This is a genomic window from Cryptocyanus atlanticus LEGE 06306 (assembly GCF_056633155.1).
In genome coordinates, this window is the sequence record NZ_JBSJOZ010000005.1 from 1 (window position 1) to 217,224 (window position 217,224).

227 protein-coding genes, 3 tRNA genes and 1 pseudogene (1 of these 231 only partly in view) are annotated in these 217,224 nt (G+C 70.1%); 102 read left to right on the forward strand and 129 right to left on the reverse strand.

What is annotated here, in order from left to right; translation table 11 throughout:
* Positions 1–340 precede the first annotated feature (340 nt).
* Positions 341–412: transfer RNA gene (locus tag ACWJI7_RS06860), tRNA-Thr, on the reverse strand.
* A 45-nt stretch (positions 413–457) separates the two neighbouring features.
* On the opposite strand from ACWJI7_RS06860, the gene ACWJI7_RS06865 reads away from it, so the two are divergent.
* Complete coding sequence (locus ACWJI7_RS06865) at positions 458–700, forward strand: DUF3493 domain-containing protein (RefSeq protein WP_479936492.1); 243 nt, start codon at positions 458–460, stop codon at positions 698–700.
* Here the strand turns inward: ACWJI7_RS06865 and ACWJI7_RS06870 are convergent.
* The 6 genes from ACWJI7_RS06870 to nblD form a co-directional block, all read right to left on the reverse strand.
* On the reverse strand, positions 632–1,330 hold the full coding sequence (locus ACWJI7_RS06870; RefSeq protein WP_479936494.1) for a low-complexity tail membrane protein: 699 nt from the start codon (positions 1,328–1,330) through the stop codon (positions 632–634). The two genes, ACWJI7_RS06865 and ACWJI7_RS06870, sit on opposite strands and share 69 nt — an antisense overlap.
* Before the next feature lies 1 nt (position 1,331).
* Complete coding sequence (infB, locus tag ACWJI7_RS06875; protein WP_479936496.1) at positions 1,332–4,649, reverse strand: translation initiation factor IF-2; 3,318 nt, start codon at positions 4,647–4,649, stop codon at positions 1,332–1,334.
* 73 nt (positions 4,650–4,722) lie between these two features.
* Positions 4,723–4,992: a YlxR family protein gene (locus tag ACWJI7_RS06880; protein WP_479936498.1), complete on the reverse strand. Its 270-nt coding sequence runs from the start codon at positions 4,990–4,992 to the stop codon at positions 4,723–4,725.
* Complete coding sequence (gene nusA / locus ACWJI7_RS06885; protein ID WP_479936499.1) at positions 4,989–6,503, reverse strand: transcription termination factor NusA; 1,515 nt, start codon at positions 6,501–6,503, stop codon at positions 4,989–4,991. Before nusA ends, ACWJI7_RS06880 begins: the two co-directional genes overlap by 4 nt.
* 57 nt (positions 6,504–6,560) lie before the next feature.
* Complete coding sequence (locus ACWJI7_RS06890; protein WP_479936500.1) at positions 6,561–7,031, reverse strand: LSm family protein; 471 nt, start codon at positions 7,029–7,031, stop codon at positions 6,561–6,563.
* 155 nt (positions 7,032–7,186) lie between these two features.
* A complete protein-coding gene (gene nblD / locus ACWJI7_RS06895) occupies positions 7,187–7,498 on the reverse strand; it encodes an NblD family protein (RefSeq protein WP_479936502.1) in 312 nt (103 codons plus the stop codon).
* A gap of 121 nt (positions 7,499–7,619) precedes the next feature.
* Here nblD and ACWJI7_RS06900 point away from each other — a divergent pair, with 121 nt between their 5' ends.
* Genes ACWJI7_RS06900 through rpiA form a run of 3 tightly spaced genes read left to right on the forward strand, consistent with a single transcriptional unit; the run spans position 7,620 to position 10,423 of the window.
* Positions 7,620–8,432 carry a metallophosphoesterase gene (locus ACWJI7_RS06900; protein ID WP_479936900.1) on the forward strand — a complete coding sequence of 271 codons (813 nt, stop codon included), beginning with the start codon at positions 7,620–7,622 and terminating at the stop codon, positions 8,430–8,432.
* A gap of 10 nt (positions 8,433–8,442) precedes the next feature.
* The gene (locus ACWJI7_RS06905) at positions 8,443–9,660 is read left to right on the forward strand and encodes a trypsin-like peptidase domain-containing protein (protein ID WP_479936504.1); all 1,218 of its coding nucleotides are present in this window, start codon (positions 8,443–8,445) and stop codon (positions 9,658–9,660) included.
* Between the two features lie 49 nt (positions 9,661–9,709).
* Entirely contained in the window at positions 9,710–10,423 is a 714-nt protein-coding gene (rpiA, locus tag ACWJI7_RS06910) for a ribose-5-phosphate isomerase RpiA (RefSeq protein ID WP_479936506.1), read from the forward strand.
* A gap of 32 nt (positions 10,424–10,455) precedes the next feature.
* Here rpiA and hisD read toward each other — a convergent pair whose 3' ends face one another.
* Complete coding sequence (gene hisD / locus ACWJI7_RS06915; RefSeq protein WP_479936508.1) at positions 10,456–11,778, reverse strand: histidinol dehydrogenase; 1,323 nt, start codon at positions 11,776–11,778, stop codon at positions 10,456–10,458.
* A gap of 130 nt (positions 11,779–11,908) precedes the next feature.
* On the opposite strand from hisD, the gene rpsT reads away from it, so the two are divergent.
* The 7 genes from rpsT (at position 11,909) to rlmN (ending at position 23,971) form a co-directional block, all read left to right on the forward strand.
* Entirely contained in the window at positions 11,909–12,205 is a 297-nt protein-coding gene (rpsT, locus tag ACWJI7_RS06920; RefSeq protein WP_479936509.1) for a 30S ribosomal protein S20, read from the forward strand.
* A gap of 50 nt (positions 12,206–12,255) precedes the next feature.
* Entirely contained in the window at positions 12,256–13,101 is an 846-nt protein-coding gene (locus ACWJI7_RS06925; protein WP_479936511.1) for a TatD family hydrolase, read from the forward strand.
* A 216-nt stretch (positions 13,102–13,317) separates the two neighbouring features.
* Positions 13,318–16,617, forward strand: a complete 3,300-nt coding sequence (gene rpoB, locus ACWJI7_RS06930) for a DNA-directed RNA polymerase subunit beta (protein ID WP_479936513.1) — start codon at positions 13,318–13,320, stop codon at positions 16,615–16,617.
* 52 nt (positions 16,618–16,669) lie between these two features.
* Positions 16,670–18,574 (forward strand): DNA-directed RNA polymerase subunit gamma, encoded by a 1,905-nt coding sequence (locus tag ACWJI7_RS06935; protein WP_479936514.1) that lies wholly within the window; start codon positions 16,670–16,672, stop codon positions 18,572–18,574.
* Between the two features lie 71 nt (positions 18,575–18,645).
* On the forward strand, positions 18,646–22,710 hold the full coding sequence (locus ACWJI7_RS06940) for a DNA-directed RNA polymerase subunit beta' (RefSeq protein ID WP_479936516.1): 4,065 nt from the start codon (positions 18,646–18,648) through the stop codon (positions 22,708–22,710).
* 5 nt (positions 22,711–22,715) lie between these two features.
* Positions 22,716–22,871, forward strand: a complete 156-nt coding sequence (locus ACWJI7_RS06945) for a high light inducible protein (protein ID WP_479936902.1) — start codon at positions 22,716–22,718, stop codon at positions 22,869–22,871.
* Complete coding sequence (gene rlmN / locus ACWJI7_RS06950) at positions 22,871–23,971, forward strand: dual-specificity RNA methyltransferase RlmN (RefSeq protein WP_479936517.1); 1,101 nt, start codon at positions 22,871–22,873, stop codon at positions 23,969–23,971. The genes ACWJI7_RS06945 and rlmN overlap by 1 nt, the downstream gene beginning before the upstream one ends.
* A 33-nt stretch (positions 23,972–24,004) precedes the next feature.
* Here rlmN and ACWJI7_RS06955 read toward each other — a convergent pair whose 3' ends face one another.
* From ACWJI7_RS06955 to ACWJI7_RS06965, 3 genes are all read right to left on the reverse strand, one after another.
* Positions 24,005–24,718 carry a hypothetical protein gene (locus ACWJI7_RS06955; protein ID WP_479936518.1) on the reverse strand — a complete coding sequence of 238 codons (714 nt, stop codon included), beginning with the start codon at positions 24,716–24,718 and terminating at the stop codon, positions 24,005–24,007.
* Between the two features lie 91 nt (positions 24,719–24,809).
* On the reverse strand, positions 24,810–25,064 hold the full coding sequence (locus tag ACWJI7_RS06960; RefSeq protein WP_479936519.1) for a cell division protein SepF: 255 nt from the start codon (positions 25,062–25,064) through the stop codon (positions 24,810–24,812).
* A gap of 100 nt (positions 25,065–25,164) precedes the next feature.
* Positions 25,165–25,749 carry a PAP/fibrillin family protein gene (locus ACWJI7_RS06965; RefSeq protein ID WP_479936520.1) on the reverse strand — a complete coding sequence of 195 codons (585 nt, stop codon included), beginning with the start codon at positions 25,747–25,749 and terminating at the stop codon, positions 25,165–25,167.
* 102 nt (positions 25,750–25,851) lie between these two features.
* Between ACWJI7_RS06965 and ACWJI7_RS06970 the strand changes: the two genes are divergently transcribed.
* Complete coding sequence (locus ACWJI7_RS06970; RefSeq protein WP_479936522.1) at positions 25,852–26,181, forward strand: RNA recognition motif domain-containing protein; 330 nt, start codon at positions 25,852–25,854, stop codon at positions 26,179–26,181.
* A gap of 135 nt (positions 26,182–26,316) precedes the next feature.
* Here ACWJI7_RS06970 and ACWJI7_RS06975 read toward each other — a convergent pair whose 3' ends face one another.
* A complete protein-coding gene (locus ACWJI7_RS06975) occupies positions 26,317–26,691 on the reverse strand; it encodes an AbrB family transcriptional regulator (protein ID WP_479936524.1) in 375 nt (124 codons plus the stop codon).
* Between the two features lie 242 nt (positions 26,692–26,933).
* Positions 26,934–28,442 (reverse strand): apolipoprotein N-acyltransferase, encoded by a 1,509-nt coding sequence (locus tag ACWJI7_RS06980; RefSeq protein WP_479936526.1) that lies wholly within the window; start codon positions 28,440–28,442, stop codon positions 26,934–26,936.
* 36 nt (positions 28,443–28,478) lie between these two features.
* Between ACWJI7_RS06980 and ACWJI7_RS06985 the strand changes: the two genes are divergently transcribed.
* The 3 genes from ACWJI7_RS06985 to ACWJI7_RS06995 all read left to right on the forward strand — a co-directional run bounded on the left by ACWJI7_RS06985 (position 28,479) and on the right by ACWJI7_RS06995 (position 30,396).
* Entirely contained in the window at positions 28,479–28,820 is a 342-nt protein-coding gene (locus ACWJI7_RS06985; RefSeq protein ID WP_479936528.1) for a phasin family protein, read from the forward strand.
* A gap of 65 nt (positions 28,821–28,885) precedes the next feature.
* Positions 28,886–29,506: an FKBP-type peptidyl-prolyl cis-trans isomerase gene (locus tag ACWJI7_RS06990; protein WP_479936529.1), complete on the forward strand. Its 621-nt coding sequence runs from the start codon at positions 28,886–28,888 to the stop codon at positions 29,504–29,506.
* A gap of 290 nt (positions 29,507–29,796) precedes the next feature.
* The gene (locus tag ACWJI7_RS06995; RefSeq protein ID WP_479936531.1) at positions 29,797–30,396 is read left to right on the forward strand and encodes a superoxide dismutase; all 600 of its coding nucleotides are present in this window, start codon (positions 29,797–29,799) and stop codon (positions 30,394–30,396) included.
* 24 nt (positions 30,397–30,420) lie between these two features.
* On the opposite strand, the gene queA is transcribed toward ACWJI7_RS06995, so the two are convergent.
* The 5 genes from queA to lipB form a co-directional block, all read right to left on the reverse strand.
* Positions 30,421–31,551, reverse strand: coding sequence for a tRNA preQ1(34) S-adenosylmethionine ribosyltransferase-isomerase QueA (queA, locus tag ACWJI7_RS07000; protein WP_479936904.1), 1,131 nt, complete (start codon positions 31,549–31,551; stop codon positions 30,421–30,423).
* A complete protein-coding gene (locus ACWJI7_RS07005; RefSeq protein ID WP_479936533.1) occupies positions 31,548–32,900 on the reverse strand; it encodes a dihydrolipoamide acetyltransferase family protein in 1,353 nt (450 codons plus the stop codon). The genes queA and ACWJI7_RS07005 overlap by 4 nt, the downstream gene beginning before the upstream one ends.
* Before the next feature lie 58 nt (positions 32,901–32,958).
* Positions 32,959–33,405 carry a YlqD family protein gene (locus ACWJI7_RS07010; protein WP_479936535.1) on the reverse strand — a complete coding sequence of 149 codons (447 nt, stop codon included), beginning with the start codon at positions 33,403–33,405 and terminating at the stop codon, positions 32,959–32,961.
* Positions 33,406–33,490: 85 nt separating this feature from the next.
* Positions 33,491–35,443 carry an AMP-binding protein gene (locus ACWJI7_RS07015; RefSeq protein WP_479936537.1) on the reverse strand — a complete coding sequence of 651 codons (1,953 nt, stop codon included), beginning with the start codon at positions 35,441–35,443 and terminating at the stop codon, positions 33,491–33,493.
* Between the two features lie 32 nt (positions 35,444–35,475).
* Positions 35,476–36,153 (reverse strand): lipoyl(octanoyl) transferase LipB, encoded by a 678-nt coding sequence (lipB, locus tag ACWJI7_RS07020; protein WP_479936539.1) that lies wholly within the window; start codon positions 36,151–36,153, stop codon positions 35,476–35,478.
* A 53-nt stretch (positions 36,154–36,206) separates the two neighbouring features.
* Here lipB and hpf point away from each other — a divergent pair, with 53 nt between their 5' ends.
* From hpf to ACWJI7_RS07045, 5 genes are read left to right on the forward strand one after another with little or no spacing between them, the layout of a single operon-like run.
* Positions 36,207–36,788, forward strand: a complete 582-nt coding sequence (gene hpf, locus ACWJI7_RS07025; RefSeq protein WP_479936541.1) for a ribosome hibernation-promoting factor, HPF/YfiA family — start codon at positions 36,207–36,209, stop codon at positions 36,786–36,788.
* A 27-nt stretch (positions 36,789–36,815) separates the two neighbouring features.
* Complete coding sequence (gene deoC, locus ACWJI7_RS07030) at positions 36,816–37,502, forward strand: deoxyribose-phosphate aldolase (RefSeq protein WP_479936543.1); 687 nt, start codon at positions 36,816–36,818, stop codon at positions 37,500–37,502.
* Complete coding sequence (gene recO, locus ACWJI7_RS07035) at positions 37,499–38,329, forward strand: DNA repair protein RecO (RefSeq protein WP_479936545.1); 831 nt, start codon at positions 37,499–37,501, stop codon at positions 38,327–38,329. The genes deoC and recO overlap by 4 nt, the downstream gene beginning before the upstream one ends.
* 4 nt (positions 38,330–38,333) lie before the next feature.
* On the forward strand, positions 38,334–39,719 hold the full coding sequence (locus tag ACWJI7_RS07040; protein WP_479936546.1) for an MFS transporter: 1,386 nt from the start codon (positions 38,334–38,336) through the stop codon (positions 39,717–39,719).
* Positions 39,720–39,746: 27 nt separating this feature from the next.
* Positions 39,747–41,066 carry a glycosyltransferase family 4 protein gene (locus ACWJI7_RS07045; RefSeq protein ID WP_479936548.1) on the forward strand — a complete coding sequence of 440 codons (1,320 nt, stop codon included), beginning with the start codon at positions 39,747–39,749 and terminating at the stop codon, positions 41,064–41,066.
* Here ACWJI7_RS07045 and ACWJI7_RS07050 read toward each other — a convergent pair.
* From ACWJI7_RS07050 to ACWJI7_RS07070, 5 genes are all read right to left on the reverse strand, one after another.
* Positions 41,027–42,436, reverse strand: coding sequence for a 1-acyl-sn-glycerol-3-phosphate acyltransferase (locus ACWJI7_RS07050; RefSeq protein ID WP_479936549.1), 1,410 nt, complete (start codon positions 42,434–42,436; stop codon positions 41,027–41,029). The two genes, ACWJI7_RS07045 and ACWJI7_RS07050, sit on opposite strands and share 40 nt — an antisense overlap.
* Positions 42,437–42,497: 61 nt before the next feature.
* Positions 42,498–43,193 carry a superoxide dismutase gene (locus ACWJI7_RS07055; RefSeq protein WP_479936550.1) on the reverse strand — a complete coding sequence of 232 codons (696 nt, stop codon included), beginning with the start codon at positions 43,191–43,193 and terminating at the stop codon, positions 42,498–42,500.
* A gap of 99 nt (positions 43,194–43,292) precedes the next feature.
* Complete coding sequence (gene pyrF / locus ACWJI7_RS07060; protein ID WP_479936552.1) at positions 43,293–44,039, reverse strand: orotidine-5'-phosphate decarboxylase; 747 nt, start codon at positions 44,037–44,039, stop codon at positions 43,293–43,295.
* Positions 44,036–45,346 carry a tyrosine--tRNA ligase gene (tyrS, locus tag ACWJI7_RS07065; protein WP_479936554.1) on the reverse strand — a complete coding sequence of 437 codons (1,311 nt, stop codon included), beginning with the start codon at positions 45,344–45,346 and terminating at the stop codon, positions 44,036–44,038. Before tyrS ends, pyrF begins: the two co-directional genes overlap by 4 nt.
* A 75-nt stretch (positions 45,347–45,421) precedes the next feature.
* Positions 45,422–45,745 (reverse strand): DUF1825 family protein, encoded by a 324-nt coding sequence (locus ACWJI7_RS07070; RefSeq protein ID WP_479936555.1) that lies wholly within the window; start codon positions 45,743–45,745, stop codon positions 45,422–45,424.
* Between the two features lie 132 nt (positions 45,746–45,877).
* On the opposite strand from ACWJI7_RS07070, the gene ACWJI7_RS07075 reads away from it, so the two are divergent.
* The 4 genes from ACWJI7_RS07075 to ACWJI7_RS07090 are packed head-to-tail and all read left to right on the forward strand — an operon-like array spanning position 45,878 to position 49,049.
* A complete protein-coding gene (locus ACWJI7_RS07075; RefSeq protein ID WP_479936557.1) occupies positions 45,878–46,579 on the forward strand; it encodes a ComEA family DNA-binding protein in 702 nt (233 codons plus the stop codon).
* A 2-nt stretch (positions 46,580–46,581) separates the two neighbouring features.
* Positions 46,582–47,232 carry a GIY-YIG nuclease family protein gene (locus tag ACWJI7_RS07080; protein ID WP_479936558.1) on the forward strand — a complete coding sequence of 217 codons (651 nt, stop codon included), beginning with the start codon at positions 46,582–46,584 and terminating at the stop codon, positions 47,230–47,232.
* A 39-nt stretch (positions 47,233–47,271) separates the two neighbouring features.
* On the forward strand, positions 47,272–48,753 hold the full coding sequence (locus ACWJI7_RS07085) for a leucyl aminopeptidase (protein ID WP_479936559.1): 1,482 nt from the start codon (positions 47,272–47,274) through the stop codon (positions 48,751–48,753).
* A gap of 32 nt (positions 48,754–48,785) precedes the next feature.
* On the forward strand, positions 48,786–49,049 hold the full coding sequence (locus ACWJI7_RS07090) for a hypothetical protein (protein ID WP_479936561.1): 264 nt from the start codon (positions 48,786–48,788) through the stop codon (positions 49,047–49,049).
* Positions 49,050–49,053: 4 nt separating this feature from the next.
* On the opposite strand, the gene ACWJI7_RS07095 is transcribed toward ACWJI7_RS07090, so the two are convergent.
* From ACWJI7_RS07095 to ACWJI7_RS07135, 9 genes are all read right to left on the reverse strand, one after another.
* Positions 49,054–49,248: a hypothetical protein gene (locus ACWJI7_RS07095; protein ID WP_479936563.1), complete on the reverse strand. Its 195-nt coding sequence runs from the start codon at positions 49,246–49,248 to the stop codon at positions 49,054–49,056.
* Between the two features lie 72 nt (positions 49,249–49,320).
* Positions 49,321–49,989 carry a peptide-methionine (S)-S-oxide reductase MsrA gene (gene msrA / locus ACWJI7_RS07100; RefSeq protein ID WP_479936565.1) on the reverse strand — a complete coding sequence of 223 codons (669 nt, stop codon included), beginning with the start codon at positions 49,987–49,989 and terminating at the stop codon, positions 49,321–49,323.
* A complete protein-coding gene (gene lpxB, locus ACWJI7_RS07105; protein WP_479936567.1) occupies positions 49,986–51,191 on the reverse strand; it encodes a lipid-A-disaccharide synthase in 1,206 nt (401 codons plus the stop codon). Before lpxB ends, msrA begins: the two co-directional genes overlap by 4 nt.
* Positions 51,191–52,012 carry an acyl-ACP--UDP-N-acetylglucosamine O-acyltransferase gene (gene lpxA, locus ACWJI7_RS07110; protein WP_479936568.1) on the reverse strand — a complete coding sequence of 274 codons (822 nt, stop codon included), beginning with the start codon at positions 52,010–52,012 and terminating at the stop codon, positions 51,191–51,193. Before lpxA ends, lpxB begins: the two co-directional genes overlap by 1 nt.
* Before the next feature lie 4 nt (positions 52,013–52,016).
* The gene (gene fabZ / locus ACWJI7_RS07115; protein ID WP_479936570.1) at positions 52,017–52,472 is read right to left on the reverse strand and encodes a 3-hydroxyacyl-ACP dehydratase FabZ; all 456 of its coding nucleotides are present in this window, start codon (positions 52,470–52,472) and stop codon (positions 52,017–52,019) included.
* Between the two features lie 6 nt (positions 52,473–52,478).
* Positions 52,479–53,330 carry a UDP-3-O-acyl-N-acetylglucosamine deacetylase gene (gene lpxC, locus ACWJI7_RS07120; protein WP_479936572.1) on the reverse strand — a complete coding sequence of 284 codons (852 nt, stop codon included), beginning with the start codon at positions 53,328–53,330 and terminating at the stop codon, positions 52,479–52,481.
* Positions 53,331–55,706, reverse strand: a complete 2,376-nt coding sequence (locus tag ACWJI7_RS07125; RefSeq protein WP_479936574.1) for a BamA/TamA family outer membrane protein — start codon at positions 55,704–55,706, stop codon at positions 53,331–53,333.
* Positions 55,707–55,749: 43 nt separating this feature from the next.
* Positions 55,750–56,508, reverse strand: coding sequence for a phosphoribosylaminoimidazolesuccinocarboxamide synthase (gene purC / locus ACWJI7_RS07130; protein ID WP_479936576.1), 759 nt, complete (start codon positions 56,506–56,508; stop codon positions 55,750–55,752).
* Positions 56,505–57,554 (reverse strand): hypothetical protein, encoded by a 1,050-nt coding sequence (locus ACWJI7_RS07135; RefSeq protein ID WP_479936578.1) that lies wholly within the window; start codon positions 57,552–57,554, stop codon positions 56,505–56,507. Before ACWJI7_RS07135 ends, purC begins: the two co-directional genes overlap by 4 nt.
* A 73-nt stretch (positions 57,555–57,627) precedes the next feature.
* Here ACWJI7_RS07135 and purD point away from each other — a divergent pair, with 73 nt between their 5' ends.
* Both purD and ACWJI7_RS07145 read left to right on the forward strand, forming a co-directional pair.
* Positions 57,628–58,977: a phosphoribosylamine--glycine ligase gene (purD, locus tag ACWJI7_RS07140; RefSeq protein ID WP_479936580.1), complete on the forward strand. Its 1,350-nt coding sequence runs from the start codon at positions 57,628–57,630 to the stop codon at positions 58,975–58,977.
* A 96-nt stretch (positions 58,978–59,073) separates the two neighbouring features.
* Positions 59,074–61,116, forward strand: coding sequence for an ATP-binding protein (locus ACWJI7_RS07145; RefSeq protein ID WP_479936906.1), 2,043 nt, complete (start codon positions 59,074–59,076; stop codon positions 61,114–61,116).
* On the opposite strand, the gene kaiC is transcribed toward ACWJI7_RS07145, so the two are convergent.
* From kaiC to ACWJI7_RS07160, 3 genes are all read right to left on the reverse strand, one after another.
* A complete protein-coding gene (gene kaiC, locus ACWJI7_RS07150) occupies positions 61,075–62,619 on the reverse strand; it encodes a circadian clock protein KaiC (protein WP_479936582.1) in 1,545 nt (514 codons plus the stop codon). The genes ACWJI7_RS07145 and kaiC overlap by 42 nt on opposite strands.
* Before the next feature lie 66 nt (positions 62,620–62,685).
* Positions 62,686–63,075, reverse strand: a complete 390-nt coding sequence (gene kaiB, locus ACWJI7_RS07155; protein WP_479936584.1) for a circadian clock protein KaiB — start codon at positions 63,073–63,075, stop codon at positions 62,686–62,688.
* Positions 63,072–63,938 (reverse strand): circadian clock protein KaiA, encoded by an 867-nt coding sequence (locus tag ACWJI7_RS07160; protein ID WP_479936586.1) that lies wholly within the window; start codon positions 63,936–63,938, stop codon positions 63,072–63,074. The genes kaiB and ACWJI7_RS07160 overlap by 4 nt, the downstream gene beginning before the upstream one ends.
* 152 nt (positions 63,939–64,090) lie before the next feature.
* Between ACWJI7_RS07160 and rplU the strand changes: the two genes are divergently transcribed.
* Positions 64,091–64,492 carry a 50S ribosomal protein L21 gene (gene rplU, locus ACWJI7_RS07165; RefSeq protein ID WP_479936588.1) on the forward strand — a complete coding sequence of 134 codons (402 nt, stop codon included), beginning with the start codon at positions 64,091–64,093 and terminating at the stop codon, positions 64,490–64,492.
* A 77-nt stretch (positions 64,493–64,569) separates the two neighbouring features.
* Positions 64,570–64,833 (forward strand): 50S ribosomal protein L27, encoded by a 264-nt coding sequence (rpmA, locus tag ACWJI7_RS07170; RefSeq protein ID WP_479936590.1) that lies wholly within the window; start codon positions 64,570–64,572, stop codon positions 64,831–64,833.
* A 24-nt stretch (positions 64,834–64,857) separates the two neighbouring features.
* Here rpmA and ACWJI7_RS07175 read toward each other — a convergent pair whose 3' ends face one another.
* The gene (locus tag ACWJI7_RS07175; RefSeq protein WP_479936907.1) at positions 64,858–65,610 is read right to left on the reverse strand and encodes a class I SAM-dependent methyltransferase; all 753 of its coding nucleotides are present in this window, start codon (positions 65,608–65,610) and stop codon (positions 64,858–64,860) included.
* An 84-nt stretch (positions 65,611–65,694) separates the two neighbouring features.
* The gene (locus ACWJI7_RS07180) at positions 65,695–66,447 is read right to left on the reverse strand and encodes a queuosine precursor transporter (protein WP_479936592.1); all 753 of its coding nucleotides are present in this window, start codon (positions 66,445–66,447) and stop codon (positions 65,695–65,697) included.
* A 64-nt stretch (positions 66,448–66,511) separates the two neighbouring features.
* On the opposite strand from ACWJI7_RS07180, the gene truB reads away from it, so the two are divergent.
* Both truB and ACWJI7_RS07190 read left to right on the forward strand, forming a co-directional pair.
* The gene (truB, locus tag ACWJI7_RS07185; RefSeq protein ID WP_479936594.1) at positions 66,512–67,426 is read left to right on the forward strand and encodes a tRNA pseudouridine(55) synthase TruB; all 915 of its coding nucleotides are present in this window, start codon (positions 66,512–66,514) and stop codon (positions 67,424–67,426) included.
* Positions 67,427–67,483: 57 nt separating this feature from the next.
* A complete protein-coding gene (locus ACWJI7_RS07190) occupies positions 67,484–68,257 on the forward strand; it encodes a YebC/PmpR family DNA-binding transcriptional regulator (protein WP_479936596.1) in 774 nt (257 codons plus the stop codon).
* Positions 68,258–68,261: 4 nt separating this feature from the next.
* On the opposite strand, the gene ACWJI7_RS07195 is transcribed toward ACWJI7_RS07190, so the two are convergent.
* The gene (locus ACWJI7_RS07195) at positions 68,262–69,098 is read right to left on the reverse strand and encodes a glucosamine-6-phosphate deaminase (protein WP_479936598.1); all 837 of its coding nucleotides are present in this window, start codon (positions 69,096–69,098) and stop codon (positions 68,262–68,264) included.
* Positions 69,059–70,570 carry a SpoIID/LytB domain-containing protein gene (locus ACWJI7_RS07200; RefSeq protein ID WP_479936600.1) on the reverse strand — a complete coding sequence of 504 codons (1,512 nt, stop codon included), beginning with the start codon at positions 70,568–70,570 and terminating at the stop codon, positions 69,059–69,061. Before ACWJI7_RS07200 ends, ACWJI7_RS07195 begins: the two co-directional genes overlap by 40 nt.
* A 115-nt stretch (positions 70,571–70,685) precedes the next feature.
* Between ACWJI7_RS07200 and ACWJI7_RS07205 the strand changes: the two genes are divergently transcribed.
* Positions 70,686–71,675 (forward strand): ribonuclease Z, encoded by a 990-nt coding sequence (locus tag ACWJI7_RS07205; protein WP_479936909.1) that lies wholly within the window; start codon positions 70,686–70,688, stop codon positions 71,673–71,675.
* 77 nt (positions 71,676–71,752) lie between these two features.
* The gene (gene psbV / locus ACWJI7_RS07210) at positions 71,753–72,274 is read left to right on the forward strand and encodes a photosystem II cytochrome c-550 (RefSeq protein WP_479936602.1); all 522 of its coding nucleotides are present in this window, start codon (positions 71,753–71,755) and stop codon (positions 72,272–72,274) included.
* A gap of 51 nt (positions 72,275–72,325) precedes the next feature.
* Here the strand turns inward: psbV and ACWJI7_RS07215 are convergent, their stop codons facing one another.
* The 4 genes from ACWJI7_RS07215 to serA form a co-directional block, all read right to left on the reverse strand.
* Entirely contained in the window at positions 72,326–72,721 is a 396-nt protein-coding gene (locus tag ACWJI7_RS07215; RefSeq protein ID WP_479936604.1) for a hypothetical protein, read from the reverse strand.
* A gap of 99 nt (positions 72,722–72,820) precedes the next feature.
* A complete protein-coding gene (locus ACWJI7_RS07220) occupies positions 72,821–73,120 on the reverse strand; it encodes a ferredoxin (protein ID WP_479936606.1) in 300 nt (99 codons plus the stop codon).
* Positions 73,121–73,263: 143 nt separating this feature from the next.
* Positions 73,264–74,229, reverse strand: coding sequence for a 50S ribosomal protein L11 methyltransferase (prmA, locus tag ACWJI7_RS07225; RefSeq protein ID WP_479936609.1), 966 nt, complete (start codon positions 74,227–74,229; stop codon positions 73,264–73,266).
* Positions 74,230–74,242: 13 nt separating this feature from the next.
* The gene (serA, locus tag ACWJI7_RS07230; RefSeq protein ID WP_479936611.1) at positions 74,243–75,829 is read right to left on the reverse strand and encodes a phosphoglycerate dehydrogenase; all 1,587 of its coding nucleotides are present in this window, start codon (positions 75,827–75,829) and stop codon (positions 74,243–74,245) included.
* Between the two features lie 125 nt (positions 75,830–75,954).
* Between serA and ACWJI7_RS07235 the strand changes: the two genes are divergently transcribed.
* The 6 genes from ACWJI7_RS07235 (at position 75,955) to ACWJI7_RS07260 (ending at position 80,297) form a co-directional block, all read left to right on the forward strand.
* Complete coding sequence (locus tag ACWJI7_RS07235; protein ID WP_479936613.1) at positions 75,955–76,458, forward strand: hypothetical protein; 504 nt, start codon at positions 75,955–75,957, stop codon at positions 76,456–76,458.
* Positions 76,455–77,318: a photosystem II electron transport protein, Sll1252 family gene (locus ACWJI7_RS07240; protein WP_479936615.1), complete on the forward strand. Its 864-nt coding sequence runs from the start codon at positions 76,455–76,457 to the stop codon at positions 77,316–77,318. Before ACWJI7_RS07235 ends, ACWJI7_RS07240 begins: the two co-directional genes overlap by 4 nt.
* A gap of 165 nt (positions 77,319–77,483) precedes the next feature.
* Positions 77,484–77,555, forward strand: a tRNA-Val gene (locus tag ACWJI7_RS07245).
* Between the two features lie 28 nt (positions 77,556–77,583).
* Entirely contained in the window at positions 77,584–79,011 is a 1,428-nt protein-coding gene (murD, locus tag ACWJI7_RS07250) for a UDP-N-acetylmuramoyl-L-alanine--D-glutamate ligase (RefSeq protein ID WP_479936617.1), read from the forward strand.
* Positions 79,012–79,101: 90 nt separating this feature from the next.
* Positions 79,102–79,563, forward strand: coding sequence for an EVE domain-containing protein (locus ACWJI7_RS07255; protein WP_479936619.1), 462 nt, complete (start codon positions 79,102–79,104; stop codon positions 79,561–79,563).
* Complete coding sequence (locus tag ACWJI7_RS07260) at positions 79,560–80,297, forward strand: hypothetical protein (RefSeq protein WP_479936621.1); 738 nt, start codon at positions 79,560–79,562, stop codon at positions 80,295–80,297. The genes ACWJI7_RS07255 and ACWJI7_RS07260 overlap by 4 nt, the downstream gene beginning before the upstream one ends.
* Before the next feature lie 7 nt (positions 80,298–80,304).
* On the opposite strand, the gene ACWJI7_RS07265 is transcribed toward ACWJI7_RS07260, so the two are convergent.
* The 3 genes from ACWJI7_RS07265 to ACWJI7_RS07275 form a co-directional block, all read right to left on the reverse strand.
* Positions 80,305–80,595 carry a DUF2811 domain-containing protein gene (locus ACWJI7_RS07265; RefSeq protein WP_479936623.1) on the reverse strand — a complete coding sequence of 97 codons (291 nt, stop codon included), beginning with the start codon at positions 80,593–80,595 and terminating at the stop codon, positions 80,305–80,307.
* Positions 80,596–80,952: 357 nt separating this feature from the next.
* A complete protein-coding gene (locus ACWJI7_RS07270) occupies positions 80,953–81,330 on the reverse strand; it encodes a DUF1818 family protein (protein WP_479936625.1) in 378 nt (125 codons plus the stop codon).
* Positions 81,331–81,360: 30 nt separating this feature from the next.
* Positions 81,361–81,591, reverse strand: a complete 231-nt coding sequence (locus tag ACWJI7_RS07275; RefSeq protein ID WP_479936626.1) for a DNA-directed RNA polymerase subunit omega — start codon at positions 81,589–81,591, stop codon at positions 81,361–81,363.
* A 112-nt stretch (positions 81,592–81,703) separates the two neighbouring features.
* On the opposite strand from ACWJI7_RS07275, the gene ACWJI7_RS07280 reads away from it, so the two are divergent.
* From ACWJI7_RS07280 to ACWJI7_RS07290, 3 genes are all read left to right on the forward strand, one after another.
* Positions 81,704–83,293 (forward strand): Hsp70 family protein, encoded by a 1,590-nt coding sequence (locus ACWJI7_RS07280; protein WP_479936628.1) that lies wholly within the window; start codon positions 81,704–81,706, stop codon positions 83,291–83,293.
* Positions 83,294–83,405: 112 nt separating this feature from the next.
* Entirely contained in the window at positions 83,406–84,236 is an 831-nt protein-coding gene (locus tag ACWJI7_RS07285) for a hypothetical protein (protein ID WP_479936630.1), read from the forward strand.
* Between the two features lie 43 nt (positions 84,237–84,279).
* Entirely contained in the window at positions 84,280–84,507 is a 228-nt protein-coding gene (locus tag ACWJI7_RS07290; protein ID WP_479936631.1) for a ferredoxin-thioredoxin reductase variable chain, read from the forward strand.
* A 9-nt stretch (positions 84,508–84,516) separates the two neighbouring features.
* On the opposite strand, the gene pyrR is transcribed toward ACWJI7_RS07290, so the two are convergent.
* The gene (gene pyrR / locus ACWJI7_RS07295; protein ID WP_479936632.1) at positions 84,517–85,080 is read right to left on the reverse strand and encodes a bifunctional pyr operon transcriptional regulator/uracil phosphoribosyltransferase PyrR; all 564 of its coding nucleotides are present in this window, start codon (positions 85,078–85,080) and stop codon (positions 84,517–84,519) included.
* Positions 85,081–85,329: 249 nt separating this feature from the next.
* On the opposite strand from pyrR, the gene gpmI reads away from it, so the two are divergent.
* The 3 genes from gpmI to msrB all read left to right on the forward strand — a co-directional run bounded on the left by gpmI (position 85,330) and on the right by msrB (position 87,743).
* Complete coding sequence (gpmI, locus tag ACWJI7_RS07300; RefSeq protein WP_479936911.1) at positions 85,330–86,901, forward strand: 2,3-bisphosphoglycerate-independent phosphoglycerate mutase; 1,572 nt, start codon at positions 85,330–85,332, stop codon at positions 86,899–86,901.
* Between the two features lie 58 nt (positions 86,902–86,959).
* On the forward strand, positions 86,960–87,190 hold the full coding sequence (gene secG, locus ACWJI7_RS07305) for a preprotein translocase subunit SecG (protein ID WP_479936634.1): 231 nt from the start codon (positions 86,960–86,962) through the stop codon (positions 87,188–87,190).
* Between the two features lie 73 nt (positions 87,191–87,263).
* Positions 87,264–87,743 (forward strand): peptide-methionine (R)-S-oxide reductase MsrB, encoded by a 480-nt coding sequence (msrB, locus tag ACWJI7_RS07310; RefSeq protein WP_479936913.1) that lies wholly within the window; start codon positions 87,264–87,266, stop codon positions 87,741–87,743.
* Positions 87,744–87,821: 78 nt separating this feature from the next.
* Here msrB and groL read toward each other — a convergent pair whose 3' ends face one another.
* Positions 87,822–89,456 carry a chaperonin GroEL gene (groL, locus tag ACWJI7_RS07315; RefSeq protein ID WP_479936636.1) on the reverse strand — a complete coding sequence of 545 codons (1,635 nt, stop codon included), beginning with the start codon at positions 89,454–89,456 and terminating at the stop codon, positions 87,822–87,824.
* Positions 89,457–89,570: 114 nt separating this feature from the next.
* The gene (gene groES / locus ACWJI7_RS07320; RefSeq protein WP_479936638.1) at positions 89,571–89,882 is read right to left on the reverse strand and encodes a co-chaperone GroES; all 312 of its coding nucleotides are present in this window, start codon (positions 89,880–89,882) and stop codon (positions 89,571–89,573) included.
* Positions 89,883–90,148: 266 nt separating this feature from the next.
* Here groES and atpD point away from each other — a divergent pair, with 266 nt between their 5' ends.
* Entirely contained in the window at positions 90,149–91,624 is a 1,476-nt protein-coding gene (atpD, locus tag ACWJI7_RS07325) for a F0F1 ATP synthase subunit beta (protein WP_479936640.1), read from the forward strand.
* 41 nt (positions 91,625–91,665) lie between these two features.
* Positions 91,666–92,079, forward strand: a complete 414-nt coding sequence (gene atpC / locus ACWJI7_RS07330) for an ATP synthase F1 subunit epsilon (protein WP_479936642.1) — start codon at positions 91,666–91,668, stop codon at positions 92,077–92,079.
* Positions 92,080–92,263: 184 nt separating this feature from the next.
* Here atpC and ACWJI7_RS07335 read toward each other — a convergent pair whose 3' ends face one another.
* Positions 92,264–92,806: a 30S ribosomal protein PSRP-3 gene (locus ACWJI7_RS07335; protein WP_479936643.1), complete on the reverse strand. Its 543-nt coding sequence runs from the start codon at positions 92,804–92,806 to the stop codon at positions 92,264–92,266.
* Positions 92,807–92,892: 86 nt separating this feature from the next.
* Between ACWJI7_RS07335 and ACWJI7_RS07340 the strand changes: the two genes are divergently transcribed.
* Entirely contained in the window at positions 92,893–93,663 is a 771-nt protein-coding gene (locus ACWJI7_RS07340; protein ID WP_479936645.1) for a TIGR01548 family HAD-type hydrolase, read from the forward strand.
* Here ACWJI7_RS07340 and ACWJI7_RS07345 read toward each other — a convergent pair.
* Positions 93,635–94,954 (reverse strand): aminopeptidase P N-terminal domain-containing protein, encoded by a 1,320-nt coding sequence (locus ACWJI7_RS07345; protein ID WP_479936648.1) that lies wholly within the window; start codon positions 94,952–94,954, stop codon positions 93,635–93,637. The genes ACWJI7_RS07340 and ACWJI7_RS07345 overlap by 29 nt on opposite strands.
* Positions 94,955–95,040: 86 nt before the next feature.
* On the opposite strand from ACWJI7_RS07345, the gene ACWJI7_RS07350 reads away from it, so the two are divergent.
* The 5 genes from ACWJI7_RS07350 (at position 95,041) to ald (ending at position 101,030) form a co-directional block, all read left to right on the forward strand.
* Positions 95,041–96,054 carry a CNNM domain-containing protein gene (locus ACWJI7_RS07350; protein ID WP_479936650.1) on the forward strand — a complete coding sequence of 338 codons (1,014 nt, stop codon included), beginning with the start codon at positions 95,041–95,043 and terminating at the stop codon, positions 96,052–96,054.
* Positions 96,051–97,409 carry a GTP-binding protein gene (locus ACWJI7_RS07355; RefSeq protein WP_479936652.1) on the forward strand — a complete coding sequence of 453 codons (1,359 nt, stop codon included), beginning with the start codon at positions 96,051–96,053 and terminating at the stop codon, positions 97,407–97,409. Before ACWJI7_RS07350 ends, ACWJI7_RS07355 begins: the two co-directional genes overlap by 4 nt.
* Positions 97,406–98,020: a nicotinate-nucleotide adenylyltransferase gene (locus ACWJI7_RS07360; protein ID WP_479936654.1), complete on the forward strand. Its 615-nt coding sequence runs from the start codon at positions 97,406–97,408 to the stop codon at positions 98,018–98,020. Before ACWJI7_RS07355 ends, ACWJI7_RS07360 begins: the two co-directional genes overlap by 4 nt.
* Entirely contained in the window at positions 98,020–99,789 is a 1,770-nt protein-coding gene (locus ACWJI7_RS07365; protein WP_479936656.1) for an NAD+ synthase, read from the forward strand. The genes ACWJI7_RS07360 and ACWJI7_RS07365 overlap by 1 nt, the downstream gene beginning before the upstream one ends.
* A 101-nt stretch (positions 99,790–99,890) precedes the next feature.
* Complete coding sequence (ald, locus tag ACWJI7_RS07370) at positions 99,891–101,030, forward strand: alanine dehydrogenase (protein WP_479936658.1); 1,140 nt, start codon at positions 99,891–99,893, stop codon at positions 101,028–101,030.
* A gap of 46 nt (positions 101,031–101,076) precedes the next feature.
* Here ald and ACWJI7_RS07375 read toward each other — a convergent pair whose 3' ends face one another.
* From ACWJI7_RS07375 to ACWJI7_RS07435, 13 genes are all read right to left on the reverse strand, one after another.
* Positions 101,077–102,129: a DUF3326 domain-containing protein gene (locus tag ACWJI7_RS07375; protein WP_479936660.1), complete on the reverse strand. Its 1,053-nt coding sequence runs from the start codon at positions 102,127–102,129 to the stop codon at positions 101,077–101,079.
* Between the two features lie 28 nt (positions 102,130–102,157).
* Positions 102,158–102,358 carry a hypothetical protein gene (locus tag ACWJI7_RS07380; protein WP_479936662.1) on the reverse strand — a complete coding sequence of 67 codons (201 nt, stop codon included), beginning with the start codon at positions 102,356–102,358 and terminating at the stop codon, positions 102,158–102,160.
* 8 nt (positions 102,359–102,366) lie between these two features.
* Positions 102,367–102,690 carry a 2Fe-2S iron-sulfur cluster-binding protein gene (locus ACWJI7_RS07385; protein WP_479936664.1) on the reverse strand — a complete coding sequence of 108 codons (324 nt, stop codon included), beginning with the start codon at positions 102,688–102,690 and terminating at the stop codon, positions 102,367–102,369.
* Between the two features lie 37 nt (positions 102,691–102,727).
* Positions 102,728–103,483, reverse strand: a complete 756-nt coding sequence (locus ACWJI7_RS07390; RefSeq protein ID WP_479936666.1) for a TIGR02466 family protein — start codon at positions 103,481–103,483, stop codon at positions 102,728–102,730.
* Between the two features lie 6 nt (positions 103,484–103,489).
* Positions 103,490–104,443 (reverse strand): F0F1 ATP synthase subunit gamma, encoded by a 954-nt coding sequence (locus ACWJI7_RS07395; protein WP_479936667.1) that lies wholly within the window; start codon positions 104,441–104,443, stop codon positions 103,490–103,492.
* Between the two features lie 12 nt (positions 104,444–104,455).
* Positions 104,456–105,973, reverse strand: coding sequence for a F0F1 ATP synthase subunit alpha (gene atpA / locus ACWJI7_RS07400; RefSeq protein WP_479936669.1), 1,518 nt, complete (start codon positions 105,971–105,973; stop codon positions 104,456–104,458).
* A 71-nt stretch (positions 105,974–106,044) separates the two neighbouring features.
* Positions 106,045–106,593, reverse strand: a complete 549-nt coding sequence (gene atpH, locus ACWJI7_RS07405; RefSeq protein WP_479936671.1) for an ATP synthase F1 subunit delta — start codon at positions 106,591–106,593, stop codon at positions 106,045–106,047.
* Positions 106,593–107,120, reverse strand: a complete 528-nt coding sequence (locus tag ACWJI7_RS07410) for a F0F1 ATP synthase subunit B (RefSeq protein WP_479936673.1) — start codon at positions 107,118–107,120, stop codon at positions 106,593–106,595. The genes atpH and ACWJI7_RS07410 overlap by 1 nt, the downstream gene beginning before the upstream one ends.
* Positions 107,117–107,584 (reverse strand): F0F1 ATP synthase subunit B', encoded by a 468-nt coding sequence (locus ACWJI7_RS07415; protein WP_479936915.1) that lies wholly within the window; start codon positions 107,582–107,584, stop codon positions 107,117–107,119. The genes ACWJI7_RS07410 and ACWJI7_RS07415 overlap by 4 nt, the downstream gene beginning before the upstream one ends.
* Before the next feature lie 160 nt (positions 107,585–107,744).
* The gene (gene atpE / locus ACWJI7_RS07420) at positions 107,745–107,993 is read right to left on the reverse strand and encodes an ATP synthase F0 subunit C (RefSeq protein ID WP_479936675.1); all 249 of its coding nucleotides are present in this window, start codon (positions 107,991–107,993) and stop codon (positions 107,745–107,747) included.
* 153 nt (positions 107,994–108,146) lie between these two features.
* On the reverse strand, positions 108,147–108,875 hold the full coding sequence (gene atpB / locus ACWJI7_RS07425; RefSeq protein ID WP_479936677.1) for a F0F1 ATP synthase subunit A: 729 nt from the start codon (positions 108,873–108,875) through the stop codon (positions 108,147–108,149).
* Between the two features lie 64 nt (positions 108,876–108,939).
* The gene (locus ACWJI7_RS07430; protein ID WP_479936678.1) at positions 108,940–109,443 is read right to left on the reverse strand and encodes an ATP synthase subunit I; all 504 of its coding nucleotides are present in this window, start codon (positions 109,441–109,443) and stop codon (positions 108,940–108,942) included.
* A gap of 125 nt (positions 109,444–109,568) precedes the next feature.
* Positions 109,569–110,804, reverse strand: coding sequence for a class I SAM-dependent methyltransferase (locus ACWJI7_RS07435; protein WP_479936680.1), 1,236 nt, complete (start codon positions 110,802–110,804; stop codon positions 109,569–109,571).
* Positions 110,805–110,956: 152 nt separating this feature from the next.
* Here ACWJI7_RS07435 and ACWJI7_RS07440 point away from each other — a divergent pair, with 152 nt between their 5' ends.
* From ACWJI7_RS07440 to ACWJI7_RS07470, 7 genes are all read left to right on the forward strand, one after another.
* Positions 110,957–113,983: a phycobilisome rod-core linker polypeptide gene (locus tag ACWJI7_RS07440; RefSeq protein WP_479936682.1), complete on the forward strand. Its 3,027-nt coding sequence runs from the start codon at positions 110,957–110,959 to the stop codon at positions 113,981–113,983.
* Between the two features lie 427 nt (positions 113,984–114,410).
* Complete coding sequence (locus ACWJI7_RS07445) at positions 114,411–114,896, forward strand: globin family protein (protein ID WP_479936684.1); 486 nt, start codon at positions 114,411–114,413, stop codon at positions 114,894–114,896.
* A gap of 39 nt (positions 114,897–114,935) precedes the next feature.
* Complete coding sequence (gene apcB / locus ACWJI7_RS07450; protein ID WP_479936686.1) at positions 114,936–115,424, forward strand: allophycocyanin subunit beta; 489 nt, start codon at positions 114,936–114,938, stop codon at positions 115,422–115,424.
* Between the two features lie 34 nt (positions 115,425–115,458).
* Positions 115,459–115,659, forward strand: a complete 201-nt coding sequence (locus tag ACWJI7_RS07455; RefSeq protein WP_006171988.1) for a phycobilisome linker polypeptide — start codon at positions 115,459–115,461, stop codon at positions 115,657–115,659.
* 145 nt (positions 115,660–115,804) lie between these two features.
* Positions 115,805–117,064 (forward strand): FtsW/RodA/SpoVE family cell cycle protein, encoded by a 1,260-nt coding sequence (locus ACWJI7_RS07460; RefSeq protein ID WP_479936689.1) that lies wholly within the window; start codon positions 115,805–115,807, stop codon positions 117,062–117,064.
* 52 nt (positions 117,065–117,116) lie between these two features.
* Positions 117,117–117,839, forward strand: a complete 723-nt coding sequence (locus ACWJI7_RS07465) for a cytochrome c biogenesis CcdA family protein (protein ID WP_479936917.1) — start codon at positions 117,117–117,119, stop codon at positions 117,837–117,839.
* Positions 117,836–119,206 carry a cytochrome c biogenesis ResB family protein gene (locus ACWJI7_RS07470; RefSeq protein ID WP_479936690.1) on the forward strand — a complete coding sequence of 457 codons (1,371 nt, stop codon included), beginning with the start codon at positions 117,836–117,838 and terminating at the stop codon, positions 119,204–119,206. The genes ACWJI7_RS07465 and ACWJI7_RS07470 overlap by 4 nt, the downstream gene beginning before the upstream one ends.
* Here ACWJI7_RS07470 and queF read toward each other — a convergent pair.
* Positions 119,194–119,655 (reverse strand): preQ(1) synthase, encoded by a 462-nt coding sequence (gene queF, locus ACWJI7_RS07475; protein WP_479936692.1) that lies wholly within the window; start codon positions 119,653–119,655, stop codon positions 119,194–119,196. The genes ACWJI7_RS07470 and queF overlap by 13 nt on opposite strands.
* A 263-nt stretch (positions 119,656–119,918) precedes the next feature.
* Between queF and ACWJI7_RS07480 the strand changes: the two genes are divergently transcribed.
* From ACWJI7_RS07480 to ACWJI7_RS07490, 3 genes are all read left to right on the forward strand, one after another.
* The gene (locus ACWJI7_RS07480) at positions 119,919–120,140 is read left to right on the forward strand and encodes a DUF4278 domain-containing protein (protein WP_479936694.1); all 222 of its coding nucleotides are present in this window, start codon (positions 119,919–119,921) and stop codon (positions 120,138–120,140) included.
* Positions 120,141–120,292: 152 nt separating this feature from the next.
* The gene (locus ACWJI7_RS07485) at positions 120,293–120,463 is read left to right on the forward strand and encodes a hypothetical protein (protein WP_479936695.1); all 171 of its coding nucleotides are present in this window, start codon (positions 120,293–120,295) and stop codon (positions 120,461–120,463) included.
* Positions 120,464–120,493: 30 nt separating this feature from the next.
* Complete coding sequence (locus tag ACWJI7_RS07490) at positions 120,494–120,832, forward strand: P-II family nitrogen regulator (RefSeq protein WP_479936697.1); 339 nt, start codon at positions 120,494–120,496, stop codon at positions 120,830–120,832.
* Between the two features lie 47 nt (positions 120,833–120,879).
* On the opposite strand, the gene ACWJI7_RS07495 is transcribed toward ACWJI7_RS07490, so the two are convergent.
* Positions 120,880–121,722: a TlyA family RNA methyltransferase gene (locus ACWJI7_RS07495; protein ID WP_479936699.1), complete on the reverse strand. Its 843-nt coding sequence runs from the start codon at positions 121,720–121,722 to the stop codon at positions 120,880–120,882.
* Between the two features lie 56 nt (positions 121,723–121,778).
* On the opposite strand from ACWJI7_RS07495, the gene purB reads away from it, so the two are divergent.
* Positions 121,779–123,074 (forward strand): adenylosuccinate lyase, encoded by a 1,296-nt coding sequence (purB, locus tag ACWJI7_RS07500; RefSeq protein WP_479936701.1) that lies wholly within the window; start codon positions 121,779–121,781, stop codon positions 123,072–123,074.
* 55 nt (positions 123,075–123,129) lie between these two features.
* On the opposite strand, the gene ACWJI7_RS07505 is transcribed toward purB, so the two are convergent.
* A complete protein-coding gene (locus ACWJI7_RS07505) occupies positions 123,130–126,000 on the reverse strand; it encodes a DEAD/DEAH box helicase (protein WP_479936702.1) in 2,871 nt (956 codons plus the stop codon).
* Positions 126,001–126,093: 93 nt separating this feature from the next.
* Here ACWJI7_RS07505 and ACWJI7_RS07510 point away from each other — a divergent pair, with 93 nt between their 5' ends.
* Genes ACWJI7_RS07510 through bioA form a run of 6 tightly spaced genes read left to right on the forward strand, consistent with a single transcriptional unit; the run spans position 126,094 to position 130,927 of the window.
* Complete coding sequence (locus ACWJI7_RS07510) at positions 126,094–127,296, forward strand: aminotransferase class I/II-fold pyridoxal phosphate-dependent enzyme (RefSeq protein WP_479936704.1); 1,203 nt, start codon at positions 126,094–126,096, stop codon at positions 127,294–127,296.
* Positions 127,293–127,994: an alpha/beta hydrolase gene (locus ACWJI7_RS07515; protein WP_479936706.1), complete on the forward strand. Its 702-nt coding sequence runs from the start codon at positions 127,293–127,295 to the stop codon at positions 127,992–127,994. Before ACWJI7_RS07510 ends, ACWJI7_RS07515 begins: the two co-directional genes overlap by 4 nt.
* Entirely contained in the window at positions 127,991–128,797 is an 807-nt protein-coding gene (locus ACWJI7_RS07520) for a methyltransferase domain-containing protein (RefSeq protein WP_479936707.1), read from the forward strand. The genes ACWJI7_RS07515 and ACWJI7_RS07520 overlap by 4 nt, the downstream gene beginning before the upstream one ends.
* Positions 128,798–128,822: 25 nt before the next feature.
* Positions 128,823–129,494 (forward strand): dethiobiotin synthase, encoded by a 672-nt coding sequence (gene bioD, locus ACWJI7_RS07525; protein WP_479936708.1) that lies wholly within the window; start codon positions 128,823–128,825, stop codon positions 129,492–129,494.
* Positions 129,491–129,643, forward strand: coding sequence for a hypothetical protein (locus ACWJI7_RS07530; protein ID WP_479936710.1), 153 nt, complete (start codon positions 129,491–129,493; stop codon positions 129,641–129,643). Before bioD ends, ACWJI7_RS07530 begins: the two co-directional genes overlap by 4 nt.
* An 18-nt stretch (positions 129,644–129,661) precedes the next feature.
* The gene (bioA, locus tag ACWJI7_RS07535; RefSeq protein ID WP_479936712.1) at positions 129,662–130,927 is read left to right on the forward strand and encodes an adenosylmethionine--8-amino-7-oxononanoate transaminase; all 1,266 of its coding nucleotides are present in this window, start codon (positions 129,662–129,664) and stop codon (positions 130,925–130,927) included.
* A gap of 6 nt (positions 130,928–130,933) precedes the next feature.
* Here the strand turns inward: bioA and ACWJI7_RS07540 are convergent, their stop codons facing one another.
* On the reverse strand, positions 130,934–131,200 hold the full coding sequence (locus ACWJI7_RS07540) for a DUF3143 domain-containing protein (protein WP_479936714.1): 267 nt from the start codon (positions 131,198–131,200) through the stop codon (positions 130,934–130,936).
* A gap of 436 nt (positions 131,201–131,636) precedes the next feature.
* Positions 131,637–131,801, reverse strand: a pseudogene (locus tag ACWJI7_RS07545) (J domain-containing protein); the annotation flags it as partial.
* A 57-nt stretch (positions 131,802–131,858) separates the two neighbouring features.
* On the opposite strand from ACWJI7_RS07545, the gene ACWJI7_RS07550 reads away from it, so the two are divergent.
* Positions 131,859–132,647: a 16S rRNA (guanine(527)-N(7))-methyltransferase RsmG gene (locus ACWJI7_RS07550; RefSeq protein WP_479936716.1), complete on the forward strand. Its 789-nt coding sequence runs from the start codon at positions 131,859–131,861 to the stop codon at positions 132,645–132,647.
* 28 nt (positions 132,648–132,675) lie between these two features.
* On the opposite strand, the gene ACWJI7_RS07555 is transcribed toward ACWJI7_RS07550, so the two are convergent.
* The 6 genes from ACWJI7_RS07555 to ACWJI7_RS07580 all read right to left on the reverse strand — a co-directional run bounded on the left by ACWJI7_RS07555 (position 132,676) and on the right by ACWJI7_RS07580 (position 136,122).
* Positions 132,676–133,884, reverse strand: coding sequence for an aldo/keto reductase (locus tag ACWJI7_RS07555; protein ID WP_479936717.1), 1,209 nt, complete (start codon positions 133,882–133,884; stop codon positions 132,676–132,678).
* A gap of 24 nt (positions 133,885–133,908) precedes the next feature.
* Positions 133,909–134,328, reverse strand: a complete 420-nt coding sequence (locus ACWJI7_RS07560) for a ferredoxin (protein ID WP_479936719.1) — start codon at positions 134,326–134,328, stop codon at positions 133,909–133,911.
* Between the two features lie 73 nt (positions 134,329–134,401).
* The gene (locus ACWJI7_RS07565) at positions 134,402–134,794 is read right to left on the reverse strand and encodes a DUF1257 domain-containing protein (RefSeq protein WP_479936720.1); all 393 of its coding nucleotides are present in this window, start codon (positions 134,792–134,794) and stop codon (positions 134,402–134,404) included.
* Positions 134,795–134,824: 30 nt separating this feature from the next.
* Positions 134,825–135,037, reverse strand: a complete 213-nt coding sequence (locus tag ACWJI7_RS07570; protein ID WP_479936722.1) for a DUF2997 domain-containing protein — start codon at positions 135,035–135,037, stop codon at positions 134,825–134,827.
* Between the two features lie 57 nt (positions 135,038–135,094).
* Complete coding sequence (locus ACWJI7_RS07575) at positions 135,095–135,991, reverse strand: HEAT repeat domain-containing protein (protein WP_479936723.1); 897 nt, start codon at positions 135,989–135,991, stop codon at positions 135,095–135,097.
* Between the two features lie 5 nt (positions 135,992–135,996).
* On the reverse strand, positions 135,997–136,122 hold the full coding sequence (locus tag ACWJI7_RS07580; protein WP_479936725.1) for a hypothetical protein: 126 nt from the start codon (positions 136,120–136,122) through the stop codon (positions 135,997–135,999).
* 116 nt (positions 136,123–136,238) lie between these two features.
* Here ACWJI7_RS07580 and ACWJI7_RS07585 point away from each other — a divergent pair, with 116 nt between their 5' ends.
* Positions 136,239–137,561 (forward strand): AmpG family muropeptide MFS transporter, encoded by a 1,323-nt coding sequence (locus tag ACWJI7_RS07585; protein WP_479936726.1) that lies wholly within the window; start codon positions 136,239–136,241, stop codon positions 137,559–137,561.
* A 27-nt stretch (positions 137,562–137,588) separates the two neighbouring features.
* Here the strand turns inward: ACWJI7_RS07585 and ACWJI7_RS07590 are convergent, their stop codons facing one another.
* On the reverse strand, positions 137,589–138,239 hold the full coding sequence (locus ACWJI7_RS07590; protein WP_479936728.1) for a TetR/AcrR family transcriptional regulator: 651 nt from the start codon (positions 138,237–138,239) through the stop codon (positions 137,589–137,591).
* A gap of 122 nt (positions 138,240–138,361) precedes the next feature.
* Between ACWJI7_RS07590 and ACWJI7_RS07595 the strand changes: the two genes are divergently transcribed.
* From ACWJI7_RS07595 to ACWJI7_RS07615, 5 genes are all read left to right on the forward strand, one after another.
* Entirely contained in the window at positions 138,362–139,420 is a 1,059-nt protein-coding gene (locus tag ACWJI7_RS07595; RefSeq protein ID WP_479936730.1) for an HlyD family efflux transporter periplasmic adaptor subunit, read from the forward strand.
* Positions 139,417–140,568: an ABC transporter permease DevC gene (gene devC, locus ACWJI7_RS07600; protein ID WP_479936732.1), complete on the forward strand. Its 1,152-nt coding sequence runs from the start codon at positions 139,417–139,419 to the stop codon at positions 140,566–140,568. Before ACWJI7_RS07595 ends, devC begins: the two co-directional genes overlap by 4 nt.
* A gap of 17 nt (positions 140,569–140,585) precedes the next feature.
* Positions 140,586–141,257: an ATP-binding cassette domain-containing protein gene (locus tag ACWJI7_RS07605; RefSeq protein ID WP_479936733.1), complete on the forward strand. Its 672-nt coding sequence runs from the start codon at positions 140,586–140,588 to the stop codon at positions 141,255–141,257.
* 93 nt (positions 141,258–141,350) lie between these two features.
* Positions 141,351–141,875: a hypothetical protein gene (locus ACWJI7_RS07610; RefSeq protein WP_479936735.1), complete on the forward strand. Its 525-nt coding sequence runs from the start codon at positions 141,351–141,353 to the stop codon at positions 141,873–141,875.
* A gap of 34 nt (positions 141,876–141,909) precedes the next feature.
* Entirely contained in the window at positions 141,910–142,911 is a 1,002-nt protein-coding gene (locus ACWJI7_RS07615; protein WP_479936737.1) for an NAD(P)-dependent alcohol dehydrogenase, read from the forward strand.
* A 156-nt stretch (positions 142,912–143,067) separates the two neighbouring features.
* Here ACWJI7_RS07615 and ACWJI7_RS07620 read toward each other — a convergent pair whose 3' ends face one another.
* Together ACWJI7_RS07620 and ACWJI7_RS07625 are read right to left on the reverse strand one after the other, a co-directional pair.
* Positions 143,068–143,391, reverse strand: coding sequence for a hypothetical protein (locus tag ACWJI7_RS07620; RefSeq protein ID WP_479936739.1), 324 nt, complete (start codon positions 143,389–143,391; stop codon positions 143,068–143,070).
* Positions 143,392–143,772: 381 nt separating this feature from the next.
* Positions 143,773–144,162: a hypothetical protein gene (locus tag ACWJI7_RS07625; protein WP_479936741.1), complete on the reverse strand. Its 390-nt coding sequence runs from the start codon at positions 144,160–144,162 to the stop codon at positions 143,773–143,775.
* Positions 144,163–144,809: 647 nt separating this feature from the next.
* Here ACWJI7_RS07625 and ACWJI7_RS07630 point away from each other — a divergent pair.
* The 3 genes from ACWJI7_RS07630 to ACWJI7_RS07640 all read left to right on the forward strand — a co-directional run bounded on the left by ACWJI7_RS07630 (position 144,810) and on the right by ACWJI7_RS07640 (position 147,321).
* Positions 144,810–145,487, forward strand: coding sequence for an AMP-binding protein (locus tag ACWJI7_RS07630; RefSeq protein ID WP_479936743.1), 678 nt, complete (start codon positions 144,810–144,812; stop codon positions 145,485–145,487).
* A 112-nt stretch (positions 145,488–145,599) separates the two neighbouring features.
* Positions 145,600–145,905, forward strand: coding sequence for an AMP-binding enzyme (locus tag ACWJI7_RS07635; RefSeq protein ID WP_479936919.1), 306 nt, complete (start codon positions 145,600–145,602; stop codon positions 145,903–145,905).
* Positions 145,906–146,055: 150 nt separating this feature from the next.
* Positions 146,056–147,321: an MFS transporter gene (locus ACWJI7_RS07640; protein WP_479936745.1), complete on the forward strand. Its 1,266-nt coding sequence runs from the start codon at positions 146,056–146,058 to the stop codon at positions 147,319–147,321.
* A 271-nt stretch (positions 147,322–147,592) separates the two neighbouring features.
* Here the strand turns inward: ACWJI7_RS07640 and ACWJI7_RS07645 are convergent.
* The 4 genes from ACWJI7_RS07645 to ftsH form a co-directional block, all read right to left on the reverse strand.
* A tRNA-Ala gene (locus ACWJI7_RS07645) sits at positions 147,593–147,665 on the reverse strand.
* A gap of 88 nt (positions 147,666–147,753) precedes the next feature.
* Complete coding sequence (gene lexA, locus ACWJI7_RS07650; RefSeq protein ID WP_479936747.1) at positions 147,754–148,446, reverse strand: transcriptional repressor LexA; 693 nt, start codon at positions 148,444–148,446, stop codon at positions 147,754–147,756.
* 115 nt (positions 148,447–148,561) lie between these two features.
* Positions 148,562–149,518, reverse strand: a complete 957-nt coding sequence (argF, locus tag ACWJI7_RS07655) for an ornithine carbamoyltransferase (RefSeq protein WP_479936748.1) — start codon at positions 149,516–149,518, stop codon at positions 148,562–148,564.
* 56 nt (positions 149,519–149,574) lie between these two features.
* Positions 149,575–151,458 (reverse strand): ATP-dependent zinc metalloprotease FtsH, encoded by a 1,884-nt coding sequence (gene ftsH, locus ACWJI7_RS07660; RefSeq protein ID WP_479936750.1) that lies wholly within the window; start codon positions 151,456–151,458, stop codon positions 149,575–149,577.
* 99 nt (positions 151,459–151,557) lie between these two features.
* Here ftsH and ACWJI7_RS07665 point away from each other — a divergent pair, with 99 nt between their 5' ends.
* The 3 genes from ACWJI7_RS07665 to ACWJI7_RS07675 are packed head-to-tail and all read left to right on the forward strand — an operon-like array spanning position 151,558 to position 153,318.
* Positions 151,558–152,190 carry an SOS response-associated peptidase gene (locus ACWJI7_RS07665; protein ID WP_479936752.1) on the forward strand — a complete coding sequence of 211 codons (633 nt, stop codon included), beginning with the start codon at positions 151,558–151,560 and terminating at the stop codon, positions 152,188–152,190.
* Positions 152,191–152,245: 55 nt separating this feature from the next.
* On the forward strand, positions 152,246–153,019 hold the full coding sequence (locus ACWJI7_RS07670) for a potassium channel family protein (RefSeq protein WP_479936754.1): 774 nt from the start codon (positions 152,246–152,248) through the stop codon (positions 153,017–153,019).
* 53 nt (positions 153,020–153,072) lie between these two features.
* The gene (locus tag ACWJI7_RS07675; protein WP_479936756.1) at positions 153,073–153,318 is read left to right on the forward strand and encodes a Nif11-like leader peptide family RiPP precursor; all 246 of its coding nucleotides are present in this window, start codon (positions 153,073–153,075) and stop codon (positions 153,316–153,318) included.
* Positions 153,319–153,330: 12 nt separating this feature from the next.
* Here the strand turns inward: ACWJI7_RS07675 and ACWJI7_RS07680 are convergent, their stop codons facing one another.
* Both ACWJI7_RS07680 and ACWJI7_RS07685 read right to left on the reverse strand, forming a co-directional pair.
* Positions 153,331–153,618: a hypothetical protein gene (locus ACWJI7_RS07680; RefSeq protein WP_479936758.1), complete on the reverse strand. Its 288-nt coding sequence runs from the start codon at positions 153,616–153,618 to the stop codon at positions 153,331–153,333.
* Between the two features lie 10 nt (positions 153,619–153,628).
* Positions 153,629–154,231 (reverse strand): rhomboid family intramembrane serine protease, encoded by a 603-nt coding sequence (locus tag ACWJI7_RS07685; RefSeq protein WP_479936760.1) that lies wholly within the window; start codon positions 154,229–154,231, stop codon positions 153,629–153,631.
* 30 nt (positions 154,232–154,261) lie between these two features.
* Between ACWJI7_RS07685 and ACWJI7_RS07690 the strand changes: the two genes are divergently transcribed.
* Entirely contained in the window at positions 154,262–154,741 is a 480-nt protein-coding gene (locus ACWJI7_RS07690; protein ID WP_479936761.1) for a DUF427 domain-containing protein, read from the forward strand.
* Here ACWJI7_RS07690 and ACWJI7_RS07695 read toward each other — a convergent pair.
* Both ACWJI7_RS07695 and ACWJI7_RS07700 read right to left on the reverse strand, forming a co-directional pair.
* Positions 154,734–154,916 (reverse strand): hypothetical protein, encoded by a 183-nt coding sequence (locus ACWJI7_RS07695; protein ID WP_479936763.1) that lies wholly within the window; start codon positions 154,914–154,916, stop codon positions 154,734–154,736. The two genes, ACWJI7_RS07690 and ACWJI7_RS07695, sit on opposite strands and share 8 nt — an antisense overlap.
* A gap of 80 nt (positions 154,917–154,996) precedes the next feature.
* Positions 154,997–155,989, reverse strand: a complete 993-nt coding sequence (locus ACWJI7_RS07700; protein WP_479936765.1) for a fatty acid desaturase — start codon at positions 155,987–155,989, stop codon at positions 154,997–154,999.
* A gap of 320 nt (positions 155,990–156,309) precedes the next feature.
* Between ACWJI7_RS07700 and ACWJI7_RS07705 the strand changes: the two genes are divergently transcribed.
* Positions 156,310–156,591, forward strand: a complete 282-nt coding sequence (locus ACWJI7_RS07705; protein ID WP_479936766.1) for a hypothetical protein — start codon at positions 156,310–156,312, stop codon at positions 156,589–156,591.
* Positions 156,592–156,766: 175 nt separating this feature from the next.
* Here the strand turns inward: ACWJI7_RS07705 and ACWJI7_RS07710 are convergent, their stop codons facing one another.
* Positions 156,767–157,069, reverse strand: a complete 303-nt coding sequence (locus ACWJI7_RS07710) for a DUF427 domain-containing protein (RefSeq protein WP_479936768.1) — start codon at positions 157,067–157,069, stop codon at positions 156,767–156,769.
* An 82-nt stretch (positions 157,070–157,151) separates the two neighbouring features.
* Between ACWJI7_RS07710 and ACWJI7_RS07715 the strand changes: the two genes are divergently transcribed.
* The 7 genes from ACWJI7_RS07715 to ACWJI7_RS07745 all read left to right on the forward strand — a co-directional run bounded on the left by ACWJI7_RS07715 (position 157,152) and on the right by ACWJI7_RS07745 (position 164,257).
* Positions 157,152–157,883, forward strand: a complete 732-nt coding sequence (locus ACWJI7_RS07715; protein ID WP_479936770.1) for a DUF429 domain-containing protein — start codon at positions 157,152–157,154, stop codon at positions 157,881–157,883.
* Positions 157,884–157,994: 111 nt separating this feature from the next.
* Entirely contained in the window at positions 157,995–158,606 is a 612-nt protein-coding gene (locus ACWJI7_RS07720; RefSeq protein ID WP_479936772.1) for a sigma-70 family RNA polymerase sigma factor, read from the forward strand.
* On the forward strand, positions 158,603–159,358 hold the full coding sequence (locus ACWJI7_RS07725) for an anti-sigma factor domain-containing protein (protein WP_479936773.1): 756 nt from the start codon (positions 158,603–158,605) through the stop codon (positions 159,356–159,358). The genes ACWJI7_RS07720 and ACWJI7_RS07725 overlap by 4 nt, the downstream gene beginning before the upstream one ends.
* A gap of 119 nt (positions 159,359–159,477) precedes the next feature.
* Positions 159,478–160,449 (forward strand): arsenosugar biosynthesis radical SAM (seleno)protein ArsS, encoded by a 972-nt coding sequence (arsS, locus tag ACWJI7_RS07730; RefSeq protein ID WP_479936921.1) that lies wholly within the window; start codon positions 159,478–159,480, stop codon positions 160,447–160,449.
* Complete coding sequence (locus tag ACWJI7_RS07735; RefSeq protein WP_479936774.1) at positions 160,446–162,587, forward strand: FAD-dependent oxidoreductase; 2,142 nt, start codon at positions 160,446–160,448, stop codon at positions 162,585–162,587. Before arsS ends, ACWJI7_RS07735 begins: the two co-directional genes overlap by 4 nt.
* A gap of 67 nt (positions 162,588–162,654) precedes the next feature.
* A complete protein-coding gene (locus tag ACWJI7_RS07740; RefSeq protein ID WP_479936776.1) occupies positions 162,655–163,746 on the forward strand; it encodes a methyltransferase domain-containing protein in 1,092 nt (363 codons plus the stop codon).
* A gap of 127 nt (positions 163,747–163,873) precedes the next feature.
* Positions 163,874–164,257 (forward strand): low molecular weight phosphatase family protein, encoded by a 384-nt coding sequence (locus ACWJI7_RS07745; protein ID WP_479936777.1) that lies wholly within the window; start codon positions 163,874–163,876, stop codon positions 164,255–164,257.
* Here ACWJI7_RS07745 and ACWJI7_RS07750 read toward each other — a convergent pair.
* The 7 genes from ACWJI7_RS07750 to ACWJI7_RS07780 all read right to left on the reverse strand — a co-directional run bounded on the left by ACWJI7_RS07750 (position 164,189) and on the right by ACWJI7_RS07780 (position 172,364).
* A complete protein-coding gene (locus ACWJI7_RS07750) occupies positions 164,189–166,468 on the reverse strand; it encodes a glycosyltransferase family 2 protein (RefSeq protein WP_479936778.1) in 2,280 nt (759 codons plus the stop codon). The genes ACWJI7_RS07745 and ACWJI7_RS07750 overlap by 69 nt on opposite strands.
* 64 nt (positions 166,469–166,532) lie before the next feature.
* On the reverse strand, positions 166,533–167,423 hold the full coding sequence (locus ACWJI7_RS07755; RefSeq protein WP_479936780.1) for a DUF547 domain-containing protein: 891 nt from the start codon (positions 167,421–167,423) through the stop codon (positions 166,533–166,535).
* A 7-nt stretch (positions 167,424–167,430) separates the two neighbouring features.
* Positions 167,431–168,804, reverse strand: coding sequence for a hypothetical protein (locus ACWJI7_RS07760; RefSeq protein ID WP_479936782.1), 1,374 nt, complete (start codon positions 168,802–168,804; stop codon positions 167,431–167,433).
* Between the two features lies 1 nt (position 168,805).
* Positions 168,806–170,176, reverse strand: a complete 1,371-nt coding sequence (locus ACWJI7_RS07765) for a TIGR04282 family arsenosugar biosynthesis glycosyltransferase (RefSeq protein ID WP_479936784.1) — start codon at positions 170,174–170,176, stop codon at positions 168,806–168,808.
* The gene (locus tag ACWJI7_RS07770) at positions 170,173–170,874 is read right to left on the reverse strand and encodes a TIGR04283 family arsenosugar biosynthesis glycosyltransferase (protein ID WP_479936786.1); all 702 of its coding nucleotides are present in this window, start codon (positions 170,872–170,874) and stop codon (positions 170,173–170,175) included. The genes ACWJI7_RS07765 and ACWJI7_RS07770 overlap by 4 nt, the downstream gene beginning before the upstream one ends.
* A 199-nt stretch (positions 170,875–171,073) precedes the next feature.
* Positions 171,074–171,382 (reverse strand): chaperone modulator CbpM, encoded by a 309-nt coding sequence (locus ACWJI7_RS07775; protein WP_479936788.1) that lies wholly within the window; start codon positions 171,380–171,382, stop codon positions 171,074–171,076.
* Positions 171,375–172,364: a DnaJ C-terminal domain-containing protein gene (locus tag ACWJI7_RS07780; RefSeq protein WP_479936790.1), complete on the reverse strand. Its 990-nt coding sequence runs from the start codon at positions 172,362–172,364 to the stop codon at positions 171,375–171,377. The genes ACWJI7_RS07775 and ACWJI7_RS07780 overlap by 8 nt, the downstream gene beginning before the upstream one ends.
* 156 nt (positions 172,365–172,520) lie before the next feature.
* On the opposite strand from ACWJI7_RS07780, the gene ACWJI7_RS07785 reads away from it, so the two are divergent.
* Positions 172,521–172,817, forward strand: coding sequence for a hypothetical protein (locus ACWJI7_RS07785; RefSeq protein ID WP_479936791.1), 297 nt, complete (start codon positions 172,521–172,523; stop codon positions 172,815–172,817).
* A 31-nt stretch (positions 172,818–172,848) separates the two neighbouring features.
* On the opposite strand, the gene ACWJI7_RS07790 is transcribed toward ACWJI7_RS07785, so the two are convergent.
* The 7 genes from ACWJI7_RS07790 to ACWJI7_RS07820 form a co-directional block, all read right to left on the reverse strand.
* Positions 172,849–173,514 (reverse strand): SDR family oxidoreductase, encoded by a 666-nt coding sequence (locus ACWJI7_RS07790; RefSeq protein ID WP_479936793.1) that lies wholly within the window; start codon positions 173,512–173,514, stop codon positions 172,849–172,851.
* Positions 173,515–173,727: 213 nt separating this feature from the next.
* Positions 173,728–175,242 (reverse strand): peptide ligase PGM1-related protein, encoded by a 1,515-nt coding sequence (locus tag ACWJI7_RS07795; RefSeq protein ID WP_479936796.1) that lies wholly within the window; start codon positions 175,240–175,242, stop codon positions 173,728–173,730.
* 3 nt (positions 175,243–175,245) lie between these two features.
* Positions 175,246–176,277, reverse strand: coding sequence for a mechanosensitive ion channel family protein (locus tag ACWJI7_RS07800; protein WP_479936798.1), 1,032 nt, complete (start codon positions 176,275–176,277; stop codon positions 175,246–175,248).
* Between the two features lie 15 nt (positions 176,278–176,292).
* Positions 176,293–177,420 (reverse strand): bifunctional diaminohydroxyphosphoribosylaminopyrimidine deaminase/5-amino-6-(5-phosphoribosylamino)uracil reductase RibD, encoded by a 1,128-nt coding sequence (ribD, locus tag ACWJI7_RS07805; protein WP_479936800.1) that lies wholly within the window; start codon positions 177,418–177,420, stop codon positions 176,293–176,295.
* Entirely contained in the window at positions 177,396–177,872 is a 477-nt protein-coding gene (locus ACWJI7_RS07810; RefSeq protein WP_479936802.1) for a DUF3122 domain-containing protein, read from the reverse strand. The genes ribD and ACWJI7_RS07810 overlap by 25 nt, the downstream gene beginning before the upstream one ends.
* Positions 177,869–180,406, reverse strand: a complete 2,538-nt coding sequence (locus ACWJI7_RS07815) for a GH116 family glycosyl hydrolase (protein ID WP_479936923.1) — start codon at positions 180,404–180,406, stop codon at positions 177,869–177,871. Before ACWJI7_RS07815 ends, ACWJI7_RS07810 begins: the two co-directional genes overlap by 4 nt.
* 28 nt (positions 180,407–180,434) lie before the next feature.
* A complete protein-coding gene (locus ACWJI7_RS07820) occupies positions 180,435–180,668 on the reverse strand; it encodes a hypothetical protein (protein ID WP_479936804.1) in 234 nt (77 codons plus the stop codon).
* Between the two features lie 76 nt (positions 180,669–180,744).
* Between ACWJI7_RS07820 and cbiE the strand changes: the two genes are divergently transcribed.
* Positions 180,745–182,022: a precorrin-6y C5,15-methyltransferase (decarboxylating) subunit CbiE gene (cbiE, locus tag ACWJI7_RS07825; RefSeq protein WP_479936925.1), complete on the forward strand. Its 1,278-nt coding sequence runs from the start codon at positions 180,745–180,747 to the stop codon at positions 182,020–182,022.
* Between the two features lie 5 nt (positions 182,023–182,027).
* Here cbiE and ACWJI7_RS07830 read toward each other — a convergent pair whose 3' ends face one another.
* The 4 genes from ACWJI7_RS07830 to pheS are packed head-to-tail and all read right to left on the reverse strand — an operon-like array spanning position 182,028 to position 185,215.
* On the reverse strand, positions 182,028–182,513 hold the full coding sequence (locus tag ACWJI7_RS07830) for a DUF192 domain-containing protein (RefSeq protein ID WP_479936806.1): 486 nt from the start codon (positions 182,511–182,513) through the stop codon (positions 182,028–182,030).
* Positions 182,510–183,187 (reverse strand): winged helix-turn-helix transcriptional regulator, encoded by a 678-nt coding sequence (locus tag ACWJI7_RS07835; RefSeq protein WP_479936808.1) that lies wholly within the window; start codon positions 183,185–183,187, stop codon positions 182,510–182,512. Before ACWJI7_RS07835 ends, ACWJI7_RS07830 begins: the two co-directional genes overlap by 4 nt.
* Positions 183,184–184,152: an NAD(+) kinase gene (locus tag ACWJI7_RS07840; protein WP_479936810.1), complete on the reverse strand. Its 969-nt coding sequence runs from the start codon at positions 184,150–184,152 to the stop codon at positions 183,184–183,186. Before ACWJI7_RS07840 ends, ACWJI7_RS07835 begins: the two co-directional genes overlap by 4 nt.
* Positions 184,153–184,207: 55 nt before the next feature.
* Positions 184,208–185,215: a phenylalanine--tRNA ligase subunit alpha gene (pheS, locus tag ACWJI7_RS07845; protein WP_479936812.1), complete on the reverse strand. Its 1,008-nt coding sequence runs from the start codon at positions 185,213–185,215 to the stop codon at positions 184,208–184,210.
* A gap of 134 nt (positions 185,216–185,349) precedes the next feature.
* On the opposite strand from pheS, the gene surE reads away from it, so the two are divergent.
* Positions 185,350–186,162 (forward strand): 5'/3'-nucleotidase SurE, encoded by an 813-nt coding sequence (surE, locus tag ACWJI7_RS07850; RefSeq protein WP_479936814.1) that lies wholly within the window; start codon positions 185,350–185,352, stop codon positions 186,160–186,162.
* On the opposite strand, the gene ACWJI7_RS07855 is transcribed toward surE, so the two are convergent.
* The gene (locus tag ACWJI7_RS07855) at positions 186,147–186,728 is read right to left on the reverse strand and encodes a DUF3611 family protein (protein ID WP_479936816.1); all 582 of its coding nucleotides are present in this window, start codon (positions 186,726–186,728) and stop codon (positions 186,147–186,149) included. The genes surE and ACWJI7_RS07855 overlap by 16 nt on opposite strands.
* A gap of 126 nt (positions 186,729–186,854) precedes the next feature.
* Here ACWJI7_RS07855 and ACWJI7_RS07860 point away from each other — a divergent pair, with 126 nt between their 5' ends.
* Entirely contained in the window at positions 186,855–187,838 is a 984-nt protein-coding gene (locus ACWJI7_RS07860) for a bifunctional riboflavin kinase/FAD synthetase (protein ID WP_479936818.1), read from the forward strand.
* Here ACWJI7_RS07860 and ACWJI7_RS07865 read toward each other — a convergent pair.
* The gene (locus tag ACWJI7_RS07865) at positions 187,823–187,969 is read right to left on the reverse strand and encodes a hypothetical protein (protein ID WP_479936820.1); all 147 of its coding nucleotides are present in this window, start codon (positions 187,967–187,969) and stop codon (positions 187,823–187,825) included. The genes ACWJI7_RS07860 and ACWJI7_RS07865 overlap by 16 nt on opposite strands.
* Positions 187,970–188,026: 57 nt before the next feature.
* On the opposite strand from ACWJI7_RS07865, the gene ACWJI7_RS07870 reads away from it, so the two are divergent.
* From ACWJI7_RS07870 to ACWJI7_RS07880, 3 genes are read left to right on the forward strand one after another with little or no spacing between them, the layout of a single operon-like run.
* The gene (locus ACWJI7_RS07870) at positions 188,027–189,097 is read left to right on the forward strand and encodes a thiamine phosphate synthase (RefSeq protein WP_479936822.1); all 1,071 of its coding nucleotides are present in this window, start codon (positions 188,027–188,029) and stop codon (positions 189,095–189,097) included.
* Complete coding sequence (gene thiS, locus ACWJI7_RS07875) at positions 189,097–189,327, forward strand: sulfur carrier protein ThiS (protein ID WP_479936824.1); 231 nt, start codon at positions 189,097–189,099, stop codon at positions 189,325–189,327. Before ACWJI7_RS07870 ends, thiS begins: the two co-directional genes overlap by 1 nt.
* Before the next feature lie 28 nt (positions 189,328–189,355).
* A complete protein-coding gene (locus ACWJI7_RS07880; RefSeq protein ID WP_479936826.1) occupies positions 189,356–190,315 on the forward strand; it encodes a DUF1517 domain-containing protein in 960 nt (319 codons plus the stop codon).
* Here the strand turns inward: ACWJI7_RS07880 and larB are convergent.
* The 5 genes from larB to era all read right to left on the reverse strand — a co-directional run bounded on the left by larB (position 190,284) and on the right by era (position 194,287).
* Positions 190,284–191,030 carry a nickel pincer cofactor biosynthesis protein LarB gene (gene larB / locus ACWJI7_RS07885; RefSeq protein ID WP_479936828.1) on the reverse strand — a complete coding sequence of 249 codons (747 nt, stop codon included), beginning with the start codon at positions 191,028–191,030 and terminating at the stop codon, positions 190,284–190,286. The genes ACWJI7_RS07880 and larB overlap by 32 nt on opposite strands.
* The gene (locus ACWJI7_RS07890) at positions 191,027–191,458 is read right to left on the reverse strand and encodes a TIGR03792 family protein (RefSeq protein ID WP_479936830.1); all 432 of its coding nucleotides are present in this window, start codon (positions 191,456–191,458) and stop codon (positions 191,027–191,029) included. Before ACWJI7_RS07890 ends, larB begins: the two co-directional genes overlap by 4 nt.
* On the reverse strand, positions 191,455–192,696 hold the full coding sequence (gene trmD, locus ACWJI7_RS07895) for a tRNA (guanosine(37)-N1)-methyltransferase TrmD (RefSeq protein ID WP_479936832.1): 1,242 nt from the start codon (positions 192,694–192,696) through the stop codon (positions 191,455–191,457). The genes ACWJI7_RS07890 and trmD overlap by 4 nt, the downstream gene beginning before the upstream one ends.
* A gap of 3 nt (positions 192,697–192,699) precedes the next feature.
* The gene (locus ACWJI7_RS07900; RefSeq protein ID WP_479936834.1) at positions 192,700–193,203 is read right to left on the reverse strand and encodes a phycobiliprotein lyase; all 504 of its coding nucleotides are present in this window, start codon (positions 193,201–193,203) and stop codon (positions 192,700–192,702) included.
* A gap of 64 nt (positions 193,204–193,267) precedes the next feature.
* On the reverse strand, positions 193,268–194,287 hold the full coding sequence (era, locus tag ACWJI7_RS07905) for a GTPase Era (RefSeq protein ID WP_479936836.1): 1,020 nt from the start codon (positions 194,285–194,287) through the stop codon (positions 193,268–193,270).
* A 31-nt stretch (positions 194,288–194,318) separates the two neighbouring features.
* On the opposite strand from era, the gene ACWJI7_RS07910 reads away from it, so the two are divergent.
* Positions 194,319–194,855: a hypothetical protein gene (locus ACWJI7_RS07910; RefSeq protein WP_479936838.1), complete on the forward strand. Its 537-nt coding sequence runs from the start codon at positions 194,319–194,321 to the stop codon at positions 194,853–194,855.
* 431 nt (positions 194,856–195,286) lie between these two features.
* Here the strand turns inward: ACWJI7_RS07910 and ACWJI7_RS07915 are convergent, their stop codons facing one another.
* From ACWJI7_RS07915 to ACWJI7_RS07930, 4 genes are read right to left on the reverse strand one after another with little or no spacing between them, the layout of a single operon-like run.
* Positions 195,287–197,305 carry a polysaccharide biosynthesis protein gene (locus ACWJI7_RS07915; RefSeq protein WP_479936840.1) on the reverse strand — a complete coding sequence of 673 codons (2,019 nt, stop codon included), beginning with the start codon at positions 197,303–197,305 and terminating at the stop codon, positions 195,287–195,289.
* 4 nt (positions 197,306–197,309) lie between these two features.
* Complete coding sequence (locus ACWJI7_RS07920) at positions 197,310–197,882, reverse strand: hypothetical protein (protein WP_479936842.1); 573 nt, start codon at positions 197,880–197,882, stop codon at positions 197,310–197,312.
* A 1-nt stretch (position 197,883) separates the two neighbouring features.
* The gene (locus ACWJI7_RS07925; protein WP_479936844.1) at positions 197,884–198,732 is read right to left on the reverse strand and encodes an archaeosortase/exosortase family protein; all 849 of its coding nucleotides are present in this window, start codon (positions 198,730–198,732) and stop codon (positions 197,884–197,886) included.
* Entirely contained in the window at positions 198,716–199,516 is an 801-nt protein-coding gene (locus ACWJI7_RS07930) for a hypothetical protein (RefSeq protein ID WP_479936845.1), read from the reverse strand. The genes ACWJI7_RS07925 and ACWJI7_RS07930 overlap by 17 nt, the downstream gene beginning before the upstream one ends.
* A gap of 95 nt (positions 199,517–199,611) precedes the next feature.
* Between ACWJI7_RS07930 and ACWJI7_RS07935 the strand changes: the two genes are divergently transcribed.
* From ACWJI7_RS07935 to ACWJI7_RS07945, 3 genes are all read left to right on the forward strand, one after another.
* Positions 199,612–202,041 (forward strand): polysaccharide biosynthesis tyrosine autokinase, encoded by a 2,430-nt coding sequence (locus tag ACWJI7_RS07935; protein WP_479936847.1) that lies wholly within the window; start codon positions 199,612–199,614, stop codon positions 202,039–202,041.
* 181 nt (positions 202,042–202,222) lie between these two features.
* Entirely contained in the window at positions 202,223–202,813 is a 591-nt protein-coding gene (locus tag ACWJI7_RS07940) for a hypothetical protein (protein ID WP_479936849.1), read from the forward strand.
* Between the two features lie 183 nt (positions 202,814–202,996).
* The gene (locus ACWJI7_RS07945; RefSeq protein ID WP_479936851.1) at positions 202,997–203,590 is read left to right on the forward strand and encodes a hypothetical protein; all 594 of its coding nucleotides are present in this window, start codon (positions 202,997–202,999) and stop codon (positions 203,588–203,590) included.
* Positions 203,591–203,593: 3 nt separating this feature from the next.
* Here the strand turns inward: ACWJI7_RS07945 and ACWJI7_RS07950 are convergent, their stop codons facing one another.
* From ACWJI7_RS07950 to ACWJI7_RS08010, 13 genes are all read right to left on the reverse strand, one after another.
* Complete coding sequence (locus ACWJI7_RS07950) at positions 203,594–204,613, reverse strand: MraY family glycosyltransferase (protein ID WP_479936853.1); 1,020 nt, start codon at positions 204,611–204,613, stop codon at positions 203,594–203,596.
* Complete coding sequence (locus ACWJI7_RS07955; protein WP_479936855.1) at positions 204,610–205,614, reverse strand: hypothetical protein; 1,005 nt, start codon at positions 205,612–205,614, stop codon at positions 204,610–204,612. The genes ACWJI7_RS07950 and ACWJI7_RS07955 overlap by 4 nt, the downstream gene beginning before the upstream one ends.
* A 7-nt stretch (positions 205,615–205,621) precedes the next feature.
* A complete protein-coding gene (locus ACWJI7_RS07960; protein WP_479936857.1) occupies positions 205,622–206,425 on the reverse strand; it encodes a glycosyltransferase in 804 nt (267 codons plus the stop codon).
* Positions 206,416–206,970 carry an LbetaH domain-containing protein gene (locus tag ACWJI7_RS07965; RefSeq protein WP_479936859.1) on the reverse strand — a complete coding sequence of 185 codons (555 nt, stop codon included), beginning with the start codon at positions 206,968–206,970 and terminating at the stop codon, positions 206,416–206,418. Before ACWJI7_RS07965 ends, ACWJI7_RS07960 begins: the two co-directional genes overlap by 10 nt.
* A complete protein-coding gene (locus ACWJI7_RS07970; RefSeq protein ID WP_479936861.1) occupies positions 206,963–207,964 on the reverse strand; it encodes a phytanoyl-CoA dioxygenase family protein in 1,002 nt (333 codons plus the stop codon). Before ACWJI7_RS07970 ends, ACWJI7_RS07965 begins: the two co-directional genes overlap by 8 nt.
* 109 nt (positions 207,965–208,073) lie before the next feature.
* Positions 208,074–209,327: a hypothetical protein gene (locus ACWJI7_RS07975; RefSeq protein ID WP_479936863.1), complete on the reverse strand. Its 1,254-nt coding sequence runs from the start codon at positions 209,325–209,327 to the stop codon at positions 208,074–208,076.
* Positions 209,324–211,402 carry an acyltransferase family protein gene (locus ACWJI7_RS07980; protein WP_479936865.1) on the reverse strand — a complete coding sequence of 693 codons (2,079 nt, stop codon included), beginning with the start codon at positions 211,400–211,402 and terminating at the stop codon, positions 209,324–209,326. Before ACWJI7_RS07980 ends, ACWJI7_RS07975 begins: the two co-directional genes overlap by 4 nt.
* Complete coding sequence (locus ACWJI7_RS07985) at positions 211,399–212,514, reverse strand: glycosyltransferase (RefSeq protein WP_479936867.1); 1,116 nt, start codon at positions 212,512–212,514, stop codon at positions 211,399–211,401. The genes ACWJI7_RS07980 and ACWJI7_RS07985 overlap by 4 nt, the downstream gene beginning before the upstream one ends.
* Positions 212,511–213,596: an acyltransferase family protein gene (locus tag ACWJI7_RS07990; RefSeq protein WP_479936869.1), complete on the reverse strand. Its 1,086-nt coding sequence runs from the start codon at positions 213,594–213,596 to the stop codon at positions 212,511–212,513. The genes ACWJI7_RS07985 and ACWJI7_RS07990 overlap by 4 nt, the downstream gene beginning before the upstream one ends.
* Complete coding sequence (locus ACWJI7_RS07995; protein ID WP_479936871.1) at positions 213,593–214,972, reverse strand: hypothetical protein; 1,380 nt, start codon at positions 214,970–214,972, stop codon at positions 213,593–213,595. Before ACWJI7_RS07995 ends, ACWJI7_RS07990 begins: the two co-directional genes overlap by 4 nt.
* Complete coding sequence (locus tag ACWJI7_RS08000; RefSeq protein WP_479936873.1) at positions 214,969–215,967, reverse strand: hypothetical protein; 999 nt, start codon at positions 215,965–215,967, stop codon at positions 214,969–214,971. The genes ACWJI7_RS07995 and ACWJI7_RS08000 overlap by 4 nt, the downstream gene beginning before the upstream one ends.
* A 14-nt stretch (positions 215,968–215,981) precedes the next feature.
* Positions 215,982–217,172, reverse strand: a complete 1,191-nt coding sequence (locus ACWJI7_RS08005) for a glycosyltransferase (protein ID WP_479936875.1) — start codon at positions 217,170–217,172, stop codon at positions 215,982–215,984.
* A protein-coding gene (locus tag ACWJI7_RS08010; protein WP_479936877.1) for a glycosyltransferase family 4 protein crosses the window boundary here: on the reverse strand, positions 217,169–217,224 show its 3' end. The gene runs 1,120 nt beyond the window's last position; only the last 56 of its 1,176 coding nucleotides appear in the window; its start codon lies beyond the right edge, outside the window — the gene reads right to left on this strand; the stop codon is at positions 217,169–217,171. The genes ACWJI7_RS08005 and ACWJI7_RS08010 overlap by 4 nt, the downstream gene beginning before the upstream one ends.

The window sequence follows — 217,224 nt, forward strand, 5'->3', positions numbered from 1 at the left end:
GGCGGGCTCTCGAGAGCCTCAAGGGCCCGGCGCCATCAGCCGGCAAAGCGGTCGGACGCGGGGCCGCTGACCCCCACATCCGCACGGAACAGTGCTCGGCAGAGCGGCCCGGACCAGAGGACCGGCGGAAGGACCCAGTCCATGAACCCAGCCCATGGGCGTTGATCAACAGCGCGGATCTAAGACGTGGATCCTTGCTACCGATGGCGCAGATTCCCGTCCGTCGGATTCAGCCTGTTCTTGCTCCTGCACCACCCGGACTGCGCGGCCGATTCCGGAGGTCCCGGCCGCTCGGATCAGGGGTAATCGAGCCCAGATTTGTATGACTGAATGGATGCAAAGCCGGTGATCGGACTTGAACCGACGACCTACTGATTACGAATCAGTTGCTCTACCACTGAGCTACACCGGCAACCTGGACAAATTAGCATCGAGGCGATCTCACGGCTTCAGCCGCATGCCCCCTTCCACGCCCCGGCCCCTCGATCCCGAACTGAGGGCGCGTCTTCTGCAGGAAGCGAAAACACCCTGGAGATCGCTCAGGCGGGCCCTCTGGTTCGCGCTCATGGCCTCCGGTGCGCTGGGTCTGGCCACCATGCTGATGCGTCTTTCGGCCGGTGGGGAGCTGGCTTCAGGGGACCTGATCATTCAGCTCGGGGCCTGCGGACTGTTCGGGACCCTGCTCTGGCGTGACCGCTGAGGCGCCCGCCTCGGATCCAGTCCCCTCATGCGAGGGCTGCGGCGGCTCCTTCAGGGGCTCGGGCAACAGCAGGGGCAGGCCGAGGCTGAGGCGCTCGGTGCTGGCCCGCTCCAGGCTCAGCGGGGTTGCCTGGGCCACGCTGGCCTCCGGGCGGGAGAGGAGCCACAGGGCCTGAACTGCCTGCTGCCATTGCCACAGCAGCAGGGCCACGACCGGTATGGCCAGCAGCAGCACCACGAGCCGGGATGGGCTGCCGAGGGGAGTGAGGGCGGCCAGCTCGGGGGCGAGGCCATCGAGGCTCCAGACCGCCGGGACCAGCAGCAGAGCCCCGCCGGCTCCGATGCCTTTGACCAGCAGGGGAGACTGCATCGCGCTGAGCCGCCGCTGCTGCTCGCGGCGGCCCCGGAGGGGTGTGCGCAGCAGCAGCAGGGACCAGATATCCGCCGGTCGGCGCCACAGGAGCACGGCAGGCAGAAGGCCGCCCAGACACCACAGCAGCAGCCGTTCGAGGCCGGGAGCCCGGCCCGGATCGGCACCGGCCAGGATCAGGGCAACGCCCAGACACTCAGCGGGGAGGGCCGCCAGCCCGAGCAGCTGGAGCCAGAGCAGCGGCTCACGGCGGGCGGTCACATCAGGTGCTCAGGGTGCGGCGCTGGTTGACCAGCCGGAACGCCTCGACGCGGTCGCCGTCCTGCCAGTTGGCGAAGCGGTCACAGCCGATGCCGCATTCGAAGCCGGTGGCCACCTCCTTGACGTCGTCCTTGTTGCGGCGGAGGGAGTCGAGATCGCCGTCGAAGACGACCTGCTTGCCCCGATGCACCCGAACCTTGCAGTTCCGCTGCAGCTTGCCGCTGGTCACGTAGCAGCCCGCCACCGCACTCTTGCCGATGGTGAACACGGCCCGCACCTCGGCTTCGCCCAGGGGTTCCTCCACCAGCTCCGGCTCCAGCAGGCCCTCCATCGCCAGCTGAATGTCCTCGAGCAGCTTGTAGATCACCTCGTAGTCGCGCACGTCGACACCGGTGGCGTCCGCTGCCCGTTTGGCCCCGGAGGCCATCGAGGTGTTGAATCCCACGATCACGGCGCCCGAGGCTGCGGCGAGGTCGACATCGGTTTCCGTGATCTCGCCGGGCGCCGAGAGCAGCACCCGCACCTGCACTTCGCCCTGGGGCAGTTGCTCGAGCGAACCGAGGATCGCCTCGACACTGCCCTGGACGTCGGCCTTGAGGATGAGGTTGAGCTCCTTCAGCTCCCCTTCGCTGGCCTGGCCGGACATCGAGGCCAGCGAGACCCGCCGGGAGGCCATCTGCTGGGCCAGCCGGGTGGCCCGGGCCTCGGTGGCCCGATCGCCCACCACGGCCCGGGCGGTCTTCTCGTCGGGGTAGACCTCGAACTCGTCGCCGGCGGTGGGCACCTCGCTGAAGCCCAGGGCCTCGACGGCGGCCGACGGGCCCGCCAGTTTGACGCGTTTGCCGGTGTCATCGACCATGGCCCGCACCTTGCCCAGCACGGGGCCGGCCGCCAGCACGTCGCCGGCCCGGAGGCTGCCGTTCTGGATCAGGAGCGTGGCCACGGGTCCCTTGGCCTTGTCGAGGTGGGCCTCGATCACGGTTCCCTTCGCCATCCGGTCGGGGTTGGCCTGGAGATCCTCCACCTCGGTGACCAGCAGGATCATCTCCAGCAGCTTGTCGATGTTCTCACCCTTGATGGCGCTCACCGGCACCATCACCGTGCTGCCGCCCCAGTCTTCGGCCACGAGTTCAAGGGCGGAGAGCTCCTGTTTGACCCGTTCGGGCTGGGCCCCTTCCTTGTCGATCTTATTGATCGCCACGATGATCGGCACCTCAGCGGCCCTGGCGTGGCTGATCGCCTCCAGGGTCTGGGGCCGCACGCCGTCATCGGCGGCCACCACGAGCACCGCCACGTCCGTGACCTTGGTGCCGCGGGCCCGCATGGCGGTGAAGGCTTCGTGGCCTGGGGTGTCCAGGAAGGTGATGCGGCGGCTCTCGCCGGCCTGGGGGATCGTCACCTGATAGGCCCCGATGTGCTGGGTGATGCCCCCCGCTTCTCCAGCCGCCACCCGCGTTTTGCGGATGGCATCGAGCAGGCTCGTCTTGCCGTGGTCCACGTGGCCCATCACGGTGACCACCGGTGGCCGTCGGATCAGGTGGGCCAGGTCACCCTCCTCGATCATGTCCACAGTCTTGCGGGCGGCCTCCTGGACGTCATCGGCCAGCACCGGAACGCCGAATTCCTCGGAAACCGTCTCGATCGTGGAGAGATCGACCGTCTGGGTGACGGTGGCGATGATGCCCTTGAAGAACAGGGATTTGATGATTTCGGAACTCTCGACACCGAGGCGATCGGCCAGCTCCTGCACCGTCAGGTTCCCCTCCGGCACGATCAGCATCTCGGGCCGGGTGGCCTTGGCCTCCCGGGCGGCGCGCAGTTCCATCGCCCGGCGGCGCTGACGCTGGCGGGTGGTTTCCTTCTTGCGCTTGCGCATCGCCACCACCGGCTTGGCGCCGGGGGCCGGCTGACGGGTGCGGGGTCTGGCGGGTCGGGCCAGGCTGGCCTGCAGCACCATCGCCTCATGCTCGCCGGCGAAACCGCTGGTTTCAGTGGTGAGGGCATCATCGTTCTCGCCGATGATGTGGACCTTCTGCCTCTGCTTCTGGGGAGACTTGCTCCGCAGAGCCTCCAGCTTGGCGCTGTCGTCCCATTCCGGCCGCCTGGCCCGGCCGGGGCCGGCGGCCTGGGGGGTGCGGAATCCGGGCCGCTTGGGTGGCGCCGGCGGGGTGGCTGTGGGGCGGGTCGGATCCCCGCCGGCTTCGCTGCGCTCCGGCCGGCGGGGCGGGGCCGCGATCGGTCGGCTGCCCGGTTTCTGGAGCTGCATCAGCTCCCCGGGGGCCACGGGCTTGCGCATCCCCTGGGGCATGCCACCGGGCCGGACCGGTGCTCCAGGCCTGCTGGGACCTCCGGGACCCGCCGCATCCCGCCAGATCGGTTTGCCGACCAGTTCCAGCGGACTGCGGGCCTGGGGCGGTCGGCCGCCCGGGGTGACGGGTCGCTGGGGAGCACCGGCGGGGCGCTGGCTCAGGGGCGCCCGGCCGGACGGGGGCGCCGGCCGGTTGCTGGTGCTGGGGGCCTGTCCGGGCTGGGGACGGCCGACCAACTGGGGCCGGCCGGCCCCGCCGGGGCCTGGCGGCCGTGTGGGCGCTCCCGGCCGCTGGGGCGGGGCCGGTCGGCTGGGAGGGGGAGTGCTGCTGCCGCGCGGAACCGGCCGGGGGCTGGTGCTGGGCCGGGGGCTGGTGGGGCCGGGAACCGGGGCGCCGGGCTTGCGGGCCGGTGGGGCCGGAGCCTTCGTGACGGCCGGGCTCGGTGCCGGAAGCGGGGGCCGGGCCGGCACCGGTTTGACCGGGGCGGCTGGTCTGGCCGGGGCCGCCGCGGGCCGGGCCGGTGTGGCTGACTGGCCCGCTCGGGCGGGGGGCGGTGACGCCGGCCTGGCGGCGGGGGGGGCTTCGGCGGCAGCTGCCGGGACCTGCGGCGGCTTCACGGCCGTGGGGGCCGGCGGCGGGGTGCGGCTCGACGCGGGCGCCGGCAGGGGCCGGGCGGGCTGGGGGATCGGCGCCTGGGCTTGGCCCGGGGCCGGAGGGGTTGGGGCGGCTTTCTTCACCGAGAGGATGACCTTGGCCGGCTCCGGTGGCGTCGCCGCGGGGGCCGGACGGACCGGCGCGGGGGGGATCGGCGCGGCCGCGACCGGCCTGGGCCCGGAGCTGCCGTTGGGGCGGATCAGGCGGCGGATGCGATCGGCTTCGTCGTCGCTGATCGAACTGCTGTGGCTCTTGACGGCAATGGAGAGTTTCTCGGCGGCGTCGAGCACGTCCTTGTTCTCCAGGCCAAGGTCCCGGGACAGCTCATAAATTCTGACTTTGCCGCTGCTGGTCATTCAGGTCTCCGATCGGTCGGGGCAACGGGTGCCGCCGGGCCCCACGCGCGGTGTGGCCACTGTTCATCTTGCCTCAGAGGCTGCGGCGAGAGGAGCCGCCGAGCCGTTGGTCCAAGGTCTGGTAAATGGAATCCTCGATCTGGCAGCGGAGGGCCTTCTGAAGACGCTTGCGGCGTCGGGCCTCCTCCAGGCACTCCTGCGTTGGGCAGAGGTAAGCCGAGCGCCCCATGCCCGCATCCAGGCTGATTCCCCCGTCGTGCCGGCGGATGATCCGCCAGAGCCGGGTCCGATCCTGCAGCTGGCGGCAGGAGACGCATCGCCGCAGAATCGGCCGGCTGCTCACCGGACCCCATCCGAGTCGACCTCGGCCCCGTCGTCCGCTCCGGCCTCCTCGAGATTGTCCGCCTCGGCGAAGGGGCCCGCCTCGGCGGGGGGCTCGATGGCCGGGTCCGCTGCGGAGGGATCGGAAGGCCCCTCCTCACCTCCCCCGGCTTCCTCCGGAGTGGCGGCGTCCTCGCTCCAGCTGGCCTCCCCATCGGCTTCAAAGCCGCCCTCCTCGTCGTCTTCGGGCAGGGGATAGAGCTCCCGCAGACGGGCATCCTCCTCGGCCCGGGCCGCCTGCTCCACCGCCAGCCGCGCTTCGGCCTCCGCCTGCTGCCGCTCATCCTCCACCCGCAGGGCGATCAGCTCCGCCGCCCTGGCGTCCTCGCTGATCTGGTCGTACTCCTGGGCGTTCTTGATGTCGATCTTCCAGCCGGTGAGCCGGGCGGCCAGCCGCACGTTCTGGCCCTCCCGGCCGATTGCCAGGCTGAGCATGTCCGGGGGAACCAGCACATGGGCGTGGTGCCCCTCGGGATCCACCAGCCGCACCATCTCCACCCGCGCCGGGCTGAGGGAATTGGCGATGTACTGGCCCGGGTCGGGCGACCAGCGGATCACATCGATCTTCTCGCCCCGCAGCTCGTTCACCACCTGCTGGATGCGGGAGCCCCGGGCGCCAATGCAGGCGCCCACCGGATCCACCTCCCGCTCGACGCTGTCGACGGCCACCTTGGTGCGTGGGCCCACGGCCCGCGAGGGCGGATTGGCCTCCCGGGCCACCGCCACGATCCGCACCGATCCCTCCTGGATCTCGGGCACCTCGTTCTCGAACAGGTACACCACCAAGCCGGCGTTGGCCCGGGAGACGAACAGCTGGGGACCCCTGCGGGGCACCTCGCTCACCTCCTTGAGGAACACCTTGAAGGTGGCGTTGGCCCGGTAGTTGTCATTGGGGAGCTGGTCGCGACGGGGCAGCTCGGCCTCCACCTCCGGCCGGCCCAGGCCGGAGCTGACAGCCATGATGATCGACTGGCGCTCGAAGCGGATCACCCGGGCGGTGAGCACCGGATCCTCCAGATCGGCGAACTCCTCCTGGATCATGCGCCGCTGCTGATCGCGCAGCTTCTGGGCCAGGACCTGCTTCGTGGTGGAGGCCGCCATCCGCCCGAAGTCGTCCTTCTCGGGGGTGACATCGAGCACCACCGTGTCGCCGATCTGGGCGTCTTCGGCCACCTGCTGCACTTCGGAGAGGGCGATCTGATGGTCTTCGCTCTCCACCTCATCAACGATGATCTTGGAGGCCAGCACCCGGTAGCCCTCCTCATCAAGGTCGAGGGCCACGTCGAAGTTGCTGAAGTAATCCTCCTCGAAGGGGTCTTCGCTGATGCCGAGGTAGAGGGTGCGGCGATAGCGCTCGTAGCCCTTGAGCAGGGCTTCCCGCAGGGCGGCTTCCACCACCTGGGCAGGTAGCTTCTTCTCCTCGCTGATGTCCTCGATCAGGTTCTGAAGGCCAGGGAGAAGAACGAGTGCCATCGAAATCGGTCGGGATGTGGAACAAGGGAAGGGGGAGGGACGGGATGCCTGGGGGGCTTACTCCGTCGGGGTGATGAGCCGAACGGCGATCACCTCATCCCGCGGGATCCGGCTGATGCGCCCGCGGATGTTCAGCTGCACGGTCCGCCCGTCCCGCTCGAGCAGGAGCCCTTCGCGCCGGCTTTCGCCACCCTTGGAGTCGCGGAGGCAGACCTCGACGGGGAACCCACGAAAACTGCGGAAGTCCCGGTCGTCGCTGAGCTCCTCGCCGATGCCGGGGCTGCTGACCTCCAGAACATACGACTCGGGCAGCAGGGCGCTGCCCTCGAGCTCCTCTCCCAGCCGAGTCGAGAAGGCCGCGCACTCGTCGAGGCTGACGTCGCCACCGTCGGCCCGGCGCAACTGCACGACCAGCGTGAGGGGCATCCGCTGCGTGTGGAGCTGCACACCGACGACGGCCAGACCGGAGCCTTCCGCCAGCGGAGTGGCGAGGTGCTGCAGCTCGGGAATCGGGGGGTGGGAAGGCACGACGAAGCGGAAGCGGGTCCTTAAGCCCGACCGGCTCCTGCAGAGAACTGCCCCCACCGGTGGCCTCACCCTCGGGTGAAGTGCACTGGACAATGGGGTGATGCCCGCCGGGCATGGGGTGGAGCGTAGAGGATCCCGGGTGAGAGCGTCCTCGCTCAGACCGGCAGACCACCGCCACCGACGGGGCCATCAGCCGGGAGATCGCCCACCTGGGGGGCGTCGAAGATTCCGAGACTCGGGGCCTCGCCATAGAAGTCGTCGGGATCCACCTCGCCCCGCAGCACCGGATCCTGATTCAGGCAACGCTGGGGCTCCTTGACGTACTGACAGACCCGGGCCCACAGCTTGGCCCGGGTTCCCGCCGCCCCCTGGCTGAACAGCACCCGATCCTTCCCCCCGACCATCGCCTGGATCTCCACCTGGCAGAGGCTGCACCGGAGGATCGATCCAGGTGTTGTCGAGGCCATGGGCTCGCCGCGCTGTTGCGGCAACTTAGGGTGGAGAAACAGACCGTGGACCTGTCTGTTGCAAGCCCTTCAAGAGCGCCAGCCTGGGGGCAACCGGCCGGCCGGCCACGACCAGCGGGAGCTGGATTCGGGGGGCAAACCGTTCCGGCTGCTCCAGCTCAGCGATCCCCACCTGCTGGGGGATCCGGATGGCCGCCACCGGGGCCGCCAGCCCCTCACCGAATTCCGTCATGGCCTGGCCCAGGCCAGGGGCCAGCTTCCAGCGGCCCCCGACCTGCTCCTGATCAGCGGGGATCTCTGTCAGGACGAAGGCCTCTCCGGCTACGCCCGGCTGAGGGAGGCTCTGGCCGACTGGGACAGTCCCCTGGCCCTGCTCCCCGGCAACCACGACCACCCGGCGCTGCTGGCCGCGGCCCTGGGTCGCCGCGCCACCCTCGCACCGGCGGAGCTGCGCTGGGGTCCCTGGCGGATCCTGCTGCTCTCCAGTCACCGGCCAGCCCAGCTGGCCGGCTGGCTCGGAGCCAGCCAGCTCGACTGGCTGGCTCAGTGTCTGAGCAGGTCCGACGGACCCGTGCTGGTGGTGCTCCACCACCCGCCGCTGCCGATCGGCGATCCGCACTTCGATGCCATCGGCCTGCGCGACGCCCCCGCCCTGCTGGAGCTGCTGGCGAGGTGCCCCGATCTGGAGGCCGTCCTCTGCGGCCACGTGCATCAGCACTGGCGCGGCCCGCTGCCGGGGCGGCCCGATGTGCCGCTGCTGGCCTGTCCGTCCACGCTCTGCGCCTTCCCGGCGGTCCAGCCCTGTCCCCTGGGCCGGCCGGAGGATCCTGGCGGGCGCTGGCTTGAGCTGGAGGCCGATGGCCACTGGCGCCAGGGCCTGCTGCGGTGGTCTCCGGCCCTCGGGAAGGGGGCGAAAGCCGGTCGGACTGATTAGCCTCCCAGCCATGCCAAGCCACGCCCCGATCCGGGCCTTCCGATCCAGTCCGAACCCGCCGGCCCGGTCCGCCGCCCGTCTCCTGGCGGCGCTGTTGGCGGTGCTGCTCTCCGCGGCCCTGCCCCAGCCGGCCCTGGCTGGGGGCCCTGGCGAGCCGGGCTCCCCTGCTCCGGCCCGCGCCGCCGCGTTGGCGCCCTCCGAGCAGCCGATCCCAGCCCACAGTTTCGTGGCCGCCGCGGCCCGCCGGGTCGGGCCCGCCGTGGTCCGCATCGACACCGAGCGCAGTGTTGCCCGTCAGGCCTTCGATCCGGCCCTGCTCGATCCCCTGCTGCGAGATCTGTTCGGCGACCCCTCCGGCAGCAGCCGGGAGCGGGGCCAGGGCTCCGGAGTGGTGATCGATGCCGCCGGGTTGGTGCTCACCAACGCCCACGTTGTCGATCGGGCCGATCGGGTGGAGGTCACCCTGGCCGACGGCCGCCAGCTTGACGGCACGGTCGTCGGCGCTGACCCCGTCACCGATCTGGCGGTGGTGCGCATTCCGGCCCAGTCTGATCTCCAGGCCGCCAGCCTGGGCGACTCGGAGCGTCTCGATGTGGGTGACTGGGCGATTGCCCTCGGCAGCCCCTACGGCCTGGAACGCACCGTCACCCTCGGCATCGTCAGCAGCCTCCACCGGGACATCAACAGCCTCGGTTTCGCCGACAAACGGCTCGATCTGATCCAGACCGACGCCGCCATCAACCCCGGTAATTCGGGTGGCCCGCTGATCAACGCCACCGGCGAGGTGATCGGCATCAACACCCTGGTGCGCTCGGGCCCCGGAGCCGGCCTGGGCTTTGCGATCCCAATCAACCTCGCCCGCCGGGTGGCCGATCAGCTGCGTGACGGTGGCGAGGTGGTCCATCCCTACCTCGGACTCCAGCTGGTGCCGCTGACCGCCCGCCGGGCCCGCGACAACAACCGTGACCCTGACGCCGTGCTCCAGCTCCCGGAGCGGGACGGTGCCCTGGTGCAGCGCGTGCTGCCCGACAGCCCTGCCGAAGCCGCCGGCCTGCGCCGCGGGGATCTGGTGGTGGCTGCCGCCGGCCAGCCCGTGCGGGATCCGTCCAGTCTGTTGCAGCGGGTGGAAGTGTCCCGGGTGGGCGAGACCCTGCCCTTGAAGGTGGTGCGTGGCCCCCGCGAACTGCAGCTCTCGATCCGTCCCGCCGCCCTGCCCCACCCGGCCTGATCCCGCCGGCCGTTCGCTTGCTACGGTCGCGGCCCCGACCTGGGCAGCAATGGCCGATCTGCAGGACCGCATGAAGCTCGCGGTGGCCGTGGCGGCCGTCGACCAGATCCGCCCGGGCATGGTCCTCGGCCTGGGCTCCGGATCCACCGCGGCCTTGATGATCCAGGAGCTGGGCGCCAGGTTGCGCCGCGGGCAGCTGAGCGACATCGTCGCGGTGACCACCTCCTTTCAGGGTGAGGTGCTGGCGGCCGAACTCGGCATTCCGCTGCGGAGCCTCAATGCCGTGGAGCGGATCGATCTGGCCATCGATGGCGCCGACGAGGTGGATCCTGCCTTCCAGCTGATCAAGGGGGGCGGGGCCTGCCATGTGCAGGAGAAGCTGGTGGCGCGCCGGGCGGAGCGATTCGTGGTGGTGGTGGATGCCAGCAAGCTGGTGGAGCGCCTCAATCTGGCTTTCCTGCTGCCGGTGGAGGTGATTCCGGGCGCCTGGCGCCAGGTCAAGGGTGATCTCGAAGCGCTGGGGGCGACGGCCCAGCTGCGCATGGCGGTGCGCAAGGCCGGCCCCGTGGTGACCGATCAGGGCAACCTGGTGCTGGATCTGGGCGTTTCCGGTGGGATCGCCGATCCCGCCGGGCTCGAAGCCGCGATCAACAACCTGCCCGGGGTGCTCGAGAACGGGCTGTTCGTGAACCTGGCCGACCAGGTGCTGGTCGGGGAGATCGTGGACGGCGACCCACGGGTGAGGGACCTTGAGCGGCGCTGAGCCCGCCGGGCCGTCCAGATCCCGGCCGGAGCTCAGTCCATCCGCCGCCGCACCGACTCCGCATGGCTGTGCAGGCCCTCACTGGCGGCCAGGGTGATCACCGCGGCGCCGGTGGCTTCCAGGGCCCGGCGATTGAAGGCGATCAGGCTGGTGTGCCGCATGAAGGTCTCGACGCTGAGGGCCCCGGAGAACCGGGCGGTGCCGGAGGTGGGCAGGGTGTGGTTGGGGCCGGCCAGGTAGTCGCCCACCGCTTCGGGGCTCCAGGGGCCGAGGAAGATCGCCCCGGCATGTTCGATCTGTCCGGCCAGGGGCTCGGGCCGCTCCACCAGCAGCTCCAGGTGCTCCGGGGCGAAGCGATCACTGAGGCACACCGCCTCCTCAAGCGACGGGCAGTGGACGATCAACCCCCAGTCCCGCAGGGCGGCTCGGCTCAGTTCCGCCCGGGGGTGATGGCGCAGCTGCTCCTCCAGGGCCAGGGGAACAGCACGCACCAGCTCGGCGCTGGTGGTGATCAAGATGGCGGCGGCGAGAGGGTCGTGCTCGGCCTGGGCGAGCAGATCGGCAGCCACGTGGGCCGCATCGGCGCTGTGGTCGGCGATCACCAGCACCTCGCTCGGACCGGCCAGGGAATCGATCCCCACCTGTCCGTAGACGGCTTTCTTGGCCAGGGTCACGTAGAGATTGCCGGGGCCGCTGATCACATCCACCCGTGGAATCGATTCCGTGCCGTAGGCCAGGGCGGCGATCGCCTGGGCCCCACCCACCCGGTAGATCTCCTCCACGCCGGCCAGGTGGGCAGCGGCCAGCACGGTGGGGCTGGGCTGCCCTTCCGGGCCGGGTGGCGTCACCATCACCACTCGTTTCACGCCGGCCACCTTGGCCGGCACCGCGTTCATCAGCACCGTGCTGGGGTAGGAGGCACGGCCCCCGGGGATGTACAGACCCGCCCGCTCCACCGGCCGCCAGCGGCGTCCCAGCCGCTCCCCATGCACGCCGGTCACCGCCAGGTCCTGGGGTTTCTGCCGCTGGTGAAAGTCAAGAATCCGCCGGTGAGCCAGCTCCAGGGCCGCCCGCAGATCGCTGGGGCACGCAGCCCAGGCCCGGACCAGGTCCTCGGGGGGAATCCGCAGCGGATCCGGCCGCACCCCGTCGAAGCGTTCGCTGAACGTCAGCAGGGCCCGGTCGCCCTGCTGACGCACCTCCGCCAGAATCGCCCCGACCCGCTCCGCCGCCTCCAGGTTGGCCTGGCCGTCGGTCCGCGAGGCGATGGCGTCGAGTCGCTGGCCGGCCAGCTCCAGGTCGTCAAGCACTCCGATGCAGAGGGCGGCGGGGGTGTCACTGAGAAGGTTGGGCACGGCTGGTCAGGGCGGCGGGGGCGGGGCCCGTCGCGGCAAGGTGCCAAGGCTAGATCCGTGCGGGGGGTGAGCCGAGCGGGCAGGGAGAGCGGTAAGATCGCCCACTGCCTACTCAGCGCCGATTCCGCCTGTGGCCAATAACACGTCTTCGAAGAAGCGCATCCAGATTGCCGAGCGCAACTGGCTGCACAACCGGTCCTACAAGGCCGCTGTGCGCACCCTGATGAAGCGCTGCTTCAGCGCCGTTACGGCCTATGCCCAGGCCCCGGACGACGATGGCAAAGCCGCGGTTCAGACCAGCCTCAATGCGGCCTTCAGCAAGATCGACAAGGCCGTCAAGCGCGGAGTGCTCCATCGCAACACCGGCGCCAATCAGAAATCCCGCCTCAGCGCGGCGGTGAAACGGGCCATCGAACCGGCCGCCTGAGCCCCAGCCCGTTCCCCTTCGCTGCACGAGCGGATCCTCCCCCTTCTGCCATGGCAGCCCTGAATCCGTCCCCGACGGAGGTTCCTTTGCCCCCACCGGCTCTGGTCGACAGCCACTGCCACATCGTCTTCGACAGCTTCGAGGCCGATCTTGAGGCGGTGGCCAGCCGCTGGCGTTCCGCCGGAGTTGTGGCCCTGATGCATGCCTGTGTGGAGCCGGGAGAGATCCCTTCGATTCGCAGGCTGGCCGACCGGTTTCCGGAACTCCGCTATTCGGTGGGGGTGCATCCGCTGGACCGCGGCCACTGGCAGACGGACACCCCCGGGATCCTCAGGGAGGCCGCCCGATCCGATCAGCGGGTCGTGGCCATCGGGGAGCTGGGACTCGACCTCTATCGGGAGTCGAACCTCGAGGAGCAGCTCGCCATGCTTCGTCCCCAGCTGGATCTGGCGGTGGAGCTGGATCTGCCGGTGATCATCCATTGCCGCGACGCCGCCGAGCCCATGCTCACCGAGCTGCGTCACCGGCACGGCCAGGGGCGCTGCCCGCGGGGCGTGATGCATTGCTGGGGGGGGACACCCGAGGAGATGGATGCTTTCCTGACGCTGGGGATGTTCATCAGTTTCAGCGGCACGGTCACCTTCCCGAAGGCCTCCGATACCCATGCCTGTGCCCGCCAGGTGCCGGCCGATCGCTACCTGGTGGAAACGGACTGCCCCTTCCTGGCCCCCGTGCCCCGGCGGGGCCAGCGCAATGAGCCCGCCTTCGTGGCGGCGGTGGCCCAGCGGGTGGCCGATCTGCGCGGGGAATCTCTGGGGGACGTGGCTGCCGCCTCGACGGCCAACGCGGTAACCCTTTTCGGGCTTCCAGGGCCAGCGATTGACAAGAGTGTATGATGTTTTATTGGTCTGGCAGCGTGAGCGCTCCATTGTCGACGTCGGCACTTTCGAGGCGAGTTCCATCGGCGTGAACGACGCAGTCGCCGCTCCCCCCGGCGGGGGCGGCTGTTTCCGTGAGTTCGGCTGCCCGCTGGGCAGCTCCCGGTGGCCGGCGGCAGATCAGATAGCCGTCCCAGTCCATGCCCCCCTCAACCCGTTCCTGCAGGTTCCCGCATGAGCAGCGCGATCCAGGTCGCCAAGACCGTCAAGACCGCCACGTACCTGCCCGACCTGGTGGAGGTGCAGCGGGCCAGTTTCAAATGGTTCCTGGAGAAAGGTCTGATCGAGGAGCTCGACAGCTTCTCCCCGATCACCGATTACACGGGCAAGCTGGAGCTGCACTTCGTTGGCACTGAGTATCGCCTGAAGCGTCCACGTCATGACGTGGAGGAAGCGAAGCGGCGGGATGCCACCTTTGCCTCCCAGATGTATGTGACCTGCCGGCTGGTCAACAAGGAAACCGGCGAGATCAAGGAGCAGGAGGTGTTCATCGGGGAGCTTCCTTTGATGACTGAACGCGGCACCTTCATCATCAACGGCGCCGAGCGTGTGATCGTCAATCAGATCGTTCGTTCTCCTGGGGTCTACTTCAAGGATGAGCAGGACAAGAACGGCCGAAAGACGTTCAATGCCAGCCTGATTCCCAACCGGGGTGCCTGGCTGAAATTCGAAACTGACAAGAACGATCTCCTGCACGTCCGAGTCGACAAGACCCGCAAGATCAATGCCCATGTCTTGATGCGTGCCATCGGTCTGTCCGACAATGACGTGCTTGATAAGTTGCGGCATCCTGAATACTACCGAAAGTCGATCGAGGCCGCCAACGATGAGGGCATTTCCTCCGAAGATCAAGCCCTGCTTGAGCTCTACAAGAAGTTGAGGCCTGGTGAACCCCCTTCAGTCAGCGGCGGCCAGCAGCTGCTGAACAGCCGTTTCTTCGATCCCAAGCGCTACGACCTTGGGCGCGTCGGTCGCTATAAGATCAACAAGAAACTGCGGCTCACCATCCCCGATTCTGTGCGCACCCTCACCTCTGAGGATGTGCTCTCCACGATTGATTATCTGATCAATCTTGAGCTTGATGTGGGCGGCGCCTCCCTCGACGACATCGACCACCTAGGCAACCGCCGGGTGCGCTCGGTCGGCGAATTGCTCCAGAATCAGGTGCGGGTCGGCCTCAATCGGCTTGAGCGAATCATCAAAGAGCGGATGACGGTGGGCGAAACCGAATCGCTCACCCCTGCCCAGTTGGTGAATCCCAAGCCCCTGGTGGCGGCGATCAAGGAGTTCTTCGGCTCCAGCCAGCTAAGCCAGTTCATGGATCAGACTAATCCCCTGGCCGAGCTCACCCACAAGCGACGCATCAGTGCCCTCGGTCCCGGTGGTCTCACCCGGGAGCGTGCCGGTTTCGCCGTCCGCGACATCCACCCCTCCCACTACGGGCGGATCTGCCCGATCGAAACCCCTGAAGGTCCCAACGCCGGCCTGATCGGCTCCCTCGCCACCCATGCCCGGGTCAACGAATACGGCTTCATCGAAACCCCGTTCTGGAGGGTGGAAGGTGGCATCGTGCTCAAACAGGGTGATCCCATCTATCTCTCCGCTGACCTGGAGGACGAATGCCGGGTTGCCCCCGGTGACGTGGCCACCGATGGCGAAGGCCGGATCACGGCCGAGCTGGTGCCGGTGCGTTACCGACAGGATTTCGAGAAGGTCCCACCGGAGCAGGTGGATTACGTCCAGCTTTCGCCGGTGCAGGTGATCTCGGTGGCCACCTCGTTGATTCCCTTCCTCGAGCACGATGATGCCAACCGAGCCCTGATGGGCTCGAACATGCAACGCCAGGCGGTCCCGCTGCTGCGGCCCGAGCGCCCGCTCGTGGGCACGGGCCTGGAAACCCAGGTTGCCCGCGATTCGGGCATGGTGCCGATCACCCGGGTCAACGGCATGGTCACCTTCGTTGATGCCACGGCGATCGTGATCCGCGATGAGAAAGGCACAGACCATGTGCATCACCTTCAGAAGTATCAGCGCTCCAACCAGGACACCTGCCTTAACCAGCGTCCAATCGTGCGGCAAGGCGATGAGGTGATCGCCGGTCAGGTTCTGGCCAATGGCTCGGCCTGTGAGGGGGGGGAAATTGCCCTGGGCCAGAATGTGCTGATTGCTTATATGCCCTGGGAAGGCTACAACTATGAAGACGCCATTCTCGTGAGTGAGCGCCTCGTCCAGGATGACCTCTACACCTCGGTGCATATCGAGAAGTACGAGATCGAAGCCCGCCAGACCAAGCTGGGCCCGGAGGAAATCACCCGAGAGATTCCCAATGTTGCTGAGGAAACCCTGGGCAACCTCGATGAGATGGGGATCATCCGCATCGGCGCCTATGTGGAGTCAGGCGACATCCTGGTGGGCAAGGTCACCCCGAAAGGGGAATCGGACCAGCCGCCCGAAGAGAAGCTGCTGCGGGCCATCTTCGGTGAAAAGGCTCGCGACGTGCGCGACAACTCCCTCCGTGTGCCCAGCACCGAGCGCGGCCGGGTGGTGGACGTGCGGATCTACACCCGGGAGCAGGGAGACGAACTTCCCCCCGGGGCGAACATGGTCGTGCGGGTCTATGTGGCCCAGCGGCGCAAGATCCAGGTGGGTGACAAGATGGCCGGCCGCCACGGCAACAAGGGCATCATCAGCCGCATTCTTCCCCGCGAGGACATGCCCTATCTGCCCGACGGCACCCCGATCGACATCGTGCTCAACCCCCTCGGGGTGCCGTCACGGATGAATGTGGGTCAGGTGTTTGAGTGCCTGATGGGCTGGGCTTCCTCCCATCTCGGCTGCCGGGTCAAGGTGGTGCCGTTCGATGAGATGCACGGCAACGAAACCTCCAAGAACACGGTCCAGAAGTATCTGGAGGAGGCCTCTGCCCTTCCCGGCAAGGACTGGGTCTACGACCCGGCCAACCCCGGCAAGATCCAGCTCGTGGATGGCCGCACCGGCGAGGCCTTCGACCAGCCGGTCACGGTCGGCTATGCCCACATCCTCAAGCTGGTGCACCTGGTGGATGACAAGATCCACGCCCGCTCCACCGGCCCCTACTCCCTCGTCACCCAGCAACCCCTGGGCGGGAAGGCCCAGCAGGGTGGCCAGCGGCTCGGAGAGATGGAGGTCTGGGCCCTTGAGGCCTATGGCGCCGCCTACACCCTGCAGGAGCTGCTCACGGTCAAGTCCGACGACATGCAGGGCCGCAACGAGGCCCTGAACGCCATTGTCAAGGGCAAGCCGATCCCCCGCCCCGGCACGCCGGAGTCGTTCAAGGTGCTGATGCGCGAGCTGCAGTCCCTGGGGCTCGACATCGCGGTCTACACCGACGCCGGCGATGAGGTGGACCTGATGCAGGACGTCAATCCGCGGCGCAGCACCCCGAACCGTCCAACCTACGAATCTCTCGGCGTCGCGGACTACGACGACGACTGAACCCGCTGCCCGTTCCGTTCCGTTTCCCTAGACGTCCGCGCGACCCCTGGTTATGACCAACAGCAATCTCCGCACCGAGAACCACTTCGACTACGTCAAGATCACGCTCGCTTCCCCCGAGCGGATCATGCAGTGGGGACAACGCACTCTGCCCAACGGTCAGGTGGTCGGTGAGGTCACCAAGCCCGAAACGATTAACTACCGCACGCTCAAGCCTGAGATGGATGGGCTCTTCTGCGAGAAGATCTTCGGCCCGTCCAAGGACTGGGAATGCCATTGCGGCAAGTACAAGCGGGTGAGGCATCGTGGCATCGTCTGCGAACGTTGCGGGGTGGAGGTCACCGAGAGCCGGGTGCGGCGGCACCGTATGGGCTTCATCAAGCTGGCGGCTCCGGTTTCCCATGTCTGGTACCTCAAGGGAATTCCGAGCTATGTGGCCATCCTGCTCGATATGCCCCTGCGGGATGTCGAGCAGATCGTATATTTCAACTGCTATGTGGTGCTCGAAAAGGGTGACCACCAAGATCTGACCTACAAGCAGCTGCTCACGGAAGATGAGTGGCTGGAGATCGAGGATCAGATCTATGCCGAGGATTCGGAGATTGAGAACGAGCCCGAGGTTGGTATCGGTGCGGAGGCACTCAAGCGTCTTCTCGAAGACCTCAATCTCAGCGAGATCGCTGAGCAGTTGCGTGAGGAGATTGCCGGCAGCAAGGGCCAAAAGCGGGCCAAGCTGATCAAACGTCTCCGGGTGATCGACAATTTCATCGCCACCGACGCCCAGCCGGCCTGGATGGTGCTGGATGCCATCCCCGTGATCCCGCCGGATCTGCGGCCGATGGTGCAACTCGATGGTGGCCGTTTCGCCACCAGCGATCTCAATGATCTCTATCGCCGGGTCATCAACCGCAACAACCGGCTGGCCCGGTTGCAGGAGATTCTTGCTCCGGAGATCATCGTCCGCAATGAAAAGCGGATGCTCCAGGAGGCCGTTGATGCCCTGATCGACAATGGACGGCGGGGCCGCACTGTAGTGGGGGCGAACAATCGCCCACTCAAATCCCTCAGCGACATCATCGAGGGCAAGCAGGGCCGCTTCCGTCAGAACCTGCTGGGCAAGCGGGTCGACTACTCCGGCCGCTCCGTGATTGTGGTGGGTCCCAAGCTCAAGATGCACCAGTGCGGCCTGCCCAAGGAGATGGCGATCGAGCTGTTCCAGCCTTTCGTGATCCATCGCCTGATCCGCCAGAACATCGTCAACAACATCAAGGCCGCCAAGAAACTGATCCAGCGGGCCGATGATGAGGTGATGCAGGTGCTTCAGGAGGTGATCGAAGGCCATCCGATCCTGCTCAACCGAGCTCCCACCCTCCACCGTCTCGGCATCCAAGCCTTTGAGCCCAAGCTGGTGGATGGCCGGGCCATCCAGCTCCATCCCCTGGTCTGTCCGGCCTTCAACGCCGACTTCGACGGCGACCAGATGGCTGTCCATGTGCCCCTGGCGATTGAGGCCCAGACCGAGGCCCGCATGCTGATGCTGGCCAGCAACAACATCCTCTCGCCGGCCACCGGCGAGCCGATCATCACCCCGTCCCAGGACATGGTGCTCGGCATCTATTACCTGACCGCCATCGATCGCGCCGAGTCGAAACCCACGTTCGGCGATCGCCGGCGCACTTTCGCCGGCCTTGATGATGTGCTCAGCGCCTTCGATGAGAAACATCTCGCGCTGCACGAGTGGATCTGGGTGCGTTTCGCCGGTGAGGTCGAAGCTGAGGACGAGTCCGAGGAGCCCGTGCACCAGGACACCCTCAGCGACGGCACGCGCATCGAGCAGTGGCAGTACCGCCGCGATCGCTTCGATGAGGACGGGGCCCTGATCAGCCGCTATCTGCTGACCACGGTGGGTCGGGTCGTGATGAACCGAACGATCTTCGACGCCGTGGCCGCCACTTGAGCGTCCGGCAGCGTCGTCCCTGCCCGTCTTCAAACCCCCACCCTTTCCAGGTTTCCCTTCCGCTCGCCGCCATGACCACCACCCCCTCCAGGCCCGGCGTTCAGTCCCGTGGCGCAGCCCTGAGCAAGGAGACGCCCCGTTTCCTCAACCGCGAGATCGATAAGAAAGCCCTGAGGACCCTGGTGGCCTGGGCCTACAAGCACCACGGCACCGCGGCCACCGCCTCGATGGCCGATGAACTCAAGGATCTCGGCTTCCACTACGCCACCCAGGCCGCCGTTTCAATCTCGGTGGAGGATCTGCGCATTCCGGGTGAAAAGGCCCGCCTGCTGCAGGAGGCCGAGCAGCAGATCACCGACACCGAGGAGCGCTACCGCCTCGGTGAGATCACCGAGGTGGAGCGGCACACCAAGGTGATCGACACCTGGACTGAAACCAACGAACGACTGGTCGAGGAAGTCAAGAAGAACTTCAACGAGAACGATCCGCTCAACTCGGTCTGGATGATGGCCAACTCCGGCGCCCGGGGCAATATGTCCCAGGTGCGCCAGCTGGTGGGCATGCGCGGCCTGATGGCCAACCCCCAGGGGGAGATCATCGACCTCCCCATCCGCACCAACTTCCGTGAGGGGCTCACGGTCACGGAATACGTGATCTCCTCCTACGGCGCCCGCAAGGGACTGGTGGACACGGCCCTGCGGACGGCCGACTCGGGCTATCTCACCCGCCGCCTGGTGGATGTGGCCCAGGATGTGATCGTCCGGGAGGACGACTGCGGGACCACCCGTGGCATCCCGATCGACGCGGATGAGCGGGGGCGCTTCTTCGCCAAACTGGTCGGACGTCTGGCGGCCGAGCCCGTTCTGGCCGCCGACGGCTCGCTGCTGGTTGATCGGGATGGGGAGATCGACAACGAGGTGTCGGCCGCGATTGAGGCGGCCGGTGTCCGTTCCGTCGTGGTCCGCTCCCCGCTGACCTGTGAGGCGGCCCGCTCGGTGTGTCGCAAGTGCTATGGCTGGGCCCTGGCCCACAACGAGCTGGTCGATCTGGGCGAGGCGGTGGGCATCATCGCGGCCCAGTCGATCGGGGAACCCGGCACCCAGCTCACGATGCGCACCTTCCACACCGGTGGAGTCTCCACGGCGGAAACGGGAGTGGTGCGCTCCCTGTTCAATGGGGTGGTGGAGTTCGGACCCAAGGCCCGGGTCCGCGGACACCGCACCTCCCATGGCGTGGAGGCGATGCTGGCTGAGACCGATTTCAACCTGACGGTCAAGCCGTCCGGCAAGGGCCGGCAGCAGCGGCTGGACATCACCGCCGGTTCGGTGCTGTTCGTGGCCGACGGTGAAACGGTCCCGGCCGAGATGATCCTGGCCCAGATCTCCGCGGGCGCCACGGTCAAGAAGAGCATCGAGAAGGCCACCAAAGACGTGATCTGCGACCTGGCCGGTCAGGTGCGTTACGAAGACGTGATCCAGCCCCGGGAGGTCACCGACCGCCAGGGCAACATCACCCTCAAGGCCCAGCGTCTCGGCCGGCTCTGGGTTCTTGCCGGAGATGTCTACAACCTCCCACCCAATGCGATGCCCGTCGTCAAGGGCAACACGGCGGTCACCACCGGCGAGGTGCTGGCGGAGAGCCGGCAGGTCAGTGAGCACGGTGGCGTCGTGCGGCTGCGGGAATCGACCGGTGAGAACCGGGAGGTTCAGATCGTCACCGCCAGCCTCACCCTCAAGGATTGCAAGCTGGTGGGGGAATCCACCCATTCCGGCGAGATCTGGCACCTGGAAGGCAAGGACAACGCCCGATACCTGCTCAAGACCCAGCCCGGCAGCAAGATCGGCAGCGGTGAGGTGATCGCCGAACTGGCCGACAACCGGTTCCGCACCCAGACCGGAGGTCTGATCAAGTATGCCCCTGGCCTGTCGATCAAGAAGGCCCGTTCCGCCAAGAACGGCTACGAGGTCAGCAAAGGCGGCACCTTGCTCTGGATCCCCCAGGAAACCCACGAGATCAACAAGGACATCTCCCTGCTGATGATCGAGGACGGCCAGTGGATCGAGGCCGGTACCGAGGTGGTCAAGGACATTTTCAGCCAGACGGCCGGCATTGTCACCGTCACCCAGAAGAACGACATCCTGCGCGAGATCATCGTGCGCTCCGGCACTCTCCATCTGGTGGCCGACAGCAAGATCCTCTCCCGCTACGGCGATGAGGGCCGGATCCACAACCCCGGAGAGGAGATCGCCCCCGGGCTCACCCCAGAGGCGATGGTGTTCGTGGAGGCGGTGGACACTCCGGAAGGGGGTGCCCTGCTGCTCCGCCCCGTGGAGGAGTACACCATCCCCGACCAGGCCCATCTGCCCGATCTTGGCAGCGTCAAGCAGAACGGCGGCCCCTCCCTCGGTCTCAAGGCGATTCAGCGCCTCACCTTCAAGGATGGTGAGCTGATCAAATCGGTCGATGGCGTCGAGCTGCTGCGCACCCAGCTGATTCTCGACACCTTCGACACCACCCCCCAGATGACGGTGGATGTGGAGGCGGTGCCCGACAGGCGGGCCAAGACGATCGAGCGGTTACAACTGGTGATCCTCGAGAGCCTGCTGGTCCGTCGGGACACCCTCTCCGACGCCAGCCACGGCTCGACCCATACCGAACTGCAGGTGGAGGACGGCGTCTCGGTCAAGAGCGGCGATGTGGTGGCCACCACCCAGATCCTCTGCAAGGAGGACGGACTGGTCCAGCTGCCCGAGTCGATCGAAGGCGAACCCGTCCGGCGTCTGATCGTCGAGCGCGATGGCGACACCCAGCAGATCGATCTGGGTGCCGGCTCCCCCACGGTCAGCCTGGGTGACCGTCTGGTGGATGGCGACCCCTTGGCCGATGGGATCGAGGCCCCGTGCTGCGGCCAGGTGGAAGTCATTGAGGGCAGTCAGATCACCATCCGCCTCGGCCGTCCATACATGGTTTCCCCCGATTCGGTGCTGCACGTGCGCGACGGCGAGCTGGTCCAGCGGGGGGATGCCCTGGCCCTGCTGGTGTTCGAGCGCCAGAAGACCGGTGACATCGTTCAGGGTCTTCCCCGCATCGAGGAGCTACTGGAGGCCCGCCGGCCCCGGGAATCCGCGGTGCTCTGCCGCAAGCCCGGCACCGCCACGATCAAGCCCGGAGAGGAGGACGACTCGATCGCCCTCTCGGTGATCGAACAGGACGACGCCAGCACGCCCTACCAGATCACCCTGGGACGCAACGTGATGGTCAACGATGGCCAGCAGGTGAAGGCCGGCGAAATGCTTACCGATGGCCCGATCAACCCGCACGAACTGCTTGAGTGCTATTTCGAGGATCTGCGCAGCCGCAAGCCCTCGATGGAAGCGGCCCAGGAGGCCATTTCCAAACTGCAGTTCCGCATGGTCCAGGAGGTGCAGAACGTCTACAAATCCCAGGGTGTCACCATCGATGACAAGCACATCGAAGTGATCGTGCGCCAGATGACCAGCAAGGTGCGCATCGAGGATGCCGGCGACACGACCCTGTTGCCCGGTGAGCTGATCGAGCTGCGCCAGGTGGAGCAGGTCAACCAGGCCATGGCGATCACGGGCGGTGCCCCTGCCGAGTTCACCCCGGTGCTGCTGGGCATCACCAAGGCCTCCCTCAACACCGACAGCTTCATCTCCGCCGCCAGCTTCCAGGAAACGACCCGGGTGCTGACCGAGGCGGCGATCGAAGGCAAGAGCGACTGGCTGCGCGGTCTCAAGGAGAACGTCATCATCGGCCGGCTGATCCCGGCCGGAACGGGCTTCGGTGGCTTCGAGGAGGAATTGCGCAACGAGGCGGGCCCCCATCCCGACATCCTCGATGAGGAGGCCGGCGGGTACCGCCGCATGCCCAACCTGCGTCCGGACTACACCGTGGAGATGCCGGCGGCGGCTCCGGCCTCCACCGCCGTCCTCGACGATCCCTCCGACGACGAGCTCGACGCGGTTCGCAGCAAGCGCGGCATCGAAGCCTCCGCCAGCTCCTTTGCGGCCTTTGCCCGTCCCACCCCGGAGGATGGCCTGGAGGAGGAGCTCGTTCCCGATCCCGCCGCCCTCGAAGGGCTGCAGGAAGAGGGCTTGCTGAGCAGCGAGGAATGAGTGTCGTGCTCGAACCCACCCTGGTCCCTGAGCGGCACCTCCCCCGCTACGGCTTCCACGCCCACACGGAGCGACTGCATGGGCGCCTGGCGATGCTTGGCTTCATCGCCCTGGTGGCGGTGGAGTGGGCCCTGGGCCACGGCCTGCTGATCTGGCCCTGATGGTCGCCGCCGCTGCCCGGGTCTCGCCGCAGCAGGCCTCTCCCCCCCGCCCCCTTCTGGGCATGGGCAAGGCAGACCTGGAGGGCTGGGCTGCGGCCCAGGGCCAGCCCTCCTTCCGGGGCCGCCAGCTGCACGAATGGCTCTATGCGAGGGGCGTGCGCAGCCTGGGGGAGGTTTCCGTGCTGCCCAGGGCCTGGCGCGAGCGTCTCGTCGCCCAGCCCCCCGCCGGGGCCGCTGACTGGATCGGCCGCTCCAGGGAGCTGCACCGCGGCGTGGCCCGCGATGGCACCACCAAGCTCCTGCTCGGCACCGTCGACGGCCTGAGCCTAGAAACGGTGGGCATTCCTGCCGAGGGGCGTCTGACTGTCTGCGTCAGCAGCCAGGTGGGCTGCCCGATGGCCTGCCGCTTCTGCGCCACCGGCAAGGGCGGGCTGCAGCGCTCGTTGGCGCTCCACGAAATTGTGGATCAGGTGCTCAGCGTGCGCGAGGTGATGGGGCAGCGCCCCAGCCATGCCGTGTTCATGGGCATGGGGGAACCGCTGCTCAACATCGAGGCAGTGCTCGACGCGATCGCGTGCCTCTGCACCGACCTGGGCATGGCCCAGCGCAGGATCACCGTCAGCACGGTGGGCGTCCCCGGTACCCTTCCCACTCTGGCCGAGCAGGCCTTGGCGCGCCTAGGCCGGGCCCAGTTCACCCTGGCGGTGAGTCTGCATGCGCCGGACCAGCGCCTGCGCCAGACGTTGATCCCCACCGCCCACGCCTATCCGATCGAGGCCCTGCTCGAGGATTGCCGCCGCTACGTGGCGATCACTGGCCGGCGGGTCAGCTTCGAATACATCCTTCTGGGGGGTCTCAACGATCATCCCCATCAGGCGGCCGCGCTGGCCCGGCTGCTGCGGGGCTTTCAGAGCCACGTGAATCTGATTCCCTACAACCCGATCGAGGAGGAGGAGTTCCAGCGCCCCGCGGCCGATCGGGTGGAGGCCTTTCGGCGGGCCCTGCAGGAACGCCACGTGGCCGTGAGTGTCAGGGCCAGCCGTGGTCTTGATCAGGACGCGGCCTGCGGTCAGCTGCGGCGCCGGCTGAGCGGGGGCTGAGCCGGCGCCGCAGCTGACCGGATCCGGACGGTCTCAGCCGAAGGTGGTGATGGTCGAGAGACGCTGGAAGGAGGTTTCCGCTGTGGATTCGACCCGGAACGATGTCCAGCCGGTGGCGCGGCCGGGCTGGCGTTCGGCGATCGGAAAGTCGATCCGGCGTCCCCGGAAGGTCAGCCCGACGCAGCTCAGGCGAGGGTCATCGGCCATCAGGGACCAGAGCAGCCGGATCTCGCCGCGGTCGTAGGCCGGCTTGGCCCCGGGCGCCGGGGGGGAGGTCCCGGGCGCTGTTTCGGGCGGCATCTGGCCGGGGCCCCAGCGCATGGGCGAACGGGTTTCGCAGGCCAGGTAGTCGCCGTCCTCAGTGGGATAGAACCAGCAGGTGTCGTTGGTGGCGTCCCGGAGTGGAAAGCTGTCCAGACGGGTGAACGCAGTCCCTGAGAGATCGGTGCCGGACTCCGCAGCGAACACGCTCAGCCACAGCCTGGTGGGATCAAAGCAGGGAATCACCGCATCGCAGATCAGCTGGCCTCCACCGCCGAAGGGGTCCGCCCGGTCCACCGCGGCCTGCCCGGAGGCGACCAGGTCGTCCAGGCTGCCTTCCCAGTCGCCGGGGCAGCGGTAGATCCTGAGCGCCAGCCCTTCGCCCAGGGCCTGGCGCTGCCGCTCCAGCAGCCAGGGCCAGCAGGATCCCGTCGGCGGGTTCCCAGGGGCACCGGTGCTGAGGGCGAAAACGAGAGCGTGCGGCACGGGAGGGAGGAAAGAAAAGCGCGGGAGCCGGTCTCCGCCGCCCATGGCGAACCAAAACCTTTCAAACTGTAACAGAAATCTGTGATTTTCCTTACGATCTCGACCAGCCCTGGGGCTCTGCCCCCCCGCTGTCCCGGGTGACATCCACGCCGGCCGGGGCGAACAGGAAGACCATCTCCCCCAGTCGCTCCTGCTGACCGTCGAGGGCGAACACCCCACCGGAGACGAAATCGGCAGCCCGTTGCGCCTCTTCGGCCGGCATCGAACTGAAGTTCAACACCACCGTCTTGCGCTCCCGTACGGCCTGAACGGCAAAGAGAACATCCTCGAAGCGCAGTGGTTCCATCAGGACCACTTCGGGGGGCAAGTCGGAAAACCGATCCATCTGCGTACGGTGCCATGGACAGGAATGGGACGCCAATCCAGCTGGCAGCCGGCTGAGATTCTCAGACCTCGCCGCTCGCCTGCCGCCGGGCGATGTTCGCGGCAGCCGCCGGCTCCGGCAACAGCGACTCCGGCTCGAGATCATCACGCCGAAGCAGGGCGAACAGGGTGCCGGCGTTGCCACGGGACACCCTCACCGCGGTATCCAGCACGGTGATGTCGAGCCAGGCCGGAAAATTCTGGCGCACCTCCCGAAACAGCCGCAGGCGGCGATCCCCGAAGCGGGGGCCCAGCCAGCCTCCCCGCTCGAATGTGACCTGCACCCGCTGGGATCCCGCGGTGGCGATCGTGGCCTCCACGCTGATGCCCGCCACCTGTCCCAGGGGGCCGGCCAGGCGCAGCAGATTCATGGCCCGTCCCCGATCCGGATCCAGCACCTGGAGGTTCTCCAGCCAGGCCGCCACCTGGAGATAGGGAGCACGGCTGCTGCTCCAGCGCAGCTCCCAGACCCCCCGGAGAAGGGAGGGGTTGGAGCGGAGATCGGCTGGAGCCTCACGCTCCAGGGTTTTGATCAGAGCCCGGACCTCGTCGTCGGGCGGCGCGACCGGCCTGGAGAGCGCCTGCCGGAGTGCATCGCTGGCCGTCATGGGGAAGGGAGGTGTGTAAGGTAAGAGTTGATTTTTCGATCTCTGGCCAGGTCACGACTTGTTGGAGCCGTCGAGGGATCGGTTAAAGTTATTTAATGTTACATGACAATCTACGTAGGCAACCTCTCGTTCGATGCCGAGCAGGAGGATCTCCGTGACCTGTTCAGTCAGTACGGAGAGGTGCGCCAGTGCAGCCTTCCCCTTGATCGGGAAACCGGCCGCAAGCGCGGCTTCGCGTTCGTTGAGCTCGCCAACGACGCCGAAGAGCAGAAGGCCATCGACGATCTTCAGAACGTCGAATGGATGAACCGGATGATCCGGGTCAACAAAGCGGAACCCCGTGGCGGCGGCGGCGGCCGTGGCGGCGGCGGTGGTTATGGCGGCGGTGGCGGTGGCGGCGGCGGCTATGGAGGTGGCCGCAGCCGGTACTGAAACCAAGTTGATGTCCGATCGTTCGCGCGAGTCGGGCCCGGAACCAAACCCCCATCCGATGCTCAACCCCGCCACTGGCGGGGTTTTTTGATGGCTCCCGAGCCCCAGTCGGTGGCGTCCGCTCGGGGACGAGGCTCAATCCTCCCCTTCGTCTTCACCCCCGACGGGCACCAGGCGGATCTGCTTGCGACCGATCTTCAGTTCAAACTCATCGCCGGGTTTGAGGTCCAACAGGGCGGTGTAGGCCTTGCCGACCAGCAGGTTGCCGTTGCCCTGAACCGTGGCGATGTAGCTCAGCTTGCGACCACCTTTCCCGGCGGGGTTCCCACCGCCTCCGGCGCCCAGGCTGACCCCTTTGGCCTCCAGCAGCGCTTCATAGAAGGCGGTGAAGTTGAGACGTTCGCTGCCGTCCTTCTTGGTGCTCACGTACCCGGCGGCACGCACCAGATCGGATTTACTCACATCGCCAAGCTCCTTGACCTTTGCCAGGAGATCCGAACCGGTCAACATGGGGGAAGTGGGAAAGTTCTCTCTCAACATACTGAACAATGAGAGTCTGTCGAGGCTTCGGCAATCACGAGTCTCCCGTTTCGAGATTCTCGCGGACTGCTCCACCCTGATCCCCCCCTGCCGGTGGCTGGTCGGTGGATCGCCCGCTCACCTTGCGTTGGCCTGATCCGACGAACCTGTGCCGAGGCATGCAACGCATCAGGCTAAAAACGGCTCTGTCCGCATCAGAGCTCTCGGCCAGATCATCGTTGACCAGAGAACACACGCAGGCCGGCTCCGAACAGAATCAAGACCAGCAATGGAGTCTCTCCCCAGTGTCCATACGGGCTGAGCCGGCTCAGCAACGTCAACGTGAAGGTGTCACTGACGGGCCGTGCCTCCGGCAAGCGCTGACGCACCCGTCCCTGGCCGTCGATCACCAGGCTCGGTCCGGTGTTGGCGGCGCTCACCAGCCAGCGGCCGTTCTCGATCGCCCGCAGCTGGGCCAGCGCGGCGAACTGCTGCCGCAGCAGGGACGGATAGGGATCCAAATTAGCGCTGGCAAGCAGCCACATCGCGCCGGAGCGGGTGGCCTCCCGCAGGGACCGGCCATCCGAGAGCTCGTAGCAGATCGCCACGGCCACGTCACCTTCCGGCCGCGGCAGCAGCCGGGAGGGCGCCCCGGGCTCCACCCCCCCGACCGCCGAGAGCCCTCCCCAGCGCCACAGCCTCGCCAGCGGCACCCATTCCCCCAGGGGGACCAGCCGCGACTTGTCGACCCAGCCGGAGGCCTCCACCCGGTCGGGTTCGATCCGGAGCACGGCACTGCGCAGCTCCTCGGCCTCGAGCCGGAAGCCGCCGCTGAGCACCTCCACCGCCTCGGCACTCGGGAACGGCTGACCGAGCACGAGGGTGCCCTCGGGCAGCAGCAGGGGGCCGCCCCCCCGCCGGGCCGCCTCCCGCCGGGCCGCCCGCAGCTGCTCCAGCAGTCGGCGCTGCTGGAGCGGTTGAAACTTCTCGCGGGTGGGGATGGCCGGTTGGTGCACCATCACCGTTAGCCGCTCGCCCCGGCCCGCCCCGGACGGATGGATCTGGCTCCAGCCCAGCAGGTGAAGCGAGCCCACCAGAGCGACGAACAGCACCAGCCAGGCCCGCCGCCGTTCCCCCTCCGCCAGCAACCGCCAGAGCGTCCAGCCCAGCAGCAGCTGGGCCGCTGCCACCAGTCCCCCCCCACCCCAGGCCGCCAGGCCGGCCAGGGCCCGGTCCCCCGGCAGGGCGGAGGCGCCCAGTCCGGTCCAGAACAGCGGTCCTTGCGCCAGAAGCACTTCGGCCAGGCCCCACCCCCCCGCCGCCAGCAGGGCCGTCCCCGGTCGCCGGGCTCCCAGCGTCCCCACCAGAGCGCCCCAGCCCCCGACCAGCGCTCCCCCCGCCAGACCGCAGCTCAGCCAAAGGGCGAAACAGATCGGCAGGCTGAGGGTCGGGGGGACGCCGATCCAGTCGAGGGGATGGAGCCAGAGCAGCCAGCGATGGCTGACGAGCACCGCGGCCGTCCCCCAGGCCGCCGCCCCCGACAGGGCTGTTCCAGAGCCGCCCGTCCGGCTCGGCGCCGCGCCGCAGGAGCGCCAGAGCGGCACCAGCGCCAGCCAGAGCAGGGGCGGCCAGCCGAGTGGTGCCAGCGCCAGGGCGGCGATCGCACCCCCCGCCCCCCCGGCCAGGAGCCAGCCCAGGGCGGCCCTGCGGCGCCGGTCATCTCCCATGGCCCGAACCTCCACGGAACGACATCATCAAGAGAGACGCGCTTCGCCTCGATGGAACGGGACAATCTGCTCCAACAACTGCTGTTGCGGGGGCTGGGCACGAGTTCTCTCGTGGCCGATCGCCTGCGGAGCGTCACCCAGGACTGGGTGACGAGCGGTCGTCTCGATCCCAGCCAGGCCACCGTGCTGGTCGATGATGTGATGCGTGCCCTGCGGGGTGAGAACCCGGAACTGGAGAAGCGCACCGAGCGTCAGATGGAGCGCGGCATCGACCACTTCCTCCAGGATGTCGGCCTCGCCCGCCAGAAGGAGGTTGACGAACTGCGGGGTCGGATCGACCGCCTTGAGCAACTGCTGCGGACGCGGCGGGAGGCGGCGGAGGCCCAGGAGTAGGGCTCCCGCCCCGGCGCTGGCAGAATCCCCCTCGCATCCACTTCTCCCGGCTGCCGAGCCCTGCCATGCGTGACATCCTGATCAGCTCCACCCTCTGCCTGGTGTTCCTGCTGGTGGCACTGGTCAGTCAGCTCGTGGCCCCCGGCAGCCTGGATGCCGCGGCCAGCGGGGATCCGGTGGAGGCCGTTGCAGCCCCGAACGTCTCCCGCCAGCCGGGTCGGTTCGAACTCGATCCCGATGTGTCCAATCCTTCCCTCTTCACCATGGCTTCTGACACTCCGGCCGATCTCACCCTGGCCCAGTCCAGCGGCGCCGCCGATCTGGGCGGCGCAATGGTGGCTCCGAAGGAACGGCTCACCGACAGCGGCCTGCGCATCACCGACCTGGTCATCGGCGAGGGGGCCGAGGCGATCGCCGGGCAGTCGGTGCAGGTCAACTACCGGGGCACCCTGGCCAGCGGCCTGGAGTTTGACAGCAGCTATGGCCGGGGCCCGTTCTCGTTTCCACTCGGAGCCGGCCGGGTGATCCGCGGTTGGGACGAGGGTGTGGTGGGCATGAAGGTGGGTGGCAAGCGCAAGCTGGTGATCCCCCCGGATCTGGCCTATGGGGAGCGCGGGGCCGGCGGTGTCATCCCCCCCAATGCCACCCTCACGTTCGAAGTGGAACTGCTCGGAGTGGGCGGCTGAGGGCCCGCCTTGCCGCCGGCCCTGGCCCCGGGAGCCGTCGTTAGAGTGAGATCTGGATGGGCCGGCGGCTTCCAACCTTTCCTCTCCGTTCCGCCGCCACTCCCCGCCGGACGTCCTCCGTGGCGTCACCACTTGTGTGGTCAGGCGAGGGAGCCAGCCGGGACTCGTCTTCTCCCGCGGGTCGCGCCGATGGCCGCGGCCCCCGCACCGGGCCGACGAGACCCTCACCCTGCCACCAGGGTGTGCGGCGATCCATCGCCCCATCCACCCCGTTGCTTTCCTTTCCCCCCATGGCTCACCAGCTGCCCGCGCTTCCGTACGACCTCGACGCCCTCGCCCCCCACATCAGCCGCAACACCCTCGAGTTCCACTACGGCAAGCACCACGCCGCCTATGTGACCAATCTCAATAAGTTGGTGGAAGGAACGGATCTCGACGGCAAGAGCCTCGAGGCGGTGATCCTGGCGGCGGCCGCTGATCCCGCCAAGGCCGGCGTCTTCAACAACGCCGCCCAAGTCTGGAACCACACCTTCTACTGGCAGAGCATGAAGCCGGGTGGAGGTGGTGCCCCCTCCGGTGCCCTGGCTGAGAAGATCAACTCCGATCTCGGTGGGTTCGACGCCTTCGTCGAACAGTTCAAGGCGGCCGGCGCCACCCAGTTCGGCAGCGGCTGGGCCTGGCTCGTGCTGGACGGCGGCAGCCTCAAGATCGCCAAAACCGGCAACGCCGACCTGCCCCTGGCCCACGGCCAGACCGCCCTGCTGACCATGGATGTGTGGGAGCACGCCTACTACCTGGATTATCAGAACCTCCGGCCGGCCTACATCAACACCTTCCTGGAGAAGCTGGTGAACTGGGACTTCGTTGCCGCCAACCTGGCCGCCGCCTGATCGCCCCTTCGGCGACGGAGTCGATCACCCCCGGGCCGTGCCCAGTACGGCCTCGGGGGGGATCCACATGGCATCGCCGTAGGAGAAGAAGCGGTAGCCCTGGGACTTGGCCTCTTCGTAGTGAGCCAGCAGCCGCTCCCGGCCGATCAGGGCGCTGACCAGCAGCAGCAGCGAGCTGCGGGGTAGGTGGAAATTGGTCAGCAGTCCCTGCACCACCTGGAAGTGGAATCCCGGCTGGATCACCAGATTCACGGGCCCCCGGTGGGGGACCAGGTCGCCACCGTTGAGGGCAGCCACCCCCTCGAGGCTCCGGACGCTGGTGGTGCCGATGGCGATCACACGGCCGCCGCGGGCCCGGCAGGCCGCCACGGCTGCCACCAGTTCGGGGGTGATCTCCACCCATTCACTGTGGAGTTCAAGCCCGTCGAGGTCTTCCCCTTCGACCGGCCGGAAGGTGCCCAGACCCACGTGAAGTGTGGCCGCGGCCATCGTCACACCCCGGTGCCTCAGCGCCTCCAGCAGAGCGTCGCTGAGGTGCAGACCGGCCGTTGGGGCCGCCACGGCGCCGGGCTTGGCGGCGTAGCGGGTCTGATAGCGGCTGTCGTCCTCCGGTCCCTGGCGGTGGATATAGGGCGGCAGCGGCAAGGTGCCGTATCGGCCGAGCAACGCTTCGATCCCCTCCACCGTGGAGCAGCCGGGCGGGAATCGGATGATCCGCCCTCCCGAGCTCGCCGCGGGTCCCACCACCTCCAGGGTCAGGTCCGGTTCACCCGGTGCCTGCAGCCACAGCCGTTCGCCAGGCTTGAGTCGTCGGGCCGGCCGGGCCAGGCAGGCCCAGCAACGGGCCTCGACGGGGCCCGGTCCCGGGGTGGCCCAGGGGTCGAGCATCAACAGTTCCACCGCGCCGCCGCTGGTCCGTCTGGCCTGGAGCCGGGCTTTGAGGACCCGGGTGTCGTTGACCACCAGCAGATCGGTGGGCCGTAATTCCCCCTGCAGATCCCAGACGCTCAGGTGGCGGGCCGCAGCGGCAGGGGTGGCTCCCACCGCCAGCATCCGGGCGGCGTGGCGGGGCTCGGCCGGACACTGGGCGATGTAGGACTCCGGCAGCTCGAAGGAATAGCTGGAGAGGAGGCGATCAGGGGAAGGCCGGGTCAGAGGACGAGTTGCTCGGGGTTGGTCTCGATCAACTGGGCGAGATCCTTCAGGAACGCCGCCGCGTGGGTGCCGTAGATGACGCGGTGATCAGCGGTGAGATTGACCTGCATCTGGCGCCGCACGGCGATCGAGCCATCCGCGCTGGCGACCACCACCGGCCGGGAGGCTGCCACTGCCAGAATCGCGCCGGTGCCGGGCGGCAGGATCGCATCGAAGCGGTCGACGCCGAACATGCCGAGATTGGAGAGGGTGAAGCTGCCCGTGCTGTATTCCTCCGGCTTGAGCTGCTTGCTGCGGGAGCGGGACACCAGATCGGCCCAGCTGCGCGAGAGGGTGTAGAGGTCCGTGCGGTCGGCGGCCGCGAGCACCGGTGTGATCAGCCCCCCGTCTTCCATGGCCACCGCCACCGCCACGTTCACGGCGGCCGGGTAGGCCATGCCCGCTTCGCTGAAGCCGGCGTTGACCTGGGGGTGACGCGCCAGGGTCACTCCGACGGCCTTGGCCAGCAGGACCGTCATGGTGACTCCCTTCCCCTTCACCTCCTTGTGGAAGGCGTCGAGGCGGTCGGTGGTGATGGTGTAGCCGACGTGGAAGCAGGGCACCGCCAGGCTGGCCACCATGGTGCGGTTGACCGCCGCCTGCAGTGTGGTGAAGGGGACGGTGTCCCCGGGGCTGCCGAAGGTCTGGCCGGCCGGAGCCGTGGCCGGTGCTCCGTGGCCGGCGCCGTTGCCGGCGGGGCTGGTGATTACGGCGGCGGCGGTCCCTTCCGCCACCCGGGGCAGGGTGAGCGGCTTCCCGGCGGCCCGTTCCACGTCCTCGGCCTGGATGCGCCCATTGGGGCCGGTGCCGCGCAGCCCCTCGAGGGCGACGCCCAGCTGGCCGGCCAGCTTCCGGGCCCTCGGGCTGACCACGAGCCGACCGTTGGCGGTGGCTGCGGGGGCTGCCGCCACGGGTGCGGGAGTCGGGGCCGGCGTCGGCGTCGGCGCCGGGGCGGCGGCTGGGATGGCCGGCGCGGTTGTTGGTGATGCCGCCACCGTCGGTGGGGTCGTCGGAGCCGCCGGCTCGGGGGTGCTGGGGGCGCTGGCCTGAACCGCGGCGATCTCCGCTTCGGTCTCGACGATCAGGCCGATCGTTTCTCCCACCGGTGCGGTGGAGCCGGCCGGTAACAGAACCGAGGCCAGGAACCCCTCCTGGAACGCCTCCACGTCCATGTCCGCCTTGTCGGACTCCACCACCAGGACCGACTCGCCGCGGGCGACCCGATCGCCGGGCTGCTTCAGCCACTCCACGATCTTTCCCTCCGTCATGGTGGAGCTCAGGGCGGGCATGAAGATGTCGTGGGTCGCCAAGGTCCGGTTCCCGATGCGGGCTGCGGAGGGATTTTACGTCCGCCCAGGACGGGCTGGATCAGCCGCCCCCCTCGATCGCCTCGATCACCCCATCGCGCACCAGGACAGCCACCTGGAGCTTCTCGACGAGGTTGTCGCCGACCTTGACCTTGCAGGCCCCCTCGATCTGGCCCTGATCCACGATCTGCTCGAAGGTCAGCTCCCTCACCTGGCGCTGCTGTTCGATCAGGGTGCGTTTCTGCTCCTCGAGCTCGGCCCGTTTGGCCGCCACCTGCTGCTGCACCGACCCCACCTGCTCCTGGACGCGGGGATCGAGCGGATTCAGGCTCTGGCGCCGGATCTCATCCACCAGCTGCTGCCCTTCCTGCTCGAGCTGGGCCAGCTGCTGATCGCTGGCGCTCACGGCGGCGCTCAGTTCCCGCTCGGCATCCTCCTTCCAGCGGGGGGTGACCACCGCCCGCACGGTGATCGTGCGTTTGATGGTCAGCGTGGGGCCTTCGGACATGGGAGGGGGGTGGCAGCGTTCAGGCTGTCAGGCCGCTGTCCGCCGGTCAACCGAACCGGGTGCACGGCCGGATCCGGGGCCTGGCTCAGGGGGCGTAGAGGCGCTCAATCGCCGCCCGGTCCCGCTCGCTGATGCGATCGCGGCGCTGCTTGAGTGTCTGGGTGAGCAGGCCGTTCTCGATCGAGAAGGGCTCCACCAGGGCCACCCCCGCCAGCCGCTCATCGGGTCGGGAACCGGGCCGCAGGGCCAGCAGGCGGTTGAACTCCCCCCGCAGCGCCCGCAGCAGGGCCGGTTCGGCGCCCGCCGCATCGGTGCCGGGCCCGGCCAGGTCCTGGGCCCGGGCGAAGGCCGCCAGGGGTTCGGCCCGCGGCACCACCAGGGCACCCAGCTGCCGGCGATCCTGGCCCACCAGCATCACCTGCTCCACCAGGGGATGGGCGACCAGGGCGTCTTCAAGCGGGCCCGGTTCGATGTTCTCCCCGCTGCTGAGCACGATCGTGTCCTTGGCCCGTCCAGTCAGTACCAGGGTGCCGTCGCACAGGAGGTGGCCCAGGTCCCCGGTGTCGAACCAGCCTTCGGCGTCCAGCACCGCCGCGGTGGCCTCGGGGCGCCGGTGGTAGCCGGCCATCACCTGGGGCCCCCGGGCCAGCACCCGGCCCCTCTCCCCCCAGCCAAGGGGCTGGCCGTTGTCGGGATCCACGATCCGCAGGGACGTTTCGGGCAGAGGCTGGCCGGCGCTGCCGCGACGGTTGCGCCAGGGCCGGCGGCAGGCCAGCACCGGGCTGGTCTCGGTGAGGCCGTAGCCCACCAGCAACTCGATGCCGATCGCTTCGAAGAACCCGTCGACATGCAGCGCCAGGGCGCCGCCACCGCTGATCGCCGTGCGCAGGCAGCCCCCCGCCAGTTGCCGCCGCACCTTGGGCCAGAGCAGGGTGCCGGCCAGTCCATGCAGGGGCCAGCTGGCCAGCCAGCCGGTGGCGGCCACCAGGCGCCGGGAGGCCGGTTCCGCCACCAGGGTGAGATTGCGGGCGCGGCGCCCCAGTCGGCAATGGAGGCGGCTCACGGCCAGGGCCCGCTCGATCAGACGCCGGCGGGGAGCCGGCATCGCCGCCAGCGCCTCCTCGAAGCCGGCCAGGATCGCCTCCCACAGCCGGGGAACGCTGACGAGATACTGCGGCCTCACCCGCTGCAGGTCCGCCCGCAGATGCCGCAGGGTGGTGTAGCTCTGCTGACAGCCGGCGGCCAGCAGCATGTATTCGGCCGTGCGCTCGTAGGCGTGCCAGATCGGCAGCACGCTCAGCACCCGGTCCCCCGGACGGGGGGAGACCGCGACCCCCAGGGTTCCCAGCTGGTGCAACAGGTTGGCCTGGCTCAGCGGCACCCCCTTGGGACGGCCCGTGGTGCCGGAGGTGTACAGCAGGGTGGCGAGGCGGTCACGGCCCGCCGTCGGGGCCGGAGGGGGTGGAGCCCCGGCCCCGAGCTCCTCGAAGCCGCTCCAGTCGAGCCGACGCCCGGAACCACCGGCCGTGCCCCCCTCCGGCAGGCCTCCCTCCTGCAGGAGCAGCACGAAGAGCAGCCGATCCCGCTGGTCGTCGGGAAGCTCCAGGCTCTCGAGCAGCTGGGCCGACTCCACCACCAGGCCGATGGCGCCGGAATCCGCGAGGATGTACCGCAGCTCCTCCACCGGAGCGGTTCCGCCCCGGACCGCATCGGCCGCCCCGGAGCGCATGATGCCCTGGTCGGCCACCAGCCAGCGGGGGCCGTTTTCTGCGAACAGGGCCACCACGTCTCCGTCCTGCACCCCGAGGGCCCTGAAGGCCGCGGCGGCGCGGAGGATGCGGCGGTCCAGCTCGGCGTAACTGACCTGCTCGGGTGGCGTGGCATGGGGAGCGTCGAGGGCGATCGCCTCGCCGTGGCGGCGGGCCAGTTCCGGCCAGAGCTGCTCCACCCCCTCCAGGGCGCTCCAGTCGCTGCTCCGGCCCAGCGCCTGTCGGTCCCGCCGGTCCGCCTGCCAGACGATGTCCGCTCTGCCGCCCATCCCCGTTGATCCGCGCTTGCCGCCCAGGCTTATCACTCCCAGAGCCGTTCTGCCGGCTGCGGGGGGCGGAGCGTGCATCCGAACCGCCCGGAGAAGCACTCCAGCAGCAGAGGCCGGATCCGCTCCGTGGTGAGATCGGGACGCCAGTCACTCAGCCGCCCGACCCCGTGGTCCGCGAGCCCGCAGGGCACGATCGCCGCGAACCCGTCCAGGTCGCAGCTCACGTTGAGGGCAAGGCCATGCTGACTGATCCAGCGCCGGGCGCCGACGCCGATGGCGGCGAGCTTGCGCCCCTCCAGCCAGACCCCGGTGAGGCCCTCAATCCGCTCGCCGGGCAGCTCCAGCGCCGCCAGCAGATCGAGCACCACCCCCTCCAGCTGACGGAGGTAGAGGTGGAGATCGCCGCCGTGGCGCCGCAGGTCGAGCACCGGATAGATCACCAGCTGACCGGGGCGATGATGGGTGACCTCCCCGCCCCGGTCGATGCGGAACAGGGGGGCGGGGGGGGCGGCCGGATCGAAGCGGAGGAATGCCTCGCTGGCTCCCCGGCCGAGGGTGTAGCAGGGTTCGTGCTCCAGCAGCAGCAGGGAATCGGGTCCGGCTGGATTCCGCAACAGGCGTTCCTGCAGGGTGCGCTGCCAGCCCCAGCACCGCTCGAACGGGACGGGCTCAGGGGGTTCAAAACGGATTGCGTCGAGCGCCGGATTCACGTGGTGGTCGCTTCCTACAGTTGAGTCAGAACGAACGCCACAGGAGCGATTCGATGAAACTGCTGATTCAGGGCCGCAATCTGGATGTCACACCGGCCATCCGGGATTACACCGAAGAAAAGATCAGCCGGGCCATCAATCATTTCGAGGGGTTGGTCAAGGAAGCCGATGTGCACCTCTCGGTGGCTCGCAACCCCCGCGTTCCCCAGCAGACCGCCGAAGTGACCGTGTTCGCCAACGGCCTGGTGATCCGTGCCCAGGAACGCAGCGAGAATCTCTACGCCAGCATTGACATGGTGGCGGGCAAGCTGAGCCGCCAGCTGCGCCGCTACAAGGATCGCCTGAACGACCACCATGGCGCCGCCCCGGACGGCGCCGGGGACGCCATGTCGGCCGAGGCCGATCTCCCCGCCGGGGGCGATCTGCTGGCTGGGCGCGAACCGGCCCTGCCCGAGCCCGGAGTACGGCGCAAGTACTTCGCCATGCCGGCCATGTCGCTGGAGCAGGCCCTGCACCAGCTTGAGTTGATCGATCACGATTTCTACGTGTTCCGTGACGAGAAGACCGGCGGGATTCAGGTGCTCTACCGGCGCAACCATGGTGGCTTCGGGGTGATCCAACCACGGGAATCCTGACCCATCGCCACCGGAATCCCCCCTGCCGTGCCCCGCGCTTCCCGCTCCAACGGCCCGCTGCCGGATCTGGCACCCCTGATCGAGCAGGCCCTGCTGGATCCCCACCAGGGCCGTGAGGCGGTGGAACGCAGCTGTGATCAGGCGCGCCATTTCGGCTTTGCCGGATTGTGCCTCTCCTCACGCTGGCTGGCCGTCGGACGGGAGCGCCTTGGCCCGCCGGGCCCGGTGAAGCTCGTGGGCGTGGTGGCCTTCCCCTTCGGCGCGGTTCCCCGGGAGATCAAGCGGGCCGAGGCCGAGGCCGCGGCCGCCGCCGGTGCCGACGAACTCGACGTCGTGCCCGATTTCGGTGCCCTGGCCGACGGCGACGGGGGGGCCGTCTACGAGGACCTGGGCCTGATCGTGGGGCTGGGCCTGCCCGTGAAGGTGATCCTGGAGGTGGGGCGCCTTGAGCCGGCGGCCCTGGAGCTGCTCGTGGAGGTCGCCATCGACACGGGGGCCTCCGTTCTCAAGACGGGCAGCGGCTTCGGACCGCCGGTCACCGTGGAGCAGGTGACGCAGTTGCGGGAGCTGGCCCGGGGGAGGGCGTCCATCCAGGCTTCGGGGGGCATCGCCACACTGCCGCACGCCCTCGATCTGGTGGGGGCCGGCGCTGGTCGCCTCGGCACGAGCCGCGGGCTGGCGCTGATCGAGGCGATGCGCGGAGCCTCGGCGTGACGGCCTCGCTCTGGCTGGAGGGGCTGTCGCTCAAGTGCGGCCCCCTGGGGGAGAACGACCGCCTGCTGACGCTGCTCAGCGATGCGGAAGGGCTCACCCGGCTGGCCGTGCCGGGGGCCCGCCGGCTCCGCAGCAGCCTGGCGGCGGCGGTGCCGCTCTCCCTGCTGCAGCTGCAGGTGAGCGGCGGTGGCGGCCTCCGTCGGGTCCGGCAGCTGCGGGTGGTGCGCAATTTCAGCAATCTGGCCCAGCGGCTGGAGACCCTGGCCGCCGCCCAGGCCCTGGCCGAACTCTGCCTGCAGCTGGTGCCCAGCGGCGATGGGGTGGACGGCATGCTCGACGACCTGCTGGCCCAGCTGGGGCGGCTGGAGCTGCAGGTCACCCAGGGTCTCGACCGGCTGGAGGCCCTGGCGGTGGCGGTGCAGGGCAGTGTGCATTTGCTGGCCCTGGGGGGCTACGGGTTGCCCCTGCAGCGGTGCCCCCGAAGTGGCGCGCCCCTTGAGCCACCGTTGGGCAACCGGGCGTGGCGCTGCAGCCTGGTGCCCAGCGAGGGTCTGCTGATCGGGGCCGTGGCCGGCTGCGTGCTGGTCCTCACCGCCTCCGAGCTGGCCCTGCTGCAGCGCCTGCCTCGGCCGGGACTGCCCAGATGCCGCGACGGCACGCTGATGGGTCCCGCCGCGGTCTGGCTGCGGCTCCTGCAGTTGGTGGAGGCCTGGAGCCGGGAGCACCTGGGCCGCAGCGGCCGCGCCCTGGCCCTGCTGCGCGGCTGCTATCTCCCCGACACACGGGCCGACACGCCCCCTGCGTCATCATTGCTGCGGAACGACTGAACCCTTGAGCGGATTCACCAGGCCAACCGCCCCTCCCAAGCCGGAACCGAATGGGCCGGCCGGCTCCAGGACCGATGGATTGCAGGCGGTGCTGGCGCTGCCGGAGTTCCGCAAGCTCTGGCTGGGCCAGATCTTCTCCCAGTTGGCCGACAAGTTCTACATCGTTCTGATGGTGTTCTTGATCGCCCAGTACTGGGTCACGGACACCCCCCAGACCAACGTTCCCCTGGCCGAGGCCGCGGCAAGCCTGCGGCTTGACCTGGAGACCCGCACCCAGATGATCACCCTGCTGGCCACGGGGGTCTACCTGGCCAACACCCTGCCGGCCATGCTGCTGGGCACGGTCGCGGGGGTCTGGGCCGACCGCTGGCCGAAGCGCCAGGTGATGGTGGCCTCCAACGGTCTGCGGGGCGCGCTGACGCTGCTGGCCCCCCTCGTGCTGCTGCCCGGCCCCCAGTGGCTCGGCCTGAGCTGGGGCTACTGGGGGCTGGTGGCGATGACCTTTCTCGAATCGGTGCTCACCCAGTTCTTCGCTCCGGCGGAACAATCGGCCATTCCCCTGCTGGTGCCGCGGCCCCGGCTGCTGGCTGCCATGTCGCTGTACCAGGCCACCAGCATGGGGGCCACGATCGTGGGCTTCGCCCTGGGCGATCCGGTGCTGCGGCTGCTGCGCAGCAGCCTGGGGTCGCTGGGCCTCAGCGGCGGCGAATTCGTCCTGCTCCCCCTCTGCTACGGGCTGGCCGCCGTCTGCATCGCCCTGATCCGGATCGACGAGCCGCCCCGTGAGGAGCGGGGCACCAGCGTCTGGAGTGAGATCGCCGAAGGCGTCCAGGTGCTGCGGGAGCGGGCCAGCGTGCGTGCCGCCATGCTCAATCTGGTGCTCCTGTACAGCATCCTCGCCGCCCTCTACGTGCTGGCCATCAGCCTGGCCTCGGCGATCGAGGGGCTCGGCCCCACCCGCTTCGGCACCCTGCTCGCCATGAGTGGCCTGGGCATGGCCGTCGGAGCCCTGGGCGTGGCCCAGCTCGGCCATGGGATCAACCGCAAACTGATGGCCTCCGGTGGCCTAAGCACCATCGCCTTCAGCCTGGTGATGCTGGGCCAGTGGCGGGGCAGCCTGGCGGTCACCCTGACCCTCTGCGCGTTGCTGGGCGTGGGGGCCTCGCTGCTGGCGATCCCGGCCCAGACCACCATTCAGGAAGACACTCCCGAAGCGATGCGGGGCAAGGTCTTCGGCCTGCAGAACAATCTGATCAACGTGGCGCTGAGCCTGCCGCTGGTGCTGGCTGGGGCCGTGGTCAGCCGCTACGGCCTGATGCCCGTGCTCTGGGGCCTGGCGGCGATCGCCGTGATGGCCGCCCTGATCGAGCGGCCCTGGAAGCGCTGCTAGCGTTCGCACAGGATGAGCCAGACCGCATTGGCCCACATTGCGTGGCTGGGCAAGAAGTCCCCTTTCTGCGGCAACGTCACCTACGGCCTCTCCACCACCGAACGGCTGAGACAACGGGGCCACCGGATCAGCTTCATCCACTTCGACACACCAGCCGCCGGACTCGGCCTGCCCTGGGATCCCCTGCCCCTGGATCAACCTTGGGCCCCGCCGGACGCGGACCGGGTCGTCGGCGTCGATGCGGTGGCTGCCCCCGGCGGCCCCGGAACACTCCGGGGCCGCCGGGGGCAGGATCGCCCCATCCGGGGCCCTGCTCAGGCCAGGCTGCCCGGCGGCGAGGACGGCTGGGATGTGGCGCTGCCCTACCTGCTCAAGTCGCAGGTCTACACGATTCCCTCCCCCGGAGCGCAGCGGGAGCTGCGGGAGTCCCTGGAGCGGCTCCAGCCCGATCTGGTGCATGCCAGCCTCACGCTCTCCCCCCTCGACTTCCGGCTGCCGGATCTCTGCCAGCACCTCGGGGTGCCCCTGGTGGCCACCTTCCACCCGGCCTTCGACGCCGGGCTGCGCAACCTCACTGCCGGCACCCAGCAGCTCACGTATCAGGTCTATGCGCCGGCTCTGGCCCGCTTCGATCGGGTGATCGTCTTCTCCGATCTCCAGGCGGAGATGCTCGGTCGCCTCGGAGTGCGGCAGGAGCGCCTGGCCGTCATCCCCAACGGCGTGGACACCAGCTTCTGGGCTCCGGCTCCGGCAGGACCCGAATCGCCCGAGCTCGCGGCGCTGCGGATCCGCTTCGCCGGTCGCCGGGTCTTCCTGTACATGGGCCGCCTGGCCACCGAAAAGAACGTGGAAGCGTTGCTGCGCGCCTGGCGGCTGGTGCGTCCCTCCGGATGCTGCCTGGTGGTGGTCGGTGACGGCCCCCTGCGCAATGCCCTGCACAGCAACGTTGAGGAGCCCGATCTGATCTGGTGGGGCTACGAGTCCGATCCGCTCCAGCGGGCCGCCCTGCTGCAGGTCGCCGAAGTCTTCCTGTTGCCGTCCCTAGTGGAGGGATTGTCCCTGGCCCTGCTGGAGGCGATGGCATGCGGCGTGGCCTGTGTGGCCACCGACGCCGGCGCCGATGGGGAAGTGCTGGAGGGGGGGGCGGGCATCGTGATCAGCACCCAGGGCGTCACCACCCAACTGCGGACCCTGCTGCCCGTCCTGAGGGATCAGCCGGTCCTCTCCGCGGAACTGGGCCGTCGTGCCCGCGAGCGCGTTCTGGAGCGCTACACCCTGTCCCGCAACATCGATCGGCTCGAGCAGCTTTACGCCGAGCTGGTTCCGAGGCGGTCGCTCGCCCTCTGAGCGCCGCTCCTCTCTCCCGGGATCGCTTCCTGCAGGCTGCGGCTCAGGTCGGCTGTCAGCGTCTCGACGGCCCCGCGGCGATCCAGGCGGTAGGCACCCAGACGGGCGTCGACGCTGATCGGCTCCCCCACCCGCACCCGGACCGTCCAGGGGCCGAGCCCCGCAGCCGGACCATCCTCCCGGTCCCGGATCCAGGCGAGCGCTCTCCAGAAGATCCGCAGCACCTCGCCGTAGCGATCGATGCTCGGCCGCTCAGCCACGTAGGTGCCATCGAAGCTGGCAAAGGGTTCCGCCAGCCGCATGTGTCCCATCTGGAGGTCGGCCTCCGCCGCCGTCCAGTCGGCCAGACCCCGCTCCACGGGGGTCAGTCCCTCCAGATCGTCCCGATAGATGCGCTCCCAGCCCGCCTGCTCGATCCGGCGGCAGCGTTCACCGATCGTTCCCCGGGGCCGCAGGCCGAAATGGGTTTCCGCCTGGCCCAGGGCCACCTCCCGGAGTCGGGCCAGGCGAGCGGGAACATCCCCGGACGGCGTCCGGTCGACCGCCTGGGCCGGAGTTGTCCCGTCGTTCTGGGCGTAGAACCTCTCCAGCGCCAGGAGCAGGCCTTCGGCCAGACCCAGCAACCGGTTGTAACGATGCCGGGCCATCGCCTCTATCGGAGCCGCCTCGGACGGAAGCCCCAGCTGCCGTTCAAGCTCCCCGAGCAGCCGGTCGATCGGGGCCCAGTCCTGGCTGCGTGAGACGTAGCGGAGACCGATCGGCACGATCACTACCCGCGCATCCCGTTGTGCGGCAGCCAGATCCTCACAACACCAGAAGGCCATCTGGGCAAGGCCGGGCTCCAGGGGGCTGAGCAACTCGCCGAGGTTGTTGGTGGCGCCTTCCGGAGCGATCGCAAGGGGGAAAGGCCCGGTGGCGACCAGGGCCCGGGCCGTGCGGAGGGCCAGCCGATCCAGCTTGCCCCGCTGGATCGGAATCCCTCCCAGTTTCGCGAGCATCCAGCCCGCCGCCGCCCCCGCCCACAGAGGGATGCCGCGGTCGTAGAGAAACTGGCTGTGGACCGGTCCGGCCAGGGCCACCCCATGGCGCCGGGCGACCCTGGGCACCTCCCGCCAGAGCAACTGGGCCATCACCAGGGGATCGGTGGTGCTGGGGTGGCGAAAGGCGATCAGCAGGCGGATCCGGCCGGCCTGGGCGTCGGCGACCAGGCCGGCCAGACGTTCGCTGCCGCTGGCCTCGAAGCGCACCAGGCCCCGGGAGCGCAGCAGGAGGGGCAGCAGCCAGCGGCAGAGCCGATGCAGCCAGGGGGAATAGGCGGGAGGGATGAACCGGAGGGCCGGCTGGGCGGTCTGGATGCCTGCGGGGGGCATGGGTGCTCGGCGGGCGGGCCGGTGGAAGCCGGAGTCTGACCGGGCAGGACCCGACCGGAGGTCATCCGGCCCGGCTGTCGGCGTAGCGGCGGGACACCACCGACCAGTCGACCAGCGACCACCAGGCCTCGAGGTAGTCGGCCCGACGGTTCTGGTAGCCCAGGTAGTAGGCGTGCTCCCAGACATCGTTCCCCAGCAGCGGTGTGCCCCGTTCGGTCGCCAGGTCCATCAGGGGGTTGTCCTGGTTCGGGGTGCTCACCACCTGGAGCGCTCCGTCGGGTGTGGTGATCAACCACACCCAGCCCGAACCGAAGCGTCCCAGGCCGGCAGCCTGGAACGCCGCCCGGAGCTGCTCGATCGAGCCGAAGTCCCGCTCCACGGCCGCCTGCAGCGCTTCCGAGGGCTCCCCTCCCGCCCCGGGCCGGCTCAGGGAGGGCCAGAAGAAGGAATGGTTCCAGTGGCCGCCAGCGTTGTTGCGCGCGGTGGCTGGAAGCTGGGAGGCCTGTGCCAGGAGCTCCTCCAGCCCCAGCCCCCGCAGGCCGGGATTCCTGGTCACGGCGGCGTTGAGGTTGTCCACATAGGCCTGGTGATGACGATCGTGGTGGAGCGCCATCGTTCTGGCATCGATCACCGGCTCCAGCGCCTCGGCGGGATAGGGGAGTGGCGGCAGGCTGAAGCCGGGCCGGGCGGCCAGGGCCCCATGGACGGGAACGAGCAGCAGCAACAGGGCCACCAGGGGGGCAAGGATCCGTCGCATCGGCCAGGCCCGGCAGGGATCGGGGTGAGGAGCTCAAGTATGGCCAGGGCGGCGCCGACCCAGGCCGGGGCCGCCCTGGCCGCCGCAGGACCGTTCAGCTCAGCTCAGCTCAGCGCAGCAGGCGGCAAAGGCCGCGGCCGGATCCGCCGCGGCGGCGATCGGTCGGCCGATCACCAGCCGGCTGGCGCCCGCGGCGATCGCGTCCGCCGGTGTCATCACCCGCCGCTGATCCCCGCGGGGCGCACCGCTGGGACGGATGCCGGGCGTGACCAGGGCGAAGGGGGCGGGATGGGCCGCCCGCAGCGCCGCGACCTCCAGGGGAGAGCAGACCGCCCCGCCGATCCCGGACGCTGCCGCCAGGGCCGCCAGACGGTTCACGCGGGCCGCAGGCGGTTCGGCGATGCCCAGTTCGGCGGCGAACCGTGCCGGCTCCCAGCTGGTGAGCACGGTGACCGCCAGCAGCGTGGGGATGTCCTGGCCCGCCGCCGCTGCTCCCTCCAGGGCTCCGGCCTGGCCCGCCGCCAGGGCCTCGGCTCCCGCGCAGGCGTGCACCGTGATCAGCTCGGCCCCCAGCCCCGCCGCGCTGCGGCAGGCGCCGGCCATGGTGGCGGGGATGTCGTGGAACTTGAGGTCGAGGAACACCCGCAGGCCCAGATGGCGCAGGTCCCGCACCACCGCGGGCCCCGCGGCACTGAAGAGCTCGAGGCCCACCTTCACCCAGCGCAGCTCGGGGATCCCCGTCGCCAGGGCGAGGGCACTGGCCGCGTCGGGGCGATCGAGCGCGAGGATGACCCGCTCGGCGGGTGCGCTGCCGGCCTCGGGAGCCCGGGCGGGGTCGCTGCTCACGCCACCAGGCGCCGGAAGGTCTTCTTGCCCAGCTGGAGCACCCGCCCCTCCAGTTCGGAGGCCGCCGCGAACTCCCGGTCGGCATCGGTGAGCTTCTCGCCATCAAGCCGCACCCCTCCCCCCTGGATCTGACGGCGCGCCTCGCTGCTGCTGGCGCAGACCCCGACCGCCCTGAGCAGATAGAACGCCTTGGCCGGGAAGGACACGGCCGCCAGGGAGGCCTCGGGCACGGTGGGTAGCCTGAGCGGCGGGGCTGAGCCTGGGGAGGCGCGGGCGGTTGCCTGGGCCCGGACCTCGGGGCACTGCCCGCCCGCCACCAGCCGGGCGGCATCGGCCTGGGCGGCCGCGGCAACCTCCTGCCCATGCCGGCCGGCCGTGATCGCCAGCGCCAGCGCCTTCTGCCGCTCCCGCGGGTTCGGGGGCAGCGCCCCAGGCTCCAGGCCGGTCAACAGGGTCGCGTACTGATCGATCAGCGCGTCGGGCACTTTCTCGAGCTTGGAGTACATCGAGAGCGGGTCCTCGCTGAGGCCCACTGTGTTGCCGAGGCTCTTGCTCATCTTCTGCACCCCGTCGAGCCCTGGCAGGATCGGCAGCAGCGCTCCGAACTGGGGCCTCTGGCCGAAATGGCGCTGCAGATCGCGCCCCATCGCCACGTTGAACTTCTGGTCGGTGCCGCCCAGCTCCAGGTCGGCCTCAACCGCCACCGAGTCGTAGCCCTGCAGCAGGGGGTAGAGGAATTCATGCAGGGAGATCGGGCTGCCGGAGCCGTAACGGTTGGAGAAGTCCTCCTTGGCCAGCATCTGGCCGACCGTGCTGATGCCCAGCAGTTCGATCACCCGGGGGAGGTCGAGCCCGCAGAGCCAGTCGCCGTTGCGGCGCACCTCCAGCCGGCCCGGAGTGGTGAAATCCAGCAGGGCGCGCTCGGGTGGCTGCCCCTGGCCCAGCTGGGCCAGGTAGGTCGCGGCGTTGGCCTCCACCTCGGCCGCGCCCAGCTGCACCCGCGTGGCGTTCTTGCCGGTGGGGTCGCCGATGCGGGCGGTGAAATCGCCGATGATCAGCACGGCGGTGTGGCCGGCGTCCTGGAAGGCCCGCAGCTTCCGGAAGAGGATCGAGTGGCCCAGATGGATCTCGCTGCCCGTGGGGTCGATGCCCAGCTTCACCCGCAACGGCCGGTCCTCCCGAGCGGCCTGCTCGAGCCGGGCCGTCAGCGCCTGATCGGGATCGGACGAGGTGCCGGCCGGGAACAGATCGGCCAGTCCACGCTCCAGCCAGGCCGGCAATGCTTTCCCCATCCCTGCAAGCCCCATCCAGGCGATCGTAGGCAGCCCCTGACCCCCACCCTCCGGCCCGGAGGCGGCGAGCTGGAGGCCGACGGCGGCCTTTCAGCCGGCGGCCTCCAGCTCGCGCTTCATCCGCTCCAGGGTCTGCTGCATCTGCCCGAACATCTGCTCCGGAGTCATGCCGAACTGGCCGAGCTGGGTGCGCAGCTGCTCGACGGTGAGCTTGGCCTGGAAATCCTCGGAGAGCTCGAAGCGTTTCATGAACACGTGGTAGCGGTCCATTAACCCCTCCATCCGGTCGATGAACAGCTTCTTGCCTTCCCGATCGAACTTGCCGTAATCGCCGCCCAGCTGGGTGAGCTGCTGGTAGTCGACGAAGAGACGCCGGGCCTCGTCCTGCACGATCTCGGATTCGAAAAAGCCCATCGGGTGGCTCAGGCAGGGGGCGTTCCAGATGATTCTGGGTTCCACCCCAGCCGGGCGGGGAGTGTGGATTGACGTAATGGTTCGGCGCTACCGCTAACTTCGGCCTCAGAACATGTCGCCACCAGCGCCGCCATGGCCCAGGGGCATTGGTTGGATCCCCTCGCCCGGCGGTTGCTGGTGGCCACCGGCCAGCTGCCCCCCCGGCGGCCCACCCCGGCCCCGCTGGCGGCCGAACCTGACGCCCGGCCCGCCGGCGCGGAGGAACGGGCGGCGATCGAGCGCGATCTGCTGGCCCTCAAGCTGGCCCAGAATCCCGGTCTGCGGCTCAGCGACGAGGAACAGGTCCGCCACGCCGCGGCCCTGGGCTGGCGCCTGGATGTGAACCGGGCCACCGCCGCTGACTGGCTTCGGTTGCCGGGCGCCAGCCCGACCCAGGTGGACCTGCTGCTGCGACTGCAGGCCGGTGGGGTCCAGCTCAGCGGCCTGGAGGACCTGCAGACGCTGCTTGAACTCAGTGACGCCCAGATCCGCTGCTGGCAGCCCCTGCTCGACTTCCGCTGGTATGGCGAGAACGCTCCCCCCCGGCCGGCCCCGGTGGATCTGAACCGCTGCAGTGCCGAGCAGCTGCAGAGCCGGCTGGGGCTCGATTCCCAGCAGGGCAGGAGGCTCGTGCAGGAGCGGGGCCGGGGTCCGTTCCGGGATCTGGCCGATCTGCAGATCCGGTTGCACTGGTCCGCCTCCGTGGTGGAGAGCCTGATCGGGCGCGTCAGTTTTCTCCAGGTCTCCTCCGGCCCGGATCTGCCCCGGCCGGTCCGGCGCTCCCCGCCGGCCTGACCATGGCCGGCGCCCGCCAGGGGGATCTGTTCGGCGTCCGTGGGGGCGATCCGGCCCTGGCTGGAGGTGCGCCACCACCACCGCCGCTGCCGCTGCTGCGCCACCAGTTGCTCGACTGGCAGAACCGCCTGGGGGCTTTTCAGCGCCCCCTCTTCCCGACCGGGCTGCGGGGCGGGCGTGGAGCGCTGCAGGCGTCCCTGTTCCCGTCCGCCGCCCCCCCCGGCGGCGGACCCGCTGCCGGGGGGGGCGGCGCCGAGTCCGCGGCCCACCTGGATCCCCTCGCCCTGGCCCCACAAAGCCTGCAGTTCTGGCGCTGGCCGGAGCCTCCCCAGCACGGGCCGGCCCTGTATCTGGTCATGGACCGGCCGGCCCAGTTGGATCACCCCCTGCTGCTCTACGTCGGGGAGACCGGATGCGCCGATCGTCGCTGGAAGGGGGAGCACGACTGCAAGGGCTACCTGGCGGCCTATGGCGAAGCGCTGCGGCGGGCCGGCCTCGAGGCCGGCTGCAGCATCCGCTTCTGGGCCGATGTGCCCGCGGCGGTCCGGCCCCGGCGGGCCCTGGAGCAGGCCCTGATCCGGCTGTGGCAGCCCCCGTTCAACAAGGAGACCCGCCAGCGCTGGGCCACCCCCTTCACCAGCGATCCTGGCTGAGTCCCGTCGCTACGATCGCGGCCCGAAGGCCCCTCTCCCATGTGGTTCAGCTGCGCATCCACCCCTCTGGCCGACTGGAATGGCGATGCCCTGGCCGTGGGCCTGTTCCAGGACGAGCAGGGTCCGCTGCTGCAGACCCTGGAGGCCCACCTCGGCACCGATCTCGCCCCCTTTCTGGCCCAGCGACGCTTCCAGGGCAAGCCGGGGCAGACGGTGGCCCTCTCCAGGCTGGAGGGCCACCCCTCCAGCCTGGTGCTGGTGGGTCTGGGGCCGGCGGCCCGCTTCGATGGGGCGACCCTCCGCTCCGCGGCGGCGGCGGCGGCCCGGGCGCTGCCGCCACGTGGGGTCGAGGCTCTGGGGATGGCCTTCCCCTGGGCAGACCTGGATCCGTCCGAGGCGGCCCGCACGATCGCCGAGGCCGTCCGCCTGGCCCTGTACGCCGATGATCGCTTCAAGAGCGAGCCCGAGTCCCGCTCCACCCCGGCCACGGTGACCCTGCTGGGTTTGCCGGAGACGGCCGGGGCCGGCCTCGAGACCGTGGCCGCCACCTGCGCCGGGGTGGAGCTGGCGCGCCAGCTGGTGGCCGCTCCCCCCAACGTGGTGACGCCCCAGGCCCTGGCCGACACGGCCCGGGAAATCGCCAGCCGCTTCGGCCTGGAACTGAAGGTGCTGGAGCGCTCCGACTGCGAGGCGCTGGGAATGGGGGCCTACCTGGGCGTGGCGCAGGGGTCGAGCCTGCCGCCCCAGTTCATCCATCTCACCTACCGCCCTGAGGCGGGGGCCGGGCGTCGGCTGGTGCTGATCGGCAAGGGCCTCACCTTCGACTCGGGTGGATACAACCTTAAGACGGCCGGATCCCAGATTGAGATGATGAAGTACGACATGGGCGGCAGTGCCGCGGTGCTGGGAGCCGCCCGCGCCATTGGCGAGCTCAGGCCGGCGGGTGTGGAAGTGCACGTGATCGTGGCCGCCTGCGAAAACATGATCAGCGGGGGGGCCATCCATCCCGGGGACATCCTCACCGCCTCGAACGGCAAGACGATCGAGATCAACAACACCGACGCGGAAGGGAGGCTCACCCTGGCGGATGCCCTCGTCTACGCCGCCTCCCTCGAGCCCGACGCGGTGGTGGACCTGGCCACCCTCACCGGTGCCTGCGTGATCGCCCTGGGTGAGGAGATCGCTGGCCTCTGGTCCCCCTGCGATGCCCTGGCCCGGGCCCTGCTCGACGCCGGAAGCCGCGGAGGTGAACAGTACTGGCGCATGCCGCTCCAGGCTTCCTACAAGGAGGGCCTCAAGAGCCCCGTCGCCGACCTCAAGAACACCGGCCCCCGCCCCGGTGGAGCCATCACCGCCGCTCTCTTTCTGCAGGATTTCATCCCGGCGGCGATCGCCTGGGCCCACCTCGACATCGCCGGCACCGTCTGGAGTGAGAAGGGCCGGGGGGCGGATCCGGCCGGGGCCACCGGCTTCGGGGTCCGCACCCTGGTGAACTGGGTCTGCGGAGGCGGTGCCGCTTAAGGTTGTCGCCACTGACGCCGGATTCCGACGCCATGGCCGCTCACAAGATCCGCTGGTACATCCGGGCCCAGCTGGGCGTGTTGCTGCTTCCGCTCGGGATCGTTCTGGTCGGCGAAGCCATCACCCGCCGCACGTTGCAGCTCACCCCGAATCTGGGGGCTCCGGGGCCCTGGTTCTGGTATGGCACCCTGGGCCTGATCTGCGTCACGGCCGGGGTGGGCCTGATGGTGGAGAGCGGCCTGCTGCGGGGCTACCCACGGGGAACCTCCGCCTTCAAGTCCGATCCCGGGCCCTGAGGGCTCAGGCGGCCACCGGTTTGCTGTCCCCCCTCCGGTTCAGGAGGGAGCCGGGCTCCTCCAGCTCATGGATCTGCCAGCGGGCCCGTTCACCGAAGGCCCGCAGCAGCCGATCGAGATCATCCACGGCCTGCTTGGGGCTGTCATAGGGACCGATATGCCGGGTCAGCAGACCGTCGCGGATCGTCAGCAGATACATACCCAACTCCGCACGCCACAGTGAACAACGCTAGGTGGACGGCTGGATTCTGGGAAGAGTCGGCTGTCACACTCACCCCCGCCGTCCCCAGGGAAGAGCGGTGCGGGCCTTGGCACCCCAGAGCCGATCGAGCCGCCGGTCCCGCCCGCAGGACCAGCGGTAGTAGGTGTATTTGGCCTTGTTCCGCTCGGCGTAGTTCTGGTGATAGTCCTCGGCGGTCCAGAACCGATCAAGGCGACGCAGCTCCACCCGGATCGCGGCGGGGCTGAGGCCCAGCTCACGGGCCGCCGCCTGCTGGCTGGCCCGGGCCTGCTCCTGCTGCTGTGGCCCCCGGGTGAAGATCGCCGGCCGATAGGAGGGACCGCGATCACAGAACTGGCCGCCACCATCGACGGCGTCGACGTTGCGCCAGTAGGCGCGCAGCAGGGTGGGGTAGGAGAGGCGTGTGGTGTCGAAGCGGATCCGCACACTTTCGATATGGCCGGTGCCCCCGGCGGTGACCTGGCGGTAGGTGGGCGAGGCCACCGTGCCGCCGCTGTAGCCGCTCACCGCCTCCACCACCCCCGGGAGCGACTCGAGATCGTGTTCCAGGCACCAGAAACAGCCCCCCGCCAGGACGGCCTCCTCGATCGCGGCCAGAGCCGGAGCCGCCGGGCCCAGCAGCAGCAGCAGGGCCAGTAGCAGGGGCAGGGGCCGCCAGGAGGTCCAGGGGGGGCGCTGTGGCCCGATGCGGCGCTTCATGGGACAGGTTCTGGCTCGGTCGCCGGAACGGCGAACTGGTCGAGGATCTCACGGGCGGCCCTGCGGGTGACGCCGGGTTCCCCGAGCAGGCCGCGCAGCCGGTCGTAGCCGGTCAGCATCCGCTCGCGGGCCGGGCCCGGATCCAGCAGGGGGAGGGCCGCCACGACGATCGCGGCGGGGGTGAGGTCGTCCTGGAGGAGTTCCGGCACCAGCCGCTCCCCCAGCACCAGGTTCACCGGAGAGATGTGGGGCACGTTGAAGCCCAGCAGCCGCTGGGCCACGAAGGCCGTGACCCGGCTGAGCCGGTAGCCCACCACCTGCGGCACCCGGCGCAGGGCGAGCTCAAGGTTCACGGTGCCGGATTTGGTCAGAGCCAGGTCGGCCACGGCGCAAAGGGCCGGTTTGAGGGCGTCGGAGCGGGAGGCGGGAATCACGCTGGCCTCCACTCCCGCCTGCTTCAGCTGCTGGGCCAGGGGCTCCTCGAACGCCGCCAGGCCGGCCGGAACGAGCACCCGCAGGCCGGGGCGGAGGCGCTGCAGTTCGCTGGCGGCGGCGGCCAGCGTCGGCATCAGATAGCGCATCTCCTGGGGACGGGAGGCGGGCAGCACCAGCAGGACCCGCTCATCGGGGCCGAGCCCGAGCAGTACCCGGGCCTGCTCGGGCGACGGCGGATCGGGCAGGGTGTCGATCAGGGGATGGCCGACCCAGGTGACCCGGGCACCACGGGCCGCATAGAAACGGGCCTCCTCCGGGAAGATCGCCAGGATCCGGTCGGTGAAGCCGATCAACCGGGTGGTGCCCCCCTCCCCCAGCCGGAAGGCCCACTCCTGGGGGGCGATGTAGTAGAGGATCGGCACCGATGGACAGGTGCGTCGGATGCGGCGGCCCAGGCTGACGTTCGCCCCCATGTAATCGATCAGCACCACCCCGTCGGGGGGGGTGCGCCGCAGCCAGCGGCCGACCCGGCGCTGCAGCCGCAGGGTGGGGAGCACAAGGGGAAGCGCCTCCCAGAGGCCGATCGCGCCCAGGGGGGAGGTGTTCGCCAGCAGATGGGCACCGGCCCGCTCCATCCGCTCCCCCCCCAGGGCCTCGATCTCGAGGGGCAGGGCCCGCCGGACGGCCTCCTCGTGCAGGGCCCGGATCAGCATTCCTCCCTGGAGGTCCCCCGACACCTCTCCGGTGCTGATCAGCAGGCGCACCATCAGCGCTGGGGCGGCAGGGGGCCGCGGCGGCCGGGAGCGATCGAGGCCTCCAGAAATCCACACAGCGCTTCGGAGGCCGGCAGCAGCCGCTCCTGCCGGATGCTCGCCAGCGCCTGCACCAGCACCTCGTCGCCTCGGTACAGGCGGTTCCAGACGCGCTGCAGCTGTTGCAGCTCCTCGCCGCCGTCCTGCTCCGCCAGGCCGCTGCGCTTGAGCCCGATGCGGTTGAGGCCGCGCAGCCGGCCGGGATGCCCTTCCACGATGGCAAAGGGAGGCACATCGCGATCGATGCGGCTCATCCCGCCCACCATGGCCAGCTTGCCGATGTGCACGAACTGGTGAATGCCCGACAAACCACCGATCACGGCCCGGTCGCCGATCACCACATGGCCGGCGATCGCCACGCTGTTGGCCACCACGACCCGGTCGCCCAGTTCACAGTTATGGCCCACGTGGCTGTAGGCCATCAGCAGGTTGCCGCTGCCCAGCCGGGTCTGCTCCCCGTCGGCCGTGGCGCGGTTGATCGTGACGCACTCGCGGATCGTGTTCTCATCCCCGAGCACCACTTCGGTGGGGGCTCCGCCGTACTTGAGATCCTGGGGTTCCAGCCCGATGCAGGCCCCCGGGAAGATCCGGTTGCGCTCGCCCATGCGCACCCGGCCATCGATCACCACATGGGGGCCGATGCGACAGCCCGCCCCGAGCTGCACCTCAGGACCGATCACCGAGAACGGACCGATCTCCACACCCTCGCCGAGCTGGGCACGGGGGTCGACCACCGCGGTGGCGTGAATGGTCGTTTCCACGGCTGTGCGGGTCATCGGCTCAGTCCACCAGGGAGAACATCAGTTCCCCGGAGCACACCAGGTCCGAGGCGACGGTGGCTTCGGCCCTCACTTTGCCGAACCTCCTGCGCTTGAGGCTCAGCAGCTCGCAGCTGATCAGCAGCTGGTCCCCCGGCACCACCGGCCGTCGGAAGCGCACCCCGTCGATCCCGGCGAACACGAACAGCCCCTTGGGAAGATCGGGCATCTGGGTGACGATCAACCCGCCCACCTGGGCCATCGCCTCGACGATCAACACTCCGGGCATCAGCGGACGACCGGGGAAATGCCCCTGGAACTGGGGCTCGTTGAGGGTCACGTTCTTGAGCGCCACGGCCCGTTTGCCGGGCTCATAGTCGATCACCCGGTCCACCAGGGCGAAGGGGTAGCGGTGGGGGAGCAGGTTGAGGATCTGCTCGCTGGTGAGCAGGGGGGCGCCGGCGGAGGGAACGGACAACGGGCTTCAGGTCGATCGGGACTGGGCGGCCAGGGCTGACGCCAGAGCGGTGTGCAGCCGGTGAGATCCGCGGAAGGCGAACACCTGGGCCTGGGGCAAGCCCACCAGCGCCAGGTCCCCCAGCAGGTCCAAGAGCTTATGGCGCACCGGTTCCTGCTCGAATCGCAGCGGTGGATTGAGCCAGTGGTCTCCAGCGCAGACCAGGGCATTGTCGAGGGCCCCGCCCCGGATCAGACCGGCGGCCCGGAGCTGCTCGATCTGGTCGCGGAAGCCGAAGGTGCGGGCTGGGGCGATCTGATCGACGAAGCCGGCGGGGGTGAGATCGAGGCTGAATGACTGCTGGCCGATCGCCGCCTGGGAGAAGGTGATCGCCGCCCCGATCCGGGGTCGCTCGCTGGGCATGGCGATGGCGAAGCTCTGGCCTTCCACGACGGTGACGGGCGTGCTCAGCACCTGCAGCGCGCTCCGGGGGCCCAGATCCTGGAGACCGGCTTCGGCGATCGCCTCCACCCAGGGCAGCGCCGAGCCGTCGAGCAGCGGCACTTCCTCCCCCTCCACCAGAATCTCGAGGTGGGAGAGCCCGGTTCCGGCCAGGGCCGCGAGCAGATGTTCCACCGTGGCGAGGCGACGCTGGCCGAGGCGCAGGGCCGTGCACAGCTGGGTGTCGCTCACCTGGGAGGGGTGCAGCGGGATCAGTGCGGCGGAGGCCGCATCCAGCCAGCCCACGGCGAAGCCGGCCCGCTCGCTCGGCTGCAGTCGCACCCGGCAGGATGCGCCGCTGTGCAGGCCGATGCCGGCCCGCTCGACGGGGGCCGACAGCGTCCAGGCATGGCCGTAATCCTCGGGCCAGGCGGTCACTTAGAACTTCCAGCCGACACCGAGATTGAAGCGCCAGTCCCCGCTGAAGTCCTCGCTGGCCACCTCGAGGCGCAGAGGCCCCACTGGTGTGGTGACGATCAGGCCGGTACCCACCGAGAAGCCACTTCCCGGCTTGTTGAGCAGGGTGCCGGGATTACCCGGAACTCCCGCCTGGGAGCCGAAGGTCGTACCGCCGTCGATGAACAGTTCTCCGCTCACGATGCTGAACAGCGGAAAGCGGTATTCGATCGTGGCCTCACCGAAGCTGCGGCCGACTCCGAGGTCGCAGTCGGCATAGCCGCGAACGGAGTTGGAGCCGCCCAGGCAGAAGGCTTCATAGGGGGGCAGATCGCCGATGTTGGTGCCGGCGGACACCTGGAAGGCCAGGGCCTGCTTGCAATCGGGCGTTTCGCCCGGCTTGGGACGACAGCCCTTGTAGAACTTCAGCCAGTTCACTGGAATGAAATAGCTGTAGCTGGCCCGAACGCGGTTGAAGGTGGGGGAATCCTCGCCAACTGAGACGAATTGCTCGGTGCCGACGCTGAGGAAAGAGCCCGAGGTGGGATTGCGGGGGTCGTCAAGACTGTTCCGGGTGATGCCCACCCGAACGCCCAGCAACTGGTTGTTGCGGGCACAGTTGAAGGCGATGCAGATCACGTCGTCGATCGGCGCATCACGGCCGTCGAAGTTGTTGGTGCTGACGCCGAATGGCATGCTGTCGCCAGCGAAGTTCATTGGCGTGACTTCCTGGGCGCTGGCTCCGACCACCACATTCCAGAGCGCCCGCTTGAAGGGATTTCCACCGTTCAGTGGGCGGACGAACTGGATGTTGCCCCCAACGCGCTGAATCACGACGGAATTGCCATCGAAATCGAACCAGCTGTTGTTGGGTGACTCCGATTCCGCTTGGGAGACGGAGCTGAATCTCCGGCCTTCAGGATTGTTGTTGTTGTTGATGTTGAAGGCAACCTTGGTGTTAGGAGCCTCGTAAAAATCGGAAACGGTGTTGATGTTGCCGTTGTCCTGGCTCTGGAAGATCTGAGGAACCTCTCGGCTGAGGAACAGGCGAGCCCGGAAGGCCGTCCGGTATTTGTCGCCCTTGATCCAGGGGTCGGTGAAGGTGATGTCGGCCAGGCCGCCGAACTGGCCGTAGGTGAAGTTGAGACCAAGATCCCAGGCCCGGCCCAGTAGATTGCTGTCCTGTAGCTGGATCTGACCGAAGACCCCCTGGCTCTGGCTGTACCCCAGGCCGCCGGAGAGGGATCCGGATGACTGCTCGACGACACCGAGCACAATGACCACTTCCCCGGGCTTGGCCGGCACTGGGCGCAGGGTGACCTTGATGTCACCGAACAGTCCGGTGCCGTACAGCCGCTTGATGTCCTCCTCGAGATTGCGGCGGTTGAAGGTCTCCCCAGGCTTGATCGAGATCTCCCGGGTGACCACCCAGGTTTTCGTCTTGCCGCGGATCGGCTCACCCTTGTCGTTGGTGGCGGAGCCTTCCTTGTTGAGAAACTGAACTTCCACCGCTTCGACCGTTCCCTCCCGAACGGTCAGCACCACGGTACCGTCGGGGCTGACCCGGTTCGGGCCCGTGACCCGGGCCAGGGAATAGCCCTGATCCGCGTACCACTTCTGCAGGTCCTGCATGCGCGACTGCAGGGTGTTGAGGTTCAGGGTCCGGCCGTAATCGGCGGCGAAGGTGTCGGTGACCACCTCGGGTGGGATCTTGACCTTCTCGGCATCGAACTCCACCGTCTCCAGCACGGGGTTGGCGGTGGCGATCACCACCACCTGAACCCCCAGGGGGCCGTCGACCGGTTGGATGCGGACATCCGAGAACCAGCCGCTGGCGTAGATCGCCGAGAGATCCGTCTGCAGTTCGCTGCGGGTGACCCGGCTGCCGGGGCGCACCACCATCGCGTCGTAGACGGCCAGTTCGAGCCGCTCCCGTTCCGGATGGCCTTCGAGCCCCTGGACCACCACCTCGCTCACCAGCACCTGGGGCTCGGCCGGCTCCGCCGGGGTCAGGCCGGCGGGAGGGAAGCTCGAGGGCGGGGCCGCCGGGGAGGGATCGAACTGGTTGAGCGGGTCGCTCTCCGGGGCCGCCGGGGCGCCCTGGCCGTCGGCGGGTGGTCCGGTCTCCGCGGGGGGGGCATCGGGCTCTCCGGCCGTCGGGGCGTCCGGGGCGCTGCCGGGGGGCGTTGGCTGGGCCTGGGCCGTCTGGGCGGGATCCGACTGGGCCAGAACCCGCACGGGGCTCAGCAGGACCGCCGCTCCCAGGAGGGGGAGGCCCAGCAGCAGGGCCAGGGGCCACGGTCGTGCAGGCGCCTCGGAGGCGGCCGGCCCGGTCTGGGCGTTGGGGGTGACACCCATGGTTCTCCGAGGCAACGCGGCAGCGCCGCAAATTGGCGTGACCTTACCTGTAGATGAGGGGTCCGGGGATGGCCCCTTGGACCCGTTTGAGGACCTCCCCATAGGCTTCGGTCACACCGCCGAGATCCTGTCGGAAGCGGTCCTTGTCGAGGATCCGCTCGTTGGGGTCGCTCACGTCGCGGTCCCACAGCCGGCAGGTGTCCGGGCTGATCTCATCGGCCACCACCAGCTGGCCATCGCCGCTGAAGCCCAGTTCGAGCTTGAAATCCACCAGCACGAGGCCCAGGTCGGCGAACAGTTCCAGCAGCACCCCGTTGACGCGGCGGGCCAGCTGCTCCAGCTCGTTCCGCTGTTCGGGGGTGACCAGGGCCAGGCGCTTCAGCCGCGCTTCGCTCAGCAGGGGATCGCCGTAGGCATCGTCCTTGTAGTACAGATCAAGCAGGGGGGGATCCAACGGCGTGCCCTCGGCGATCGGCATCTGCCGGCAGAGGGAGCCGGCTGCCAGGTTGCGGATCACCACCTCCAGGGGGATCACCCGCACTGGCCGGACCAGCATCCAGCGACGCTCGCCCACGCCCAGATAGTGGGTGGGGAGGCCGCAGCGCCCCAGATGCTCGAACAGCAGCGCCGAGATGCGGCAGTTGAGGTCGCCCTTGCCTGGCAGCTCCTCCTTCTTCAGGGCATTGAAGGCGGTGGTGTCGTCCTTGAACTCCACGGCGATCAGGTCCTCCCGGTCGGTCCGGTACACCCGTTTGGCCTTCCCCTCGTAGAGCAGGGGGCCCAGCTGATAGGGGGTGGTCATGGAGAGGAGGGGGAGATGGAGTTCGGCTCGACGGGCTCGGATGCGGCGTGGCCCCCGGGGCTGCGGGGGGAGCGCAGCTGGCGCTCCAGCTCCTCGCTGCGCTGCGCCTGGTCGGGATCGACACTGCGGAGCAGCCACTCGGTGTAGGCGTCGTCGATGCGCTGGCTGAGCCGCAGACGGCGGTCGTAGGCAAGGCCGGCATCGCCCCCCTCCGCCAGTTGCAGGCGGAGCTGAACGTCGAGCAGCTCGGCGGCCAGGCCCCAGGCCCCCGCGGCGGCGGCCTGGTCCAGCGCGGTTTCGAGCAGGCCATTGCGTTCGTCCAGGGGCAGGAACCCCAGCAGCCGGGCCGCCGTCCTCAGCCGTTCGGCCGCCATCACCCCGGGGAGCCGCCCGGCCAGCAGCACCTCAGCCGCCTCCCGGTTCCGACCCATCACCTCGAGATGACCCGCCAGCACATCCAGGGCGGCTCGGGTGTCGAGGCTGCCGTCCTCCCGCAGGCGGACGGGCAGAGCCATGGTCTCCAGGCTGGCCAGATTGCCTGCCGCCAGTCGCCGCAGCGCCTCCGAAGCCCGCCGGTGGTTGAGTCCAGCGTTGGCCGCCCGCCACTGCTGGATCAGCCACTGCTGGCGCTCCAGCCCTGGGCCGGGGCCGTAGCGATCGAGCACCCCCAGGGCCGCCTCGGGTGCCAGACAACTGATCAGTGCGTTGGCATTGGCGAGCACCACCGGCAGGGGCTGGGGGACGGGCCGCACGGCCATCAGCCGGTCCCTGAGCAGCCGTAACCGCTGGGGCTGATCGAACCGGGCGGAGTCCTGGCAGGCCAGCTCCAGCACCGACAGCACCTCGGAGGCCAGGGCCGCCTCGAAGGTGGCCTCGCTCATCGCCGGAGACACCGGTGCCGGTGTCTCCCCTGCCCCCCCTGCGGCCCCCCGGGCCGGCATGGGGGCGATCGCTCCGCCACCGAGCCAGGCCAGCGCCAGGGCCAGGGCGGCCCCGGAGACCCCCGGGGCCGGCCGATGCCTCCGGGGCGCGGGGCCCGCCGGCATGTAAAGAGGAAGAGACACGTCTGACGGTCCACCGGCGCTCAACTTAAGAGCCCCGCCCCGCCTCTCCTGCCCCATGACGCCTCCGGCACGATCGATCCCCGAGCAGAGGGTGTCCACCGGCGCCGATCCCGTTGCTCCGGGGGTGCCCGCAAGGGTGCTGGTGGTGGGATCGGGCGGGCGTGAGAACGCCCTGGCCTGGGCCTTGCTCCGCTGCCGGGGGGTGGAGCGGGTCTGGGTGGCCCCCGGCAACGGCGGCACCGCGGCGCTGGCGGGCTGTGAACCCCTGGCGATCGCCGAAAGCGACCCGGCGGGCCTGCTGGAGGCCTGCCGGGAGCGAGCCGTCCAGCTGGTGGTGGTGGGTCCCGAAGGCCCCCTGGCCGCAGGCCTGGCCGACCGGCTTCGTGCCGGGGGTGTGGCGGTGTTCGGACCCGGGGCCGACGGCGCCCGGCTGGAGTCCAGCAAGCGCTGGGCCAAGGAGGTGATGCGGGAGGCCGGCATTCCCACGGCCGGCCACTGGGCCGCCTCCAGCCTCGAGGAGGCGCTCGCCGTGCTGGAGCGGAATCCGCGGCCGCTGGTTGTCAAGGCCGACGGCCTGGCCGCCGGAAAGGGTGTGACGGTGGCTGAGAGCACCGAGGAGACACGGGTGGCGATCGAGGCGGTGTTCGCGGGCCGCTTCGGCAGCGCCGGCGAGGCGCTGGTGCTGGAAGAACGTCTGAGCGGACCGGAGGTCTCCGTCTTCGCCCTCACGGATGGCCACGCCCTGGTGTTGCTTCCCCCCGCCCAGGACCACAAACGGATCGGCGAGGGCGACACCGGACCGAACACCGGTGGCATGGGGGCCTACGCCCCGGCCCCCCTGCTGGATGCCGACGCCCTTGAGCGGGTGCGTCGGGAGGTGCTTGAGCCCACCCTGGCGGCCCTGCGCCGCCGGGACATCGACTACCGCGGTGTGATCTACGCCGGCCTGATGCTCACGGCCTCGGGGCCGCAGGTCATCGAGTTCAACTGCCGCTTCGGGGATCCTGAGTGCCAGACCCTGATGCCGTTGCTGGGCGATGAGCTGGCCGAGGTTCTGATGGCCTGCGCCACCGGCCGGCTGGCCGAGGCTCCCGCGCTCAGCATCGCGTCGGGCTGCAGCGCCTGTGTGGTGGCGGCGGCAGCCGGCTATCCCGGTGAGGTGCGCCGGGGCGATGCGATTCACCAGACGCTCGAGCCCTCGCCGGAACGGCAGCTCTTCCACGCCGGCAGTCGGGTGGGCGCCGATGGGGTCTGCGTCACCTCCGGTGGACGGGTGCTGGCGGTGGTGGCCCAGGCTGCCGATTTCGACACCGCCTTCGCAGCGGCCTACGAGGGCCTGGAGCGCGTGGGGTTCGAGGGGATCCAGTTCCGACGGGATATCGGGCACCAGGTCCGCCGTGCCTAGGCTGGCGATCACTCGAGGGTTCCGCGACTGACCGCTGCCCCGCCCACTCCCGGCACTGATCCCCCCTCCGGCGGTGCGCCCGTTGCGTCTGCCCCGATTCCGGCGAGCACTCCGGACTCCTGGTGGCGAACACTGGCCCTGTGGTGGGCTGAGTTCAGCCTGCAGACCAAGCTCCTGGCGGTCGCCACCCTGGTGGTGAGCCTGATGATGACGGGCATCACCTTCTTCGCCCTCAACGGCATCCAGACGGATGCCCGCATGAGCGACACCCGCTTCGCCCGCGACCTGGGGCTGCTGCTCTCGGCGAATGTGACGCCCCTGGTGGCCGAAGGGAACGACCGGGAGCTGGCGGCGGTGGCCGAGCGGTTCTGGCGATCCAGCCGCAGCCTGCGGTACATCTTTTTCGCGGATCCCGAGGGGATCATCTACCTTGGAATCCCGATCAGCGGCACCAGCGGCGGCAGCGAACTGCTGCTCAGCCGCCGGCTGGAGTTGCCTCCCGATCTGCAGCGACGCCCCCAGAATCCCCTGATCCGCCAGCACCTCAGCCCCGACGGGCAGGTGACTGACGTGTTCGTACCGATGGTCAGCGAGGGCCGCTACCTCGGCGTGCTGGCCCTGGGCATCAACCCCAACGAGGCGGTGCTGGCCAGTGCAGCCCTCACCCGCGAGGTGACGGTGGCCGTGTTCATTTCGATCTGGGTGCTGGTGATTCTCGGCGCCGTCTTCAACGCGCTCACGATCACCCGCCCGGTCAAGGAACTGCTGCGCGGGGTCCGGGCGATCGCCGGCGGCGATTTCGATGCGCGAATCGCCCTGCCGGTGGGAGGTGAACTGGGGGAACTGCTCAATGGTTTCAACGACATGGCCTCCCAGCTCGAGGCCTACGACGCGGCCAACATCGAAGAGCTCACTGCCGCCCAGGTCAAACAGCAGACCCTGATCGCGACCATGGCCGATGGTGCTGCCCTGCTGGATGAGGCGGGTTGCATCGTGCTGGTGAACCCCACGGCCCGCCGTCTGTTCCGCTGGGAGGGCCGCAATCTCGAAGGCACGGATCTGGGCCGCGAGCTGCCCGAGCCCCTAGCGATGGAGCTGCAGACCCCGCTCGACGCCCTGCTCATCGGCGCCCGCGACAGTGCCGATGTGCGCTGCAGTTTCGGTGAGCCGCCCCGCACCCTGCGCATCGTGCTGCAGGCCGTCAAGGATGTCAGCGGCGAGAGCCTCAAGGGCATTGCCATGACCATCCAGGACCTGACCCGGGAAGTCGAGCTCAATGCGGCCCAGAGCCGCTTCATCAGCAACGTCTCCCACGAGCTGCGCACCCCCCTGTTCAACATCAAGAGCTACGTGGAGACCCTCCATGACCTGCGGGACCAGCTCAGCGAGGAGGAGACCCAGGAGTTTCTGGCCATTGCCAACGACGAGACCGATCGACTCACCCGGCTGGTCAACGACGTGCTGGACCTTTCCCGGCTGGAGTCGGATCGCACCTGGACGCTCGATCCGATGGAGCTGCGGCCCGCCATGGAGCAGACCCTGCGCAATTACCGGCTCAACGCCGATGAGCGGGGAGTGGAGCTTGAGCTGGACCTGGATGATCCCCTGCCGCGGGTGCGGGGCAACTGGGATCTGCTGCTGCAGGTGCTCGACAACCTGGTGGGCAACGCGCTCAAGTTCACCCCCAGCGGCGGGCGTCTCCGGCTGAGGGCCTATCCCTGGCCGGATTCCTGCCACCTCGATCCCAGCACCGCCCCCGATGGCCGTGCCCCCAGTTGCGAGCTCTCGTCCCCATTGCCGAGGCTCCGGCTGGAGATCGCCGACACCGGATCGGGCATCTCCCGGGAGGATCAGGCCCGGATCTTCGAGCGCTTCTACCGGGTGGAAAACGCCGTCCATACCGAGGTGGGCACCGGTCTGGGGCTCTCGATCGTCAAGGGGATCCTCGAGAAGCATGGCACCCGGGTGCAGATGGTGAGCGAGCCTGGGGTGGGCACCACCTTCTGGTTCGATCTGCCGCTGGAATGTGCTGATCGTGATGAGCTGCTGGTCAGTGGATCGCGCCAGCAGAGCCAGGGCATGGGCCGGCCGGAGGACTCAGAACGCCTCGTCGCTGGATATGCCGCGGGCGATGCGTGAGAGCTCACTGCGTTCATCGCTGGTGATGCGGTGGGGCACGCCGCTGATGATGCGCTCGAAATTGGAAAATGAATCCTTGATCTCCGGCCCATGTCCCGTGATCATGAACTCCCGAATGCCTTTGTCATGCCAGGACCCGCGCATCTTGAACACATTGATGGCCCGGGCCATTTCCCCTCTGATTTCAACGTATTGAAGCAGCAGGATCGTGTCGGTGATCGTGGAGATATGGGAGTCAGTGATAGAGTGACTGCCCATGAACTCTTCAGACGTATTGGTGAAAAAACCGGCAATTTCTTCCTGTTTTGCATAGCCGGTCACGCCGATCACAAATTGGCGGAAGGCGTTGTGGCTGACTCCTCTTGACAATGCGGAAAGGGAATCGATAGCCATGCGCGAAGGTTTGAAATCACCGATTTCAGTTTTGATAATTTGCAGATGGTCCTCGAGTCCGGTGGATTCGGGATAGGCGCAAATGATTTTAAGCAAACCATCCTTTTCCATCTGCTCAAAATCGATGCCCCAGCTGGTGGCGTTGCGGAGCAACTGCGCCCGGGACTCCTCGTAGGCGAACAGAATGGCCCGCTCCTGATTGCCGCAGGCATTTTCGATGAACTTGCTGACCAGGAGTGTTTTGCCCGTGCCGGTGGCACCGGTGGCCAGGATAATGGAATCCTTAAAGAAGCCGCCACCGCACATTTCATCAAGACGCGGGACTCCGGAGCTGAGCCGCACATTGGAAGAACTCTGGGTGAGCCGCATGGCTCCGAGGGGGAAGATGGCAACGCCATGAACTCCCATCGTGAAGGGGAATTCACCTTTCATGTGTGTAGTTCCCCTTAGCTTGAGGATTTCCACCGTGCGGCGGCGGCGCTCTCCCTCCAGCACGTTCCGGAGGATGATGACATTATCGGAGACGAATTCCTCAACTCCATACCGGGCGATCGGACCATATTCGTCAATACGCTCGGTGGTCATCACCGTGGTGACTCCGATTTCCTTGAGTCTGGCAATCAGGCGGAAGATTTCCCGCCTCACCACAGATACGGCATCGTATTGCTGGAAGACGGCTGTGATCGAATCGATGGCGACCCGCTTCGCCTTGTATTTTCTGATGGCGTAGTTGACCCGCTCAATCAAGCCAGAGAGGTCAAAGCTTCCGGCCACATCCTGACCATCAGGATCCGGGGAGGCGTCGAGGATGAACAGCTTGTCCCGGGCGATCAGATCCTCGAGATCCCAGCCGAAGCTGGCCGCATTTCGGATGATGTCAAGAGGAGATTCCTCGAAAGTAACGAGAATTCCGGGCTCATCAAATTCCCGGATTCCGTTATGCAGGAAATGAAGCGAGAAGACGGTCTTTCCGGTGCCGGAAGTGCCACTGATCAGCGTGGAGCGTCCGATCGGCAAGCCGCCATGGCAGATATCATCGAGACCCTCCACGCCCGTGGGAAGCTTCTGCACCTTCAGGCGCGGCAGATTGATTGCGCTGGGATCCTGCATGAAACGGTCTGGGCCCGGGTCAATTTAGTCTGCGGTCAGCCTCGGCGAGAGAAAGGGCAGGGGCTTCTACAGATTTCCCGAGGGCCTGGACGGCTCACCGAAGGTGCCGGAACCGGGTCCCGGCAGGCTGCTACTCGACCCGTCGTCCTCGGGGCCGCTGCTCTCGCTGAGTTCGTCGTAGAGGAGATCGAGGCCGATCAGCACCCGTTCCCGGTCGGAGAGGTCGCCGATGATCCGGCGCACCGGAGGCGGCAGGATCTTGGCCAGGGTCGGAGTGGCCAGGATCTTGTCTTCCTCGGCCAGCTGGGGATTCTTGAGCACATCGATCACCTTGAGGGCATAGACGCCTTTGAACTCCTCTTCCAGGATCGTGCGCAAGGTCTTGAGGGCGCGCATGGAGTTGGGAGTGTTCCCGGCCACGTAGAGCTTGAGGATGTAGGTCTTCTGAGGGCTCATCGGTTCGGTTCGGGAGTTGAGGCGGCGAGGCTGGCGAGTGGTTCGGGAACCTGGATGGACCCCTCCGGTGGAAGGGAGCGCCGATACATCTCGCAGAGATGGGCCATCACGTCCAGCAGGGCGAGCCGGTAGTCCTGGAGGAAATCATGCTTGTGCCCTTCCAGCTTGAGCTGTTTCCAGAAACCATCGATCATATTGGCATGGATTTCCACCAGTTTTGTGATCGATAGATCACTGAAGAAGGCCGTGTTGACGAAACTCTCAAGGGCCTGATTCGCGGCCGCTGGCCGGCGGAAATAGCTGATCAGAAGATCCCGATAGGTGCGCTCGAGCGAGCGCAGCAGTTCGTGCCGCTCGGTGGGGGGCAGATTGCGCAGGAATCGGGCAGGATCTCGTTTGTAGAAAACGCCGAGAAAGCCGAGACGTTCCTTGAGCCGATTCGCCAGCCGCCACTGGTCCTGGCTGGAGACGACACCATCGCCGCTGTCGCCGTTCGAGCGGTTGCGTCGCAGAAACCGGGAGATGGCCGCATCGAGGCAGTAGCTCAGCTGCTCCATCTGGTCCGGTGGAAGCTGAACCTCGGCCTCCATGTACTCGATTCCGCCGCCCATCGGACCCACCACCACCGCCGGCAGCACCAGACCCTGGGTCCTGAGCCGTTGAAAGGCCTCCAGCGAGAGCACACCCTGCTCGAGCAGCACCGCGTCGAACCGTTCCCAGCGCTGCTCCAGGGCCCCCGCCGGGTCGGATTCCTCGCCCAATTCCTCCACCCGATAGCGGCCCCCCTTGAGCCACTGGCTGCAGGCCCGGCGCAGACGCGGCTCCCGCAGCAGGGAGGCGATGGTGAGCGCCGGCTGGGACATGCCGTGGAACGGGGGACTGGGTGGGAACCCTAGTGTTGACGGGGGGGACGAGCGCAGGCAATGATGGACCCTTGTCTGCTGTTCGGTGGTGCGTCAGGCCCCAACAGCGCCGCCTTGCTGCGCCGCTGGCCTGCCCACGCCTCTTTCCGCCCATGAGCGAGTCCACGCCCAGTTTGTCCGCCAACGCCACCCCGCCGCCGCCGGCCGATCCGGCCCAGGCCAGTCCCTACGCGATCGTGGAGGCCTCCGGTCAGCAGTTCTGGCTGCAGCCCAACCGCTACTACGACCTCGATCGCCTCCACGCCGAGGTCGATGAAACCGTGACCCTGGAGAACGTGCTGCTGGTGCAGGACGGCACGGCCACCAGCCTGGGGCATCCGTTCGTGAGCGGAGCCAGCGTCGAGCTCAAGGTGATGGCCCACCGGCGCGGACCGAAGATCCTGGTGTACAAGATGCGGCCCAAGAAGAAGACCCGTCGCAAGAACGGTCACCGTCAGGAGCTCACCCGTGTGATGGTGCAAGCCATCCACATCGACGGCAAGCCGATCGCCTGAGCCGCCCCTCCCCCTGAGCGGATCCGGGATCACCGGATGATCGCCCGCTCCAGCCCCCCATCCCCTGATCCCCTCCCATGGCCCACAAGAAAGGCACCGGCTCCACCCGCAACGGCCGCGATTCCAACAGCAAGCGGCTCGGCGTCAAGCGCTACGGCGGCGAAACGGTCACCGCCGGCTCGATTCTGATCCGTCAGCGCGGTACCGCGGTGATGCCCGGTGTCAACGTGGGTCGCGGTTCCGACGACACCCTCTTCGCCCTGGTGGATGGGGTGGTCACGTTCGACACGATCAAGCGCAATCTGCGGGCCCGCAAGCGCATCAACGTGGCGCTCGCCTGAAACACCCGGACCGATCGCCTCGCCTCAGCCGTTGAGGCGATAGGCCCGGGTGGTGATCAGATAGGGGTGGAACACCTCCACGAAGCGGCTCTGCAGCGTGAGGAAGAACCGCTCCACCAGGGCGGGATCATCGAAGTGAAAGGGATATTCCCCAGCGAATCCCTTGAAGAAGTACCAGTTCAGCAGCGCGATGGCCCCGGGGGCCATGCGGGCGGCGAAGATTTCCAGCTGGCTGGCCGGATCCGGCAGATGCTCGAGCACATCGAGGCACACCACCGTGTCGAAGCGCTCGGGCAGGCCAGAGTCCTGCAGATCCCGGCAGGTGTGGATGCGATCGCCGAGCCCGAGGCGACCGGCGCGTTCCCCCAGGAAGGCGCGGTTGTGGGGATTGAGGTCCACCACCCAGACGCCGGCCACCGGCTCAAGGGCGGCGGCGGCCAGGGCATGGGTGCCGATGCCGCCTCCGAAGTCAAGCACGTTCCCGCTCGCGTAGCGGGCCTGCAGGCGCAGGGTGTCGGCGATGTAGGCGGCGCTGCCGAGGTGCCAGGCCGCCAGCTCCAGTAGATGGGTGTCGCCCACGGTTTCCTCATAGAACGCCTGGACCCGCTGGGGATCGAAGCCGACGGCACCGGGATGCAGGGCGGCCAGATCGCCGCAGCTGGCGGCCAGGCGCTCCTCCAGGCGGGCCTGGCTGAGGCCGAGGTGGGCGGCCAGCTGCTCCCGCAGGGCAAAGCCGTCCCTGAGGAAGCGCTCCGGGGTCAGGGTCCCCGCCGCCAGGGGTGGGGCTTCGGTGGTCTGGGGGAGCGGGGAGATGGTGCTGATGCGCTCGGACACACCTGGTCATGACTGGTGGGTGGCAGGCTAGTCCGGCGCCGCTTTGAGCTCCGCGCCGTCTCCGGGCACGTCCAGCCAGCGCCGCAGCCAGCCCACCAGTAGATAGAAGGGCAACGTGTCGAGCAAGGCCGCCACCAGCTTGAACAGGTAGCCACTGGCGATGAAGGCTCCCAGCTGGGGCAGCACAGGTGCCTCCGGGTGGATCGGCAACACGTGGGCGGCGAAGTGACTGACCAGTACCACCGCGCTGGTGTCCACCAGCTGGCTGATCAGGGTGGAGCCGTTGTTGCGCAGCCACAGGGCCTTGCCGCCGCTGACCCGTTTCCAGAAATGGAACAGCCGCACATCGGTGAACTGGGCTGCCAGATAGGCCAGCATCGAGGCCCCGACCGCCCCGAAGGCCAGACGGCGCACCTCGAAGAACACCGGCAGGGACCCGCCCGGCCCTGGCCCCGGCGGACCGGCCAGCCCCCCGAAGCCGTCGAGGCCCGGCAGGATCCCCCCGAGCCAGAGAATGAGCACGATCCATCCGTTGAGCAGCAGTCCCACCCAGACCAGCTGGCCGGCGGCGCGCTCCCCCCAGATCTCGCTGATCAGATCGGTGCACAGGAAGGTGACCGGATAGGGCAGTGCTCCCACCGCCACCACGATCGGGAAGCCCGCGATCGATCCGAGGCTGAGAAAACGGGTCAGCCCGAGGATGTTCAGCATTCCCATCGTGCCGAGGAAGAGGCCCGAGAGCACCAGAAAGGCCAGGTCGCGGCGATGTCGCAGGGTCACGGGAGCCTTCGAAGCGGAGCGGCCCCAGCCTGCTGGCCGCCCCGATGGATGCAACAGTGACCCCATGACGGCCGTTCCCTCCCAACCCGGCAGAGGTCCGGAGCCCTGCGGTTTTCTGGTACTGGACAAGCCGGCGGGACTCACCTCCCAGGCCTGTGTGGGTCGGGTGCGCCGGCGCTATGGCCTGCGCCGGGTCGGCCACGGGGGCACCCTGGATCCCGCCGTGACCGGCGTGCTCCCCCTGGCCCTCGGGCCGGCCACCCGGCTGCTCCCCTATCTGCCGGGCGACAAGGCCTATCGGGGCGTGCTGCAGCTCGGGTTACGCACGGTCAGCGACGATCTGGAGGGGGAGGTGCTCGAGCGGCTGCCGGTTCCGCCCCTGGGGCGGCCAGAACTGGAGTGTGCCCTCGCCGGCTTCCGCGGTTCGATCCTTCAGCGCCCCCCCCAGGTGTCGGCGGTCCATGTGGCGGGTGAGCGGGCCTACGCCCGGGTCCGCCGCGGCGAGGCCCTGGATCTTGAGCAGCGGGCCGTCACGATCGAGAGCCTCGATCTGATCGACTGGGATCCGGCCCGGGGCCGGCTAGAGGTGGTGGTTCGCTGCACCGCCGGCACCTACATCCGCTCCCTGGCCCGCGATCTGGGTCAGCGGCTCGGCTGCGGGGGGGCCCTGGCCCAGCTGCGGCGCACCGAGGCCCTCGGCTTCCTCCTCGCCGGCAGCGTGCCCCTGGAGGCCCTGGCGGAGGAGCCGCCCCCGCCCCTGCTGGATCCCCTGGTCGCGCTGGGCCATCTGCCGTCCCATGCCCTGGCGGCCACCGATCTGGTCAGCTGGCGCTGCGGCCGGATCCTGGCCGGCGATCCGGCTCTGCCGGCCGAGCAGGCCGTGGTGGTGACCGATCCCGCCGGCCATCTCGCCGGCATGGCCCGGGCCCGCGGCGACGGCTGGCTCCAGCCCCGATTGGTGCTGGACGCCACCGGCTGAGTCCTCTCGACCCGGCGCTCCCCCCGCTCCCCCCCGCTCCCCTGCTTCCGCTTCTCGATGGCCGGCCACAGCAAATGGGCCCAGATCAAACGCCAGAAGGCGGTGGTGGACGCCAGGCGCGGCGTCGTCTTCACCCGGCTCGCCCGGGAGATCACCGTGGCGGCCCGCACCGGCGGCGACCCGGCCGGCAGCTTCCAGCTGCGCACCGCCATCGAGAAGGCCCGGGCGGCCGGAGTGCCCAACGTCAACATCGAGCGGGCGATCGCCAAGGGCAGCGGCCGGGGCGACAGCGAGGCCGAACAGTTCGAGGAGGTGCGCTACGAGGGCTACGGACCCGGCGGGGTGGCCGTGCTGATCGAGGCCTTCACCGACAACCGCAACCGCACGGCCGCGGCCCTGCGCCTGGCCTTCAGCAAGCAGGGCGGCAACCTCGGCGAGACCGGCTGCGTTGGCTACCTGTTCGAACAGCGGGGCGTGGTGCGGATCGAGCCACCCCTGCCGGCCGAGGAGGACCTGCTCGAGGGCCTGCTTCAGCTGGAGGAGGCGGGAGGACCGCCGGCGCTGGGCTATGCCTTCGAGGCGGGGGGTCTGGAGGTCTTCACCGGTTTCACCGGTCTGGAGGCCCTTCAGGATGGTCTGCGGCGCCTGGGCTGGGCCGTCTCGGAGTGGGAACACCGCTGGCTCTCCTCCACCCCCTGCCATCTCGAGAACGGGGAGCACCTGCGGGCCTGCCTGCGCATGCTGGATGCCCTCGAGGATCTCGACGACGTCCGCAGTGTCACCAGCAACCTGGAGGCCGATGAGGAGCGGATCGAAGCGGCGATGGCCTGAGGGTTCAGCCCTCAAGCGCGGCCCGATCGACCATCAGCCGCAGGTCGGGATGCCGCTGCAGCCAGCTGGCCGGCAGGTCGGCGTCTGGAGCGCTGCTGAGCAGCCGGCGGAGGATCGGCCGCTTGGCTGCCCCCGCCACCACCAGCAGCACCCGGCGGGCGCGAAGGATCTCCCGGAGGCCCAGGGTGATCGCCCCCTCGGGCACCCGTTCGGGATCCCCGCCGAAGGCGCCGGCGTTCTGGCGGCGGGTGGCGGGGTTCAGGCTCAGCCAGCGGGTGGGGGCGTTTGGACCACAGGGGGGCTCATTGAAGCCCACGTGGCCGTTGTCCCCCAATCCCAGCAGCTGCAGACCGATCCCTCCGGCCCTGGCCACCGCGTCGCCGTAGCGGCGCGCCTCCGCGGCCGGGTCGGCGGCCAGGCCGTCGGGAAGCCTAAGCCGGGCCGGATCGAGGCCCAGCGGTCGCCCCAGCATCCGGTCCATGGCGGCGGCGAAGGAACGGGGATCGTCGCGGGCCAGGCCCCCGTATTCGTCCAGATTGAAGCTGGACCAGCGGTCCAGGATCGCCGCACGCTCGGCCTGGGGCAGATCCCACAGCTGGTCCAGCAGGGCGGCATAGACCGGCTCCATCGTGCGGCCCGTGGCCAGTCCGAGGGGCTGGCCGGGGCCTGAGCGCAATTCCTTCAGCAGCTGGTCGGCCACCCGTGCGGCCAGCTCCCGACCCGATGCCGCCACCTCCAGACGTCCCTGCAGCCAGAGCGGCGGACGAGCGCCGCCGGGGAGGGGGTGAGCCGGGGGTGAGCTCAGGGACTGCGGTGGCCCGTCGCGGCGCTGGGGTTCCATGCGCTCGAGCCTGCTGCAGCGGGGGGCACCGCCGCCAGGGGACCTGCGGCCGTGCCCCGGAACGGCCTCACTTCGGCGCCCCGGTAGTAGTGACGGAGAATCTGCTCGAACCCCTGACCCCTGAGGGCGAGGCCATAGGCCCCCCACTGGCTCATGCCCACCCCGTGGCCGAAGCCGCGGCCGATCGCGACGATCGCGCTCGAAGGGGGCAGCAACGGCTGGGGAGGGGGTGGCGGCACCAGCAACGGCGAGGAGGCCGAGTTCATCCAGGGGGTCCCCGTCGCCGCCGCCGCGGGTCCGGAGGAGATCCCCGAGGAGGCTGCACCGAGGGCGGGAGCGCTGAATGTGAAGGGAACCGCCTCGAATCGCACGAAGGTGCTGCGCAGGCCCAGGCGCTTCCGCAGCTCCGCGCCGCTGACCACCAGCGTGCCCTGGGGGCCGACCACCCGCGCCTGCCGGACCCGGCCGCTTCCGGTGGTGGAGAGGATGTCGATCCGTCGGGCGCCGCCGATCTCTCCGAAGGCCTGCCGCAGCAGATTCGTCGAGAGGGTCTTCTCCCAGCGATGCACCGGACTCTGCTGGTCGTCGTCGGGCACGCTGACCAGATACGGCAGCTGGCGGGACCAGATGTCGCCGCTGTTCTCGGTGCTACCGCCACTGCTGCTGTGGAACACGGCGTTGATCAGCGTGTTGCGGTGCATCAGCACCAGTCCCTCGGTGCTGCTCACGGCCTGACGGGTGGAGCCGGTCTCCGCCTCCAGCCCTTTGTAGACCTGGCTGGTCACCGTGGCGGTCAGATCGAAGGCCGCCACGGGCTTGCGCTGGCGCAGGGCGTAGGTGCGGGCCGCCACGGCCTGGGCCCTGAGGGCCTCCAGGGGCCAGCTGGCCGGCATTTCGCTGCCCACCACACTGGGCAGATAGGTTTCGAGCGGGATGTGGTTGATCGCCTGCAGCTGGGTTGCGGCGGGGCGCACCTGCAGGCGACCGCGGTATACCCGCCTGGCCAGCTGGAGCGTGCCGTTTCCGGAGGAATCCGGAAGGGGCTCCACCCAAAGCTCCCCGACCATGAGGCTGGGGGCGGCGTTGACCCCGCCCGGCCCTGTGCCGCGCGCCTCCACTTGGCCCGCGGCCAGGCGCAGCGTGAGGCTGGAGCCCGCCGGCAGGCGCAGCACTTCGGCACCGCCGGCGGCGCGCCGCAGCCGCAGCCCCCCGCTGCCCGTCACCTGGATCCCGGGAGCCTCCACCAGCAGCACCCGCAGCAGGGGATTGGCCCCGGAGGCTCTGGCGGTTGAGGGGGAGCTGGACGCCGCTGTCTGCGCCGCCCGGGCCGGCCCCGCGGCCATGGGGGTGGTGCCCAGGCCCAACGGCACCCCCACGACGGCCAGCAGGCCAAGAACCCGCCTGCGCCCGCTGGAGCCCCCGGTGCCGGTGGGTCGGCCCAGGGGTGCTTTCAGGGTCTTGGATGCCGCCATGCGTGGCCTCTCGCGGTGCCGGAGTGAGCGCCATTGTGACCAGCGCGGCGGGCCCGTGCCAGGGCGGACCGGGACAGAGCCGGACGTGGCAGCATGCGCGAAACAGGCCAGTGGTGTGCAGGTCACCTTTCTCGGCACCAGCTCGGGTGTGCCCACCCGCGGCCGTAATGTCTCGGCCGTGGCCCTGCGCCTTCCCCAGCGGGCCGAACTCTGGCTCCTGGACTGCGGCGAGGGAACCCAGCATCAGTTCCTGCGCAGTGAACTGCGGGTCTCCCAGCTCCGGCGGATCTTCGTCACCCACATGCACGGGGACCACGTCTTCGGGCTGCCGGGCCTTCTGGCCAGCCTCGGTCTGGCGGGCTCCTGCGGCGGCGTCGATCTCTATGGCCCCGATCCGCTGCGGGAGTACCTCGACGGGGCACTGCGCACCTCGTCCACCCGCATTGGCTACCCCCTGCGGATCCACCGGGTGCGGGAGGCGGCCAGCGCCGGCACCGTGCTGCTCGACGATGGCGACCTGCAGGTGCGCTGCGCTCCCCTCACCCATCGCATTCCGGCCTTCGCCTACCGCTTTGAGCAGAAACCGCGCCCGGGTCGCTTCGACGTGGCGATGGCCCGGGAGCTGGGGATTCCCGCCGGGCCGCTCTATGCCGAACTCAAGGCCGGCCGCACCATCACCCTTGAGGACGGCCGCACCATTCGGGGCTCCGCGCTCTGCGGCCCGGCCCGGCCGGGTTGCAGCGTCGTGTACTGCACCGACACGGTGTTCTGTGAGGCGGCGGTGGAGCTGGCCCGGGGCGCCGACCTGCTGATCCACGAATCCACCTTTGCCCATGCCGAGGCCGAACTCGCCTTCCAGCGCCAGCATTCCACCAGCACCATGGCCGCCCAGACGGCGGCGCTGGCCGGGGTGAAGCAACTGGTGCTCACCCATCTGAGCCCTCGCTATGTGGCCGGCAATGCGGTCACTCCGGAGGATCTGGTGGAGGAGGCCCGTTCAATCTTCGCGAACACTCTGGTGGCCAGGGATTTCCTCAGCATCGATGTGACCCCCGGCCCCGAGGGGGTGGCTCGGCGGGAGAGTGATCCCTGCAACAGTTCTTGATTCCGGGCTGGCGGACCCTTCCCCCGTGATACAAGGTCTGGGGTGCGGTGTCCACCGCCTTTTCGCCGGCTCCCTACATGGCCTCTTTCCTTTCCTCTGCCCGTCGGGCGGTTGCCCGGACCCTGCTGGTTCTGCCCGTGGCGCTGCTGCTCTGGCTCGGTCTTCCCGTGACAGACGCCCAGGCCGCCCAATGGGACACCGCCACGCTTACCGTGCCCGGCGCCCCCGACGGCAGCCTGGTGACCTTCAGCGAGGCGGAGGTCAAATCCGGTCGCAAACTCTTCAACGACAGCTGCGGCACCTGCCACGCCGGCGGCATCACCAAGACCAACCACAACGTGGGACTCGATCCCGAGACCCTCGCCCTGGCCACCCCGCCGCGGGATTCGGTCGATGCCCTGGTCGACTACATCAAGGACCCCACCTCCTACGACGGCGAATACAGCATCGCGGACGTGCATCCCAGCATGCGGAGCAGCGATGTGTTCGTGAAGATGCGTGATCTCGATGACGATGACCTGCGTCTGATCGCCGGATACATCCTGGTGGCCCCCAAGGTGAATGGGATCCAGTGGGGTGGCGGCAAGGTCTACTTCTGATTCCGCCCATCGGACGCTGCAGGTCGTCGCAGCGACCGGCAGCGTCCGGCTTCAGGTCCCGACGGCCGGATCGGCCAGGGCCCGGAGCGGCGCGAGGTTCCCGGCCGCCCAGGAGACTGGCTGCTTGCTGTACCACCACTCCTGCAGGGCCGGACTGAGCCGCTGGGGGAAGAGGGTCAGGACCGTGCGGGTGGGCCTGGAACCGGGCTGGAGCAGCTCCACCGCGTAGGAGGGACAGCGGCGGGAGGCCAGGTCGGGCACGAAGCGGCGGCCGATGCGCCTCCAGCTGGGTTCCTTGCTGCGCCAGGCCAGCCGGCAGCAGGGCCAGGGCAATTCCTCGCGATCGAAGAGGCGGCAGCAGGGACCCAGGACCCGGAAGCTGTACTGCCCGCCCGGACTGCTGTGCTCGCTGCCGGGCTCGAGAAGGGTGTCAACCTGCAACGGCATGAAAAAGCCACCCCGCAGGGTGGCAGAGAACGGGGATCCAGACAAGCGGGACGGCTCTCGCCTTGGCCCGCCGGCTGGGAATGACCTGGTGGCCCGAGCTCAGTAGAGCTCTTCTTCGGTGTGGGTCTTGATGGTGCAGTCGGAGGTGGGGTACGCCACACAGGTCAGCACGAAACCGGCCTCGATCTGGTCGTCGTCCAGGAAGCTCTGGTCCGACTGGTCGACGGTGCCGCTGCTGAGCTTGCCGGCGCAGGTGGAGCAGGCGCCGGCCCGGCAGGAGTAGGGAAGGTCGATGCCCTGCTCTTCAGCGGCGTCGAGAATGTACTGATCGTCGGGTACCTCAATGGTCTTGTTGAGGCCTTCGCTCTCGTTGATGAGGGTGACCTTGTAGGAAGCCATGGAAAAGGTTGGGGCTCACAGGCTCCTGGACGATCCGGGCCTGTAGGACCGCACCGTCCTACATCCGACAGGGGGGCTTCCCGGCGATTGACGGCCAGGAAGCGGAGAAGCCCAATCAAAGGGTGATCACGCATAAGCGTGATTTATGCAACATCCGGGCCCACCGCCGCGCCCCCTGGCCGTCGATGGATCTCCAGCAGCCCCCAGACGCCGCTGGAGCTCACCAGCGAGCACGACCAGCCCAAAGCGTCCAGGTGCGCCTCCAGGGCCGGTGCCTGGTCCACCAGCAGGCCGCTGAGCAGGCCGATCCCCTCGGCCGAGAGTACGAGGGGAAACGTGGGGGCGAGCTGCTTGATCACCGGCGCCAGGATGTTGCAGAGGAGCAGGTCGGCCGGCTGCCCGTCGAGCAGGCCCGCCAGAGCTTCCACCGATCCCTCCGCCACCCGCAGCGGCGCCTCCCCGCCCGGCCTCTCCCCACCGAAGGGTTCGCCGTTCAGACGGGCATTGCTGAGGCAGGCCCGTACCGCCAGCGGGTCGATGTCCACGGCTGCCACCGAGGCGGCCCCGAAGCGCAGCGCCCCCAGGCCGAGGATGCCGCTGCCGCAGCCCAGGTCCGCCACCCGCAGGCCCCGGGGGGCGATCCGCTCGAGCGCCTCCAGACAGAGACGGGTGGTGGGATGGCTGCCGGTGCCGAAGGCACTGCCGGGATCGATGCGGATCACGGCACGATCGGCATGCTCAGCCGGCCAGTCCAGCCAGGCCGGCAGGATCAGCAGCCGCTCACCCACCGGATCGGCCTGCCAGTGCTGCTTCCAGCTCTGGCTCCAGTCCTCCTCGCCCTGCCGATGCCAGTGGAGCGGGGGCAGGGTCAGGCCGAACGGCTCAGCGAGCGGGGCCAGATCGGCCGCCAGGCGCGTCCGCTCCACTGCCGGCCAGTCCGCCTCCGGCAGCCAGGCCAGGAGTTGATGGCGCCACGGGGTGGCGGGCTCGGATCGGATCGCCAGCCGCCGGATGCCGAGGGATTCCAGCTTCCAGAGCAGGGACTCCTCCAGCTCGTGGGGCGCCTCCATCTCCAGTCGCCACCAGGCCGGCGAGGGGGAGGTCAGCACCGTGACGTCGCCATCAGAGCGTGACGGGATGGGCTTCCTGGATGCCGTCGATCTTCCCGATCGAGAGGAGCAGGCTGGGAGGAATCGGATCGTCGAGGCTGAGCACCATTACGGCGTCCCCCCGCACGATGCGACGCCCCACCTGCATCGAGGCGATGTTGACGTTGTGTTCGCCCAGCAGGGAACCCAGGTGGCCGATGATCCCGGGCATGTCCCGGTGACGGGTGATCAGCATGTGCCGGCTCGGGCTCACGTTCACGGGGAACTCGTCGATCGTGGTGATGCGCAGGTCTCCGTCGGCGAACACCGCGCCGGTGACGGTGTGGCGTCCCTGGCCGCCCCGGCAGGTGAGCTGGAGGGAGCCACCGGCAAAATCGCGGCTGGCGTCGTCCTTCACCTCCAGCACATGGATGCCGCGGCTCCGCGCTTCCAGGGAGGCGTTCACGTAGTTGATCCGATCGCCCAGGGCGCTCGTGAGCAGGCCCTTCAGCGAAGCGACGACCAGGGGCTGGGAGGGATGGCTGGCGAACTCGCCCTGCAGCCGCACCTCCATGTCCTGGACCGAGCCCCCCGCCAGCTGGCTCAGCAGCAGGCCGAGGGTTTCCGCCAGCTGCAGGTGGGGCTTGAGCCGCTCCATCACCTCGGGAGTGAGCCCTGGGATGTTCACGGCGCTGCGGGCGGGAAGGCCCAGCAGCACATCGCGGATCTGCTCGGCCACGTCGATGGCCACGTTCTCCTGCGCCTCCTCGGTGGAAGCCCCCAGATGGGGGGTGAGGATCAGCCGATCGTCCACCCGCCGCAGCGGTGAATCGGCCTCCAGGGGTTCGTTGGCGTACACATCGAGGGCGGCGCCGGCGATCGTGCCGGCGTTAAGGGCGTCAGCCAGGGCCTGCTCATCGACGATGCCGCCCCGGGCACAGTTCACCAGCCGGGCGGTGGACTTCATCGTCGCCAGCAGGGCGGCGTTGACCAGGTTCTCCGTCTCCGGCGTCCGGGGCAGGTGCAGGCTGATGAAGTCGGCTTCGGCGAAGAGCGGCCCGATCCCCATCAGCCGCACCTGCAACTGCTGGGCCCGCTCGGCGGAGATGAAGGGGTCGTAGGCCAGCACCTCCATGCCCATGGCCTTGGCGACCCGGGCCACGTGGGAGCCGATCTTGCCGAGGCCCACCACCCCCAGCCGCTTCTTGTAGAGCTCGTTGCCGACGTACTTCTTGCGGTCCCAGCCCCCCGCCATCGTGCTGAGGTGGGCCTGGGGCACATGGCGTGAAAGGGCGAGCATCATCGCCAGGGCGTGCTCGGCCGCCGCGATCGTGTTGCCCTCCGGTGAATTCACCACCAGCACCCCCCGCTGGGTGGCGGCCGGCACGTCCACGTTGTCGACCCCGACCCCGGCCCGCCCGATGATCTTCAGCCGCGGCGCCGCCGCGATCATCTCAGCGGTCACCTGGGTGCCGGAGCGGATCATCAGGGCGTCGTAGTCCCCGATGAGTTGCAGCAACTGCTCCGGCGGCAGTCCGGTGCGCACATCCACCTGCGCCACCTGAGAGAGGATGTCGATGCCCGTCTGGTCGATGGGATCGGAAACCAGAACCTTCGTCATGACCCGGCGCAGAGGGATTCCAGCTCTGGACCAGGGCCAGAGGCTGCCGGGGGTGAAGTGTAGTGAGCGGCGGCCACGCCCTCCCCGCTCGAGCGGGGAGAATCAGCACTTTGGGGCGAGGGTCCTTGGCCTTGAGCGTGGTGGTGGTGCTGGCCGATCGCAAGCGGCTGCACAGGTTGCGTGACCAGCTCGCCGCCCTGGACCCGGCCCCAGCCAGCCTGGTGGCTCTGGGTGATGGAGAAACGGCCATGGACTCGGTGGAGCGCCTCAACCCGGCCCTCGCCCGTCGCCGCCGCCAGCGGAGCATGGTGCGCTGGCTGATGCCGTTCGGCTTCTTCGCCGGGCTGATGTTCACCTTCATCACTGACCTTCACACCTTTTCCTTCGCGGGTCCCTATGGCGAGCCGGTCATCGGCGGCCTGCTGGGCATGGGGTCGGGCTGGATGGGCAGTTATGCGGCCGCCGCCAGTGTCCGTTCCGAGGAGGATGACCGGATCCGCAGCCTGCGCAACCGGCTCGAGGAAGGCAACTGGCTGCTGCTTGTGGAGAGCGCCGCCGGCCAGGAGATCCCCTGGTCGGTGATCCAGCAGGCCGGCCCGAAGGCCGTCGTGCGGCTCTCCGAAACTTGAAGCCCGGATCCGCCGGCGCCAAGGATCCGCTGCTGCCCCGCGCGGAACTGCTGCGGGACAGCCGGCAGCCCCTGGAGCTGGCGGCGGTGATCGAGCGGGCCGAGCAGGTCCTGCGGCGTTGGGAACCGCTCTGGACCGGTTTCGTCTCCGCGGCGGCGCGGGAGGAGGCCCTCGAGCGCCTCGGAGGGTACGAGGAGCTGCGGTTGCTGGCCGATGGCGGGGTGGAAGGGGCCGAGCGCTGCCGGCTGCGGCTCTGCCGCTCCGAGCTGGCCACGGCCTCCGGTGCTCCCGGAGCCGCGGCCGACAGGCAGGGGGGGGAGGGGCCGGACCTTGAGAGTCCGGCCCTGGTGGGCCTGGAGATGGGCGGCAACTTCCTCTTCGATCCAGCCGAGGCGGCCGAGTTTCGCGCCGCTCTGATCCGCGCGGGCGCGGCCGCGGCGGAGCTGGGGGACCTCTGGATCCGCGGTGATCGCGGCGCCCAACTGGTGACGGTGCCCGCCCTGGCCGCCCGGCTGCAGGGCACTACCGCGCTGGTGCGCCGGGTGGAGGTGGACCTGGAGCCGGTGCCGCTCGAGCTACTGCGGCCGCCCGGCCGACCCCGGCCCCGGCGTCTGACCACGGTGGAGGCGTCCAGGCGGCTGGACGCCGTTGCCTCGGCGGGGTTCGGCGTTTCCCGCAGCCGCATGGCCGGGCTGATCCGTCAAGGAGCCGTGCGGGTCAACTGGGTGGGGGCCCGCAGCCCGAGCCGGGAGCTGCAGGCTGGGGATCGCGTCCAGCTCGAGAACCGAGGAGAACTGACCGTGCTCGGGATCGAAGCCACGAAACGGGAGCGATGGCGGCTGGAGCTCCAGCGGAGCTGAGCGGTCGGAGCCGGTGGCCGCCGCCCTTTCCGCCAGGGGGCTGGCCAGGCTGACTGCTAGGTTTCACAGCTCGATCAGAAGCGTTCGGTCCGGAGGATCCATCCGACCGGTCGAACCGGGTGATCTCACCTGCTGATCTCCACCTGGTGAACCGGCTGGGTGACCGGGCGATTAGCTCAGAGGTAGAGCACTACCTTGACACGGTAGGAGTCACTGGTTCGATTCCAGTATCGCCCACTGAATTACAGCGGAAGCAGGAGTTCGGATGGCCCCGTCGCCAGAGCCTTTCACCGTGGTGGTTGGTCTGGCGCGCTCCGGCACCGGCGCTGCCCGGCTGCTCAAGGCCCGCGGGGGCCGGGTGCTGATCCTCGAGAGTCGACGCTCCCCGGATCTGGAGAACCGTTCCAGCACCCTGCGCGCGAGTGGCATCGAGGTGATGCTGGGCACCCCCCTGGCGATCACCAGCTTCGAGGCCCTCGGTCGGAGGCCCGGTGCCGTCGTGGTGAGTCCAGGCATCCCCTGGGACCATGCGGTTCTGGAGGAGCTGCGCCGGCGGGGCGTGCGGGTCTGCGGTGAGCTCTCGATCGCCTGGGAAGAGAGCCGGGGAATTCCCTGGATCGGGATCACCGGCACCAACGGCAAGACCACGGTCACCCATCTGGTCAGCCATCTGCTGTGCCGGGCCGGCCTCGATGCCCCCATGGCCGGCAACGTGGGACTGTCTGCTGCCGAGCTGATTCTGGAGCGCCGCGAGAACGGCGCTCGGGCCCCGGACTGGCTGGTGGCCGAACTGAGCAGCTATCAGATCGAATCCTCGGCTGAGCTGGCTCCCCGCATCGGCCTCTGGACGACGCTCACCCCCGATCACCTCGAGCGCCACGGCACGCTCGAGCGGTACCGCTCGATCAAACGGGGACTGCTGGAGCGTTCCACCACCCGGCTGCTGAACGCGGATGATCCGGATCTGCGGTCCCAGGCCAGCAGCTGGGACCGGGCCGAGTGGGTCAGCGCCGGCCCCCGTCAGCACCTCCCCGGCTGCATCAGCCCCCTGCTCTGGATCGAGGCTGGCCTGGTGTGGGGACCTGGCGGTGCGCTCTTCCCGGCCGACTGCCTGCGGATGCCTGGGGCCCACAACCGCCAGAATCTTCTGCTGGCTGCCGCCACCGGTCTGAAGCTGGGCCTTGAGCCGGCGGTGATGGAAGCGGCCTTCCGGTCCTTCCCGGGGGTGCCCCACCGGCTGGAGCGGATCCGCGAGCTGGCGGGAGTGACCTGGTTCAACGACAGCAAGGCCACCAACTACGCCGCCGCCGAAGTCGGACTGACCGCCCTCGCCGCTCCATTGGTCGCCCTGGCGGGGGGGGAGGCCAAGCAGGGAGACCCGCAGGCCTGGCTGGAGGCCCTGGGGCGCCAGGCGGCCGCGGTGGTGCTGTTCGGGGCCGCCCGGGACGCCTTCGCGGCCCTGCTCCGGGAGAGTGGGTACGGCGGCAGCGTCACCGTGGTGGAAGGGCTGGCCGAGGCCGTGCCCCTGGCCCGGGGGCTGGCCGCGGCCCACCGGTGCTCCACGGTGCTGCTCTCACCGGCCTGCGCCAGCTTCGATCAGTACACCGATTTCGAGGCGCGTGGTGAACACTTCCGCCAGCTGGTGGCCGCCCTCGGAGTGCAGGGATCCGCCCCGGAGAATGCGGCAGACTGATCCTCACGCCGGGCAGGGCGACTTCGCCAGAGGGGCTCGATACACTGGGGCACCCTCGAACCCTCGCCCCGCAAGGGTGCGGATCCGGTGATGGCCTACTGGTTGATGAAAAGCGAACCGGAGGTCTATGGGATTGACCATCTCCAACGGGAAGGGACGACCCTCTGGGACGGCATCCGGAATTACCAGGCCCGTAACTTCATGCGGGCCATGCAGCCGGGTGATCTGGCCTTCTTTTATCACTCCAACGCCAAACCCCCGGGCATCATCGGCCTGATGGAGGTGGTCGAGATCGGGATCACCGATCCCACCCAGTTTGATCCGGATTCCGCCTATTGCGATCCCGCCTCCCGGCGTGAGGCCCCCCGCTGGGACTGCGTCCGCCTCCGGTACCGGCGCACCTTTCCCCGGCTGCTCGCTCTCGACACCCTGCGTCAGACGTTCACGGAGGAGGAACTGGCGGTGGTGCGGCGGGGCAACCGACTGTCGATCTTGCCGGTGCCGGATGCCACCGCGGCGCGATTGGTCGCGCTGCTTGATCCGGCTCCGTGACGCCGGTCGGCCGGTCCCTCCCACCGCTGCCGATCCGCGCCTCCCTGGCCCAGGGCTGGGGGGCGTTTCGGCGCAGTCCGCAGGTGTTCATGGGGTTCACCCTGCTGGCGGGCGGACTCCAGCTGCTGGGCCAGCGGGTTCAGAACGGAGCCGTGGACGCCCTCGAGCAGGGCGAGGAGCCGATCACCCTCTGGCTGATCGTGGCCGCCCTGGGCCTGGCGCTCAGCCTGACGAGCGGTCTGTGGCTGTCCGTCGGCCTGGTGCGGGGGGGAGCGATGGCCCTTGAGGGTCGTCGACCCCGCTTCGCCGATCTGGCTCGCTGGGACGGAGCGGCCCTGCGGCGGTTGCTGGGGGTCGGCCTGCTGCTGCTGCTGGTGCTGCTTGTCACCCTGCTGCTGACGGGGCTGGCCGCCGGACTCGCCAGCCTGGTGCGACCCACACTCGGGCTGCTGCTCCTGCTGGCCGGCTCCGGAGTGGTGCTGTTCATCGCCGTGGCCCAGCTGTTCCATCTGCCGTTCACGGTGCTGGGGGAGCTGGGTCCCGTCGCCGCATTCCGGCTGGGTCAGAGCGTGGACGCCGCGGCCTGGTGGCGGCAGTTCGCTCTGGCGCTGCTGCTGGCTGCGATCCTCCTGCTGGGGGCGCTGATGCTGGGCCTGGGGCTGATCATCGCGGTGCCGTGGTCGGTCTGCAGCCTGGCGGCGGCCTACCGGCAGAGCCGCGACACGGGGGCCTGAGCCACCCTCAGACCAGGCCCGTTTCCCCGGTTCGCTGAAACATGTTGGTCACGTAGCAGCGGGTGATCGCCCGGCTCTGCAGCCCGTTCTGCACGAGGAAGCCGGCCAGGGCCGCCTGGAACAGGCGGTACTGGTCCCAGTTGGGATGGGCGTCAATGAAGGTGGCCATCGCGGCCAGCAGGGCCTCCGGCACATCGGCCCGCAGGCTCACCACCACCCCATCCGCGCTGGCGCCGGCCGGGGGGATGGGGTGGGTGGCTGCGACGTCCGCTGGGGTGGTGGCCGGGGCAGGGTCCATGGGCTGGGTCATCGGCTGGGAGGCCCAGTTCCCCACACCGGTCGGTCGGCGTCAAATCGGGGCGCCGCGGCCGGAACCAGGCTCTCCCACGCTGAGACTCCACGGCCGGCGGTCTCCGAAGCCAGGGTCGAGCACGCCCGGCCGTCCCCTTGAAGGCGTTGGGGGCCGGTGTCAAGGGGAGAACCTCGGTCCGTGCCGTTCTCCCCAGGCCCCAGCTCCTGGAACCGTTCGTGCCGGGGGGATCTGGGGAAAACCTGTGCAAAAGGTCGGTGCCGGTGGGGGGAGTCCGGGGAGGAGCGCCCTGATCAGCACTGCTGATTGCCGCCGCAGTCTGTCCTGGTCTCACCGCCGGGGCTCTCAGAAGGGGAGCCGGGTGAGCGCCGCCGCCAGTTCGGCGCTCGCCGCCTCGTCCCATCCGCCTTCGACGGCCCGCTGCCCCGGCGGCGGGGAGAGCACGAAGCGCAGCGCCCAGGTCCGCCGATCACCCTCCAGGCCCAGCCAGCACAGCTCCCGTTCCAGCTCCAGGCTGATGGACTCCCCAGGCAGCAACTGGTCGGCGATCGCCTCCAGCTGCTCCAGCAGGGTGGCCACGCCCGCCCTCAGGGCGACGGCTTCGGGCCCGCTCAGCTCGACCGCCCAGCCCGCCCCACCGATCAGCAGGGGAAAGGGCTGGCGTCCGGCCTCCCAGGCCAGCCGCCAGCCCTCTCCGTCCTCGGCGTAGCCGCCCGGCGTCATGGCAGCGCTCCCGGGGGCTGCCTGGGGCCCTCAGCCGGGAAGCAGGTCGGGCTGATCCTGCTCATCGCTGAGCTCGACGATGGCGCGCTGCACCGGCTTGATCATCGAATCCTCCAGCAGGCCATCGAAGTCATCGAACCGGCGCTGCTTGGCGCGGAACGCGATCCGCACGGTGGTGAGATAGCGGTTGCTCGACTGCCGGATCAGACTGTCGGCCCGCTGGGCCAGTTCCTTGGGATTCACGATCGCGCCTGTATACATAAGGACCTGTCCATCGCCCTGAGCCTAGGCGAGGCCGGCCGGCGTTCCGGCTGGCTGCGTACCCCGTCCCCGACTGCCGGCCCTGCCCATCCCCCGTTCCGCCGCATCCACGATGGTCACTCCCGGCACCCTGGCGATCGATCTGGGCAGCAGCACCACGGTGCTGGCCTTTCAGCCCGCCGAGGGCGGAGCCCCCCAGCTCGTGGCCGTCCCCCCCTACAGCTCCGGCGATCCCTGCGTGGTGCCGAGCCTGCTCTGGCTGGCGGATCCCGGCAGCGATCGTCCCCTGATCGGCCGCCAGGTGGTGGACGCCGGGCTGGCTGCGGTGCCCGGCCCCAGCCTCTGCCGTGACTTCAAGCGCCGGATCGGGGAAGACCAGCGCTGGGACCGCCGGACAGGCGGTTCCCCGGGGAACCGGGAGGCCCCCGCGCTACTCAGCCCCGAGCAGGCGGGCAGCCTGCTGTTGCGCCGTCTCTGGGACGACCTGCCGGCGGCGCTGGCCCCCACCCGGTTGGTGCTCACCGCGCCCATCGAGGGCTACCGGGGCTACCGGCAGTGGTTGCAGCAGCTGAGCGGCCATCTGCCGGTGGAGGAGGTGGCCCTGGTGGACGAACCCACCGCCGCCGCCATCGGTGCCGGCCTGCCGCCGGGCAGCAAGGTGCTGGTGGTGGATCTGGGCGGCGGCACCATCGATCTCTCCCTGGTGGCTCTCCAGGGGGGCGAAGGCCGTGCGGCTCCGATCGCCCAGTTGCTGCGCTTCGCCGGCCGTGATCTCGACAGCAGCCGTCAGGCGCTGCGCTGCGCTGAGGTGCTGGGCAAGGCGGGGGTGGCCCTCGGTGGCCGGGACATCGATCGCTGGATCGCCCAGGTGCTCGGCTCCGATCTGCCGGCGGAGGGGGCCCTGCTGGAGATCGCCGAACAGATCAAATGCACCCTGAGCCGGGAGGAGACCGCGATCGCGGTCTGGAGTGCGCCCGGGTTCGGCAGCCGGGAGCTGCGGCTGGACCGGGATCGCCTCGATGCCCTGCTGCGGGAGCGGGGTCTGCTGGATCTGCTCGACGACCTGCTGGAGCGGGTGCTGGCGTCCGCCCGCGCTCGGGGACTGGTCCTGGGCGACATCGACGCCATCCTGCCGGTGGGCGGCACCAGCCGGATGCCCCTGATCCGGCGCTGGCTCCAGGAGCGCCTCGGCACCGTGCCCCTGCGGGATCAGCGCCCCATCGAGGCCGTGGCCCTCGGTGCCCTGGCCCTTACCCCCGGCGTGCGTCTCCGGGATGTGCTCGCCCGGGGGGTCTCCCTGCGCTGCTGGGACCAACGCAGCGGCACCCATCGCTGGCATCCCCTCTTCCTGGCGGGCCAGAGCTGGCCCACCCAGCACCCACTCGACCTCGTGCTGGCCTGCAGCCGTGATGACCAGCGCCAGCTGGAATTCGTCCTGGGGGAACCCAGCGCGGAGGAACGCAGCGAAGTGGTGTTCGTCGATGGGCTTCCCCAGCTTCGGCGGCGGCCAGCGGGTGAGCCTCGGCTGGAGCCCTGGAGCCGGCAGCCGGCCGCCCTCGTTCTCGATCCTCCCGGGGAGAAGGGGCTGGACCGGCTGCGGCTGCGCTTCAGCATCGATGCCGACGGTCTGCTGCACCTGGAAGTGAAGGATCTGCTCACCCAGCAGACCACCCCCCCCCTTCCCCTGGGGCCGGTGCGCTGACCCGCTCCGCCCCCTGCTCCCGACCCCAGTGGACGCAGCCGGGGCTGCCCCCTGGCGACCCTTCCGGGCAAGGGTTCTCCATAGAACGGAGGGGACGCCCCGCACCCAACCCTTGGCCCTCCGCAGCCACAGGCTTCCCCGCTTCTGGCTGGCCCTGACCCTCGGACTGGTGGGGGCAGCCGCCGGTGGGGCCTGGTGGTGGGAATCCCAGTTGCCTGTGCGCCTGGAGAAAGCGGCCGATCAGGGTCGCTATGACGACTGCCTGCGCTACGCCGATCAACTGGAGGCCCTGCGGTGGATGAGTGGCCGCTCCCCCCGGGAGCAGGGCCGCTGCCGACGGCTGCGGGCAGAGCAGCTCTGGGAGTCCGCCCGCTATGGAGAAGCCCTCAAGCTGCAGCTCCTGCTGGTCAATTCGGCCGCAGTCTCCCCCGACGACCGCCTCCAGTTGCGGAGCTGGCAGGAGGATCTCCAGACCCGCGCCCTTGAGCGGTTCGAGGCTGGCGACCTGGAGGGAGCCCTGACGCTGCTGCGGCCCATGGGTGAGCACCAGCGGCCAGATGGCACGGCCCTGGGAGACAGTCTCCGCTCGTATTGGTCCAGGAACAAGCTCCAGCAGGAGCGGGCCGGCAAGCTGGTGGCCGAGCAGCGCTGGTGGGAGGCCCTCGACGCCCTCAACCGCATCGATCACCCCTGGTGGAAAGAGTCGTCGTCAGCCCTGCGGAAGCAGGTCGACACCGCGATCGCCGGACTGAGAAGCAAGGAGCAGGAGCACCACAGCCATGGCCAGGCCCTGCCGGACAGTGTGCCGATCGCGGCTCTCGACGCGGCTGTTCAGAAGCATCTCGCCGGTGGTCTCGATGAGTGGGAGGCCTTCAACAAGGCCTGCCTGGATCTGGGCGGGACCGTGGTCGAGGCCGGCCCGGAAACGACCTGCCGTCGTTGATACCGCTCCGTGACAGGATTGGGCCGTTCCAGGGATCGCCTCCATGAAGCCGGGAGAACAGGTGAGGGTCTGCCAGAGCGTGGTGGTGTACACCCACCCCGACCATCGCGGCCAGGCCTTCGATCTGCTCGGCGCGGAGGGAGAGATCTTTCAGGTGCTCGAGGACTGGAAGGGGCGGCCGATCAGTCCCACCCTGCCCGTCATTGTTCGCTTCGGTCGGTACCGCGCCCATTTCCGGGCCGATGAGCTTGAGCCCCTCCCCGGGGGCTGATCCCCTGCTTCAGGGGTCCCTGAGCAGATAGACCCCTTCCTCCCCGTCGATCTCCCGCAGGCACAGCTGAATCGACTCCTGGCGGCTGGTGGGCACCACCCGCCCGCAGAAATCGGGCTGGATCGGCAGTTCCCGGTGCCCCCGGTCCACCATCACCAGCAGGCGGACGGAGGCGGGTCGCCCCCAGGTGTGGAGGGCTTCCAGCGCCGCCCGCACCGTGCGACCCGTGAAGATCACATCATCGACGAGCACGATCCGGCGGCCCTCGATCATCGCCGGCAGATGGGTGGCGGCGACCAGGCGCGTGCCCACCCGCTCAAGGTCGTCTCGATGAAAGGTGGGGTCGAGGCTGCCCTGGTCGATTGGATGCCCGCAGCTGATCTCCACCTGATCGGCCAACACCCGGGCCAGGGCAACCCCCCGGGTGGGAATGCCCAGCAGAAGCAACTGCCGACTGTCGACGGCACTCTCCAGCACCTGGGAGGCCAGCCGCCGCAGGGTGCGGTTCAGCTCATGGCTGGAGAGGATCTCCAGCCGGTGGGGGCTGGAGGGTGAGACGGTTGGGGGCTCCACGCCGCACCCTGGCATCGGCTCCCCATGCTAAGGACGGGTTGCGGGGCTGACCTGTTCAGGAAAGCTGACGTGTCAGCACCGGTCAGAAGTGCATCCACCGACCGGGAGTAGCCTGCCCCAGGTGACCGTCAGCGGATCAATTCGAGAAACAGGGTGAACGAATTACCTGCCAACGGATCCGGAACCCTCACCCAGGGGCCTGTTCACGGCTCCCGGCAGTCGTCCGATTCCTTCGTCCCCCCAGTCGTTCTGGCCATTCTCGATGGTTGGGGGTACCGCGAGGAGGCTCAACACAACGCCATCCGCGCGGCCGTCACACCGGTGATGGATGCCCTCTGGCATGCCTATCCCCACACCCTGATTCAGGCCAGCGGCGGAGATGTGGGCCTGCCCGACGGCCAGATGGGGAACTCGGAGGTGGGCCATCTCACGATCGGTTCCGGCCGGATCATCCGCCAGGAGCTGGTGAGGATCGGCAAGGCGGTGCGGGACGGCAGCCTGGCGGCCAATCCGTCGCTCAACGCGCTCGCCGATCGCCTGCTGGCCGATGGCGGCACCCTGCATCTGCTGGGCCTCTGCTCCAACGGTGGCGTTCACAGCCATCTGGACCATCTGGGAGGTCTGCTCTCCTGGGCGGCCCGCCGCGGTCTGCGTGATGTCTGCATCCACGCCATCACCGATGGCCGTGACACCCCGCCCCAGAGCGCCATCGCCTTCATCGAGTGCATCGAGGCCCAGATCCAGGCGGCCGGAGTGGGCCGGATCAGCACCCTCAGCGGTCGTTACTGGGCGATGGACCGCGACAACCGGTGGGAGCGGACCGAAAAGGTGTACCACCTCCTCACCGAGGAGGCCGTGATGAGTCCGCTCACCGCCCGAGGGGCCATCGAAGCCGCCTATGCCGATGGTGTCAACGATGAATTCATCGAACCCGTGCGGCTGGCCCCCGGCGCCCTCAGGCCTGGGGATGGGCTGATCTGCTTCAATTTCCGCCCCGATCGGGTGCGTCAGCTGATCCGCTCGTTGGTGCTCGACAGCTGCGATGGATTTTCCCGCGAGCGGATCTCCCCCCTCCATCTGGTCACCTTCACCCAGTACGAGCCCGGTCTGCCCGTGCAGGTGGCCTTCCCGCCGGAATCTCTCGATGGGCTGCTGGGCCAGGTGGTCTCGGAGCAGGGGCTGCGCCAGCTCCGCACCGCCGAAACCGAGAAATACCCCCATGTCACCTATTTCCTCAACGGGGGCATCGAGCAGCCCTTCCCCGGCGAGGACCGTCATCTGGTCCCCTCTCCTCGGGTGGCCACCTACGACCAGTCTCCGGCCATGTCGGCGGAGCAGCTCACCGACAGTTGCATTGCCTCGATCAACAAGGGCATCTACGCCCTGGTGGTGATCAATTACGCCAACCCCGACATGGTCGGACACACCGGCCTGATGGACGCCACCACCCAGGCGATCGCCACGGTCGACCACTGCGTCGGCCGGCTGATGGAGGCCACCAACCGCCGGGGCGGCACCCTGCTGATCACGGCCGACCACGGCAATGCCGAGGTGATGAAGGGGGAGGACGGCCGCCCCTGGACGGCCCACACCACCAATCCGGTTCCGGTCATCCTGGTGGAGGGCGAGCAGCGCAAGATCGCCGGCCAGGGCTGCGATGTGCACCTCCGCGAGGGAGGCGGCCTCGCCGACATCGCCCCCACCCTGCTGGAGATCCTGGGCCTGCCCCAACCGACCAGCATGACGGGCCGGTCCCTGATCGATCCGGTGCCGGCTCCTCGACCCCACCAACCCTCCGTGCCCCAGGCCGTCCAGGCCTGAGCGCACGCGGGTGGGGCCGGCAGATCCGGTGGGCACCGGCGTTGGTTACGCTCAATCGATGGTCATCACGATTCTGTCCTGGCTCTGGTCCGCCGTCGGCATCCTGCTGATCGTGAGTGTTCTGCTCCACAGCCCGAAAGGGGACGGCATGGGTGGTCTGGCCAGCAGTGGCGGCTCGATGTTCAGCAGTGCCCGCAGCGCCGAAGCCACCCTCAACCGGGTCAGCTGGACCCTGCTGGGGCTCTTTCTCGGCCTGGCGGTCGTGCTGAGTGCCGGCTGGTTGCGCTGAAGGTCCAGGCACCAGCGCGTCCGGGCCGCTCGGCCATCTCCTTCCGCCCCTCCGCTCCCGTTCCGTGGATCCGATCAACCGCCGCGGCTTGCTCGCCACCCTCACCGCGCTGGTCCCGGCGCTGTGGGGAGCCTCCCGGGTTGAGGCCGCTGCCGCGGGCACGGATCCCCAGTGGCGCCTCAGTGAGGCCGAGTGGAAGACACGCCTGAGCCCGGCCGCCTTCGAGGTGCTGCGCCGTGACGGCACCGAGCGGCCCTTCAGCAGCCCCCTGAACGGAGAGAAGCGGAAGGGCACCTATCTCTGCGCCGGATGCCGGTTGCCGCTGTTCAGCTCCGCCGCCAAGTACGACAGCGGCACGGGCTGGCCAAGCTTCTGGACGCCCCTGCCCGACGTGATCCGCACCCGGCTGGACTTCAAGCTGCTGCTGCCCCGCACCGAGTACCACTGCCGTCGCTGTGGCGGGCACCAGGGCCATGTCTTTGACGATGGGCCGCGCCCCACCGGCAAGCGCTACTGCAACAACGGGGTGGCCCTCAGCTTCCGGCCCGACTGAGCCGACGAACGAACGGCCATGAAAAAAGGGAGTGGGGGCCGAAGCCACCACTCCCCCGTTCAGCGCCTGGCGCCGGGATCAGTAGTCGAAGTCGCCGCCCATGCCGCTGCCGCCGGCGGGAGCCGCTTCCTTCTTCTCGGGCAGGTCAGCCACGATGCACTCGGTGGTGAGCACCATGCCGGCGATCGAGGCGGCATTCTGCAGCCCCGAACGGGTCACCTTGGCGGGATCCACGATGCCGGCGGCCAGCATGTCGACATAGTCGCCGGTGGCGGCGTTGTAGCCCTCATTGAAGGGCATGCCCTTGACGTGCTCGGCCACGACGGCTCCGTTGACGCCGGCGTTCTCGGCGATCCGCTTGAGCGGAGCGGTGAGGGCGGAGGCCACGATGGTGGCGCCGATCAATTCCTCGCCGGAGAGGTTGGCCGCGGCCCACTCCTCGAGGGCGGGAGCCAGGTGGGCCAGGGTGGTGCCACCACCGGGAACGATGCCCTCCTCAACGGCCGCCTTGGTGGCGTTGATGGCATCTTCCAGGCGCAGCTTCTTGTCCTTCATCTCGGTCTCGGTGGCGGCGCCCACCTTGACCACGGCCACACCGCCGCTCAGCTTGGCCAGACGCTCCTGCAGCTTCTCCTTGTCATAGGAGGAGTCGGTTTCGTCCATCTGCTTGCGGATCTGCTCGCAGCGGGCCTTCACCGCCACCTCGTTGCCTTCGGCCACGATGGTGGTGGTGTCCTTGTTGATGGTGATGCGGCGGGAGGTGCCCAGCATCTCCAGCTTGGTGTTCTCCAGCTTGAGGCCGGCGTCCTCGGTGATCAGCTGACCGTTGGTGAGAACGGCGATGTCCTCGAGCATGGCCTTGCGGCGGTCACCGAAGCCGGGGGCCTTGACGGCGGCCACGTTGAGTACGCCGCGCAGGCGGTTCACCACCAGGGTGGCGAGGGCTTCCTTCTCGATGTCCTCAGCGATGATCAGCAGGGGCTTGCCGGTGCGGGCGATCTGCTCGAGCACGGGCACCAGGTCCTGCACCAGGCCGATCTTCTTATCGGTGAGCAGGATGTAGGGCTCTTCGAGCACCGCTTCCATCCGCTCGGTGTCGGTGGCGAAATAGGGCGAGATGTAGCCCTTGTCGAAGCGCATGCCCTCGGTGACCTCCAGTTCGGTGGTCATCGACTTCCCTTCTTCCAGGGAGATCACGCCCTCCTTGCCCACCTTGTCCATGGCGTCGGCGATCATCTGGCCCACTTCTTCGTCGTTGCCGGCGGAGATGGTGCCCACCTGGGCGATGGCGTTGGAGTCGGAGATCGGCTTGGCGTGCTCCTCGATCTTCTTGACGAGGAAGTCGGAGGCCTTGTCGATGCCCTTCTTGAGGGTGATGGCGTTGGCACCGGCGGCCACGTTGCGCAGACCCGCCTTGACCATGGCGTGGGCCAGGACGGTGGCGGTGGTGGTGCCGTCACCGGCGGCGTCGTTGGTCTTGGAGGCGGCCTGACGGATCAGGGCCACACCGGTGTTCTCGATGTGGTCCTCGAGTTCGATCTCCTTGGCGATCGTGACGCCGTCGTTGATGATCTGGGGGGCGCCGAATTTCTTCTCGAGCACCACGTTGCGGCCCTTGGGGCCGAGGGTGACGGCAACGGCTTCAGCCAGGATGTCGATGCCCTTTTCGAGGGCCCGACGGGCATTCTCGTTGTAGATGATGCGCTTGGCCATGGAAGGCGATGTCCTTACTTGAGGGGGTGAAGCTTGAGGCGGAGGCGAAAACCGGAATGGGTCCAGGATTGAGCCTGTTATCGGTGGAAAACGGGCTCCAGCGGAGGATCCCGATCAGTTGACGATGGCCAGGATGTCCTTCTCGGACAGGAGCACAAAGTCGTCACCACCGAGTTTGATGTCGGTGCCGGCGTACTTGCTGTAGAGAACCTTGTCGCCAACGCTCACTTCCGGAGCCTGGCGGGTTCCGTCGTCGCTGCGCTTGCCGGGGCCGACCTGCACGACCTCACCGACCTGGGGCTTTTCCTGGGCGGTATCGGGCAGGAAAATGCCACCGGCCGTTTTTTCGTCCGATTCGGACACCTTGATGAAAACGCGGTCTCCAAGGGGTTTGACCGTGGAGACGCTCAGAGATACAGCTGCCATGAATCCATTCAAGAGCGAACAGTGCGGCGCCGGAGACGCCTCGGAAACGACCGAGTTGGCACTCGTAGCCGCTGAGTGCCAAATTAGGGGGGCGGCCGACCGCGCCGCCATCCCCCGGCGGTGCGGTTGTCCGAACCGGCGCCGTCCCAGAGGGTCCGAAGCCGGGTACGCATGGCGCGGTTCAGGGCCGGCTCCGCCCGGGCGGTGGTAAGGTTGCGCCGCTTCTGGCGGGTGTGCCTCCCGCTCCGCGATCTTTCTCCTTACCTATGGCTGCTGCACCCGCCACCTCCGGAGTCACCACCGGCACCAAGGGCACCGTCCGCCAGGTGATCGGTCCTGTGCTGGACGTGGAATTTCCTGCCGGCAAGCTGCCGAGGATCTTCAATGCCCTGCGCATCGAGGGCCGCAACTCGGCCGGTCAGGACGTGGCCCTGACGGCGGAAGTGCAGCAACTTCTCGGTGACCACCGGGTGCGCGCCGTGGCCATGAGTAGCACCGACGGTCTGGTGCGCGGCATGGAAGCGCTTGACACCGGGGCCCCCATCTGCGTTCCCGTGGGTGAGGCCACCCTGGGTCGCATCTTCAACGTGCTCGGCGAGCCCGTTGACGAGCAGGGTCCGGTCTCCACTACCCTCACGTCGCCGATTCACCGCGAAGCTCCCAAGCTCACCGAGTTGGAAACCAAGCCCAAGGTGTTCGAAACGGGCATCAAGGTGATCGATCTGCTGGCCCCCTACCGCCAGGGCGGCAAGGTGGGCCTGTTTGGGGGTGCCGGCGTCGGTAAGACCGTGCTGATCCAGGAGCTGATCAACAACATCGCCAAGGAGCATGGTGGCGTATCCGTGTTCGGTGGCGTGGGGGAGCGCACCCGCGAGGGCAACGATCTCTACGAGGAATTCAAGGAGTCTGGAGTGATCAACTCCGACGACCTCTCCAAGTCGAAGGTGGCGCTCTGCTATGGCCAGATGAATGAGCCTCCCGGGGCCCGCATGCGGGTCGGCCTCTCGGCGCTCACCATGGCCGAACACTTCCGTGATGTGAACAAGCAGGACGTGCTGCTGTTCATTGACAACATCTTCCGCTTCGTGCAGGCCGGCTCCGAAGTGAGCGCCCTGCTGGGCCGCATGCCCTCCGCCGTGGGCTACCAGCCCACCCTCGGCACCGACGTGGGCGAACTGCAGGAACGCATCACCTCCACCCTGGAAGGTTCGATCACCTCCATCCAGGCGGTCTACGTTCCCGCTGACGATCTCACGGACCCAGCCCCCGCCACCACCTTTGCCCACCTCGACGCCACCACGGTGCTGAGCCGGGGTCTGGCCTCCAAGGGCATCTATCCAGCCGTCGATCCGCTGGACTCCACCAGCACCATGCTTCAGCCGGCTGTTGTGGGTGATGAGCACTACCGCACCGCCCGGGCCGTGCAGTCCACCCTGCAGCGTTACAAGGAACTTCAGGACATCATTGCGATTCTGGGTCTCGATGAACTCTCCGAAGATGACCGCCGCACCGTGGACCGGGCCCGCAAGATCGAGAAGTTCCTCTCCCAGCCCTTCTTCGTCGCTGAGATCTTCACCGGCCAGAGCGGCGAATACGTGAAACTGGAGGAGACCATCAAGGGGTTCAACATGATTCTGGCCGGTGAGCTTGATGACCTTCCCGAGCAGGCGTTCTATCTGGTCGGTACGGTTGACCAAGTGCGCGCCAAGGCTCAGAAGATCCTCTCTGAAGCCAAGGGTTGATGCCCCCGCTCCCACTCCCCGTGTCCTGAGGATTCGCCCCCATGACTCTCAACCTCCGCGTGCTCGCTCCGGATCAGAGCGTGTTCGACGGCCCAGCTGATGAAGTGATCCTCCCCAGCGCCTCCGGGCAGCTGGGCATCCTGACCGGCCATGTGTCCATGCTCACGGCCCTGGATGTGGGCGTGATGCGGCTCCGCGCCGGCAAGGACTGGAGCTCCATCGCCCTGATGGGTGGCTTTGCCGAAGTCGAAGCCGATGAGATCACCGTTCTGGTCAACGCTGCCGAACTCGGCACCAGCATCGATCCCGAGCGAGCCGCCCGGGATCTCGAAGCGGCGGAGCAGGTGGCGGCCGGCTTCGTCGGACAGCCGCCCAGCACCGAAAAGCTCCGAGCTCAGCAGATCCTGGCCCGGGCCCGGGCCCTTGTGCAGGCCAGCCGCACCGCCACAACCTAGCCCTACCCTGGGAAGCCCCTCCTGGCCCCCCGATGCGGTCGGAGGGGAGCGTCCACCGGAGCTCCTCCACTCCCTGCCAGGGATTCACGAAAAAGGCGCCCCCTGGGGAGCGCCTCTGGCTGAAACGGCTCGATGTGCGGAGGGGCCGGGGCCGTCCCGTGGGCAGGCCGGTCGTATCTCACTCTCAGGCGGTACCGCAGAAGGTCACGTCCGGAAACTTCAGTTTGGCTTCGTCCAGAGACTTGCCCTTGCCTTCCTCCTGCCAGTAGTTGATCACCTCGGTGGCCTTGTTGAGGATCTCCACCCGCTCGTTATCGGTGATCCAGGATTTCGCTTCCAGTTCACCCTTGAGCGTTTCCCAGGCATCTTCGCGTGGCCAGAAGAAGTAGGCTGAGAGGGGGCTGGGCCCCCCGCCAACGATCTGATCCACAGCGAGGGCGACGTTGTCGGGAAGCCAGAGGATCTTCAGCAGGAAACGCCCTTCATCCGCCTTGGGGGTGTGACCGGAGGGCACACCATCCTCATCGACCGTGGCCGTGGCCAGGGCGGCACTCGCTCCACGCAGCGCCGGACGGCCCTTGGTGGGACCGGCCTCAGACGCCGCGGGCGTGGCCTGCGCGGTCGGGGAGTCGGTTTCACTGGCGGTGCTCTCACCAGCAGAGGCGGCCTCGGCAGCTGGGGATGCGGCAGCGGCGGTCTCTGGGGCCGTCATGGATTCGGCGCTCAAGGCAGACAGACAAAGAAGTAACCTACCAGCCTCTGATCCAGCCCCCTCTGAAGCCCCGCGCGGTTCTGCTCTTCGACATTGACGGGGTGATTCGGGATGTGGCGGGCAGCTACCGCCGCGCCCTGGCCGAAACCGTGCATCATTACGCCGGCTGGGTCCCGGAGCCGAGCCAGATCGATGCCCTCAAGGGGGAGGGGCGCTGGAACAACGACTGGCAGGCGGCCCTGGAACTGCTGCGCCGGTGCGGCCACGCTCCTCTGCCGGGCTTCGACGAGCTGGTGGCCGTGTTCAGTGGCTTCTACTTCGGAGGAGACCCCCGGGGCGAGCCGGTCCACTGGCGGGGGTTCATCCGCAGTGAGCCCCTGCTGGTGGAGCCGGGCTTCTTTCAGGCCCTCACCGACGCCCGCATCGCCTGGGGATTCGTCAGTGGCGCTGAGCCTCCGTCCTGCCGCTACGTGCTCGGCCACCGCCTCGGGCTGCTCGATCCACCGCTGATCGCCATGGGCGACGCCCCCGACAAGCCGGATCCCAGCGGTCTGCTGCAGCTGGCCGCCGAGCTGGCCGGCGGCGCTCTCGGCCCCGCTGCGCCGCCGGTCGCCTACCTGGGGGACACCGTGGCCGACGTGCTGACCGTGGAGCAGGCCCGCCGCCGCCGGCCCGATCAGACCCTGCTCAGCCTCGCGGTGGCCCCGCCCCATCTCCAGGAGCCCCGCATGGGCCGGCAGCGCGACGCCTATGAAGCCGGCCTGAGGGCGGCCGGCGCCGATCGGGTGCTGGCCTCCACTGCCGAGCTGGAGCCCGGCTGGCTGCTGCCCTGGCTGGACACCTTCAGCGCTCCATCGCCACCGCCGCCTTGAGCGCCGGCGCACTCAGCACCTCATGACCAGCCGCCGTGACGGCCACGTCATCCTCGATGCGGATTCCGATGCCCTTCCAACCCTCCGCGATCTCCGGCTGTCCTTCGGGACGCGGCAGGCGATCGCTGACGTACAGACCCGGCTCCACGGTGAGCACCATGCCGGCTTCGAGCGGCTGGGGATGCTCGCCCAGCCGGTAGGCCCCCACGTCGTGGACGTCGAGCCCGAGCCAGTGGCCGGTGCGATGCATGTAGAGGTGCCGGTAGGCCCCCTGCTCGATCAGCTCCTCCGGTGAGCCCCGCAGCAGACCCAGCTCCACCAGCCCCTCCACCAGCACCCGCACCGCCACCCCATGGACCTGCTCGGCGTCGGCCCCCGGGCGCACCGCCTCGATCGCCGCCTCCTGGGCCGCCAGCACCAGGTCGTAGAGGGCACGCTGCTCGGCAGTGAACCGGCCGCTGATCGGAAAGGTGCGGGTGATGTCGCCGTTGTAGTAGTCGCGCAGGCTGCAGCCGGCATCGATCAGCAGCAGATCGCCCTCCCGCAGCAGTGCGTCGTTGCCGGTGTAATGGAGCACGCAGGCGTTGTCCCCACCGGCCACGATCGATCCGTAGGCCGGGCCGCGGGCTCCCTGCTCGAGAAAATGCTGCTCAATCACCGCCTGGATCTGCCGTTCGTTCAGTCCCGGCCGCACCACCTGCCGGGCCAGTTCGTGGGCCTCGGCCGAGATCCGCGCCGCCTCCCGCATCCGCTCCAGTTCCGCCGCGCTCTTGCGCAGCCGCAGCCCGTGCAGGATCGGGCAGGGGGCGACCAGCGCCTGGGCGGCCTGGCCACTGCGGGGTGCCCGCTCCAGCTGCCGGGTCCAGGCCTGCAGCACGAGCGGTTCCACCCTCGGGTCCCGACCGATCCGGAAGGCGATGCCCTCGGCCCCGCTGAGGTAATCGTCGAGGTGTTCGGCCAGCTCGGCGCGGGGATGGGCCAGATCGGCGCCGAACTGCTCCACAGCCCCTTCGCAGCCCCAGCGGAACCCGTTCCAGACCTCCGCGGCCGGGTCCCTGGGCTCCACGAACAGCACGAAGGGATGGTCGGGGCAGTGGGGCAGGAACAGGGCCACCGCCCCCGGCTCGTCGAAGCCGGTGAGATACCAGAAATCACTCTGCTGGCGAAAGGGATGGTCCACATCGGCGTGGTGCCGTACCAGCGGGGCGGCCGGAATCACGGCGGCCAGTCCGCCGAGCCGTTCCAGGAAGCGGGCCCGACGCTGGTGGAATTCGGCGGGGGGGATCAGCATGGATCGGACGCCACTACAGCGAGAAGATGGCACACCCCTTTGAATGACCGTGTTCCCATGACGCGAACGCCCGCGGGTCGGCGGCGATGAATGAACTCCTGGGTCTGCTGGCCCTGGTGGTGGTGATTCTGATCGGATCGGCGCTCTGCTCCGGCGTGGAGGCCGCCCTGCTCACGGTCAATCCGTTGCGGGTGCATGAGCTGGCGAACCGCCCGCGCCGGGTGCGCGGGGCCAAGGCGCTGCTGGCCCTGAAGACCCGCATGGGCCGCGCCCTGGCCGTGCTGGTGATCCTCAACAACGGCTTCAACATCTTCGGCAGCCTGATGCTGGGGAGCTACTCCGGCTGGGTATTCTCCCGGCTGGGGGTCGAACGGGTCGCCCTGCCACTGTTCTCGGTGGCCCTCACCGTGCTGGTGATCCTGCTCGGGGAGATTCTGCCCAAGGCGATCGGCAGCCGGATGGCGTTGCCCGTCTCCCTCACCAGCGCCGCCCCGGTCAGCCTGCTGTTGCGGCTGATGCTGCCCCTGGTGCTGCTGCTCGAGCGGCTGATGCCGGCGATCACGGCCGAGAGCGAACTCACCACCGACGAGGAGGAGATCCGCCTGCTGGCCCGGCTGGGGTCCCGAACCGGGCAGATCGAGGCCGACGAGGCCGCCATGATCGGCAAGGTCTTCCAGCTCAACGATCTCACCGCCCGGGATCTGATGGTGCCGCGGGTGGCGGCACCCACCCTCGCGGCCCATGCCCCCCTGGCCAGCGTCCGCGATCAGCTGCTCACCAACGCCGCCGGCTGGTGGGTGGTGCTGGGGGAAGAGGTGGATGAGGTGCTGGGGGTGGCCAGCCGCGAAACCCTGCTGGTGGCGCTGGTGGAGGGTCGCGGTGAGGACACGGCGCTCCATCTCACCGAACCCGTGGAGTTCGTGCCGGAGATGATCCGGGCCGACCGCCTGCTGACCGCCTTTCGCCGCAGCAGCCATTCCGTTCGGGTGGTGGTCGATGAGTTCGGCGCGTTCGTGGGTCTGATCGGTGCCGACGCCGTGCTGGCCGTGCTGGCGGGCTGGTGGCGGCGACCTCAGCCCGCCGGAGAGGGTCCCCCATGACGGCAGTCCGCGTGCCCTCGACGCCTCCCTCCGCCCCCCTCCGGCCCGCTCCGGGGGCCCTGGAGCGCAGCGAAGAGCTGCTGGCCCGCTGGCGCGCCGAGCTCGTGCTCGGCGCCCGGGAGCGGGCCAGCCTGGCTCCGGAGCTGGCCGGCCTTGATCGCCAGTTGGAGCGCCTGGGTCAGCGTTGCCTGCAGGTCGCCGTCTTCGGGCGGGTGGGGGTCGGCAAGTCCAGCCTGCTCAATGCCCTCCTCGGCGAGGAACGTTTCGCCACCGACGTGGCCCACGGCTCCACCCGGCGGCAGCAGCGGGAGCGCTGGAGCACGCCCGTGCACGGCCTGGCCCGGGTGGAGCTGATCGACACTCCCGGCATCGACGAGGTGGCGGCGCCGGCCCGGCAGCGGCTGGCGGCGCGGCTGGCCCTGGGTGCCGATCTGGTGCTGTTCGTGCTCGACGGGGATCTCACCAGCCCGGAGGCCGAGGCCCTCGACCTGCTGCTCGACCGCGGCACTCCCCTGCTGCTCGTGCTCAACCGCATCGATGGCTGGCCGATCGAGGAACGGGAGGGTCTGCTGGAGAGCCTGCGTCGCCGCCTGTCGGTTCCGGCGCGGCGGCTCGAGCTGATCGCGGTGGCGGCAGCGCCGCGCCGGGCCGCGCTGCGTCCCGATGGCCGGGTGCGCAGCCTGGTTCAGCCGGCGGAGATCGAGCCGCTGCGGACCCGGCTGCTGAGCTTGCTGGAGCAGCAGGGACCCCTGCTGCTGGCCCTGAGCAGCCTGCGGGCCGGTGATCGCTTCGGCCGCCGCCTCTCGGAATGGCGGCTGGCGCGAAACCGCCGCGAAGCCCAGACCCTGATCGGTCGCTTTGCCGCCCTCAAAGCCACCGGCGTGGCGGCCAATCCGCTGATCCTGCTCGATCTGGCCGGCGGGCTTGCCTGCGACACGGCGCTGGTCCTGCGGTTGTGTGAGCTCTATGGCCTGCCGATGAGCGGTCCCCAGGCCCGTCGTCTGCTGAGCCGTCTCTCCGGCCAGAACGCCCTGCTCGGCGGCGCCCAGCTGGGTCTCCAGCTGCTGCTCGGGGCGATCCGTCAGCTGCTGCTGCTGGCGGCTCCGGCCACCGCCGGCCTTTCGCTGGCGCCGGCGGCGCCGGTGGCGCTGGCGCAGGCCGCCCTCGCGGTCCACAGCACACGTCACACCGGCCGTCTGGCGGCGGCCACCCTGCTGGAGGGTGCCCGGCGGGGCCGGGCCCGACCCGCTGCCCTGCTGCGGCGACTGGCCCGCCAGGATCCCCAGGCGGGGCAGTGGCTCGAACCCTGGGTCGCCCAGGCGGGCGAGGCGGCGTCCCGGAACCTGCTGCCGTGAGTGAGGCCAGCGTCGCCCCAGCCGAGGTCGCCCTGTTCGGCACCAGCGCCGATCCCCCCACCAAGGGCCACCGGACCCTCCTGGAAGCCCTGGCCCGCCGCTACCCCCAGGTGCGGACCTGGGCCAGCGACAATCCGTTCAAACGGCACGGCGCTCCGCTGGCGGTGCGGGCCGCCCTGCTGCAGGCGGTGGTCGACCATCTCGATCTGCCCCAGCTGCGGCTCGATCAGAGCCTGAGCAGTCCGCGCAGCCTCGAGACGCTTGAACGGGCGGCCCAGCGGTGGCCGGGCGCGGAGCTGGTCTTCGTGCTGGGCAGCGACCTGCTGCCCCAGATCCGGCGCTGGTACGGCTCCGATGAGATCCTGCGGCGCTGCCGGCTGGCGGTGGTGCCGCGGCTGGGCTGGCCCCTGGAGGCCCTGCAGCTGGAGGAGCTGCGCGACCGGGGCGGGCGCGTCGAGGTGCTGCCCTTGCAGATTCCAGCCGCCGCCAGCTCCGCGATCCGCTGTCACCCCGACCCGGAGCTGGTGCCGCCGGAGCTCTGGCCGGTGCTGCTGGAGCACAATCTCTACGGACTGCGCTCCAGCCAGGCCCATCCCCGACCGCCGCGCTGATGCGTCTCGCCCTCGCCCAGATCAATCCGCTGGTGGGGGATCTTCGCGGCAACGCCCGGGTGTTGCTGGAGCAGTGCCGCCAGGGGGCTGAGCAGGGCGCATCGCTGGTGCTGAGCCCCGAGCTCTCGCTCTGGGGCTATCCCCCCCGGGATCTGCTGCTGCGCCCGTCCCTGCTCCAGGAGCAGGAGCGGGTGCTCGACGCGCTCGCCAGCCACCTGAACGCGTTGGCGGCCGATCGGGCCGAGGGCCTCGCCCTGCTGGTGGGTGTGGCCGAACCGATGGCCCGAACGGCCGCGGTGCCGGCGCTCCACAACGCCGTCGCGCTGGTGGAGGGGGGACGCTGGCGAGTTGTGGCCCGCAAGCGTCTGCTGCCCAGCTACGACGTGTTCGATGAACGGCGTTACTTCCAGCCCGCCGAGGCCCCCTGCCTGCTGGAGCTGGAGCGTGAAGGCCGGCCCTGGAGGCTGGGGCTCACCATCTGTGAGGACCTCTGGGTGGAGGAGAGCCTGCAGGGCCACCGCCTGCTCGGCCCCGATCCGATCGCCGAGCTGCTCCCCGATCGTCCCGATCTGCTGATCAACCTCTCGGCCTCCCCCTTCGTCCAGGGCAAGCCCCTGCTGCGGCGGCGGCTGGCCATCGCCGCAGCCGCTCGGCTGGGCTGCCCGGTGGTCTATGTCAACCAGGTGGGCGGTGACGACGAGCTCGTCTTCGACGGCGCCAGTTTCGTGATCGATGCCACCGGTCGCTGGTGCCTCCAGCTTCCCTGCGCCGAGACCGCCCTGGTCGTGTGGGACCTGCCGCCTCGCCCCGGCGCAATCCAGGCGGGCGCCCCGGTTGCCCCGGCCCCGGTCGTCGCTCCGGCCGCCGTGGCACGGCTGGCCGATCCCGACCCCCTTGAGCAGCTGTTCAAGGTGCTGGTGCTGGGGGTGCGCGACTACGCCGGCAAGTGCGGCTTCCAGCGGGCCCTGCTGGGCCTCAGCGGTGGAATCGACTCGGCCCTGGTGGCCGTGCTGGCCGCGGCCGCCCTGGGCCCTGATCGGGTGCACGCCCTGCTGATGCCCTCCCCCTACAGCTCGGACGGATCCCGCCTGGACGCCCTGGAACTGGCCGATCGTCTCGGCCTCAGCCACGAGCTGGTGCCGATCGCCCCGCTGATGGCGGCCTTCGATCAGGCGCTGGCGGGTCCGCTCGGGGGCGGGGCCCGGGGGGTCACCGCCGAGAATCTGCAATCGCGGATCCGGGGCACCCTGCTGATGGCGCTCGCCAATGCCCAGGGCCGGCTGTTGCTCTCCACCGGCAACAAGTCGGAGCTGGCGGTGGGCTACTGCACCCTCTACGGGGACATGAACGGCGGCCTGGCCGTGATCGGTGATCTCTACAAGAGCACGGTCTTCCGTCTCTGCGACTGGCTCGATTCCACTGCCGCCATCGCCTGCCGCAGGGCCTTCGCCCTGCCGGCCTCCGGCGCCTTGATCGGCGCTGCGATCCGGGGCAAACCCCCCAGCGCCGAGCTGCGGCCCGATCAGCGTGATTCCGATTCCCTGCCCGACTACGCCGTGCTCGACCCGCTCCTGAGGGCGTTCATCGAGGAGTTGCGCAGCCCCGAAGAGATGATCGCCGCCGGAGCCGATGCCGCCCTGACCAAGCGGGTTCACGGCCTGCTGCGGCGGGCTGAATTCAAGCGGCGTCAGGCGGCTCCGGCGCTGAAGGTCAGCGGACGGGCCTTCGGGGGGGGCTGGCGCATGCCGATCGCCGCCAGCCCCAGCTGAGCGAGCCGGACCGCCCGGTGACGGGGATCACTCCCGATTCCACATCGAAACCTGGCGTTCGGCCGGCGCTCCCGCCAACCTGGAGGGAGCTTCAGAGTTGGATGGCAACCATGGGCCCGTCCGCACCGATCGCAAGCATCGGTGTGCCGCGGGAGATCAAACGGGATGAGCAGCGTGTGGCGCTCAGCCCCGACGGGGTCCGGGAGCTCGTCTCCCACGGCCTGGAGGTACGGGTGGAAGCCGGCGCGGGCAGCGGAGCCGGCATGGGTGATGACAGCTATGCCGAGGCCGGCGCCCGGCTGGTGGACCGGGAGGAGGCCTGGGGAGCCCACCTGGTGGTGAAGGTGAAGGAACCCCAGCTGGAGGAGTTCCCCTTCCTGCGGGGCGATCAGGTGCTGTTCACCTATCTGCACCTGGCGGCCTATCCGGAGGTGGGGCGAGCCCTGCTGGAGGCCGGCACCACCGGCGTGGCCTACGAAACCGTGCAGCTCGACAACGGCAACCTGCCCCTGCTGGCCCCCATGAGCGAGATTGCCGGCCGGCTGGCGGCCCAGGTGGGGGCCCATCTGCTGGAGAAGCCCCACGGGGGACGGGGTGTGCTGATGGGGGGCTGCACCGGAGTGCGGCCGGCCCGGGTGGTGGTGCTCGGCGCCGGCACCGTGGGCTGGCATGCAGCCCGGCTGGCCGCCGCCATGGACGCGGAGGTGTTTCTGCTCGATCACACTCCGCAGCGGCTGCGCAACCTGGAATCCGATCGTCGCGGCCGGATGGTGAGCCTGGTCAGCAGCCGGGGGCTGATCGAGCGGCTGGTGCCGTCGGCCGATCTGCTGGTGGGTGCCGTCCTCACCCCCGGCGGCCGCGCCCCGACGCTGGTGGAGGAGGATCTGGTGCGGCGCATGAAGCCGGGGGCGGTGATTGTGGATGTGGCGATCGACCAGGGGGGCTGCATCGCCACCAGCCGCGAGACCACCCATACCGATCCCGTGGTCACCATCCACGGTGTCCAGCACTACGCCGTGGGCAACATGCCCGGGGCGGTGCCCTTCACCTCCACCGAGGCCCTGGTGAGCGTCACGCTGCCCTACATCGTCGGTATCGCCGGCCGGGGGCTGGTGGAGGCGGTCACCGAGCGCCCCGAACTGCTCTCCGGCCTAAACACGGTGGACGGGGCCGTGTGTCACCCCGGCGTGGCCAAGGCCCTGGGCATGCCCACCCGCCATCCGATGGCCTGCCTGCGCTGAGCCACCGCCTCCCGGCCCCCTCGCCCGGCCAGCGCCGCCTGGGGCCTCAGCGCAAGGGGGGCAGGGGTCGGGCCAGGGCTTCGGGGGCGATGCCATGCCGCAGGGCCAGCACCAGCCCGGCCGCTTCCGCATGGCTGGAGGCCTTCAGCGCCGGCAGGCCCAGGGCCGCTGCGGTGACCGCAAGCACGCAAGGGTTGCCCTCCACCGCAATCAGGGGCACTCCCCGCTCGACGCAGGCCAGCACCGCCTCTCCCCCCAGGGCTCCGGCCGGAGCCACCACCGCTCCGATCCGCTCCGGGTGAATCAGCTCGCCCCCCCGCCAGGCCGCCAGGTCCGACCGAGCGATCAGATCCGGCGCCCGGCTGAGTCCCACCAGCACGCAGGGCAGAAAGGTGTGGCCGAGCTCTTCCCCGGCGGCCCGCGGGTCGAGGTCCGGATCCGGAGGCAGGGGAGCCAGGGCCGGTGCGTGGGCGCAGGGCAGCCGCAGGTGCCGGGCCAGCAGATGACTGATCACAGCCTCGGCTCCGGCCAGCCCATCCACCCCGATGCCGCCCCGGTAGGCCGCCAGGGCCGCGCTGCCGGGATCCTCCGGGAAGCGCGCCACCACCGCGACGGCGGTGGCCCCTTCCCGTTTCAGCTGCTCCCCGGCCCGCAGCAGTGCGTCAGGACGCCCCAGCCGCCCCCAGCTGGCCCCGCTGCTCCCCAGAGTCAGGCTCACCTCCAGGGGGACGTCGGTGGTCACCACGGGGCCGATGCTCAGGCCCAGGCTGGCTCGACAGGCCTCCGCGGCCTGGAGCTGGCGCAGGCGCAGCTCCGGTTCGATGGCGGCATCGAGCAGCAACCCCACCCGCCGGCCGGTCACCGGCGCCAGGGCCAGCTCGCCGGCGGCGAAGCGGTTGAGGGCCCACCCCTCCACGTAGTGCAGCCGGGGATCGCTCCAGTAGAGGGCGGCCCCGTTCATCACGTTGGGATGGGTGATCAGGCAGCCGGAGGCGGCGGCCAGGAGTCTGGCGGCCGGCAGGCCATCGCCGGCAAAGCCTCCGATGGCGCAGCCGATCCCGGTGGGGATGATCAGAAGGGTGGGCAGGGGCGGGGTCACGGGTCCCGGTCGTCCGGCGGCTGGGGCCTCATGGCCGGCGGAGCAGCACCGCTTCGATCCGCAGCCGGTGGCCACCGCCAGTAAGGGGCGCCGCCGCGGTGATGGCCCAGCGGAGTGGCTCCCCGCGCACCCACAGGGCCTCCCGAAGCTGGGGCAGCAGGGGGCCGGCGGCGAGTTCGAGCCAGATCTCGATCGGCTCGAGCTGGTCCGCCTCTGGGGGGGGGGGCATCGCGTCGCTCAGCGCTGGAACTGGCCGAACTGGGCCTCGTAGAGGGCGTCCTCCTGGCCGGCCAGCAGGGTGAGGTCACTGCGGGGATAGGAGACGCAGAGCAGGGCGTAGCCCTCGGCCTGGAGGTCCGCCTTCACCCCCATTGCATCGGACTGGTCCACGCGGCCGGAGCTGAGCCGGGCCGCACAGGTGGTGCAGACGCCCGAGCAGCAGGAACTCGGCAGGCCAATCCCCGCGGCCTCGGCGGCGGCGAGCACGGTCTGGTCGGCTCGGCAGGGAAAGCTGTGGGTCGTGCCATTCAGCTCGGCGGTCACGCGGAAGGTGTCACTCATGGGCGGCTGCAGACGGGGCCCCATGGCAGGAGATGGATCACCATCCCATCTTCCCGGACGGTGGGGTCGTACCGGATGGGACCGGTGCCGTCAGGGTCAGTGGTGTCCACTGGTCGGGATGGGGGGCGAGATATTCGGGCGAAGGGCCGGCGGCCCCGGCGTCGGCCGGAGCCGAGAGAACGAGGTCGAAGCTGATCGAGATCCTGCGGTCCTCCGCGTCCAGGTTGGCGGTGACGGCGTGGTCGGTGGCGGCGGGGAAGAGCACCAGCAGTCCAGCCTGGGGTGCCACATCCACCCAGGGAGCGTTGAGCGGATGGCCGGTGGCGATCGGTCCGCCGTGGCCGACGGCCAGCCCCGGCACGAGTTCATTGCAGGACCGCGGTGCGAACAGGCGGAGACAGCCGCTGCGGCCGCTGCCGTCGCCATTGACGTAGTAGACGGCGCTGATGTGGGCGTTGGGGTGGTGATGGCGCCCCACCACCTGGCCCGGCTCGCTCACCACCGGCCAGCAGCGCTGCAGGTGCAGGCTGACCCGCTGAGGATCGAAGCCAATGGCCTCCAGGTACTCCAGCGCGGCTCTCCGGACCGCCTCCCGGAGCCAGGCGAACGCCGGCAGGGTGTGGAGCCGCCAGATCCCGTGGAGATCGCCGGTCCAGGCGCAGCCCTCGTCGGGGTTCGACTGCGCCGGCCCGCGCATCGCGAGCAGGTCGTGGAGCATTCCGGCTGAATCGAGCGGATCCGGTCGCAGCTGGATCCGGGCCAGGGCCAGGGGAAACAGCGACTGGATCAGCACGGGAGATCAGGCCATCGCCGTGGCGCCGCCCACCACTTCCAGGATCTCCTGGGTGATGGCGGCCTGGCGGGCCTTGTTGTAATCGAGCGTGAGGCTCTTGGCCAGGGCCTTGGCGTTGTCGCTGGCGTTGTTCATCGCCGTCATCCGGCTGGCCAGTTCGCTGGCCGCGGCCTCCTGGAGTGAACGCAGCAACTGGTTCTCCAGGTAGAGCGGCAGCAGGGCGTTGAGCAACTGATCCGGGCTCTGCTCGAAGACGAAGTCCGATTGGAGAACGGGTTCGGGATTCGGCGCGCTGCCCCGTTCCACCGCCAGGCGGCCCTCCCGGGTGGTGAGACGGAAAATCTCATCATCGGGGCTGGCGATGCCCTGGGGATCGAGCGGCAGCAGCGTCTGGGAGACAGGGGCGCTGCTCACCAGGTTCACGAACTTGGTGTAGATGATCTCGACCCGGTCGGTGGAGCCCGAGAGGAATTCCGCCAGGATTTCGTCGCCGATTCCGCGGGCCTCGTCGGCATTGGGGACCTGATCCAGCCCGGTGAAGGTGGCCAGGATCGGATAGGACCGGTTCTGGAAATAGGACGTGGCCTTGCGGCCGATCAGCACGAGGGAAAGGTCGTAGCCCTGATCCTTGAGTTCGGCGAACCGCTGTTCGGTGCGCTTGATGATGTTGGCGTTGTAGCCCCCGCACAGCCCCCGGTCAGCGCTGACGGCGACCAGGGTGATGTGCCGGAGCGGACGCTCCTGCTCCAGCAGCGGGGTATCCACCACATCCTCGAAGCGCATGCGGGACTGGAGATTCTCCAGGACCCGGGTGAGACGATCGGCGAACGGCCGTGCGCGGAGCACCTGCTCCTGGGCACGGCGCACCTTGGCGGCCGCCACCAGGCGCATGGCCTCGGTGATCTTGCGGGTGTTCTTGACCGAACTGATCCGGTCGCGGATTTCCTTGAGGTTGGCCATGGACGGAGAACCTCAGGCGGTGGCCAGCATGGTGGATTTGACTTCGCCGATGGCCTGCTTCAGCAGTCCCTCGGCCTCCTCGCTGAGCACTTTTTCGCTCTGCACCTTGGTGATGTACTCGGGCTGGTGGCTCTTGAGGTAGTCCCGCAGTTCCCGGCAGAATTCCGACACCTGATCCACGGGGATCTCATCGATCAGGCCCTTGACGCCCGCGTAGACGACCGCCACCTGTTCCGCCAGGATCAGGGGGCTGTACTGGGGCTGCTTGAGCAGTTCTCTGAGGCGCTTGCCTCGACCGAGCTGCTGCTGGGTGGCGGCATCGAGGTCGGAGGCGAACTGGGAGAAGGCCGCCAGTTCATCGAACTGGGCCAGCTCCAGCTTGAGCGTGCCCGCGATCTTCTTGATCGCCTTCGTCTGGGCGGCGCCGCCCACCCGGCTCACCGAAATGCCCACGTTGATGGCGGGGCGCAGACCGGAGTTGAACAGGTCGGAGCTGAGGAACACCTGACCATCGGTGATCGAGATCACGTTGGTGGGGATGTAGGCCGACACATCACCGGCCTGGGTCTCGATGATCGGCAGGGCGGTCATGCTGCCCTTGCCCATCGCATCCGAGAGCTTGGCGGCCCGCTCCAGCAGGCGGCTGTGGCAATAGAACACGTCGCCGGGATAGGCCTCACGCCCCGGCGGGCGGCGCAGCAGCAGGGACATCTGGCGGTAAGCCTGGGCCTGCTTCGTGAGGTCGTCGTAGACCACCAGGGTGGCCTTGCCCTTGTACATGAACGACTCGGCGATGGCCGCGCCGGTGTAGGGAGCCAGGTACTGCAGGGCTGCCGGCTCCGAGGCGCTGGCGGCCACCACCACGGTGTAGTCGAGGGCGCCGCGCTCCCGCAGCACTTCCACCACATTGGCCACGGAGGCCGATTTCTGGCCGATGGCCACGTAGACGCAGACCACGTCCTCACCCTTCTGGTTGAGGATGGTGTCGATGGCGATGGCGGTCTTGCCGGTCTGCCGGTCGCCGATGATCAGTTCTCGCTGACCCCGTCCGATCGGAATCATGGCGTCGATGGCCGTGATGCCCGTCTGCATGGGCTCATGCACCGACTTGCGCTGGATGATTCCCGGCGCCATCGATTCGATCAGCCGCGTCTCCGTCGTGGCGATTTCCCCCTTGCCGTCGATCGGCAGGCCCAGCGGGTTGATCACCCGGCCGAGCATGGCGTCGCCCACAGGCACCTCGGCGATCCGGCCGGTGGCCTTCACCGTGCTGCCCTCCTGAATGCCGAGACCCTCGGCGAGGAGCACGGCGCCAACGTTGTCGTCCTCGAGGTTGAGGGCGATGCCTTCGCTGCCATCCTCGAACTGCACGAGCTCACCGGACATCACCTGCTGCAGGCCGTAGATGCGGGCGATGCCATCCCCCACGGACAACACGGTTCCGACGTTGCTGACCGAAATGGATTTGTCGTAGTCCTCGATCTGCTGCTTGAGGATGGCGCTGATCTCGTCGGGTCGGATGGAAACCATGGGTGGAGATCCCCGGAGGGGGAGGCGATGGAAGGAGAGACGGTGGGAGGGTGGGAACGGGGGAGTTGGAGCTAGCCCGCCTTGGCCAGCGCCAGGCCGAGGCGCCGCACCTGGCCCGCCAGGCTGGCGTCGATCACCTGGGAGCCGACGCTGACGACGAAGCCGCCGATCAGGCTGGGATCGATGTGGAGATCGAATTCCACATTCCCGGTGCCGGCCACGGCCTGCACTTGGGTCTGGAGGGCCTGCTGCTGCGCTTCGCTGAGCGGGGTGGCCGAGGTGACCTTGGCCAGGGCGATCCCCCGCTGTTCGCGGTACAGCACCAGGAAGCGATCCAGCACCGCATCAAGCACGGCGATGCGCTGGCGATCGGCCAGGAGTTTCAGCAGGGTCAGGAAGGAGGGCGTCAGCTCGTCGCTGAAGAGGTGGATCAGGGCTTTTTTCTTGGCCTCAGGCTCCAGCACGGGAGAGGTGAAGGCTTGGCGCAGATCCGCCGAGGAGTGCCAGAGGGCCAGCACCTGGCGGGCCTGCTGGGCCACCAGCTCGGTTTCCTGCCGTTCTTCGGCCACCTGGAGCAGGGCCTCGGCGTAGGGGGTGGAAATGGAGGTGAGGAGCGGCATCAGGCTTGACCGAGGCTGCGGATGGATTGATCGATGAGCCTGGCCTGGGCGCCTTCATCCAGCTTGCCAGGCAGCTCAGCCAGGGCCTTCTCCACGGCCAGACGTGCCGTCTGGCGCCGGAGCAGGTCACTGACCCGATCCGCTTCCGACTGCAGATCGGCCACGGCCCCCTGCTGCAGGCGGGCCATCTCATCGACGGTGCGGCGTTCGCTCTCGAGGCGCAGCGCATCGGCCCTGGCCTTGCCATCCACGCGGATCTGATCGGCCTTTTTCTGGGCCTCGGTGAGCTCCTGCTGGGCCGTCGAGAGGGCCAGGGTGGCTTCCTGCAGCCGCGCTTCCGCATCCTGGAGGTCGGAGAGGATGGCCTCGCGTCGTTTCTCGAGGATGCCGCCGAGCACCTTGGGCAGGAACCAGACCAGCGCCGCGATGACGATCGCCAGGTTGATGATGTTGGTTTCGAACAGGTCGAGGTTGAGCCCGATGGCCGCGGGGGGCAGGCTGGCGAGCGGGAGGGGAGACGGGATCATTGGGCTGCCAGCAGACGGGTGATGATCAGGGTTCCGAGTTGGTCGGCATCGCGCTCGAGCACTTCCTCGGCCGTCCTGCGCTTCAGGTCGATGTCTCGCCGTGCCGTTTCGCGGCTGCTGTTGGCCTCGGCCTGGGCGGTGGCCAGCGCGCTGCGGTAGAGGCGATCCATTTCCTGCTCGGCCTCGAGGATCAGCGACTGGGACTTCTGACGTGCCTCCCGGAGCTGCTGGCGCAGGTCGGCCTCCAGGCGCTGGGCCTGGGCCAGTTTCTGTTTGGCTTCAGCGCGGCTGGTGCTGATGTAGCTCTCACGCTCTTCCACGGTCCGTCCGACCGGGCGGAAGAACAGGGTGTTGAGGACGAAGGTGAGGAGCACCACCTGCACTGCCATGAGAGGCAGGGTGGCATCGAGGTCGAACAGACCTCCCTCCGGAGCACCTGCTGCGGCAAGCGGTAGCCAGCTGATCATGGGGCGGGAGCGCTGGAAGGGTCGGGGTGGCACCGCCGGCGATCAGCGGGCAGGGCCGGGGGACTCGGAGCTGGACTGACGGGGCTCAGCCCGGCAACGGAGCGGGAATTCGGGGTCCGCAGTTGCGGCCCGCTGCCCCGCTCCGTCGCCAGGGCGATCAACTGGCGAAGGGGTTGGCGAACAGCAGCACCAGGGCCACGACCAGGCCGTAGATGGTGAGAGCTTCCATGAAGGCCAGCGAGAGCAGCAGGGTGCCGCGGATCTTTCCTTCGGCTTCAGGCTGGCGGGCGATGCCTTCGACAGCTCCGCCGGCAGCGGTGCCCTGGCCGATGCCGGGGCCGATGGCCCCGAGGCCGACAGCCAGACCGGCAGCCACAACAGACGCGGCGGGAATAAGGGAATCCATGGTGGAAGGTGACGATGGGGGGCGCCGGAGAGCGCGGAATGAAGCTGACGCCTGGGACATCTCGGAAAGGAGATGGGCCCGGATCGAGCCGGACCTGCGCGCAGGAGATTTAGCAGATGGACAGCCCGGCCCACTGGGGCCGGGCTGTCCCGGTCAGTGGGCCTCCTCGTGGACCGCCTCTCCGATGTAGTAGGCGGCCAGAGTGGCGAAGATCAGGGCCTGGATGGCGCTGGTGAAGAGCCCCAGGAACATGGCCGGCAGGGGCACCAGCAGGGGAACCAGGAAGGCGAGCACGGCCACCACCAGTTCGTCGGCCAGGATGTTGCCGAAGAGACGGAAGGAGAGGGAAAGGGGCTTGGTGAAATCCTCGACGATCTTGAAGGGGAGCATGATCGGCGTGGGCTCCACGTAGTACTCAAAGTACCGGAATCCCTTTCGGCTGAGGCCGGCATAGAAATAGGCCAGCGACACCAGCAGGGCCAGGGCGATCGTGGTGTTGATGTCCGCTGTGGGGGCACCGAGTTCCCCACTCGGCAGGTGAATCAGTTTCCAGGGAATCAGGGCTCCACCCCAGTTGCTCACAAAGATGAACAGAAAGAGGGTGCCGATGAACGGAAGCCAGTCTCGGTAGGCTTTTTCTCCGATCTGCTCGCGGGCCAGATCGCGGATGTAGGCCCAGAGGAATTCCAGGAGGTTCTGGACGCCGCGGGGATCACGCCCCAGCTGACGGGTGCCGGCCACGACGAGGGCCAGCAGGGCGCCGATCACGACCCAGGAGCTCAGGAAGACCTGGCCGTGGATCTTGAGGCCGCCGATCTGCCAGTAGAGGTGCTGACCCACCTCCAGTTCGGCGAAGGGGAGAAGGAAAGGCAACGGAACCATCGGAAGGTACGGAGGTGCCGCTGACGCGACGGATGGGAACAGGACGGCCGGAGTGAAGCGGCTGTCAGGGCTGGACGAAGGCCTGCATCAGCAGGGCCGGTTTGTAGAGCAGGAAGCCCACCAGAACCGGAACGATCTCCAGGGCGGGCAGCCGGGCCGCCGCCAGCACCAGCACCACCGGGACCAGGAGCTGGGACTTGCCCACCTGGCGGGAGCCGGCGCCGATGCGGGCCACGCTGCGAGCCAGGAGCCGCAGGTAGAGCAGACCGCCGCCGGCACCCACCGCCACACTGAGGGCCGCGGTCCGATCGAACAGCAGGGCCGCGGCCGGGACCGCGACGGCGGAGACGATCAAGGTCGAGAGCAGCAGACGGCGCTGGAGACGGGCGTACTCCTCCATGCCGTTGCCCGGAGCGGTCGGGCTCGGCGTGGGTTCGGCCTCCGCCGCTGGCTGGAGGAGCACCGGAACGGGTGTGGCCCGTCCAGCCAGGCTCCTGAGCAGGGACGCCCTCAGATCGGGGGTGAACTCTGGCGTGCCTGGCAACGGGGCCGGCACGATGGGATCCACCGAATCCAGCCCGACGGCAGCGCCCGGATCGACGGAGCGATCGGATGCTGATGGACCTGAGACGGGTGGGGCCTGCAAGTGCGCCAGCGGGTTGGAAAAGGCGCGCGGAATCTATCACAAACCCGTTACATGGCTGGCCGCTCCATCCCCAGAACCGGCTCTGCAGCTGGTTCCAGCAGCAGCAGCCGCCGCCGCCAGAGATCCCGGGCCACCCGCAGTCGGTCGGTCGCCGAGGCCCCCAGGGGCAGGGCCCCAAGGGCCGTCGCCGGCCCGGCCTCCTCGAGGGCCTGCAGCAGCCGCAGGCCCTCGGGTTCGAGGTCGATGGGTCGGAAGTCCGGATCGAGAAGGCTGGTCCCCGGCCAGCCCCACAGGCAGGGGTTGCGCCGCCCTCGGGCGGCCAGCAGGGCGTCGTCGTCCTCCCAGCGGCAGGGCGTGAGGGGGCCCCGGCTGAGGAAGAACTCGAAGTGGCTGATGTCCGGGTCCAGGGACTCGACCAGGGCCCACTGCTCGCGTTCGGGCAGCCTCCGCGCCCGCTCCAGCAACTCCCCCTGCAGCAGCCGGGCCGGATCCCACACCTGGGGATTGGAGAAACCGGCGAACTCCAGATCGGCGCTCGCCACGAAGCGGAACAGCCGGTCCAGGTCGTAGCTCGTTTCCTGGGGATGCAGATACATGTCGGCGAAATTGGCGTCCGAGGCGGTGTCCAGGGACCAGCGCTCCTCGTGGTGTCGCCGGAGCCTGTTGCCTGCCGGAAGCGTGGCCAGCAGCCCGCGACCCAGGCTCAGCCCCCCGGCATCCCCCCCCACCTGGAGCCGCTGGAGCGCCGCCTGGACCCGGTGGATCTCCCAGCGCCCGCCGTCGGCGTACAGAAAGAGGTGCAGCAACCCGCCGGGCCTGAGCCGCTCGGCGAGGGCGGCCAGGCCGGCCTCAGGTTCACGCAGGTGGTGGAGCACCCCGACTGAATTGATCAGATCGAAGGGGCCTTCCCCGGCCAGCTCCAGGAGGCTGCGCTGCTCGATCCGCAGGGATGGGCACCGCTCGAGCGCTCCGGAGCGGCGCAGGCGTTCGCGGGCCTGGGCCAGGGCCCCCGGGCTGATGTCCACCGCCAGCAGCTCGGCCCCCGGGTTGAGGTGGGCGAGGTAGTCGGTGCTCACACCCGTGCCGCAGCCGGCGTCGAGGATCCGGGGAGGCCGCCCGGCGGGGGGAAGGCGGCCGGTGCAGGCGCTGGTGACGCAGGCATGGCACCAGCGCCAGTTGTACCCGGGGGGTGGTCCGTCCTGGAGAGGGTCCCCGGGGTACGGGAAACGGTCGTAGAAGGCGCTCACCACCGGTGTGGCGGCATCTGCAGGGCCTGGACGCATGGGAGGGATTCGCCGTTCTCTGGTGGGGAGCTTTTCATGGACGGCCCTCCGCGGGGAGCGACCGGGCCGGTCCGCTGCAAACATTTGTTCATGGCCTTCGGGCCGGCCGGGAGGCCAGCCGTAACGTGGCTCCGCCCGGTACGCGACCGTTCATGACCGTGACCGCCAGCAGCGGCAGCACCAGGGTCAGCCCCCAGCTCTTCGACACCCTGCCGCTCTCCAGCGTCCGTCAGGCGGAGCAACAGGATCGGTTCCCTGAAAAAGGAGAGCTCGATACTCTCCTCGCCTTCTTCCGCAGTGGCAGCACGCGGGTGGAGGCGGCCCGCCGCATCTCCGCCAATGCGGACACCATCGTGGCCAAGGCGGCCAACCGCATCTTCGCTGGCGGCACCCCGCTCTCTTACCTTGACGAGCCCCTGGCCCCGCTGGGCTCCACTCCCGCGGAGAGCGCACCCCTGGCGGCGGATCAGCTGGCCGCCGCCACCTCCGTGCGCACCTTCGCCCAGGGCAGCGGCGGCACCGGCTTGCTGGGCCGCATCCTCGAGGGCGTCCAGGCCGATGCGGATGTGCGCGTGGTGCTGCCCACCGGCTTCACTCCCATCAGCGTGGCCCGCTACGGCAGCGAGCGCATGCGCAAGTCCCTGCGGGACATGGCCTGGTTCCTTCGCTACGTCGGCTACGCCGTGGTGGCCGGCGATCCCAGCATCCTGGCGGTCAACACCCGCGGACTGCGGGACGTGCTGGAGAACGCCTGCTCCCTGGCCGCCACCAACGTGGCGCTGCAGGAGATGCGGGCGGCCGCGGCGACCCTCTTCCGCCAGGAGCCCGAGGCCCGCCAGCTGGTGATCGCCTGCTTCAACGTGCTCCTGCAGGAGCTGGCGATCCCCACCCCGTCCGCCCGCCAGCGGCTGGGCAGCCCCGAGAACCAGGGCCTGCAGCTCCCGGCGATCTATGCCCTGGCCGCGGAGACGCCCCAGCGTTTCGTGATGAAACCGGGTCTCTCCGGCCGGGAGAAGGCTGAGGTGATCCGGGCCGCCTACCGGCAGGTCTTCGAGCGGGACATCGTCAAGGGGTACTCCCAGGTGGTGGCACCGGTGCAGGCCACCCAGGTCTCCCAGGGGCAGATTTCAATGCGGGAATTCATCCGCTGCCTGGGCCGGAGCAAGGAATACCAGCGCCAGTTCTACGGACGGTTCTCCAACAGCCGCGTGGTGGAGCTGGCCTTCCGCCATTTCCTCGGCCGGGGGGTGAGCTCGATCGAGGAGTTTCGCCGCTACTTCGCCATCGTGAGTGCCCAGGGCCTGCCCGGACTGGTGGATTCCCTGATCAACACCCTGGAGTACGCCCAGGTGTTCGGTGAGGAGACCGTTCCCTACCTGCGTGACATCGGGGAGGAGGCCCAGGAGAGCGCCGGCTGGGGCTCCAACCGCAAGCTGTTCCGCTTCAGCGCTCCTTTCGAGGGTGCTCCGCAGTACATCACCCTCTACGCCGCCTACCGGCAACCCCTGCCCGACCAGCATGCCTACGGTGGAGGAAACGATCCGATCGGCCTCAACTACGGCGCAATCTTCCCCTCGGCGACCGCGGCGGTGGCCACCCGGTCCGCCCCGTTCAGCTACGACACCCGACGCATCCTGGTCGGCAACGGCATCCGTGAGCCGGGCCAGATGGACAGCCCCCAGTTCCGCTCCTCCACACCCCGGCGGGTCGGGCCCCGGGTGGTCCGGCTCCAGCAGATCGCCACGGGAGGCGCCTCCGTTCCCCGTCGGGGAGGCCAGCCCAGTGTGCGCGGCACGGAATCCAGCACCCAGGCGGTGATCCGGGCCGTCTACGTTCAGGTGCTGGGAACGGCCGGTTACGACGGTGAGCGTCTCAGTGTTGCGGAGATCAAGCTCGAGAACGGGGACATCAGCCTGCGGGAGTTCATCCGCCAGGTGGCCCGCTCCAAGGCGTTTCAGCGCCGTTACTGGGCCGGGCTCTACATCACCAAGGCGATCGAGATCATCCACCGCCGCCTGCTCGGCCGCCCCACCTTCGGGCGCCGTGAGATCGACGGCTACTTCGACACAGCGGCCCGCCAGGGGTTCTACGGCATCGTCGACGCCATCCTCGACAGCCCCGAATACCTTCAGGCCTTCGGGGAGGACACCGTCCCCTACGAGCGCTTCGTCACCCCGGGGGACCTCAATGCCCGCCGGGTTCCCAAGCTGGTCCGGTCCTTCGATCCTTCCGCCGTCACCGATCTCAGCCTGACCCCTCGACCCCAGGCCGCTCAGCCCTCCGCGTTCATCGGCACCGGTGACCTCACCCCCCGCAACCTGACGGATCGCCGCCTCAGGCAGGTGGTCGGCAGTTGGACTGCCCGCTTCCCGGAGGGGCAACGGCCCCCCGACACCACCGCGACGGAGCCACCCAGCAGCCTGCGGCAGCCCCCGGAGCCCACCCGCCGCTGGAGCACATCCGCGGGAGCCGCCGGGGGCGCCGGCCGACTCTGGTCGGCGCAGCGGGGCAGCACCCCCGGATCCCCGACCCAGCTGCGCCCCCTGATCAGCGGAGACTGGCGTTCCGTCCAGAGCAGCAACGGGCTTGGCCTCAGCACGGCCCGGCCGGCCGAGGCCGCCATGGCCAAGGCGCTGTCCGGAGCCCAGCCCCAGGGATTCCGCCGTCGGCGGGGTCTCGCCCAGCCGGTCAGGCTTCCCGCCGGCGCCGATGAAGCCGTTCTGCAGCAGGTGATCGAAGGTGCCTATCGCCAGTTGCTCAACCGTGTGCCCCTGGCCGCGGAACGCCTGGGGGATGCGGAGTCCCAGCTGCGGGATGGCCGCGTCTCTGTCTCCGAGTTCATTGGACTGATCGCCGCCAGCGACCTGTTTCAGCAGCGGCTCCAGCGGATGGCTCCGCTGCGGGCCGCCTCGGCGGCTTACCTGGCCCTGCTGGGCCGGGCCGCCCAGCCGAAGGAGGTCAGCCTGTTCCTGGCCACCCGGAGCGACCAGGGGCAGCCATCCGCCCTGAACCGGCTGCTTAACAGCCAGGAGTACGCCGATCGCTTCGGCCGGGATACCGTGCCCTACCTGCGTGGCCTCGCCACGGAATCGGGGATTCCGCTCCCCACGGTCAATCGCACCGCGGCCCTCTATGGGGGCAGCGCCGGCCTCACTCCGCCCACCCGCGAACCGATCTGAGCCCGGGGTCCTCCGGAGGGGGGGCGATCGGCAGCCTGCGCTCCCGGACTCCAAACCGGGAGCATTTTGTGTTGGCCAGGAACAGTGATCCGGGCGAATCACCACAGAATCTGTAGTTTCCCTGTCCCAGGAAGTCTGGAAATGCTTCACAAACCGTCAGCAGCTCTTGTCATATCAACATCCGTGAGAATCGTTGCCAGCACTGGGATTTATCCGGTTTTACCGCCGTGAAGAACTGTTACCGCCGCGGGGGTCTGTGGCGCGCATTGCCGCAGAATGACTCGGCGGTCAGCAAGCTGATCGACTGCCCACTCTCCATTCCATCTCGTTGGCGTTCACGTCGACGAAGGTTGCGAGCGAGGGGCTTCCCTTACCCACCGGATACCGGTCTCCTTCACGGCGACCGCTTGTTTCGAGGCAGAACTGCATGAGCATCGTCTCCAACTCGATCATCAACGCGGACGCCGAAGCCCGCTACCTCAGCCCTGGCGAACTCGAACAGATCAAGTCCTTCGTGGGCGGCGGTCAACGCCGTCTGCGGGTGGCTCAGGTCCTGAGCGAGAGTCGCGAGCGTCTTGTGAAGCAGGCCGGCGGCGCGCTCTTTCAGAAGCGTCCCGACGTCATCTCTCCAGGCGGCAGCGCCTACGGCGAGGAGATGACAGCCACCTGCCTGCGCGACATCGACTACTACCTGCGCCTGGTGACCTATGGCGTGGTGGCCGGGGATGTGACCCCCATCGAAGAAATCGGCATCATCGGTGCCCGCGAGATGTACCGGGCCCTTGGCGTTCCCCTGGAAGCCATGGCCGAGGTCGTCCGTGAGCTCAAGAGTGCCGCCATGGGTCTGCTCAGTGGCGCTGACGCCGAAGAAGCCGGCACCTACTTCGACTACGTCATCGGCGCCCTCTCCTGAGGCTCCCCCTTCCCTCCCACCGCCTCCTCCCCAGGACACATGCAAGACGCGATCACCAACGTCATCAACCAGTCCGACGTCCAGGGTCTCTACCTGGATGACTCCTCGATCGGACGGCTGGAGCAGTACTTCTCCAGCGGCGAGCTTCGTGTGCGCGCTGCGGCCACCATCGGCGCCAACGCGGCGGCGATCATCAAGGAAGCCGTGGCGAAAACCCTGCTGTACTCGGACATCACCCGTCCGGGCGGCAACATGTACACCACCCGTCGCTATGCCGCCTGCATCCGCGACCTCGACTACTACCTGCGCTACGCCACCTACGCCATGCTCGCCGGGGACACCTCGATCCTCGATGAACGCGTTCTGAACGGCCTCAAGGAGACCTACAACTCCCTCGGCGTGCCGATCGGCGCCACCGTCCAGTCGATCCAGGCCATCAAGGAATCGGCCGCCTCCCTGGTCGGGCCTGATGCCGGTCGTGAGCTCGGTGTCTATCTCGACTACATCAGCTCCGGCCTCGGTAACTGATCCCACGGCCACGCCACTCCCGCGAGGATCAACCATGCGCCTGTTCAAGATCACGGCCTGTATCCCCTGCCCGGAGAAGGTCAGGAGTCAGCGCGAGTTGCAGAACACCTTCTTCACCAAGTGGGTGCCCTACGAGAGTTGGTTCGCTGAACAGCAGCGAATCATGAAGCAGGGGGGCAAGATCCTCAAGGTGGAACTCGTCACAGGCCGTCGTCAGGTCAATGTCGGCAACTGAGCAGGCCTGGCGGCCCGCTTACCCGCACGTCAAGATGGGCCCGGCCTGAGCCGGGCTTTTTTTTGTCCGTCCGTCCCTCACCGCATCCGCATCGATACGGCTGAATGGAGCCCTGCCCTCCGATCGCGCCCACCCGAGCGGCCCCATGAAGCGACGCCCCAGGTCCACGTCCGCCGCGGCATCCTCCGGCGCCAGCTCTGACGGCCCGACTTCGGGCCCCTCCGGGCTGCAGCTGGCCTGGGCGGACTGGCCCGCCGAGGCCAGGTTGCTCCTGGTGATGGTGGCGGTCTGGAGCGTGGCCGGTCTGCTGATCCTGGCTTCGGCCAGCTGGTGGGTGGCTGAGCGGGAAATGGGGGATTCCGCCTTCTACCTCAAGCGGCAGGCCATCTGGATGCTGGCCAGCTGGGGTCTCCTCTGGCTGGCGATGCGCACCCAGTTGCGCCGATGGCTGCGCTGGGCCGGTCCAGCCGTGCTGATCGGCGGTGTGCTGATCGCCGCCACCCTGGTGGCGGGGAGCACCGTCAACGGCGCCAGCCGCTGGTTGGTGGTGGGGCCCGTTCAGATCCAGCCCTCCGAGCTGGTCAAGCCATTCGTCGTGTTGCAGGGTGCCTCCCTCTTCGCCCACTGGCAGCGGATCGGCATCGATCAGAAGCTGCTCTGGCTGGGCACCTTTGCCACCCTGCTGTTGCTGATCCTCAAGCAGCCCAACCTGAGCACCGCGGCCCTCACCGGCCTGCTGCTCTGGATGATGGCCCTGGCCGCCGGTCTGCCCCTGCTCAGCCTGCTCGGCACGGCCGCCGCCGGCGGGCTGCTGGGCACGGGCAGCATCCTGATCAACGAGTACCAGCGCCTGCGGGTCACCTCCTTTCTCAACCCCTGGCTGGATCCCCAGGGGGATGGCTATCAGCTGGTTCAGAGCCTGCTGGCGATCGGTTCGGGAGGGGTGCTCGGTGAGGGCTACGGCCTCTCCACCCAGAAGCTGCAGTACCTGCCGATCCAATCCACCGATTTTATCTTCGCGGTCTTCGCCGAGGAGTTTGGCTATGTGGGATCGGTGATGCTGCTGGCGTTTCTGCTCCTGTTTGGTTTCGTGGGTCTCCGGGTGGCCCTGGGTTGCCGCAGCAATCAACAGCGGCTCGTGGCGATCGGGGCCACCACCTTGCTGGTGGGGCAGTCGATCCTGAACATCGCCGTGGCCAGTGGCTCGATGCCCACCACCGGCCTGCCCCTTCCCCTGATCAGTTATGGCGGCAACTCCCTGCTGGCAAGTCTGCTGACCGCCGGTCTGCTGATCCGCTGCTCACTGGAGTCGGCCGGCTGGGACGGGGGCCGGCTCGGGCGCCAGCGCCGGTCCCGCGCCCCTGCCCGGGTCGGAGCCAGCCCCAACCCTGCCCCGATAGGCTGAACAACGGGCGCGCGTTCCCTTGGAGCGCTGCCACGGCCCCAGCACGGAACGGATGAACGGCCTCGGGCTGCAACTCACGGAACTGGCCAGTCGGGGAGAGCAGCTGATGGGCAGTTCCCTGTCGGCGCCGGGGCCTTCCACCCTGGCTGTCGTGTTCGGCGCCGGCCTGCTCACCAGCCTCGGCCCCTGCTCCCTCTCACTGCTGCCGGTCACGGTGGCCTACATGGCGGGCTTCTCCTCCACGGCCGGCCGGCCCTGGCTGCGGAGCCTGAGCTTCGTCGCCGGCATCATGGCCGCCCTGGTGGTGCTGGGGGTGGCCAGTTCCATGCTGGGCCAGCTCTATGGGCAGGTGCCGGGAGTCGTCCCCACCGTGGTGGCCGTGGTGGCGGTGGTGATGGGACTCAACCTCCTGGGTCTGGTGCGCTTTCCCCTGCCCAGTGGTCCGGACCCCGAGCGCTGGCGTGAGCGGGTGCCGGCTTCCCTCGCCCCGCTGGCGGCCGGCGCGGCCTTCGGTCTGGCCGCCAGTCCCTGCACCACCCCGGTGCTCGCCGTGTTGCTCGCCTGGATCGCCCAGCAGGGGCGCCCCCTGGTGGGCCTGGTGCTGCTGATCAGCTTCGGGGCCGGGCAGGTGCTTCCCCTGCTGCTGGCCGGCACCGCCGCCGCCTCGATGCAACGGCTGCTGGCCTTGCGGAGGTTGAGCCGCTGGGTGCCTCCGGTGAGCGGTGCCGTGTTGGTCGCCAGTGGCGGTCTCGCCCTGCTGGCCTCCCTGCCATGACCAGTCCCCTGGACGTCGGCGGATCGATCCCCTGGTGGAAGCGGAGCCGGCTCAACCGCCTGGCGGCCTGGATGTCCGACCTGCGCCTGGCTATCGCTCTGCTGCTGGTCATCGCCGTGGCCAGTGGCGTCGGCACGGCGATTCCCCAGCGGGACACGGACGCGATCTATCACCGCATCTACGACGCCCAGCCCTGGCTGGGTCTGCTGGATGCCGACTGGATCCTGCGGCTCGAACTGGATCACGTCTATTCGAGCAGCTGGTTCCTGGCGCTGCTGGCCTGGCTCGGCCTGGCCCTGGTGCTCTGCAGCTGGAGACGGCAATGGCCGGCTCTGCAGGCGGCGCTGCGCTGGATCGACTATCACTCACCCCGCCAGCTCAGCAAGCTCAGCCTGGCCGAGACCCTGCCCAGCTCCGACCCCGGCGCCGATCTGCAGCAGCTGGAGCGGCTGCTGGGCGACCAAGGATGGACCCTGCGCCGCCAGGGCGACCGTCTCGCAGCCCGTCGTGGCCTGCTGGGCCGGGTGGGGCCGCTGCTGGTCCATGCCGGTCTGGTGGTGCTGATGGTGGGATCGGCCTGGGGTGCCCTCGGGGGTCAGCGGCTGGAGCGATTTCTGGCCCCGGGCCGTGATCTGGAGCTGCTCGACTCCCGCGGCCAGACCCAGCTCACCCTTGCGGTTGACGCTTTCCGGATCGAGCGCGATCCGGCCGGCCGGCCCGAGCAGTTCCGCTCCGACCTGCGCCTGATCGACCCCCAGGGCCAGCCCTTGCATCAGGCGGGGATCAGCGTGAATCACCCCCTGCGCTACCGCGGCATGACGGTGTACCAGGCGGACTGGGCCCTGGCGGCCATCACCGTTCAGCTCGGCCGCAGTCCCTGGCTGCAACTGCCCCTGCGCACCCTGTCCGAGCTGGGGGATCAGGTCTGGGGCCTGGCTCTGCCGACCCGTCCGGACGGGAGCGAACCGATCCTGCTGACCCTCTCCAGCGAGCAGGGGCCCATCGAGGTCTTCTCCGCCGAAGGCCGTTCCCTCGGCCAGATGGTGCCGGGGGGAGAGCCCCTCGACGTGGCGGGACTGCCGATCCGGGTGGTCGATGTGCTTCCCGCCAGCGGGCTCCTCTTCAAACGGGATCCCGGCGTGCCGCTGGTCTACGGCGGTTTCGCCATCGCCCTGCTGGGCGGAGGCCTGAGCCTGATCGCCACGCGGCAGCTCTGGGCCATTGCCGAACCCGAGCGACAGCGGCTGCACGTGGGGGGTCTCTGCAACCGGAACCTCACCGCGCTGGCACGGGAATTGCCCGCATTGCTGGGCCGCCTTCATCCCGATCCCGCCCCGGGGGCGGCCGGGGAGGCTCAGCAGGGCTGACGGCTGCCGTGGCTCGCCCGGATCACCGTATGCACATTGCCGCGGGGATTGAAATCCGCCTCCAGCTGCATCCAGGCCGGGGCTGCGGCCGCCACCAGATCATCGAGAATCCGGTTGCACACCTCCTCGTGGGAGATGCTCCGATCCCGCCAGGCGTTGACATAGAGCTTGAGGGCCTTGAGCTCGAGCACCGAGGGACCGGGCTGGTAGAGCAGCCGCAGCACGGCGAAATCCGGGTAGCCGGAGAACGGGCATCGGCAGGTGAACTCCGGCAGCTCGATCGCCACCTCGTAGGGACGTCCCGGCCGGGGGTTCTCAAAGCAGATCAGCTCACCCTCGGCGATCGCCCGGGTCCCGTAGGCGGGCCGGTGGGTGGGAGTGCCATCCAGGGGGTCCGTCCGGCCTGGATCGGACGCGAGAGCGCCTGGGCTGGTGGGGAGGGCGGACATCGACGGGCAGCAGTCGCGGCGTGGTTCCGATCGTAGACAGGGTCTGATGATGAAGAAAAACGCGCTTTTCCCCGGACTACGTTCGCCATGGACAGCGGAACTGCGCTAGAAATGAGTTGAAGGACAAAACGTTGGGCATGGACCGGGCTGGGCCCGCTCCTCCTGTTGGAAGTAGCCCCCCGCGAGGTGAAGCAACGCTCCTTCCCGCGAAGCGGCACCGGCCTCCCGGCTGGTGATCCCCATCCCTTCGAGGCCACTCCGTCATGACCCGTACCACCCTCGTCTACCGCGGCGTCCGCTACGACGCCAGCCATCACGACCTGCCGGACACCCAGCCGGTCGAGCACATCTATCGCGGTGTTCACTACCGGGAGCCCCTCTGCCACCCGGTTCAGGAGGTCGATGAAGCGATCGAGCTTCGCTATCGCGGCCACACCTACCATCACCGTCGCCGGGATGCGGCCCGGCAGGTGAACGCGGGCTGACCCCCTCGGCGGCCGGCCAAGCCGTAACATCAGCGACATCGAAGCCCTGCGTGCTCAGGCCTAATGGCCTCAGTCGCAGGGTCTTTTGTTTGGACCTCGTTCTTGCGGGCACCCCCCGCGGTTATCGACTGCAACCTCAGTCGGCCCTCGGCATGGTCTGGCTTCAGACCCATTTCGATGACGCCGTCTGGGCCCATCTCGCCGCCGGCAGGGTCCAGGTCGGTCCCCCTTCGGCGGACCTGCTCTGCGAGGATGCCGAGGCCGCCGGGCTCCGCGTCAATCGCTGCCCTTACATCGCCCTCCCTCTCGGCGAACTCTCCTGAGATCGCTGTCTTCAACCCCTCCCAATCTCCATGAAAAAAGTTGAGGCCATCATCCGCCCATTCAAGCTCGAAGATGTCAAGGTGGCCCTGGTCAATGCCGGCATCGTCGGCATGACGGTGAGCGAAGTCCGCGGCTTTGGCCGCCAGAAAGGCCAGGTGGAGCGCTACCGGGGTTCGGAGTTCACCGTCGAGTTCCTCCAGAAGCTCAAGCTCGAGGTGGTCGTGGATGACGACCGGGTCGATACCGTGGTCGCGGCGATCCAGGATGCGGCCCGCACCGGTGAGATCGGTGACGGCAAGATCTTCATCAACACGGTGGACACCGTCATCCGGATCCGCACCGGCGACAGGGACAGCACCGCCATCTGATCCCCCCCCGATCCTCCCCACCGCTCTGGAGGAGCGCCGTCGGTTCTTCAGCCGGGGCGCAGGGTTCGGCTCACCAGGGCCTCGATGCAGGCCCGATCCACACAATCCTTCCCGCCAGCCCCCCCGCCATCCGGGGCCCAACTCCGCGGTTGCAGCCAGAGCAGATACTCGTGGTTGCCGGCCGGACCGGTCAGCGGGGAGGCGATCAGGCCAGCGGCACGCCAGCCGCTGGCGGCGGCCGCGGCGATCACACCGCCGATGGCCGCGACGTGGGCGGCGGGGTCCCGCACCACGCCGCCCCGGCCCACCCGCTGGCGTCCCACCTCGAACTGGGGTTTCACCAGCAGCACCGCTTCCCCCCCCTCCGGGCTCAGCAACCGCACCAGGGCCGGCAGCACCAGCGCCAGGGCGATGAAGGAGAGATCCGCCACCGCCAGGTCGGGCCACGGATCATCCGTGGCATAGAGGGTCCGGGCGTCGAGGTGCCGCAGGTTGGTGCGCTCGCGCAGCACCACCCGCCCATCGGTGCGCAGGCTCCAGGCCGTCTGGCCGTATCCTACGTCGATGCCGTAGACCCGCGCGGCGCCGTGCTGGAGCAGGCAGTCAGTGAAGCCGCCGGTGGAGATCCCCCCATCCAGGCAGATCCGGCCCGCCGGCTCGATCGGGAAGGCGTCCAGGGCTGCCGCCAGCTTCTCGCCACCCCGCGACACGAACCGGGGCGGCTGCTCCACCTCGGGCACGAGCTCCGGCGAGACCGCCGTGCCGGGTTTGTCGAGCACCCGATCGCCGCTGCGCACCCGGCCGGCGCGGATCAGCTGCTGGGCCTGCTGGCGGCTGCTGGCCAGGCCCAGGCTCACCAGATGCTGATCGAGGCGCTGCTTCTGGACCATCGGTGCAGGGAGGGTTCGACCCATAGATTGACCGGGACGTCGCCAGGCGCTGGCCCTTGATCGAGCGTTACACCCTGCCCGAGATGGCCCGCATCTGGAGCGAGGACGCCAAGTTCCAGAGCTGGCTGGATGTGGAGATCGCCGCCTGCGAGGCCAACGCCCGGCTGGGGCGAGTGCCCGCCGAAGCGCTGGCCGAGATTCGGGCGAAAGCGCGCTTCGAGGTGCCCCGCATTCTCGAGATCGAAGCCGAGGTGCGCCACGACGTGATCGCCTTTCTCACCAATGTCAATGAGCACGTTGGCGATGCCGGTCGCCACATCCATGTCGGCCTGACCAGTTCGGATGTGCTCGATACCGGCCTGGCCCTGCAGCTCAAGGCGTCGGTGGCGCTGCTGCGCCAGGAGCTCGATGGTCTCGCTGCCGCCCTGCGCCGCCTGGCCGCGGCGCACAAGGACACGGTGATGATCGGTCGCTCCCACGCGATCCACGGCGAACCGATCACCTTCGGCTTCAAGGTGGCGGGCTGGCTGGCCGAAGCGGAGCGCAACCGGGAGCGGCTGGAGCGGCTGGAGGGGGTGGTGGCCGTGGGCCAGGTGAGCGGAGCGATGGGCACTTACGCCAACACCGATCCCCAGGTGGAGGCCCTCACCTGCGCGGCGCTCGGCCTGGCGCCCGATACCGCCAGCACCCAGGTCATCGGCCGCGATCGCCATGCCGAGTACGTGCAGACCCTGGCCCTGGTGGGGGCCTCTCTGGAGCGGATCTCCACCGAAATCCGCAACCTGCAGCGCACGGACGTGCTGGAGGTGGAGGAGAACTTTGCCAAGGGCCAGAAGGGCAGTTCGGCCATGCCCCACAAGCGCAATCCGATCCGCAGCGAACGCATCAGCGGCCTGGCCCGGGTACTGCGCAGTTACACCGTGGCGGCACTGGAGAATGTCGCGCTCTGGCATGAGCGCGACATCAGCCACAGCTCGGTGGAGCGGATGATGCTGCCCGACTGCTCTGCCACGCTGCACTTCATGCTGCGGGAGATGACCGAAGTGGTGAGCGGTCTCGGTGTCTACCCCGCCAACATGCGCCGCAATCTCCATCTCTATGGCGGCGTCGTGTTCAGCCAGCGGGTCCTGCTGGCCCTGGTGGAGAGTGGGCTGTCCCGGGAGGAGGCCTACCGGATCGTGCAGCGCCATGCCCATGCCGCCTGGAACCGCGAAGGCGGAGACTTCCGCGCCGAGCTGGCCGCCGATCCGGCGGTGAACTCCCGGCTCAGCGCCGACGAGCTCAACGACTGCTTCGCCACCGACCGGCACCGGGCGCACCTGCAGGTGATCTGGGAGCGGCTGGCGATCTGAGCCGGTCGCCCCCGCCGCCCCAGCCGGGCCGGGGGAGGGAGAGGCGGTCGGGGGGTCAGCTCTCGGCAGCCGTTGTGGCAGAGGCCGGGGTCGTGGCAGGAGCCACCCCGGGCTGGGCCAGCAGATCAACCGCTTCACAGACCGGGAAGCGGTTGATCGCGCCCAGGGCCTTGCGGGCCCTGGTGCGGAGCTGCTCGCTGATCGCTTCGGCGTAGGGGACCTGGGCAAGCAGATCGACGGTCCGCCGCAGGATCCTCACCACGTCCCCCTCGTCGAGGGAGGTGTTGCCGATCAGATCCGTCCAGCACGTGCCGCGGGCCCAGGCTCCCACCAGCCCCACCAGCTCCGGCTCCCACCAGGCCGGCACCACCACCTGGGCGCGCTCCTGCTGGCGCAGCAGTTCGCGGCGCAGGCCGGCGATGTCATGCAGGGCCTCCTCGGCCCGGGGCGGGCTCGGGAAGCCGCTCCAGAGATCGGGCCGGTTGACCTCGGTGCTGATCGCCTCGAACACGCCGGCCAGCTCGCCGGGATCGAGGTCGTCGAGGTGCCCGCTCATCAGGGCCAGTCCCAGCCAGAGTTCGTTGTCACCCCGCAGGGCCGCCACCGTTCGGCCCACCTCGGTGGGCTCCAGCCCGTCGGCTCCGGCCAGGGCGCCGAAGGCACGCAGGATGTCGATCAGGGCGAGGAACGTGTCCCAGTGGCGGTTGGCGCGGTGGTGCAGCAGGCGCTGCCGCTCCTCGATCTCGGCATCGAGCTCCTCCATGCGACGCCGCTGGCGCTTGAGCTGGCGACGGTCACCCCAGCGGTGGGCCGGATGGGCCTCCAGTTCCTGCTCCAGGTCGCGAACGAGCCCGGCCTGGCTGCGCACCTCCCCGGCCAGGTCGTACTGGGGGGTGACCATGTCGTGGCGGCGTGCCATCGAACCCACGGCCAGGGCCAGGCCGCCACTGGCCTGATCCCCATGGCGGATCTCGCCGGCCGCACGCAGCTCGGGCGCCGCCAGCTGGTCTACCTGCAGGCAGCTCAGCTCGGCGTGCAGGCTGACCACGGCATTGCAGGGCAGCAGAATCCAGACGTTCTCGTCGGTGAGGCAGAGCAGGAGGGGGAACTGGCCGGGCCCGGGGGTCTTGGCCACGATCACCGCCGGGGTGACCCGGCCGCGCAGCTGGGGGGACTTCAGACTCACCAGAGTGCCCTCGCTGGCGAACTGCAGGGCCAGGGTGAGTTCGTGGGCCAGGGTCTCCTCCGCCTGCTGCTGGAGGATCCGCAGAATGCGGCGCTCCTCACGCAGGCCTTCGCGCTGCTTCTCATAGGTCTCGAAGGCCTCCCACGGCACGTCGGCGGTGGGGCCGCTCAGGCTGGCGAGCTGGGCGCGCAGGGCCGCGATCCTGGCCTCATCCTCGGCCAGATCCAGGGTGGCCAGGTAACGGCCGAAGCTGCGATCCACCAGCTGCTTGGCCTTGGTCAGGTCGTAGCGCTGGAGAAGGTTGAGCACCATGCCGTAGCTGGGCGTGAACTGGCTCACCAGGGGATCGGCGGGGCTGGTGGCCAGCGCTCCGGCCTCCCGCACCCCCTCGAAGCGACCCTGCACGGTAACCACATAGCCCTGCACGTCGAGGCCGCGGCGACCGGCCCGGCCCGCCATCTGCAGGAACTCGCTGCCCATCAGCGGCCGGTGCCCCCGCTCAGTGCGTTTGGAGAGGGCTGAGATCACCGTGGTGCGAGCCGGCATGTTGATCCCCGCCGCCAGGGTCTCGGTGGCGAAGACCACCTTGATCAGCCCCTGCTGGAAGAGCTCCTCGATCAGCTCCTTCCAGGCCGGCAGCACCCCGGCATGGTGGGCGGCGATGCCCCGGGTGAGGGCCTCGTCGTGGCCCCCCTCCCGGACCGCTTCCGGGGTGGCGGCCACGAAGGCTGCCAGACGGCGGCGGATCACCGCCTGCTCCGCCTCACTCACCAGGCAGACCCGGCCCAGGTCGCGCACGGCCTTGTCGCAGCCCCGGCGACTGAAGATGAAGTAGATGGCCGGGAGCATGTCACGCTCCGCCATCTGGGCCACCACGAAGGGGAGGGGCGCCGCCTCCGGCTGGGGCGGCTTCGGACTCTTCCCCTTGCGTCGATCCCCCTTGGGGGCCCGCCAGACCTTGCAGTGGGGATGGAGTCCGGTGCCCTCCTCGTTCAACAGGGGATGGAGCCCCTTGGCGCTGCAGAAACTGAAGGCCAGGGGCACCGGCCGGTGGTCGCTCACCACCAGGGTGGTGGGGCCATGCACGCGCTCGATCCAGTCGGTGAGCTGACCGGCGTTGGCCACCGTGGCCGAGAGGGCCACCAGCTGCACCGGCGGCGGACAGTGGATGATCGATTCCTCCCAGACCGTGCCGCGCTGGGAGTCATTCATGTAGTGGCACTCATCGAGCACCACCGCCTCCACATCGGCGAGGGGATCGTCGCCCCGGTCCACCTCCGCGTAGAGCATGTTGCGGAAGATCTCGGTGGTCATCACCACGATCGGCGCCTCCCGGTTGGTGCTCAGATCACCGGTCATCAGCCCGACCCGATCGGGACCGAACTGCTCGCGGAAATCCCGCAGCTTCTGGTTGGAGAGCGCCTTGAGCGGCGTGGTGTAGAAGACTTTCTGGCCGTGGGCCAGGGCCCGGTGGATGGCATATTCACCCACCAGCGTCTTGCCCGATCCCGTTGGCGCGCTCACCACCACGGAATGCCCCTGGTTGAGGGCATCGATCGCTTCGTGCTGGAAGGGATCAAGGGGAAAGGGGAAGAGCCGCTCCAGGGGCGGCACCGCCAGCGGGTCAGGATCAACCGGCCCTGGGGCCGCCGGCTCAGAGGCCTGGACCGAGGGCGCCCCGTCGTTGCCAGGCACCACCTCCAGGGTCGGGGGTGGGGCGTCGGTGCCTGCCGTTTGCATCGATCAATCCTATGGGCTGCCCCCCTCGGCCTGGGCGCTGCGGCGGCGGGCAGACTGGACACCGACTCCGCCGTCCGCCGCGGCGCCCCTGCCGTGCTTGCCGATCCCCTTGCCCCCCTGCGCCGGACCCTGGAGCAGCTTCCTGAACCACGCCGGCGGCGCCTGCGTGGTTTCGCCCCGGCCGGAGTGGCCGGCCTGCGGCCCCTGTCGGAAGACGGAAAGGCCGGCGGGGCCGCGCCCCTGTGGGATCTGGCCAGCAACGACTACCTCGGCCTGAGCGGCCATCCCCGGCTGTGCGAGGCGGCCCTCACGGCGATCGAGCGTGACGGTGTCGGGGCCGGTTCATCCCGGCTGGTGAGCGGGGGCCGGGCGGTGCATGCCGCCCTTGAGGACCGCTTGGCCGGCTGGCTCGGTCGAGGGCGCGTGCTGCTCTTTCCCAGCGGCTTCCAGGCGAATCTGGCGGCGGTGCAGGCCCTGGCCGATCGCCACACCCTGGCGCTCGCCGATCGCCGCATCCACCACTCGCTGCTGGTGGGCGTCCAGGCCAGCGGCGCCCGCCTGCAGCGCTTCGGCCACAACGACCTGGGCGATCTGGAGCGGCGGTTGCTTCGCCAGCGCCGTGACCAGCCCCGGCGTCCCCTGCTGGTGATCGTCGAAAGCCTGTACAGCATGGAGGGCACCCGGGCGGATCTGGTGGCCCTGGAGGCGCTCTGTCGGAGGTTCGGCAGCCTGCTGCTGGTCGATGAGGCCCATGCGCTCGGGGTCTTCGGTCCCGGCGGCCGTGGGCTGGCCCATGGCCTGACGGGGGTGAGCCTGATCAGCGGCACCTTCGGCAAGGCGTTCGGCGCCGGAGGGGCGTTTCTGGCCGGCGATGCCCCGCTCGGAGACTGGCTGCTGCAGACCTCGGGGGCCTTCCGCTACACGACGGCCCTGGCGCCGCCGCTCGCGGCCGCGGCCCTGGCCGCCCTGGAGCTGCTGGAGGCCGACCCCGACCTGGGGGCCCGGCTGCGGCGACGCGCCCAGCGCTGGCGTGACGGCCTGGAGGCAGTCGGCTGGCCCCGGCCGGCGGGGGAGGGGCCGATCCTGCCGCTGGCCGTCGGCGACGACCGGGCGGCCCTGGCCCTGCAGGAGAGACTGGAGCGGGCGGGGCTGCTCTGCGTGGCGATCCGTCCCCCCACGGTGCCCGTGGGGACGGCCCGCCTGCGGCTGGTGCTGCGCCACGATCTGCCGGCGGGCAGCCTTGCCCTTCTGCTGGCGGCCCTCGGCCCGGCCGGGCCGGCCCCGGCCCGGTCATGACCGCCGCCGCCCCCCCCCTCGTCCTGATCGCCATGCACGGCTGGGCCGGCGACAGCCGCTGCTGGCGGCCCTGGCGCCAGGCCGCCGAGCGGCGCGGCTGGTGCTGGCAGGAGGGTGAACGCGGCTACGGTCCCCTGGCGCCTCGGAGCCCGGCCTGGCCCGCGGTCGCCGGTCGGCGCGGCCTGATCGTCCACTCCTTCGGTCTGCACCTGCTGCCGGAGGCCGTGCTGGCGGCGGCCGATGCGGTAGTGCTGCTGGCCAGCTTCGGCCGTTTCCTGCCGCCGGGCCCCCCCGGACGGCGCGGGCGGCAGGCCCTGCGGAGCATGGCGGTGCGGCTGGAGCGAGGGGAGGCGGCGGCCCTGCTGCACGACTTCCTGGCCGAAGCCGCCGCCCCCGATCCCGCCGCCCTGCTGCCGCCCGGTCCCGGCAGCGAGCCCCTCCCGGATGCGGGGGTGGAGCGGCTGCGGCGGGATCTGGAGCGGCTGGAGGCCACCACGGGGCTGCCGTCCCGGTACCCCGCAGCGGCCCGCAGTCTGATCGTGGAGGCCGGCCAGGACCGGATCGTTGCCCCCGAGAGCCGGGCCCTGCTGCGCCGGGCCCTGCCGGCGGCGACCTGGCGGCAGGAGGCAGCCGCGGGCCACAGTCTGCTGCGCGCCGACCTGGTGGATCCCGTGCTCGATTGGCTGGCGGCCCCGTGAACGGCACGACGAAGGCCCGCCCGTTCCCGGAGCGGGTGCGCCTCGGCTTCGCTCGCCGGGCGGACATGTACGAGCGGCAGGCGCGCCTGCAGCGGGCCGTGGCCTGGCGGCTCGCCCGGCACTGCCGCGACCTCCCCCTGCCGCCCGGCCCCTGCGCCGACCTGGGGGCGGGAACCGGCCTGCTCAGCCGGGCCCTCAGGGCCCAGCGCCCCCAGCTGGTCCCCTGGCGACTGGACGCCTGCGCCCCTCTGCTGGAGCACCAGTCGCCCGAGACGGGTCCTGGACTGGTCTGGGATCTCAATGGTGAGCTGCCGGAGCAGCTCGAGGCCGCGGCGCTGCTGGTCTCCAGTTTCTCGCTGCAGTGGCTGGAGGGCCCGGAGCACCGGCTGGCCCATTGGTGCCGGCGGCTGGCCCCTGGCGGCTGGTTGGCTCTCACGGTGCCCACCGCCGCCAGCTTTCCGCAGTGGCGCCAGGCGGCGATCAGGGCCGGGGTGCCCTGCACCGCCCTTGCCCTGCCCGGGGCCTCGGCCCTCCTCACCGCGGCCTCGGCGGCCGGGCTCGAGCCCCGGCGCGTCCAGCGGCTGTGCTTCACCGAGACCGCCCCTAGGGCCCTCACCTTCCTGCGCCGGATCCAGGCGATCGGCGCCGGTACCAGCCCGCTCCCTCCCCTGGCCCCCGGCCAGTGGCGGCGGCTGGAAGCCCACTGGCCGCTGGAGCCGGCCTGCCGGGCCGGGGGCCACCCCCCCGGCAAGCGATTCAGCTGGGAGGTGCTGCTCCTGATGGGCCGCCGACCCGACGCCTGACTCCCCCCTGACGATGAATCCCCCCATGGCCCCAGCGATCCCTCCCTCCGGCGCGGCCCCCCTCCGGGTGGTGGTCTGCGGCACCGACACCGATGTGGGCAAGACCGTGGTGAGCGCGCTGCTGGTGCAGGGGCTGGGGGCCCACTACTGGAAGCCGGTCCAGTGCGGTCTGGAGGAGGGCGGCGACAGCGCCCGGGTGGGACGGATGCTGGAGCTGGACCCCCGGGCGGCCGCCGAGCGGATCCTCCCCGAGGCGTACCGTTTCGAGCATCCGGTCTCGCCCCACTGGGCGGCGGAGCTGGAGGACCGGCCGATCGATCCGGCCCGGCTGCAACTCCCGGAGCTGGCGGGATCCCTGGTGCTGGAAACCGCCGGTGGCCTGCTGGTGCCCCTTCGGCGGGACCTGCTGCAGATCGAGCAGATCGGCCGCTGGGGGCTGCCGGTGCTGCTGGTGGCCCGGAGCGGCCTGGGCACCCTCAACCACACCCTCCTGTCGGTGGAGGCCCTGCGGCGTCGTGGGATTCCGCTGCTGGGGCTGGTGCTGAACGGTCCGCCCCACGAGGACAATCCCCGCACCCTCGCCGCCCTGGGCGGCACCCCTGTACTGGCCAGCCTTCCGCCCCTGCCCGTGCTGAGCGCCGAGACCCTCGCCGCCCAATGGCCGGCCAGTGGTCTCAGCCGTAGCCTGGCGCGATGACTCGGTCCCACCTGCTGGTCAGTGCGTCGGTCGCCCTCCTCTGTGCCGGCATCCTGGCATTGTTCACCGATGCCGAGCTCGCCATCCTGCGCTGGTTCGATTGCGGTCCCTGGTCCACGCAGCCGGTGCTGGATGAGCGCTGTCGCTGATCCGGGCGTCCCCGCCCCATGAGCTGGCATCCCCACCTCTGGCATCCCACCACCCAGGTGGCCGGCCGGGCTGCGCCGCTGCGGGCCGTGGGCGGCCGCGGAGCCCTGCTCGAACTCGACGACGGACGCCGGCTGATCGATGCGATCAGCAGCTGGTGGGTGACCCTGCACGGCCACGGGGAGCCCACGATCGCGGCGGCGGTAGCGGACCAGGCCGGGCGGCTGGAGCAGGTGATCTTCGCCGATTTCAGCCATCCCCAGGCGGAACGCCTGGCGGAGCGCCTCAGGGCCCTGAGCGCTCTGGATCGGGTGTTTTTCTCCGACGACGGCTCCACCGCGGTGGAGGTGGCCCTCAAGATCGCCTGGCAGTGGTGGCGAAACCGGGGGGAGCCGCGCGGCCAGTGGATCGCCTTCGACGGGGCCTATCACGGCGATACCTTCGGGGCCATGGCGGTCGGTGAGCGCTCCCTGTTCTCCGAGCCGTTCGAGAGCCTGCTCGCCCCGGTGGCCCGGGCCCCCTGGCCCTCCACCTGGTGGGGGGACGAGGCGGTGGAGGAGAAGGAACGCCATGCTCTGGCGGCGCTGGAGCAGCTGCTCCAGGTGCCGACGGTCGCCGTGATCCTCGAACCCCTGATCCAGGGCGCCAGCGGCATGGCGATGGTGCGGCCGGAGTTTCTCCGGGCCGTGCAGCGGCAGGTGCGGCAGGCCGGCGCCCTGCTGATCGTCGATGAGGTCATGACGGGGTTCGGCCGCACCGGAGCCCTGTTCGCCTGCGGCCGGGCTGGGTTGCGGCCCGATCTGGTGGCTCTCTCCAAGGGGCTCACCGGCGGGTTTCTGCCGATGGGGGTGACCCTGGCCACTGAGGCGCTCCACCAGGGTTTCATCAGCGAGAATCCTCGCCACACCTTCTTTCACGGCCACAGTTTCACGGCCAATCCGCTTGGCTGCGCCGCCGCCAACGCCAGCCTGGACCTGCTGCTGGCGGCCCCGGGCCGGTACGAGGGCTTCGAGGCACGCCACCGGCCCCATCTGGAGACGTTGAGCCGCCACCGGCTGGTGAGGCGGCCCCGGGTGTGCGGCACGATCGCCGCCTTCGATCTGGCCGTCGAGACCCCCGGTTATCTCAATCCGGCGGGCCGGCGGTTGCAGGGCCATTGCCTCGAGCGGGGCGTCTACGTGCGACCCCTCGGGCAGGTGGTTTACCTGCTGCCGCCCCTCTGTCTGGACGATGACCAGCTGGAGCGGTGTTACGGGGCGATCGCCGAGGGCCTCGATCGGCTCTGAGCCGGCTCAGGGCCCGGCCAGGATCGCCGACTCCACATCAGCCCGGCTGAGGCCGTAGGGGAAGAGCCGCACCGTGGAGCGACCCTCCTGGAGCCAGCTCACCTTCAGCTCCTCGATCTCCAGCTCGATCAGGGCGCTCCAGTGGGGACGGTGCAGATCCCAGAAGGTCGGATCGGTGCGGTGACGCGTCCCGCCCAGGCCCTGGAGCCACTGCTCCAGGGCTGGCAGGGGATGGTTGTAGAGCGGCGTCTGGGGAGGGGGCAAGGTGATCATCCCCGGGGGTGGCTCCTGTCCGGTCCGAAGTCTGCCCGGGGTCGGTGTCGATCGCCAGGGCCGCAGTGGCGGAGCGTGCTGTGGCTGGGGTGGCGGCAGGGGTGGCCGGTCCCGGCGGCGGGGTGACCAGTTCGATGCCCCGCCACCAGGCCAGCCCCAGGCCCAGCACCAGGCTGAACAGCAGGGCCGCCCCGAGCAGCACCAGGGCGAACCACTCGCCGCCGGAGAGGGCCCGCCGCACCGACTGGGACCGGAGCGGGCCCCGCTGGGCGGGGCCAGGGGGGCCGCCCCCGGTCAGCGGTGCGCCCCCCCCCGCGCCTGGCGCGGCCGTCGAGAGGGCGGCCACCCGCTGGAGCAGGGCGAGCCGCAACTGGGTGTCATAGGCCTGACGACGATCGGGATCGCCCAGGACCAGGTAGGCCTCCTGCAGCCGACGGAACTGGGTCTCCGCTTCCGCCGCCGGCAGGCTGGTGGTGTCGGGGTGGTAGAGCTTGCTCAGCGAGCGGAAGGCGCGGCGCAGCTCCTGCGCCGAGGCCGAGCTGGGCAGCTGGAGTTGGGCGTAAAGGGAGGAGCCCGTCGCCTGCTGTTCGCCGCCTGCCACCAACCGCGCGCCGTTGCTGCGAGATCCTAGGGAGCTGTTCCCTGTGCGCTGGAGTGGATGGCCCTCCTTCCCGCCGCCGGTGCCGGCGCAGCCGCCGAGACCGGCTCCAGTCCCGCTCCTGAGGTCGCCACGGTTCCCCAGGGGCTGTGGGAGGCGCTGGGCTGGTGGCCCAGCGCCTCCCAGCTCGATCGGTTCGGCGGCCTGCAGCGGCAGCTTCGCCACTGGAACGGCCGGCTCAACCTCACCCGCCTGGTGGAGGGCGACGACTTCTGGATCGCCCAGGTGTTCGACAGCCTCTGGCCCTGGCGGGCGCTGCTGGGGAGGGCCGATCCACCGCTGCGGTGCATCGACGTCGGCACCGGTGGCGGTTTCCCCGGCCTGGCCCTGGCCATCGCCCTGCCGGCGGCTCGCCTCACCCTGGTGGATTCGGTGGGTCGCAAGGCGGACGCGGTGCGGGCCATGGCCGCCGGTCTCGACCTGGCCGAGCGGGTGGAGGTGCGCTGTGAGCGGGTGGAGCGCAGCGGCCGGGAGCGGGGCTGCCGCGGTGCCCATGACTGGGCCATGGCCCGGGCGGTGGCCGCCGCACCGGTGGTGGCGGAGTATCTGGTGCCGCTGCTGCGGCCGGGCGGTCACGCCCTGCTCTACCGGGGCCAGTGGTCGGCGGCGGATCAGCGGGGCCTGGAGCGGGCGGTGGGTCCCCTGCGCGCCGTGATCGAGCGGGTGGAGCGTCGGGACCTTCCCGGCGGCCGCGGTGTGCGCCATGCCGTGCTGCTGCGTTCCACCGGTTCCTGCCCCGCCCCCTACCCCAGGCCGGTGGGGGTGCCGGCCAAGCAGCCGCTTGGCTAAGGGGGCCAGGCCTGGCCTCCGACGGAATTCAGCCGTCCCCACCGGAGGTCATCAGCCGCTGGCTGGCGGTCCCGCCCACCCGCTCCCGCAGGCGCCGCAGCCGCGCCGGGATGGAGTCGACCCAGGGGCTGGCGGTCAGAACCCGGCGCAGGTCGTCCTCCGTCACAGAGTCGTCGAGGGCATCGGCGTTAGCGCCGGGGAACCAGTGCCCTCCCTGCCCGAGCAGGCTGTAGCGGGCCCGGCAGAAGCCCTCCAGATCCCAGGCCTCCAGCAGGTTGTGCAGCCAGAGCAGCACCGGCAGGTTGATCTCCCCCGGGGTCTCCTCCCAGCTGGGCAGGCCCTGCTGCCAGCTGGCCAGCCAGGCCGCGCCGAGGGCTGCGCATCGGGCCCCCTCCAGCCGCTCCAGCACAGGCGGCAGCAGGTCGGCGGCTTGAGGCAGCAGGGCCACGGCTTCGAGATGAAGGTCCAGGTCCTCCGGGCGGGCCGCCCCGACACTGAGGGTGTGGATGGCCGCTCGCTCCAGGCAGAACAGATCATTGACGACGATCGGGTGCAGGGGGGCGCAGAGCTCCAGCAGGCGCGTCGAGGGGCTGTGCAGATGACCGCCCTTGTCGGTGGGACTGATCACGAACACCCCCATGTCCTGCTCCCGGGCGGCGTCGAGGGCGGGTTGATTGCGCTGCAGGATGTAATACCAGTGCAGATTGATGTAATCGAAGACCTGCGTGGCGATCGCCTCGAGGATCAGATCCAGCGGGGCATGGGTGGAGAAACCCACCGATCCGATCCGACCGTCGTCCTGCCAGCGCCGCACCACCTCGAGGCAGCCGCCCCGGCGCAGGGTCTGGTGCAGGTGTTCCGGCCGGTTGAGGCCGTGGATGGCGAGCAGGTCGAGCCGCTCCACCCCCAGCCGCTCGAAGCTGAGGGCGAGGTCGGCTTCGAAGCGACCGGCGTCGTCATCGGGGGGCACCTTGCTCTGCAGGATGCGCCCGGGGTCGCTCACCCCGGGCAGCAGGGCCCCGAGCTGCCGTTCGGAGCTGCCGTAGTGCCGGGCGGTCTCGATGTGGTGGAGACCGGCGCCCACCGCCCGCTCCAGGGTGCGGCGCAGATTGGTCTGGCTGGCGGGGCTGATCTGGTCAGCGGGCAGATCGGTCCAGCTCTGCTGGTAGCGCATCCCCCCCAGGGACAGCACCGGCATGGCCAGCTCGGTGCGACCGAAGCGGCGGGTGGGGATCATCGGCCAACGGAGGAGCGCTGACGCTCAGGCACGGGGCAGGGTGCGCCGGGTGCGGGAATGGGACGGGAACCCCAGGGGTTGCAGTTCCTGACTCCGCAGTCGCTCCTCCAGGGAGGGGACGTCCTCGTAGGCCACCCAGTGGATGCAGTCCACCGGGCAGGTGTCGATGGCCTCCTGGATGGTTTCGGTGCTGTCGCCGTCCTGGCGGATGGCCCGGGAGCGGCCCCAGTCCGGTTCCACCAGGAAGGTGTTGCCGGCCACGTGGGCGCAGTAGCGACACCCGATGCAGACGGCCTCATCGACCCAGACGGCCTGTTGCCGCAGGGCACCACCCAGCTGGGGTTCCGCTCCGCTCGCCTGAGGGGTGGGCCGGGCTGGAGCGGCGAAGGCCAGGGAGGGGTCGGCGGCGGAGCGGATGGGGGTCTCCGCGGCGGGAGTGGACATCGGGGGGTGGTCTTCAGGTCAGGGTCCGGACTCCGGGGTCAGGACGTCAGAAGCTGGACACCGGAGCGGTCGTTCAGCCGTCCCAGCGGGTGACCACCAGTTCGATGCTTCCATCCACCTGGGCGGACTGGTGCTCCACCTGGAAGCCCTCCTGGGCCGAAGCCGCCAGGATCGAGCGCAGGGCATAGCGCTGGGTCAGCTGGGAGAGAAAGCGCTCGATCGGCACGGGCTGCTTCCAGAGATCGAGGTCGGTGACCAGTTCGTAGCTGCCGCTCTCGCTGTTCCAGCGGAATCCGATGTCGCCCCCTTCACTCTGGGGCAGGGTCAGCTCAGCCAGCACGGTCTGGCCGCGGTATCCCCGCACGGGACGCTCGCCCAGATCCGGATCGTGGCCAAGATCCCGCAGGGCATCGACCAGGGATTGACGGTCGCGGAGCTCGGTCTTGACGGTGCTGAAGTGGGACATGGGGATCGGCGGGGTGAGAGCGAGCGGAACTCAGGAGGAACGCTGCTGGACCGGCAGCGTGGAACCAGCGATCTGGGACCGGGGCTGGAAGGCCTCGGCGGTGCTGTGACGCTGCTGAACCGTGCCGAGCCGGGATTCGATCCGCTCGGTGAGCTGCTCGCAGCCATCCCCTCGAACACCTTCCACGAGCTCTTCAACCCGGCCATCGGGCCGGATGCGGTAACGGATGGTGGTCTGGGCCATCCAGGAGCGTTCAGGTGGGGCGATGTTAACCGGGTTCCTGGGCTGGCGGAGACCGCCTCAGCTCAGGAACCCTTCCTCCACCAGGATGTGCAGCCGCTCGAGCACCGCCGGGTTCTCCAGCTGCTCAAGGGCCACCCGCGCCTCGTCCCGGACGGTGGCGTCGTGATCGTGGAGCAGCACCTGCAGCAGGGTCTCCACCAGCTCCCGCCGACGGGGCTCCACCAGATGGTCGTGGAGGCGGCCGAGGGACCAGGCGCTGTTGCTCCGCACGGCCGGCTCGGAATCGATCCGCAGGCTGAGCAGCAGCTGGGCTGCGGCCTGATCGGCCTTGGCGGCGCCGCTGCCTCCGGCGTCGGCCAGGGATCCCGCCGCCCAGAGCCGTACGGCGGCCACGTCGTGCTGAAGGGCCCGGATCAGCGGATTGAGCACCGGCGCCTCGGGATAGTTGCCCAGGCTCCAGGCCACCGCCTTGCGCACGTAGCCGTTGCTGTCGTCCTGCAGCAGGGCGAGCAGGGGCATCACCGCCCGGGGGTCGGGGTTGCGGCCCAGGGCATAGACCGCGCTCATGCGCAGGATCGGGCAGGGGGCCTCCAGCAGGGGCAGCAGCAGGGGGATGGCGCGGGGATCGCGGTGCTCACAGAAGATGCGCAGTCCCTGCATGCGCTGGTCCTGCTCGCCGGCCAGCAGCACCAGGCCCAGGTCACATTCCGCGGCCACGTCGTGGTCGCCGGGATCGAGGGCGTCGAGGGCATCGAGCGGATCCCCCTCCAGCTCCTCGGCCAGTTCCCCGGCCAGGAGCTCGGGGTCGAAGGCCAGCTCCACCGCACTGAAGCCGGTGCCCCAGCCCCCCGGGCTGCTGGCCGGGCCACCCGACGGGCCGGCGGCGGGGCCCGGGGCCGGGGTGTCCGCGCTGGGATCGCTCTGGCGCGGATCCGGCTTGGGATGCTCCGTCATGGCGGTCAGCCGAGCGGGGCGGGAGCCGCCATGTCGCCCGGCAGCCAGATGCGCGCACTTACCGCGACGAGTGCCACGGCGAAGAGCAGCACGATCGCCACCGGCAGCAGGGTGGAGCGCAGGAACGACACGGCAGGGTCCGGGAGTTGGCGGCCATTCTGATGGCTGGACCGCTGGCATGCCCCCGGCCAGGGCCGCCTCACTGCCGCGGCGCCCTGCGTAAGGTTCGGCGACCCGTGGCGCTGCCGTGTCCCCAGCCGTCCCTCCCGGCCTTCCCGCTCCGGGCCGTAACGGTGACGCGGGGGGCTCCGGGGGGCGGACCTGGAACCGGCTGGTGGCGGTGGCCGCCCAGGGTGTGGCCAGCGGCACCCCTTACATGGTGGGCAGCCGGCTGCTGCAGGGCTGGCTCAGCGCCAGCCAGGTGCCCCTGGCCCTGATCGGACTGATTCCTCTGGCGGAGCTGCCCTACACCTTCAAGCTGTTCTGGGCGCCGGCGCTCGATCGCTGGCCGATCCCCTGGCCCGACCGTCGCCGGGGCTGGCTGCTGCTGCTCCAGCTTGCGCTGGTGGCGGTGATCGCTGCGATGGCCCTGCTGCGGCCGGGCACGGCCCCGGGCCAGCTGCTGGCCATCGGCCTGATGGCCCTGCTGCTGGCGATCTGCAGCGCCACCCAGGACATCGCCGTGGACGCCTACCGCACCGACCTGCTCCCGGAGCGGGAGCGGGGCCCCGGCGCGGCCGCCTCGGCGCTCGGCTATCGGGGCGCCATGCTCGCGGTGGGGGCGGGTGGTTTCCTTCTGGCCGGCCGGTTCGGCTGGCCAGCGGCTTTCCTCGGAGCGGCGGGCCTGATCGCCCTGGTGCTGCCGTTCACCCTGGCGGCGCCCCGGCTGGCACCGATCCAGCATCCGGTTACCAGCCTGCGTCAGGCGGTGCTGGGGCCGGCCCGCGACTTCCTGCGCCGCGCCGGTCCGAACCGGGCCTGGCAGCTGCTGCTGCTGGTGCTGCTCTACCGCTGGCCCGACGGCCTGCTGAGCGCCATGGCGATTCCCTTCCTCACCACCAGCGGTTTCAGTGAAGCCGACATCGGGCTGGTGCAGGGGGGCTGGGCCATCGCCGCCACCATGGCCGGCACCGTGCTGGGCGGTGTGCTGTTTGCCCGGCTGGGCATGAACCGCTCCCTCTGGCTGTTCGCCCTGGCCGGGGCGATCGGCAATCTGAGTTACTGGGGCCTGGCGCGGTTCGGGGGGGGGCTGGGGGGTCTGATCGCGGCGGTGAGTCTGGAGAATATGGCGGGCGGGATGGTCGGGGCGGTGTTTGTGGCCCTGTTGATGAGCCTCTGCAATCCCCGCTTCTCGGCCACCCAGTACGCGCTGCTCTCCGGGGTGTACGCCATGAGCCGATCGGTGCTCTCGGCGCCGGCGGGGGTGGTGGCCGAGCGGGCCGGATGGCCGAGCTTCTTCCTGCTCAGCGCGCTGGCCGCTCTGCCGGCCTTCCTGCTGATGCTCCGTCTCACCCCCTGGAACGAAATGGAGGCCCGCGGCGCCTTCGATCCGCGCCGGGATGCCACCTGAGCGGCCCCCGGGGGCGCCCCGTCGCCTTCAGCGGCTGAGCTGCTCCACCAGGCCGGCGGCGAAGCGCTCCCGATCCACCGCCACCACCTCCCGGCCGTGCATCAGGTCCTGCACGATCAGCAGATGGGCCAGCGAGCCGATGAAGATCCGTGCCAGCAGTTCGGGATCCCGCTCCGGGCCGCCGCCGCCCCGGGGTGCGCTCTCCGCCAGGGCGGCGAACAGCTGGCTGACCTGCCGGAAGGCGATCTGGTGGACCCGCTCGACGAAGATGGGGCCCAGCTGGGGGAAACGGCCGGATTCGCCGATCACCAGCCGCAGGAAGGCGAGGAAATCGGGTTGCTGACGATCGATCGTCAGCAGACGATGGGCCAGCTCCGCCAGGGCCTGCCGGGGTTCGGGGGGTAGGGCTTCCGCCGCCGAGCTGCCGAACAGCCGGGTGAACCGCTCCTCCACCAGGTGGGCGGTCAGGGCCTGGAAGAGGCTGTCCTTGTTGGCGAAATGGGCGTAGACCGTGGCCTTGGAGACCGCCGCCGCCGCGGCGATCCGGTCCATGCTCGTGGCGGCGTAGCCATGGCCGAGGAATTCCTCCATGGCGCCCCGCAGGATGGCCGCCCGCTTGCCCTGGGAGCGGCGGGGGGCGGATGAGGGCGTGTCGGCGGGCGGCTGGGGCCGTGGCATGCGTGAAGGGGCAGGAGACGGGAGCTGGAGAGGAGAGCCCGTGCGAGGCGGCGGGCGGGCGCGACAGGGGACCCAGATTGTACTGAACCGTTTAGTCTGGAGAAGCGACATGCTCCTTCCCCGTGGACCTGAGCTTCCCCCGCCGCCGCTGGCTTCCCGCCCTGGTGGCCCTCACCCTGGCGGGGGGCGGCATTGGTCTGGCCGTTCGGCTCACCCAGGCCCGGCGGCGGCCGCCGCCCCAGGCGATCGCCCCGATCCGCACGGTGACCGCCCTGGGCCGGCTGGAGCCGGTGGGGGAGGTGCGCACCATCGCCGCCCCCAGCGCCGGCAGCGGTCAACCGACGCTGCGGAGCCTGCTGGTGGAGGAGGGCGACCGCGTCCGGCGGGGCCAGGTGCTGGCGGTGCTCGACAGCGAGCCCAGGCTGCGGGCCGCCGTCGCCGAGGCCCGGGCCCAGAGCGATCAGGCCCGCGCCAGGTTGACGGTGGTCCAGGCGGATTCCCGCAGCGGTCTGGGCAGTCAGGCCGCCCGGGTGGCCTCCCTGCGTGCCCAGCTGCGCACCGCCGGCGCGGAGCTGGAGCGCTACCAGTCCCTGTTCGAGCGGGGGGCGGTCTCGGCCCAGGACCGGGATGATCGCCGCCTCACCCGCGAGACCGTGGCGGCCTCGCTGCAGGAGGCGCAGGTGCAGCTGGCCCGCCAGCGGGCCGGGCTGGCGGCCGGCGAGACCGTGGATGTGATCGCGGCCCGCCGCGGCCTCGAGGCGGCCCTGGCGGCGCTGGCCAGCGCCCAGGCCCGCCATGGGGACAGCCTGGTGCGCAGCCCCATCGATGGCCGCGTGCTGGGGGTGAGGAGCCGGGCGGGGGAGGCCGCCGGCACGGACGGAATCGTGGAGGTCGGCCAGACCGATCGCATGCAGGTGGTGGCGGAGGTCTATGAGAGTGATCGGGGCCGGGTGCGGCCGGGGCAACCGGTGCGGATCACCAGTCCGGCCCTGCCCGGTCCACTGGACGCCCGGGTGGGGCGGATCGGGGCGATCGTGCGGCGCCAGGCGGTGATCAATACCGACCCGAGTGCCAACACCGACAGCCGGGTGGTGGAGGTGCACGCCCCCCTCACTCCCGCCAGCAGTGCCCGGGCGGCCGGCTTCTCGAACCTGCAGGTGCGGGCGGTGATCGGACCGTGAGCCGCATCCCGCTGGGCTGGTTGCAGTTGCGCCATGAGCCGGGCCGACTGGTGGTGGCCCTGGCCGGCATCGCCTTCGCCGATGTGCTGATGTTCATGCAGCTGGGTTTCCAGGCGGCCCTCTACGACAGCAACACCCGCCTGGTGCGCGCCTTCGACGGCGACATCGTGCTGATCAGCCCCCGGGCCCAGAACCTCCAGAACCTCTCCACCTTCCCGCGCCGCCGCCTCCTCCAGGCCCTCGATGTGCCCGGGGTCGCCGACGCCCGGGGCCTGCATCTGAGCACGATCACCTGGCGCAATCCCCAGACCCGGCTCAATGCCACCGTGCAGGTTCTGGGTTTCGATCCCGACTCCGCGGTGCTGCGGCTGCCGGAGGTGACGGCCCAGAGGAGCTCCCTCCAGCTGCCGGACACGGTTCTCTTCGATCGCGGCGCCCGCGGCCGGTATGGCCAGGTCATCGAGGCCCTGGAGCGGGGGGAGCCGGTCCGCACCGAGGTTGAACGCCGCACGCTCACCATCGCCGGACTGTTCACGCTCGGGGCCTCCTTCGGAGCGGACGCCACCCTGATGGCCAGTGAGGACACCTTCCAGCGGCTGTTTCCCCGCCGGAGCGTGAGCAGCATCAGCGTCGGCCTGATCAAACTGACCCCGGCCGCGGCGCTGGAACCGGTGCTGGCCCAGCTGCGGGCCCATCTGCCGGAGGACGTGAAGGTGCTCAGCGCCCGGGAGTACGTGGCCTTTGAGGAGGCCTACTGGCGGGTCACCAGCCCGATCGGCTTCATCTTCAGCCTCGGCACGGCGATGGCCTTCGTGGTGGGGGTGGTGATCGTGTACCAGGTGCTCTCCACCGATGTGAATGCCCATCTGGGGGAGTACGCCACCTTCAAGGCGATGGGCTTCCGCCACCGTTATCTGCTGCTGGTGGTGGTCGAGCAGTCGCTGGTGCTGGCCGCGCTCGGCTTTCTGCCGGGGCTGGTGCTGCCGATCGGTCTCTATGCCCTGGCCGCCAACGCCACCCGCCTGCCGATCGCGATGACGGTCTCGCGGGCGTTGGTCGTGTTCGTGCTGACCCTGGTGATGTGCCTGGCCTCCGGCGGGATCGCCACCCGGCGGCTGCGGGCGGCCGATCCCGCCGAACTGTTCTGAACTGGAGCGGATCCCCCATGGCCAGCAGCCTGGTGATTCAGGGGCTCCACCACCACTTCGGCAGCGGCGCCCTGCGGCGCCAGGTGCTCACGGACATCCGGCTGGAGGTGGCGGCGGGGGAGATCGTCCTGCTCACCGGTCCGTCAGGATCGGGAAAAACCACCCTGCTGACCCTGATCGGAGGGCTGCGGGCCGGCCAGAGCGGCAGCCTGAAGGTGCTGAATCGGGAGCTGATCGGCTGCGACTCCCGCACACTCACCCTGGCGCGCCGGGAGCATGGCTACATCTTTCAGGCCCACAACCTGCACCGCAGCCTCACGGCCCTGCAGAACGTGCGCATGGCCCTGGAGGTGCGCGGCGAGCTCTCCGAGGCGGAGATGAACCGCCGGGCCCTGGCCATCCTCGCGAGCGTGGGGCTGGGGGCGTCTGCGCCGGCCTTCCCCGATCAGCTCTCGGGCGGCCAGAAGCAGCGGGTGGCGGTGGCGCGGGCCCTGGTCAGTCAGCCGCCCCTGGTGCTGGCCGACGAGCCCACCGCCGCCCTCGACAGCCGCTCCGGCCGCGACGTGGTGACGCTGATGCAGCGCCTGGCCCGGGAGGACGGCGCCACGATCCTGATGGTCACCCACGACAATCGCATCCTGGACATCGCCGATCGGATCCTCTGCCTGGAGGACGGTCGTCTGGTCTGAGCGGGCCCGCCGCGGGACGGCGCGGCGGGCCCGTCTTCCCCAACAGGCCGGAAGGCCCCAGACTGGGACTCTCGGTCCCATCGCCCCCCCGCCATGACCCGCGAGCACGACCCCTTCCGCATTCCCCGCGCCGGCTGGGAAGTGGCCCCCCTGGCCGGCTTCGCCTCGGTGGACCTGAATGCCAACGGCGGCGCCTTCAGCGGCGGAGAGTTCATCTCCGAGAGCACCGTGGGCGGGGTGCTCACCTACGCCATCTATCAGGCCCTGCTCACGGCCCTGCGCACCGAAGCCCTGCGCAAGCGGGGTGAGATCGACCGGGCCACCCAGCTGAAGCTGGTGCTCAGCACCAGCCTGGAGACGGCCAAGACCGGGGTGGCGGTGGGGGCGGTGCTGTCGGTGGTGCTCCTGGTGTTCCCCTGGCTGACCGTGCCGCTCACCCTGCTGGGGGCGGTGGGTGCCGGCAAGGCCTCCCTGGATCTCTTCCATGCCTTCTGGGATGGCCTCGACGAGGATCAGAAGCTGCGGGTCACCGTGGCCGCCCACGAGGCGGGCCTCAGCCTGGCCGGCTTCTTCAGCGGCGAGGGCGAGGGGCTGGGTCGGCCGGCGACGGCCGAGTGAGCCTGGCTAGAACCGAAACCCGAAGCAGGCTCCCATGCAGATCACCGTGTGGCAGGCGGAGCACGCCGGCTCCCCTCTCCAGCGTGCTGTCGGCACGCTGGTTGAGCCCGCCGCCGATGAGGTGGTACTGGAGGTGCTGCACTGTGGCCTCTGCCACAGCGATGTGTCGATGATCGACAATGCCTGGGGAGTGTCCTCCTTCCCGCTGGTGCCCGGCCATGAAGCCGTGGGACGGGTGAGCGCGGTGGGCGAGGGTGTGGACCCGGTGTTGCTGGGGCAGGTGCGGGGGCTGGGCTGGATTGCCGGCAGCTGTCGGCACTGCGCCTGGTGTCTGGGCGGCGACGCCAACCTGTGCGCGTCGCTGGAGTCCACGATCGTGGGTCGGAGCGGCGGCTTCGCCAGCCATGTCAAAGCCCATCAGGACTGGTTGATCCCGCTGCCGGAGGGCCTCTCCGCCGCCGATGCCGGCCCCCTGTTCTGCGGCGGCATCACGGTGTTCGCCCCCCTGTTCGATGGGGCGATCAGCCCGACGGCCCGGGTGGCGGTGATCGGAATCGGCGGCCTGGGCCACCTGGCCCTGCAGTTCGCCCGGGCCTGGGGCTGCGAGGTGACGGCCCTCACGACCAGCCCCGCCAAGGCGGAGGAGGCCCGGGGGTTCGGAGCCCATCAGGTGGTCGAACTGGCTGATCTGGACGACCACCGCGGGCGCTTCGACCTGATCATCAACACCAGCAACCACACACTCGACTGGAACGCTGTGGTGGGGGCGCTGGCTCCGAAGGGTTGTTTGCATCAGCTGGGGGTGGTGACCGATCCCATCCCCCTGGCCGCCTTCCCCTTCATCGCCGGCCGGCTCCAGTTCACGGGCAGCCCCACTTCCTCCCCGGCCAGCCTCCTCGCCATGGTGGAGTTCTGCGTGCGCCATGGCATCCGGCCCCAGGTGGAACATCTGCCGATGGCCGAGCTGAACACCGCGATCGCCCGGCTGCGGGCCGGCGATGTGCGCTATCGGTTCGTGCTCGATGGGCCGGTTTGATCTCGGCCCTGCCGGGAAGGGGGGCGGAGTGGGCGCTCCGAGGCCTATCGAACCCGGATCGAGCCGGGCCGTGGCATGGATGCTCCCATCGGAGTGACAATAGCGCCGTGAGGATGGCGAGTTCTGGTGGAATGATCCGCCTGGTTCGCAACTCCATCAATACGGGATTGCGGTGCGTTTGTGCACTTCAATGAGCCAGCCGATGTGCGATACAATCTCCAGGCTGAATGTCTGCCATCTGTCATGATTGTCATCAAAGTTACCAATCCTTCGGCTCTGGTGGCAACTCGGATTGGCCGCTTTCTGGCAGATCTCACTCCCAGTGGTTTCGATCAGAATAAGGTGGAAGACGAGTTGATGAAGCAACTGGTTGAGCAGATGGCTGCCCAGGGCATCCAGGGGGAAGTGGCTGCGGTCAAAGGGATGGATATGCACAATAAAGACATTCGGATTGACGACAGGGTTCGTGTGCGCCGCCACAGGGTGGTGTAGGAGCGGGTGCTCATGATCGGGGCAGGATCCGTGGGGTTATCCGCCTGCTGGGGAGCCGGGAGAGGGCCAGGATTTCCCTTGAATTCAGCCGGTCAGCTCCGGCTCCTCGAAGGCCCGCTCCCCTCCCCTGCTTGAGGGGCGTTCGCGTGGCTCAGGGCGGATCCCAGGCACCATCGGCTGAACCGTCTCCGCCGTTTGGCGGCGATGTGGAGCCTCACCTGCAAATGCTCCCGCGGGTGCCTCTGCAGGGCGGCAGGGCTGGGTTTCGCCGTCTGCTCAGGGCCAGGTGGGGTTCGCCCGGATGCCTGGCCCTGGCACGCCGCAGGACCCCGTGGCCCTCGACCAGTCGTGTCGGCGGGGGATCGCGATCTACTGAATCCGCCGAAAGCGGAGGGGCTCGCGCGGTTCGAGTCCCAGGAGCCAGATGCCTCCGGCCAGCTCCCGCAGCTGTTGCAACCAGCGGCTGTTGTCGCCACTGGCGATCCACCCGGCCTTCAGGGCCGGGAGCTGCTGCTGCAGGGCCTCGATCGGCACCTCCGCCAGCAGCAGGCTGTGATCGCCGGCCGCCCGGCGCAACGGACCTGATTCGCTGCGCTGCCACACCCGCACCAGCAGTTCGAGGGCCTGCTGGCGACCCACCTCCCCAGGGTCCCCGTCGCCGGGCAGGGGTTCCGGCAAGGACTTGCCCTGCAGGGGCATCGTCCGCAGCCCCGCCTGCTCCAGCAGGGCCAAGGCGATCAGATAGGGGGCGGTGGCCATGGATCGGTGCAGCGGACGCCAGCCACACAGTGGCCCCTGAGCAACCCCGCTGACCAGCGCCTGGCGCCGGCCTCCGGTCCCAGCCGGAAACCGATTCCCGCCCCTTCCCCACCACATGAACGTCAGTCCCCGGGCGCCAGGACGGACATCCGGCCGGTCACGGGCTGTCCATCCAGTTGCCCGGCACAGGCTGAGGTGTCCTGCTCCTTCGATCCGCCCACGGGGGAACAGGGGAGTTGCCGCTCTCGAGCACGCTCCGGTCGTTGCCCCGCGGGGTGGCGGCCGTGGAGGCGGATTCGCTGCTGGAGCCGACATCGGCATCGGTCCGTCCCGCGACCTTCTCGCCCTGCGAAGCGATGCATCGGTGGAAGGCCCCACCCGTACGCGCCGCTGGCGTCCTGGAACCAGACGTCGAAGCGGACGTGCCTGAACGGTGCGCGATCCGAGACGGGCAGGAGCTCCCTGGGGGGCACGACCAGGGCCGGAACAAACCCCCCTTCCCCTCCGCCTCCGCCTCCGCCTCCGCCTCCCCATGCCCACGACCGGTCTGCAGCGCCTCCTCGACGATGGCGTGACCCCTGATCCAGGTCGGGCGGCGCTGCTGGCCCCGGGTCGCCTGGCGACTGCCCAACGGCCCCGAGACCGTGATGCTCTCCCTGGCCTGCTATGGCATCGGGGCGATCTCCATGCCGATCAGCGGACGGCTGGCGGAGGCGGAGGTGAGGGTGACGCTGGCGCGCTTCGAGCCGCGGTGTGTGGTGCTGCCGGCCGGGGAGGTGGTGCTCGTGGCCAAGCCCCTCAGCCATGCGGGCGGCCTCCAGACCCAGCTGCTGCCCAGCCTGCGCTCCGGCGCCCGTGTGGTGCTGGCGACGCGGCCGCCGGCCGCCACAGCCGCAGCGCTGATCCTGGAACACGGCGTCGGCGAGTTCGGCCTGTTGGCCAGTGACCCGCTCGATTTCGTCGATCACCTCGAGACCCACCGCCTGGCCCTTCCCTCCCTGCGCCGGGTGATCGGCTCAGGCGACACCGTGCCCCTGGAGCTGCAGGAGCGCTTTCACACGCTCTTCGGCTGGTCGGTGCTGGAGGGCTGCGGCATGACGGAGGTCGGTGGCTCCTACGCCATGCAGCCGGTCCATGGCGAGCGGAAGCAGGCTCGATCGGTCGTGCCACCCCCGGCACCGAGCTCCGCCTGCTTCCGGAATCGGGAACCACGGAGGTCATGGCTGGCGAGAGGGGGGAAATCGCCGTGCGCACAGCCGCGGCGACCATCGGCTACTGGCACGATCCCGAGGCGACCCGTGCGCTGTTCCGAGCGGGCTGGTTGATGACGGGCGATCTGGCCCAGCGTGATGCCGACGGCACCCTCTGGTTCTGCGGGCGGCGCAAACTGCTGATCGTCCGCCGCGGCTCCAAATCGCCCCGGCGGAGATCGAGGAACTGCTCGATGCCTGCCCCGCCGTGCACGCCGTCGTGGTGGTGGGGGTGCCCCATCCCCGCGATGGTGAGGTGCCGGTGGCCTGGATCCAGGCGCAGCCCGGCGTCCCCGTCCTGGATGAGGAGATTCTGCGGGCCTACCTGGCCCAACGCCTGGCGGCCTACAAACTGCCGGTGCAGTTCCTGAGCGCTGCGGATCTCCCCCGCATCGGCACCGGCAAGGTTGACCGGGTGCTGCTGCGGGAACGGGCGATGGACCAGCTGGGCGAGGAGCTGGCCGGGCGGGCCTCGCACTCCCCTGGCCCGTGACCACGAGAGCGGCTCTTCGAGAAGGCCCCTAAGCCTTTCGATTCACGACCGTTCTCCGCGCCCTCCACTGGAGTACCGCTCCATTCGCCGGATACTGCGAACAGCACCCAGGGCCTGTCACGGCCTCGTGCCCCCTCGCTGAGCACAGCAATGTCACGGCCCCCGGCGCCAGGGATCAGCATGGCGGTGCTGGCCCTGATGGTCGTGTGCCTGGTCGATGTGATGGGGCAGGGGCTGGCCTTCCCGATCTTCGACGCCCTGCTGCTGAAGAGCGGATCGCGCTTCCTTCCGGCCGGGACCACGCCGTCGCAGGCCGCAGTGAGCTACGGGATCGCCATCGGCACGTTCTTCCTCACCTGGTTCTTCGGCTCGATTTATATCGCTCGGCTGTCCGACAGCATCGGCCGCAGGCTGGGGATCCTCATCTGCCTGATGGGCGCCTGTGCCGGTTACGTGCTGGCCGTTGTGGGGATCGCGCTGCACAGCTACGGTCTGCTCGTGGCCTCGCGCGCCATCACCGGGTTCACAGCGGGAACCCAGCCGATCGCCGCCGCGGCGATGATCGATCTGGCCTGCAGTGAGAAGGAGGGCACACGCAACCTCGGTCTGGCGACCGTGGGTGTGAGCTTCGGGCTGGTGATCGGACCGATCATCGGTGGCGTGTTCTCCGATCCAGCACTCCTGGGTCCGCTGGCCTCCCCCCTGCTGCCCTTCGTGGTGGGCGGCGTGCTGTGCCTGCTGGCCCTGGTGCTGGTGCTGCTCGGGTTCCACGACGTGGTGACGGCGCGGGCCCCGCTGCGGCTCAACCCCCTCGAGATCTCCGACATGCTCAGGCATGCGCTGGACAGGCCGAGCGTGCTCCGGATCACCGCGGCGTACTTCCCCTACATGTTGTGCTTCATGGCGTTCTACGTGTTCGCTGCCGCCGATCTCACGGCCCGGTTCGGCTACGGCGCGCAGGCGGCCAGCATCGCCATGTTTTTCCTTGGCATCGGGCTGGCCGGGGCCAGTGGCCTCCTGGTCGAGCCCCTCAATGTCCGGCTGTCGCGGCGCACCATCCTGGTGGTGGTCACGCTGCTCCTCTGCGGAGTGATCATCGCCTTCATGGCGGTGCCCTGGGGCCCTCTGGCCCTGGCTCTGCTGCTTCCCGCCGGGGCCCTGCACGGCATCGCCTACCCAACCATCCTGTCCGGTTACTCTCAGGCCGCTGCCCGCGACGAACAGGGCTGGGTGATGGGTTTCTCAACGGCACTGTTCACCCTGGCCGCTGCCATTGTCTCCTTTCTGGGCGGTGAACTCACCGCAGCGGGGCCGTCAGCACCCTTTCTGTTTGCCGTGGTCTGCGGTGCAGTGGCCACCCTGGCGACACTGCTGATCTGGCGCCGTCAGCCGGGCCCCCATGGGGCGTCACCATGAGTTCTGATGACGATTCCAAAGCCTGATCCAGTCCGCAGGAGATCACTCACCCCCTAACAGGACAGTGGTGGCCACTGCGTTGTGATCACCAGGGGTGCATCTCGCCGCGGCCCAGTTCAGGGAGGTGCCTGGGACCGCTGGCCACACGAGATCCACCCTGGTTCCCACGGCCACCGCAGGGGCTTCTTCCCTGAGCAGCGGATCAGCCGGTGGGAGCGGGAAGGCGCCCGTTTCTGCGCCCATCTGATGGTTGCAGATCTCGAAAAATCAATGGAGCCAAGCGGACTCGAACCGCTGACCCCCTGCATGCCATGCAGGTGCTCTACCAGCTGAGCTATGGCCCCATGGAACGCCTGGCGAACCGAACGCTGGTCGTCCGGGGGGCCGGTGGGCCCTCGATTTGGCGCTGGACGAGCTTACAACGCAGGGGGCTCAGACCTGCCTCCACACGGCCACCAGCCGCCCCTGCACGGTGACCTGATCGGCGTCCAGCAGGATCGGCTCGTAGGCGGCGTTGGCGGCCTCCAGCCGCACCCGGGCACCCTCACGGTGGAAGTGCTTCAAGGTGGTGCCGCTGCCGGGCACCAGGGCGGCCACGATGGTGCCCGGCCGCAGGCGCTGCGGATCGTTCACCGGCTCCATCAGCACCACGTCGCCGTGGTCGATGTGGGCGTCCACCATGCTGTCGCCGTTGACGGTCAGGGCGAACAGTCCGCGGGTCTCGAGCACGGGCTGCAGGTCGAGCCGTTCCTCCAGATCGTGGAAGGGCTCCACCAGGCCGCCGGCGGCCACGGCACCGAGCACCGGAATGCCGGCGGGCCGGGCGCCGAGCAGTTGCAGGGTGCGCGCCTGTCCCTCCTGCCAGGTGATCCAGCCCTTCTGCTGGAGGTGGCGCAGCCGGCTCTGGATCGGCGCGGGCGAGCGCAGGCCCATGGCCTCCATCATCTGGCGGATCGAAGGACTGTGGCGGTGCCGCTCGATGTAGGTCGTCAGCCAGTCATAGAGCTCCTGCTGGGCGCCTGTGAGGTCCCGGTCGGAGGGACCGGAGGGCGACTCTCCCGGCGACGCCGACCGAGCAGACGTCTCCGCGGCCGACGCCGACAGGGGGTGCGGGGAGGATCTCATCACCGGCAGTACGCATGCACCATTTCCCAGTGTTCCGTGCTCCGGGCCGACTTGTCCAGGGGTGGGGCGGGGTTCGTGGCGGTTCGGCCACCCGGAGGGGGGCGGGGGTCAGGACTCAGAGGCCGCCCAGCAGGGCCGCCAGCAGGGCCTGCTGGACGTGCAGGCGGTTCTCGGCCTGATCGAAGACGCGGCTGGCGCTCCCCTCGATCACTCCGGCCGTGATCTCCTCCCCCCGGTGGGCCGGCAGGCAGTGGAGCACGATTGCCATCGGATCGGCCTCGGCCAGCAGGTCTTCATTGAGCTGGAAGGCGGCGAAGGCGGCGGCCCGCTCGGCCTGCTCCTCCTCCTGGCCCATCGAAGCCCACACATCCGTGTAGAGGGCATGGGCGCCGCGCACGGCCGCCACCGGATCGTGCAGCACCACCACCGAGCCGCGATCATCGGCCAGTCGGCGGGCCTGCTCAAGCACGGCCGGATCGGGCTCGAAGCCCTCCGGGCAGCCGATCCGCACCTGCACCCCCAGCAGCGCACCGCAGAGCAGCAGGGAATGGGCCACGTTGTTGCCATCCCCCACATAGGCGAGGCAGAGACCCTCGAGGGCTCCGAAGGCGTCCCGGAGGGTGAGCAGATCGGCGAGGGCCTGGCAGGGATGCTCCCGGTCGGTGAGGGCGTTGATCACCGGGATGGAGGCCCAGTGGGCGTACTCGGCCAGTTCAGTCTGCTCAAAGGTGCGGATCGCCAGGGCATCCACGTAGCGGCTCAGCACCCGGGCCGTGTCGGCGATCGGCTCGCCCCGGCCCACCTGGGTCACCGAGGGGTTGAGATCGAGGGTGGCGCCCCCCAGCCGGCTCATCGCCACCGAGAAACTCACCCGGGTGCGGGTGGAGGCCTTGGTGAAGATCAGGCCGAGGACCTTGCCCGCCAGATCGATCCGACGGCTGCCGGCGCGGAGCTCCCGGGCCAGATCCAGCAGGGCCAGGGTTTCGCCGGCACTGAGGTCGGCGGAGGAGAGCAGGTCCCGACCGTGCAGGGCGGCCAGGCCGGCGATGGGATGGCTGAGCGACGGGCCCATGACCCCAGTTCAAAGATCCCTTATCGGGGAGCGCCCCCCCCGCCGTCAAGTCCGGCTCAGGCCGGGCTGAGCACGGCCTCCTGCGGCATGGAGCTGGAGGCGAGCAGATCCTTGAGTTCATCGCCCTCGATCACCTCCTTGTCGAGGATCTTGCCGGCGATGGCCTCCAGCAGGGGACGGTTGCTTCGGAGGATGAGGAGGGCCCGCTCGTGGGCCCGGTCGACCAGCCCCCTCACCTCGCGATCGATCGCCTGGGCCGTGGCGTCGCTGACGGAGCGGCGTGGGTTGTTCGGACCCCCCAGGAAGCGGCTGCCGCCCTGCTTGTCGTAGGCGAGCGGACCGAGGGTGTCGCTCATGCCGTAGGTGCCCACCATCTGCTCGGCGATGTCAGTGGCGCGCTGCAGGTCGTTGGCCGCGCCGGTGGTGACCTCCCCGAAGACGATCTCCTCGGCGGAGCGGCCCCCCAGCAGGGTGGCGATCTGGCCTTCGAGATCCTCCTTGGAATTGAGGAACCGCTCCTCGGTGGGCAGCTGCAAGGTGTAGCCCAGGGCCGCCATGCCGCGGGGCACGATCGAGATCTTGGCCACCTTGCTGCCCCCCGGCATCAGGTGACCCACGATGGCGTGCCCCACCTCGTGGTACGCCACCACGCGCTTCTCATCGGGTTGCAGCACCCGGCTCTTCTTCTCGAGGCCGGCCACGACCCGCTCGATCGCTTCGTTGAGATCCCCCTGCTCCACCGTGGTGCGGTAGGCCCGGGCGGCCAGCAGGGCGGCCTCATTGACCAGGTTGGCCAGGTCGGCGCCGGCAAAACCGCTGGTCGCCTGGGCGATCTTGTCGAGGTCCACGGCCTCGGCCAGCTTCACCTTCTTGGCATAGATGTCGAGGATCATCTTGCGGCCGGACAGATCCGGGCGATCCACCAGCACCTGGCGGTCGAAGCGGCCGGGCCGCAGCAGGGCGGCATCGAGGGTTTCGGGCTGGTTGGTGGCCGCCAGCACGATCACCGGTTTGTCCTGACCGGTGAACCCGTCCATCTCGGTGAGCAGCTGGTTGAGGGTCTGCTCCCGCTCGTCGTTGCCGCCCACGACACCCATCGAGCCGGAGCGGCTCTTGCCGATGGCGTCGAGTTCGTCGATGAAGATGATGCAGGGCGCCTTCTTCTTGGCCTCCTCGAACAGGTCGCGCACCCGGGCCGCTCCGGCGCCCACGAACAGCTCGACGAACTCCGAACCGGAGATGATGAAGAAGGGCACACTGGCTTCCCCGGCCACGGCCTTGGAGAGCAGGGTCTTGCCGGTGCCGGGAGGGCCCACCAGCAGCACGCCTTTGGGGATGCGGGCGCCGATGGCGGCATACCGCTCGGGGGTCTTGAGGAAGTCGACGATCTCGTTGAGTTCCGTTTTGGCCTCATCCACGCCGGCCACATCGGCGAAGGTGACGCGCGACTCCTCATCGGGCACGTAGACCTTCGCCTTGGATTTGGTGAAGCTGAGGGCCCCCTGGGCGCCGCCGCCCATCTGACGGCGGGCGAAGAACTGCAGCACCAGGATGAAGATCAGCGGAGGCACCACCCAGCTCAGCAGCGTGGTGAAGAAACTGGGCCGCTTCGGCGGCGCGGCGGCGAACTCCACCCCCTTCTGTTCAAGCCGCTGGGGCAGGTCCATGTCGAAGATCGGCGTGGTCGCCAACACCTTGGGGGTGCCTTCCGGCGCATCGCTGAGCTCGTAGCGGATCTGGTCCTGGGTGATGAAGGCGCGTTTGACGTTGCCGTCGTTCACCTGATCGATGAACAGCGAGTAGGGCACCCGGGGCACCTGCTGGGCGGCGGGGTTCGGCAGGAAGTTGCTGAACAGCAGCAACACGCCGAAACCGATCAGCACCAGGTTGATGATTCCGAACCGCCGGTTCGGGCGGTTGTCGTCCTGGCGGAGGGCCATGGGGGCTGGGGCGGCGTTGGAGACAAACTAGGCCGTGTGATCGACGCTCCGGACCGGCAGGCGGGAGTGAGAACCGAACGTCACCGCCCGGATCAGCCCATGTGCGGCCGCTACTCGCTCACCACCAGCATCGACGCCCTGCTGCCCCGGCTGGGCGGCCGCCTGCCGGGGCACCTGGCCCGCCTGCACGTGCCGCGCCCCCAGATCCGCCCCGGCGAGCCGGTGCTGGCGCTGCGCCAGGAGCATGGGGTCGTGGCCAGCGCCCTGCTGCTCTGGGGCCTGCTGCCGGAATGGGTGAAGGATCCCCTGGCGGCGCCCCGGCCCTTCAACGCCCGCAGCGAGACGGTGATGGAGAAGGCCTCCTTCCGAGGCGCCTGGCGCCACCGCCGCTGCCTCCTGCCCGCCGATGCCTTCGCCGAAACGGGCTGGACGGTTCGCCGCCGGGACGGGCGGCCGTTCTGGCTGGCCGGGTTGTGGGACCGCTGGATCGGTGCCGATGGCAGCGAGGTGGAGACCTGCTGCGTGCTCACCACGGCCCCCAATGCCCTGATCCGGCCCCTGCATCCGCGGATGCCGGTGATCCTTCCCGATGGACTGGAGGAAGCCTGGCTGGCCCCGGCCGACGGAGCGTCCCTGCGGTCGCTCGAACCGCTGCTGCAGGGCTGGGATCCGGCCGGCTGGGAGGCGTTGCCGCCGCCGGAGCGCCCGGCCCAGGGGACTCTCTTCACCTGAACCCTCCCTGGAGAGGCGCCGGGTGGTCACAATGCGGGCGCGTCCGCTGCTGCCCTTGCCCCGTCTCCCCACCCTTTCCTCCGAGGCCCGGCAGCGGCGTCGCCACCGCTTCTACGGCCATCTCCTGCTGGTGATGGTCCTGGTGATGGCGAGCCTGGCCTTGCCCCAGAGGCTCCACGGCGTCGGCGCCGTGGGCTACAACCTGGCGATCCTGCTGCTGGTGGTCGAGCTGGAGGGGGCCACCCGCCATGGGGGACGGGTCCATCCGTGGGACCTGCCCTACCGGCTGCTGGGGCTGGCCACCCTGGTCGCCCAGTGGTTCTGGTATTTCACGCCCCTGGCCAACCGCCAGAGCGGCTGGCCCCTGCTGGTGCTCACCACGGTGTTCGTGGGCTGGAGCGTGCTGCGTCTGGTGGGGTTCCTGGCGGAGGAGCGCGAGGTCAACGGCCGGGTGCTGATGGGGGCGGTGGCCGGGTATCTGCTGCTGGGCCTCACGGCAGGTCTGCTGTTCACCGCCCTCGAGACGATTCAGCCGGGCAGTTTCATCAGCCAGCACGACCCCGATGGACTGCTGAACAGCAGCCAGGCGATGGGACAGGCCAGCCCCCAGGTCTGGCAGCTGGATTTTGCCCGGCTCAACTACTTCGCCTTCGTCAGCCTGAGCACGGTGGGCTTCGGGGACGTGCTGCCGATGACGCCGCTCTCCCAGATGAGCACCGTGGTCTTCAGCGTGATCGGCCCGATCTACATGGCGGTGGTGATGGGCCTGCTGATCGGCCGTTTCACCTTCCAGCAGGAGAGCGAGGAGCAGGAGCCCCCGCCGCGTTGAGCGACCGCGGCGCGGTTCCGCTAACAAGGAGGTCGACCTCGCCTTCCGCCGCCGTGAGCCTCCAGCAGCTCGATGCCTTCCTGAGCTACGCCCGGGGCTCCCAGGCCCTGCGGGAGCAGCTCGCCCAGCCTTTGGATCTGGCCTCGTTCCTGGCCCTGGCCCAGCGGGAGGGCTTCCGCCTCGAGGAGGCCGACGTGCTCGCCGCCCAGCAACGGGAGGAGTCGGGACTCAGCGATGACGACCTGCAGCGGCGTGCCGGCATCGAGGCCCGCCGTCTGCGCAATTTCGTGCACGGCTGAGGCTCCCCCCGCTCAGCGGATCACCCCGCCCTGGGGCAACGGCAGGTTCGGCTGCCGCGATGGGCTCTGGCCCGCCAGCCAGGCGCTCAGCGCCACCAGCAGCCCCAGGGGCAGGGCCCAGCGCCAGACCCCGCCAAGGCGGATCGGCAGGCCGCGTCCCCCCCCCGGCCTGAGCGACGCACTCCGCCCGCCCCGGGCCGCGGCGCCGGCCAGGGGCATGCTGCAGCGTCCGCAGACCATCCGCCCCGCCAGGCTCCGGTCGCGGCGCACGCTCCAGCTTCCGCAGCGGGGACAGGACATCAGCGGATCATCACGGGGCCCAGTCTCCCGGTTCCCGGAACACGGCGAAGGCGGCGATGACCCCGGCGACGAAGCCGCTGGCATGGCCGATCCAGCTCACCCCCGGCGGGGAGGCGAACGGCAGCAGGGCGGGCAGCACCCCGCCGTAGCTCACCAGAGCAAACACCGAGAGGGCCATGGACAGGGGCCTCCGCTCCAGCAGGCCGATCACCAGCAGGTAGCCCAGCAGGGCGAAGACCACGCCGGAGAGCCCATGGCTGGCGGTGGGCCAGAACAGCCAGAGCGGGATGGTGACGGCGTAGCTGCACAGCCAGACCGCCAGGTAGTCGCGCCGCCCCTTGAGGAGCACCAGCCAGGAGAGCGGCAGGAACCAGAGGCTGTTGCCGATCAGGTGACCCAGATCGCCATGGCTGAAGGGAGCCGTGATCACGCCCAGGAAGGAGCCCCCCGGCACCATCGGCAGGTTCCAGCGGCCGCCGAACAGGAGCTGGTCGACCAGCTCCTGCCCCCAGGCGACGCTGAGGATCCCAAGCGGGATCAGGGCCGTGGCGCCAAGGCGGGCCAGGGGGCCCGGGGGGCGGTCGGGGATCCGTTGGGAAGCGGGGGGCGCCATGCTGGCCATTGTCGATGGCGATGGGGCGCGATGGGGGGGTTCGGCCTGGAGCGGGTGTGCGACTACCCACGGCCGCCGGCGCTGGAGAGCGACGACGCCCATCTGCAGATCCGCGCCCTCGGCGAGCTGCTGGCCGAGGGACGCCGCTCGCTGAGGGTGCTGGAGACCTTCCATCCCCCCACCCCTTATCTGCCGCCCGAGGCGGTGCGGCTGGACCTGCTGGAGCCGGCGGCGGGGCGGAGCTTCTGCGAATGGAAGGGCTGGGCCCGGTATTTCGACGTGGTGGTGGGAGAGCGCCGCCTGGAGCGCGCCGTCTGGAGCTATCCGGCGCCGACGGCCGCCTATGGGGCCCTGGCCGGCTGGTTCGCGGTGTATCCGGGGCGGATGGAGGGCTGCTGGCTCGACGGCGAACAGGTCACGCCCCAGCCCGGTGGCTTCTACGGCGGCTGGATCAGTTCACGGGTGCAGGGCCCCTTCAAGGGGGATCCAGCCCATCCCGAACTTATCTGAGCGGCATCCGGCAGCCGATCTGAATGCGGCCCTGATCGAGCAGGCGGCCAAGCTTGAGGGCGGCCGCTTCCTCCTGGCGGTTGAAGTGGCCCTGGTGGGCGGTGACCCACCCGATCTCAGCGGTGGTGATCACTCCGGTGGAGAGGCTTTCCAGGAACAGCTCGCCCATGTCCATGGTCCTGTCGCGGTGGTGCCAGGGAACGCTGCACTGACGCTATGGCTCCCCCGGGCCCGAACCTGGCCCTGCAACGGCTCTTAATGGCCAGCGGCCGACAACGGCTCCAGGGACTGGGCTTCGTGGTCCCAGAGCACGTACTGGAAACAGGAGGAGATGTCCTGCAGCCGCAGCCGCCGGGCCCCGTCCAGCCGGGTGATGTTGCGCTGCTGACAGGCCCGTAGCTGGTAGTTGGGGATCCGTTCGCAGAGGTGGTGGATGTTGTGGCAGCCGATGTCGGCGGTGAACCAGTTCAGCAGCGGCGGCAGCTCCAGCAGGCTGGTGCCCTCGATCGCCCCGCTGAGTTCGCTCCAGTCGTCGGTGCGATGGGCGTAGGAGCCCTCGAAGTTGTGCTGCACGAAGAAGATGCAGATGAACAGGGCCGCCGAGCAGGCCATCACGATGGCGTAGAGGCTCCAGAACAGGCCGACACCGATCAGCTGGCCGAGCACGAGCCAGCTGGCCACCACGCAGAGGTTGTTGAGCAGCAGATCCACGAATTCGGCGCCGGAGTACCAGTGCCGGGATTGGTAGGTGCCCACCACCTCGCGCAGCGGAGTCCTCGGGTTCTGGCGGTAGCGGCCGATTGCATGGCCGAGGAACCCGGTGCTGCCGAGCAGCAGGGCCAGGCGGGGCTTGATCACCAGATAGAAGAAGCCCCCCGGCAGCAGCATCAGGGGATGGCGCAACAGCCGGTAGATGGCCTGATGCCTGGGTGTGAGGGCCCGGTAGGCCTCGAGGGTGATCAGGGCGGAGGGCCCCCGGTAGAGGTCCCAGTTGCCGTTGTGACGGTGATGGAAGGCATGACCCTGGGACCAGGGGTACTGGGGAATGCCATTGATGACGCCCAGGGCGAAGCCCACCAGCCGGTTCACCCGGCGGGAGGTGAACAGCGAGTGATGGCCGCAGTCGTGCATCAGTGAGAAGCAGCGGCCGGAGAACAGCACCGCCGCCAGCAGCAGCGGCGGGGTGAGCCAGAGGGAGTGGCGGGCGGCCACCACCAGCAGCGCCCACAGCAGCAGGTAGGGCACCACGGTGTTGAGGATCTGCCAGGACGCCTTGCCATCGTCCCGGCGGAGGTAGGGCCCCAGGATGAAATCGGAGCGGCTGATCTCCCGCTTCTCAGCCGCATCCCCAGGGGTGGAGGACTCGGAGTCGGGGCGTGTTGCGGGTTGGGGGGAGGGGTCGGGGGACGGGCGCTGGTGGAGAGCGGATGGGCCCAGGGGATCACCCTTCGCGGAGAATCAACCCTAAGGGGATGGGACGTGCCGGCGGCGGATCGGCCCTCCACCGGCGCCCGCCTCCAGGCCAGTTTGACGGCCGGTTCGAGCGCCCGGCTCCCGCCCGTTTCCCCATGCCCCCTGTTGATCGCCGCGACCGCCTGCTCGAAGCCAGTGCCGGCCTTTGGGTCGGCAGCTTCATCCGGCTGGGCCCCGATGGGAAGGAGCGGGAGCGCTTCCCCACCCGCCTGCTGGTGCACGAGCTGGATGGGGAGAGCGAGGCCGCCCTCACCGATGTCCGTACCGGTCGGGAGGCCACGGTGCGCTTCGCCGATCCCCCCGTGGGGATGGAGATCCCCGTGCGGCGGGCCATTGGAGCCTCGGCCCGGACAGGTTGGGACCCTGGCCGGCCCTGATGGAACCTTGCCTGGTGCACGGGGACCGTCGGCGCCGCGCGGTGGTGCGGCACGACGCTGATCGTCTCGTGGCGGCTGTGCTGGAGGCTGGCGCCGGACCTGGAACTGGAGACCGTGGCCCGGAGGGGGCCCGAGCAGCCGCTGGTCAATGGACTGCCCCAGCCCAGCTGAGCCCTCAACGCACCGAGACGCCTTTCCAGAAGGCCACCCGGCCGCGGATCTCCTCGGCGGCGCTCTTTGGCTCGGGATAGAACCAGGCGGCGTTGGCGTTCACCTGGTCGCCGACCACCAGGTCGTAGTAGTGCGCTTCGCCCTTCCAGCCGCAGACGCTGCGGTGCGAGGAGGGACGGAGGTGCTCGAGGTTCAGCGCTTCGGCGGGGAAGTAAGCATTGCCTTCCAGCTTGACGATGTCGTCACTGCTGGCGAGGACAACGTCATTCCAGCGGGCTTCCATGGCGACCACGACGGGGACGCCCATCCTGGAGCCCGGACGTCCCGGTTGGGCGGCCTCCGGGCGGCGGGCAGGATGGCGCCGGCCCTGGCGGCGATCACGCATGCAGGTGGTGGGTATCGATGGCTGCCGCTCCGGTTGGCTGTGCGTGGGCGGGCGCCCGCCGGGCGCCGATCCCCAGGCCGGCCCGGGCGGCCGGGAGCTGCGGGCCTGGATCCTGCCGGAGCTGGGGGACCTAGGCCTCGATCCCTCCGGGCCCGAGCCCCCCGCCGGCCCGATCGTCCAGGTGGCGGTGGACATGCCGATCGGTCTGCCGGAGAGCGGCGCGCGCCCCTGTGACCGCCAGGCCCGCCGCCTGCTGGGCCATCCGCGCGGCACCAGCGTCTTTCCCGCGCCGATCCGGCCCATGCTGGTGGCGACCAGCCACGAAGAAGCCTGCGCGATCGGCCGTCGCCGCGATGGCCGGGCCCTGACCATCCAGGCCTGGAACCTCCTGCCGCGCATCCGGCAGCTCGACGGGCTGCGGCGCGGAGGCCTACCGGCGGGGCTGGTTCGCGAGGCCCATCCCGAGCTGATCTTTCAGCTGTGGGCCGGCCGGCCACTGCGGCACGGCAAGCGCAGCGCCGCCGGCCGCGCCGAGCGTCGGGCCCTGATTGAGGCCGACCGGCCGGGAGCGCTGGCGGCCTGCGCCGCCCAGCTGGCGCCGGGGGGCTGGGCAGCGGATGATCTCCTCGATGCCCTGGCCTGTCTCCATGCCGCCGGCCGCCTCTGGCGCGATGAGGCCCTGGTGCTGGGAGGCGAGCCTGATGGCTGCGGCCTGCCGATGGAGATCTGCGGTTGAGGCCCCACCGCTGCGGAGGAGCCCATCCGATCGGACGCCTGGCCGGTATCCAAGGCGTAACGATCCGCGACCCGTGACCCTTCCCCCGTTCTGCTCCGCGTCGGGCCCGTCATGCCGACACCGATGACCCGCCGGGAGGAGCCGCTGTCGAGGTGCCGCGGTGATCGCGACGATCCGGGCGCAGGCCTCACGCCGATGGAGCAGGCCCAGCCGGTCCACGACGACCTGGCCAGGCTCTATGACGCCACCAGCGCGGCGGTCTACCGCCTGGCGCTGCGGCTCTGCCGTTCGCCCCAGGAGGCGGAAGACCTCACCCATGACGTCTACGTGCGCTACTGGCGGCAGGGTCGCTATGAGCCCACCCGGGGTCCGGTGCTCGCCTATCTGCTGTTGCTGACCCGATCGATGGCGCTCAACCGGCTGAGTCAGCGGCAGTCGCGCTGGCAGAAGATCCAGCAATGGTCCACCCAGCTGCTTCCGAGACCCTTGAGCGGGCCCCAGGAGAGAGCCGAGAGCGACGATCTGTCCACCCGGGTGCGGGCCGCCCTTGACACGATCCCTCCCCGGCAGCGGGAGGTGCTGGAGCTGGCCTACTACGAGGGGCTGAGCCAGTCGGCGATCGCCACCCGGCTGGCGTTGCCCCTCGGCACCGTCAAAACCCACGCACGTCAGGGCCTGATCCGGCTGCGCACCTTGCTGATCGATTTCGGAGCCGCCCCATGAGTCACCCCATCTCTCCCAACGCCCGCAGCCTCCCCGGCCCCCTGGACGATGAGCTGCTCGCCGGTTTCGTGCTCGGGGACCTCGATGATGGGGAACGGGATCGGCTCACGGCCCGGCTGGACGAGTGCCCTGAGCTCCACCAACGGCTGGAGGAGTTCCAGACCACGCTCCATCTGCTCCCTCTGGGCCTCAACGCGGCCGTCCAGCCCCCTCCGCGGCTGCGGCGTCAGCTGCTGCAGCCGTCGCCGCCCGCCTCCCAGCCCGACTCCGGCCGGGCCGGTGGCCGTCGCTGGTGGCTCCCCGTGGCACTGGGCCTGGCGCTGGTGGCCACCGGTGGCGAGCTCTGGCGCACCCGCAGCCAGCTGGCCCGCTTCGAAGCCACGCCCACCCAGACCCCCGGTCCCACCGGTGGTGCGCCCCTGCGGGTCAGCCGCACCCTGCCGCTGCGGAGCCTGGATGCCGCCCACCGCACCAGCGGTGAGGTGCAGGTGAGCGGCACCCAGCCCTACAACATGCTCCGGCTGGAGGGGTTGCCCGCTCCGCCGCCCCGCCATGCGTACCGGCTCTGGGCCCGGGTCAACGGCAAGGAGGTGGGCTGTGTCCACTTCGTGCCCGATGCCAACGGCACGGTGTCGATGCCGATTCCTCCGGAGCCCACCAGCCAGGCCAGCAGCCTCACCGTGAGCCTCGAATCGCTGGAGGCCCGCGGCAGCGGCCCCCACGGCCCCACCGTGCTCTCCAGCACGATCTGAGCGGTGCTCTCCATCCCAATCCGATCGGCTGCCCAGCGGCCCGATCCCCGACCGACATCCCGTTTGTTCCCCGCTCCAGCCTCTCCGTGAGCCTCTCCGTTCCACCCACCCGCACCGCCGTGGCCCCCGCTGCCGAGGCGCCCCGGGCCGCTGCGCAGCAAGCCGGCGCCGCCGGCTTCCCCAGCCTGCGCCGGCTCGACCTGCGCACCCTGCAGGTGAACCTCACCTACCGCTGTAACCAGGCCTGCTCCCACTGCCACGTGGATGCCAGCCCCAGCCGCACCGAGAGCATGGATGCCGCCACCCTGGCCCTGATCCCGCCGGTGCTCGAGGCCCGCAGCCTGGAGTGCCTGGATCTCACCGGTGGGGCGCCGGAGCTGCACCCGGGCTTCCGCGAGCTGGTGCGCGCCGCCCGGCGGCTTGGGGTGACGGTGATCGATCGCTGCAACCTGACGATCCTGCTGGAGCCCGGCCAGGAGGATCTGGCCGCCTTCCTGGCCGCCGAAGGGGTCACGGTGGTGGCCTCGCTGCCCTGCTACCTCAAGGAGAACGTCGAGAAGCAGCGGGGCACCGGCGTGTTCGCCCGCAGTCTGGAGGGCCTGCGCCGGCTCAATGCCCTGGGCTATGGCCGCAGCGGCAGCGGCCTGGAGCTGGATCTCGTCTACAACCCCCAGGGGCCCGTGCTGCCGCCACCCCAGCAGGCCCTGGAGGCCGACTACCGGCGGGTGCTGTTCGACGCCTACGGGATCGTCTTCAACCGGCTCTATGCCCTGGCCAACATGCCGATCCAGCGGTTCTCCGCGGCGCTCGCCGCCGGCGGCCAGCTCGACGCCTATCAGGCCCTGCTGCGCGCCAGCCACCGGCCGGCCAATCTCGACCAGGTGATGTGCCGCCAGCTGATCAGCGTCGACTGGCAGGGCCGCCTCTACGACTGCGACTTCAACCAGCAGCTGGGTCTGCCGGCCGGCGGCCGCCACCTGCGTGATTTGCTCAGCCGTGACCCCGCCGACGATCCGATCCGGGTGGCCGAGCACTGCTTCGGCTGCACGGCCGGCAGCGGCTCGAGCTGTGGCGGAGCGCTGGCGTCATGATCCGGCGTCTTCTGCTGCTGCTGGCCGTCGCCCTGCTGGTGGGCCTGTTCTTTGCCTTCGATCTGCAGCGCTTCCTCAGCCTCGAGGCCCTGCGCTCCGCCCAGGAGTCGCTGCAGGCCTGGCGGGCCGATGCCCCCCTGGCGGCGGCCCTGCTCTACGCGGCCGCCTACGTGGTGGTGACCGGGCTGTCGCTGCCGGGTGCGGCGGTGCTGACCCTGGCGGGCGGCGCCATTTTCGGGCTGGTGCTGGGCACGGTGCTGGTGTCCTTCGCCTCCAGCGCCGGGGCCCTGCTCTCCTTCCTGCTGGCCCGCACCCTGCTGCGGGATCTGGTGCAACGCAACTTCGGCGCCCAGCTGGCGCCGATCGAGGCGGGCGTGCGCCGCGACGGCGTGCTCTATCTGCTCAGCCTGCGGCTGGTGCCGGTGTTCCCCTTCTTTCTGATCAACCTGGTGATGGGCCTCACCCCGATGCGGGCCCTCTCCTATTACCTGACCAGCCAGATCGGCATGCTGCCGGGCACGATCGTGTACGTGAACGCCGGCACCCAGCTGGCGGCCCTGCGCAGCCTCAACGGCATCCTCTCCCCGCCGCTGATCGGGTCGCTGGTGCTGCTGGCCGCCTTCCCCTGGATCGCCCGGCTGCTGATCAGCCGCTGGCAGCGCTGGCGGCTCTACCGCCCCTGGCGGCGGCCGGAGCGCTTCGAGCGCAACCTGATCGTGATCGGTGCCGGGGCTGCCGGCCTGGTCACCGCCTACATCGCCGCCACCGTGAAGGCCCGCGTCACCCTGATCGAAGCCGATCGCATGGGGGGTGACTGCCTCAACACCGGTTGCGTGCCCAGCAAGGCGCTGATCGCCTCCGCCCGCCTGGCCGCCCGCATGCGGCGCGCCGAGCGCTACGGCCTGCCGGCCGCCGATCCCCAGGTGTCCTGGCCGGCGGTGCTGGAGCGGGTGTTCCGCAAGGTGGAGGCTGTGGCCCCCCACGACAGCGTCGAGCGCTACGAGGGCCTGGGGGTGGAGGTGCTCAGCGGCCATGCCCGCCTGCTCGACCCCTGGACCGTGGCGATCACCGCCGCTGACGGCGGCGAGCGGCGGCTCACCGCCCGCGCCATCGTGCTGGCCACCGGCGCCCGGCCAGTGCTGCCCTCGGTGCCCGGCATTGAGGCGGTGGAGGTGCTCACCAGCGAGACCCTCTGGGAGAACCTGCGCCACTGCGAGCTCCCCTTCCCCCGCCTCCTGGTGCTGGGGGGCGGCCCGATCGGCTGCGAGCTGGCCCAGGCCCTGGCCCAGCTCGGGGCGCAGGTCACCCTGCTGCAACGCGGCGACCGCCTGCTGCGCCGGGAGGACGAGGAGGTGGCCGCCCTGATCCGCGGCGCCCTTGAAGCCGATGGCGTGCGGGTGCTCACCAACGCCCGCCTGCAGGCGTTCGAGAACGCCGAGGCCGTCGTCGAGATCGGGGGGGTGAGCGAGCGGATCGGCTTCGACCGCCTGCTCTGCGCCATCGGCCGCCAGGCGCGGCTGGAGGGTTTCGGCCTCGAGGAGCTGGGCATCCCCTGTGGCCGCACGATCGAGACCGATGCCCACCTGCAGACGCTCTACCCCAACATCTACGCCGCCGGCGATGTGGCCGGCCCCTGGCAGTTCACCCACACCGCCGCCCACCAGGCCTGGTACGCCGCCGTCAACGCCCTGTTCGGCGACCTGCGCCGCTTCCAGGTGGATCAGCGGGTGATCCCGCGCACCACCTTCACCGATCCGGAGGTGGCCAGCGTGGGGCTCAGCGAACAGGAGGCGGCCGCGGCGGGACGGGCGGTGGAGATCACCCGTTTCTCTCTCGCCGAGCTCGATCGCGCCATCGTCGAGAGCGCCACCGCCGGCTTCGTCAAGGTGCTCACCCCGCCGGGCAAGGACACGATCCTGGGGGTCACGATCGTGGGCGAGCAGGCCGGCGAGCTGCTGGCGGAATTCGTGCTGGCGATGAAGTGGGGGCTGGGGCTGGGCAAGATCCTCGGCACCATCCACGCCTACCCCACCCTGGCCGAGGCCAACAAGTACGTGGCGGGGGAGTGGAAGCGGGGCCATGCCCCCCAGCGGGTCCTGCAGCTGCTCCGGCGCTTCCACGACTGGCGCCGCGGCTGAGGGCCCCGGCACCGAGCATCCCGATGAGAATCCGAGTCCCACCCGCCCCATTCCCCCCGCCTGACCGATGACCAGCACCTCCGTCCCCAACCCGCTCCAGCAGGGCGTTCAGACCTATTACGGCAGCACCCTGGCCAGCAGCGCCGACCTGCGCACCGACGCCTGCTGCGACGCCTCGGCGGTGCCCGCCGCCCTGCGGCCGCTGCTGGGCCGCATCCATCCGGAGGTGCTCTCGCGCTACTACGGCTGCGGCCTGGTGGTGCCCGAACTCCTGAAGGGGGCCCGGGTGCTCGACCTGGGCTGCGGCAGTGGCCGCGACGTCTACCTGCTGGCCCAGCTGGTGGGACCCACCGGTTCGGTGGTGGGCATCGACATGACCCGCGAGCAGCTGGCCGTGGCCGAGGCGCACCGGGAGCACCACGCCGAGGTCTTCGGCTTCGCCAACGTCTCCTTCCTGGAGGGCACCCTGGAGCACCTGGAGGCGCTGCCCCTGGAGCCGGCCAGCTTCGATCTGGTGGTCTCCAACTGCGTCGTCAACCTCTGCACCGACAAGCTGGCCGTGCTGGCCGGGGTGCGGCGGCTGCTCAGACCCGGCGGCGAGTTCTATTTCGCCGATGTCTACGCCGACCGCCGCGTGCCCGAGGCCCTGCGCGCCGATCCGGTGCTCTACGGCGAATGCCTCAGCGGTGCCCTCTACTGGAACGACTTCCTGCGGCTGGCCCGCGGCGCCGGTTTCCCCGATCCGCGGCTGGTGAGCGACCGGCCGCTGGCGATCACCGATCCGGAGCTGGCCGGCCGCACCGGGCCGCTGCGCTTCTTCTCGGCCACCCATCGCCTCTTCGCCATCGACGGACTCGAAGACGCCTGCGAAGACCACGGCCAGGCGGTGATCTACGGCGGCGGCATCGCCGCCCATCCCCACGTCTTCCCTTTCGACGCCCACCACAGCCTCGAGACGGGCCGGGTGTTTCCGGTCTGCGGCAACACCTTCCGGATGCTGGCCGAGAGCCGGCACGCGCCCCACTTCCAGTTCATCGGCGACTTCAGCCGCCACTTCGGCCTCTTCCCCGGCTGCGGCGGCAGCCTCCCCTTCGCCTCCGCCTCCGGCGCGCCGGCCCCTCTGCCCGCCGCCGCCCCGGCGACCTCCAGCTGCTGCTGAGCGCCAGCCCGGCCGAGTGAGTCAGTCGCCCCGCTCCACCCCTTCCGTCCTTCTGCGCACCACGACCATGGCCAGCACGCCGACGCGGATCCTTGTGGTCTGCACGGGGAATTCCGCCCGTAGCATCATGGCGGAGGCCCTCTTCCACGCCCTCGGCGATGGGGTGGTCACGGCCGCCAGCGCCGGCAGCCGTCCCACCGGCCGGATCCATCCCCTGGCCCTCGAGCAGATCGGCCAGCTGCCGGTGGATCCAGGCCACTACGGCAGCAAGGATCTGGCCACGGCGCTGGCCCTGAGCCCCCATCCCTACGACCTGGTGATCACGGTCTGCGACCACGCCGCCGGCCACTGCGGCGCCGTGCCCGGCGATCCCCGCCGGTTGCACTGGGGCCTGCCCGATCCCGCCGCCCACCTGGACAGCGCCGAGGCCCGGCGGGCCTTCTCAGCGTGCTTCGGCGAGCTGCGCCAGCGCATCACGGCCCTGCTCCCCAGCCTGCAGGCTGGCGGCTGAGACCACGCTGCGCCGGAACCAGCCCTGGGGCGGCACGGGCCGGATCAGCAGGGCCAGGACCGCCAGCAGGGCCAGGGGTTCGAAGGGGGCCTGAAGCCTGGGCCACTCCCCGGCCCCCCGGTAGAGCAGCCCCTGGAGGGCGTCGCGCCGGGAATCGCTGAGGGGCCCCCAGCGGCAGCCGATCCGCAGCTGGCCGCGGTCGAGGCGTTGCAGCTCCGGCCGCACGGGCAGGGCATCTCCCGGGCGTCCGGGCCAGGCCAGGCTCCAGCCATCGCTCTCGCTCAGCAGTCCGTCGCCGGGTTCACACGAATCGAGAGCGCATTCCACACCCAGCTCGCTGATGGCCAGGATCCGTGCCGGCCGTGATCCCCGGGGGGTGCCCAGCTGGAGGGTCAGGCCATCGATGCGGAGCCAGGGAACCGGATCGTCCTGGGGGCGGTCCCAGCAGGTGCGCAGGGCCAGCAGCAGGCTGGTGGTGCCCAGCAGCGACCAGGTAAGACCGAGGGCCTGGTTGGCCGGGGCGAGGCTGGAGGCCGTGGGGCCGATCGCAGCGGAGCTCAACGGCAGGGCACCGCCCGGCCCGACGATCAGCAGGGTGAGGTTGAGCACCTGAAGCCCCAGCAGGCCTAGCAACGGTGCCAGCAGGCGCCACTCGGGGCCGGGGCGCCGTCCCCCGCAGATGATCGCCTTGGGGGTGACCCGGAACCGCTGGGGCCGGCCGGCCAGGGTGCCGACCACGGCACCCACCAGCGGCAGCAGAAAGATCCAGCGGTAGAGCTCCGGCAGCAGGGCGTTGCGGGCCCCGCGGCTGAACCAGCTCACCAGCAGCAGCTGAGCGAGGTAGAAGGGCAGTGCCATGGTCACCAGGCCCGGGCCCCGCACCAGGATCGGGGCCACCCCCAGCAGCCCCAGGGACAGGGGCATCAGCAGCAGCAGCAGCTGCGGCACCACGTTGAACCAATGCAGGATGCCCTCCAGGTAGGCGATCCGCTGCAGGGGGGTGAGCCCGGCGAGGGTGAAGGGATTGGATCCCGTGCGCAGGATCTGCAGAGTGCCGCTGGCCCAGCGGCTGCGCTGGCGTGCCATCGCCCCGATCGTGAACGGCGCCAGCCCGGCGCTCAGCTTCGCGTCGAGGTAGAGGTTGCGGTAGCCCGCCGCGGCCAGCCGGATGCCGGTCGCTAGGTCTTCCGATGGGGTTCCCGTCTCGAAGCCGCCCACCCGTTCCAGTGCCGAGCGGCGCATCACGAAGGAGGTGCCGGCGCAGACCACGGCCCCCACCGCCTGCCGGGTGGGTTCGATCCAGCGGTAGAAACTCTCCTCATCGGGCATGAGCCAGCGCTCCAGCCGCAGGTTGCGCATCACCGGATCGGCGTTCATGTAGGTCTGGGGGGTCTGCACGAACCCCAGCCGCGGATCGGTGAACAGGCCCACGCTGCGGGCCAGGAACGCGGCCCGGGGCACCACATCGGCATCGAAGACCGCCACCAGATCTCCTTCCAGATAGGGCAGCGCATGGTTGAGGTTGCCGGCCTTGGCGTGGGCGTTGTCCTTGCGGCTCAGGTAGCGGCAGCCCAGGCGGCGGCAGAGCCGGCGCAGCTCGTCGCGTCCGCTGTCATCGAGGAGCCAGACCTGGTGGCGCGGATAGTCCATGGCCAGGCAGCCCCGCAGGCAGCGCTCGATCAGACCGGCCGGCTCGCCGCAGCTGGGCACCAGCACGTCCACGGCCGGCACCCTCCAGGGTTCCCAGGCGATCCGCTGCTGCAGGGTGCGCTCGGCGGCGGCGGCCTCCTGGGGCACCGGCGGCTGCCGGGCCCAGGTGAGCCAGAGCTGCAGCAGCCCATTGGCCAGCAGGGTGAGCTCCGCCACCAGCATCAGCAGGCTCAGCGCGGAGCTGGTGGTGCTGGCCAGGTTGAGGGTCGACCCGAGGCGCCAGACCAGGTAGCGGCCCCCCAGCAGGGTGATGACCAGCACGGCGGAGCGCCGGGCCGCCAGGGGCAGGGTCTGCTCCGGCCGACTGCCCAGCCAGCCGGCCCAGAGCGCCACGGCCAGCGCCGGCAGCGGCGCCGTCCAGCCGGGAAGCATGGTGGTCGGGCTCACCAGGGCGGCAACCAGCAGCGGCAGGGCAGCCCAGAGCAGGATCTGGATCGGCCGCCGCTGGGTCAGGCCGTCGGGGAGGCGGAACACACGAACGCTCCAGGGGGAGGGGGCCACTGGATGAAGTACCGGGGAACGGGCTGAATGGATGGACCGGCCACATGACCTGGGGAGACCCTGATCACCCGGACGGCTGTCCCTGGATGTTCAAACTCCAGTCGTAATCTAGGTAGGTGAGCCGGTAGAGCGCGTCGTTCAGGTAGGCACGGTCGGCGGGTGGGCTGTGGCGGCTGATGAACTGCAGCACGGCGCTCTCCTTGGGGTTGCCGCCGAACACCTTCTCGGTTCGATCCGTGCGCTCCCAGTCTTCGGCGAACCACTGGAAGATCTTCGAGATCGCCACGGTGTTGGTGTCGCGATCGATCTTCAGGCCGTGGGGGCCCGAGAGCCAGAGGTCCACCTGGTCATCGAGCTGGGCGTCGAGCTGCTCGCCGCGGTAGGGCTCGCGGCGCAGCGGCGGGCAGCTGTTGGCCGCGCAGACCAGGGCGGCGTGGATGCGCGGCTCGTTGTACTCCTTGCGCAGGATGCCGTGCTCGAGGTGATCAAGGGTCATCGGCTCGCCGGCCACGGTGTGGCGCCTCAGGTTCCACACTCCCCAGATGTCCCGGATGCTGCCCTTGAGCGGGTCGTGCTCGATGATCGCGGCCAGGGTGAGGGCGTTATAGGCGTTGATCAGCAGGGCGATCCGCTCCGCTTCGCTCCAGCTGGCGACGCTGGCGGCGGGAAGGGCGGCGAGCTCGGCCACGTAGGTGTTGAGGTCGGAGGGATCCCGCTGCAGGCCGCGGTAGTCGACCAGGCCCTCGGCATCCACGTAGCGCTCCAGCACCCGGGCCAGGGCGCGGTGGTCGAGCGGCGCCGCGGGCGCACCCGGTGCGGTGGCCGTGGCCCCGCCCGTGGCGCCGCTGCCGAACGGCCCGAGACCCTGCGGCAGCAGAGCGCAGGCGCCCATCAGCGTCAGCGAGCCGATCAGGACCGGGAGGCCCAGCAGTGTGGTTGTGGAGGGGCGGGACATGGGGGATTCAGGGGGGCACGTTGGGGTTCAGAGGGCCAGAGGCCAGGGGGCCTTTCTCAGGCGGTGGTGTCGGGCCGGCGGCCTCGCCGGCCAGGGCACTCAGGGCGGTGCCGAGCAGCAGGGGAGCCCAGAGCAGCAGGCGTTCCGGTTCGGTGAGCTCCCAGATCGGCAGGCGGGACGGGAGCACGAAGTAGAGGAAGGCCGAGCCGCTCACCAGGCGGGCCCCCCAGTGACCGTTCGGCACGGCGAAGGGGATCAGCCAACTGAAGTACCAGGCGTGGATGATCGGGGATGTGAAGAAAAGGCAAAGGAACCACCAGCGGCAGAACTGGGCGACGCTGCCGGCCCGCAGGGTGATCAGCGCCAGCAGCGGCAGCGGGGCCAGCAGAAACAGGGCGTTGGATTGGCGGGTGGCGCCCCAGAGCAAACCCACCAGATGGGGCAGCAGCTCGGCGCTGCGGCCATGGCGCACGAAGGCGGACCCGGTGGGCACCAGTGCGCAGCGGCCCGGTTCGCAGAAGGCCAGGGCCGAGGCCGCCATCGGCAGCAGCGCCAGCGCCGCCACCCCCAAAGCCAGCCCCGGGCGGCGGGCCCGCAGCGACCGCCAGACCAGGAACCCCAGCACGGGCAGGGAGATCCACTTGATGGCGATGCTGAGGCCCAGCAGCAACGCGCCCGCCAGCCAGCGCCGCTCGCCCGGTGCAGCGGGCCCGATCCGGCTGCGATCGCCCGAACCCGGAGCCGCCGCCGCCGGGTCGATCAGCAGCCAGGCCGCCACCAGCGGCAGCAGGAACCAGCTGTCGAAATGCCCGCCCCCCGCGAACACGTAGAGGATGAGCGGGTTCCAGGCGTAGAGCAGGCTCGGCCCGTGGCCGAAGCGCCGCGCCAGCAGGCCGCAGACCCCCAGATCGGCCGCCACGATCGCCAGCTTGACGGCCAGCACACTCGGTCCGCCCAGGGCCAGCAGCCGGAACAGCAGCTGGGTCAGCGGCGGATAGATCGCCGACACGTCCGGATGGTTGATCAGCCCCCACCAGCTGGCGCGGAAGGGAACCAGCACGGCGGCATCGGGGGCCAGCTCGAACGGGTTGAAGCCGAGGGTCTGGATCTGCCCTTCCCAGAGGTAGCGCCAGATGTCGTCGCCGGGCTCCATCGGCAGCAGCAGCAGCCGGCCGGCCAGCGCCACGCCCCAGAACCAGGGCGCCGCCACCACGGTGAGGCGGAAGGAGAGGGCGAAGCCCGCCAGCATCACCGCCGCCGCGAGCCAGAAGCGCGTCAGCACGGCCGGATCCGTCAGCTGCCCGAAGGGGGCCATCGCGGCGGCACCGAGGACCAGCAGGGCGGCGCTGGCTGGCAGGAGCCAGGGCGGGGCAAGGGCCATCTCAGGCCCCCCCGGGCCGCGCCCGCCGCCGCCGTTCCCCGTAGAGGCGCCCGAGTGTGCCGAGGATCGCCGCGCCGGCCCGCAGGCTGCCCACCACGGTGCCGGAGATCTTGGAGCGGCCGCCGCGGCGGGGGTGGTGCGGCACCGGCGGCTCGCAGATGCGCAGACCCGCCTCCACGGCGCGCACCTGCATCTCGATCGTCCAGCCGAAGCCGCGATCGCGCAGCCGCAGGGCCTCCAGGCTGCGGCGGCGCACCAGCCGCAGCGGGCCCAGGTCGTGGTAGCGGTGGCCCCAGCCCAGCCGGATCAGCCGGGTGGCCAGGCGGTTGCCGAAGCGCTGCACCGGTGTGAGCGCCCGGCGGCCCGCCGCCGTGGCCGCCCGGTTGCCCAGAATCAGGTCGTGGCCGGCCAGCAGGGGGCTCCAGCCGGCCACGGAAGCGAGATCGTCGCTGCCGTCGCCGTCGCAGAAGAGGATCCATTCGATCGTCTCCGGCAGCTGCATCAGCCCGCGCCAGCAGGCCCGGCCGTAGCCGGCCTCGGGTTCGCGCACCAGCTCGGCGCCGGCGGCGCTGGCCACGGCGGCGCTGGCGTCGGTGCTGCCGTTGTCGACCACCCGGATGTGCCGCAGGCCGATCGTTTGCAGCTGGCCGATCACCCCGGCGAGGGTGTCCTGCTCGTTGCGCACCGGAATGATCACCTGCACGCTCTCGAAGCCGGCGGGTCGCCGGCTGGCCAGCTCCGGCGGCAGATGGCGGAGGTCAGCGGGCTCGTCGATGTCGGTCACGGCGGGCTGGCTCGCCACCGACCAGCCCAGGGCGGCCAGCCGTTGCAGGGTGGTGGCCAGCACCGCATCGGTGCTCCAGGGCATGGCACGGAACAGGTCGGGATGCGGGCGATTCAGGCCCAGCAGGGCGTAGCCCCCATCGGCTGCGGGCACAATCGCGGCGTCGTGATTTCCCAGCTGGAGCGCTGCCTGCCGCAGCTCGGCCACACCCAGAGCGGGGCAGTCGGTGCCGATCAGAATCACCGGCCCGGGGCGGGCCAGGGCGCGCCCCGCCGCCGCCCCCATCCGCTCACCCAGGTCCCCCTCCCCCTGGTCGCTCCAGGTCAGTGGGCCGGCCAGCGGCAACGTGGCCCAGATCGGCGCCTGCCGCCCCGGTGTGACGCAGAGTTCCACGGGCCCGATCCCGGCCCCCAGGGCCGTGCGGACGGTGCGCAACAGCAGGGCGGTGGCCAGGGCGGCGGCACCTTCGGCCCCCAGGGCGGGAATCAGGCGTGTCTTGGCGAAGCCGGCGATCGGGGCCTTGGCCAGGATCACGATCCGGCAGCCGTCCGATCGAACGCCATCCTGGTCGGGGTCGGGGGTGCTCATCGGTAGAAGCGGGCCAGCGCCGTGCTGGGAACGCCCAGGGCGTAGGCCAGCCGCAGGCCCCACATGGTCAGGATCGTCGGCCAGGTGCCGTGGCGCTGCCAGCGGCGCGCGGAGGTGATCACCCGGGCCCGCAGGCAGACGGGGGCCCCCAGGGCCCGCAGCCGCGCCGAGAGGGCGACATCCTCCATCAGGGGCTGATCGGGAAAGCCGCCGACGCGATCGAAGCAGTCCCGACGGAGGAAGATCGCCTGGTCGCCGGTGGCGATGCCGCTGAGGCGCGAGCGCAGGTTCATCGAGGCGGCCACCAGCCGCAGCATCGTTCCGCCTTCCCGGAACGCCACATCGAAGCGACCCCAGCCGCCGCCCCCCGAGAGGGCATCGCGCATCCCGGCGAGACCCTCGCCGGGCAGGTGGGTGTCGGCGTGGAGAAAGACCAGCAGGGCGCCGCTGGAGTGCTCTGCCCCGACATTCATCTGGCGGGCGCGGCCCCGGGCCGCCTGCAACACGGTGAAACCCTCCCGACGGATGCGCTCGGCGGTGCCGTCGGTGCTGCCCCCATCGACCACGATCAGCTCGGCCCCGTTCTCCTGCAGGTCCCGCCAGTGCGGCAGGGCCGACTCCAGCAGGCCGGCTTCCTGGAGCACGGGGATGATCACGCTGATCGACGCCGTTCCCCTGGTCCCTGGGGTGATCGGCACGGGATCCGGCGGCGGCCCCGGCGGTGGTGGGCTCATCGGTGTGGCCTCCGTCGTCGCGCTGCCCCGATGCTGGCCGCCGCGGAGCCGCCTGGGTGCGGCGGGCGGAAGTCCCATGGGCAGGGCCTGGCGGAATGGACTGCAGGGGATACCGGCGATCGGTCGGATCGGATGGCCCGGACCGGGGTGATGACCCTCACCCTCAACGCGGCTGAGCCGCCTCCAGCTCCCGCAGGCGCCGCTCGAGCCGCTCGATCCGCTCCAGGTAGGTGAGGGCGAGGGCCATGCCGGGGGTGTTGAGGCCAAAGTCGTCGCGCAGGCGGGCGGCGCGGCGGGCCTGGATCACGGTGCGGGAGTAGAAGGCGAGTCGGGTCGTGCCGCCGCAGGTGTCCAGCACGCCCAGTTCGACCAGTTCGATCACCTCCTCGTGGCGCAGGCCCGTGCTCTCGATCAGGTCGTCGAGCTCGACCGCCTCCTCGGCGCCCAGGGGGTGCAGGGTGTCGTCAGACATGGCTCGGTATGTCGCTGAGGTGGGCGCGGGGGTCGAAGGGGGAGCTGGCGGCGAGTTCCTCGTACAACTGCTGCTCCCGTTCGCTGATCACGGTGGGGGTCACGATCTGGAGCACGCAGAAGAGGTCGCCGGCGCCGCCGCCGCGCCGGGGCAGGCCCTTGCCGGCCAGGCGCAGCTTCTGGCCGCCCTTGGCGCCCGGTCGGACCGTCACCTGCAGGCGCCCGTCGAGGGTGGGCACCTCGACCGTGCCGCCGAGCACCGCCTCCCAGGGGGCGAGAGGCAGCGCGAGGTAGAGGTCGTGGCCGGCCACCTCGAAGAGGGGATGGCGCTCGAGGCGGATGTCGAGGTAAAGGTCGCCGGGTTTTCCCCCTCCCAGGCCCGCTGCGCCCTGGCCGGGAACCCGCAGGCGCTCGCCATCGGTGACGCCCTTGGGAACCCGGACCCGGGCGGTGCGGCTGCTGCGCTGCACCTGTCCGTTGGCGTCCAGCTCCGGGACGCTGAACGTGACGGCGATGTCCTTGCCCCTGGCGGCATCGTCGAGGCTGAGGGCGGTGGCGATCTCGTAGTCCTGCCCGCGCATGGAGACGTGCCCGGCACTGCCTGGGCGCTGCCGGGCACTGCGGTAGGCGATCTGCTCGAGGAGATCGGCCAGGTCGATCTCCTCGCCGGGGGCGCCCTGCCAGAAACGGCTGTCCCATTCCGCGCTGGGCTGGACGTCCTCGCCGGCCCGGTGGCGTCCCAGCTGGTCGTAGGCCTCCCGCTTCCCGGGATCGGAGAGGGTCTGATAGGCCTCACTGATCGTCTTGAAGCGCTCTTCGGCGTTCTCCTCCTTGGAGACATCCGGGTGGTACCGCCGGGCCAGACGCCGGTAGGCCTTGCGGATCTGTTCATCGGAAGCGCCACGCTCGAGCTCGAGCGTGGCGTAGTAGTCGTCGTATTTCACCGGGTTTTCAGGACCCGTGCGGGAGGGCCGTCGGCTCAAGCCCCATCCTTGCTCGGTGGCGGCCGGTTGGGAAGGTCGACCACCGCGACCCATGCGGTGGTTGGCGGGGTGGGGTGATCCCCACCGGGAGGGCCCTTCCCGGTACCAGGCTGGATTCATAGGCTGATTTCACCTGAGATCCAATGCCCCTGTTACATGGATGGTCCGAATCCGATTCCCGAAGCCATCAGCCACCGGCAGTTCACAGCGCTGCTGCAGTCAGCCGTGCCCGAGCAGGCCGCCCCGAAGGTGGATGCCGACGGTGATCAGAAGCGTGAACTCGATGCGTTGCTGCATCGCTATGGCTCCATCAGCCAACGGCTCCTCCAGGCGCTTCAGCAGGGGGACAGCACCCTGGCACTGGGCCGTAGCCCCCGCCAGCTGATGGTGATCGGAGCCCTGCAGGTGCATGTCCAGATGGCGCTTCAGGCCCTGGCGGCGAGTCAGGGCTGATCGACCAGCGGGGGCGAGAGTCGGCCCCGACCTACCAGGGCAGCACGGCTCCGTTGGCATGCCAGAAGGTGCCGGAATTCTCCAGGTTGAGCGCATCGATCCGGGCCAGCAGCCCCTGGACGGATTGTTCCGCTGAGATCCCCTGGGCGGTGAACCCGGTCATTGCCGTGCTCACCAGGCCGGGGTGAAGAAGGCCCACGGCGATGCCACGGGGTCTGAGGTCGATCGCCAGGGATTTCCCGGCCATACAGAGGGCCACTTTCGACAGTCGGTAGCCATAGGAGCCGCCCGAGCTGTTGTCCTCGATCGAACCCATGCGGCTGGTCATCAGGATGACCTTGGAGCCGCGGTGGAGCTGGCTCAGCAGGGCACGGGTGAGGGTCAGGGGGGCGAGGGCATTCACCTCGAACTGCCGGCGGATGCTCTCCGGATCGAGATCACTGAGCGAGTTGCGCTCGAGAATGCCGGCGTTGTGGATCAGGACATCAATGGGCAGGCCATCCAGCCGCTGGAGAAGGGCTGCAATCGCCGGCTCACGGGTGAGATCCACCCCCGATTCGATCCGCACACCCAGAGCTTCGAGTTCGGGAGACGGGTTTCGGCAGACCGCGAGCACCGCATCCCCACGGGAGTGGAGTTGCCTGCAGTATTCATAGCCGATGCCACGATTGGCACCCGTGATCAGAGCGGTTGCCATGGGGGCAGTTTCCTCATGGGGATGGATGACTGCGGAGATCGTCCATGATCAGCGATGGACTGCCGCGAGCGAGTGGGGCGACGATCGCTGGCCTGGTTGCTCTCTGGACCCGTCGAGGAGGAGTGGATTCAGCTAGAAGAAATCCGTGGAGATCGGGCGGTTGTGACTCCGAGCGGAGTGTTTCGTTGGCGCAGTTTAGCCCGATCGATCTCCTTAGCCCCTCAACGCCTCCGCCGCCGCGATCAGCTGCTCCGCCGTGGCGGCGTAGATGCGGTCGGCTTCCGCCGGGCTGCGGCCGATGCAGGTCATGCCGAGCTTGCCGTACTGGGAGAGGCAGCCCAGCAGATGGAAGACGCTGCCCCGCAGTTCGGCCGGGTCGTAGTGGAGTCCGGCGGCGGCCACGATGTCGATCAGGTCGATCGGCAGCAGACCCCGCAGGAGCGGATTGCAGAGGTTGTCGGTGGCCGTGTAGGCGAGCGGCTGCCCGGTGGGGGAGCGGAACAGGCCGCTGCCGGGATCGATCCGGCCGTTGGTGGCGTAGCGAAGGGCCATGTAGGGATGGGTGGTGCCGCCCTTGCGCAGGTTCACTTCGATCGCCTGCAGGTCCCAGTGATCGCCGAAACGGCGGGCAATGAAATCCACGGCGTAGCGGTCGAGGGCCCCTTCCCGGGCCAGGGCCTCCCCCACCGCCCGGCCGTGGCGCATCAGCTCGGCCCGGTAGGTCGCCTCGGCGGGGAAGCGGCAGCCCAGGTAGGTCTGGCCGCTGATGCCCCCCAGGATCTGCTCGTGGGTGGAGAGCACCTCCACCCGCCCGCCGGGGTGGATCGTGCCCTGCACGCTCGGGGAGTGGAGGGCGTCGCCGCCCTCGAGCCAGGCCTCCACCAGGGCGCCCTGTTCGCCCAGCAACTCGCGCCAGCGCGTCGCCGGCATCGGCAACTCCTCCAGGGCCCGTCGCAGGCGGCGCCGCCGGCCGGTCCCGCTGGTGTCGGCCAGCTCCAGTGGCAGCAGATCGAGCCGGGCGTTGCCCTCGCCGCTGAATCCTTCGTTCAGCTTCACCACCAGCCGCTCCAGCCCGGGGTGGGTCTCCCAGAGGCTGGCGGCGGCCTCGGCCAGGCCGTCGAGGTCGTGCACCAGGGGGCTGGCGGGGGGCAGCGGCACGCCGCAGCGCTCGAACAGCTCGCGGCTGCCGGCCTTGCTGCCCCAGTGGCTCAGGGCGGGATCGGTGCCCAGCAGCGGCACCTGCAGGCGTTCGGAGAGCTGTTTCTCGAGCGGGGTGACGTTGAAGCAGGTCATCACGCTGCGACCGGGTCGCAGCCGTTCCCCGATGCGCTCCAGCAGGGCCGGCCGCTCCAGCAGCTTCTCGGTGAGGGAGCGGGGGGAGGCGTCATCGGTGTCGAACAGGTGCAGGCGCCGGCGGGCGTGGGAGGCGGGCACCCCGGGAAGCAGTTCCAGCACCGCATCGACCACCAGTTCGGGCAGCAGCTTGCTGGTCACGTAGACGGCCCGCACGCCGGGATGGCGCAGGCGGATCAGGGAGAACAGCTGGCGCTCCTCGTAGTGGTGGGCACCGGTGACCAGATCCATCTGGCCCTGGTCCATGCTCAGGGAGGGCACCACCAGCAGATCGCAGGCCCCGTCTCCGGCCTCGGACGCATCGGGTCCGCCGGGCTCGTATTCCCCCCAATCGGCCCGCAGGCGGGCCTGCAGTTCCCGGAAGGAGAGCCCCATGGCTCAGGCGTGCAGCAGGGTGCGGGTCGGGAAGGGCATCGCGGCGCCGTGGGCCTCCACCACCCGGCCGATCTCCAGCAACAGCCGCTGCTGCATGTCCCAGGTGGCAAAGATATCGCTGCTGGCGCAGAAGCAGAGCAGGCGCAGATCCAGGCTCGACGCCCCATAGCCCACGAAATGGACCACATGGGGTTTGGCCGGATCCAGTTCGGGGTCGGCTTTGAGCACCGTCTGCAGGTCGCTGATGATCTCCTCGATCGCGCCTCGATCGGTGTAACGGAGTTGGAACTCGATCCAGACGCGGCGGTTGTCGATTCCGCCGCTGTTGATCACCGGCTTGATGATGAAGATGCCGTTGGGCATGAAGATCGGCTGCCGTTCCAGATCGCGCAGCTGGGTGTAGAACCAGCCGATGTGCTCCACCGAGCCGATCAGCGATTCAGAGGGGATCTGGATCAGGTCCCCCACCACGAAGGGACGGTTGATATAGATGCTGATGCCGCTCAGCACGTTCTCCACGATCGTGCGGGCTCCGAAGCCCACGGCCGCCGCCCCGAAACCGCCGGCCGTGGCCAGCACCGTGGCTGGCGTGCCCAGCAACCGCAGCACCTCGAGCAGCACGATCGCCACGACCAGGGTGGAGACCAACTTGTCGGCCACATCGACCAGGAACAGCCGGTCGCGGGCCGCAAGCGTGGGGAAGAGCTGGTTGGAGTAGACGTCCGCCTTGGTGAGCAGTTCTCCCTTGCAGCGCAGCAGGGTCCAGATCACCCCGGCGGCCACCACCAGATCGCGCACCTCGCCGGCTCCCTGCAGCAGGGGCAGGGAGCCGGCCCCCAGCAGATCGGCGAGCCACCAGCCCAGCCCGGCCAGCAGCACGGTGACCGAGAGGCTCAGCCGGCTGCGCTGGATCAGGGCCCGCGCCAGAGAGCCTGGGGGGAGTCTCCGTGCGATCAGCTGGAGCGCGATCCAGACGAGCGCCGCCAGGAGGGCACTCAGGAGCGGGATGTGCAGATTGAAGGGAAGCAAATTCAACAGGCAACTCCAGGTTCAGGGGCCCTCGGGTCCGGGGCCATGGGCACTGGGTCCATCGAGAACCCAGAGCAGATCCTGCCCCAGACGTCCCAGTTGCCGCTGCATCCAGGGCTGCGCCTCCTCGAGCCGCTCCAGGCCCAGATCCCCCAGGGGGGTGCGGGCCGCCTCGCCGCCCAGCAGCTTCGGCGCCACCACCGCGGCCAGCCGCTGCACGCAGCCCTGGCGCAGGGCGGCCGCCGCCAGGGCGGGTCCGCATTCCCACAGCACCTGGTTACAGCCACGCGCGGCCAGGACGGTGGCCAGGGCGGCCGGCTCGCAGACCGCCAGCTCCAGCCGCTCCACGCCGAGGGCCTCCAGCCGCCGGCACGCCGGGGCGGGGGCCTCCGGGCCATGGGCCACCAGGGTGCGGGCCCCGCCCGGCTCCCAGAGCCGGGCGCCGGCGGGCAGGTCGAGGCTGCGGCTGAGCACCACCCGCAGCGGTTCCGGCTGGCGCCGGCCCCGGCTGGTGAGCCGGGGGTTGTCGGCGCGCACGGTGCCGCCGCCCACGATCACCGCATCACAGCGGGCCCGCAGCCGGTGCACCCAGTCGCGGGCCGCCGGTCCGCTGATCCACTGGCTTTCGCCGTTGGCGAGGGCCGTGCGGCCGTCCAGGCTCATGGCCCATTTGAGAACACCCAGGGGCCGGCCGCTGGCGAGGCGATGGCGGAAGGGGGCGTTCAGTGCCAGGGCCTGTGCCTGACGCACGCCATCAATCACCTCAATCCCCGCCGCCCGCAGCTGGGCGAGGCCCCGCCCGGCCACCCGTGGGTCGGGATCGGCCATCGCCACCACCACCCGGGCCGGAGCGGCGGCGATCACGGCCTCGCTGCAGGGGGGCGTGCGGCCGTGGTGGCAGCAGGGCTCCAGCGTCACCAGCAGGGTGCCGCCCCGGGCCCGCTCCCCCGCCTGCGCCAGGGCGCCCACTTCCGCGTGGGGCTCGCCGGCGGCGGCGTGGAAGCCTTCCCCCACCAGCGCCCCGCTGGGATCCAGCACCACGGCACCCACGAGGGGATTGGGACTGGTGCGGCCGCTGCCCAGGGCGGCCAGCGCCAGGGCCCGCTCCATCCAGCGGTCCCAGCTCACGCCTGGGCCAGGCTGCGCCATTCCGCCACCAGGAACGGCGGCACGGGCAGTTCGAGGAAGGCGCCCTTGAGGCTCAGCCGCAGGGGGCGGTTCTGGCCGAGATCAGCCAGCAGGGGGGCCAGGTCGAACTCCGCGGCGGCGCCACGGCCGTCCGTGGCCAGTTTGGGATTGGCCAGGGTGACGTCCGCCAGGGACCAGTGGAAGGCCCCGGAGCCCACCTCCAGGGCTGTGGGGTGATCGAGCCGCAGCTTGCCCGGATAGCCCACGACCCGCAGGATCAGCGGAGCGCCGGGGGGGCCGTCCCGGTAGGCCACCAGCTGCCAGCTCTGGTCGTCGAGATCGCGGAGGCTCTCGAGGCTGCGCACCACTGGGGTGGCGGCCTCGCCCGGATGGGTATGCAGCTGGGCCCGGGCGGCCTCCGGAGCCGCCAGGAGCAGGGCCATGGCCAGCAGCGCCACCAGCAGCCGGATCACGGCTCCCTCGCGGCGCCGGGGATTGGCTGCCAGCCGGTGTGGGTGGCCCAGAGGGCCCAGATCGCCATCGCCCGGAGGTAATGGCAGGCCCGGAAGGTGCCCGCCGCCGTGATCGCCTCGGGGGTGCGGAACTGCAGGCCGCCCTCGTACACCTGCTGCACCACCGCGCCGCTGATCGCCAGGGCGGTGCCCGTCTCCCCCATCAGCCGGTAGTAGGCGGCCAGGCCGAAGTTGATGCCGGTCCACACCTCGAGCGGATGGGTGCCGCCCGGATCGAGCGGGCTGCCGTCGCGGCGCAGACCGTTGGCCACCCCGAGCCGGCCGCCCTCGAAGCGCTCGAAGCAGGCCTCACGGATCGCCTGCAGGGCCGACCGGGCCCGCTCCTCGCTCACCACCGGCGGCAGCCCCAGCAGGCGGGCATAGAAATCCCCGCAAAGCTGGTCCGCCATCACCACCGGCGTGCCGCTCTCGGCATCGATCCGGTAGTACTCACCGTTCCAGAGCAGGGCCTCGAAGTTCAGCCGTGACGGCTCCAGCCAGCTGCCGAATTCGCGCTGCTCGGCCCCGGTGTCGAGGCCGAGCTCGAGCTGCAACCGCTGGGCCATGGCCAGGGCCGCCTCCAGCGCCGCGATCCAGAGGGCACCGCAGTAGGCGCTCACCCCCCGCAGGGGCCAGTCATCAAAGGTCTGGTCAGGGGCGCCCCCGTTGTCGGGCAGGCCGTCGTCGTTGGCATCAAAGCGCTTCAGGTGGCGCAGGGCTTCCACCACCGCCGGCCAGCACTCGGCCAGGAAACGCAGGTCTTCGCCGCCGGGGGCCAGCCTGAAGGTGCGCCAGACCTGCAGCACGAAGTCGGAGGCCAGGTCCTTCCAGAGGTTGCAGTCCTGATAGGCGGTGTAATTGGAGGCCTCGAAGGGGCGTTCGTTCGGGGCGCCGAGGTCGTGGGGGGTGGCGCCGGCCACCTTGCGGGGCGCCTCCACCCGGCCCTTGCCCTGGGTGAAGTACCAGCCGATCGGCCGGAGGGTGGCATCGGCGGCCGGGATCGCCCGGGCGAAGCTGCGCAGCACCGCCTTGTCGAGCTCGGGCCAGAGCTGCAGCAGGGCGAAGGAGCCGTACAGGCGCACATCGAGGCTTTCATACCAGGCGTAATCCAGGCACTCGAGCACCCCGAAGCGGCCCACCGGATCGCCGGGGCCGGCGGCGGTCCAGAGGGTGCCGCCGCTGGCGAGGTCGTAGAGCTCGTTGAGCAGGGCCATGCGCAGGGCCTCGGGCAGGTCGGTGCGCTCCAGCACCGGCTGCTGCCAGGTGTCGATCTGCTGGCGCCAGCCGCGCCAGTCGGCCAGGGCCTCCGTGGCGATCGCCACGGCGTTGTCGCCGCCGCCGCCAAAGGCATCGGTGTAGCGGCGCAGGGCCCGCTGACCCGTGGCGAAGGCCGTGACCGGCAGGTCCCAGCTGATCACGACCGGCAGCTCGATCTCGGCCCCCGGCTCGAGCCGGAAGCGCAGGGCCAGGGCGGCGCTGGCCTGTTCGCCGCCGGTGCTGCGGCGGTCGTTGTCGCTGGCGGGGATCGAACCATCGCGGGCGAAGGGCTCCCAGAGTTCGGCGCCGCTGCCGCTCGGATCCCAGCGGCTGCAGCGCAGCACCTCCACGCCAGGGAGATCGGCGGGCACCGCCAGGCACCACTGGCCCTCCCCCTCGGCCAGGGGCTCACTGCGACGGCCCTCCAGCAGCACCCCCTTGAGGGCGGCGGTGTCGACGCAGCGGTTCCGCTGGCCCTCGCCGCGGCCGATCGCCGGCAGGTAGGTGTGCTCGGGGCTGCCGTCGTCACGGAAGTGGACGCTGGCGGAGGGATCGGTGTTGGTGAACCAGCCCAGGGTGTTGCGCCAGCTCAGCAGCAGGGAAAGATCCAGAGGGGTGTTGGTGGGGTTGGCCAGGCGCCAGCGGAAGACGGCCACCGGATAGCTCGTGCGCCGGTAATCGCCGGGCAGGATGGGGCTGAACGCCTCGCAGCACACCCGGGCCCGGAAGCTGGTGCCGTAGTCGAACCAGCTGAGCGGATAGCGGGCGGCGTAGGTCCCGCTGGCCGTTTCCCCCGCGCGAGCCGGCTCGGCGGATCGTGCCGTCCCATCGGGCCCGCTGAGCCACTCCCAGGCGTCCAGGGGAAACGTCGACCCCGGCCTGGAGGCGTCGGTCTCGGGCCGCACCGCCAGGGCCCGGGCCCTGGCCCGGGTGCCGTCGCTCTCGAACAGCGCGAACTGGCAGTCGGGCAGGACGCCGAACCAGTGCTCGCCCCCGTCGAGGTGCCAGAGGTTGACCGTCCCGTCGGGGGCGCGGCCGAAGCAGCCCGCCCCGAACCCCCCCAGCGGCGCGCCGTGATTCGGGCCGTCATCGAGGTTGCTGGCATAGCGCACGGTGTAGGGCCGCTCCCAGCCCTGGCCGATCGGGCGCTTCCAGCTGGCCGGGGGCGCCTGCCAGCGTTGGCCGGTTCCCTTGCCGCCCAGCAGCGAGGCCAGGGTGGACAGGCCGAAGGGAGCCATGGTGCGCCGCGGGATCGGCGCCAGCTTGTCAGAGCTCACCGGAGATGTCCTGATCGATCAGGGCGTCGAGGGTGATCGCCGAGCGCACCACCGCCTGGTAGTGCTGCACCACCCGCTGGTTGCGCTCCAGCCAGAGGCCGGCCTCGCCGCCGCCGCCGGGGGCGTCGCCGCCGAGCAGGTCGATCTCCCCCTGACGGGAGAGGAGCGCCAGCACCAGCTCATGGATGCGCTGGCGGCGGGAGAGGCGATCGGGCTCGGCCATGGACGCGTCAACTCGCGGGCATCATGGCGAGCGTGCACCGGCGGCCGGCCGGCTGGAGGGTCCCTGTCTGGAACCGCTGCAATCCCCACTGCCGAGCGGCCCCCTGGAGGTGATCGGCACCGACGCCGGCGGCGTTTCCTCCCTGCCGCCGGCCGCGCTGTCCCTGCTGCGCTCGGCCCGGGTCATCGCCGCGCCCCAGCGCCTGCTGGACGGGGTGGCGACGCTGCTGGCGGACCCTCCCCGGCCTCCCCGGCTGGTCCCCACCGACCGCCCCGAGGCCGTGATCGCTCCGCTGCGCCAGGCCCTCGCTGACGGCCAGGCGGCGGTGCTGCTGGCCAGCGGGGATCCGCTCTGGTTCGGCATCGGCCGGCTGCTGCTCCAGCACTTTCCGGCCGAGCGCCTGCGCTTTCACCCGGCCCCCTCCAGCCTGCAGCTCGCCTTCGCCCGGCTGGGCCGGCCCTGGCAGGACGCCGGCTGGATCAGCCTGCACGGTCGTGAGCCCGAGCCCCTGGCCCGCCGCCTGCAGGAGCGTCCCGCCGCCCTGGCCGTGCTCACCGACCCGGGCCGGGGCGGCGCCGAGGTGGTGCGGCGGATCCTGGTGGCCTCGGGGCTGGAGGCGGCCTACGCCGTCTGGCTGTTCGAGCGGCTGGGCCATCCGGCTGAGCGGGTGCGGCGGCTGGCTCCCGCCGATGCCCTGCCGGCGGATCTCGATCCGCTTCATCTGGTGGTGCTGATCGCCGAGCCGCCGCCCCCCCCGGTCCCGGCTCAGCTCCCCCTGTTCGGTCTCGAGGATGGCCTCTGGCTGCAGCATGCCGACCGGCCCGGCCTGATGACCAAGCGGGAGGTGCGGATCCAGCTGCTGGCTGATCTGGAGCTGCCGGAGACCGGGGTGCTCTGGGATGTGGGAGCCGGGGTGGGATCGGTCGGTCTGGAGGCCCTGCGGCTCCGGCCCCGGTTGCGGCTCTGGGCCCTGGAGCGGCGCGGCGGCGGCGGTGCCCTGATCGCCGCCAACGCGGAGCGCCTGGGGGTGCTCCCGGAGGGAGTGCTGGAGGGGGAGGCGCCGCTGGCCCTCGCCGAACTGCCGGATCCCGACCGGGTGCTGATCGGCGGCGGCGGGCGCCAGCGGGCGGCGATCCTGGCGGAGGTGCTGCGGCGGCTGCGGCCCGGCGGCGTGGTGGTCTCTCCCCTGGCCAGCCTTGAGGCGCTGGCGGAGCTGGGGCCGCTGCTGGCCGGGGCCGGCCTGGCAGTACAGGTCAGCCAGCACCAGGCCTGGCGGGGCGCCCCCCTGGCCGACGGCACCCGGCTGGCGCCGCTCAACCCCGTGCTGGTGCTGAAGGGCCGACGCGTCGGCTGACCGGCTCAGGGCCGGTTCGTCGTCGAGCGGATGCGGACCGGCTGGCCGGGGAGGAGCCCCAGACGGGCGGCCTCCCCAGCCTGCAGTTCCACCACCCCATCGGCGGGTTCCGTCGGGCCGTAGCTGGGGCAAGGCAGCCGCGGGCAGGGGGTGGCGTCGGCCTCGATGGCCAGGATGCGGCCATCCCGGATGAAGACCATGTCCAGGGGGCTGGGGGTGCGGTGCATCCAGAAGCTCAGCCGCCGGGCGGGCTCGACGGGGAACCACATCCCCCGCAGGGGGCCCAGGGGAGGCCGCAGCATCAGGCCGAGGGCCTGCTGGCGTGGCGTGCGGGCCACCTCCAACTCGATGCAGACCGGCTGATCGGCCCCCTCGGCCGGGGGCTCCAGGCACCATTGGGCCTCCAGGGGCAGCTGCTGGGGGGCTTCGGCGGCGGCAGCCGGCAGGGCGGCTCCCAGCAGCAGGGAGCCGAGCAGGACCCAGCGGTTCATGGCCCTGGGCCCGGCGGCTTCGGGCGGGGTGCCCGCTCGCAGAGGCAGTAGCCGTGGCCCCGCACGGTGTGAATCAGGCGGCGCTCGCCTCCCTCCTCCAGCTTCTGGCGCAGGTAGCGCACATACACCTCCACCACGTTGCTGGCCACCCCCTCCTGATCCCGCCAGACCTCCTCCAGCAGCCGCTCCCGGCTCAGCACCACCCCCTCCTGCCGCAGCAGGGCCAGCAGCAGCTGATATTCCCGGCCGGTGAGACTGAGCAGGCGCCGGCCCCGCCGTGCCACCCGGGTGCCGGGGTCCAGGCGCAGATCGGCCACCTGCAGGGGCGGCGTCAGGGATGGGCTGTCGCCGCGGCGCAACTGCAGGTGGAGCCGCAGGCGCAGCAGCAGATCGCTGGCGCCGGCCGAGGACAGCCAGAAATCATCGGCGCCGGCGCTGAGGCAGTGGGAGCGGCCCTCCACGCTGTCGGAAACGATGTCGAGCAGCAGGGGCACATCCTCCAGCACCAGCCGCAGGGCCGGCAGGCAGTTGCTGCCGTCGGCTCCGGAGATCAGCACCGCGGCCGGCGGATCGGGCAGTGCCCCGACCGGCGCGGTGCGGTATCCGGACGCTTCCAGCCGCGGAGCCAGCGCCTCCGCTTCCGGCCCCACCAGCAGAATCAGCGGTGCGTTCATCGCCGCTGCCGAGGGCGGCCGGCCGAGTCCTCCCCGCCGGCCCCGACACCGTCCGACTCGAGGCTGCCGGGCTTGGCGACGTGGGGCAGGCCCCAGCCCAGCTTGTTGCGCAGCACCTGGAAGAACTCGTGATCCTGCAGCCGCACGAAGCGGGCGGAATGGTCGCTGCGACGGATCAGCACCCGGTCCTCCGGCCACACGTAGCAGCCGGCGCTGCCATCGACGACCATCATCAGCCGCTCCGGCGTGGCCGGGAAGATCGTCACCGGCTCCTGGTCACTGAACACCAGGGCCCGCGAGGCCAGCGAATGGGGGGCGATCGGGGTCAGCTGCAGCACCGGGCAGTCGGGCGTGATCACCGGTCCCCCGGCACTGAGGGCATAGGCGGTGGAGCCGGTGGGGGTGGAGAGGATCACCCCGTCGGCGGAGATGTCCACCGGCGCGTGACGGCCGATGGCGATCTCGAAGTGACACATGCTGGTGAGCGGCTCCCGGTGCAGGGCCATCTCGTTGAGGCAGAGCACCTCCCAGCGCCGCTGCTCGCTGCGCATCACGCTCACCACCAGCATGGTGCGCTCCTCCACGGTCCACTGGCCGGCGAGCAGCTGTTCGATCGCCCCATCGAGTTCGTTGAGATAGGTCTCGGCCAGGAAGCCCAGATGGCCGGTGTTGATCGTCAGGATCGGCACGCCGATCGGGGCGGTCTGGCGGGCCGCGGAGAGCACGGTGCCGTCGCCCCCGAGCACCATGGCCAGCTCCAGGCCGCCCTGGAAGGTCTCCGGAACGCAGGCGTTGTAGCCGAGCGTGCGCAGGTGCTGGTCGGGGTTGGCGAAACCCACCATGCCGCCGGAGCTGCTGACCCGTGCCACGCCGTGGCCGGCCGCCTCGAAGCGGGCCTGGATCCGGTCGGCGGTGCGCACGGCCAGATCCTTGCCGTCATTGACGATCAGTCCGACGCGGGGCACCGATCGCGGGCGAGGGCCTGCTGAGTTTATGGGCCCCCCCCGGCCCTGCCGGTGCTCAGAACTGTTCGAGGAAGCGCAGGTCGCTGGTGAACAGGCGGCGGATGTCGTCGATGCCGTGGCGCACCATGCAGAAGCGCTCCACCCCCAGACCCGCGGCGAAGCCGCTCCAGCGCTCCGGATCCAGGCCCAGCCCCTCCAGCACGGCCGGATCGACCATGCCGCAGCCCATCACCTCCAGCCAGCGGCCCCGCCACTGCACGTCCACCTCGGCTGAGGGTTCGGTGAAGGGGAAGTAGCTGGCCCGGAAGCGCACGGGCAGATCGCCGAAGAACTGCCCCAGAAAGGCGGTCACAGTGCCGCGCAGATGGCTGAAGTCGAGCCCTTCGTCGATGGCCAGCACCTCCACCTGGTGGAAGACCGGCGAGTGGGTGGCATCGACGGCATCGCGGCGGTAGACCCGGCCGGGGGCGACGATCCGCACCGGGGGCGGGTTGGCCTCCAGATGGCGGATCTGCACCGGGGAGGTGTGGGTGCGCAGCAGCAGGGCGTCGGAGAGGTAGAAGGTGTCCTGCATGTCCCGGGCCGGATGGTGGGGCGGGATGTTCAGGGCCGTGAAGTTGTAATGGTCGGTCTCCACCTCGGGGCCTTCCTCCACCCGGTAGCCCAGGCCGGAGAAGATGTCGACGATCTCCTCGATCGTGCTGATCAGGGGATGGCGGTGCCCGGCCGGCACGAAGCGGCTGGGGGCCGTGACGTCGAGGGTCTCGCCGCGCAGCTTCTCGGCCAGGGCCGTGGCCCGGATCCCCTCCAGACGGTCCGCCAGCAGGTCCTGCAGCTGACCTTTGAGCCGATTGGCCCGCTGCCCCACCAGCGGCCGTTCCTCGGCCGAGAGGCTTCCCATGGCTCCCAGCACGCCCGAGAGACGCCCCTTCTTGCCGAGCAGGCCCACCCGCAGGGCCTCCAGGTCGGCGGCGCTGGCGGCGGCGCCGATCTCGGCGGCCGCGTCGGCCTCCAGGGCGTCCAGCCGTTCGCTGAGCTGCTCGAGGCTGATCGTGGCGCTCACGGGTCGGCGGCGGTGACGATCGACTGTACGGAGCAGGACCGCGGAACCGGCCCGGGGGGCATCCGTTCAGGCCGGGTGGCCAGCCCGCCTAGCCTGCCGGCAGCGTCCCCTCGCGCCGATCCGGTTCTCGAGCGATGTCCTCCCTGCGGATCCTGATCAGCAACGACGACGGGGTCTTCGCGGAAGGGATCCAGGCCCTGGCGGCCGAGGCCGCCCGCCGGGGCCACCAGGTCACGGTGGTCTGCCCTGACCAGGAGCGCTCCGCCACCGGCCATGGCCTGACCATGCAGACTCCCCTGCGGGCCGAGCGGGCCGACGCCCTGTTCGCGGCCGGCGTAACGGCCTGGGCCTGCAGCGGCACCCCCTCCGACTGCGTCAAGCTGGCCCTCGGCCGGCTGCTGGAGGGCCCGCCCGATCTGGTGCTCTCGGGCATCAACCACGGCCCGAACCTGGGCACCGACGTGTTCTATTCCGGCACGGTGGCGGCGGCGATGGAAGCCACCCTGGAGGGCCTCCACGCCCTGGCGGTGAGCAGCGCCTGCTTCAACTGGCGGGAATTCGCCCCGGCGGCCGGCCTGGCCCTCGATGTGGCGGAACGGTCCCTGGCCGGGGGCTGGCCGGAGGGGCTGCTGCTCAACCTCAACGTGCCGGCCCGCCCCGCCGACCAGATCGGTGCCCTGCGGTGGTGCCGTCCGGCGGTGCGGCGTTACCTGGATCAGTTCGACCAGCGCACCGACCCCCGCGGCCGCACCTACTATTGGCTGGCCGGCGAGGTGCTCCACGACCTGGAATCGGCCACCGCCGGCCCCCGCGACTGGCCCACCGATGTGGCCCAGGTCCACGCCGGCGGTGCCGCCCTCACCCCGCTCCAGCCCGAGCTGTTCTGGCGGGGCAGCCTGGGTGAATTGCCGGCGCTGGCGCCAGAACTGGTTCAGCCGGGGCGGTAGACCCGCTGCAGCAGCCAGAGGCTGAGCCAGAGGCCGATCACATGGGCGAACAGCACCTGGGTGTTGCTCAGCACCGAGAGCATCTCGATCGAGGTGATCGGCAGGCCCACCAGTCCGCCGCGGGTGCCGGCCGGTCCGGAGAGCTGGGCGCCGAAGAATCCCGGCACCTGCATCGAGGCCTGCACGAACAGGCTGCCGGCCAGGGCCTGGTAGCCCAGCGAGGCGAAGCTGAGCCCGAGGACGTCGGCGAGCACGCCCCGCTTGATCAGCCGGCTCGTTTCGCCGCGGCTGGGCCGGGCCGGGCTGGCCAGGGCCCGGCCGCAGCGCACCACCAGCCAGCTCTGCCAGAGGCCCCAGAGCAGGACAAAAAAGGACAGGGTCGTCAGCGACAGGCCCGGGCCCAGCCCCAGGGCCCGGGAGGAATCGGCCGCCAGCCGGCCGCCGATGTTGTTGAAGATCAGCACCCCCACCACCACGATGCCCAGGGCCATCTGGATCCAGAACCGGGCCCAGCCGAGGCGGCGCAGGGCGGCGGACATCCGCTGCAGATCGAGACGGTCGGCCATCGGAGGGGGGGACCGGGGTGGAAACGACCCAAACTTGCCACGGCCCGGCTCCCGGGACGCCCCGGTGGACAGCGGCGTGGGGCTCCCATGGAAGGATGGACGTCCCGCCGGGCGCCGTCCGAGTCCTTGATTCCCCTGCGATCCCCCCAGGACGCCCAGCGCCCCACGGCCATCGCCCTCGGCAGCTTCGACGGTCTGCATCAGGGACATCGCCGGGTGATCGCCGCCGTCGCCACTCCCCCCGACTCGGACCCCGACCCCCACGCCGCCGCGGAACCGGTGCCCACCGTGGTGAGCTTCTGGCCCCACCCGCGGGAGCTGCTCTACGGCGAACCGCGGCTGCGGCTCGACCTGCCGGCCGAGAAACTCGCCCTGCTGGGGCCCTACGGCATCCGCCAGCTGGTGCTGGTGCCCTTCACCCTGGAGCTGGCCGCCCTCAGCCCGGAGGCCTTTGTCGAGCAGGTGCTGGTGGGCCAGCTGCAGGCGCGGCAGGTGGCCGTGGGGGAGAACTTCCGCTTCGGCCAGGGTCGCCGGGGCGACACCGCCTGCCTGCAGGCCTGCGGCGCCCGCCATGGCCTGCGGGTGGATGTGCTGCCCATGCTCTGGGACGGCCCGGAGCGGGTGAGCAGCAGCCGCGTGCGCCGCGCCCTGGCCGCCGGCGCCATCGAGGAGGCGACGCGCCTGCTCGAGCGTCCCTACCGGTTCAGCGGGCGGGTGGTGCGCGGCCGCGGCCTGGGGCGTGACCTGGGCTGGCCCACCGCCAACCTGCAGGTGGATGGCCGCAAGTTTCTGCCCCTGGAGGGGGTCTATGCCGCCCGGGTTCGCCTGACGGGTGCGGAGCCCGGATCGCCCAATCCGCTGGAGAGCGGACCGATGGCGGCGGTGATGAACCTGGGACCCCAGCCCACCGTGGATCCGCTGGCCCCCTCGGCGGTGGAGGTGCATCTGCTCGATCGCCAGATCGAACTGGAGGGCCGGGTGCTGGAGGTGGAGCCGGTGGCCCTGCTGCGGCGCCAGTGCCGCTTCGACGGCCTCGAGGCCCTGGGCGCCCAGATCGGCGCCGATGCCGATCAGGCCCGGCAGCTGCTGGCCGCTCAGCTGGTGGGGTAGGCGTGGGTGAGCCCCCAGCTGATGAAGGCCGCGATCCCCCCCAGCAGCAGAATCCCTGAAATCAGCACCAGCATCGGGCTGTCCCCTCCCCCCGGCCCACCGCCTCCAGGTCCGCCGCCGCCGAAGGCCATTCCGTTTGCCCGGAGTCGGGCTCACCCTACGCAGTTCCAGCCCGTTCGCCCGCTCCCATGGACGCTCCGCCCGTGATCCCCGACACCGAGCCCGCCGTGCGGCGGTTGCTCGATGCCAACCTCGACCGGGCCCGGGAAGGGTTGCGGGTCCTGGAGGACTGGTGCCGCTTCGGCCTGGCCCGCCAGGATCTGGTGGCGCGGCTGCGGGACCGGCGCCAGCGCCTCGGCCAGCACCATCACGACGCCTATAAGGCCGCCCGCGACACCGCCGGTGATGGGGGCACCGGCGTGGGCCATCCCGCCCAGGCGGAGCGGCGGGAGCCGGCCCGCGTCGTGGCCGCCAACGCCGCCCGGGTGCAGGAGGCGCTGCGGGTGCTGGAGGAATTCGGCCGCAGCGGTGATCCCGGCCTGGCCGGCGAGGCCGCCGCCTGCCGCTACGCCCTCTACGACCTGGAGGTGGCGATCCTGCGGGCCACCGCTGCGGCGGGGAGCGGCGGCGACGCCCGTCGGGAGCGGCTGGGGCGGTGCCGGCTCTATCTGATCACCAGCCCATCCCCCCGGCTGGAGGCCACCGTGGCGGCGGCCCTCTCCGCCGGGGTGCGGCTGGTGCAGTACCGCAGCAAGGAGGCCGAGGATGGCCGCCGCTATGCCGAGGCCCTGGCCCTGCGCCACCTCTGCGCCCGCCACGACGCCCTCTTTCTCGTCAACGACCGGGTGGATCTGGCCCTGGCGGTGGATGCCGACGGGGTCCATCTGGGTCAGGGGGATCTGCCCGTGGCCGTGGCCCGCCGGCTGCTGGGTCCCGATCGTCTGATCGGCCGCAGCACCCATCACCCCGACCAGCTGCGCCAGGCCGTGGCCGACGGCTGCGATTACGTCGGCGTCGGCCCGGTCAGCGCCACGCCCACCAAGCCCGGCCGGGAGCCGGTGGGCCTGGAGGTGGTCCGCCAGGCGGGGGCGATCAGCCCGATCCCCTTCTTCGCCATCGGGGGGATCGATGCGGCCAGCCTGCCGGCGGTGCTGGCGGCCGGCGCCCGGGGTGTGGCGGTGGTGCGGGCGATCACCGAGGCCGGGGATCCGGCCGCGGCCAGCCGGGTGCTGCTCGACGCCCTGGGCGAGTGGCCGTGATGGAGCCGTTCCAGCCGGCGCCGTTCCACACCGTGCGGCTCAACGGCGAGGCCCGCGACTGCCCGGCCGGCCTCAGCCTGCTGGAGGGATTGCGGCACTTCGGCTACGAGCCGCGCCTGGTGGTGGTGGAGGTCAACGGAGCGATCCTGGGCCGTCAGGCCTGGGCGGAGCGGCCCCTGGCGGAGGGCGACGTGCTGGAGGTGGTCACCATCGTGGGAGGGGGTTCCTAGATTCGGTCCACTTGCTCCGGGTGACTCGGTGTCCCCTTCCTTCTCCCCTCGCACCCTGGCCCGCTGGCGTCGCCTCTCCCTGCGGGTGCTGCTGCCGCTGCTGTGCGGCGCCATCGTGCTGCTCTCCGTTCCCAACACGGCCTGGGCGGCCCGCGGCGGCCGGATCGGCGGCGGCAGTTTCCGCTCGGCTCCCTCGATGCCCCGCAGCATCGGTGGCGGTGGGGGCGGCTATCGCGGCGGCGGCGGGTTCGGCGGTGGCATGGGCTTCCCCTTCCTGATTCCGATCTTCGGCTTCGGCGGCGGCGGGCTGTTCGGGTTCCTGATCCTGATGACCATCGCCGGGGTGCTGGTCAATGCCCTGCGCGGCGGGGGCGGCGGACCTGCCCTGCCGGCGGGCCGTGGTGGGGGCTCCTATGCCCAGCGTCCCGACGGCCCGGTCACGATCGCCCAGCTCCAGGTGGGGCTGCTGGCCTCCGCCCGCGATCTGCAGAGCGATCTGCGCCGCCTGGCCGCCAGCGCCGACACCTCCAACAACACCGGGCTGCAGCGGGTGCTGCAGGAAACCAGCCTGGCCCTGCTGCGCCACCCCGATCTCTGGGTCTACGCCAATGGGGAACTGGGCCAGGTGCCCTTCCCCAGCGCCGAGTCCACCTTCAACCGGCTGTCGATGACCGAGCGCAGCAAGCTGCGCAGCGAAGTGACCGCCAACGTGGGCGGCCAGCGCTTCCAGGACAGCAGCGCGCCGGTGGGTGATTCCGATGCCACCAGCGATTTCATCGCCGTCACCCTGCTGGTGGCCAGCCGCGGGCGCATTCCGATGAAGACGGTCAACACGGCCGAGGAGCTGCGTGAGGCCCTGCGCCTGATCGCCTCGGTGTCCTCCAGCGAGCTGCTGGCCCTGGAGGTGATCTGGCAGCCCGAGGGGGAAGGGGAGGTGCTCAGCACCGAGGAGCTGCTCACGGCCTATCCCCAGCTGCAGCACCTCTGAGCCCGGAGCGCAGAATGCGCAGCGCGGCCATGGCCGCGCCGTAACCGTTGTCGATGTTGACCACGCTCAGACCCGGAGCGCAACTGGCCAGCATCCCGTGCAGGGCCGCCACCCCACCGGCGCTCACCCCGTAGCCCACCGAGACCGGCACCCCGATCACCGGCTGGCCCAGCAGGCCGGCCAGCACGGTGGGGAGCGCCCCCTCCATGCCGGCGCAGGCGATCAGCACCGAGGCATCCAGCAGCCGCGGCAGTTCCTCCAGCAGCCGGTGCAGCCCCGCCACGCCCACATCCACCACCAGTTCCGCGCTCACCCGGTGGCAGGCCAGGGCCAGCTCGGCCTCCCGGGCCACCCGCAGATCGCTGGTGCCGCCGCAGAGCACCGCCACCCGGCCCAGCGCCGGATCGGCTTCGGGCAGGCCGGTGGCCGTGAGGCAGGCGGCTTCGGGGTGGTAGCGCAGGGGAGCGGCCGGCTCGCCCCCGTTCCCCAGCTGGGAGGCTACCGCCGCCGCTTTCTCGGGGGAGACCCGGGTCACCAGGGCCAGTTCACCGGCCCGGTGGAACCGCCCCACGATGGTGGCGATCTGCTCGGCGCTCTTGTGCTCGCCCCACACCGCCTCCACCATTCCGAGCCGCTCCCGCCGGCCCAGATCGAGGCGGGCGAGGGGATCGCCGGCGGAACCGATCCCGCCGGCACCGGCGCCGCCACCGCTCACAGAACCTCGAGCTCCTCGCTCGAGAGCAGCGGGAAGGGATTGCCGTCCGCGGTGCCGGTGAGCTGACGGGCGGCGGCTTCGAAGCGCTTCTGCATCGGCTCGAGGTCGACGTCCGTGATGGCGTGCCACTGGCGGCGGCTGGCCCAGCGGATCAGCAGCACGCCCTGCTGACGCTGGGGATCCCAGAGCTCCTGGCGGCCCTCGAAACCGGGCTGGCGCCGCAGCCAGGGCTCCCAGCTCTGGCGCTCCGCCCGCAGCCAGGCCTGCTGCTGCCCGGCCGGCACGGCCAGCCGCAGCACCTCCAGCACGGGGCCGCCGCTGGCTTCGGCGGCCGCCGCCGCTCCCGGTTGCAACAGGACCATCAGCAGGACGGCCAGAAGGGCGAGCCTAGGCAGGGTGCCCGGGCCCCGGTGTGGGCGGCTCGTCATGGGGTGGGGCCCCGCTGCAGCAGGGCAACGGCATGGCAGGCGATCCCTTCTTCGCGGCCGGTGGGGCCGAGGCGTTCGTTGGTGGTGGCCTTGACCCCCACCCGCTCGGCGTCCACCCCCAGGCGCGCGGCCAGGGCCGCGCGCATCGCCCCGATGTGGGGTTTGAGCTTGGGGCGCTCCGCCACCACCACCGCATCCACGTTCACCACCGCCCAGCCCCGCTGCCGCACCAGCTCCATCACCCGCTCCAGCAGCCCCAGGCTGTCGGCGCCGCTCCAGCGGGGGTCCTCGGGGGGGAAATGCTGACCGATGTCCCCCAGGCTGAGGGCCCCGAGCAGGGCGTCCATCAGGGCATGGACCAGCACATCGGCATCGCTGTGGCCGTCGAGCCCCAGCCCGCCCGGATGGTCGAGGGCCACGCCGCCCAGGATCAGCGGCCGCCCGCTCACCAACCGGTGGATGTCGTAGCCGTTGCCGATGCGCAGCTCCATGGGCGGGGGTGTGGCGGGGGGAGAGGGGCGGCTGGAGTGGGGCTCCGCGCTCCAGTCTCCCTGCTGCGCCTGCCAGAGCGCGTGGAGGTCGGGGCGGCGCTCGCGGGTGCGGCGCTCCTGCTGCTCGGCCCGCCAGCGTTCGATGGCGCCGTGGTCGCCGCTGCGCAGCACCGCCGGCACCTCCAGGCCGCGGAAGACGGCGGGGCGGGTGTAGTGGGGATGTTCCAGCAGCAGGGCACTGTGGCTCTCCTGTTCCAGGCAGGCGGCCGTCCCCACCGTGCCCGGCAGGAGGCGCACCACGCCGTTGATCACGGTCATGGCCGGCAGCTCACCGCCGGTGAGCACGAAATCGCCGATCGAGACCTCCTCGTCGGCCAGGGGGCGGATCCGCTCGTCGAAACCCTCGTAGTGGCCGCACAGGAGCACCAGCTGGCGGTAGCCGGAGGCCCAGCGCTGCAGATCGGCCTGGCGCAGCGGCCGCCCCTGGGGGCTCATCAGCAGCACCCGCCGCGGCGCCAGCACCGGAACCGCCTCCAGGGCGGCGAAGACCGGCTCGGGCTTGAGCACCATGCCGGCGCCACCGCCGTAGGGCACGTCGTCGACCTTGCGGTAGCGGTCGGTGGCGTGGTCGCGGGGATTGTGGGCGTGCAGGCTGGCGATGCCCGCCGTGAAGGCCCGGCCGATCACCCCGAGGGTGCGCAGGGGCTCGAAGGCCTCCGGGGCCAGGCTCACCACATCGAGGCGCATCACTCAGCCCGCGCCATCCGCCGGCCGGCTGACCCGTCGGATCTCGGAGCAGAAGCTGGCCTGGCCGGGCTGCCCGTCGGCGCCCTGCACCACGCAGCTGCGCAGCCTCAGGTTGGGCTTGGTGAACCAGATCCGCTCCCGCTGCACGCTGGCCTCGCGCTGCACCACCAGCTCCAGGCTGCCGTCGGGCCAGAGCTCCCAGTGGCCGAGGGGCCCGTTGGCGTCGTGCAGGACGCCGTCGGCGCCGAAGCCGAGCCGCTGCGGTGCTCCCTGGGGGGGGGTGACCTCCAGTTCTCCGAGGCTGGCGCTGCCGCCGGCGGAGACCAGGGTCACCTCGAGATCGCCCCGGTCGCTGTCGTGCCAGGCGTCATCGGCTTCGGGAGTGGCCTCGGTCTCCGCCGCAGGGGTGATGGCGAAGCGGCTGCGCAGGGCCATCCAGCGCCCGGCGCAGAGGGCCAGGAAGGCGGGCAGATCCTCGGGGGGAAAGGCGGGGCTGCTGCCGGTCACGGCGGGGTTCAGGCGATGCCCTCCATCCTGCAGCAGGCGGCCCCGGGGCCCGTGGGCATGCCGTTCACTCGCCGCGGTAGCCCAGCTCGGCCAGCCGCGCCGCACTGCGGCGCCAGTTCGGCACCACCTTGACGAACAGCTCCAGGTAGACGGGCCCGTCGAACACCTTCTGCATCTGGGCCCGCGCGCCCGTGCCGATCTCCCTGAGCATGCGGCCCCCCTTGCCGATCAGGATCCCCTTCTGGCTGGAGCGCTCCACCAGCACCGTGGCCAGCACGGCGATGCGGGGGCCGTCCTCGACGATCCGCTCGATCTGGACCGCCACCGAGTGGGGCACCTCCTCGCGGGTGTGGGTGAGGACCTGCTCCCGGATCAGCTCCGCCAGCAGCACCTGCTCGGGCTGATCACTCACCGCATCGGGCGGATAGAGATGGGGGCCCGGTGGCAGCCGCGCCGCGAGGGCCTCCACCAGGGCGTCGCAGCCCGCGCCGGTGCTGGCGCTGCAGGAGAGCAGGGGCCAGTCGCTGCGGCGCTGGCCGGGATCGGCCGGGTCGGCCCGCTGATCGGAGAGCGCCAGCAGCTCCCGGTAGCTGGTCTCCAGGGCCGCCGCGCGCAGCGAATCCACCCGATCGCTCTTGTTGAGCGCCACCAGCACCGGCGCGCGGCTGTGGCGCAGCAGCTCCACGATGAAGCCGTCGCCGCGGCCGGCCGGTTCGCTGCCATCCACCAGCAGCAGCACCACGTCCACCTCCCCGATGGCGCCCCGGGCGCTCTGCACCAGTCGCTCCCCCAGCAGGTGGTGGGGTTTGTGGATGCCGGGCGTGTCGAGCAGCACCAGCTGGGCGGTGGGGGTGGTGAGGATGGCCCGCAGCCGGTTGCGGGTGGTCTGGGCGATGGGGGAGGTGATCGCCACCTTCTCGCCCACCAGTTGGTTGAGCAGGGTGGACTTGCCCACGTTCGGGCGGCCGATCAGGGCCACGAACCCGGAGCGGAAGCCGGGCGGCGATCCCCCTCCCAGCGGAGCGGAGGCGGCGCCGCTGGCGTCGCTGGGGTCGGGGATCTCCACGGGGCCGGGCTGGTCCATAGCCTCAACACTGCCAGTTCCACCGCCTGCGATGGCCTCCTCCCCCCCGGTATCCCCCAGTTTTCCCCAGGCGATGGAGATCAGCACGAGCTGGCTCGCCCTCTGGGAGAGCGGCGAGCTCAGCGATGAGGTGCTGGCTGACCGAGTGGGGGAGCTGGTGGCCAGCCGCGACGGGGCCCGGGGGTTCTTCGTGGTGGCCCTGGCGGGGGAGAGCCCCCTGCTGGACCGGTTGCCCGAGGTGCTCGTGCTCCAACTGCGCCTGGCCGGGGACGGGGTGGTGGACCTGACGGCCCGCAACCTGGCCATGAGCACGGCGATGGCGCTGCAGCACGGCCGGGGCGGCGATGCCGCGCAGCAGGCCCGCTCGGAGCGGGTGCGCCGGCGCTGCACCGAGCTGCTGCGCCTGCTCGAGCCCGGCCAGGTCAAGGGCCGGCTGGAGACGCTGCTGGCCGCCACCGCGGGGAACGGCGAGGACGTGGCCTTCCTGGAGCGCTGGGGCTACGACGCCGAGCAGCGCTCAGCCATCGCCGCGGCGGTGCTGGCGGTGGCCGAGGCCACCGGGGCGTGACGGGAGCAACGCCAAGGCGGAGATGGGCGAGGGTCAACTCTCGGAGGAATGGAACCAGGAACGTGAAGCCAACATTTCCAGCCTGGCCGGCGCCAGCGTCGAAGGACCGACTCTGATGGGGGGCACCGGTCAGCGGCCCATTCAGGTCGAGTCTCAGACAAGTCGGCGTTTCCGACAGGCAAGGCGTTGGGGTGCTGGCGAAGGAGATAGTTGAAACGGCGTTCAACGGTTGCTGTTTGAGTCCCTTAATGGGCCCCTCAATAGGTCCATTCAACGTCGGTGTCTGAGAATGGTTCAACAGTTGCCTTGGCCGGCTCAGGGGCCCCCAGGGTGACGGCTGCCGCGACACTGCCGGCCTTCAGGACCTGAAGCGGCCTGGGCCAGTGGGCGGGGATGCCTGGTATCAGAACCCGTGACATGACGCCTACGGGTCACGGGGCCGCGGCCATCGGGGTGGAGGGGAGCTGGGGCCAGGGCCGAGGCCCTGGTTCCTCGACCTCTCCCGGCCCCATCCCCTGCCCTTCCGGTGAGGGGACATACCCAGCCACCATCGCCTGGAGCAGCCGGGTCACGCCTGCGGGATCACGGTTGGCCAGGGCCCGTTCCATCTGGTGCATCAAGTGCTGGAGCTGGCCGGGATCGAGGCTGCCCTCGCGGGCCTGGCGGATCAGCGGGTGGCGGGTTGGGGCGTCGTCCGGGCTGATCAGCAGCTCCTCGTAGAGCTTCTCCCCCGGGCGCAGCCCGCTGAACTGGATGGAGATATCCCCCGGGGACTCGGGGGTGTCGCGCACCCGCAGGCCGGAGAGCTGAATCATCTGGTGGGCCAGATCAAGGATGCGCACCGGTTCGCCCATGTCGAGCAGGAACACTTCGCCGCCCTGGGCCATCCCCGCCGCCTGCAGCACCAGCTGGGCTGCTTCGGGGATCGTCATGAAGTAGCGGGTCATCTCCGGGTGGGTCACGGTGAGCGGCCCGCCGCCGGCGATCTGCGCGCGGAACCGGGGGATCACCGAACCCGATGAACCCAGCACGTTGCCGAAACGCACCATCGTGCAGATCGGGCCTTCGCCGACGCGGGAGATCTCGAGGGCCGCCGCCTGCACCAGCAGCTCGCAGGCCCGTTTGCTGGCCCCCATCGCGTTGGTGGGGCGCACGGCCTTGTCAGTGGAGATCAGGATGAAGCGCTCGATGCCGGCCCCGAGGGCCGCCGCCAGCACGGAGCGGGTGCCCAGCAGGTTGTTGGCCACCCCGGCGCAGACGTTGAGCTCCACCAGCGGGACATGCTTGTAGGCGGCGGCGTGAAACACCACCGCCACCCCCTCCTGCACCATCAGGTCCTGCAGGACCCGCTGATCGCCCACGTCGGCCAGCACGGGCCGCAGGGAGGGCAGGCTTCCCTGGGCTTGCGCCAGCTGGATCAACTCCTGTTCGATGGAGTAGAGCGCCAGTTCATGGCGCTCCAGCAGCACGAGCCGGCTGGGCTGGAGCCCCATGATCTGGCGGCAGAGCTCACCGCCGATCGATCCTCCCGCCCCGGTCACCAGCACCGATCGTCCGCTCACCGCGGCGCCGAGCAGACCGGCATCGGCCTCGCTGGGTTCCCGGCCCAGCAGGTCTTCGATCGCCACCGGCCGCAGCTCCGAGATCTGGCATTCGCCGCTGGCGAGCTGCCCGAGCGAGGGCACCACCAGCACCTTCAGGCCGAGGAAGGAGAACCGGTCCACCAGGAGCCGACGGCGCCGGCGGGAGGCCTCGGGAATGGCCAGCAGCACCTGGCTGATGCCGTGGCGATCGATCAGCTCCTCAAGGTTGTGGGGGCCATGGATCGGCAGGGTCTGCAGCCGTCGTCCCCAGCAGGAGGGCTCCTCGTCGACGGCGGCCACCAGCCGGAAGCGGGGGTCGTGGCGAAGCTCTTCGAGCAGGCGCAGGGCGGGTTCGCCCACGCCGTAGATCACGGTGGGAAGGCCCTCCGACTGCCGGAACCCCTTCAGCCGCAGGCGGAGCAGATCCCGCAGCAGGATGCGACTGGCGATGGCGCTGCCGGAGAACAGCATCCAGAACAGGATCCAGAAGGAGCGCGGGGGCTGGGGACCGCCCTGGAGTGTGCTGATCAGCAGCAGCAGCAGCACGAACAGGCCCGAGCGGGGCAGCAGGCCGTAGAGGGAGAGGCTGCCGGAATAGCGGGTGAGACTGCGGTACCAGCCACTGGAGGCCAGCACCGTGAGGCCGCAGACCACGGCCCAGGGCAGCAGGGGGAGATGGGGATCGAAAAAGCGGAACGTGTCCCCCTGAACCCGCAGGGCGAAGGCCCCCACGAAGGAGACGGCGATCAGCAGCGCATCGACCAGCAGCAGCAGGCTGCGGCGGATCAGAAAGGCCCGGTTCCGGTCCCTGGCCTCGCCCGGCAACCAGAACGGCGAGGCTTCGCTCGTCGGGGTCGACTGGCTCACTGCTTTAGGGCCGCAGCGGGAGAACGGGAGGTTCGAGGCGGATGGGTTCAGCCCGCCCGGCCGGTGGCCCGGAGCGGCCCATCCAGAGGCAGCCATGGGGCAGCAACGGCCTGAGGCCGGCCAGCCATCGGAGCCGATCCAGCCCCCGGGGAAGCCGCTCCGGCAGGCCGTGCTGAAAATCGGAGGATGTCCGCACCACGGTGTAGGGCTGCGGCTGCCCGGGTCCGGCCGGCAGGAAGCAGGCCCCACGGCCCCCATCGCCGAGCACCGCTTGCGTGAAGGAGTCCAGGGGGAGATGCACGCCGGTGCCGCTGGAGGCGAGGGTGATCCATTTTAGGGAGAACCGCTGGCCTGTCGAGGAGCGGTAATCGGAGGCCTCCCGCACCGTCACCCCCTCCGGCAGCGGGGAGAGGTTCGCTCGTGGCGGCACCCGCCGGTAACCCACACCGCCCAGGTGGAGCTCGGCGGGAAACAGGAAGGGGTTGGCGGGGCCGGGAGGCCGGAACCAGCTCTCCAGGCTGAGCAGCACCGACCAGCCGGCCAGCAGCAGCAGCGCGACCGTGCGGAACAGGGGCATCTCAGGCCCCCCGCTGATGGCGCCAGGTGCACTCGATCACCGCGAGCATCAGCAGGCAGGTGAGCCCCATGGCCACCAGCGAGAAGAGCTGGGAGCCCGCCCCCTGATGCCAGAAGTGAAAACTGCTGAGCTGCTCCATCCAGCCGGGGCCGCTTTCGAGATCCATGAACCCCAGCAGGGCCACCCGCAGGGCATTGATGGTGAAGGCGATCAGCAGGGCCACCCCCGCCAGGGCCAGCAGCGTGGGCCAGGCCAGCAGCGGAATCAGCAGGGCGATCACCACCAGCGCGGCCAGATTGAGGCTCATGCTGTTCACGCCCGTGCAGCTCAGGTCCACCACCAGTTCCTTGCCCGGCATCAGGATCGATGTCCCCATGGCGTTGGCGGGCTGACCCATCAGCCAGAGCAGGAAGGCCGAGCCATGGGCGGTCACCCAGGCCAGGGCCTGGGTGGGCAGGAAGCGGTTGATCAGCACCTGGGCCGGCAGCAGCAGGCCGATCACCGCCAGCTGGCGGGCCAGGGGGCGGCCCGGCCCCACGCCGGCCACCAGGGCGAGCCCCAGCAATCCCGCCAGGGGGACCAGGTGGAGCAGGGGGTCATAGAGACGGGCCGCAACGCTGAGCACCAGCAGGCACCAGACCAGCAGCCCCAGCCCGGCCAGCAGCTGGCCGCGGCTGGGGCTGCCCAGGCCCCGCTGCTGCCGCCAGTCCCAGAGCAGCACCCCGCCTCCCACCCAGGAGAGGGCCGCCATGATCGCGAACGCCGACACTCCGGCCCGGATCAGCAGGGTGAGCTGGGTGCTGACCATCCCGGCCAGCAGGGCCAGCCAGGCCTCAGCTGCCAGGAGCATCGGAATCCTCGTTGGCGGCTTCGGACCGCCGGCTCCGGCGCACCCGTTCCTCCAGGTCGGGATCGGAGCGGGGCCAGAGCAGGCCGGTGAGCAGAAAGAAGCCTCCGTAGGCGAGGGAGGCGAGCCCCAGCCGCGCCGCCTGGTTGGTGAGCCGGCCGGTGAGGTCCGCGCGGCTGCGCAGGTACTGCGCCTGCAGATCGGCCTCGGCGCGCTCCATCAGGGCCAGCGCCGACTCCCGTTGCGCGCCCAGGGGGCGATCGGCGCTGCCCAGGGCGGCGGTGGGGTCCTTCAGCAGGGGGCGGAAGGCGGGCTGCTCGGCCAGCACCGCCCGCAGCCGGGGCACATCGGGGGCGGCCCTCAGGCGGCTCCGGAAGGTGTTCACCAGATTCAGGTTGCCCTGGCGCTGCTGGTCGAGCTGGGCGATGCCGGCGTCCGTCACCTGAACGCTCAGGGCCACGATGGCCCCGGCGATCAGCAGGTAGCCCAGGGCCACCAGGGCGAGCAGGGGACGCAGCCCCAGGGCGAGGCGGCACTCCCACAGGGCCGGCAGGGCCCCATCGGCAAACCCCTGGTAGAGGAACACCAGGGCCACCACCGGCAGGGTGGAGCGCTCCACCAGCTCCCGCAGGCCGTTCAGCAGAAGCTCGCTCTGGCCGAAGGGAAGCGGCAGGAAGGCCGGCAGCGCGCTGAGCACGAACACCAGCAGCAAGGTGTAGGCGGTGATCCGGAGGAAGCTCCGCCCGCGGCGGGCGCCGAAGCCCACTGTGCCGACGCCCTTGGTCATGGCCCGAGCCTACCGACCGCGGATCCGATCACAACCAACCCCTCGGCGAGCCAATACCATGCGGGCTTCCCCACCTGGATCATCCTTCCGGCGCCATGGCGAGCAGCAGCGGCAGCCCAGCTTCCTCGGGTGGCGGGACGGAGCCGATTCCCTACGACCAGGGCCTGCCCAGACCCGGAACCCAGAGCGAGGGTGACGGCTTCAGCATCGCCGCCCTGGTGAAGATCATCCGGCGGCGGCGGCGGCCGTTCGTGATCACGGTGATGGCGATCACCCTGGCGATGGGGGCCCACACGCTCTACCGGCGGATCACCTCTCCCCTCTACGAGGGATCGTTTCTGCTGCTGATTTCCGATCCGATCAACGACCGTCCGGCCAGCAGCGGCTCGGGCAGCGGCGAGGGCAGCACCGCGATCGAATCCCTGGCCCGCAATGATTTCACCAACGACGTACCCACCCTGATCCGGGTGCTCGAGAGCGCGACCGTGCTGGAGCCGGTCTTTGTGGAGCTCACCAAGCAGGGGGTGACGCCGGTGCCCCGCATCGAGGTGAGCCTGGTGCCCGTGAGCGCCGACAAGGCCACCACCATGCTGGCCGGCGGCGTGCTGGCGGTGCGGGGCTTCGGCCCCGATCCCGGCAGTGTTCAACAAGGGCTGCGGCTCACCGGCGAGGCCTACCTCCGCTGGGCGCTCTCCCAGCGGCAGGAGCGCCTGAACGAGGGTCTCAAATTCCTCGACCGTCAGGCCCCGTTGCTGCAGGCCAAGAGCGATGCGCTGCAGGCGGATCTGGAGCAGTTCCGCAAGGACAACAGCCTGGTGGCACCCAACGAGCAGGCCCAGGCGCTGCGATCGAAACTTGATCTGCTCGAGACCCAGCTGAGGGAGCAGCGGGCCGAAGCCACCCGGCTCAAGCAGGTGCGCGCCGATGTGGCCAGCGGCAAGCTCGCCGCGCGGGATTTCAGTGTGGGCTCCAACCGGGGAACCGGAACCTTCGGCCGGGATGGCCTGGCGGCGAACCTGCCCGACCAGTCGCTGCTCGATGAGCTCACCCGGCTGGAGGAGCAGATCGCCCAGGCGCAGTCGTTCTATCAGCCCGATGCGGCTCCCCTGCGCAGCCTGATCGCCGCCCGCGACCAGCTCCGGCCGGAGCTGCAGCGCAAGGAGCTCGAGGCGATGGACGCGGCCCTGCTCCAGAACGCCAATGCCGCCGCCACCACCCGCCGCCAGATCAACGAGCTGGAACGCTCCTTCCAGCTCCAGCCCGCCCTGCTGCGCAGCTACGACGCCATCCAGCAGAAGCTGGACATCGCCGACGCCAATCTGGCCAACTACCTGCGCACCCGGGAGTTGTTCCAGCTGGAGATCGCCCAGCGCAGCACCCCCTGGAAGGTGATCTCCCCGGCCCAGGTGAACCCCACTCCGGTGGAGCCGAGGGTGGGCCGGGGCCTGCTGCAGGGGCTGCTGCTGGGCCTGGTGGCCGGTGCCGCCGTGGCCGTGCTGCGCGATCGGCTGGATCACGTCTTCCACAGCCCGATCGAGGTGCGCGATGAGCTCAGCGATCCCCTGCTGGGTCACATGCCCTACGTGGCCTTCTTCGAGGGATTGCGGCGCAGCAAGCGGTTCCAGCTCGATGAGCTCGATGGGCTTCGAGGCGGCAGCGACGGTTACCAGCGCTTCTACTACCAGGAGGCGATGCGGAACCTGTTCACCAGCCTGCGCTTCCTCAAGACCGACCGGCCGCTGCGCTCGATCGCGATCACCAGCTCCATTCCCGCCGAGGGCAAGAGCCTGCTGATCACCCTGCTGGCCAAGACGCTCTCGGAGCTGGGCCAGCGGGTGCTGGTGGTGGATGCGGACATGCGGCAACCCCAGCTCCACCACCGCCTCGGCCTCGACAACCTGCAGGGGCTCAGCAACCTGCTCACCGAAGACGGCCTGAGCTGGAGGGAGCTGGTCCATCCCGTGGAGGGCTATCCCAACTGGAGCGTGCTCACGGCGGGCCGGCGCCCGCCGGATCCGCCACGGCTGCTCAGCTCCGCCCGCATGGGCGAGCTGGTGAAGGACCTGGCCGGCTGCGGCCAGTTCGACATCGTGCTCTACGACACCCCGCCGGCCCTGGGCCTGGCCGACGCGATCCTGGTGGCCGAGCAGCTGGAGGGGATCATCCTGCTGGTGAGCCTCAACAAGGTGGACCGTTCCCTGCCAGCCGAGACCGCCAACCGGATCCGGGCTGCCGGGGCGCCCTTGCTGGGGGTGGTCACCAATGCCCACCGGCCCAAGGGCGAGAAGAGCGGCGCCTACGGCTACGACAACGGCTACAGCCGCTGGAGCTACTCGGGCTACGGCTACGGCGCCTATGACCCCGGCACCACCTATGCCCACTATGAGGTGGCCAGCCGCGACGGCGGTTCCGAGGATTCAGTTCCCGGCAACGCCGTCAGCCACAGTCGTGGCCCGGGCCTGGTGCCGAGCGCCAAACGGCTCAAGAGCCTGCAGGCCCGGATCGGCCGCTGGCTGGATGGTTGAGCGTCGCGCCCCGGGGACGGCGTTGCCCAGGCACTGGGCTTGCTACTTTATGGGGGACTGAGGGGCCTCCCGGCTTGATGATCACCAGCCCCCGAAGGTCCTAACGGCCGTGCTCCCCTTAATCGCTTCGCCCGCCTTGCGGCGGTGCAACCCTCTGGTTCGCCTGGCCGTTGGTGGGGCCGTGGCCGTCTCCGCCTCCCTGGCCCTGCCGGATCCGGCCCAGGCCGTCAGCTATGTCAACGGCTTTCAGGGCCCCTTCGCACCGGCGAACTGGACGCAGGATCTGAATGGCGGCACGATCAACACCGGTGGAGCACCTGGCTCAATCTCCTTGACGAGTGCCAACAACGGCGTGCCGGCCAATACAGACTTTTCCACTACAATCACCGCTACGGGAGAAATCTCGTTCAACTGGTCCTACATCTCATCGGATAACGTTCCAAATAGCAATAATGACGGCCCATTCTTCGATCCGTTTGGTTATACGTTAGATGGGGATTTCACGCAGCTATCCCCCAATGTTCAAGGAAATTTTTGTAGGGGCACGCCTGCTTCGCCCGCTTGCACGGGCAGTGTCACCATCAATGTGACTGAGGGCCAAGTGTTCGGATTCAGTCAGCGGACTACTGATGGCCAGTTCGGCCCCGCCACGACCACCATCACCAACTTCCGGGCCCCCGTGCCCGGCCCCCTCTCCGCCCTGGCGGTGCTGCCCCTGGCCGGCATGGCCGCCTACCGGCGGCGATTCCAGGGGCGCTTCAAGCTGGACTGACGGCCGCTTCGACTCCGGTGTCCTGGACGACACCGGGGCCGGCGCCGGTTGCCCCTTGCCTCCGGGCTGATTATCCTTTCGGCGTCTTCTGATGCCGCCGCCCTGAGATCCAGGCCACCGGGCTCCAGCACCGTGCACGGTGCCTCCACTTCACCCTCTCTGGGGATTCGCCAGGCTCTGAAGGTGAAGGGTCTTGGATTGGCTTGTGCCGCGGCGATGCTGGCGGTGGCGGCCGGGGCTCCGCCTGCCGCCCAGGCCGTCACCTTCGTCGACGGATTCCAGGGCCCGTTCGCTCCGGCGAACTGGACGCAGGATCTGAACGGCGGCACGATCAACACCAGCAATGCCCCAGACCGGGTCATCCTGACGGGAGCCGACGATGATGTTCCGGCCTCGACGGACTTCACCATCACCTCCAGCGCATCGGGAACCGTTTCGTTCGACTGGCGCTTCAGGTCCTTTGATGTCGATCCAGATGGAGGACCCGATGGCCCTGCATTTGATCCATTCGGTTATACGGTGAACGGCACCTTCTTCCAGCTCTCCGATGATGCGGGTCCGCTGATTCAGACCGGCACGGTGTCCTTTGAGGTGAATGCTGGCGATGAGTTCGGCTTCAGTCAGCAGACCGTGGACGGGCAATTCGGATTCGCCCGTACCCGAATCACCAACTTCCGGGCCCCCGTGCCCGGTCCCCTCTCCGCCCTGGCGGTGCTGCCCCTGGCCGGCATGGCCGCCTACCGGCGCCGGTTCCATGGCTGGATCCGGCTGGATTGAGCCTCAGGCGTCATCGGCAGCCCCGGCCCCCAGGGCGATCGCCAGCCCCCAGAGGGGCAGCAGCGCCAGGGCCAGGCCGAGAGAGATCTGCAGCCGCCCGGCGGCCACCAGCGCCGCCAGGGGCGTGAGCCAGAGCAGGTTGATCGCCAGCACCGCCAGACTCACGGGCCGGTGGCTGCCCCAGCGGCGGGCCGCCCGCTGGTAGGCGTGGCTGCGGTGCGCCTGCCAGGGCCGCTGCCGCTGCCCGAGGCGCCGCAGCAGCGTCCAGGTGGCATCCACCAGGAACACCCCCGCCAGGATCAGCCAGCTCCAGCCCAGCCGGGGCGACAGATGGGTGGCCTGCAGGGTCAGCAGAGCCAGCGTGAAGCCCAGAAAGCCGCTGCCGGCATCCCCCATGAACAGCCGGGCCGGCGGCCAGTTCCAGAGCAGGAATCCCGCCACAGCCGCCGCCAGCAGCAGGGGCAGCACGGCCGGCAGGGTGGGCCCGGCCACCCCGCTGCCGGTGGCGATCAGCAGCCCCGCCCCCACCCCCGCCACACTGATCGCCTCCAGGCTGGCGATCGCATCAAGGCCGTCCATGAAGTTGAACAGGTTCACCATCCAGGCCAGGTACCCGAACGCCAGCACCTGAACCAGCCCCCCTGGCCCCAGGGCCGCCCCGCCGATCCAGCCCAGCCCCCACAGGGCGGCGCCGAGGTGGGCCAGGAGGCGCCACTGGGGGGCGAGATGGCGGTGATCATCCAGCCAGCCCACCAGGGCCACCAGCGCTCCGCCCCCCAGCAGGCCCCAGCCCAGCCTGGGTTCCACCACTCCGGTGAGCATCAGTGGCGGCAGCGTCGCCAGCCCCACGATCACGAACGCCAGTCCTCCGCCCCGGGGGGTGGGGGTGGCATGGGAGCTGCGGGCATTGGGCCGATCCAGCAGGTCCTGGTTCAGGGCATAGCGGCGCAGCCGGCCGCTCAGCCCCCAGGAGAGCAGGGCGGCGGCGGCCAGCGCCAGGGTGAGGGGCAGGGGGCCGATCAAGGCTCGGCCCCCGGGGCTCCTTCTGGGGCGGAGCAGGGCCGGAACGGGCGCGGCGGTCGCCCCAGCACCTCCCCGGCCGGGGTGAAGCCGGCCAGATCGGCGCTGATCCGCAGCACCGCTTCGAAGTGCTTCGGGGAGAGCAGCAGCAGGGGGGCCGCCAGGGCCTGGAACAGGCGGGTGGGAATGGGCAGCAGTCGGCAACGGCGGGCCGCCGGGTCACCGGCCTGCAGGCGGCGCAGCATCTCCAGGTAGGGGAGCGTCTCATCGCCCCCCAGCGGCAGCAGCCCGCCACCGGGCTCGCCCCCGGCCCCCCCGGCCAGCAGCCGGCGGGCCTGATCGAGCGCCACCGCGGCCAGCTCGGTGGCCGCGATCGGCTGGCGCAGTCCGCTGGGATCGGGCAGGGGCAGCAGGGGCAGCCGGCGCAGCAGCGAGCGCAGGCGCTCCAGGTTGCGGTCGCGGGCCTGGCCCAGGCGGCCATGGATCAGGGTGGGGGCCAGGATCCGGCAGGGCACGGCCCGCTGGCGGCAGCGCTCCAGCAGCAGCTCCTGGGCTGTCCGCAGCCGCGCCACCAGCTCCCGGTCGAAGCGATTGGCGGCGAAGCGCTTGGTGATCACGCTCGAGGAGGAGCAGGCCACCACGGCCCGCAGCCGCTCGATCACCGCCGGCTGCTGGTGGGCGAGGGCATCGAGGAAGGGCGCCAGCTGCCAGAGGTGGGCGAAGCCGATCCAGACCTGGGGACCGGGCGGGAGGGCAGCGGCGGCCTGCTCCAGGGCCGCCGCGCCCAGGTCAGTGAGATCGCAGCGGTGCCAGCTGGCGCCGGGAGGAGCCGGCAGCGGGTGGCGGGAGAGCAGCCGCAGGGCCATCCCTGCGGGCCGCTGCCCGATCAGGGCCTGGCCGCAGAGGCTGGAGCCGCCGAACAGCACCAGGGCCGGGGCGGGCGCGGCGGGGGGGACGGACGGGCTGGCGGTGCTCACCGAACGGGCATCGGAGGATGGGGCCATCGCCGGATCAGCCCAGCAGACTCAGTCCCCGCTGGAGATAGCGCAGCAGGAACGGTAACCACCACAGGGCGCCGAAGGCCCGACGGTAGGCCCAGCGCACCTCCCGGAGCCGGCGCCGGTGCTGCAGTCCGCTGATCCCCCCCTCCCCCATCTGCACCAGCTCCAGGGGGCTCCGCCGCACCCGCAGCTGGGGCGCCCGGGAGAGCTGCAGGAAGTAGTCGAGGTCGGCGGCGAGCCGGAAGCCCGGATCGAACCGGGCCAGCACCGCCCGGGCACCCGGGCCGATCAGGCTGGCCTGGTGGGGTGGGCTGGAGCCCAGGAGCAGCGAGAGGCGATAGCTCCCCAGCCAGCGGAAGGCGGTGGGGCGGCCGGGCCTGGGCTCCTGCAGGCTGCCGGGCTCCAGGCGCCGATAGCGGCCGCGGCAGACCAGCAGATCGCCGTCGGGGCCCTCGCGGAGGGCGGCGGCCGCCTGCTCGAGCACCGTGGGGGCCGTGGCCCAGTCGTCGCTGCCCCAGAACAGCAGCCAGTCGGCCGGAGCGGCGGCGGCGAGGCCCTGGTTCATCGCCCCGAAGATGCCGGCGGCGGCGGGATTCTGGGGCCGCCAGCGGAAGCGTCCGTCGCCGTTGCAGAGGTCCTCGAGGTAGGCGCGGTGGTCTGGCCCACTCGGTCCGTCGATGAACAGCACCCGCCAGTGGGGCCAGCTCTGCTGCCGCAGTGAGGTCACCAGCCGGGGCAGCAGATCCGAGGAATCGAGGGTGGGGACGATCAGCAGGATCGGCGGGGCCCCTTCCGGCTCGCCGCTCAACGCCATCCCACCACCGCCGCTGGATTGCCGGCCACGATCGCGCCGGGCGCGATCGAACCGGAGGCCACGGCGCCGATCGACACCACTGCGGAGGCCCCCACCCGGGTGCCCGGGGCCAGCACCGTGTGGGCGCAGATCCAGGCATCGGAGCCGATCCGGATCGGGCCCAGCCGCAGGGCGAAGCCGGGGGAGCGGTAGTTGTGGTTGCCGGTGCAGAGATAGGCCCCCTGGGAGAGGCAGACCCGATCGCCGAGCACCACCGGGGCCGGGTTGTCGATCCAGGCGGCCTCCCCCAGCCAGCAGTGGTCGCCCACCACCAGCCGCCAGGGATATTTCACCCGGAAGCGGGGCCGGCAGGTTCCGCCGGCACCCAGCCGCGCCCCGAACAGGGACAGCAGGCTGCGGCGCCAGCGATCGCCGGGCAGGGCGCTGGCCACCAGGGGCTGGGCCAGGCAGGCCCAGAGGGCCTGGACCGGCCGCGGGACCCCCGGACTCCACTCCGCCGGCAGGCGGTAGGCGGCGAGATCCTGCCTCGGGCGGCTCCTACCCATTCGAGTGCTTCAGCAGGGTTTTGAGCACGGCGCCCTTGGCGGCGTGGAAGAGCCGGGGGGCCCGGGCCTCGGCCAGCCGCAGCAGCCGCTGGCGCCGGCGGGCCTGGTCCTTGGGCCGGTGGATCAGGGCCTGGCCGAGGTCATCGCAGCGCAGGTGCCGCTTCTGGAACTGCAGCACCAGGAAATCGTGCCGGGCGGGGATGGCGTGGAAGGTGATCGAGGAGCGGCTGCCGGTGTTCTCCGATGCGCTCTGCAGCGAGCCGTGGATGGTGCGGGAGTTCCAGATCAGCAGGTCTCCGGCCCGCAGGCAGGGGGCCGCCACCCTGAGCTGATGGGTCCGGATCGCCTGCACCACCAGATCGATGTAGTCCTGATGGTGATCGACCACATTGATGCTGGAATCCTGCTGGGCGATCGGGATCCGGTGGGAGCCGGGGCAGACGAAGAACCGGCCGGCTCCGGCCTGAATGTCCTCCAGGGCGATCCAGCCGGCGCACATGGCGCCGGAGTGCTCGGAATCGAGGTAGTAGGTGTCCTGATGCTCCCAGGTGGCGGCATTCCCCTCGAAATACATCGATTGCACGATCTTCGGTTTATCCCCCAGGAGTGCGGCCACGCCGGACATGATGGCGCTGTTGTTGAAGATCAGTTGCTCGGCATCGCCCCGCAACTGCGGAAAGCAGCCCGGATCGAGGCTCTGCAGGTTCAGCACCGGATTGAGCACCCAACCTTCCGGTGTGAAGGTGTTCACTTCCAGCCTGGCGGTGGTCTGCCGGTAGATCTTGCCGCCGAAGGGTTTCACCTCCTGGTCCCAATCCGCGCGAAGCCGATCGCACTCCGCCGGGTTCAGCGCGCTGCTGAGGATCACATAGCCCTGCTCGTGGTAGGCCTCCAGAGCTGCCTGATCGATCGTGCTGAAACGCCTGGAAGGATCTTCTTCGAGCGTTTCCGGCACGGTGACGGGGAGATGGTTGCGCGTGAAGGCGGCTAACATCGATTGGGGCGGGGTGTGAAGGATGGCCAGGCTGCCGCGATGCCGGATTCGGTCCTGCAGATCAGCGGGGTGCCGATCCGGTGGGGGCGGAATCGGCAGGCCTCCGGATTCAGATCAAGGCGCGAATCAACGCATTGAGCGGATGCTCCAGCGGCAGGAAGGTGCGCACGAGCACCAGCGGCAGGGGGGGGAACACCTGCAGCACCAGATCCGTACCGAAATACAGCACCGGTGTGGCCAGCATCGCCAGGGTGATCCCGCTGGCCAGCCGGGATGCCGGCTCGGGTGAGAGCCGGTAGAGATGAATCTGGGCCAGGATCATCGCCGGAAAGGCAAAGGACACCGATCGCCAGACATCGCCGTTGAACAGAGTCAACACCAGGATGGCGCCCGTCAGCCCCGCTGCCAGGAGCACCACCGCGGTTCCGGATGGAAGCCTTCCGCCCCCCCGGCCCCCCCGCGCCCGCCTGGCGGCGGCTGAGGCCGCCAGCGCCGCCGCCAGCAGCGGCGCGATCCACACCCACTTGAAGCTGGCCCACACGTTGGCCAGCCACACCCCCCAGCCATCGAGGGGCTGGATGCCCCCCAGGGCGACCCCCACGGTCCCGTAGTGGTCCGGCCGGCTGAACCCCGTTCCGATCCAGCCCCCCTGCAGCGCGGCGCGGCCGAGCAGCCAGAGCCCGATCCCGAGGGCCAGCCCCACCGCCGTGCCCCGGGCCCGGCGCCAGGGCAGGGCCCCGGAGGCGACGGGCAGGGCGGCCAGCAGGGGCAGGTAGGCCAGGGAGAGCAGGGCCCGTTCATCGTTCAACAGGGCGATCGGTGCCGCCAGCGCCAGTGCGGGAACGGCCGCCCCCGGCAGGGCCGCCAGCAGCACGAACAGGTGGGAGACGCTGTCGGGGGCCATCCAGAAGGAGGTGCCCTCCACGATGAACAGCGTCATGGCCAGGGCCAGGCAGCACTGGAAGGCATAGCCCGCGGAGCCCACGGCCAGCCGGAGGATCCGGGCGGTGAGAACGAGGCAGAGGGCCGAGGCCGCCACGGCCGGAACCGCCACGGCCAGGCCCCGCAGGCCCACCAGGTGGTTGAAGGTGGGCACGACGATGCGGTGGTAGAGGATCGGTTCCTGCAGATCCCGGCGGAGCGGATCGAGGGCCTGGGCCATCACGTCCACCAGTCGGCCGCTGAGGTCGGGGTCCCGGTAGAGCCACAGCGGGGGAGCCGCCAGGACGAGCGACACCAGGACGGAGGCCAGGCCGATCCGCAGATCGATCTGCCAGCCGGGCAGGGAGTCCGGCAGCCAGCGCCGCCGCCAGCCGTGCAGCCGGGCCTCCAGCCGACCCAGAGCGCGGCCCAGACCCGTCATGGCTTCGGCTCCAGCGTGGCCCCCAGCTCCGGCGGCAGGGCGTCGATCAGCCGGGCTGAGCCCTCCCGGCTGAGGTGATCCCCGTCGCGGTAGAGCTGGCGGTCATCGACCACGGTGCTGCAGGAGGACTGGCTGGCGGGGCAGAGCACCGGGAGCGGATCCAGCACCAGCAGATTCGGCCGGCGGCGGGCCAGCGCGCCCAGCTCCTCGCGGAGATCCCGGCTGGCGCTGATCAGCCGGCTGCGCTCCACCGTTCCCAGGCAGGCGGGGGAGGGCCGGGGCCGGAACCATTCCCGGCTGCAGGCCGCCAGGGGCACGGGAACATCGAGATCGAATTCCGGCGTCGGCAGCACCACCACCACCGTGGCCCCCTTCCGCTCCATGGTCTCCACCAGATCTGCCAGGGCCTCCATCCAGTCCGCCCGCGCCTCGGGCGGCGTCAGGGGTCCGCCCTCCGGGTTGAGCAGGGTGAGGCGATGGGCGCGATCCCCCTGGCGGAGCGGAGTTTCCCCGAAGTAGTAGGCCAGCCGGCTGGAGAGCACCACCACATCCCCCGGGCGGACCTGGTTCAGCAGGGCCTGGGCCAGGCTCTGCTGCAGCCGCATCAGGCTCTGGTCGGCGCCGGCATCCCGGTGGCCCTGCCCCTTCGGGGCCTCCCGCAGGAAACTCACCGGTGGCGTGGGCATCCAGGCCAGCCCCACCTTCTGCACCCCCACTCCGAAGCGGCGATGCAGCTCCCCCGCCAGGCCGGCCAGATGGCTGCTGTGGCTGTCGCCCAGGAAGAACCAGGTGGGCCGCCCGGCGTCCCTCGCCTCCAGGGCGCAGCGGCCGGCGGCGAGGGCGCGGACGGCCGCCGCGCCCTCGCTGCCATCGAAATGGCAGGTGCGGTAGTCGAATCCGCCGGCCCGGCTGGCGGTGGGGCCCAGGTAGGCCCACGCCCCCAGGGGGCGCATCACCCCCAGCAGCAGCGCCCCTCCCGCCAGCATCGCCCCCACCCCCCGGCCAATCGTTCCCCGGCGGCTGGCGCTCCAGCGGGCCTGGCGGAAGGGTCGCTCGATGGCGTGATACGACAGCAGCGCCAGGGCGATGATCAGGGCCAGCAGCCCGGGCAGGGTGGCCAGCGACAGGCCCACGGTCCAGCGGGCGATCGACAGCACGCTCCAGTGCCAGAGGAAGAGGGAGTAGGAGAGCAGGCCCAGCCCCACCGCCCAGGGGTGCGCGAAGGCACGCTGCAACCGCTGCCCCGGACGGATCAGGCCGATCCAGGCCACGGTGGCGGCCACCGCCAGGGGGGTGGCGGCGACCCGCCAGGCTTCGGGCAGGGCCAGGGCGGCCAGCAGGGCCAGGCTGGCACCGAAGGCGGCCGGCCCGGCGGCCGCTGGCGGCGGCGCGAGCCGCCGCAGGGGGTGACTGCCGCACCAGAGCAGGGCGCCGGCGGCCAGTTCCCACAGCCGCGGGGGGAGCAGAAAGTAGGCCGCGGCGGGATCACTGCGGTTCCAGAGCACGAACACCACCAGGGAGGGCACGGCCAGGGCGATCAACCCCAGCACCAGCCGCCGCGAGCCCTGCCGGGGCTGGCGGCCGAAGCCGCACCACCAGACCAGCAGCGGAAAGAACAGGTAGAACTGCGTCTCCACCCCCAGGGCCCAGGTGTGCAGGAAGGGGTTGTAGGTGGCCGCGCTGGCGAAGTAATCGGTGCTCTGGCGGTAGAGATAGAGATTGGAGACGCCCAGCAGGCTGGTCAGCGCCGTGCGCCAGTAGCGGTCGCTGTCATCGCCGCCGCCGGGAATCACCAGCATCATCGCCACGCTGGTGATCAGCACGCAGACGAGCAGGGCCGGCAGCAGTCGCTTGACCCTGCGGGCATAGAACCCGGCCAGCAGATCCCCCAGATCCGCGGCCCCGTGATGGGCGAGGGAGCCGGTGATCACGTAGCCCGAGATCACGAAGAACACATCCACGCCCAGGTAGCCGCTGGGCAGCCAGCGCTGATCAATGTGGTTGACGAGGATCGCCAGGATCGCCAGGGCCCGCAGCCCGTCGATCTCCGGCCGGTAGGCCGCCGGTGCTGTCATCGGGTCGGGGGCTCCAGGAAGGCCGGCGCCTCGCCCCCGCCCAGCAGCCAGCCGTAGAGGGCTTCCGTCTGCCGGGCGATGCGGGGCCAGCTGAAGCGCTCGGCCACCAGGGCCCGCCCGCCAGTCCCCATGGCCAGTCGTTCCGCGTCCCCGAGATGGAACAGCAGCTGCAACTGGCGCTGCAGCAGTTCCTCCCGGGGCTCCACCGCCAGGGCCGCCCCGGCGGCGACGGCCTCCGGCAGGTGGCAGGCGGGGCTCAGCAGGGCCGGCAACGACCAGCTCATCGCCTCGAGGGCCGCCATCGGCAGGCCTTCGCTGAAGGAGGGCAGCACGAAGGCCGTGGCGTTTGACAGGCAGGCGGCCTTCTCCGGGCCGTAGCAGGGGCCATGCACGGAGCAGCGGGCCAGCCCCTGGCGCGCCACCTGGCGGGCGAGCGCCCCCCCATCCCCGTGGCCCACCAGGGCCAGCCACCAGCCCCGGCGCTCGGCTTCGGCGGCCAGGGAGGACCAGGCCGCCAGCAGCGGCGTGGTGCCCTTCTTCGGGTGGAAGCGGCCCAGGAAGAGCAGCACCCGATCTCCCGGCGGCACCCGATCGGCCCAGGGGGGAGGGGGCAGGGGAGCGCACCGATCGGGCAGCGCCACCCCGTTCGGGATCAGGGCGATCGGGGCGGTGAGGCCGCTGGCGGCGATCGCGTCGGCTTCGGAGCGGCAGAGGGCGTGGAGCACGCCGGCGGCGCCCAGGGCCCGCCGCTCCCAGAGGGCTCCCACCAGGCGTTTCTTCCAGCGGCTCTGGGCCAGGGCCCAGGGATCGAGCATGCCGTGGGGGGCCAGCACCAGCGGCAGCCCCTCGGCGGCCAGGGCCGGGGCGAGGCGGGTGGGACTGCGCCAGAGCCCGTGCAGATGGAGGAGGGCGGGCCGCCGGTCCCGCACCTCCCGGGCCAGGCGGCGGTCGCGGCACCAGGCCGGCCAACGGTCGGCGGTGAGCCAGTCGGCCGCGCCACCGGCGGCGCGCTGGGCGGCGATCAGATCGGCCACCGCCGCCGCCACGCCCCCATCGCGGGCCGGGGAGGCCGCGTGGGACAGATGGAGCGCCAGTCCGCCGTGTTCGCTCATGGCCAGCACCGCTGAAGCCACTGGCTCAGCCGCACCTCCAGCAGGCGCCAGCTCCACCAGGCGGCCACCAGACTCGCGGCCACGGTGAGGGCGATCGCCAGGCCGTTGAGCAGGGCGAAGGGAACGGCTGCGGCCCCGGGCGCCGCCGCCAGCAGCGCCGTCAGCCCCTTCATCACCGCTGGCACCGTGATCACCTGCACCAGATAGAGGGAATAGGAGATCTTGCCGAGCCAGAGGGGGCCGGGATGGCCGAACAGGCCGGGTCGCCGCCGCTCGAGCGCCACCCCCGCCAGCAGCAGCAGCGAGGCGGCGGCGGCGGCGGGGCCGAACCCCCGGGCGTAGCCGTGGGGGTTGAGGGCGAGCAGCAGCAGACCCAGGCCATAGCCCCCCAGGGCGATCGCCCAGAGCCGCGGGCGGCGTGGCCCGCCCCCCAGGATCGCGGGGAGGGCGAAAGCGGTGACACCGGCCAGGAAGCAGGCCAGGTAGGTGAGGGGCTGGCGGGTGGCCGCCAGCGGCAGCACCAGGGGCAGCAGGGCCAGCAGGGGGAAGGCCAGCAGGGAGAGGCGGAGCGGAAGCCGGCCCAGCCCCGGGGCGAAGGGCGCGGCCAGCAGGTAGAAGCTCACTTCCCAGAACAGGGTCCAGGCCACGTAGAGATAGGACCCGTCGATGCGGCCCCAGCCGAACAGCAGGGAGTCGACCGTCTTCGCCGGCGACAGCGTGGCGGTCTGGGCCATCCCCGCCGGCAGGATCCACAGCAGGGCGATGAACAGCAGGGTGAGGGCCAGATAGGTGGGGTAGATCCGCCAGAAGCGGCGGGCCAGGAAGCGCCCCACCGGTTGGGGCCGGGCCCGCAGGGTGCGGGCGATCACCTCGCCGCTGAGGGCGAAGAACACCGGCACCCCCATCCAGCCGGCCGCGAACCAGAGCGCGGGGGTGGAGTCTGGGGCCGCGAGGGGGCGCAGGTAGGCGTGGGAGCCGATCTCGGCGTGGTAGAGCACCACCGCCAGGGCGGCGAGGCCCCGGATCCAGTCGAGCGAGCGGAGCCGGCCCCCGCCCGGCCCCAGCCCGGGCTCCGGGCTCATGGCGGCGATGGCGATGGCGATGGCGTGGGCCGGGGCCGGGGCCGGGGCCGGGCCCAGCGGCCGTAGACCAGGAACAGGGGCAGCAGGGTGAAGGCGCTGAGGTAGGCGATCTGGGCCAGATAGCCCCGGCTCACCACCACGTAGAGGAAGCAGGCGCAGAGCAGGTAGATCACCTGGGCGAAGGGTTCGCGGCAGCGCAGCAGAAACCAGTTCCAGAGGCAGCGCAGCAGCCAGCCGAACAGCAGGCTGAGGGCCACCAGCGAGGGCCAGCCCGCCACCAGGTAGTACTCGCCGTAGTTCATCACGGCCGCCCCCACCGAGAAGGCGGGGTCACCGAACACCGGCTGGATCGAGTTGCGCAGGTAGGCGATCGTGTCCTTCTCGGGCAGGAAGGTGCGGGGAATCGGGATCTGCAGCACGGAGATGAACGGGGCCGGCCCCACGAAGGGGGCCCGCTCCGGCACCCGCTGGATCACCCCCCCCGTGGTGAAGAAGACCGATCGACCCTCCACCAGGCCCGATTCGATCAGCTCCTCCAGGCTGCTGCTCCGCACCGCCTCCACGTCGATGCCGCGGCCGTAGTCGCGGCCGATGCCGAGGGCACCGGCCACCACCAGGATGGCGGCGGCGCCGAAGGCGAGCAGCACCCGGATCCGCGGCCGCCGGCCCCGCACCAGGTACCAGAGCAGCACCATGGGGAGCACGAGCACCACCAGCCGCCAGCGAAAGCCCATGGTGGTGAACAGGCCAGCGGTGGCCAGCCCCCAGCCCAGCACCTGGACGCCGTGGCGGCGGCTGATCACCCAGCTGGTGAACAGCAGCAGCACCCCCGGGATCAGCAGATTCACCCCATAGCCGATGTAACTGGCGAAGGCGCCCAGCTCCACGCCGGTGCCCCCATCCACCACCGCATCGCGCACCGTGAGCGGGTTGAGCTGGGCCAGCAGGGCGGTGCCGGCGCTCAGGGCGTAGAGCCCCATGGCCAGCAGGCAGAAGGTGCGCCCGAGGCGATGGAGCCGCTCGGGCTCCGCCTGCCGCAGGAAGCGGCGATCGAAGCGGGGGGTCGGGAATTCATGGAAACCCACCAGCACGCACAGATAAAAGGCCAGGGCGCCCCCCCAGCCGTAGACCATGGCGCCGCGGAGGTTCTGGCCCCGCTCCACCCATTCCCCCAGGGCCAGGGCCCGCAGGGGGCTGAGCAGGCAGTAGTAGGTGAGGATGGCGGCCAGGAACACGGTGGGCCGGTAGAGCTGCAGCCAGGAGCGGCTGCCGTAGGCCCGGGCGATCTCGGTGGCGAAGGCGGCGATCAGGCCGCCCACCAGCAGCAGTTCGGTGCCGCCGAGCTCGGAGGAATCGAACAGGGCGCTGGCGCTCATGGCCGCCTGTCGCGGGTGCCGCTGGCCAGGGCCGTGGCGATGGCCTCAGCCAGGCAGGCCTGGCCGGCGGCGGTGAAGGGATGGATGCGGTCCACGAGGAGATCGTCGTAGCCGTGATCGGCCCGGCGGCTGCAGCGGCGGAAGATCGGGCCGGCCTGAACGGCGGGGATGCGCTCCTGGCGGAGCAGGGCGGCGATGGCTCCGTGCTCCGCCAGGGGCAGGCCGCTCACCAGCTCCCGCCGTTCCCAGTACTGCACCACGCTCACCCGGGCGCCGCTGGAGCGCGCCAGCATGAGGAAGCGGCGCAGATCGGCCAGGCCCCGGCGCAGGGCCTCCGGCGAGGCGGGATCGGGGCCCGGCGGCGCGGCCCGGCTGGGGGAGACGGTTGACACAGAGCCCCGGGGGAGCTGGGAGGCGATCCGGGGCCAAAGGTATCGCCCCAGCAGCTCCTGGAGTGCGGATCCCGGCGGGACCGTGGGGTGGTCGGCGTCGAGGGGCGCGAAGCTGGGGTTGTCCCGGGCGTCGTGGCTGGAGATCACCAGCACCACATCGGTGGCGCCGAGGAAGCCGTAGGTGCGGGCCCAGGCCAGCCAGTTCCCCGGCCCCCAGCTGCCGCCGCTCACGTTGCCGATCTCGATCGGGCCGCTGCGGCCGGCGGTCGTGGCCCCCTGCAGCAGGGGGTGGAGGGTTTCGGTGGCGATCACGGCCTGATCGAGCTGGGAGCCCCCGAACACCACCGAATCGCCGAACACCAGGATGCGGCGTGTTCCGGGTGCCGGGCGGGCCGCCAGGGGCTCTGAGCGCATGCCGTAGGTGTTGATCGAGATCCGGTTGTGGAAGCGCCGCAGCTCCTGGTTGGCCTGGAACAGGTATTCGATCGTGGGGTGGCGTCTCACCAGTGGCGGGGTGCCCAGCCCCAGCCCCCAGCGGGCGATCGCCTCCGCCGCCAGCACCGTGCCGCCGGCCGCCAGCAGCCCCAGCCCCAGGGCGCGCAAGGCCCCCGGCGGCCTCATCGCCGTGCCAGCACCGCCGCCACCAGCCGGGCGCTGGCGGAGGGGCGGCGGTGGGCGGCGGCGTGCGCCACCGCCGCCGCCAGGCCGGTGGCGAAGGCGGGGGGATCCCAGGGCCCCAGGTGCTGCCGGGCGGCGGCACCGATCGCCCGGCGGGTGGCGGGCGGGGTGTGCTCCAGGCGCCAGAGCGCCTCCGCCAGGGCGCCCGGATCGTGGGGATCGAAGCGCCAGCCGGTGACCCCATGGAGCACCAGATCCACGGCGCAGCCGCAGGCGCTGCTCACGAGCACCGGCAGGCCGGCGGCCATGGCCTCATTCACCACCAGCCCCCACTGATCCGAGCGGCTGGCCAGCACGAAGCCGGAGGCCTGGCCATAGGCCTGGGCCAGCGCCTCGAGCTGGAGGAAGGGATCGAGCCGCACGCGGGCGGGATCGGGCAGGGCGGCGATGGCGGAGCGGATCCGGGGCTCCAGCGGGCCCGCTCCGATCAGGCGCAACCCCCAGCGGCCGCCGCGCCGCTGGTAGGCGGCGTAGGCCTCGAGCAGCCCCGCGTGGTTCTTCTTGGCCACGAACCGGCTCACACACAGCAGATGGGGCGGAAGCGGGGCGGTCTGCCCCGCCCCGGCGGCCGCAAAGACCGCGTTGTCCACCACGTCCCAGGGCTGGTGGATGGCCGCGGCCGGCACGCCGAGCCGCTCCAGGTAGGCCCTGCTTTCGCGGCCGGCCACCAGGGCGGCGCCGCACTGGCGCAGCAGCAGGCGTTTGCTGAACTCCAGGGGCCCGTGCCGCCGATGATCCCGCCAGCGGCTGTCGGAGACCAGCACCAGGGGCAGCCGGCGGCGGGCGGCCTGGCGGAGCAGGCGGAGGTTGGCGCGATCGGCCCAGCCGACGCTGACCAGGGCAGCGGGCCGGAGGGCGTCGATCAGGGCGTCCAGCTGGCGATCGAGGCTGTCCAGGGGCGGATCCTGCTCCGCCGAGGCGGCTCCCTCCAGCCGCCGCCGCCCGTAGCGCGCCCCCTCGGCGCTGAATTCCCAGGGATATTCCTGGCTGTGGGGGCGGGTCTCCAGCACCACCAGGGGCATCCGCCCGGCGGCGGCCTGGAAGCGGGCGTGGTGGTAGGGACCGATGCGGCGCAGGGCCAGCAGCACCGGACCCGTCGGGGTGGCTGCCGGCTTGGATGAGGGCGTCACGGCAGCGCCAGGGCCGCCAGCAGGCGCTCCCCGTAGCGGGTCCAGCTGAACT

Excerpts from the sequence above, each read along its gene's own strand:
- ACWJI7_RS06865 (WP_479936492.1), top strand. The coding sequence starts at position 458 with ATGCCCCCTTCCACGCCCCGGCCCCTCGATCCCGAACTGAGGGCGCGT.
- infB (WP_479936496.1), bottom strand. The coding sequence starts at position 4,649 with ATGACCAGCAGCGGCAAAGTCAGAATTTATGAGCTGTCCCGGGACCTT.
- nusA (WP_479936499.1), bottom strand. The coding sequence starts at position 6,503 with ATGGCACTCGTTCTTCTCCCTGGCCTTCAGAACCTGATCGAGGACATC.
- nblD (WP_479936502.1), bottom strand. The coding sequence starts at position 7,498 with ATGGCCTCGACAACACCTGGATCGATCCTCCGGTGCAGCCTCTGCCAG.
- ACWJI7_RS06905 (WP_479936504.1), top strand. The coding sequence starts at position 8,443 with ATGCCAAGCCACGCCCCGATCCGGGCCTTCCGATCCAGTCCGAACCCG.
- rpiA (WP_479936506.1), top strand. The coding sequence starts at position 9,710 with ATGGCCGATCTGCAGGACCGCATGAAGCTCGCGGTGGCCGTGGCGGCC.
- ACWJI7_RS06925 (WP_479936511.1), top strand. The coding sequence starts at position 12,256 with ATGGCAGCCCTGAATCCGTCCCCGACGGAGGTTCCTTTGCCCCCACCG.
- rpoB (WP_479936513.1), top strand. The coding sequence starts at position 13,318 with ATGAGCAGCGCGATCCAGGTCGCCAAGACCGTCAAGACCGCCACGTAC.
- ACWJI7_RS06935 (WP_479936514.1), top strand. The coding sequence starts at position 16,670 with ATGACCAACAGCAATCTCCGCACCGAGAACCACTTCGACTACGTCAAG.
- ACWJI7_RS06940 (WP_479936516.1), top strand. The coding sequence starts at position 18,646 with ATGACCACCACCCCCTCCAGGCCCGGCGTTCAGTCCCGTGGCGCAGCC.
- rlmN (WP_479936517.1), top strand. The coding sequence starts at position 22,871 with ATGGTCGCCGCCGCTGCCCGGGTCTCGCCGCAGCAGGCCTCTCCCCCC.
- ACWJI7_RS06960 (WP_479936519.1), bottom strand. The coding sequence starts at position 25,064 with ATGGAACCACTGCGCTTCGAGGATGTTCTCTTTGCCGTTCAGGCCGTA.
- ACWJI7_RS06965 (WP_479936520.1), bottom strand. The coding sequence starts at position 25,749 with ATGACGGCCAGCGATGCACTCCGGCAGGCGCTCTCCAGGCCGGTCGCG.
- ACWJI7_RS06970 (WP_479936522.1), top strand. The coding sequence starts at position 25,852 with ATGACAATCTACGTAGGCAACCTCTCGTTCGATGCCGAGCAGGAGGAT.
- ACWJI7_RS06975 (WP_479936524.1), bottom strand. The coding sequence starts at position 26,691 with ATGTTGACCGGTTCGGATCTCCTGGCAAAGGTCAAGGAGCTTGGCGAT.
- ACWJI7_RS06985 (WP_479936528.1), top strand. The coding sequence starts at position 28,479 with ATGGAACGGGACAATCTGCTCCAACAACTGCTGTTGCGGGGGCTGGGC.
- ACWJI7_RS06990 (WP_479936529.1), top strand. The coding sequence starts at position 28,886 with ATGCGTGACATCCTGATCAGCTCCACCCTCTGCCTGGTGTTCCTGCTG.
- ACWJI7_RS06995 (WP_479936531.1), top strand. The coding sequence starts at position 29,797 with ATGGCTCACCAGCTGCCCGCGCTTCCGTACGACCTCGACGCCCTCGCC.
- ACWJI7_RS07010 (WP_479936535.1), bottom strand. The coding sequence starts at position 33,405 with ATGTCCGAAGGCCCCACGCTGACCATCAAACGCACGATCACCGTGCGG.
- ACWJI7_RS07015 (WP_479936537.1), bottom strand. The coding sequence starts at position 35,443 with ATGGGCGGCAGAGCGGACATCGTCTGGCAGGCGGACCGGCGGGACCGA.
- hpf (WP_479936541.1), top strand. The coding sequence starts at position 36,207 with ATGAAACTGCTGATTCAGGGCCGCAATCTGGATGTCACACCGGCCATC.
- ACWJI7_RS07050 (WP_479936549.1), bottom strand. The coding sequence starts at position 42,436 with ATGCCCCCCGCAGGCATCCAGACCGCCCAGCCGGCCCTCCGGTTCATC.
- ACWJI7_RS07055 (WP_479936550.1), bottom strand. The coding sequence starts at position 43,193 with ATGCGACGGATCCTTGCCCCCCTGGTGGCCCTGTTGCTGCTGCTCGTT.
- tyrS (WP_479936554.1), bottom strand. The coding sequence starts at position 45,346 with ATGGGGCTTGCAGGGATGGGGAAAGCATTGCCGGCCTGGCTGGAGCGT.
- ACWJI7_RS07070 (WP_479936555.1), bottom strand. The coding sequence starts at position 45,745 with ATGGGCTTTTTCGAATCCGAGATCGTGCAGGACGAGGCCCGGCGTCTC.
- ACWJI7_RS07075 (WP_479936557.1), top strand. The coding sequence starts at position 45,878 with ATGGCCCAGGGGCATTGGTTGGATCCCCTCGCCCGGCGGTTGCTGGTG.
- ACWJI7_RS07080 (WP_479936558.1), top strand. The coding sequence starts at position 46,582 with ATGGCCGGCGCCCGCCAGGGGGATCTGTTCGGCGTCCGTGGGGGCGAT.
- ACWJI7_RS07085 (WP_479936559.1), top strand. The coding sequence starts at position 47,272 with ATGTGGTTCAGCTGCGCATCCACCCCTCTGGCCGACTGGAATGGCGAT.
- ACWJI7_RS07090 (WP_479936561.1), top strand. The coding sequence starts at position 48,786 with ATGGCCGCTCACAAGATCCGCTGGTACATCCGGGCCCAGCTGGGCGTG.
- ACWJI7_RS07095 (WP_479936563.1), bottom strand. The coding sequence starts at position 49,248 with ATGTATCTGCTGACGATCCGCGACGGTCTGCTGACCCGGCATATCGGT.
- msrA (WP_479936565.1), bottom strand. The coding sequence starts at position 49,989 with ATGAAGCGCCGCATCGGGCCACAGCGCCCCCCCTGGACCTCCTGGCGG.
- lpxB (WP_479936567.1), bottom strand. The coding sequence starts at position 51,191 with ATGGTGCGCCTGCTGATCAGCACCGGAGAGGTGTCGGGGGACCTCCAG.
- lpxA (WP_479936568.1), bottom strand. The coding sequence starts at position 52,012 with ATGACCCGCACAGCCGTGGAAACGACCATTCACGCCACCGCGGTGGTC.
- ACWJI7_RS07125 (WP_479936574.1), bottom strand. The coding sequence starts at position 55,706 with ATGGGTGTCACCCCCAACGCCCAGACCGGGCCGGCCGCCTCCGAGGCG.
- purC (WP_479936576.1), bottom strand. The coding sequence starts at position 56,508 with ATGACCACCCCCTATCAGCTGGGCCCCCTGCTCTACGAGGGGAAGGCC.
- ACWJI7_RS07135 (WP_479936578.1), bottom strand. The coding sequence starts at position 57,554 with ATGCCGGCGGGCCCCGCGCCCCGGAGGCATCGGCCGGCCCCGGGGGTC.
- purD (WP_479936580.1), top strand. The coding sequence starts at position 57,628 with ATGACGCCTCCGGCACGATCGATCCCCGAGCAGAGGGTGTCCACCGGC.
- kaiC (WP_479936582.1), bottom strand. The coding sequence starts at position 62,619 with ATGCAGGATCCCAGCGCAATCAATCTGCCGCGCCTGAAGGTGCAGAAG.
- kaiB (WP_479936584.1), bottom strand. The coding sequence starts at position 63,075 with ATGAGCCCTCAGAAGACCTACATCCTCAAGCTCTACGTGGCCGGGAAC.
- ACWJI7_RS07160 (WP_479936586.1), bottom strand. The coding sequence starts at position 63,938 with ATGTCCCAGCCGGCGCTCACCATCGCCTCCCTGCTGCGGGAGCCGCGT.
- rplU (WP_479936588.1), top strand. The coding sequence starts at position 64,091 with ATGAGCGAGTCCACGCCCAGTTTGTCCGCCAACGCCACCCCGCCGCCG.
- rpmA (WP_479936590.1), top strand. The coding sequence starts at position 64,570 with ATGGCCCACAAGAAAGGCACCGGCTCCACCCGCAACGGCCGCGATTCC.
- truB (WP_479936594.1), top strand. The coding sequence starts at position 66,512 with ATGACGGCCGTTCCCTCCCAACCCGGCAGAGGTCCGGAGCCCTGCGGT.
- ACWJI7_RS07190 (WP_479936596.1), top strand. The coding sequence starts at position 67,484 with ATGGCCGGCCACAGCAAATGGGCCCAGATCAAACGCCAGAAGGCGGTG.
- ACWJI7_RS07195 (WP_479936598.1), bottom strand. The coding sequence starts at position 69,098 with ATGGAACCCCAGCGCCGCGACGGGCCACCGCAGTCCCTGAGCTCACCC.
- ACWJI7_RS07200 (WP_479936600.1), bottom strand. The coding sequence starts at position 70,570 with ATGGCGGCATCCAAGACCCTGAAAGCACCCCTGGGCCGACCCACCGGC.
- psbV (WP_479936602.1), top strand. The coding sequence starts at position 71,753 with ATGGCCTCTTTCCTTTCCTCTGCCCGTCGGGCGGTTGCCCGGACCCTG.
- ACWJI7_RS07215 (WP_479936604.1), bottom strand. The coding sequence starts at position 72,721 with ATGCCGTTGCAGGTTGACACCCTTCTCGAGCCCGGCAGCGAGCACAGC.
- ACWJI7_RS07220 (WP_479936606.1), bottom strand. The coding sequence starts at position 73,120 with ATGGCTTCCTACAAGGTCACCCTCATCAACGAGAGCGAAGGCCTCAAC.
- serA (WP_479936611.1), bottom strand. The coding sequence starts at position 75,829 with ATGACGAAGGTTCTGGTTTCCGATCCCATCGACCAGACGGGCATCGAC.
- murD (WP_479936617.1), top strand. The coding sequence starts at position 77,584 with ATGGCCCCGTCGCCAGAGCCTTTCACCGTGGTGGTTGGTCTGGCGCGC.
- ACWJI7_RS07255 (WP_479936619.1), top strand. The coding sequence starts at position 79,102 with ATGGCCTACTGGTTGATGAAAAGCGAACCGGAGGTCTATGGGATTGAC.
- ACWJI7_RS07265 (WP_479936623.1), bottom strand. The coding sequence starts at position 80,595 with ATGGACCCTGCCCCGGCCACCACCCCAGCGGACGTCGCAGCCACCCAC.
- ACWJI7_RS07270 (WP_479936625.1), bottom strand. The coding sequence starts at position 81,330 with ATGACGCCGGGCGGCTACGCCGAGGACGGAGAGGGCTGGCGGCTGGCC.
- ACWJI7_RS07275 (WP_479936626.1), bottom strand. The coding sequence starts at position 81,591 with ATGTATACAGGCGCGATCGTGAATCCCAAGGAACTGGCCCAGCGGGCC.
- ACWJI7_RS07280 (WP_479936628.1), top strand. The coding sequence starts at position 81,704 with ATGGTCACTCCCGGCACCCTGGCGATCGATCTGGGCAGCAGCACCACG.
- ACWJI7_RS07290 (WP_479936631.1), top strand. The coding sequence starts at position 84,280 with ATGAAGCCGGGAGAACAGGTGAGGGTCTGCCAGAGCGTGGTGGTGTAC.
- secG (WP_479936634.1), top strand. The coding sequence starts at position 86,960 with ATGGTCATCACGATTCTGTCCTGGCTCTGGTCCGCCGTCGGCATCCTG.
- groL (WP_479936636.1), bottom strand. The coding sequence starts at position 89,456 with ATGGCCAAGCGCATCATCTACAACGAGAATGCCCGTCGGGCCCTCGAA.
- groES (WP_479936638.1), bottom strand. The coding sequence starts at position 89,882 with ATGGCAGCTGTATCTCTGAGCGTCTCCACGGTCAAACCCCTTGGAGAC.
- atpD (WP_479936640.1), top strand. The coding sequence starts at position 90,149 with ATGGCTGCTGCACCCGCCACCTCCGGAGTCACCACCGGCACCAAGGGC.
- atpC (WP_479936642.1), top strand. The coding sequence starts at position 91,666 with ATGACTCTCAACCTCCGCGTGCTCGCTCCGGATCAGAGCGTGTTCGAC.
- ACWJI7_RS07345 (WP_479936648.1), bottom strand. The coding sequence starts at position 94,954 with ATGCTGATCCCCCCCGCCGAATTCCACCAGCGTCGGGCCCGCTTCCTG.
- ACWJI7_RS07350 (WP_479936650.1), top strand. The coding sequence starts at position 95,041 with ATGAATGAACTCCTGGGTCTGCTGGCCCTGGTGGTGGTGATTCTGATC.
- ACWJI7_RS07355 (WP_479936652.1), top strand. The coding sequence starts at position 96,051 with ATGACGGCAGTCCGCGTGCCCTCGACGCCTCCCTCCGCCCCCCTCCGG.
- ACWJI7_RS07365 (WP_479936656.1), top strand. The coding sequence starts at position 98,020 with ATGCGTCTCGCCCTCGCCCAGATCAATCCGCTGGTGGGGGATCTTCGC.
- ald (WP_479936658.1), top strand. The coding sequence starts at position 99,891 with ATGGCAACCATGGGCCCGTCCGCACCGATCGCAAGCATCGGTGTGCCG.
- ACWJI7_RS07380 (WP_479936662.1), bottom strand. The coding sequence starts at position 102,358 with ATGCCCCCCCCCCCAGAGGCGGACCAGCTCGAGCCGATCGAGATCTGG.
- ACWJI7_RS07385 (WP_479936664.1), bottom strand. The coding sequence starts at position 102,690 with ATGAGTGACACCTTCCGCGTGACCGCCGAGCTGAATGGCACGACCCAC.
- ACWJI7_RS07395 (WP_479936667.1), bottom strand. The coding sequence starts at position 104,443 with ATGGCCAACCTCAAGGAAATCCGCGACCGGATCAGTTCGGTCAAGAAC.
- atpA (WP_479936669.1), bottom strand. The coding sequence starts at position 105,973 with ATGGTTTCCATCCGACCCGACGAGATCAGCGCCATCCTCAAGCAGCAG.
- atpH (WP_479936671.1), bottom strand. The coding sequence starts at position 106,593 with ATGCCGCTCCTCACCTCCATTTCCACCCCCTACGCCGAGGCCCTGCTC.
- ACWJI7_RS07410 (WP_479936673.1), bottom strand. The coding sequence starts at position 107,120 with ATGATCCCGTCTCCCCTCCCGCTCGCCAGCCTGCCCCCCGCGGCCATC.
- atpE (WP_479936675.1), bottom strand. The coding sequence starts at position 107,993 with ATGGATTCCCTTATTCCCGCCGCGTCTGTTGTGGCTGCCGGTCTGGCT.
- atpB (WP_479936677.1), bottom strand. The coding sequence starts at position 108,875 with ATGGTTCCGTTGCCTTTCCTTCTCCCCTTCGCCGAACTGGAGGTGGGT.
- ACWJI7_RS07435 (WP_479936680.1), bottom strand. The coding sequence starts at position 110,804 with ATGCGTCCAGGCCCTGCAGATGCCGCCACACCGGTGGTGAGCGCCTTC.
- ACWJI7_RS07440 (WP_479936682.1), top strand. The coding sequence starts at position 110,957 with ATGACCGTGACCGCCAGCAGCGGCAGCACCAGGGTCAGCCCCCAGCTC.
- ACWJI7_RS07445 (WP_479936684.1), top strand. The coding sequence starts at position 114,411 with ATGAGCATCGTCTCCAACTCGATCATCAACGCGGACGCCGAAGCCCGC.
- apcB (WP_479936686.1), top strand. The coding sequence starts at position 114,936 with ATGCAAGACGCGATCACCAACGTCATCAACCAGTCCGACGTCCAGGGT.
- ACWJI7_RS07455 (WP_006171988.1), top strand. The coding sequence starts at position 115,459 with ATGCGCCTGTTCAAGATCACGGCCTGTATCCCCTGCCCGGAGAAGGTC.
- ACWJI7_RS07460 (WP_479936689.1), top strand. The coding sequence starts at position 115,805 with ATGAAGCGACGCCCCAGGTCCACGTCCGCCGCGGCATCCTCCGGCGCC.
- ACWJI7_RS07465 (WP_479936917.1), top strand. The coding sequence starts at position 117,117 with ATGAACGGCCTCGGGCTGCAACTCACGGAACTGGCCAGTCGGGGAGAG.
- ACWJI7_RS07470 (WP_479936690.1), top strand. The coding sequence starts at position 117,836 with ATGACCAGTCCCCTGGACGTCGGCGGATCGATCCCCTGGTGGAAGCGG.
- queF (WP_479936692.1), bottom strand. The coding sequence starts at position 119,655 with ATGTCCGCCCTCCCCACCAGCCCAGGCGCTCTCGCGTCCGATCCAGGC.
- ACWJI7_RS07480 (WP_479936694.1), top strand. The coding sequence starts at position 119,919 with ATGACCCGTACCACCCTCGTCTACCGCGGCGTCCGCTACGACGCCAGC.
- ACWJI7_RS07485 (WP_479936695.1), top strand. The coding sequence starts at position 120,293 with ATGGTCTGGCTTCAGACCCATTTCGATGACGCCGTCTGGGCCCATCTC.
- ACWJI7_RS07490 (WP_479936697.1), top strand. The coding sequence starts at position 120,494 with ATGAAAAAAGTTGAGGCCATCATCCGCCCATTCAAGCTCGAAGATGTC.
- ACWJI7_RS07495 (WP_479936699.1), bottom strand. The coding sequence starts at position 121,722 with ATGGTCCAGAAGCAGCGCCTCGATCAGCATCTGGTGAGCCTGGGCCTG.
- ACWJI7_RS07505 (WP_479936702.1), bottom strand. The coding sequence starts at position 126,000 with ATGCAAACGGCAGGCACCGACGCCCCACCCCCGACCCTGGAGGTGGTG.
- ACWJI7_RS07515 (WP_479936706.1), top strand. The coding sequence starts at position 127,293 with ATGACCGCCGCCGCCCCCCCCCTCGTCCTGATCGCCATGCACGGCTGG.
- bioD (WP_479936708.1), top strand. The coding sequence starts at position 128,823 with ATGGCCCCAGCGATCCCTCCCTCCGGCGCGGCCCCCCTCCGGGTGGTG.
- ACWJI7_RS07530 (WP_479936710.1), top strand. The coding sequence starts at position 129,491 with ATGACTCGGTCCCACCTGCTGGTCAGTGCGTCGGTCGCCCTCCTCTGT.
- bioA (WP_479936712.1), top strand. The coding sequence starts at position 129,662 with ATGAGCTGGCATCCCCACCTCTGGCATCCCACCACCCAGGTGGCCGGC.
- ACWJI7_RS07540 (WP_479936714.1), bottom strand. The coding sequence starts at position 131,200 with ATGATCACCTTGCCCCCTCCCCAGACGCCGCTCTACAACCATCCCCTG.
- ACWJI7_RS07550 (WP_479936716.1), top strand. The coding sequence starts at position 131,859 with ATGGCCCTCCTTCCCGCCGCCGGTGCCGGCGCAGCCGCCGAGACCGGC.
- ACWJI7_RS07555 (WP_479936717.1), bottom strand. The coding sequence starts at position 133,884 with ATGATCCCCACCCGCCGCTTCGGTCGCACCGAGCTGGCCATGCCGGTG.
- ACWJI7_RS07560 (WP_479936719.1), bottom strand. The coding sequence starts at position 134,328 with ATGTCCACTCCCGCCGCGGAGACCCCCATCCGCTCCGCCGCCGACCCC.
- ACWJI7_RS07565 (WP_479936720.1), bottom strand. The coding sequence starts at position 134,794 with ATGTCCCACTTCAGCACCGTCAAGACCGAGCTCCGCGACCGTCAATCC.
- ACWJI7_RS07570 (WP_479936722.1), bottom strand. The coding sequence starts at position 135,037 with ATGGCCCAGACCACCATCCGTTACCGCATCCGGCCCGATGGCCGGGTT.
- ACWJI7_RS07575 (WP_479936723.1), bottom strand. The coding sequence starts at position 135,991 with ATGACGGAGCATCCCAAGCCGGATCCGCGCCAGAGCGATCCCAGCGCG.
- ACWJI7_RS07590 (WP_479936728.1), bottom strand. The coding sequence starts at position 138,239 with ATGCCACGGCCCCAGCCGCCCGCCGACACGCCCTCATCCGCCCCCCGC.
- ACWJI7_RS07605 (WP_479936733.1), top strand. The coding sequence starts at position 140,586 with ATGGCCAGCAGCCTGGTGATTCAGGGGCTCCACCACCACTTCGGCAGC.
- ACWJI7_RS07610 (WP_479936735.1), top strand. The coding sequence starts at position 141,351 with ATGACCCGCGAGCACGACCCCTTCCGCATTCCCCGCGCCGGCTGGGAA.
- ACWJI7_RS07615 (WP_479936737.1), top strand. The coding sequence starts at position 141,910 with ATGCAGATCACCGTGTGGCAGGCGGAGCACGCCGGCTCCCCTCTCCAG.
- ACWJI7_RS07625 (WP_479936741.1), bottom strand. The coding sequence starts at position 144,162 with ATGGCCACCGCCCCCTATCTGATCGCCTTGGCCCTGCTGGAGCAGGCG.
- ACWJI7_RS07630 (WP_479936743.1), top strand. The coding sequence starts at position 144,810 with ATGCTCTCCCTGGCCTGCTATGGCATCGGGGCGATCTCCATGCCGATC.
- ACWJI7_RS07640 (WP_479936745.1), top strand. The coding sequence starts at position 146,056 with ATGTCACGGCCCCCGGCGCCAGGGATCAGCATGGCGGTGCTGGCCCTG.
- lexA (WP_479936747.1), bottom strand. The coding sequence starts at position 148,446 with ATGAGATCCTCCCCGCACCCCCTGTCGGCGTCGGCCGCGGAGACGTCT.
- argF (WP_479936748.1), bottom strand. The coding sequence starts at position 149,518 with ATGGGCCCGTCGCTCAGCCATCCCATCGCCGGCCTGGCCGCCCTGCAC.
- ftsH (WP_479936750.1), bottom strand. The coding sequence starts at position 151,458 with ATGGCCCTCCGCCAGGACGACAACCGCCCGAACCGGCGGTTCGGAATC.
- ACWJI7_RS07665 (WP_479936752.1), top strand. The coding sequence starts at position 151,558 with ATGTGCGGCCGCTACTCGCTCACCACCAGCATCGACGCCCTGCTGCCC.
- ACWJI7_RS07680 (WP_479936758.1), bottom strand. The coding sequence starts at position 153,618 with ATGTCCTGTCCCCGCTGCGGAAGCTGGAGCGTGCGCCGCGACCGGAGC.
- ACWJI7_RS07685 (WP_479936760.1), bottom strand. The coding sequence starts at position 154,231 with ATGGCGCCCCCCGCTTCCCAACGGATCCCCGACCGCCCCCCGGGCCCC.
- ACWJI7_RS07690 (WP_479936761.1), top strand. The coding sequence starts at position 154,262 with ATGGGGGGGTTCGGCCTGGAGCGGGTGTGCGACTACCCACGGCCGCCG.
- ACWJI7_RS07695 (WP_479936763.1), bottom strand. The coding sequence starts at position 154,916 with ATGGACATGGGCGAGCTGTTCCTGGAAAGCCTCTCCACCGGAGTGATC.
- ACWJI7_RS07705 (WP_479936766.1), top strand. The coding sequence starts at position 156,310 with ATGCCCCCTGTTGATCGCCGCGACCGCCTGCTCGAAGCCAGTGCCGGC.
- ACWJI7_RS07710 (WP_479936768.1), bottom strand. The coding sequence starts at position 157,069 with ATGGGCGTCCCCGTCGTGGTCGCCATGGAAGCCCGCTGGAATGACGTT.
- ACWJI7_RS07720 (WP_479936772.1), top strand. The coding sequence starts at position 157,995 with ATGCCGACACCGATGACCCGCCGGGAGGAGCCGCTGTCGAGGTGCCGC.
- ACWJI7_RS07725 (WP_479936773.1), top strand. The coding sequence starts at position 158,603 with ATGAGTCACCCCATCTCTCCCAACGCCCGCAGCCTCCCCGGCCCCCTG.
- ACWJI7_RS07735 (WP_479936774.1), top strand. The coding sequence starts at position 160,446 with ATGATCCGGCGTCTTCTGCTGCTGCTGGCCGTCGCCCTGCTGGTGGGC.
- ACWJI7_RS07740 (WP_479936776.1), top strand. The coding sequence starts at position 162,655 with ATGACCAGCACCTCCGTCCCCAACCCGCTCCAGCAGGGCGTTCAGACC.
- ACWJI7_RS07745 (WP_479936777.1), top strand. The coding sequence starts at position 163,874 with ATGGCGGAGGCCCTCTTCCACGCCCTCGGCGATGGGGTGGTCACGGCC.
- ACWJI7_RS07755 (WP_479936780.1), bottom strand. The coding sequence starts at position 167,423 with ATGTCCCGCCCCTCCACAACCACACTGCTGGGCCTCCCGGTCCTGATC.
- ACWJI7_RS07760 (WP_479936782.1), bottom strand. The coding sequence starts at position 168,804 with ATGGCCCTTGCCCCGCCCTGGCTCCTGCCAGCCAGCGCCGCCCTGCTG.
- ACWJI7_RS07765 (WP_479936784.1), bottom strand. The coding sequence starts at position 170,176 with ATGAGCACCCCCGACCCCGACCAGGATGGCGTTCGATCGGACGGCTGC.
- ACWJI7_RS07775 (WP_479936788.1), bottom strand. The coding sequence starts at position 171,382 with ATGTCTGACGACACCCTGCACCCCCTGGGCGCCGAGGAGGCGGTCGAG.
- ACWJI7_RS07785 (WP_479936791.1), top strand. The coding sequence starts at position 172,521 with ATGGATGGTCCGAATCCGATTCCCGAAGCCATCAGCCACCGGCAGTTC.
- ACWJI7_RS07790 (WP_479936793.1), bottom strand. The coding sequence starts at position 173,514 with ATGGCAACCGCTCTGATCACGGGTGCCAATCGTGGCATCGGCTATGAA.
- ACWJI7_RS07795 (WP_479936796.1), bottom strand. The coding sequence starts at position 175,242 with ATGGGGCTCTCCTTCCGGGAACTGCAGGCCCGCCTGCGGGCCGATTGG.
- ribD (WP_479936800.1), bottom strand. The coding sequence starts at position 177,420 with ATGGCGCAGCCTGGCCCAGGCGTGAGCTGGGACCGCTGGATGGAGCGG.
- ACWJI7_RS07815 (WP_479936923.1), bottom strand. The coding sequence starts at position 180,406 with ATGGCTCCCTTCGGCCTGTCCACCCTGGCCTCGCTGCTGGGCGGCAAG.
- ACWJI7_RS07820 (WP_479936804.1), bottom strand. The coding sequence starts at position 180,668 with ATGGCCGAGCCCGATCGCCTCTCCCGCCGCCAGCGCATCCATGAGCTG.
- ACWJI7_RS07830 (WP_479936806.1), bottom strand. The coding sequence starts at position 182,513 with ATGAACCGCTGGGTCCTGCTCGGCTCCCTGCTGCTGGGAGCCGCCCTG.
- ACWJI7_RS07835 (WP_479936808.1), bottom strand. The coding sequence starts at position 183,187 with ATGAACGCACCGCTGATTCTGCTGGTGGGGCCGGAAGCGGAGGCGCTG.
- surE (WP_479936814.1), top strand. The coding sequence starts at position 185,350 with ATGTCCTCCCTGCGGATCCTGATCAGCAACGACGACGGGGTCTTCGCG.
- ACWJI7_RS07855 (WP_479936816.1), bottom strand. The coding sequence starts at position 186,728 with ATGGCCGACCGTCTCGATCTGCAGCGGATGTCCGCCGCCCTGCGCCGC.
- ACWJI7_RS07865 (WP_479936820.1), bottom strand. The coding sequence starts at position 187,969 with ATGGCCTTCGGCGGCGGCGGACCTGGAGGCGGTGGGCCGGGGGGAGGG.
- ACWJI7_RS07870 (WP_479936822.1), top strand. The coding sequence starts at position 188,027 with ATGGACGCTCCGCCCGTGATCCCCGACACCGAGCCCGCCGTGCGGCGG.
- thiS (WP_479936824.1), top strand. The coding sequence starts at position 189,097 with ATGGAGCCGTTCCAGCCGGCGCCGTTCCACACCGTGCGGCTCAACGGC.
- ACWJI7_RS07890 (WP_479936830.1), bottom strand. The coding sequence starts at position 191,458 with ATGACGAGCCGCCCACACCGGGGCCCGGGCACCCTGCCTAGGCTCGCC.
- trmD (WP_479936832.1), bottom strand. The coding sequence starts at position 192,696 with ATGCGCCTCGATGTGGTGAGCCTGGCCCCGGAGGCCTTCGAGCCCCTG.
- era (WP_479936836.1), bottom strand. The coding sequence starts at position 194,287 with ATGGACCAGCCCGGCCCCGTGGAGATCCCCGACCCCAGCGACGCCAGC.
- ACWJI7_RS07910 (WP_479936838.1), top strand. The coding sequence starts at position 194,319 with ATGGCCTCCTCCCCCCCGGTATCCCCCAGTTTTCCCCAGGCGATGGAG.
- ACWJI7_RS07920 (WP_479936842.1), bottom strand. The coding sequence starts at position 197,882 with ATGCCCCTGTTCCGCACGGTCGCGCTGCTGCTGCTGGCCGGCTGGTCG.
- ACWJI7_RS07925 (WP_479936844.1), bottom strand. The coding sequence starts at position 198,732 with ATGCTCCTGGCAGCTGAGGCCTGGCTGGCCCTGCTGGCCGGGATGGTC.
- ACWJI7_RS07930 (WP_479936845.1), bottom strand. The coding sequence starts at position 199,516 with ATGACCAAGGGCGTCGGCACAGTGGGCTTCGGCGCCCGCCGCGGGCGG.
- ACWJI7_RS07935 (WP_479936847.1), top strand. The coding sequence starts at position 199,612 with ATGGCGAGCAGCAGCGGCAGCCCAGCTTCCTCGGGTGGCGGGACGGAG.
- ACWJI7_RS07955 (WP_479936855.1), bottom strand. The coding sequence starts at position 205,614 with ATGGCCCCATCCTCCGATGCCCGTTCGGTGAGCACCGCCAGCCCGTCC.
- ACWJI7_RS07960 (WP_479936857.1), bottom strand. The coding sequence starts at position 206,425 with ATGGCGTTGAGCGGCGAGCCGGAAGGGGCCCCGCCGATCCTGCTGATC.
- ACWJI7_RS07965 (WP_479936859.1), bottom strand. The coding sequence starts at position 206,970 with ATGGGTAGGAGCCGCCCGAGGCAGGATCTCGCCGCCTACCGCCTGCCG.
- ACWJI7_RS07970 (WP_479936861.1), bottom strand. The coding sequence starts at position 207,964 with ATGTTAGCCGCCTTCACGCGCAACCATCTCCCCGTCACCGTGCCGGAA.
- ACWJI7_RS07975 (WP_479936863.1), bottom strand. The coding sequence starts at position 209,327 with ATGACGGGTCTGGGCCGCGCTCTGGGTCGGCTGGAGGCCCGGCTGCAC.
- ACWJI7_RS07980 (WP_479936865.1), bottom strand. The coding sequence starts at position 211,402 with ATGACAGCACCGGCGGCCTACCGGCCGGAGATCGACGGGCTGCGGGCC.
- ACWJI7_RS07985 (WP_479936867.1), bottom strand. The coding sequence starts at position 212,514 with ATGAGCGAACACGGCGGACTGGCGCTCCATCTGTCCCACGCGGCCTCC.
- ACWJI7_RS07990 (WP_479936869.1), bottom strand. The coding sequence starts at position 213,596 with ATGAGCCCGGAGCCCGGGCTGGGGCCGGGCGGGGGCCGGCTCCGCTCG.
- ACWJI7_RS07995 (WP_479936871.1), bottom strand. The coding sequence starts at position 214,972 with ATGAGCGCCAGCGCCCTGTTCGATTCCTCCGAGCTCGGCGGCACCGAA.